The 230,686-nt window shown below is 66.0% G+C and carries 191 protein-coding genes, 2 other RNA genes and 2 pseudogenes (2 of these 195 running past the window's edge); 122 read left to right on the top strand and 73 right to left on the bottom strand.

Annotation, left to right across the window (positions count from 1 at the left end; all coding sequences use genetic code 11):
* The 3 genes from AC1PLS_RS17995 to AC1PLS_RS17985 form a co-directional block, all read left to right on the top strand.
* A protein-coding gene (locus tag AC1PLS_RS17995) for a LytR/AlgR family response regulator transcription factor (RefSeq protein WP_102251152.1) crosses the window boundary here: on the top strand, positions 1 to 306 show its end. The gene continues 471 nt to the left of window position 1, outside the view; the window shows 306 of its 777 coding nt (coding positions 472-777); its start codon lies off the left edge, out of view; its stop codon occupies positions 304 to 306.
* A 35-nt stretch (positions 307 to 341) separates the two neighbouring features.
* Complete coding sequence (locus AC1PLS_RS17990; protein ID WP_024940773.1) at positions 342 to 713, top strand: hypothetical protein; 372 nt, start codon at positions 342 to 344, stop codon at positions 711 to 713.
* Positions 714 to 875: 162 nt separating this feature from the next.
* Positions 876 to 2,471, top strand: coding sequence for an APC family permease (locus tag AC1PLS_RS17985; RefSeq protein ID WP_024940772.1), 1,596 nt, complete (start codon positions 876 to 878; stop codon positions 2,469 to 2,471).
* Between the two features lie 248 nt (positions 2,472 to 2,719).
* Here AC1PLS_RS17985 and AC1PLS_RS17980 read toward each other — a convergent pair.
* Positions 2,720 to 3,441: pseudogene (locus AC1PLS_RS17980) on the bottom strand (hypothetical protein).
* A 441-nt stretch (positions 3,442 to 3,882) separates the two neighbouring features.
* On the opposite strand from AC1PLS_RS17980, the gene AC1PLS_RS17975 reads away from it, so the two are divergent.
* Positions 3,883 to 4,809 carry an oxygenase MpaB family protein gene (locus tag AC1PLS_RS17975; RefSeq protein WP_481103913.1) on the top strand — a complete coding sequence of 309 codons (927 nt, stop codon included), beginning with the start codon at positions 3,883 to 3,885 and terminating at the stop codon, positions 4,807 to 4,809.
* 51 nt (positions 4,810 to 4,860) lie between these two features.
* On the opposite strand, the gene AC1PLS_RS17970 is transcribed toward AC1PLS_RS17975, so the two are convergent.
* The 5 genes from AC1PLS_RS17970 to AC1PLS_RS17950 form a co-directional block, all read right to left on the bottom strand.
* On the bottom strand, positions 4,861 to 6,930 hold the full coding sequence (locus AC1PLS_RS17970; protein ID WP_184615299.1) for a M13 family metallopeptidase: 2,070 nt from the start codon (positions 6,928 to 6,930) through the stop codon (positions 4,861 to 4,863).
* Positions 6,931 to 7,080: 150 nt separating this feature from the next.
* On the bottom strand, positions 7,081 to 7,776 hold the full coding sequence (locus AC1PLS_RS17965) for a glycosyltransferase (RefSeq protein WP_126966592.1): 696 nt from the start codon (positions 7,774 to 7,776) through the stop codon (positions 7,081 to 7,083).
* Between the two features lie 117 nt (positions 7,777 to 7,893).
* Complete coding sequence (locus tag AC1PLS_RS17960) at positions 7,894 to 8,889, bottom strand: aldo/keto reductase (protein ID WP_024940767.1); 996 nt, start codon at positions 8,887 to 8,889, stop codon at positions 7,894 to 7,896.
* 277 nt (positions 8,890 to 9,166) lie between these two features.
* Positions 9,167 to 9,736 (bottom strand): flavodoxin family protein, encoded by a 570-nt coding sequence (locus AC1PLS_RS17955; RefSeq protein WP_039518741.1) that lies wholly within the window; start codon positions 9,734 to 9,736, stop codon positions 9,167 to 9,169.
* 95 nt (positions 9,737 to 9,831) lie between these two features.
* Entirely contained in the window at positions 9,832 to 10,725 is an 894-nt protein-coding gene (locus tag AC1PLS_RS17950; protein WP_167763635.1) for a LysR family transcriptional regulator, read from the bottom strand.
* Positions 10,726 to 10,830: 105 nt separating this feature from the next.
* Between AC1PLS_RS17950 and AC1PLS_RS17945 the strand changes: the two genes are divergently transcribed.
* The 4 genes from AC1PLS_RS17945 to AC1PLS_RS17930 all read left to right on the top strand — a co-directional run bounded on the left by AC1PLS_RS17945 (position 10,831) and on the right by AC1PLS_RS17930 (position 15,308).
* On the top strand, positions 10,831 to 11,241 hold the full coding sequence (locus AC1PLS_RS17945; protein ID WP_184379389.1) for a DoxX family protein: 411 nt from the start codon (positions 10,831 to 10,833) through the stop codon (positions 11,239 to 11,241).
* Positions 11,242 to 11,272: 31 nt separating this feature from the next.
* Entirely contained in the window at positions 11,273 to 12,103 is an 831-nt protein-coding gene (locus tag AC1PLS_RS17940) for a dioxygenase family protein (RefSeq protein WP_184433356.1), read from the top strand.
* Between the two features lie 317 nt (positions 12,104 to 12,420).
* Positions 12,421 to 13,665, top strand: a complete 1,245-nt coding sequence (locus tag AC1PLS_RS17935; RefSeq protein WP_016900902.1) for a putative DNA modification/repair radical SAM protein — start codon at positions 12,421 to 12,423, stop codon at positions 13,663 to 13,665.
* A 203-nt stretch (positions 13,666 to 13,868) separates the two neighbouring features.
* Positions 13,869 to 15,308, top strand: a complete 1,440-nt coding sequence (locus AC1PLS_RS17930; RefSeq protein ID WP_184433359.1) for a UdgX family uracil-DNA binding protein — start codon at positions 13,869 to 13,871, stop codon at positions 15,306 to 15,308.
* 475 nt (positions 15,309 to 15,783) lie between these two features.
* Here the strand turns inward: AC1PLS_RS17930 and AC1PLS_RS17925 are convergent, their stop codons facing one another.
* Together AC1PLS_RS17925 and AC1PLS_RS17920 are read right to left on the bottom strand one after the other, a co-directional pair.
* Positions 15,784 to 16,341, bottom strand: coding sequence for a fasciclin domain-containing protein (locus AC1PLS_RS17925; protein ID WP_016900899.1), 558 nt, complete (start codon positions 16,339 to 16,341; stop codon positions 15,784 to 15,786).
* Positions 16,342 to 16,422: 81 nt separating this feature from the next.
* Entirely contained in the window at positions 16,423 to 16,617 is a 195-nt protein-coding gene (locus tag AC1PLS_RS17920; protein WP_481103912.1) for a hypothetical protein, read from the bottom strand.
* Positions 16,618 to 17,038: 421 nt separating this feature from the next.
* On the opposite strand from AC1PLS_RS17920, the gene AC1PLS_RS17915 reads away from it, so the two are divergent.
* From AC1PLS_RS17915 to AC1PLS_RS17900, 4 genes are all read left to right on the top strand, one after another.
* Complete coding sequence (locus AC1PLS_RS17915) at positions 17,039 to 17,611, top strand: hypothetical protein (RefSeq protein ID WP_260300137.1); 573 nt, start codon at positions 17,039 to 17,041, stop codon at positions 17,609 to 17,611.
* 278 nt (positions 17,612 to 17,889) lie between these two features.
* Positions 17,890 to 19,527 carry a Na+/H+ antiporter gene (locus AC1PLS_RS17910; protein ID WP_016900897.1) on the top strand — a complete coding sequence of 546 codons (1,638 nt, stop codon included), beginning with the start codon at positions 17,890 to 17,892 and terminating at the stop codon, positions 19,525 to 19,527.
* A gap of 278 nt (positions 19,528 to 19,805) precedes the next feature.
* Complete coding sequence (locus AC1PLS_RS17905) at positions 19,806 to 20,750, top strand: ABC transporter ATP-binding protein (RefSeq protein WP_054593062.1); 945 nt, start codon at positions 19,806 to 19,808, stop codon at positions 20,748 to 20,750.
* Positions 20,747 to 21,508 carry an ABC transporter permease gene (locus AC1PLS_RS17900; protein ID WP_054593061.1) on the top strand — a complete coding sequence of 254 codons (762 nt, stop codon included), beginning with the start codon at positions 20,747 to 20,749 and terminating at the stop codon, positions 21,506 to 21,508. Before AC1PLS_RS17905 ends, AC1PLS_RS17900 begins: the two co-directional genes overlap by 4 nt.
* Before the next feature lie 410 nt (positions 21,509 to 21,918).
* Here the strand turns inward: AC1PLS_RS17900 and AC1PLS_RS17895 are convergent, their stop codons facing one another.
* On the bottom strand, positions 21,919 to 22,185 hold the full coding sequence (locus tag AC1PLS_RS17895) for a DUF3297 family protein (protein WP_046344507.1): 267 nt from the start codon (positions 22,183 to 22,185) through the stop codon (positions 21,919 to 21,921).
* Between the two features lie 163 nt (positions 22,186 to 22,348).
* Here AC1PLS_RS17895 and AC1PLS_RS17890 point away from each other — a divergent pair, with 163 nt between their 5' ends.
* The gene (locus AC1PLS_RS17890; RefSeq protein WP_024940705.1) at positions 22,349 to 22,900 is read left to right on the top strand and encodes a DUF6630 family protein; all 552 of its coding nucleotides are present in this window, start codon (positions 22,349 to 22,351) and stop codon (positions 22,898 to 22,900) included.
* A gap of 466 nt (positions 22,901 to 23,366) precedes the next feature.
* Here the strand turns inward: AC1PLS_RS17890 and AC1PLS_RS17885 are convergent, their stop codons facing one another.
* The 5 genes from AC1PLS_RS17885 to msrB form a co-directional block, all read right to left on the bottom strand.
* Entirely contained in the window at positions 23,367 to 23,651 is a 285-nt protein-coding gene (locus tag AC1PLS_RS17885) for a DUF4031 domain-containing protein (RefSeq protein ID WP_016900892.1), read from the bottom strand.
* 10 nt (positions 23,652 to 23,661) lie between these two features.
* Entirely contained in the window at positions 23,662 to 24,258 is a 597-nt protein-coding gene (locus AC1PLS_RS17880) for a hypothetical protein (protein WP_481103911.1), read from the bottom strand.
* A gap of 462 nt (positions 24,259 to 24,720) precedes the next feature.
* Positions 24,721 to 25,917 carry a flagellar motor protein MotB gene (gene motB / locus AC1PLS_RS17875; RefSeq protein ID WP_167763641.1) on the bottom strand — a complete coding sequence of 399 codons (1,197 nt, stop codon included), beginning with the start codon at positions 25,915 to 25,917 and terminating at the stop codon, positions 24,721 to 24,723.
* A 10-nt stretch (positions 25,918 to 25,927) separates the two neighbouring features.
* The gene (gene motA, locus AC1PLS_RS17870) at positions 25,928 to 26,782 is read right to left on the bottom strand and encodes a flagellar motor stator protein MotA (RefSeq protein WP_024940287.1); all 855 of its coding nucleotides are present in this window, start codon (positions 26,780 to 26,782) and stop codon (positions 25,928 to 25,930) included.
* Between the two features lie 403 nt (positions 26,783 to 27,185).
* A complete protein-coding gene (gene msrB, locus AC1PLS_RS17865) occupies positions 27,186 to 27,650 on the bottom strand; it encodes a peptide-methionine (R)-S-oxide reductase MsrB (protein WP_046344500.1) in 465 nt (154 codons plus the stop codon).
* A 419-nt stretch (positions 27,651 to 28,069) separates the two neighbouring features.
* Between msrB and AC1PLS_RS17860 the strand changes: the two genes are divergently transcribed.
* Positions 28,070 to 28,501 (top strand): hypothetical protein, encoded by a 432-nt coding sequence (locus AC1PLS_RS17860; RefSeq protein WP_481103910.1) that lies wholly within the window; start codon positions 28,070 to 28,072, stop codon positions 28,499 to 28,501.
* Positions 28,502 to 28,540: 39 nt separating this feature from the next.
* On the opposite strand, the gene AC1PLS_RS17855 is transcribed toward AC1PLS_RS17860, so the two are convergent.
* Positions 28,541 to 29,020, bottom strand: coding sequence for an Lrp/AsnC ligand binding domain-containing protein (locus AC1PLS_RS17855; RefSeq protein WP_024940284.1), 480 nt, complete (start codon positions 29,018 to 29,020; stop codon positions 28,541 to 28,543).
* Between the two features lie 148 nt (positions 29,021 to 29,168).
* Here AC1PLS_RS17855 and AC1PLS_RS17850 point away from each other — a divergent pair, with 148 nt between their 5' ends.
* Positions 29,169 to 30,458, top strand: a complete 1,290-nt coding sequence (locus AC1PLS_RS17850; protein ID WP_102251195.1) for a D-amino acid dehydrogenase — start codon at positions 29,169 to 29,171, stop codon at positions 30,456 to 30,458.
* Positions 30,458 to 31,558, top strand: coding sequence for an alanine racemase (alr, locus tag AC1PLS_RS17845; RefSeq protein WP_481103909.1), 1,101 nt, complete (start codon positions 30,458 to 30,460; stop codon positions 31,556 to 31,558). The genes AC1PLS_RS17850 and alr overlap by 1 nt, the downstream gene beginning before the upstream one ends.
* 221 nt (positions 31,559 to 31,779) lie before the next feature.
* Here alr and AC1PLS_RS17840 read toward each other — a convergent pair whose 3' ends face one another.
* Entirely contained in the window at positions 31,780 to 32,355 is a 576-nt protein-coding gene (locus AC1PLS_RS17840) for a DUF3016 domain-containing protein (protein ID WP_024940281.1), read from the bottom strand.
* A 249-nt stretch (positions 32,356 to 32,604) separates the two neighbouring features.
* On the opposite strand from AC1PLS_RS17840, the gene AC1PLS_RS17835 reads away from it, so the two are divergent.
* The 5 genes from AC1PLS_RS17835 to AC1PLS_RS17815 all read left to right on the top strand — a co-directional run bounded on the left by AC1PLS_RS17835 (position 32,605) and on the right by AC1PLS_RS17815 (position 37,326).
* Complete coding sequence (locus tag AC1PLS_RS17835; RefSeq protein WP_180970435.1) at positions 32,605 to 33,051, top strand: hypothetical protein; 447 nt, start codon at positions 32,605 to 32,607, stop codon at positions 33,049 to 33,051.
* Entirely contained in the window at positions 33,038 to 33,328 is a 291-nt protein-coding gene (locus AC1PLS_RS17830; RefSeq protein ID WP_016903448.1) for a hypothetical protein, read from the top strand. The genes AC1PLS_RS17835 and AC1PLS_RS17830 overlap by 14 nt, the downstream gene beginning before the upstream one ends.
* Before the next feature lie 107 nt (positions 33,329 to 33,435).
* On the top strand, positions 33,436 to 35,469 hold the full coding sequence (locus AC1PLS_RS17825; RefSeq protein ID WP_481104518.1) for a hybrid sensor histidine kinase/response regulator: 2,034 nt from the start codon (positions 33,436 to 33,438) through the stop codon (positions 35,467 to 35,469).
* Between the two features lie 126 nt (positions 35,470 to 35,595).
* Positions 35,596 to 35,904 (top strand): DUF3247 family protein, encoded by a 309-nt coding sequence (locus AC1PLS_RS17820; RefSeq protein WP_016903450.1) that lies wholly within the window; start codon positions 35,596 to 35,598, stop codon positions 35,902 to 35,904.
* 87 nt (positions 35,905 to 35,991) lie between these two features.
* Positions 35,992 to 37,326, top strand: coding sequence for a PQQ-dependent sugar dehydrogenase (locus tag AC1PLS_RS17815; protein WP_481103908.1), 1,335 nt, complete (start codon positions 35,992 to 35,994; stop codon positions 37,324 to 37,326).
* Between the two features lie 108 nt (positions 37,327 to 37,434).
* On the opposite strand, the gene AC1PLS_RS17810 is transcribed toward AC1PLS_RS17815, so the two are convergent.
* Positions 37,435 to 37,695: a hypothetical protein gene (locus AC1PLS_RS17810; protein ID WP_087962350.1), complete on the bottom strand. Its 261-nt coding sequence runs from the start codon at positions 37,693 to 37,695 to the stop codon at positions 37,435 to 37,437.
* A gap of 192 nt (positions 37,696 to 37,887) precedes the next feature.
* Here AC1PLS_RS17810 and AC1PLS_RS17805 point away from each other — a divergent pair, with 192 nt between their 5' ends.
* Positions 37,888 to 38,955, top strand: a complete 1,068-nt coding sequence (locus AC1PLS_RS17805; protein WP_104608219.1) for a class I SAM-dependent methyltransferase — start codon at positions 37,888 to 37,890, stop codon at positions 38,953 to 38,955.
* Positions 38,952 to 39,665 carry a pseudouridine synthase gene (locus tag AC1PLS_RS17800; RefSeq protein WP_481103907.1) on the top strand — a complete coding sequence of 238 codons (714 nt, stop codon included), beginning with the start codon at positions 38,952 to 38,954 and terminating at the stop codon, positions 39,663 to 39,665. Before AC1PLS_RS17805 ends, AC1PLS_RS17800 begins: the two co-directional genes overlap by 4 nt.
* A gap of 76 nt (positions 39,666 to 39,741) precedes the next feature.
* Here the strand turns inward: AC1PLS_RS17800 and AC1PLS_RS17795 are convergent, their stop codons facing one another.
* The 6 genes from AC1PLS_RS17795 to AC1PLS_RS17770 form a co-directional block, all read right to left on the bottom strand.
* The gene (locus tag AC1PLS_RS17795) at positions 39,742 to 40,548 is read right to left on the bottom strand and encodes an SDR family oxidoreductase (protein ID WP_448122034.1); all 807 of its coding nucleotides are present in this window, start codon (positions 40,546 to 40,548) and stop codon (positions 39,742 to 39,744) included.
* 187 nt (positions 40,549 to 40,735) lie between these two features.
* Positions 40,736 to 41,296: a DUF1415 domain-containing protein gene (locus AC1PLS_RS17790; protein ID WP_016903456.1), complete on the bottom strand. Its 561-nt coding sequence runs from the start codon at positions 41,294 to 41,296 to the stop codon at positions 40,736 to 40,738.
* Between the two features lie 135 nt (positions 41,297 to 41,431).
* A complete protein-coding gene (locus AC1PLS_RS17785) occupies positions 41,432 to 42,259 on the bottom strand; it encodes an alpha/beta hydrolase (protein ID WP_481103906.1) in 828 nt (275 codons plus the stop codon).
* Positions 42,246 to 43,985 (bottom strand): ATP-binding response regulator, encoded by a 1,740-nt coding sequence (locus AC1PLS_RS17780; protein ID WP_481103905.1) that lies wholly within the window; start codon positions 43,983 to 43,985, stop codon positions 42,246 to 42,248. The genes AC1PLS_RS17785 and AC1PLS_RS17780 overlap by 14 nt, the downstream gene beginning before the upstream one ends.
* Positions 43,978 to 44,442, bottom strand: a complete 465-nt coding sequence (locus tag AC1PLS_RS17775) for a hypothetical protein (protein ID WP_481103904.1) — start codon at positions 44,440 to 44,442, stop codon at positions 43,978 to 43,980. Before AC1PLS_RS17775 ends, AC1PLS_RS17780 begins: the two co-directional genes overlap by 8 nt.
* Before the next feature lie 133 nt (positions 44,443 to 44,575).
* A complete protein-coding gene (locus AC1PLS_RS17770; protein WP_016903460.1) occupies positions 44,576 to 45,061 on the bottom strand; it encodes a YajQ family cyclic di-GMP-binding protein in 486 nt (161 codons plus the stop codon).
* A 106-nt stretch (positions 45,062 to 45,167) separates the two neighbouring features.
* On the opposite strand from AC1PLS_RS17770, the gene AC1PLS_RS17765 reads away from it, so the two are divergent.
* The 6 genes from AC1PLS_RS17765 to AC1PLS_RS17740 all read left to right on the top strand — a co-directional run bounded on the left by AC1PLS_RS17765 (position 45,168) and on the right by AC1PLS_RS17740 (position 49,605).
* Positions 45,168 to 46,064, top strand: coding sequence for a DMT family transporter (locus AC1PLS_RS17765; protein WP_065032901.1), 897 nt, complete (start codon positions 45,168 to 45,170; stop codon positions 46,062 to 46,064).
* Positions 46,065 to 46,246: 182 nt separating this feature from the next.
* The gene (locus tag AC1PLS_RS17760; protein WP_016903462.1) at positions 46,247 to 47,254 is read left to right on the top strand and encodes a methionine ABC transporter ATP-binding protein; all 1,008 of its coding nucleotides are present in this window, start codon (positions 46,247 to 46,249) and stop codon (positions 47,252 to 47,254) included.
* Entirely contained in the window at positions 47,251 to 47,943 is a 693-nt protein-coding gene (locus AC1PLS_RS17755; protein WP_024940266.1) for a methionine ABC transporter permease, read from the top strand. Before AC1PLS_RS17760 ends, AC1PLS_RS17755 begins: the two co-directional genes overlap by 4 nt.
* A 137-nt stretch (positions 47,944 to 48,080) precedes the next feature.
* On the top strand, positions 48,081 to 48,884 hold the full coding sequence (locus tag AC1PLS_RS17750; protein ID WP_039525243.1) for a MetQ/NlpA family ABC transporter substrate-binding protein: 804 nt from the start codon (positions 48,081 to 48,083) through the stop codon (positions 48,882 to 48,884).
* A 62-nt stretch (positions 48,885 to 48,946) separates the two neighbouring features.
* Positions 48,947 to 49,022, top strand: a non-coding RNA gene (locus AC1PLS_RS17745) — sX9 sRNA.
* 25 nt (positions 49,023 to 49,047) lie between these two features.
* Positions 49,048 to 49,605: a CcdC protein domain-containing protein gene (locus AC1PLS_RS17740; protein WP_024940264.1), complete on the top strand. Its 558-nt coding sequence runs from the start codon at positions 49,048 to 49,050 to the stop codon at positions 49,603 to 49,605.
* Positions 49,606 to 49,690: 85 nt separating this feature from the next.
* Here the strand turns inward: AC1PLS_RS17740 and AC1PLS_RS17735 are convergent, their stop codons facing one another.
* Entirely contained in the window at positions 49,691 to 50,362 is a 672-nt protein-coding gene (locus AC1PLS_RS17735; RefSeq protein ID WP_016901022.1) for an OmpW/AlkL family protein, read from the bottom strand.
* Positions 50,363 to 50,537: 175 nt separating this feature from the next.
* On the opposite strand from AC1PLS_RS17735, the gene AC1PLS_RS17730 reads away from it, so the two are divergent.
* The 5 genes and pseudogenes from AC1PLS_RS17730 (at position 50,538) to lpdA (ending at position 56,451) form a co-directional block, all read left to right on the top strand.
* A complete protein-coding gene (locus AC1PLS_RS17730) occupies positions 50,538 to 51,065 on the top strand; it encodes a DNA-deoxyinosine glycosylase (protein WP_481104517.1) in 528 nt (175 codons plus the stop codon).
* Positions 51,066 to 51,300: 235 nt separating this feature from the next.
* A pseudogene (locus AC1PLS_RS17725) lies at positions 51,301 to 52,057 on the top strand (DUF2884 family protein).
* A 128-nt stretch (positions 52,058 to 52,185) separates the two neighbouring features.
* Entirely contained in the window at positions 52,186 to 53,958 is a 1,773-nt protein-coding gene (locus tag AC1PLS_RS17720) for a dihydrolipoyllysine-residue acetyltransferase (protein ID WP_481103903.1), read from the top strand.
* A complete protein-coding gene (locus AC1PLS_RS17715; protein WP_166770216.1) occupies positions 53,955 to 54,602 on the top strand; it encodes a hypothetical protein in 648 nt (215 codons plus the stop codon). Before AC1PLS_RS17720 ends, AC1PLS_RS17715 begins: the two co-directional genes overlap by 4 nt.
* Before the next feature lie 16 nt (positions 54,603 to 54,618).
* A complete protein-coding gene (gene lpdA, locus AC1PLS_RS17710) occupies positions 54,619 to 56,451 on the top strand; it encodes a dihydrolipoyl dehydrogenase (RefSeq protein WP_039518769.1) in 1,833 nt (610 codons plus the stop codon).
* Between the two features lie 433 nt (positions 56,452 to 56,884).
* Here the strand turns inward: lpdA and AC1PLS_RS17705 are convergent, their stop codons facing one another.
* Positions 56,885 to 57,697: a hypothetical protein gene (locus tag AC1PLS_RS17705; protein WP_026064024.1), complete on the bottom strand. Its 813-nt coding sequence runs from the start codon at positions 57,695 to 57,697 to the stop codon at positions 56,885 to 56,887.
* Between the two features lie 528 nt (positions 57,698 to 58,225).
* On the opposite strand from AC1PLS_RS17705, the gene AC1PLS_RS17700 reads away from it, so the two are divergent.
* The 10 genes from AC1PLS_RS17700 (at position 58,226) to AC1PLS_RS17655 (ending at position 66,472) form a co-directional block, all read left to right on the top strand.
* Positions 58,226 to 58,591: a hypothetical protein gene (locus AC1PLS_RS17700; RefSeq protein ID WP_016901016.1), complete on the top strand. Its 366-nt coding sequence runs from the start codon at positions 58,226 to 58,228 to the stop codon at positions 58,589 to 58,591.
* Between the two features lie 25 nt (positions 58,592 to 58,616).
* Positions 58,617 to 59,417: a F0F1 ATP synthase subunit A gene (gene atpB, locus AC1PLS_RS17695; protein WP_016901015.1), complete on the top strand. Its 801-nt coding sequence runs from the start codon at positions 58,617 to 58,619 to the stop codon at positions 59,415 to 59,417.
* A 73-nt stretch (positions 59,418 to 59,490) separates the two neighbouring features.
* Positions 59,491 to 59,793, top strand: a complete 303-nt coding sequence (gene atpE, locus AC1PLS_RS17690; protein ID WP_002814105.1) for a F0F1 ATP synthase subunit C — start codon at positions 59,491 to 59,493, stop codon at positions 59,791 to 59,793.
* Between the two features lie 113 nt (positions 59,794 to 59,906).
* Positions 59,907 to 60,377 carry a F0F1 ATP synthase subunit B gene (locus AC1PLS_RS17685; RefSeq protein WP_016901014.1) on the top strand — a complete coding sequence of 157 codons (471 nt, stop codon included), beginning with the start codon at positions 59,907 to 59,909 and terminating at the stop codon, positions 60,375 to 60,377.
* A gap of 3 nt (positions 60,378 to 60,380) precedes the next feature.
* On the top strand, positions 60,381 to 60,908 hold the full coding sequence (locus tag AC1PLS_RS17680) for a F0F1 ATP synthase subunit delta (protein ID WP_016901013.1): 528 nt from the start codon (positions 60,381 to 60,383) through the stop codon (positions 60,906 to 60,908).
* Positions 60,909 to 60,955: 47 nt separating this feature from the next.
* Positions 60,956 to 62,503: a F0F1 ATP synthase subunit alpha gene (gene atpA, locus AC1PLS_RS17675; protein ID WP_039525261.1), complete on the top strand. Its 1,548-nt coding sequence runs from the start codon at positions 60,956 to 60,958 to the stop codon at positions 62,501 to 62,503.
* Positions 62,504 to 62,689: 186 nt separating this feature from the next.
* The gene (gene atpG / locus AC1PLS_RS17670) at positions 62,690 to 63,553 is read left to right on the top strand and encodes a F0F1 ATP synthase subunit gamma (RefSeq protein WP_047129381.1); all 864 of its coding nucleotides are present in this window, start codon (positions 62,690 to 62,692) and stop codon (positions 63,551 to 63,553) included.
* Positions 63,554 to 63,697: 144 nt separating this feature from the next.
* Positions 63,698 to 65,104: a F0F1 ATP synthase subunit beta gene (gene atpD / locus AC1PLS_RS17665; protein ID WP_016901010.1), complete on the top strand. Its 1,407-nt coding sequence runs from the start codon at positions 63,698 to 63,700 to the stop codon at positions 65,102 to 65,104.
* A 142-nt stretch (positions 65,105 to 65,246) separates the two neighbouring features.
* Positions 65,247 to 65,669, top strand: a complete 423-nt coding sequence (locus AC1PLS_RS17660) for a F0F1 ATP synthase subunit epsilon (protein ID WP_024938404.1) — start codon at positions 65,247 to 65,249, stop codon at positions 65,667 to 65,669.
* A 233-nt stretch (positions 65,670 to 65,902) separates the two neighbouring features.
* Positions 65,903 to 66,472 carry a chorismate mutase gene (locus AC1PLS_RS17655; RefSeq protein WP_102251211.1) on the top strand — a complete coding sequence of 190 codons (570 nt, stop codon included), beginning with the start codon at positions 65,903 to 65,905 and terminating at the stop codon, positions 66,470 to 66,472.
* 42 nt (positions 66,473 to 66,514) lie between these two features.
* Here AC1PLS_RS17655 and AC1PLS_RS17650 read toward each other — a convergent pair whose 3' ends face one another.
* A complete protein-coding gene (locus AC1PLS_RS17650; protein WP_016901007.1) occupies positions 66,515 to 66,898 on the bottom strand; it encodes a GtrA family protein in 384 nt (127 codons plus the stop codon).
* Between the two features lie 145 nt (positions 66,899 to 67,043).
* On the opposite strand from AC1PLS_RS17650, the gene glmU reads away from it, so the two are divergent.
* Entirely contained in the window at positions 67,044 to 68,408 is a 1,365-nt protein-coding gene (glmU, locus tag AC1PLS_RS17645) for a bifunctional UDP-N-acetylglucosamine diphosphorylase/glucosamine-1-phosphate N-acetyltransferase GlmU (protein WP_481103902.1), read from the top strand.
* A gap of 104 nt (positions 68,409 to 68,512) precedes the next feature.
* Positions 68,513 to 69,487, top strand: coding sequence for a NosD domain-containing protein (locus tag AC1PLS_RS17640; RefSeq protein ID WP_481103901.1), 975 nt, complete (start codon positions 68,513 to 68,515; stop codon positions 69,485 to 69,487).
* On the opposite strand, the gene AC1PLS_RS17635 is transcribed toward AC1PLS_RS17640, so the two are convergent.
* From AC1PLS_RS17635 to AC1PLS_RS17610, 6 genes are all read right to left on the bottom strand, one after another.
* Positions 69,484 to 70,836, bottom strand: a complete 1,353-nt coding sequence (locus AC1PLS_RS17635; protein WP_046344461.1) for a sensor histidine kinase — start codon at positions 70,834 to 70,836, stop codon at positions 69,484 to 69,486. The two genes, AC1PLS_RS17640 and AC1PLS_RS17635, sit on opposite strands and share 4 nt — an antisense overlap.
* 8 nt (positions 70,837 to 70,844) lie before the next feature.
* A complete protein-coding gene (locus AC1PLS_RS17630; RefSeq protein ID WP_481103900.1) occupies positions 70,845 to 72,188 on the bottom strand; it encodes a sigma-54-dependent transcriptional regulator in 1,344 nt (447 codons plus the stop codon).
* Between the two features lie 437 nt (positions 72,189 to 72,625).
* Positions 72,626 to 73,834 carry an ABC transporter permease gene (locus tag AC1PLS_RS17625; RefSeq protein WP_047129375.1) on the bottom strand — a complete coding sequence of 403 codons (1,209 nt, stop codon included), beginning with the start codon at positions 73,832 to 73,834 and terminating at the stop codon, positions 72,626 to 72,628.
* A gap of 62 nt (positions 73,835 to 73,896) precedes the next feature.
* On the bottom strand, positions 73,897 to 75,189 hold the full coding sequence (locus tag AC1PLS_RS17620; protein WP_184379344.1) for an ABC transporter permease: 1,293 nt from the start codon (positions 75,187 to 75,189) through the stop codon (positions 73,897 to 73,899).
* Between the two features lie 11 nt (positions 75,190 to 75,200).
* Complete coding sequence (locus tag AC1PLS_RS17615) at positions 75,201 to 75,920, bottom strand: ABC transporter ATP-binding protein (RefSeq protein ID WP_481103899.1); 720 nt, start codon at positions 75,918 to 75,920, stop codon at positions 75,201 to 75,203.
* A 101-nt stretch (positions 75,921 to 76,021) separates the two neighbouring features.
* On the bottom strand, positions 76,022 to 77,293 hold the full coding sequence (locus tag AC1PLS_RS17610) for an efflux RND transporter periplasmic adaptor subunit (protein WP_026064021.1): 1,272 nt from the start codon (positions 77,291 to 77,293) through the stop codon (positions 76,022 to 76,024).
* 204 nt (positions 77,294 to 77,497) lie between these two features.
* Here AC1PLS_RS17610 and glmS point away from each other — a divergent pair, with 204 nt between their 5' ends.
* The 4 genes from glmS (at position 77,498) to AC1PLS_RS17590 (ending at position 81,690) form a co-directional block, all read left to right on the top strand.
* Positions 77,498 to 79,327 carry a glutamine--fructose-6-phosphate transaminase (isomerizing) gene (glmS, locus tag AC1PLS_RS17605; protein ID WP_478204447.1) on the top strand — a complete coding sequence of 610 codons (1,830 nt, stop codon included), beginning with the start codon at positions 77,498 to 77,500 and terminating at the stop codon, positions 79,325 to 79,327.
* 336 nt (positions 79,328 to 79,663) lie between these two features.
* The gene (locus AC1PLS_RS17600; protein ID WP_024938393.1) at positions 79,664 to 80,137 is read left to right on the top strand and encodes a hypothetical protein; all 474 of its coding nucleotides are present in this window, start codon (positions 79,664 to 79,666) and stop codon (positions 80,135 to 80,137) included.
* Positions 80,138 to 80,365: 228 nt separating this feature from the next.
* On the top strand, positions 80,366 to 81,514 hold the full coding sequence (locus tag AC1PLS_RS17595) for a hypothetical protein (RefSeq protein ID WP_184551734.1): 1,149 nt from the start codon (positions 80,366 to 80,368) through the stop codon (positions 81,512 to 81,514).
* Between the two features lie 99 nt (positions 81,515 to 81,613).
* Positions 81,614 to 81,690, top strand: a non-coding RNA gene (locus AC1PLS_RS17590) — sX9 sRNA.
* Positions 81,691 to 81,821: 131 nt separating this feature from the next.
* Here AC1PLS_RS17590 and gloA read toward each other — a convergent pair.
* The 4 genes from gloA to AC1PLS_RS17570 form a co-directional block, all read right to left on the bottom strand.
* Positions 81,822 to 82,346, bottom strand: a complete 525-nt coding sequence (gloA, locus tag AC1PLS_RS17585) for a lactoylglutathione lyase (protein WP_047124892.1) — start codon at positions 82,344 to 82,346, stop codon at positions 81,822 to 81,824.
* A 218-nt stretch (positions 82,347 to 82,564) separates the two neighbouring features.
* A complete protein-coding gene (locus AC1PLS_RS17580) occupies positions 82,565 to 83,635 on the bottom strand; it encodes a copper resistance protein B (RefSeq protein WP_481103898.1) in 1,071 nt (356 codons plus the stop codon).
* A 233-nt stretch (positions 83,636 to 83,868) separates the two neighbouring features.
* A complete protein-coding gene (locus AC1PLS_RS17575) occupies positions 83,869 to 85,704 on the bottom strand; it encodes a copper resistance system multicopper oxidase (protein WP_481104516.1) in 1,836 nt (611 codons plus the stop codon).
* Between the two features lie 82 nt (positions 85,705 to 85,786).
* Positions 85,787 to 86,188: a CopL family metal-binding regulatory protein gene (locus AC1PLS_RS17570; protein WP_024938388.1), complete on the bottom strand. Its 402-nt coding sequence runs from the start codon at positions 86,186 to 86,188 to the stop codon at positions 85,787 to 85,789.
* A 133-nt stretch (positions 86,189 to 86,321) separates the two neighbouring features.
* On the opposite strand from AC1PLS_RS17570, the gene AC1PLS_RS17565 reads away from it, so the two are divergent.
* Together AC1PLS_RS17565 and AC1PLS_RS17560 are read left to right on the top strand one after the other, a co-directional pair.
* Entirely contained in the window at positions 86,322 to 87,425 is a 1,104-nt protein-coding gene (locus tag AC1PLS_RS17565; RefSeq protein WP_054592364.1) for a PLP-dependent cysteine synthase family protein, read from the top strand.
* 98 nt (positions 87,426 to 87,523) lie between these two features.
* Positions 87,524 to 89,548 carry a M3 family metallopeptidase gene (locus AC1PLS_RS17560; protein WP_481103897.1) on the top strand — a complete coding sequence of 675 codons (2,025 nt, stop codon included), beginning with the start codon at positions 87,524 to 87,526 and terminating at the stop codon, positions 89,546 to 89,548.
* 98 nt (positions 89,549 to 89,646) lie between these two features.
* Here AC1PLS_RS17560 and fabB read toward each other — a convergent pair whose 3' ends face one another.
* Positions 89,647 to 90,855 carry a beta-ketoacyl-ACP synthase I gene (fabB, locus tag AC1PLS_RS17555; protein WP_481103896.1) on the bottom strand — a complete coding sequence of 403 codons (1,209 nt, stop codon included), beginning with the start codon at positions 90,853 to 90,855 and terminating at the stop codon, positions 89,647 to 89,649.
* Entirely contained in the window at positions 90,855 to 91,370 is a 516-nt protein-coding gene (fabA, locus tag AC1PLS_RS17550; protein ID WP_046344438.1) for a 3-hydroxyacyl-[acyl-carrier-protein] dehydratase FabA, read from the bottom strand. Before fabA ends, fabB begins: the two co-directional genes overlap by 1 nt.
* Before the next feature lie 341 nt (positions 91,371 to 91,711).
* Here fabA and dinB point away from each other — a divergent pair, with 341 nt between their 5' ends.
* The 4 genes from dinB to AC1PLS_RS17530 all read left to right on the top strand — a co-directional run bounded on the left by dinB (position 91,712) and on the right by AC1PLS_RS17530 (position 97,262).
* Positions 91,712 to 92,791, top strand: coding sequence for a DNA polymerase IV (gene dinB / locus AC1PLS_RS17545; protein WP_039525307.1), 1,080 nt, complete (start codon positions 91,712 to 91,714; stop codon positions 92,789 to 92,791).
* A gap of 169 nt (positions 92,792 to 92,960) precedes the next feature.
* Complete coding sequence (locus AC1PLS_RS17540; RefSeq protein ID WP_047127351.1) at positions 92,961 to 93,611, top strand: phosphoglycolate phosphatase; 651 nt, start codon at positions 92,961 to 92,963, stop codon at positions 93,609 to 93,611.
* A 432-nt stretch (positions 93,612 to 94,043) separates the two neighbouring features.
* A complete protein-coding gene (locus tag AC1PLS_RS17535) occupies positions 94,044 to 96,254 on the top strand; it encodes a TonB-dependent siderophore receptor (RefSeq protein WP_481104515.1) in 2,211 nt (736 codons plus the stop codon).
* A 96-nt stretch (positions 96,255 to 96,350) separates the two neighbouring features.
* Positions 96,351 to 97,262, top strand: coding sequence for an alpha/beta hydrolase (locus AC1PLS_RS17530; protein WP_481104514.1), 912 nt, complete (start codon positions 96,351 to 96,353; stop codon positions 97,260 to 97,262).
* A 107-nt stretch (positions 97,263 to 97,369) separates the two neighbouring features.
* Here the strand turns inward: AC1PLS_RS17530 and AC1PLS_RS17525 are convergent, their stop codons facing one another.
* Complete coding sequence (locus tag AC1PLS_RS17525; RefSeq protein WP_024938378.1) at positions 97,370 to 97,762, bottom strand: TfoX/Sxy family protein; 393 nt, start codon at positions 97,760 to 97,762, stop codon at positions 97,370 to 97,372.
* On the bottom strand, positions 97,759 to 98,241 hold the full coding sequence (locus AC1PLS_RS17520; RefSeq protein ID WP_481103895.1) for a GAF domain-containing protein: 483 nt from the start codon (positions 98,239 to 98,241) through the stop codon (positions 97,759 to 97,761). Before AC1PLS_RS17520 ends, AC1PLS_RS17525 begins: the two co-directional genes overlap by 4 nt.
* 118 nt (positions 98,242 to 98,359) lie before the next feature.
* On the opposite strand from AC1PLS_RS17520, the gene bioD reads away from it, so the two are divergent.
* Positions 98,360 to 99,034, top strand: coding sequence for a dethiobiotin synthase (gene bioD, locus AC1PLS_RS17515; protein WP_184433419.1), 675 nt, complete (start codon positions 98,360 to 98,362; stop codon positions 99,032 to 99,034).
* A gap of 263 nt (positions 99,035 to 99,297) precedes the next feature.
* On the opposite strand, the gene AC1PLS_RS17510 is transcribed toward bioD, so the two are convergent.
* On the bottom strand, positions 99,298 to 99,660 hold the full coding sequence (locus tag AC1PLS_RS17510) for a phasin family protein (RefSeq protein WP_039518815.1): 363 nt from the start codon (positions 99,658 to 99,660) through the stop codon (positions 99,298 to 99,300).
* 192 nt (positions 99,661 to 99,852) lie between these two features.
* On the bottom strand, positions 99,853 to 100,206 hold the full coding sequence (queD, locus tag AC1PLS_RS17505) for a 6-carboxytetrahydropterin synthase QueD (RefSeq protein ID WP_039529685.1): 354 nt from the start codon (positions 100,204 to 100,206) through the stop codon (positions 99,853 to 99,855).
* A gap of 282 nt (positions 100,207 to 100,488) precedes the next feature.
* On the opposite strand from queD, the gene AC1PLS_RS17500 reads away from it, so the two are divergent.
* A complete protein-coding gene (locus AC1PLS_RS17500; protein ID WP_184433422.1) occupies positions 100,489 to 103,110 on the top strand; it encodes a TonB-dependent receptor plug domain-containing protein in 2,622 nt (873 codons plus the stop codon).
* A gap of 108 nt (positions 103,111 to 103,218) precedes the next feature.
* Positions 103,219 to 105,504 (top strand): transferrin receptor-like dimerization domain-containing protein, encoded by a 2,286-nt coding sequence (locus tag AC1PLS_RS17495; protein WP_184433425.1) that lies wholly within the window; start codon positions 103,219 to 103,221, stop codon positions 105,502 to 105,504.
* A 224-nt stretch (positions 105,505 to 105,728) separates the two neighbouring features.
* On the opposite strand, the gene AC1PLS_RS17490 is transcribed toward AC1PLS_RS17495, so the two are convergent.
* A complete protein-coding gene (locus AC1PLS_RS17490) occupies positions 105,729 to 107,117 on the bottom strand; it encodes a DEAD/DEAH box helicase (protein WP_104649381.1) in 1,389 nt (462 codons plus the stop codon).
* 308 nt (positions 107,118 to 107,425) lie between these two features.
* Here AC1PLS_RS17490 and AC1PLS_RS17485 point away from each other — a divergent pair, with 308 nt between their 5' ends.
* Together AC1PLS_RS17485 and maiA are read left to right on the top strand one after the other, a co-directional pair.
* A complete protein-coding gene (locus tag AC1PLS_RS17485; protein WP_026064014.1) occupies positions 107,426 to 108,484 on the top strand; it encodes a fumarylacetoacetate hydrolase family protein in 1,059 nt (352 codons plus the stop codon).
* A 43-nt stretch (positions 108,485 to 108,527) separates the two neighbouring features.
* On the top strand, positions 108,528 to 109,193 hold the full coding sequence (maiA, locus tag AC1PLS_RS17480) for a maleylacetoacetate isomerase (RefSeq protein WP_039525327.1): 666 nt from the start codon (positions 108,528 to 108,530) through the stop codon (positions 109,191 to 109,193).
* A gap of 284 nt (positions 109,194 to 109,477) precedes the next feature.
* On the opposite strand, the gene AC1PLS_RS17475 is transcribed toward maiA, so the two are convergent.
* Positions 109,478 to 110,611 carry a PilT/PilU family type 4a pilus ATPase gene (locus AC1PLS_RS17475; RefSeq protein ID WP_016900968.1) on the bottom strand — a complete coding sequence of 378 codons (1,134 nt, stop codon included), beginning with the start codon at positions 110,609 to 110,611 and terminating at the stop codon, positions 109,478 to 109,480.
* Positions 110,612 to 110,709: 98 nt separating this feature from the next.
* On the opposite strand from AC1PLS_RS17475, the gene AC1PLS_RS17470 reads away from it, so the two are divergent.
* From AC1PLS_RS17470 to AC1PLS_RS17405, 14 genes are all read left to right on the top strand, one after another.
* Positions 110,710 to 111,093, top strand: coding sequence for a DUF4398 domain-containing protein (locus tag AC1PLS_RS17470; protein WP_039525328.1), 384 nt, complete (start codon positions 110,710 to 110,712; stop codon positions 111,091 to 111,093).
* Positions 111,090 to 111,980 (top strand): coiled-coil domain-containing protein, encoded by an 891-nt coding sequence (locus tag AC1PLS_RS17465; RefSeq protein WP_184379321.1) that lies wholly within the window; start codon positions 111,090 to 111,092, stop codon positions 111,978 to 111,980. Before AC1PLS_RS17470 ends, AC1PLS_RS17465 begins: the two co-directional genes overlap by 4 nt.
* Before the next feature lie 345 nt (positions 111,981 to 112,325).
* Positions 112,326 to 112,544 (top strand): HP1242/YdcH family protein, encoded by a 219-nt coding sequence (locus tag AC1PLS_RS17460; RefSeq protein WP_002814034.1) that lies wholly within the window; start codon positions 112,326 to 112,328, stop codon positions 112,542 to 112,544.
* Positions 112,545 to 112,830: 286 nt separating this feature from the next.
* Positions 112,831 to 114,201, top strand: a complete 1,371-nt coding sequence (locus AC1PLS_RS17455) for a pyridoxal-phosphate dependent enzyme (protein ID WP_104608242.1) — start codon at positions 112,831 to 112,833, stop codon at positions 114,199 to 114,201.
* An 89-nt stretch (positions 114,202 to 114,290) separates the two neighbouring features.
* Positions 114,291 to 115,490, top strand: a complete 1,200-nt coding sequence (locus AC1PLS_RS17450) for a cystathionine gamma-synthase (protein WP_126966629.1) — start codon at positions 114,291 to 114,293, stop codon at positions 115,488 to 115,490.
* The gene (locus AC1PLS_RS17445) at positions 115,487 to 116,869 is read left to right on the top strand and encodes a glycosyltransferase family 4 protein (RefSeq protein ID WP_184433427.1); all 1,383 of its coding nucleotides are present in this window, start codon (positions 115,487 to 115,489) and stop codon (positions 116,867 to 116,869) included. The genes AC1PLS_RS17450 and AC1PLS_RS17445 overlap by 4 nt, the downstream gene beginning before the upstream one ends.
* 101 nt (positions 116,870 to 116,970) lie before the next feature.
* Complete coding sequence (locus AC1PLS_RS17440; protein ID WP_049818051.1) at positions 116,971 to 117,756, top strand: ABC transporter permease; 786 nt, start codon at positions 116,971 to 116,973, stop codon at positions 117,754 to 117,756.
* Positions 117,753 to 119,039 (top strand): ABC transporter ATP-binding protein, encoded by a 1,287-nt coding sequence (locus AC1PLS_RS17435; protein WP_184433429.1) that lies wholly within the window; start codon positions 117,753 to 117,755, stop codon positions 119,037 to 119,039. The genes AC1PLS_RS17440 and AC1PLS_RS17435 overlap by 4 nt, the downstream gene beginning before the upstream one ends.
* A 40-nt stretch (positions 119,040 to 119,079) precedes the next feature.
* On the top strand, positions 119,080 to 121,368 hold the full coding sequence (locus AC1PLS_RS17430) for a methyltransferase domain-containing protein (protein ID WP_184433431.1): 2,289 nt from the start codon (positions 119,080 to 119,082) through the stop codon (positions 121,366 to 121,368).
* 51 nt (positions 121,369 to 121,419) lie between these two features.
* Complete coding sequence (locus AC1PLS_RS17425; RefSeq protein ID WP_104608245.1) at positions 121,420 to 122,481, top strand: glycosyltransferase family 4 protein; 1,062 nt, start codon at positions 121,420 to 121,422, stop codon at positions 122,479 to 122,481.
* A gap of 20 nt (positions 122,482 to 122,501) precedes the next feature.
* Positions 122,502 to 124,244, top strand: coding sequence for a glycosyltransferase (locus AC1PLS_RS17420; protein WP_184434358.1), 1,743 nt, complete (start codon positions 122,502 to 122,504; stop codon positions 124,242 to 124,244).
* Between the two features lie 37 nt (positions 124,245 to 124,281).
* Entirely contained in the window at positions 124,282 to 124,881 is a 600-nt protein-coding gene (locus AC1PLS_RS17415) for a glycosyltransferase (protein ID WP_252513604.1), read from the top strand.
* Between the two features lie 77 nt (positions 124,882 to 124,958).
* Positions 124,959 to 125,993: a GDP-mannose 4,6-dehydratase gene (gene gmd, locus AC1PLS_RS17410; protein ID WP_024938358.1), complete on the top strand. Its 1,035-nt coding sequence runs from the start codon at positions 124,959 to 124,961 to the stop codon at positions 125,991 to 125,993.
* A complete protein-coding gene (locus tag AC1PLS_RS17405; RefSeq protein WP_024938357.1) occupies positions 125,977 to 126,942 on the top strand; it encodes a GDP-mannose 4,6-dehydratase in 966 nt (321 codons plus the stop codon). The genes gmd and AC1PLS_RS17405 overlap by 17 nt, the downstream gene beginning before the upstream one ends.
* Positions 126,943 to 127,212: 270 nt before the next feature.
* Here the strand turns inward: AC1PLS_RS17405 and AC1PLS_RS17400 are convergent, their stop codons facing one another.
* The 7 genes from AC1PLS_RS17400 to AC1PLS_RS17370 all read right to left on the bottom strand — a co-directional run bounded on the left by AC1PLS_RS17400 (position 127,213) and on the right by AC1PLS_RS17370 (position 134,460).
* Positions 127,213 to 129,237, bottom strand: coding sequence for a hypothetical protein (locus AC1PLS_RS17400; RefSeq protein WP_184433433.1), 2,025 nt, complete (start codon positions 129,235 to 129,237; stop codon positions 127,213 to 127,215).
* The gene (locus AC1PLS_RS17395; protein ID WP_024938355.1) at positions 129,237 to 130,553 is read right to left on the bottom strand and encodes an NAD(P)/FAD-dependent oxidoreductase; all 1,317 of its coding nucleotides are present in this window, start codon (positions 130,551 to 130,553) and stop codon (positions 129,237 to 129,239) included. Before AC1PLS_RS17395 ends, AC1PLS_RS17400 begins: the two co-directional genes overlap by 1 nt.
* Positions 130,550 to 130,975: a GtrA family protein gene (locus AC1PLS_RS17390; RefSeq protein ID WP_223214397.1), complete on the bottom strand. Its 426-nt coding sequence runs from the start codon at positions 130,973 to 130,975 to the stop codon at positions 130,550 to 130,552. Before AC1PLS_RS17390 ends, AC1PLS_RS17395 begins: the two co-directional genes overlap by 4 nt.
* Positions 130,972 to 131,940: a glycosyltransferase family 2 protein gene (locus tag AC1PLS_RS17385; protein ID WP_228960050.1), complete on the bottom strand. Its 969-nt coding sequence runs from the start codon at positions 131,938 to 131,940 to the stop codon at positions 130,972 to 130,974. Before AC1PLS_RS17385 ends, AC1PLS_RS17390 begins: the two co-directional genes overlap by 4 nt.
* Positions 131,924 to 132,625, bottom strand: coding sequence for an NAD-dependent epimerase/dehydratase family protein (locus tag AC1PLS_RS17380; RefSeq protein ID WP_024938352.1), 702 nt, complete (start codon positions 132,623 to 132,625; stop codon positions 131,924 to 131,926). The genes AC1PLS_RS17385 and AC1PLS_RS17380 overlap by 17 nt, the downstream gene beginning before the upstream one ends.
* A gap of 144 nt (positions 132,626 to 132,769) precedes the next feature.
* Entirely contained in the window at positions 132,770 to 133,714 is a 945-nt protein-coding gene (locus tag AC1PLS_RS17375; RefSeq protein WP_024938351.1) for an electron transfer flavoprotein subunit alpha/FixB family protein, read from the bottom strand.
* Entirely contained in the window at positions 133,714 to 134,460 is a 747-nt protein-coding gene (locus AC1PLS_RS17370) for an electron transfer flavoprotein subunit beta/FixA family protein (protein ID WP_039525367.1), read from the bottom strand. Before AC1PLS_RS17370 ends, AC1PLS_RS17375 begins: the two co-directional genes overlap by 1 nt.
* Positions 134,461 to 134,676: 216 nt before the next feature.
* Between AC1PLS_RS17370 and rfbB the strand changes: the two genes are divergently transcribed.
* From rfbB to rfbD, 4 genes are all read left to right on the top strand, one after another.
* Positions 134,677 to 135,732, top strand: coding sequence for a dTDP-glucose 4,6-dehydratase (gene rfbB, locus AC1PLS_RS17365; protein WP_179465181.1), 1,056 nt, complete (start codon positions 134,677 to 134,679; stop codon positions 135,730 to 135,732).
* Positions 135,733 to 135,795: 63 nt separating this feature from the next.
* Positions 135,796 to 136,683 (top strand): glucose-1-phosphate thymidylyltransferase RfbA, encoded by an 888-nt coding sequence (gene rfbA / locus AC1PLS_RS17360; protein ID WP_024938348.1) that lies wholly within the window; start codon positions 135,796 to 135,798, stop codon positions 136,681 to 136,683.
* Positions 136,680 to 137,237 carry a dTDP-4-dehydrorhamnose 3,5-epimerase gene (gene rfbC / locus AC1PLS_RS17355; RefSeq protein ID WP_024938347.1) on the top strand — a complete coding sequence of 186 codons (558 nt, stop codon included), beginning with the start codon at positions 136,680 to 136,682 and terminating at the stop codon, positions 137,235 to 137,237. Before rfbA ends, rfbC begins: the two co-directional genes overlap by 4 nt.
* A complete protein-coding gene (gene rfbD / locus AC1PLS_RS17350; protein ID WP_481103894.1) occupies positions 137,234 to 138,142 on the top strand; it encodes a dTDP-4-dehydrorhamnose reductase in 909 nt (302 codons plus the stop codon). Before rfbC ends, rfbD begins: the two co-directional genes overlap by 4 nt.
* Before the next feature lie 115 nt (positions 138,143 to 138,257).
* Here the strand turns inward: rfbD and AC1PLS_RS17345 are convergent, their stop codons facing one another.
* On the bottom strand, positions 138,258 to 139,661 hold the full coding sequence (locus AC1PLS_RS17345) for a mannose-1-phosphate guanylyltransferase/mannose-6-phosphate isomerase (RefSeq protein ID WP_024938345.1): 1,404 nt from the start codon (positions 139,659 to 139,661) through the stop codon (positions 138,258 to 138,260).
* A gap of 45 nt (positions 139,662 to 139,706) precedes the next feature.
* Positions 139,707 to 141,053: a phosphohexomutase domain-containing protein gene (locus AC1PLS_RS17340; protein WP_024938344.1), complete on the bottom strand. Its 1,347-nt coding sequence runs from the start codon at positions 141,051 to 141,053 to the stop codon at positions 139,707 to 139,709.
* 134 nt (positions 141,054 to 141,187) lie between these two features.
* Between AC1PLS_RS17340 and AC1PLS_RS17335 the strand changes: the two genes are divergently transcribed.
* Both AC1PLS_RS17335 and AC1PLS_RS17330 read left to right on the top strand, forming a co-directional pair.
* A complete protein-coding gene (locus AC1PLS_RS17335) occupies positions 141,188 to 141,919 on the top strand; it encodes a CoA transferase subunit A (RefSeq protein ID WP_024938343.1) in 732 nt (243 codons plus the stop codon).
* Complete coding sequence (locus AC1PLS_RS17330) at positions 141,919 to 142,557, top strand: CoA transferase subunit B (RefSeq protein WP_102580555.1); 639 nt, start codon at positions 141,919 to 141,921, stop codon at positions 142,555 to 142,557. The genes AC1PLS_RS17335 and AC1PLS_RS17330 overlap by 1 nt, the downstream gene beginning before the upstream one ends.
* A 23-nt stretch (positions 142,558 to 142,580) precedes the next feature.
* Here AC1PLS_RS17330 and AC1PLS_RS17325 read toward each other — a convergent pair whose 3' ends face one another.
* Positions 142,581 to 145,316 carry a rhamnan synthesis F family protein gene (locus AC1PLS_RS17325; RefSeq protein ID WP_481104513.1) on the bottom strand — a complete coding sequence of 912 codons (2,736 nt, stop codon included), beginning with the start codon at positions 145,314 to 145,316 and terminating at the stop codon, positions 142,581 to 142,583.
* Positions 145,317 to 145,425: 109 nt separating this feature from the next.
* Positions 145,426 to 147,075 carry an electron transfer flavoprotein-ubiquinone oxidoreductase gene (locus AC1PLS_RS17320; protein WP_184433444.1) on the bottom strand — a complete coding sequence of 550 codons (1,650 nt, stop codon included), beginning with the start codon at positions 147,073 to 147,075 and terminating at the stop codon, positions 145,426 to 145,428.
* A gap of 127 nt (positions 147,076 to 147,202) precedes the next feature.
* Here AC1PLS_RS17320 and AC1PLS_RS17315 point away from each other — a divergent pair, with 127 nt between their 5' ends.
* The gene (locus tag AC1PLS_RS17315) at positions 147,203 to 147,802 is read left to right on the top strand and encodes an alpha-ketoglutarate-dependent dioxygenase AlkB family protein (RefSeq protein WP_184433447.1); all 600 of its coding nucleotides are present in this window, start codon (positions 147,203 to 147,205) and stop codon (positions 147,800 to 147,802) included.
* A gap of 467 nt (positions 147,803 to 148,269) precedes the next feature.
* Here the strand turns inward: AC1PLS_RS17315 and AC1PLS_RS17310 are convergent, their stop codons facing one another.
* The 4 genes from AC1PLS_RS17310 to AC1PLS_RS17295 all read right to left on the bottom strand — a co-directional run bounded on the left by AC1PLS_RS17310 (position 148,270) and on the right by AC1PLS_RS17295 (position 151,997).
* A complete protein-coding gene (locus AC1PLS_RS17310; RefSeq protein WP_054592898.1) occupies positions 148,270 to 148,914 on the bottom strand; it encodes an ABC-type transport auxiliary lipoprotein family protein in 645 nt (214 codons plus the stop codon).
* The gene (locus tag AC1PLS_RS17305) at positions 148,911 to 149,837 is read right to left on the bottom strand and encodes an MlaD family protein (RefSeq protein ID WP_011035876.1); all 927 of its coding nucleotides are present in this window, start codon (positions 149,835 to 149,837) and stop codon (positions 148,911 to 148,913) included. The genes AC1PLS_RS17310 and AC1PLS_RS17305 overlap by 4 nt, the downstream gene beginning before the upstream one ends.
* Positions 149,838 to 149,839: 2 nt before the next feature.
* Positions 149,840 to 150,682, bottom strand: coding sequence for an ABC transporter ATP-binding protein (locus AC1PLS_RS17300; RefSeq protein WP_104544606.1), 843 nt, complete (start codon positions 150,680 to 150,682; stop codon positions 149,840 to 149,842).
* 85 nt (positions 150,683 to 150,767) lie between these two features.
* Entirely contained in the window at positions 150,768 to 151,997 is a 1,230-nt protein-coding gene (locus AC1PLS_RS17295; protein WP_372358572.1) for an MlaE family ABC transporter permease, read from the bottom strand.
* A 49-nt stretch (positions 151,998 to 152,046) separates the two neighbouring features.
* Between AC1PLS_RS17295 and AC1PLS_RS17290 the strand changes: the two genes are divergently transcribed.
* Positions 152,047 to 153,306: a threonine/serine exporter family protein gene (locus AC1PLS_RS17290; protein ID WP_024938335.1), complete on the top strand. Its 1,260-nt coding sequence runs from the start codon at positions 152,047 to 152,049 to the stop codon at positions 153,304 to 153,306.
* Between the two features lie 59 nt (positions 153,307 to 153,365).
* Here AC1PLS_RS17290 and AC1PLS_RS17285 read toward each other — a convergent pair whose 3' ends face one another.
* The 3 genes from AC1PLS_RS17285 to AC1PLS_RS17275 all read right to left on the bottom strand — a co-directional run bounded on the left by AC1PLS_RS17285 (position 153,366) and on the right by AC1PLS_RS17275 (position 156,173).
* Positions 153,366 to 153,818: an H-NS histone family protein gene (locus AC1PLS_RS17285; RefSeq protein WP_024939137.1), complete on the bottom strand. Its 453-nt coding sequence runs from the start codon at positions 153,816 to 153,818 to the stop codon at positions 153,366 to 153,368.
* Positions 153,819 to 153,962: 144 nt separating this feature from the next.
* Positions 153,963 to 155,657 carry a proline--tRNA ligase gene (locus AC1PLS_RS17280; protein WP_184433450.1) on the bottom strand — a complete coding sequence of 565 codons (1,695 nt, stop codon included), beginning with the start codon at positions 155,655 to 155,657 and terminating at the stop codon, positions 153,963 to 153,965.
* A gap of 114 nt (positions 155,658 to 155,771) precedes the next feature.
* Entirely contained in the window at positions 155,772 to 156,173 is a 402-nt protein-coding gene (locus tag AC1PLS_RS17275; protein WP_024939135.1) for a DUF4124 domain-containing protein, read from the bottom strand.
* A gap of 120 nt (positions 156,174 to 156,293) precedes the next feature.
* Here AC1PLS_RS17275 and pssA point away from each other — a divergent pair, with 120 nt between their 5' ends.
* From pssA to AC1PLS_RS17255, 4 genes are all read left to right on the top strand, one after another.
* Positions 156,294 to 157,067, top strand: coding sequence for a CDP-diacylglycerol--serine O-phosphatidyltransferase (gene pssA, locus AC1PLS_RS17270; protein ID WP_016902892.1), 774 nt, complete (start codon positions 156,294 to 156,296; stop codon positions 157,065 to 157,067).
* Positions 157,064 to 157,534: an alanine acetyltransferase gene (locus AC1PLS_RS17265; RefSeq protein ID WP_046344356.1), complete on the top strand. Its 471-nt coding sequence runs from the start codon at positions 157,064 to 157,066 to the stop codon at positions 157,532 to 157,534. Before pssA ends, AC1PLS_RS17265 begins: the two co-directional genes overlap by 4 nt.
* On the top strand, positions 157,531 to 158,013 hold the full coding sequence (rimI, locus tag AC1PLS_RS17260; protein ID WP_024939133.1) for a ribosomal protein S18-alanine N-acetyltransferase: 483 nt from the start codon (positions 157,531 to 157,533) through the stop codon (positions 158,011 to 158,013). Before AC1PLS_RS17265 ends, rimI begins: the two co-directional genes overlap by 4 nt.
* 800 nt (positions 158,014 to 158,813) lie before the next feature.
* On the top strand, positions 158,814 to 159,947 hold the full coding sequence (locus AC1PLS_RS17255) for a pectate lyase family protein (protein ID WP_184433456.1): 1,134 nt from the start codon (positions 158,814 to 158,816) through the stop codon (positions 159,945 to 159,947).
* Positions 159,948 to 160,032: 85 nt separating this feature from the next.
* Here the strand turns inward: AC1PLS_RS17255 and AC1PLS_RS17250 are convergent, their stop codons facing one another.
* The 4 genes from AC1PLS_RS17250 to AC1PLS_RS17235 all read right to left on the bottom strand — a co-directional run bounded on the left by AC1PLS_RS17250 (position 160,033) and on the right by AC1PLS_RS17235 (position 165,343).
* Positions 160,033 to 162,867: a valine--tRNA ligase gene (locus AC1PLS_RS17250; protein ID WP_184433459.1), complete on the bottom strand. Its 2,835-nt coding sequence runs from the start codon at positions 162,865 to 162,867 to the stop codon at positions 160,033 to 160,035.
* A gap of 207 nt (positions 162,868 to 163,074) precedes the next feature.
* Positions 163,075 to 163,500, bottom strand: coding sequence for a DNA polymerase III subunit chi (locus AC1PLS_RS17245; RefSeq protein WP_016902887.1), 426 nt, complete (start codon positions 163,498 to 163,500; stop codon positions 163,075 to 163,077).
* Positions 163,500 to 163,871, bottom strand: a complete 372-nt coding sequence (locus tag AC1PLS_RS17240) for a hypothetical protein (protein ID WP_024939130.1) — start codon at positions 163,869 to 163,871, stop codon at positions 163,500 to 163,502. Before AC1PLS_RS17240 ends, AC1PLS_RS17245 begins: the two co-directional genes overlap by 1 nt.
* Positions 163,871 to 165,343 (bottom strand): leucyl aminopeptidase, encoded by a 1,473-nt coding sequence (locus AC1PLS_RS17235; RefSeq protein ID WP_126966638.1) that lies wholly within the window; start codon positions 165,341 to 165,343, stop codon positions 163,871 to 163,873. The genes AC1PLS_RS17240 and AC1PLS_RS17235 overlap by 1 nt, the downstream gene beginning before the upstream one ends.
* Before the next feature lie 107 nt (positions 165,344 to 165,450).
* Here AC1PLS_RS17235 and lptF point away from each other — a divergent pair, with 107 nt between their 5' ends.
* The 3 genes from lptF to AC1PLS_RS17220 are packed head-to-tail and all read left to right on the top strand — an operon-like array spanning position 165,451 to position 167,941.
* Positions 165,451 to 166,533, top strand: coding sequence for an LPS export ABC transporter permease LptF (gene lptF / locus AC1PLS_RS17230; protein ID WP_039814671.1), 1,083 nt, complete (start codon positions 165,451 to 165,453; stop codon positions 166,531 to 166,533).
* Positions 166,530 to 167,636 carry an LPS export ABC transporter permease LptG gene (lptG, locus tag AC1PLS_RS17225; RefSeq protein ID WP_024939127.1) on the top strand — a complete coding sequence of 369 codons (1,107 nt, stop codon included), beginning with the start codon at positions 166,530 to 166,532 and terminating at the stop codon, positions 167,634 to 167,636. The genes lptF and lptG overlap by 4 nt, the downstream gene beginning before the upstream one ends.
* Before the next feature lie 5 nt (positions 167,637 to 167,641).
* Positions 167,642 to 167,941, top strand: a complete 300-nt coding sequence (locus AC1PLS_RS17220; RefSeq protein ID WP_167709717.1) for a hypothetical protein — start codon at positions 167,642 to 167,644, stop codon at positions 167,939 to 167,941.
* Positions 167,942 to 168,071: 130 nt separating this feature from the next.
* On the opposite strand, the gene AC1PLS_RS17215 is transcribed toward AC1PLS_RS17220, so the two are convergent.
* On the bottom strand, positions 168,072 to 168,533 hold the full coding sequence (locus AC1PLS_RS17215; protein WP_215825003.1) for an RDD family protein: 462 nt from the start codon (positions 168,531 to 168,533) through the stop codon (positions 168,072 to 168,074).
* A 187-nt stretch (positions 168,534 to 168,720) separates the two neighbouring features.
* Here AC1PLS_RS17215 and xerD point away from each other — a divergent pair, with 187 nt between their 5' ends.
* The 19 genes from xerD (at position 168,721) to AC1PLS_RS17120 (ending at position 202,836) form a co-directional block, all read left to right on the top strand.
* Positions 168,721 to 169,692, top strand: a complete 972-nt coding sequence (gene xerD / locus AC1PLS_RS17210) for a site-specific tyrosine recombinase XerD (protein WP_481103893.1) — start codon at positions 168,721 to 168,723, stop codon at positions 169,690 to 169,692.
* A 135-nt stretch (positions 169,693 to 169,827) separates the two neighbouring features.
* Positions 169,828 to 170,631, top strand: coding sequence for a DsbC family protein (locus AC1PLS_RS17205; protein ID WP_481103892.1), 804 nt, complete (start codon positions 169,828 to 169,830; stop codon positions 170,629 to 170,631).
* Between the two features lie 388 nt (positions 170,632 to 171,019).
* Positions 171,020 to 175,069 (top strand): phosphoribosylformylglycinamidine synthase, encoded by a 4,050-nt coding sequence (gene purL / locus AC1PLS_RS17200; RefSeq protein WP_481103891.1) that lies wholly within the window; start codon positions 171,020 to 171,022, stop codon positions 175,067 to 175,069.
* Between the two features lie 746 nt (positions 175,070 to 175,815).
* Positions 175,816 to 179,784 carry a YadA-like family protein gene (locus AC1PLS_RS17195; protein ID WP_221237799.1) on the top strand — a complete coding sequence of 1,323 codons (3,969 nt, stop codon included), beginning with the start codon at positions 175,816 to 175,818 and terminating at the stop codon, positions 179,782 to 179,784.
* Positions 179,785 to 179,867: 83 nt separating this feature from the next.
* A complete protein-coding gene (locus AC1PLS_RS17190; RefSeq protein WP_184379275.1) occupies positions 179,868 to 181,748 on the top strand; it encodes a S8 family peptidase in 1,881 nt (626 codons plus the stop codon).
* 544 nt (positions 181,749 to 182,292) lie between these two features.
* Positions 182,293 to 188,820: an ESPR-type extended signal peptide-containing protein gene (locus tag AC1PLS_RS17185; protein ID WP_184433477.1), complete on the top strand. Its 6,528-nt coding sequence runs from the start codon at positions 182,293 to 182,295 to the stop codon at positions 188,818 to 188,820.
* A 221-nt stretch (positions 188,821 to 189,041) separates the two neighbouring features.
* Positions 189,042 to 190,925: a diffusible signal factor-reguated S8 family serine peptidase gene (locus AC1PLS_RS17180; RefSeq protein WP_016901936.1), complete on the top strand. Its 1,884-nt coding sequence runs from the start codon at positions 189,042 to 189,044 to the stop codon at positions 190,923 to 190,925.
* A 129-nt stretch (positions 190,926 to 191,054) separates the two neighbouring features.
* Entirely contained in the window at positions 191,055 to 192,782 is a 1,728-nt protein-coding gene (gene gspE / locus AC1PLS_RS17175; protein WP_029218997.1) for a type II secretion system ATPase GspE, read from the top strand.
* A 175-nt stretch (positions 192,783 to 192,957) separates the two neighbouring features.
* Positions 192,958 to 194,175 carry a type II secretion system protein XpsF gene (gene xpsF / locus AC1PLS_RS17170; RefSeq protein WP_039510376.1) on the top strand — a complete coding sequence of 406 codons (1,218 nt, stop codon included), beginning with the start codon at positions 192,958 to 192,960 and terminating at the stop codon, positions 194,173 to 194,175.
* Between the two features lie 123 nt (positions 194,176 to 194,298).
* Positions 194,299 to 194,730: a type II secretion system major pseudopilin GspG gene (gene gspG, locus AC1PLS_RS17165; RefSeq protein WP_024939118.1), complete on the top strand. Its 432-nt coding sequence runs from the start codon at positions 194,299 to 194,301 to the stop codon at positions 194,728 to 194,730.
* 10 nt (positions 194,731 to 194,740) lie between these two features.
* The gene (gene xpsH / locus AC1PLS_RS17160; RefSeq protein ID WP_104570683.1) at positions 194,741 to 195,250 is read left to right on the top strand and encodes a type II secretion system protein XpsH; all 510 of its coding nucleotides are present in this window, start codon (positions 194,741 to 194,743) and stop codon (positions 195,248 to 195,250) included.
* The gene (gene xpsI / locus AC1PLS_RS17155; RefSeq protein ID WP_029218999.1) at positions 195,247 to 195,663 is read left to right on the top strand and encodes a type II secretion system protein XpsI; all 417 of its coding nucleotides are present in this window, start codon (positions 195,247 to 195,249) and stop codon (positions 195,661 to 195,663) included. The genes xpsH and xpsI overlap by 4 nt, the downstream gene beginning before the upstream one ends.
* Complete coding sequence (locus AC1PLS_RS17150; RefSeq protein WP_016901925.1) at positions 195,660 to 196,295, top strand: type II secretion system protein J; 636 nt, start codon at positions 195,660 to 195,662, stop codon at positions 196,293 to 196,295. Before xpsI ends, AC1PLS_RS17150 begins: the two co-directional genes overlap by 4 nt.
* Positions 196,292 to 197,143, top strand: a complete 852-nt coding sequence (locus AC1PLS_RS17145; protein WP_016901924.1) for a type II secretion system minor pseudopilin — start codon at positions 196,292 to 196,294, stop codon at positions 197,141 to 197,143. Before AC1PLS_RS17150 ends, AC1PLS_RS17145 begins: the two co-directional genes overlap by 4 nt.
* Positions 197,140 to 198,261 (top strand): PilN domain-containing protein, encoded by a 1,122-nt coding sequence (locus AC1PLS_RS17140; protein WP_166770263.1) that lies wholly within the window; start codon positions 197,140 to 197,142, stop codon positions 198,259 to 198,261. Before AC1PLS_RS17145 ends, AC1PLS_RS17140 begins: the two co-directional genes overlap by 4 nt.
* A complete protein-coding gene (gspM, locus tag AC1PLS_RS17135; protein ID WP_039518939.1) occupies positions 198,245 to 198,898 on the top strand; it encodes a type II secretion system protein GspM in 654 nt (217 codons plus the stop codon). Before AC1PLS_RS17140 ends, gspM begins: the two co-directional genes overlap by 17 nt.
* Positions 198,888 to 199,679, top strand: coding sequence for a type II secretion system protein XpsN (gene xpsN, locus AC1PLS_RS17130; protein WP_065032854.1), 792 nt, complete (start codon positions 198,888 to 198,890; stop codon positions 199,677 to 199,679). The genes gspM and xpsN overlap by 11 nt, the downstream gene beginning before the upstream one ends.
* Positions 199,676 to 202,000 (top strand): type II secretion system secretin GspD, encoded by a 2,325-nt coding sequence (gspD, locus tag AC1PLS_RS17125; protein ID WP_166770265.1) that lies wholly within the window; start codon positions 199,676 to 199,678, stop codon positions 201,998 to 202,000. The genes xpsN and gspD overlap by 4 nt, the downstream gene beginning before the upstream one ends.
* Positions 201,997 to 202,836 carry a glycosyltransferase family 2 protein gene (locus tag AC1PLS_RS17120; RefSeq protein WP_184379265.1) on the top strand — a complete coding sequence of 280 codons (840 nt, stop codon included), beginning with the start codon at positions 201,997 to 201,999 and terminating at the stop codon, positions 202,834 to 202,836. Before gspD ends, AC1PLS_RS17120 begins: the two co-directional genes overlap by 4 nt.
* A 272-nt stretch (positions 202,837 to 203,108) precedes the next feature.
* On the opposite strand, the gene AC1PLS_RS17115 is transcribed toward AC1PLS_RS17120, so the two are convergent.
* The 4 genes from AC1PLS_RS17115 to AC1PLS_RS17100 form a co-directional block, all read right to left on the bottom strand.
* Positions 203,109 to 203,837 (bottom strand): UTRA domain-containing protein, encoded by a 729-nt coding sequence (locus AC1PLS_RS17115; RefSeq protein ID WP_029219006.1) that lies wholly within the window; start codon positions 203,835 to 203,837, stop codon positions 203,109 to 203,111.
* 105 nt (positions 203,838 to 203,942) lie between these two features.
* Positions 203,943 to 204,518 (bottom strand): nicotinamide riboside transporter PnuC, encoded by a 576-nt coding sequence (gene pnuC, locus AC1PLS_RS17110; RefSeq protein ID WP_184433480.1) that lies wholly within the window; start codon positions 204,516 to 204,518, stop codon positions 203,943 to 203,945.
* Positions 204,519 to 204,717: 199 nt separating this feature from the next.
* Complete coding sequence (locus tag AC1PLS_RS17105; RefSeq protein ID WP_184433483.1) at positions 204,718 to 206,883, bottom strand: TonB-dependent receptor; 2,166 nt, start codon at positions 206,881 to 206,883, stop codon at positions 204,718 to 204,720.
* Positions 206,884 to 206,915: 32 nt separating this feature from the next.
* Entirely contained in the window at positions 206,916 to 208,076 is a 1,161-nt protein-coding gene (locus AC1PLS_RS17100; RefSeq protein ID WP_184433486.1) for a phosphotransferase enzyme family protein, read from the bottom strand.
* A 358-nt stretch (positions 208,077 to 208,434) separates the two neighbouring features.
* On the opposite strand from AC1PLS_RS17100, the gene AC1PLS_RS17095 reads away from it, so the two are divergent.
* The 12 genes from AC1PLS_RS17095 (at position 208,435) to AC1PLS_RS17040 (ending at position 227,415) form a co-directional block, all read left to right on the top strand.
* Entirely contained in the window at positions 208,435 to 209,274 is an 840-nt protein-coding gene (locus AC1PLS_RS17095) for a glycosyltransferase family 2 protein (RefSeq protein WP_184433489.1), read from the top strand.
* 129 nt (positions 209,275 to 209,403) lie between these two features.
* Positions 209,404 to 210,426, top strand: coding sequence for a hypothetical protein (locus tag AC1PLS_RS17090; RefSeq protein ID WP_184433492.1), 1,023 nt, complete (start codon positions 209,404 to 209,406; stop codon positions 210,424 to 210,426).
* A gap of 13 nt (positions 210,427 to 210,439) precedes the next feature.
* Positions 210,440 to 212,347: a glycosyltransferase family 2 protein gene (locus AC1PLS_RS17085; protein ID WP_184433495.1), complete on the top strand. Its 1,908-nt coding sequence runs from the start codon at positions 210,440 to 210,442 to the stop codon at positions 212,345 to 212,347.
* A 49-nt stretch (positions 212,348 to 212,396) separates the two neighbouring features.
* The gene (locus AC1PLS_RS17080) at positions 212,397 to 213,680 is read left to right on the top strand and encodes a hypothetical protein (RefSeq protein ID WP_228960074.1); all 1,284 of its coding nucleotides are present in this window, start codon (positions 212,397 to 212,399) and stop codon (positions 213,678 to 213,680) included.
* Entirely contained in the window at positions 213,662 to 214,630 is a 969-nt protein-coding gene (locus AC1PLS_RS17075; protein ID WP_184611343.1) for a glycoside hydrolase family 113, read from the top strand. The genes AC1PLS_RS17080 and AC1PLS_RS17075 overlap by 19 nt, the downstream gene beginning before the upstream one ends.
* Positions 214,631 to 214,782: 152 nt before the next feature.
* Positions 214,783 to 215,979: a nicotinate phosphoribosyltransferase gene (gene pncB, locus AC1PLS_RS17070; protein ID WP_184632542.1), complete on the top strand. Its 1,197-nt coding sequence runs from the start codon at positions 214,783 to 214,785 to the stop codon at positions 215,977 to 215,979.
* Between the two features lie 174 nt (positions 215,980 to 216,153).
* Positions 216,154 to 216,609, top strand: a complete 456-nt coding sequence (bcsD, locus tag AC1PLS_RS17065) for a cellulose biosynthesis protein BcsD (RefSeq protein WP_054592502.1) — start codon at positions 216,154 to 216,156, stop codon at positions 216,607 to 216,609.
* 28 nt (positions 216,610 to 216,637) lie between these two features.
* On the top strand, positions 216,638 to 217,123 hold the full coding sequence (locus tag AC1PLS_RS17060; protein WP_481103890.1) for a hypothetical protein: 486 nt from the start codon (positions 216,638 to 216,640) through the stop codon (positions 217,121 to 217,123).
* A gap of 92 nt (positions 217,124 to 217,215) precedes the next feature.
* Positions 217,216 to 219,360, top strand: a complete 2,145-nt coding sequence (gene bcsA / locus AC1PLS_RS17055) for a UDP-forming cellulose synthase catalytic subunit (RefSeq protein WP_481103889.1) — start codon at positions 217,216 to 217,218, stop codon at positions 219,358 to 219,360.
* A 44-nt stretch (positions 219,361 to 219,404) separates the two neighbouring features.
* Positions 219,405 to 221,720 (top strand): cellulose biosynthesis cyclic di-GMP-binding regulatory protein BcsB, encoded by a 2,316-nt coding sequence (bcsB, locus tag AC1PLS_RS17050; RefSeq protein ID WP_481103888.1) that lies wholly within the window; start codon positions 219,405 to 219,407, stop codon positions 221,718 to 221,720.
* On the top strand, positions 221,717 to 222,898 hold the full coding sequence (bcsZ, locus tag AC1PLS_RS17045; RefSeq protein ID WP_481103887.1) for a cellulose synthase complex periplasmic endoglucanase BcsZ: 1,182 nt from the start codon (positions 221,717 to 221,719) through the stop codon (positions 222,896 to 222,898). Before bcsB ends, bcsZ begins: the two co-directional genes overlap by 4 nt.
* Complete coding sequence (locus AC1PLS_RS17040; RefSeq protein ID WP_481103886.1) at positions 222,880 to 227,415, top strand: cellulose biosynthesis protein BcsC; 4,536 nt, start codon at positions 222,880 to 222,882, stop codon at positions 227,413 to 227,415. Before bcsZ ends, AC1PLS_RS17040 begins: the two co-directional genes overlap by 19 nt.
* A gap of 237 nt (positions 227,416 to 227,652) precedes the next feature.
* Here the strand turns inward: AC1PLS_RS17040 and AC1PLS_RS17035 are convergent, their stop codons facing one another.
* Together AC1PLS_RS17035 and AC1PLS_RS17030 are read right to left on the bottom strand one after the other, a co-directional pair.
* Positions 227,653 to 229,311, bottom strand: a complete 1,659-nt coding sequence (locus AC1PLS_RS17035) for a PA domain-containing protein (protein ID WP_481103885.1) — start codon at positions 229,309 to 229,311, stop codon at positions 227,653 to 227,655.
* Complete coding sequence (locus AC1PLS_RS17030) at positions 229,304 to 229,717, bottom strand: post-PEP-CTERM-1 domain-containing protein (RefSeq protein WP_161961087.1); 414 nt, start codon at positions 229,715 to 229,717, stop codon at positions 229,304 to 229,306. Before AC1PLS_RS17030 ends, AC1PLS_RS17035 begins: the two co-directional genes overlap by 8 nt.
* 663 nt (positions 229,718 to 230,380) lie before the next feature.
* Between AC1PLS_RS17030 and arsC the strand changes: the two genes are divergently transcribed.
* Positions 230,381 to 230,686 carry the 5' portion of an arsenate reductase (glutaredoxin) gene (arsC, locus tag AC1PLS_RS17025; RefSeq protein WP_481104512.1) on the top strand. It continues 117 nt past the right edge of the window, so 306 of the gene's 423 nt are visible here — the first part of the coding sequence; its start codon is at positions 230,381 to 230,383; the stop codon falls past the right edge of the window.

Raw genomic sequence — 230,686 nt, 5'->3', positions numbered from 1 at the left:
GCCAGCAGCGGCCGCGAGACGCGCCTGATCGCGCTGGACGAGGTGGCGTATTTCCAGGCCGACCAGAAATACACCACGGTGATGACCGCCGCCGGCGAGGCGATCCTGCGCACGCCGCTGCGCGAGTTGCTCGACGTGCTGGATCCGCAGGTGTTCAAGCAGATCCACCGCTCCACCATCGTCAACATGAAGGCGGTCGCCTCGGTGGTGCGCGAGGACACCGGCAAGGGCCGGCTGGCACTGCGCGGGCGCAGCGAAACGCTCACCGTCAGCCAGCCCTTCATGAGCCTGTTCCGCGGCATGTAATTCCCCCGATCGCATCGACTGAAAGGATTGCTGATATGCGCCTGATCGCCTCCCTCGTGTATTGCCTGCTTGCCTTGGCCGGTTGTCACGACCGCAATGGCACCACCTCCATCACCCGCGCCACCAGCAATGGCCAGGACGTGATCTTCAGCAAGACCCTGGCCACCGCTACCGACCTCAATGTGCACTGCCTGGCCAGCAGCAGCGGTCGCTGCCATTACCTGGTGTACGAGGAACACTGCGCCGCGCCTGCCGCGGGCAACACCACAGGCACGCCGGCCTGCGCACGCAGGACGCTGGACAGCTTTGCGCTAACGCCCGGGCAGGTGCGCGAACTGCGTGGCATTCCGCGTCAGGCGCATACCTGTGTGGATACCAGCGCGCCCAGCGCCGATTGCCATGGCTGAGCGGGCGTTGCCGGCCTGGCTCGGCGGAAACATGTTTCAGCTATGTAGCAAGCGATGCTGCAACCGGACGCAAGCCTGAATACGCACTGACGATCAGCGGCCGCTTCTGCGATCATTGCGGGCTTGTTGCCGGTTCACGGCGTCCTCACTGCCAGGCTTCTCATGTCCGAACAATCGCTACGCCGCGACGTTGGCCCCTTCGCCCTCATGCTCACCGGCCTGGGCTCGATCATCGGTTCCGGCTGGCTGTTCGGTGCCTGGCGCGCTGCCGGCCTGGCCGGCCCCGGTGCGATCTGGGCCTGGATTCTGGGTGCGGCGATCATCACCACCATCGCGCTGTCCTACGCGGAACTGGGCGCGATGTTCCCCGAGTCCGGCGGCATGGTGCGCTACAGCCATTACTCGCACGGCTCGCTGGTGGGCTTCATCGCCGGCTGGGCCAACTGGATCGCGATCGTGTCGGTGATCCCGGTCGAGGCCGAGGCCTCGGTGCAGTACATGGCCTCCTGGCCATGGGCCTGGGCGCAGGGCCTGTATGTGCAGGCACCCGGCGGGGCCGGGGAGTTGTCGGTGCCCGGCCTGCTGATCTCGGCAGTGCTGGTGCTGGTGTATTTCTTCCTCAATTTCTGGAGCGTCAAGCTGTTCGCGCGCTCCAATACGCTGATCACCGTGTTCAAGCTGGTGGTGCCGGCGGCGACCGGCGTGGCCCTGATCGCCAGCGGGTTCCACAGCGAGAACTTCAGCGTCGGCATCCACGGCGACGCGCACGTGATCGACCTGGCCGCGGTGCTGACTGCGGTGGCTACTGCCGGCATCGTCTTCAGCTTCAACGGCTTCCAGAGCCCGGTGAACCTGGCCGGTGAAGCGCGCAACCCGGGCCGCAGCATTCCGTTCGCGGTGCTGGGCTCGATCGCGCTGGCCACGGTGGTCTACGTGATCCTGCAGGTGGCCTACATCGGCGCGGTGCCGCCGGACCTGCTGGCCAAGGCCGGCTGGCACGGCATCGATTTCCGCTCGCCGTTCGCCGAGCTGGCCATCATCGTCAACCTGCATTGGCTGGCCATGCTGCTGTACATCGATGCGTTCGTCAGCCCCAGCGGTACCGGCATCACCTATACCGCCACCACCGCGCGCATGGTCTACGGCATGGAAAAGAACGGCACCATGCCGTCGGTGCTGGGCAAGCTGCACCCGGTCTGGGGCGTGCCGCGCATGGCGATGTTCTTCAACCTGGCGGTGTCGTTCGTTTTCCTGTTCTTCTTCCGCGGCTGGGGCACGCTGGCGGCGGTGATCTCGGTGGCGACCATCATTTCCTACCTCACCGGCCCGATCAGTGCGATGGCGCTGCGCCGGCACGCGCCGGAGCTGCATCGCCCGCTGCGCATCGCTGCACTGCCGGTGCTGGCCGGCGTGGCCTTCGTGATGGCGACCGAGCTGCTGTACTGGGCGCGCTGGCCGCTGACCGGCGAGATCATCCTGCTGATGGTCGTGGCGCTGCCGGTGTACTGCTACTACCAGGCCAAGCAGGGCTGGCCGGATCTTGGGCGCAACCTCAAGGGCGCGGCCTGGATGATCTGCTACCTGCCGACGATCGCGCTGCTGTCCTGGGCCGGCAGCAGCGACTTCGGCGGGCACGGCTACCTCAGCTATGGCACCGATCTGGCTGTGGTCGCGGCGGTCGGCGCGGTGTTCTACATCTGGGGTGTGCGCAGCGGTTGGCGTACGCCGTCGGTGGAGAAGGCTGTCGCGCAGGCGTGAGCGCCTGATCGCTGATTGCTGCTGAAACAAGGCGTCTGTCTCCGGGCGCCGCAAACAAAAAACGGCCGGTGCACTGCACCGGCCGTTTTTTGTTGGTCGTCACGCACGCGATGGAGTGCAGCGACTGGCGCCGCCTGGCAGCGCACGCCGTGTTGCGATCGGACGTCGGGCAGGTCGATCAGGCCGTTTCGTCAGGCGCGCGGCATTGCCGATGCCTTGCAGCAATCACCGCATCCATCGCCACACCGCTACGCCAGCGTCCCCGCCGCCGCGCTATGGGGAGCGGTATTGGTCACCAGCCGCGGCGCACCATCGAAGCGGTCCAGATCACGCAGCAATTCGGTGTAGCGACGCAGCCGCCCCATCTCGCGCATGTTGACGATGTCCTCGTGGCGCAGCTCGCGCTTGGAACTGACCTCCTGCTTGTAGCGCAGCACTTCTGGATAGCGGCGGGTCATGTCCAGCGCATCGGCCACGCATTCGACCGAGTCGGCATCCGGGGTGACCCGTGCACGGCTGTTGAAGGCGCGCAGCCAGCGTTCGAAACCGGCGCTGTGGTCGAACAGATCGGCGATGTACCACATGACGAACAGGATCGAGGCCCACGAGGTAAAGATGATCACCACGCGGCTGAAGGTCAGGTGGTAGTCGTTCTGCCAGAGCTGGTGGGTGATCACGCCCAGCAACACCAGCGAGATCGCCTGCCAGCCGATGATCGAGGCGATCACCCACTGTTTCTTGGCCACCTTGAGCAGATTGAGCTCCTGGTCGAGCTGTTCGTCGGTCTTTTCGCGCCAGTGCGCGACCTGCTCGTCGAAGGAGAGCCGATGGAGTGCGTTGTCCTGCAATAGCAGGCCCAAACCTTGGAACAAAGCGATCATGACAAGCTCCTGACGGATGGCTGGTACGAACGACTTGCTGCACCCGGCAACGCGCCGGTGCCCTGGAGCGACCGGGCAGCGGCTGGCAGTGATGCTGGCCGGTACACGGACGGCCCTAGTTCTAGCACTTTCGCCGTGCTTGGCAATGCCTGCTGCGCGCCGAAGGCCAGCCAATCCTGCGTACCGGCGCACAAATCGCAGTATTCAGGCGCTTTGCAGCGTTTGTCGGGCGATTGCAGCTGCGGTGCGCCGTGATTCTTGCTGCACTGCACACTCGCGCCTGCGTGATTGCCTCCGTGGCGTTGCGGCCGGCGCGACCCAGTCCGGCGTACAGATCGCGTGAGCGCCGCGCAAGCATGCATGCCGCGCAAGGTCCAGCGACAGGCAAGCACCCGTCGAGACGATCGGCGCGCATCGATACGAACAGCGCACACGGCGCCGCCTTTCACCAATCCCGAATCCCAAATCCCCAATCCCAGCCCCTCAGCACCACGACGCGATCTTGCAACCGCCTAGGTATCCTTGCGCGCATGTCAGCCGTCCTGCGTACCCTCACTGCTCCCGCCGCCAGGCAGATCCATCGCTGGGTGCTGGGCGCGTTTCCCCGTGGCCAGAGCACCATCGACTACGACCAGCCACTCGGGGATCCCGGCATCTTCGGGCCCGACAGCGTCACCTGGCGCGTGCATTCCGAATTCCCCGGCATGTTGTCCGGCGGACTGTGCGCATTGATGCTGCAACTGCTGCATCCACGCGCGCTGGCCGGGGTCTACGACCATTCCAACTTCCGCGCCGACCTGATCGGGCGGCTGCGGCGCACCACCAATTTCGTCGCCGGCACCACCTATGCCCCGCGCGCCGAGGCCGAGCAACTGATCGCCCGCGTGCGCAGCATCCATTCGCATATCCACGGCCACACCGCCGACGGCGTGCCGTACGACGCCAACGACCCGCAGTTGCTGACCTGGGTGCACGTCACCGAAGCCTACGGTTTTCTGCAGGGCTGCCGACGTTATTGCCGCGACGTGCCGGCGCACATTGCCGATCGTTACTACGACGAAGCGCGCCGCGTTGCCGAAGCGCTGGGCGCCACCGATGTGCCCGCCAGCGAAGCACAGGTCGATGCGTATTTCGCCACCGTGCGCGGGCAGTTGCGCATGGACACGCGCTCGCGCGAGGTGCTCGACATCCTCACCAGCATCCAGTTGCCGGTGCCGGCGGCCGGCCTGTCGCGCGGGGTGTTCCTCGGTGCCGGTACCGCCCTGTTGCCGGGCTGGGCCAGCGACATGCTCGGCCGCACCACCACGCAGCGCGCACAGGCACATGCGTCGGCGCGGCTGTTGCGCAGCCTGTCGCCCCTGTTCCGCACCGCGCTACGCGACGGGCTGTCCGCACGCGCCTGCCGCCGCATGCAGCTGCCGCAGACGATATTGCTGGAGTGGCCCGGGGCGCAGTGAGTGCGGGTGCTTGCCTGGTGTGCAGGGCGTTGGTTTGAAGGGGGGGGCTGGCTACCAGATCCGCACCCGTTGCTCTGGCGGCAGGTACAACTGCTCGCCCTGCTGCACATTGAACGCCGGATACCAGGCATCGAGGTTGCGCACGGTCTGCGCGCGGAAACGTCCGGGTGCATGCACGTCGGTGAGCACGGCATTGCGTAGCGCCGCGTCGCGGTACTTGCCGCGCCAGGCCTGGGCAAAGCCCAGGAAGAAGCGCTGGTCCGGGCTGAAACCGTCGATGGTCTGGGGCTGCTTGCCCTGCAGCGACAGCTGATAGGCGTCGTAGGCAGTGGCCAGGCCGGCGACATCGGCGATGTTCTCACCCAGCGTCAGCTTGCCGTTGACGCTCAGGTCGTCGAACGGCTTGTACGCACTGAACTGCGCGGCGAGCGCATTGCCGGCGGCCTCGAATTTTTTCAGGTCCTGCGGCGTCCACCAGTTGTGCAGCTCGCCATGTTCGTCGAACTGCGCGCCCATGTTGTCGAAGCTGTGGCTGATCTCATGGCCGATCACCGCGCCGATGGCGCCGTAGTTCACCGCATCGTCGGCGGCCGGGTCGAAGAACGGCGGCTGCAGGATCGCGGCCGGAAACAGCAGGCGGTTTTCCAGGGGTACGTTCAGCGCGTTGACCTCCTGCGGCAGCATGTACCACTCGCGGTGATCCACGGCCTTGCCCAGCTTGGCCAGATTGCGCCGGTACTCGAACAGCTCGGCGCGCTGCACATTTCCCAGCGCGTCGTCGCGGCGCACATCTAGCGCGCTGTAGTCGCGCCAGGTGTCCGGATAGCCCACCGCCACCGTCAGCCCGGAAATCTTGGCCTTGGCATGCTGCTTGGTCTGCGGGCTCATCCACTCCAGCGCGTCGATGCGTTTGCCGAAGGCGGTGACGATGTTCCTGACCATCTCCTCGGCACGCGTCTTGGTCTGGGCGCTGACGTACTTCTGCACATAGCGCTCGCCCACCGCTTCGCCCAGGGCCGCGTTGGTGGCGTCGATACCGCGCTTCCAGCGCTGCCGTTGTTGCGGTGTGCCTTCCAGCGTGGTGCCGTAGAACGCAAAGCGCTCATCGGCAAAGGCCTTGGACAGATACGGCGAGGCGCGGTCCAGCGCGCGAAAGCTCAGGTAATCCTTCCAGGTCTGCAGCGACTCGGAGCGCACCAGCGCCGACAACCCGGTCACCGCGCCGGGCTGCCAGACGATGAAGTCCTGCTGCGCCTTCAGGCCGGCCGCTTCGAAGAACGGCGCCCAGTCCAGGCCGGGCGCGTTACGCGCAAAATCGGCCTGTTTCCAGGGGTTGGCGCCGGCCTGCACGTTGTTGGTCTGTTCGGCGGTGGCGTGCACGCGCGCCATCGCGGTTTCCAGGGCCAGGATCCGCTCGGCCCTGGCCGCCGCGTCATCGATGCCGGCCAGTTCCAGCAGCTTGACGATGTGCGCGCGGTAGGCGTCGCGCATCTGCGTCATGCGCCCGTCGTCCAGATAGAAGCTGCGGTCCGGCATGCCCAGACCGCCCTGCACCAGATACGGCACGTAGCGGCCCGGATGATGCAGATCCTGCGAGATCCACAGACCGAATAGCCGGTCGGTATGGAAGTTGGTGGAGTTGAGCAGATCCACATCGGCGCGCAGCTGGCCGCCCAGGGTGCGCGCCAGCGCCTGCTTGTCATCCAGCTGCGCAATCGCGTCCAGTTCCGGCTGCACCGGGCGCACGCCCTTGGCCTCGATCCCGGCTTCGTCCATGTAGGCCGCGTAGTAATCGCCAATCTGCTTGTCTTCGCCGGTGACACGGTCGTTGGCGGCGGCGCCCTCGATGATGTCGCGGCTGTGCTGCTCGGTCTCGATCGCGATGCTGACGAAGCTGTTGAAGCTGGAGCGGTCGTCCGGGATATGGGTGGTCCTGACCCAGTTGCCGCTGGCGTAGCTGAAGAAGTCGTCGCCTGGTGCCACGCTGCGGTCCATGCCTGCCGCATCGAAACCGAAATCGCCCAGCTTGGGCGTGGTGGGCGCGGGCTTGGCGTGCGCCGTCGTTGCCGGTGAAGTGCCATCGCGGTGGCACGCGGCGGTGCTCAGCAGGGCAGCCGACAGCGCAGCGATCAGGACAGGACGGTGCAGAAGAGCCATGCGAGTGCAACTCGGAAACGAAAAACAGACATACCAGTGTAAATTGCCGCCGTCGCCACGTCCCGACGCGATGGCAGCGCGCAGCCGGCATGGCAGCCTGCGGACACGCGCGGTTCAGCGCCGGCGCTGGTACCAGAAACCCAGCGCATCGCGGGTCTGCAGCATGCCGCGCCCGCGCCACAGAAAGCGCAGCAGCAGGCTCAGGTGCTCGCGCTTGGAAAAGCTGCGCAGCTTGCGGTCGGAGGTGTGCACGGTCTGGCGCAGGATCACGAACCGCCCGCAGCGTGCCAGCGCGCGGCTCAATGCCACGTCTTCGCCGGCGTAGTAACGCGTATCGAAGCCGCCGGCGCTGACGAATGCCGCGCGCGTGCAGAACAGGAAGCAGCCCGGGGCAATGCCGCTGAGACGGAACAGCCAGCCGAACGTCGCCTGCGCCATGCGTTCGAACCACGCGCGCCTGCCCTGCAGATGTACCTGCGCGCCACCGCCGACCGCGCCGGCATCCAGCGCCGCCAGCGCCGCGCCGACCACCTGCGGATTGATCAGCGTATCGGCGTCCAGAAACAGCAGGCGATCGCCCTGCGCCTGCTGCACGCCGGCATTGCGGGTGGCGGCGATATGGCGCAGTTGCACCTCCAGCACCTGCGCACCGGCCGCGCGCGCGATGGCGGCGGTGTCATCCTCGCAGGCATCGGCCACCACGATGACCTCGTAGTCCAGCTGCATGGCCTGCGCACAGGCGTGCAGGCATTGCAGCGTCTGGCCGATCAGTGCGGCCTCGTCATGGGCGGGGATCACGAAGGACAGCATGGCAGGGCGTGTCACTCGGACGGTGGTGATGCCAAGTGTGCGAGCCATACCGGTGCGATGGCGTGAGCGCATGCAATCGCCGCACAGCTGCGACTGCGTGCACTCAAGTGAGCACGCTCAGCGGCTGAGCGCGCCCATCATCGCTTCCGGATACCGCGTACCGGACGCGGCCTGCAACGGGAAGATCGCATCGATGCGTGCGAGCTCGTCCGGCATCAGCGCCACATCGAGCGCGCCGAGGTTTTCTTCCAGGTAGGCCAGCCGCTTGGTGCCCGGGATCGGCACCAGATCCTGGCCCTGCGCCAGCACCCAGGCCAGCGCCAGCTGCCCCGGCGTGATGCCCTTGTCGGCGGCGATCGCCTTGACCTGCTCCACCAGTTGCAGGTTGCGGGTGAAGTTCTCGCCCTGGAAACGCGGCGAATGGCGACGGTAATCGTCGGCCTCGAAGTCGTCCGGCGAGGCGAATGCGCCGGTCAGGAACCCGCGGCCCAGCGGCGAATACGGAACGAAGCCGATCCCGAGCTCGCGCACGGTGGCAAAGACGCCGTTGTCCTCGGGCTCGCGCGACCATAGCGAGTATTCGGTCTGCACCGCGGTGATGGGATGCACCGCATGCGCACGGCGGATGGTGGCTGCAGCAGCCTCCGACAGCCCCAGGAAGCGCACCTTGCCCTGTTCGACCAGACGCGACATCGCACCGACGGTGTCTTCGATCGGCACGTTGGGGTCCACGCGGTGCTGGTAGTACAAGTCGATGTGCTCCACGCCCAGGCGGCGCAGGCTGGCTTCGCAGGCCGCCTGCACATAGTCCGGGCTGCCATCGATGCCGCGCACCGACGGGTCGTTGGGGTCGAGCTTGATGCCGAACTTGGTGGCCAGAAACACCTCGTGCCGGCGCGCGGCAATGGCCTTGCCGACCAGGATTTCATTGGTGTGCGGGCCGTACATGTCGGCGGTGTCGAGCAGGCTGACGCCGTGGTCGAGGGCGCGATGGATCACTGCGATCGAGCCGGCCTCGTCGCTGCGATCGCCGTAGAACGCGCTCATGCCCATACAGCCGAGGCCGAGCGCAGAGACGGTGGGGCCGGAACGGCCAAGCGTGCGGGTTTGCATGGTGGAGGAAACTCCGTGCGGCGAACAAGTCAGGGGAGGATGCGGCGGCGCGCGTTAGCACGATGTGGCCCGTGCGATGAAGGCGCTGTGGGCGGCTGGCGGGCTGCCGTGGCGTCCGCCGGGCGCACGGGCAAACGGCGCACAGCCAAGCAGTCGGCAGCACAGTGCAAAAAATCTGGGCGCTCGACGCGACTCCACGCAAAACCCGCGCATGGCGGCAGGCCAGGGCCCACCGCCATACGCGGGTGTTCTTATGTGGGCGCTACCACTGGCCGCTTCAGCCCTTGAGCTTGCCGGCGAATTCGGCCACGCGCTTGCCGAGCAGCTTGGCGGTTTCCAGATCGCCGCTGCGCGGCGCTTCTTCCGGCGAGGCATCGGAGGGCGAGATCGCCAGCGCGCCTGCCGAGCCGGCGGTCCAGTTGATGTCCTGCGGACCGTGCGCCTTGGTGTTGGACGGCAGCAGGCCGGTACCCACCCAGACCTGGCCGTGCTGCTGCGACAGCGTCCAGAAATACTGGATGGTGGCGTACTTGTCGCCGTTCACCGAGGCCGAGTTGGTGAAGCCGGCTGCGATCTTGTCCTTCCAGGCCTGCGCAAACCACGGCTTGGAGCTGGCGTCGGCAAACTTCTTGAACTGCCACGCAGGCCCGCCCATGTAGGTGGGGCTGCCGTAGATGATGGCGTCGGCTGCGCCGATCGCCTCCCAGGCGTCGTCGGGCAGGTTGCCGTCCTGATCGATGCGGTACAGCGTGGCCTCGCCGACGCTGGCAGCGCCGGCATGCACGGCTTCGGCCAATTTGACGGTGTGGCCGTAGCCGCTGAAGTAGATGATGGCGATCTTGCTCATGCGCAATCCTGTTGATCCGGGTGGGGGCCCGATTGTGACCACACATGCCGTGTCAGGTTAATGACCATCGACGGGACGTACTGTTGCCGGGCTCATCAGCGCGCGGGATCGCCCATGCTGTCGACCAAGTAGTCGATGAAGCTGCGCACCTTCGGGGCCAGGTGGCTGCGGCTGGTATAGACGGCAAAGATGCCGATCTCCCCCAGTGCGTACTGCGGAAGGATGCGCACCAGCCGGCCGGCGGCCAGATGCTCGTCGGCCAGGAAGTCCGGCTGCATCGCGATGCCCAGGCCGGCCACCGCCGCTGCGCTCAGCACATGCCCGTTGTTGGCGCGCAGGCTGCCGTGGATGCGCACATCGCTATCGCCATCGGGTCCATGGAAGCGCACCTCGTCGCCGTTGGGCGAGTAGTGGTACAGCAGGCAGTCGTGGCCGGCCAGGTCGGACGGATGCGTCGGGGTGCCGGCACGGGCCAGGTAGGCCGGCGCCGCGCAGGGCACCAGGCGGACCGTGCCCAGGCGCCGGGCGATCAGCGTCGGCGCCGGCTGCCGGGTGATGCGGATGGCGACATCGAAGCCTTCTTCGACCATGTCCACCAGCCGGTCCGACAGCGACAGGTCCAGTTCCACCTGCGGGTAGCGAGCGCAAAAGCCCGGCAGCAGCGCGGCCAGGCGCTCGATGCCATAGCTCACCGGCGCATTGACGCGCAGCACCCCGGCCGGCTCCAGCGCCTGTGCGCCGACCGTGGCCTCCAGATCGTCCAGGTCGGCCAGCAGTTGCAGGCAGCGCTGGTAATACGCGGTGCCGGCGCTGGTCAGGCTGACCCGCCGGGTGGTGCGGTTGAGCAGGCGGGTGCCCAGCCGTTGCTCGAGCGCGGCGACCTGCCGGGTCACGTTGGCGGTAGAGCGGTCCAGCGCATCGGCGGCCGCGCTGAAGCCGCTGCGTTCGGCCACTGCCGCGAACACGCGCATCGCATCGAGGGTATCCATGGGTGTCCGATTGTTGCTTTGATCGCAATAAATTATCCGAACTAAAACTATTTATCAGAAATTTGTAAGCAATAGGCTGTGCAGGTCCTCACTGGAGTCCGTCCAATGTCCACCTCGCTTGCTTCCCCGCGTACCGCTGCCTACGGCGCCGCCTTGTTGCGCATCAGCCTGGGCGTGCTGTTCCTGGCCCACGGCCTGACCAAGTTGCTGGTGTTCACCCCGGCCGGCACCGTGGCTTATTTCCACTCGCTGGGCCTGCCGGGCGCGCTGGCCTATCTCACCATTGCGCTGGAACTGGGTCTGGGCCTGTCCCTGCTGCTGGGTATCTATGCGCGCTGGGTCGGGCTGCTGGGCGTGCCACTGCTGCTGGGCACCATCGTCAGCGTGCACGGCGGCAACGGCTTCGGCTTTTCCAATCCGGGCGGCGGCTGGGAATACCCGGCGCTGTGGGCGGTGTTGCTGATCGTGCAAGCCCTGCTCGGCGAAGGCGCGTGGGCGCTGAAGCCGGCGCGTTGAGGCTGCCTGTCGTTCTTTCGAGGAGTACGCCATGACCCGTTTGCCTTCCCTGTACATCTCGCACGGATCGCCGATGACTGCGCTGCAGCCGGGGCAGGTCGGCGAGCGCCTGGCCGAGCTCGCGCAGACCTTGCCGCGGCCGCGCGCGATCGTGGTGGCATCCGCGCACTGGCTGGGCCGTCGCCCGCTGGTCAGCGGCGCGGCGCGGCCGCCCACCATCCATGACTTCGGCGGCTTTCCGGCACCGCTGTACGAGCTGGAATATCCCGCGCCCGGCGAGCCGGCGCTGGCGCAGCAGATCCTGCGCCGGCTGGAACAGGCCGGCCTGCATCCGCACCTGGATCCGCAGCGCGGCTTCGATCACGGCGTGTGGGTGCCGCTGCGCCTGCTGTATCCGGACGCCGACATCCCGGTGGTGTCGGTGTCGATCCAGCCCGAGCTGGGGCCGGCGCACCAGTTTGCGGTCGGTCGCGCGCTGGCGCCGCTGCGCGAAGACGGCGTGCTGGTGATCGGCTCGGGCAGCATCACCCATAACCTGCACGACTTCCGCCATGGCTACAGCGCCGAGCGCGAGGCGCCGTATGTGCGGCCCTTCATCGAGTGGACCGAGCGCAAGCTGGTGGAGGACGACATCGCCGCGTTGCTGGACTATCGCCGGCAGGCACCGCATGCCGCTCGGGCGCATCCCACCGACGAGCACCTGTTGCCGCTGTACGTGGCGATGGGCGCCGCCGGCGCCGACCGGCTCGGCGCACGGCGCATCGATGCCGGCATCGACGCGGGGTTTCTGGCGATGGATATCTACCGGTTCGACGGCGATCCCGGTGATGATCGCGCGCTTGCGGGCCCGGTCGCCGCCTGAGCCCTGGCGACCGCAGCACGCCTGCACCGTCGCCGTCACCGACGGGGCAGGCAGCATGCCGGCCCCGCAATCCCGAGGCACCACCCAGCCGCCTGCAAGCCAAGGCATGTGGCCAGTTACTGCCGCTGCAAACCGGTGTGGTGCGGTGGCTACAGCTAGCAAGACCCATGGCGATACGGCTTGGTACCTACGGCGCACCGGCCCGCAGCGACAAGGCATGCTGCCGACAAGAGCCGGCAGCGCAGCGCTCTGAAGCATTCACGATGAAGTGCGGTGCAGTCTCATAGGCTGAGACGCCTTCACGACATGCTGCTTGCGTGAAAATCCTCGACAAACTCGCAGTGCTGGCCGATGCGGCCAAATACGACGCGTCCTGCGCCTCCAGTGGCGCGAACAAGCGCAATTCGCTCGGCACCGGCGGGATCGGCAGCACCGAGGGCATGGGCATCTGCCACTCGTACACGCCCGACGGCCGCTGCGTGTCGCTGTTGAAGATCCTGCTCACCAATTTCTGCGTGTTCGATTGCGCGTATTGCGTCAACCGCGTGTCCAGCAACGTGCGCCGTGCGCGCTTCACGCCGGAAGAAGTAGTCACGCTGACGCTGGACTTCTACAAGCGCAATTACATCGAAGGCCTGTTCCTGTCCAGCGGCATCATCCGCAACTCCGATTACACGATGGAGCAGCTGGTGGAAGTGGCGCGGCAGCTGCGCGAGGTGCATCACTTCGCCGGCTACATCCACCTCAAGACCATCCCCGATGCAACGCCGGAATTGCTGGCCGCCGCCGGCCGCTACGCCGACCGCCTGAGCATCAACGTGGAGCTGCCGACCGAGCAGGGATTGACGCTGCTGGCGCCGGAAAAAAGCGTCGGCGGCATCCGCTCGGCAATGGGCGAACTGCGTTGGCGCATCGAAGAAAACCAGCTGGAGCGCAAGGCCGAAAAGCTGCGCCGCGCCAAGCCGCCGCGTTTTGCGCCGGCCGGGCAGAGCACGCAGATGATCGTCGGCGCCGACGATGCCAACGATCGCAGCATTCTGGACACCAGCCACAATCTCTACGGCAATTACCGGATGCGCCGGGTGTACTACTCGGCCTTCAGCCCGATCCCGGATGCCTCGTCCAAATTGCCGCTGCAGGCACCGCCGTTGCAGCGCGAACACCGGCTGTATCAGGCCGACTGGTTGCTGCGCTTCTACGAGTTCAGCGTGGAGGAGATCGCACCGGCGCAGTCCAGCGGCATGCTCGATCTGGACGTGGATCCGAAGCTGGCCTGGGCGCTGCGCAATCCGGAGCGGTTTCCGGTGGATCTGAACGCGGCGCCGCGCGAGATGCTGCTGCGGGTGCCGGGCCTGGGCACGCGCAATGTGGAGCGCCTGTTGTTGTCGCGCCGGCATGCGCGCTTGCGGGTGGGCGACCTGGCGCGGTTGCGGGTGCCGATGAAGAAGCTGCTGCCGTTTGTGAGCGTGCTGGACCATCATCCGCGCCAGCGCCTGGACGACCCGGTGCGCTTGCGCGCGCAACTGGCGCCGGCACCCAGACAGGCGAGTCTGTTCGATTGAAACCGCAGCTGGCCGCCGCCATCCGGCGCACCGCCGCGTCCGCTGGCGTCTGCCGTGTTGCCGGGCAAGCTGCCCGAAGCGCGGAGAAGGGGCGCATCAGGCGCAAAGCTGCCACTGAAGGCCAGTGCTGACACAGGAACGCGACGCTTTGCGAATCCCCAATCCCAAATCCCCAATCCCACCTCTCCATCCTGACCACCGCGATGTTCAACGCTGACGTCGAGCCGGGCTGGAGCCTTGAAGCATGGCGTGCGCTGGCGCGGGCAGGGTGGTGCGCGCAGGTGGAGCCCGACTCCATCGCGTGGAATGGCGGAGCGCAAGGCGGCTTGTTGATGGGGCAGGGGCTGCTGGATTTGCCGGCCGTGGCTGCAGCGCCGCGGGTGTCGGCGGAGTTCCTGCAGATGGCGGGAGCGGTGTTGTGTCACCGCGATCCGCAGCGCTATGCGGTGCTGTACCGGCTGTTGTGGCGGGTGGCCTGCGGCGAGCGCGCGCTGCTGGAGCGGGCCACCGATGTCGATGTGCATCGGGTGACGCAGTGGCAAAAGGCGGTGCAGCGCGATACGCACAAGATGAAGGCGTTCGTGCGCTTTCGGCGTTTGCCGGTGGAAGAAGAAGACTTCGTGGCGTGGTTCGAGCCCGAGCATTGGATCGTGGATCGGGTGGCGCCATTTTTCGCGCGCCGCTTCGCCGGCATGCGCTGGGCGATCCTCACCCCGTATCGCAGCGTGCGCTGGGACGGTGAGGCGTTGACGTTCGGCGAGGGTGCCGTGCGCACCCAGGTGCCGGCCGACGATGCGCAGGAGACGCTCTGGCGCACCTATTACGCGCATATCTTCAATCCGGCGCGTCTCAATCCGACCATGATGCGGCAGGAAATGCCGCAGAAATACTGGAAGAACCTGCCCGAGGCGAGCCTGTTGCCGGAGCTGATCCGCGAGGCCGGGGTGCGCGTGCGCGAGATGGCCGAGCGTGCGCCCGAGCCGGTGCGGCGGCGAGTGCCGGCGGCGCCGGCGCCGACCCCGGAAGTGGCCACGCAAAGCCTGGCGCAGTTGCGTGTGGCCGCGCGCGATTGCCGGCGTTGCGCGTTATGGCAGCCGGCAACGCAGACGGTGTTCGGCGAAGGGCCGAGCGATGCGTCGGTGATGGTGATCGGTGAGCAGCCCGGCGATGAAGAGGATCTGAGCGGGCGTCCGTTCGTCGGGCCGGCCGGGCGTCTGTTCAACATGGCGCTGGGCGAGATCGGCATCGACCGCGCCACGATTTACGTGACCAATGCGGTCAAGCATTTCCGCTTCGAGCAACGCGGCAAGCGGCGGCTGCATCGCAACCCGGAACGGTCGCATGTGCAGGCCTGCAGCGGCTGGTTGCATGCCGAACGCGCACAGCTGCGTCCGGCGCAGATCGTCTGCCTGGGCGCAACCGCGGCACAGGCGGTGCTGGGAAACGGATTTCGCTTGATGCAGCAGCGCGGCCAGTGGCAGCGGCTGGACGACGGCACACCGGTGCTGACCACCGTGCATCCCTCGTGGGTATTGCGGCAGGGCTCGGAGGCCGCGCGCGAGGAAGGCTACCGCGGGTTTGTCGAGGACCTGCGCCAGTTGCTGGATGCACCGGTTGCTGCAGAGCGCATGGTGAAGACATAAAAGATGCGCGTGCAAATGCACGCGCACGGTGTCGGAGAACGAGACACCAAGTGGAACCACTGGCGAGCCAGTGGTTCCCTCACCGCCGCTTTGCGGTGTGGTGGCGATGCCTGGAGCTTGTTTCCAGGCATGCGCGGATACAACGATTCAGCAGTGTCTGCGCCTAAATCTTGTGCAGCCGATGCGCCGACGTTGTTGTGCAAGGCCAGCGCGGCCAACCACTTGAAGCAGGAGCGACAAGCAGGATTGCTGCAGGATGGTCAGGCAGGCGCTGTGGGTGTTCGACATCGGCATGTACCACCCGTACCTGCCGGTGTCGAGCGCAGCGTCCACGCCTACCCGAGTGCTTGCGGCAATGCAGCTGCTCAGAACGTTGCTGGCGCAATTCGTCGTCGACCCATCGACGGAACCTGGCTGCGTTCCGCCGATGCAGGTCACGCGCCTGCGACTGCCTGCGTCAGGCAGCGAGCTGCCGTTACGGCATCAACACCTTGTCGACCACGTGGATCACGCCATTGCTCTGCATGACATCGGCAATGGTGACGTTGGCGGTGTTGCCCTTGGCATCGGTGATGGTGACCTTCTTGCCGTTGAGCTTTGCGGTCAATGCCTCGCCCTGCACGGTGGTCAGCGAGGCGCTGCCGCCGCCGGCCTTGATCTTGGCGATCAGCGATGCGGCGTCGACCTTGCCCGGTACCACGTGATAGGTCAGCACCTTGGTCAGCGTGGGCTTGGATTCGGGCTTGAGCAGCGTTTCCACCGTGCCGGCCGGCAGGGCGGCGAATGCGGCGTTGGTCGGGGCAAACACGGTGAACGGGCCCGGCCCCTTCAGCGTGTCGACCAGGCCGGCGGCCTTGACCGCGGCGACCAGGGTAGTGTGGTCCTTGGAGTTGACGGCGTTGTCGACGATGTCCTTGGTCACCAGCATCGGCGCACCGCCCACGGTCGGGTTCGATGCGGCGTAAGCGGGGGCCATGGCGCTGGTCAGGGCAATGGCGGTGGCAATGGCAAGCGACTGGAATGAGGTCTTCATGAGGCATCGATCCTTTGGGTAAGCGACTGCCTGGATGGCAATCGTAGTGCTGGATACGCGGGTAGATGCAGCGCGGATGCATCACGCGGTTTTTACACGGGCGTACCTGGTGCCGCGTTGCTCGAGATCGTCATAACGCAGACGTCGACACAGCCTGTTGCGCTCGCTGGGCTCGGGCGGCAGCAGCAACCCAGGCATGTGCCGGTGGTCGAAACCGAAGCGATGCAGGTCGAGGTGCCATTGCAGACAGGACGCGATTCGCCTGCCGCCGTCCATGCAATACGCAGCCAGTGCAGGCAAGGTTCAATGCGTTGCTGACGACAGTTACCAGCAAGCGCAAATAGGGCGGGCAGGATTATCTTTAGGCCTGCAACCTGATTATCGAATGCGTGAATATCAGGTGGTTTTTGCTACATAAGTTCGTGGGTGAAGCCGGACTAAATAACCACGGCTGTAGCATGATGTCGTCGGTGATCTGCTGCTTGTGTCATGTAACCTCGCGCCACCGGCTGCACTCATTTCAGCTAGCGTGGAGTGCAGATAACGACGTTGAACCTTGCAGGCTGGCTCCGCATTTGCGGGCAACGCAATTCACCGAATCACGCAGAAAGGTTGTAGCTAGATGACGCAGAAAAAAACCCGATGCACGCGGCTGGCACTGGCAGCATGCCTGGCTGCAAGCGTGATGGTGTGCGGCATGACGCAGGTCTCGGCCGCAGCGCCGGCTTCGACGCCAACGCCAACGCCAACAAAGTCCCTTGCTCCGTCCAGTGAAGCCTATCGGCCAGGGCAGCAATGGATCGTTCCGGGCGAGTGGCAGTTCACTATCGATGCCGTTCGCCCGGCCAAGGTGAACATCCATGACGATGGCGGTGGGTCCTGGCGGCCTACGCAAGTGCTGCTGGTGAGTTACAGCTACAGGAACATCGGGTTCGATGACAGCGCCAACGACAAGGGTGGCGGGCCGTCGACGCTGGCGTTTTCAAAAGCCCATATCGATGTGGTCGATGCCAACGATGCTGACAACGGCGGCGCAGGCAATTACCCGGTGCACCTCAACCTCGTGCAAGACGCCGACGGCCAGAAGATCGGCCAGCAGATGGTCGGCGCGCAGTGGCCGTATGCCTTCCGGAAAAAGCCCAAGGCAGTCAAGGTGGTGGTGAGTCACTACGACTCCAGGCTGCAACTGCAGCAAGCGACCTTCATCGTCCCGGTCGATACCACGCGGCAATCGTCCCCGCATGCGAAGCGGCACGTTCGCCATAGCTGATTGCAGTCTGTCGGTGAACTGCCTGGCAGGGCGCTCCCGCAACAGCGCGCGCGCGTCCATTCGCTGGCGTATCCAACGGCACCGGGCCGACGCGAGTCGGCAACGGTGTGACATCGACGGGCCCCGATGGCAGATCTGCCGCAACGGACGGCAAGCTGAGCGAGGTGGCGCAAAGGTTTCATCGCCGGATGCAAACCGGTATGTTTCCGTAGGCGCGTGATGGTGCGTTGCACTATGCGATGCCGCACGCGCGCACCGTTTCTTCTTCCGGGTTTTCCATGCATTCGATCGATGTCGTCCTCGCCATGTTGCTGGCGGTCGCGGCCAGCGGTTATCTGATCCGCATCCTGCCGTTCTCGTTGCCCCTGCCGTTGGTCCAGATTGCGCTTGGCGCGGTGGTTTCGGGTGTGTTCGATGCCGGGCACGAACTGGAACCGGAGCTGTTCTTCCTATTGTTCCTGCCGCCGCTGCTGTTCCTGGATGGCTGGCGCATTCCCAAACAAGGCCTGTTCCGCGACAAGGCGGCCATCCTCGAGCTGGCGTTGGGTCTGGTGGTGTTCACCGTGATCGGTGCGGGCCTGCTGATCCATTGGCTAATCCCGGCGATGCCGCTGGCAGTGGCCTTCGCGCTGGCGGCGATCATCTCGCCGACCGATCCGGTGGCGGTGTCCTCGATCGCCTCCAAGGTGTCGATCCCCAAGCGGCTGATGCACATCCTGGAAGGCGAGTCCCTGCTCAACGATGCTTCCGGGCTGGTGTGCTTCCAGTTCGCGGTGGCCGCGGTGCTGACCGGCAGCTTCTCGCTCGCCACCGCCTCGCTGACCTTCCTGTGGGTGGCATTGGCCGGCTTGGCGCTGGGCGTGGCCACCACGTTTGGCCTGAGCCGCATCCAGGCCTGGATCTGGCGCCACTTCGGCGAGGAGCCGGGTTCGGCGATCCTGGTCAACCTGCTGACCCCGTTCGCGGCCTATCTGCTGGCCGAGGCCTTCCATGCCTCCGGCATCCTGGCCGCAGTGGCCGCCGGCGTCACCATGAGCTACGTGGAAATGGCCGGTAACGCGCCGGGCAATATGCGGCTGCAGCGCTCGGCGGTGTGGGACACGGTGCAGTTCACCTTCAATGGCATCATCTTCGTGCTGCTCGGCGAACAGTTGCCGGGCATCCTGGACGGGGCGGTGCGCAGCGTGCAGGAGGCCGGGCACCTCAATCCGTGGTGGCTGGCGGTGTACGTGGCCACCATCAGCGCCAGCCTGATGGCGTTGCGCTTCGTGTGGGTGTTCCTGTCGCTGCGCTGGAACATCTTCAAGGCGCAGTGGCGCGGCGAGCAGCATGTCAGCCCGCCGTGGCGCATCGTGGTGGCGGTCTCGCTGGCCGGCGTGCGCGGTGCGATCACCCTGGCCGGCGTGCTCACGCTGCCGTTGATGCTGGAAGACGGCTCGCCGTTTCCGGCCCGCCAGCTGGCGATCTTCCTGGCCGCCTCGGTGATCCTGGTGTCGCTGCTGGTGGCCAGCGTGGCCTTGCCGCGGCTGCTGCGCGGGCTGGAATTGCCCGAGGAGGAAGACGAGCAGCTCAAGGAAGACCTGGCGGTGAAGGCGGCCTCGCAGGCGGCGCTGGAAGCGGTGGAAAAACTGCGTCAGCGGCTGGTGGACGGTAGCAAGCATGCCGAGCGCTACAACGCCGCCGCCAATCAGGTCAGCCAGCGTTATCAGCGCAAGCTCGGCGCGGTGGACATGGCCGAGACCGATCCGGAAGAGGCCGGCGCCTACGAACAGGCGCTGCGCCAGTTCCGCCATGCCGCGCTGGTGGCCGAGCGCAACGAGCTGTTCAAGCTGGCCAGGCGCCGCGAGATTTCCGACGACCTGTCGCGCCGGCTGGTGCGCAATCTGGACCTGATCGAGTCGCGCAAGCGCGCGTGAGCGCGCGGGAATCGGGAGTGGGGAATCGCAGGAGCAGCAGCGGTTGCCGTGTTCGGGTAGGAGCGCACCTGGGCGCGATGGGGCGTTGGCGGGAAAGCCCCATCGCGCTCAGGCGCGCTCCTACGGAGATGCGCCGACTAACGGACGCAGCAGGCGTGCGCGGTCCAGTTCGCTGAGGCTTCCCGGCGCGCGCCGGAAGACACCATTCCATCCGCACTTCTCCCATCTTCATGGCGCACGGCCTACCCTGTGCGGCTGATCGCTCCAGTGCAGAAGACATGACTCCAATCGTTTCCATCCAGGGATTGAGCAAGACCTACGCTGGCGGTTTTCAGGCGCTCAAGCAGGTAGACCTTCAGATCCGGCGCGGCGAGATCTTCGCGCTGCTCGGTCCCAACGGCGCCGGCAAGACCACGCTGATCAGCATCATTTGCGGGCTGATCAACCCCAGCACCGGCACCGTGCTGGCCGATGGCCACGACATCGTGCGCGACTACCGCGCCGCGCGTGCCAGCATCGGCCTGGTGCCGCAGGAGCTGGCCACCGACGCGTTCGAAACCGTGTGGGCCACCGTGCGCTTCAGTCGCGGGCTGTTCGGCAAGCCGGCCAATGCGGCGTATCTGGAAACGGTGCTGCGCGAGCTCTCGCTGTGGGACAAGCGCCACAACAAGATTTCCACGCTGTCCGGCGGCATGAAGCGGCGCGTGCTGATCGCCAAGGCGCTGGCGCACGAGCCGCGCATCCTGTTTCTGGACGAACCCACCGCAGGCGTGGACGTGGAGCTGCGTCACGACATGTGGCAGATGGTGCGCAGGCTGCGCGAGCAGGGCACCACGGTGATCCTGACCACCCATTACATCGAGGAAGCCGAAGACATGGCCGACCGGGTCGGGGTGATCAATCGCGGCGAGCTGGTGCTGGTGGAAGACAAGCACACGCTGATGCGCAAGCTCGGCAAGAAGCAGCTCACGCTGAGCCTGCAGGCACCGCTGCAGGCCATCCCGGCCGCGCTGGCCGATCTGCCGCTGGAGCTGTCGGCCGACGGCAACAGCCTGGTCTACACCTTCGACACCCAGGCCGAGCAGACCGGTATCGGTGCGTTGCTGCGGCGGCTCAACGAGCAGGGCATCGATTTCAAGGACCTGCATTCCAGCGAGAGTTCGCTGGAGGAGATCTTCGTCAACCTGGTGCATGGCGCCCGCAACGTGGAGGTGCGCGCATGAACCGGCATGCGATTGCGGCGATCTACCGCTTTGAAATGGCGCGCGCCTTCCGCACGCTGACCCAGTCGATCGCCTCGCCGGTATTGTCGACCTCGCTGTATTTCGTGGTGTTCGGCGCGGCGATCGGCTCGCGCATGGGCGACATCGACGGCGTCAGCTACGGGGCCTTCATCATTCCCGGGCTGGTGATGCTGTCCCTGCTCAACGAGAGCATTTCCAACGCCTCGTTCGGCATCTACATGCCGCGCTGGGCCGGCACCATCTACGAGGTGCTGTCGGCGCCGGTGGCCTGGTGGGAGATCGTGATCGGCTATGTGGGCGCGGCGGCCACCAAGTCGGTGTTGCTGGGCTTGCTGATCCTGCTCACCGCGCGGCTGTTCGTGCCTTACGAGATCGCGCATCCGCTGTGGATGCTGGGCTTTCTGGTGCTCACCGCGCTGACCTTCAGCCTGTTCGGTTTCATCATCGGCATCTGGGCCGACGGCTTCGAAAAACTGCAGGTGATCCCGCTGATGGTGGTGACGCCGCTGACCTTCCTGGGCGGCAGTTTCTACTCGATCAACATGCTGCCGCCGTTGTGGCAGAAGGTCACCCTGTTCAACCCGGTGGTGTACCTGATCAGCGGGTTCCGCTGGAGTTTCTACGGCAAGGCCGACGTGCACATCGCGGTGAGCACCGGCATGACCTTCCTGTTCCTGCTGGTGTGCCTGGGCGTGGTGGCGGCGATCTTCCGCAGTGGTTATCGGCTCAAGGCGTGAGTGGTGACGGTATTGGTTTGGTCGGCCGCATCCTGGTGGATGCCGCCGGCAGTCCAGGTCGACGCTGACTGGGGCGAGTGCGCGGCGCCCTCGCTGCTCGCGGGACGCGCCGTGAATCCGGCCCTGGGGGCTCGGTGGCGGCATCCACGCCGTCCCACGGTCTCGCAATTGGCGAGGGCGCCACTCCAGAGAGTTGCTCGGTGTTGAAAACCATGCACACCGATATTCCTGGCTGGTCTTTGCCCACGCACCGTCGCCGGACCTGACGCGGCATGGATGCGGCGTCAGCGCTTATGCAAGGACGTACTTGCAGCGTGCCCCGCGAGGGTGGGCGGGCCTGGGCCCTGCAGCCACGGCGCAGGGCAGCCGGCCTGCAGTAGCCCGGCGTGACGTGGTGGTGTCAGCCGCTCTTATTCGGCAGCCGGCTTGGCGTCGCTCTTGGTGTCCAGGAAGTAGGCCACCACCTCGCCCTTGATCTTCATCGTCATCGGGTTGCCGCGACGGTCGCGGGCCTTGCCGACCTGCACCTTGATCCAGCCTTCGCTGACCGAATACTCCTCCACGTTGTCGCGTTCGACACCGTTGAAGCGCACGCCGACGCCGCGGCCGAGCGCATCGGCATTGTGGAACGGGCTGCGTGCATCGATGGCCAGATGATCGGGAGGGGTATCGCTCATGGGAAAGGCGTCATGGCGGCCGGGATGGCCGTCTTCGGCCGCACAGGATACGGGCCCGCGCCGCGAAGATCAGCCCCGGCGCTGCCTGCGCACGCGCCGGGCGGTTTGCTTGCGCCCCGCCAGGCCTCACACTTCACGCCTGCACTCCTGGAACCAGACCGCCATGCCCGATAACAGCGCCGATTACGAAGACGACGAAGGCCTGCAGCCCGAAGGCGACGAAGACGATGTCGACGACCACCCGGCGCGGGTGTGGAATCTGCTGGTGCTGATCAATCCCGGCGACGAAGACACCGCCCTGGGCCAGTTCGATACCTGGCGCGAGGCGCAGGCCGACCTGGACGACGACGAGGGCGACGATGCCTGGTTGTGGGCCTTGAAGGATGCGATCGACTGGCGCTCGGGCTTTTTCGTGGACTGGAAGGACACTGACGCGTTCATTGCCGCCATCGACGAACTCAGCGCGCGCTGGAACCTGCGCATCGACTGGGGCGGCGACCTGGATGACGAGGAGTTTTCCAGCGATCTGAGTGTGCCCGACCTGATGGCGGTGGCCTTCGATCGTCTGCGCGAGCACGGCTACTCGCTGTGGAACTGGAACACCGGCGGCGACGCTTATGCCGGCTGGATCGCGCTCAGCCGCGACGACGACGCCATGCTGGCGCTGACCTCGCTGTTGGGGGTGGAAGTGCGGCTGGGGAATGAGGCGTTCTGAGGGGCCGGGATTCGGGAATTGGGATTCGGGAATCGTAGGAGCGATCTGTGGGTGTGGTTGTGCCGAGCCGCGGCGGTGCGTGCTGCTGCGGCAGCACGCCAAGCGCCTGGTGGCCACTAGGGTCTGCCGCGCAGGCATGGTCCACGGCACAGCGATTGCCACGTAGGAGCGTGCCTGCGCGCGACGGGCATTACCGGGACGGCTCCTCGCGCTCGGGCGCGCTCCTACAACGGCGTGCTGCCATCATGCAGAGGCGTGCCGTCATCATGGGTGTTGTAAGTTGCATGCCTCCAGGCCGGTATGCATGCACGGCCCAGCGATTGCCGCGTAGGAGCGTGCCTGCGCGCGACGGGCGTTACCGGGACGGCTCCTCGCGCTCGGGCGCGCTCCTACAACGGCGCGCCGCCGATCAGCCCGCGGCCATCGCCGTTACGAATCCCCAATCCCGACTCCTCCAATCCCCGCCTCAAGGCACCTCGCCGCGCGCCTGTGCACGCGCGTTGGCGATCAAGGCCTTGAGCAGGGCGCGGTCGGTGTGACGGGAGATCGCAATGGCACCGAGCGCGATCGCTTCGGCGCGTAGCGTTGCGGACACATCGTAATGCGCGCCGCTGAGTTTGTTCTGGAAGGCGCGGCGGGGAATGCCCAGCCGCGCCGCCATCGCATGCAGCTCGTCCAGCGTATCGCCGAGCAGGTGCGCCCAGCGCTGCTCGCGCCACGGATGCACCGCATCGTCGACGTAGACGGCCACCGGCAGGCCCTTAGGCCTTCTTGCCCTTCTTCTTCTTGCCGCCGTCGGTTGCGTCGTCGGCGTCGTCCTGCGACGCGTCGCCTGCGGTGTCGGCAGTAGCGACTTCAGCGGGGGCATCAGCATCGGCATCGGTGTCCGCATCGGCATCTGCCGGGGCATCGCCTGTCTCGGCGTCTGCGTCTGCGTCTGCGTTTTCGGCTTCGCCGTCGTCGCCTTCAGCGTCGCTGTTCTCGAACTCGGACACCAGTGTGGTCAGGTATTCCTCGGCGGTCTTGCCGTCTTCGGCGGCCAGGTCGTCGATCATCTGCTGCAGCTGGGTGGAGTATTCCAGCGAGATGGTCTTGCCTTCCTTCTCCTGCAGATTGGCCAGGTGCTTGAGCATGGCCAGCATCGGCACCGGGTTGTCGGCGCTGCCCATGGTCTGGCCGCCGATCGACAGCAGCCATTCGCTGCCGTTCTGCAAGCCGATCGCAGCGACCACGCGGCCGTCGGCATCCTGCAGCACGGCATGGTTGGCGATCTGCGGCGCCTGGCCCAGACGGACGATCGGGCGCTTGGGTTGGGACTTCTTGCGCTTGTCGCGCTTGGCCTTGGAATTGCGGGACACGGTGTTCTCGACGCTGGGAATGGCCGACCATTCTAGGCGCTTGCGCGTGACCCGGCTCGGGTGCCGCCGCCAGGCCGGTGAAACGCCAGCCGCGCCGGGGGATGCTGCTGTCGGCGCTTCCGGCGTTGCGAAGGCCGCTGACGCCGATATGTCGGACAGGCTGCAGCGGCTGGCACCGCGGGTCTGTCGGAGCGCCAATGCGCGATTTCCGGTCAGGATCCGGCATTCAGGACGACAAGCCCTACAAGCCCGACAAGCCCGACAAGCAGCCCGCAGGGCGACCAGATCCGACATGCGCATCAAGTTTGGCATGCACATCGGATTCGACATGCACGACAACGTGCCGTCTGCCGTAGCCGTAGCTGTAGCTGTAGCTGTAGCTGTAGCTGTAGCCGCAGCCAGCAACCGCCAGGAACACCAAAAACCGCCAGGCAACCTCAGGCCAAGTTCCCGCAGCGGCCGTCAGCGCCGCGCGGGTACTTCGCTGACCGCAGTGCGCGGTGCGGCCACGGCGGCTTCGGCAGCCTTGGCCAGTGCGGTGGCCGAAGCCACCTGGCTGCGCGTGGAGACGCGCGGTGCCGCCGGCGCGGCGCTGGTGACTGGGGGTGCTGCAGCAGGCGGTGTGGCGCTGGCCGCAGCCGCAGGTCCGCCCGCCGGCGCAGCAGCGCTGGGTCCTGCCGCAGGCAGCGCGGCCGGGGTCCCCACCGCGGTGGTGGCGGTTGCTGCGGCACTCAGATCCGGCACATGGGTGTCGGCATCGTGGGTCGGCTTGCCCAGCGCAATGCCCTGGCCGGCGCCGGCCAGCGCGGCCTGTTCGGCATCCTGGGTCATCACCACGATGCTGATGCGGCGGTTGATCGGGTTCTGCGGGTCGGTCTTGTCGAACAGCACCGACGAGGACAGCCCCACCACGCGGGTGACCTTGGCATCGTCCATGCCGCCGCCCACCAGTGCACGGCGCGCGGCGTTGGCGCGGTCGGCGCTGAGTTCCCAGTTGGTGTAACCGGTATCGCTGCTGTAGGCGGTGGTGTCGGTGTGGCCGGTGATGCTGATGTGGTTGGGCACCTGGTTGATGAAGCTGGACAGCTCGCGCAGGATTGCCACGGTGTACGGCTTGAGCTGGTCGCGGCCCATGTCGAACATCGGCCGGTTCTGCTTGTCCACGATCTGGATGCGCAGGCCGTCCGGGGTGAGGTCGAGCAGCAGCTGGTCCTTGAACGGCTCCAGCGCCTGGCTCTTGTCGATGGCCTCTTTCAGGTCCTGCATCAGCGCTTCCAGGCGCTTCTTGTCCCGGGCGCGGCTGTCTTCGTTGGTGTCGGCGGCGTTGTCGCGCTTGCGGCCCATCTCGTCCTTCTGCCCCTTGGCCATGTCGGCGGTGCCGCCGAGCTTGATCATCGAGGTGCTGGCGCCGCCAGGGCCATTCATGCCCGGCGAGGGGGCTGGCGACTTGCCCGACAACGGGCTGGGATTGCGGAAGTATTCCGAGATCGCCGCGCGCTGCTCCTTGGTGGTGGCGGCCATCAGCCACAGCACCAGGAAGAACGCCATCATCGCGGTCACGAAGTCGGCAAACGCCACCTTCCAGGCGCCGCCATGATGGCCGCCGCCCTGCACCTTCTTGACCCGTCGGATGACGACGGTGGATTTGCCCTCGGCCATGACCGCGGTCCTACTTGATCGTCTTCAGGTGCGTTTCGAAATCCGCAAAGCTCGGACGCACGTTGGAGGGCAGCGTCTTGCGCGCAAATTCCAGCGCAATCTTCGGGTTGTAGCCACGCAGGCAGGCCAGCAGCGCGGTCTTGACCGCCTCGTACATGCGCCCGTCCTGCTCGGCGCGCGCTTCCATCGCCGCGGCCAGCGGTGCGACAAAGCCATAGGCCAGCAAAATGCCCAGGAAGGTGCCGACCAGGGCGGCGCCGACGTGGTGGCCGATCTCCTCGATCGGCCCGCCGATCGAGCCCATGGTGATCACGATGCCGAGCACGGCCGCCACGATGCCGAAGCCGGGCAGGCCGTCGGACACCTTGCTCAGCGCATGCGAGGGCGCCAGCGCTTCGTGGTGATGTTTTTCCAGCTCCAGCTCGAGCAACGGCTCCAGCTCGTGCGGCTCGATATTGCTGCCGATCATCAGGCGCAGGCAGTCGGTGATGAAGTCCAGCAGGTGATGGTCGGCGACCACCTTGGGGTAGTTGCCGAAGATGGTGCTGTCCTGCGGTTTTTCGACGTGATCTTCCAGCGCCATGAAGCCGTCGCGGCGCGCCTTGTTGAGCAGCTCGTAGATCAGGCTCAGCGTGTCCTTGTAGTCGTCGGACTTGTACTGCGGGCCCTTGAACACGCCCAGGATGCTGCTGAAGGTCTCCTTGACGATCTTGCCGGGCGTGCTGACCAGAAACGCGCCGAACGCCGCGCCACCGATGATCATCAGCTCGTACGGCTGCCAGAGCGCGCCCAGCTTGCCGTGCGACAGCACATAGCCGCCGAGGACACTGACGATGACGACGATGAAGCCGATGATGATGAGCATGGCGCAGCCAAAAGCAAACAGGGTTGCTGTTGTTTCGGCTTGCGCGGCGGATTCTTGAAGCGCACGGCGTGAAGGTGTGCGGTGTAACTGAACGATCGCTGGGGGGATCGCTTCTTCACGCGGCAGGTTGCGGCACTGTCGTTGCTAGCGCCAGGTGCGCTCAGGCCGTTCCAGCCCTTGATTGAAGGGCTTTGCGGCACGGCTGCCTGCTGCAAGCAATCCCTGCAACGCTCATCGTGACCTAGCCTTGCTCAGGTGAATCGCGCCTGGCTACAGCGGTGGTTCGACGCCTTGTCGGGGTCGCTGTATTGCGTCGGCGACGCGGCAGCGCCTGCCAGTGGGCGCAGGTGTTGCAGGCAGGCATCCGGCACGGAATCCCTCCGGGCCGGATGCATGTGTCGGCTCAGGCCGGTTGCGTCTCGGCGCCTGCGCGCTGCAAGGGGTTGGGCAGGGCCTGGCCATTTTCGGTAAAGCCCAGCGAGACCGAGTTCAGGCAGTGGCGTTCGCCGGTCGGCGGCGGGCCGTCGGGGAACACGTGGCCCAGGTGGCTGTCGCAGCGCGCGCAGACGATCTCGGTGCGGATCATGCCGTAGCTGGTGTCGCGGATTTCGCGCACATGGGCGGTGTCGTAAGGGGCAAAGAAGCTCGGCCAGCCGGTGCCGGATTCGAACTTGGCGCTGGAGCGGAACAACGGCAACCCGCACAGGCGGCAGGTGTAGACGCCGTCGAGCTTGTTGTCCAGGAACACCCCGCAGAACGGCGCTTCGGTGCCATGGTGCAGCAGCACGCGCTGTTCCTCGTCGCTGAGCCCGGCGATCAGGGCGTCGCGTTGGGCGGGGGAGGGAGGGGTCAGATCGAACTGGCTCATGGGGTTCTCGCATGCGCGCGCTGGCAGGGTGCCGCGCCTGCACCCGTGATGTGGGCGCTGTCGGCGTGGTTCAAGCGTGCTGGGGCACCAAGCCCCTCTCCCGCCGGGGCGCCACGGCACAGCTTGCGCGCCACTGGCGCGCGTGCATTGGTGCGCCTGCGCCGCTGGCGCAGGCCGGGGCACGGGGTGGGGATTGGGGCGAGGGTGCGGCGGCGAAGCCATTAAGCAGTAGTGATTGCCAGGCTTCACGCACCCTCATCCGGCGCTGCGCGCCACATCGTCCCGATGAAAAAAGGAGGTGTTTTTCGCGCCGTGATCATCTGGCGAACGCGTTCATCCCGCAGCCGATCCCGCGTATTGCCGCAACACGCCGGCGCCCCCATCCAGGGAGTACTCCTCGATCAAGCACGGTGTCCGTCATGGCGATTTCTTTTTCAATGCGCGGCCTGCTGCTGTGCGGCCTGCTGGCTGCCGCCAGCGCTGCGGCGGCGCAATCGGCCACCAGCACACGCTCGTCCAATACGCTGCAGCCGATCACCAGCCCGACGCCCGCCCAGCCCACGCTGACCGCGCCGCGCGCAGTGCAGCCCGCGCCGGCCACGGCTCCGGTGCCATCGCAGCTCGGCCAGCGCCCGTCCGCGCCCACCATCCCGACCCGTGGCCCGGCCCAAACGCCGGTGGCGCCGGCCGGCAGCCAGGTTGCGCCGGCCAGCGCGCCGATGGTCTACGACCGCAATGGCCGCTTGCTGCACGGCATGCAGCCGGCCGGCGCCAACCGGGTGCTGGATACCAAGACCGGGCGCTATTACGACGCGGTCCCGGCCGGCGACGGCATGCGCGTGGTGCGCTGACCCGCGCTGTTACCAATCCCCAATTCCGACTCCCAAATCTCAGCCCTCGATCGGCAACGCCAGGGTCTCCTTGACCTCTTCCATCACGATGTAGCTCTTGGACTCGCGCACATGCGGCATGGTCAGCAAGGTGCTGCCGAGCAGCTTGCGATAGGAGGCCATCTCGCTGATGCGCGCCTTGAGCAGGTAGTCGAAATCGCCCGAGACCAGATGGCATTCCAGCACGTTGGGCAGCTTGAGCGCGGCGCGCCGGAACTCCTCGAAGATGTCGCCGGACTTGTAGGCCAGACTGATTTCCACGAACACCAGCAGGCTGGCCTTGAGATAGTGCGGGTCCAGCCGCGCGTAGTAGCCGGTGATGGCGCCATCGCGCTCCAGCCGGCGCACGCGCTCGGTGCAGGGCGTGGTCGACAGGCCCACCCGCTCGCCCAGTTCGGTAAAGGAAATCCGCCCCTCCTGCTGCAGGATGCGCAGAATCTTGCGGTCGATCTTGTCCAGCTCGCGGGTGCGGGTCGTCATCAGGTCTGTCTCTGCAGGGTTTGACAGGAGGATTCACTGCCAAGGCGGGCCGATTCCAGAAATGGCACTGCCTGGCTCGCAATATACTGCGTCTAACTGTCCCCCTCGGCGCCTGGTTGTGGGGGAATACCCTTTTCAGGAGAACGACATGCGGGTGCTCATTCTCGGTAGTGGCGTCATCGGCACCACCACGGCCTGGTATCTGGCACAGGCCGGTTGCGAGGTCACCGTGGTCGACCGCCAGCCGGCGGCGGCGCTGGAAACCAGCTACGCCAATGCCGGCCAGCTGTCGTTCGGCTACACCTCGCCGTGGGCCGCGCCCGGTGTGCCCGGCAAGGCGGTGAAGTGGCTGTTCGAGCAGCATGCACCGCTGTCGATCCGGCCCACCCGCGACCTGCGTCAGCTGGCCTGGCTCAGCCAGATGCTGCGCAACTGCACTGCCGAGCGCTATGCGGTGAACAAGGCGCGCATGGTGCGCATGTCCGACTACAGCCGCGATTGCCTGAACGCATTGCGTGCCAGCACCGGCATCGAGTTCGAAGGCCGCCAGCTCGGTACCACCCAGCTGTTTCGCACCCAGCAGCAACTGGATGCCGCCGCGCAGGACATCGAGGTGCTGGCCCAGTACGGCGTGCCCTACGAGCTGCTGACCCCGGCGCAGATCGCCCAGTTCGAACCGGGCCTGGCCGGCGGTGGCGCGCAGATGGCCGGCGCCCTGCGCCTGCCCGAGGACCAGACCGGCGACTGCCGGCTGTTCACCCAGCGCCTGGCCGAACTGGCCGCGCAGGCGGGGGTGGAGTTCCGCTACGGGCAGCAGGTCGAGCATCTGCAGCACGCAGGCGGGCGCGTCACCGGCGTGCAGATCGATGGCCGTATCGAGACCGCCGACCGCTACGTGCTGGCGCTGGGCAGCTATTCGGCCGACCTGCTGCTCTCGCTCGGCCTGCACCTGCCGGTGTATCCGCTCAAGGGCTATTCGCTGACCATCCCGATCGTGGATGCCGCGCGCGCGCCGACCTCCACGGTGCTGGACGAGAGCTACAAGATCGCGCTGACCCGCTTCGACGACCGTATCCGCGTCGGTGGCATGGCCGAGGTGGCCGGCTTCGACCTGTCGTTGAATCCGCGCCGCCGCGCCACGCTGGAGATGGTGGTCAACGACCTGTTCCCCGGCGCCGGCGATCTGGCCCAGGCCGAGTTCTGGACCGGCCTGCGCCCGGCCACGCCGGACGGCACGCCGGTGGTCGGTGCCACGCCGTATGCCAACCTGTTCCTCAATACCGGCCACGGCACCCTGGGCTGGACCATGGCCTGCGGCTCGGGCCGGTATCTGGCCGACCTGATGCAGGGCCGCACGCCCGACATCGATAGCGAAGGCCTGGACATCTTCCGTTACCTGTCGCCACGCAGCGCCCGCGCGCAGCAGGAGGCCGCGTAGTGCGTCCTGCGCAAGCGTTGATCGACCTGGACGCATTGCGTCACAACTACCGCCTGGCCAAGCGCCTGGGCGGCAGCAAGGCCCTGGCGGTGGTCAAGGCCGATGCCTACGGCCATGGCGCGGTGCGCTGCGCGCAGGCGCTGGACGGCGAGGCCGACGGCTTTGCGGTGGCCTGCATCGAAGAAGCGCTGGAGCTGCGTCAGGCCGGCATCCGTGCGCCGATCCTGCTGCTGGAAGGGTTCTTCGAACACGACGAACTGCGCCTGATTGCCGAGCATGATCTGTGGACGGTGGTGGCCACGCCGCAGCAGGTGCGCGCGCTGGCCGAGTTCCAGAGCCCGCGTCCGTTGCGGGTATGGCTGAAGCTGGACAGCGGCATGCATCGGCTGGGCCTGTCGCCGGAAGACTTTCGTGCGGCGTGGTTGCGTCTGCGCGGGCTGCCGCAGATCGCCTCGCTGGTGTTGATGACCCATCTGGCGCGCGCCGACGAGCTGGAGTGCAGCCGCACCGACGAGCAGGCGGTGGCGTTCGCACTCACTGCAGGCGGCATGCAGGCCGAAACCAGCCTGCGCAATTCGCCCGGCCTGCTCGGCTGGCCGGCGCTGCGTAACGATTGGTCGCGTCCGGGGCTGATGCTGTACGGCGCAAACCCGTTCCCGCAGGACACCGACACCACCGCGCAACTACGCCCGGTGATGACGCTGCGCTCGCGCATCATCTCCGTACGCGAGCTGCCGGCCGGCGAGCCGGTGGGGTACGGCGCCCGCTTCGTCGCCGAGCGGCCCACCCGCGTCGGCGTGGTGGCGGCCGGTTATGCCGACGGCTATCCGCAGTTCGCCCCCAACGGCACCCCGGTGCTGGTGGATGGACAGGTCTGCCCGCTGATCGGGCGTGTGTCGATGGACATGCTGACCGTGGATCTCACCGATCACCCGCAGGCCGACATCGGTTCCAGCGTGCAGCTGTGGGGCGATGCGCCGCGCGTCAGTCCGCTGGCAACGCAGTGCAATGTCAGCGCATATCAACTGCTGTGTGGACTCAAGCGCGTGCCGCGGACGTATGTGGGTGAGGCGGCAGTGGGCGAGGAAGTCACGCGGTGACATGTCCCTTCTCCCATCGGGAGAAGGTGCTCCGAAGGGGCGGATGAGGGGACGTGCGAAGCCACACTTGGAACAACAGGTGGGCTTCGCTCGTACTCTTACCCCAACCCCGCTCCACGCCCCGGCCTGCGCCAGCGGCGCCGGCGTACCAAGGCACGCGCGCCAGTGGCGCGCAAGCTATGCCGTGGCGCCCCGGCGGGAGAGGGGCTTGAAGCAGCAGCTTACAGCCCGGCGGTACTCCGGTCGCCGCGGAACTGCTTGCGCACCCAGTCGTCGATCATCGCTTTTTCGAAGCGCAGCGGATCGCTGTCGGTCAGGCGCGGACCGCTCATCAGAAACGCCGAATCCACCAGCTTGCGTTCGCCCTGGTCGATCACCTGGCCATCGGCGCCGGTCAGCGTGTAGTTGAAGCTCAGGCGCGGCGGGTAGATGTCCTTGACGATGCGCACGTCCTGCATGCGCGGCCCGTGCCAGGGCTCGTACTGGCCGGCGCGGCGGATGTCGGTGATGGTCACGCTCAGGCGCTGGCCGTCGGGCAGCTTGCGCGCGGCGCTCTGCTGGAAATAGGTCGCCAGCTGAGTCACCCAGTCGCCACGCTGCGCTTCCCAGCGGTTGCCGCTGAAGCGCACTTCGGAAAACTGCGCCGGGTCGGTCCAGCGCACATCGACCTTGCCATCGCCGGTCAGCGCGCGTGGCGCCTGCGGGTCGGTGACGTTGCGTACACGTGCCTGCGCGCCGGTTGCCGCGAGCAGTCCTGCCAGCAACAGGCTGGCGCCGCAAAGGCTGGAACGTTTCATGGAAAGTCTCCAAGCGGAAGGTACGTGGACGTACCGGGCGTCCTTGCAGTGTGGGGGCGCGTCTGCCCGCCGGCAATGCTTGCCGCGCAAGGGCTGGCCGGCCATTGCCACGCGGTTAATCCGCAGCGCTGGCGCCATGACGGCGGGTTCACCGCGCCTGCGCCTGCGCTTCACGGCGCAGCCCGGAAGATCGCCAGCATGGACACCCACTCTTTCCGCACAAAGTCAGCCTCTTCGGCGCCGGCACACCTGCCGTCGGACGTGCGCCTGCAGTTCATCGACTGGGCGAAACAACACGGCCACAACCCCGCCACCGGGGCCGCCGCCTTCGTCGCCCTGCAAAGCGATGTGGATCTGGACCTGGCGACCCGCGCGCTGCGGATGGAACCGGGAGCCTCGCCGCGCGATGCCTTGCGCGAACACCTGGCCGCGCTGGCGCGCCAGGGCGATGTGGCGGTGCAGTTCCCGCCGGTCTACGCCTACACCGCCGCCAACGGGCTTGAGTACCGCTACTCGCTGATGCTGGTGATCGCCGAGGATTGCGTCGAGTGGACCGGGCGGGTCTGGCAGGACCTGGATTACCAGGGAATGCTCACCGGCCGGGGTCAGGGCCCGCGCGCCAACTACACCCAACTGGCGCGGATGGCGCTGGAACACGAGCTTGATCAGGAGCGCCCCCGTTATGTCCAGGCATGAACTCGAATTGCAGTTGCCGCTGGGCGCACAGGTCGCCACCGGCGAGGATGGTTTCAGCGAGCGCTGCCGCAGCGAATGCGCCAAACTCGGCCTGTCGCGGGTGCGGCTGCTGTTGCTGGACGCCGAGTACGCGCGTTCCACCGCCTGGCGCGAAGAAGCGCAGCGCTGGATGGACGAGCAGTTGCGCCGCGAAGGCGAGTGGGTGTTTCGCGGCGTGATCGCCGGGATCGTGGTGCTGGCGGCGTGCATCGCGCTGTGCGCGGCGCTGCTGTGGTGATCCCTGGGGAGCCGGCGGCACGCGCGTGAACCGGGTCGGCCGGCTGTGCACCCGCTGACGACACCGGGCGTGGTTTCATCTGCCCGTCATCCGCCCTGGCACCACCCCTGGATCCCGATTTGAGCACCTCGACCACCAGCCCCGATCTGGCCACCAGCCACCCGGCAGCCCTCGCCGAGCCCTTCCTCGACCCGGGGATGTATCACGAGATCTTCCATAATCTGGACGCGGGGTTCTGCGTCATCGATATGGTGTTCGATGGCGACAAGGCCGTCGATTACGTGATCCGGATGACCAATGGCGCGTTCGAGCGCTACACCGGTCTTTCCAATGTATTGAACGTGTCCATTCGCGGCATGCTGGTCGATCACGAACAGGAATGGTTCGACCGCTACGGCCATGTCGCCCGCACCGGTAACCGCATCCACTTCGAAATGCAGGCCAAGGCATTGCGTCGCTGGTATTCGGTGGACGCGTTCCGGGTCGGGCAGCCGGAGCAGGCGCGGGTGGCGGTGTTGTTCATGGACATCACCGAGCGCAAGCGGGTGGAGCGTGAGCTGGCCGAGAGCGAGGCACGTTTCAGCGCCCTGGCCGATGGCTTGCCGATGCCGGTCTGGGTACTGGACGCGCAAGGCGTGGTGCGCTTCGTCAACAGTGCCTATGGCGAATTTTTCGGCATCGATATTTCCAGCGGCACGGTGTCGGCCTGGAGCGAGTTGCTGCATCCGGACGACCTGTCGATCTTCCAGTTCGAACTGGCCACCGCATTGGAAGAACAGCGCGGCCTGCATGCACTGGTGCGTGCGCGCCGCCACGACGGGCATTGGCGCTGGATCGAAATGACCGCCACGCCGCGCTACTCGGCCGACGGGCGCTTCATCGGCCTGGCAGGCAGCAGCCCGGACGTGACCGAACAACGCGAGATCGAACTGGCGCGCGAACAGCTGCTCGAATCCGAGCGCAGCGCACGCAACGAAGCCGAGAGCATGGCGCGGCTGAAGGACGAGTTCCTGGCCACCTTGTCGCACGAATTGCGCACGCCGCTGACCACCATCCTGGGCTGGAGCGAGCTGCTGCTGCAGCGGGTCGAGGAAGGTCATCCCAATTACAAGGGCCTGTCGGTGATCGCCAGCAGTGCCCGTGCGCAGAAACGCCTGATCTCGGACATGCTCGACCTCAGCAGCATGCTGCTGGGCAAGGTGCAGTTGGAGGTCGAGTCGCTGGATCTGGTCGAACAGGTGCGCGAGGCCCTGAACACCCAGGAGCTGGCTGCCGAGGGCAAGGACCAGGTGCTGGAAGTGCATGCCCCGTCCACGCCGTGCCTGGTGCTGGGCGATGCCACGCGGCTGCAGCAGGTGCTGTGGAATCTGCTGTCCAATGCGATCAAGTTCACCCCGGCGCATGGCCGCATCGACGTTACCATCGAACGCGACGACGGCCACCTGCTGGTCGCGATACGCGATTCGGGCGACGGCATCGCAGCGGAATTCCTGCCGCATCTGTTCGGCCGCTTCCGCCAGGCCGATGGCACCACCACGCGCCAGCATGGTGGGCTGGGCCTGGGCCTGGCGATCGTGCAGCAGCTGGTGGAAATGCATGGCGGCCAGGTCAGCGCCACCAGCGGCGGTCGCGGCAAGGGCGCCACCTTCACCGTGCGCCTGCCGGAGCATATTCCCGATCAGGCCAGGCGTCCGCGGCGCGAGCTGCGCCGGCGCTTGATGTCCGAACAGATCATCGAAGCGCGCGCGCTTAATGGCTTGCGCCTGCTGGCGGTGGAAGACCAGCCGGACATGCTCGATTACCTGCGCCGCCTGCTGGAAGAGCAGGGCGCCGAAGTGGTCACCGCCGGCAGCGCCACCGATGCGCTGGCATTGATCGATCACCGCGGCCATGCACGCTTCGACCTGATGCTGACCGACATCGGCATGCCGGGCATGGACGGCTACGGGCTGATCCGCACCGTGCGCGAGAACATGGGGCTGGACGCGGCGGCACTGCCGGCCGTGGCAGTGACCGCGCTGGCACGCGACGACGATCGCAAGCGCGCGCTGGACTCCGGTTTCCAGGAGCATCTGGCCAAGCCCTACAGCGTCGCCCAACTGGTCACCGCAGTGCGCGCCGCGCGCGAATCGGTGGAGTGAAAGGGCAGGCGGCGCCGATGTCGCGCCGCCGCTCCGGCTGACAGGCAACAGATGATAGAGGCTGTTTGCTGCCTCTTTCACGGCCGATGGCCTAGCGTGGTGCACTCCCTCGATGGAGATGACGCCATGTCCAGATACGCCCCGCATGTCTATTCGGAACAAGTGCAGATCGCCACGCTCGAACACTGGGTGTCGCTGCTTGGTGGCCAGGAGCGCGTGCGCGTCGAGCTCGACGACGGCAGCATGATCAGCGGCACCGTCGCCGTGCGCCCGAGCATCCAGACCTATCTGGACGACCAGCAGCGCGAAGGCCTCAATGGCCAGCTGCGCATCGACCAGCTGGATGCCGCGCAGGAGCCGCACTGGATCTGGATGGACCGCATCGTGGCAGTGCACCCCTTGCCGCTGGGCAGCGACCCGCAAGCCGCTCCCTGAGTCACGCATTGACGATGTGTTTACTTCTCGTCGTGGCGTTGACGGCATGATGGCCGATTGTCGTAACTGTTCAGGATCGATCGCGCAATGAATGCTCCCGCGTTGAAGCTCGCCCGCTGGCCGCTGTCGTTACTGACCGTCGCCCTCCTCGCCGCCTGCGGCGATACCGCCACGCTTGCCATCGAACAAGGGACCGGGCCGAACCCGCAATTGCCCGAGCCGGTCAAACGCCTGATCCCCACCGTCAAGGTGGCGCCGGTAAAGCGCTGGACCGAGAACGCCAAGCCGATCGCCGCCGACGACCTGCAGGTGGCCGCGTTTGCGCGCGACCTGGATCACCCGCGTTGGGTCTATGTGCTGCCGAACGGCGACGTGCTGGTGGCCGAGACCGCCGAGCCGCCCAAGCCGGAAGACGCCGAAGGCGGCGGCATCCGCAAGAAGGTGCAGGGCGCGATGATGAGCAAGGCCGGCGCCGTGGTGCCCAGTGCCAACCGCATCACCTTGCTGCGCGATGCCGATGGCGACGGCGTGGCCGAAGTGCGCACCCAGTTCATCAGCGGGCTGTTTTCCCCGTTCGGCATGGCCCTGATCGGCGATCGTTTCTACGTGGCCAATGCCGATGCGCTGGTGAGCTTTCCGTACAAGCCCGGCGAGACGCATATCACCGCCAAGCCGACCTTCGTGGCCAACCTGCCCGGCGGCCTGAATCACCATTGGACCAAGTCGCTGCTGGCCAGCGCCGACGGCAGCAAGCTGTATGTCGGCGTCGGCTCCAACAGCAACGTGGCCGAAAACGGCATGGAGGCCGAACTCAACCGCGCCGCGATCCTGGAGATCGATCCGGCCACCGGCAGCAGCCGCGTGTTCGCCAGCGGCCTGCGCAATCCGGTCGGCACCGCCTGGGAGCCGCAGAGCAAGTCGCTGTGGGTGGTGGTCAACGAGCGCGACGAGATCGGCAGCGATCTGGTGCCGGATTACCTGACCTCGGTGCGCGACGGCGGTTTTTATGGCTGGCCCTACAGCTATTACGGCCCGCATGTGGACGAGCGAGTCAAACCGCAGAACCCCGAGCTGGTGGCCAAGGCGATCAAGCCCGACTACGCGCTGGGCCCGCATACCGCCTCGCTGGGTCTGAGCTTTGCCAGCGGAAGCCTGCTGCCGGAGCGCTTCCGCCAGGGCGCCTTCATCGGCCAGCACGGCTCGTGGAATCGCGACCCGCCCAGTGGCTACAAGGTGCTGTTCGTGCCGTTCGTCGACGGCAAGCCCAGCGGCACGCCGATCACGGTGCTGGACGGTTTCCTGGATGCCGAAGGCAATGCGCAGGGGCGACCGGTGGGCGTGAGCCCGGACAATACCGGGGCGCTGCTGGTGGCCGACGATGTCGGCAATGTGATCTGGCGGGTGACACCCAAGGCGCGCTGATCCAGACAACGCGCTGGCCTAGGCGTTCAAACGAAAAAACCGGGCCCAGGCCCGGTTTTTCATGCGTGTGCCGCGGTCGTGCGCGGTGCCACGCCAATGCGCCCACGCTCAGCGCGGCGGTTCGGGCGAGGCACTGAAGCGCCGCGCGTAGCCACGTTCTTCGGTGATCCGGCTGATGTCGTCATCGGCCATTTCCGGGGCGCCATACACCGCATATGCCACGCTGCCGTCGTCGCGCTCGCCGACCTGGTGCAGGCGGTAACGCGGCCGGCCCGCACCGGTGTTTTCGGGGTAGTGCATCGGTGGCGGGGTGTCATCCAGATCCATTTCGCTGTTGTCGACCACTCCACCTACGAACAGGGCTCGCATCGCGTCTCTCCGGTATTGGTGTGATTCCAGCCTAGGCGGGCGGATGTTGCGTGCGCATCAATAGACCGTATAGACATTGGAAGGGCCGCCGTCTGCAGGTCACGCAATCGAATGCCCGCCCAAGCGGGCGCCAGGGCGGGCGGCAGGCAGCGCTCCCTTACAATGGCGGCCTGTTCCCGACCCGATGATCCGATGGCTGGCCCGCACGATGCCCCGCTTCAAGCTCTGTTTTTGCCCTTCGCCCAGGGCGTGCTGCCATGGCCCAGCGGCCCGGTGCTGTTCCTGCGCGCGCGCGACGGGTTCCCGCTGCGCGAGCATGCGGCTGCCGATGCGCTGACCTGCGAGCAGAGCTTTCGCCCCTTCGCCGAGGCGCTGGAGCGCAATGGCTGGAACGTGCGCGAAGAGAGCGAGATCGAGGCCGACAGCACCCGTTACGCCCTGGTGCTGGTGTTGCCGCCGCGGCAACGCGAGGAAGCGCGTGCCCTGTTCGCGCGCGCGGTCGCGCTGGCCGCACCGGGCGGCCGCGTGGTGGCCTGCCAGTCCAACAACGAGGGCGCGCGCTCGGGCGAGGCGGATCTGCGTCAGCTCACCGGCCTGGCCGGCAGCCTGACCAAGCACCATTGCCGCACCTACTGGAGCGCGCCGCTGCCTGCCGACACCGATGCGGCGCTGCAGGCGCGCTGGGCCGCGCTGGATGCGCCGCGCCCCATTCTGGATGGGCGCTTCGTCAGTCGCCCCGGTGTGTTTGCCTGGGACCGCATCGATCCTGCCTCGGCGCTGCTGGTCGAGCATCTGCCGAGCACCCTGGCCGGACACGGCGCCGATCTGGGCGCGGGCTTCGGCTATCTGTCGGCCGAGGTGCTGGCGCGTTGCCCCACGGTCACCGGGCTGGATCTGTACGAGGCCGAGGCGCGCGCGCTGACCCTGGCGCGGCGCAACCTGCAGGCCATCGCGCATCCGGCGCAGCTGCAGTACCACTGGCGCGACGTCACCGCCGGCCTGGGGGCGCAGTACGATTTCATCGTCAGCAACCCGCCGTTCCACACGCCTTCGCGTGCCGATCGTCCGGATATCGGCCAGCGCTTCATCGCCGTGGCCGCGCAGGCGTTGCGCCCGGGTGGGCAGCTGCTGCTGGTCGCCAACCGGCATCTGCCCTACGAGTACGTGCTCAACGAAAGCTTCGGGCAGGTGCGCGTGGCCGCCGAACGCGACGGTTTCAAGCTGATTTCCGCCATCCGTGGCCGCGGAGCGCGCGCATGAAGCTGGTCAAGCACATCGCCAACCTCGGCTACGGCAGCCGCAAGCAGGTGACCCAGTTGTTTCGCCAGGGCGCGGTCACCGACGCCGCCGGCGAGGTGCTGTATGCCGACGACCAGGTGGAGCACGATGTGATCCGCATCGATGGCGAACCGCTGGATCCGCCGGCGGGTTTCAGCCTGCTGTTGCACAAGCCCGGCGGCTACACCTGCTCGACCAAGGACACCGGCCGGCTGATCTACGAACTGCTGCCGCCGCGCTTCCGTTTGCGCGCGCCGGTGCTGGCGCCCGTCGGGCGGCTGGATCGCGAGACCAGCGGCATGTTGCTGATGACCGACGACGGCGCGTTGCTGCACCGGATCATTTCGCCCAAGTCGGCGCTGGACAAGGTCTACGACGTCACCCTGGCCGAGGACCTGCGCGGCGACGAGGCGGCGCTGTTTGCCAGCGGCACGCTGTTGCTGGACGGCGAAACCAAGCCGCTGCTGCCGGCCGAACTGGACGTGCTCGGCCCACGCGAGGCACGCCTGACCCTGCACGAAGGCCGCTACCACCAGGTGCGGCGCATGTTCGCCGCCGCCGGCAATCACGTGGTGGCCTTGCACCGCAGCCGCATCGGTGGCTTGGCGCTGGACGGTCTGCCGTCCGGGCAATGGCGCGCGCTGGAGGCGGGCGATCTTGCGGTGTTGTTCGGCCGCGGCGAGCAGGCCTGAGCCACGCCGCCAGTGATGGCGCCTGTGGCGCTCCCGGCCTGCGCGGTCTGCTGCAGGCCGCGTGCGCCGCAATGCCTCAGACGTACTGCATCTTGCGCGACATGCCGCCATCGACGATGAAGTCCTGCCCGGTCACAAAGCCGGACAGCTGCGGCGACAGCAGATAGACCGCCAGTTGCGCGATGTCTTCCGGTGTGCCGACCCGTCCGGCCGGATGCTGGGCATGGTCGCGCCGCGACAACTTGGGTGTGCGCCGGCGCGCCGGTGCGCGCCAGGCGTCGGTGCTGATCCAGCCCGGGCTGATGCTGTTGACGCGCACCTGCGGGCCTTCGCTCAGCGCCAAGGCGTGGGTGAAGGCCACCAGCCCGCCCTTGGCGGCGGCATAGGCTTCGCTATGCGGCTCGGATTGCCAGGCGCGGGTGGAGGCGATGTTGACGATCGCACCGCCGTCCTGGGCCTGCGCCAATGCGGGCAAGGCCTGCTTGCTGCACAGGAAGGCGCCATGCAGGCTGGCCAGCCTGCGATTCCACTCGTCCCAGTCCAGTTGCGGCAATGGCGGCACATGCGGATCGGCCACGCCGGCGTTGTTGACCAGGCCATCGAGTCGCCCGAAGCGGGTGAGCGCGGTGGCGATCAGGCGCGTTGCCTGGGCCGGGCGCGCGGCATCGCACCGCACGAAGGCACTGCGTCGCGGCAATGCCCACTCCTGCAGGCAGGCCTTGCCGGCATCGGCATCCAGGTCGCCGATCACCACGCTGCCACCGGCGCCCAGCACCGCCTGCGCGATGCCACGGCCGATGCCTTGGGCGCCGCCGGTGATCACCACCACGCGGTCCTGCAACGGGGAGGGATTCCATGCGGAGACGGCGGGGGTCAGGGGCATCGGGCGCACCAGGGGAGTGAGGTCGCGCGCACTGTAACGCGGGCGCCGTGGTGGCCGTAGCAACGCGATCGCCGCGCGCGAGGCATGCGGATTGGTGGCTTGCCCGCCGTTATCGCGTCATGCCGCGCCGCTGCGCGCCGGCATCGATGCGCGTTTCAGGCACGCGCAACCGCACCCGATGCGGCGGTCAGTGCTGCGATGCGCTCAACAACCGTTCCCAGCCGTCCTGGCCCAGGCGTTCCAGCGTCTGGATATTGCGTTCGACGATCACGTCCGGATCCGGAAACGCGGCCACCGCACGCTCCACGCTGTCTTCGCGCAGCAGGTGCAAAGTGGGGTAGGGCGAGCGGTTGGTGAAGTTGGCCACGTCATCCACCGCCGCGCCTGCGAACTGGTAGTCCGGATGGAAGCTGGCCACCTGCAACACGCCGCCCAGATCCAGCGCTTCCACCGCCGCATCGGCGTTGTCGAGGAAGTCGTTGTAGTCCAGGAAATCGGTGAGCACGTCCGGATGCACGATCAAGGTGGTGTCGATCTGCTCGGCCGGCGTGTCGCGCAGCAACACTAGTTCTTCGGCCAGTTGTTCGAGCAGCGCTTCGGGCGTGCTGGCATCGCTGAGCACCAGCCGCACTTGCTCCTTGACGTAGACCGCCTTGGCGAACGGGCACAGATTCAGGCCGATCACCGCGCGCTCGATCCACTGGCGGGTGGCGGTCAACGGGTCGAGCGTGGCAGGCGTGGTCGTCATCGTGGCGGCGGCGTGATGGTGGGCCAGTGTATGCGATCGCTGCCGGTACGGCCGCCTGTGCCGGTGTGGTGCAGCGCGGGGCCGGCGCTTGGCGAAACGCAGAAAAAACTCCAGCAGTTGCAGCGCTGACGCGGCCTAGGTGGCATCCGCATGCGTGTTTGCGCCGACATGCGCGCGCAGAAACGCAATCGATGCCTGCGTAACTTTATCGGCGTGCGGGGTCTTGTGCGGCGAGCCGATCGCATGCGCGCCGGTGTCGAAGGCCATCGCGCAGGTGCGCTCCGCCGCGCTGCCGAGCGCAGCGAACATCGCCAGCATCGCCGGCACCGAGGCGGTGGGATCCTCGTCCCCGTTGGCAGCGCGGTAATAGCCCAGAAACACCGGGCATTGCACGCGTGGCCACGGTGGATCGGCGGCAACCGCGTCGAACAGGCTGCGCAGCGCGCGGAATCCATCCGGGTGGATGGTGCCGGACCAGAACGCCAGCGACGCGGCGGTGCGCGGGCGCGGGTCGGTCAAGGGCGTTTGCGCGGCGCAGACCTGATCCAGCAGCGCCGGGTCGGCCGGCCGGATGCCCGGTGACCAGGCGACCACCGCAGCCACCGCGTCGGGGCGCTGCGCCGCAAGCCACAAGCCCAGCGTGGCACCCATGGACGAGCCGACGATCGCCACGCGTGTGCCCATGCGCCGTGCCTGCGCCAGTGCATCCAGGGCCGAGGCCTGTAACGCCGCCGGCGTCAGCCCCTGCATCGCATCGGCGGCGCTGCGGCCATGCCCGGGCCAACGGTGCACGTACAGGTTGGCAGCCAGCGCATCGGCGATCTGCTCGGGCAGTTCGCCGGCTTCTCCCGGGCTGGCGGCGAACCCGTGCAGGTACAGCAGCGCCAGCGGCGTGCGTGTGCGCGCGGCGGTATGCCAGTGCCGGCGTGCCGCATTGCCCGGTTTCAGGTCAGCCGGTTGCATGGGTGGCATGCGCGGCGAGGATGGCCAGCAATTGGTGCGCGTTGATCGGTTTGGACAGATAGCCGGCCACGCCGGCCGCGGTGGCCTCGCGCATCGAATCGGTGCGGGTGTCGGCGGTCAGCACGATGATCGGCGGCAGTGCGGCGATCGCCGCGCGCGCCTCACCCAGCGCGTCCCAGCCCGAGGTGCCGGGCATGTGCAGGTCGAGGAACACCAGGTCCGGCGCTGCCTCGCGGATGCGCTGCACCGCGTTGCTGCCATCGCTGTGAAAGCTCACCCGGTGCCCGGCGCGCGTGAGCAGATTGCCGATCACCAGCCGATTGGTGTCCATGTCCTCGAACACCAGGCAATGCAGCGGCGGCACCGTCGCGGCATGCTGTTGCAGGGCCTCGCGCAGCGCCGGCGGGCGGCAGCCTTGCGCCGCGGCGGCGGCCAGTGCGAAGGTCCAGCGAAACACGCTGCCGCCGCCGGGGTTGTCGCGCACGCTCAGGCTGCCGCCCATCGCCTCGGACACCGACAGCGCAATGAACAGGCCCAGCCCGACCCCGCCCTCGGCGCGGCTGAAACCGGTGCTGAGCTGGGTGAAGGGCGTGAAGATATAGGCCTTCTGGGCGTCGGGGATGCCGATGCCGGTATCGGTCACGGTCACCGCGATCGTCCAGCGCTGCTGCACCTGCGTGGCGGCGATCAGCACGTCGACCGCGCCACCGGCCGGGGTGAACTTGATCGCATTGATGACCAGGTTGGTGATGACCTGTTCGATACGCCCTTCGTCGCCGATGAGGTCAGGCGTCTGCGCCACATCGCTGCGCAGCGCCAGCGCCACGCCCTTGGTCGACGCTGCACTCGCGCACACCGCTTTGACCGTGGCCAGCACGTCGAGCAGGCTCAGCGGCTTGCTGTGCAGCTGCAGCCGGCCACCGTCGATGCTGGCCACGTCGATCACTTCGTTCACCCGATGCCGCAGCGCGATCGCATTGACCGTCACCGCCTGCATCAGTTCGCGCTGTTGCGCCGACAAGGTGTCGCTGTCGATCAGCTGCGCGCAGTTGATGACCGCGTTCAACGGCGTGCGCAGTTCGTGGTTCATGGTGCTGATGAAGCGGCTCTGCGCATCGCGCGCGGCCAGCGCCTGCAGGGCGATCTCCTGCATTGCGCTGACGATGCGCGCCACCAGCAGCGGCAGCACCACGCTCAGCGCCACTGCATACACAAAGTAGGCCGGCCGCGACAGCCAGTAGCCGGCCGGCGCGGTCAGCAGCATCAGCACGAAGGTGCTGAGCAGCACCGGCAGCGTCGCCTTCTGCCCATAGCGCGCCACCGCGGCGATGGTGATGAAGGGCAGGAAGGCGTTCAGCGACATCAGCAGGATGAAGGCCAGATAGGTCTGGATGCCGATGAACAGCAGGTTCATCGCAAACCCGACCGCGTCCAGCCACTCGCCCGGCGGGATGATCCTGCGTCGCACCAGCACCATCCAGACCACCGCCACCATCCACAGCGTCGCTGCGGTGGGGAAGACCGCCTGTGCATCCCTGACCAGCACCGGCTGCGGCCCATACAGCCAGCCGAAGCACCACAGCGCCACGATGGTCTGCACGATCACGCGGCCGACGCAGGCGCGATATTCCAGGAACGATTCGAACAGCCGCACCAGCCTGTCGTTGCGCAGCTGCCGGGCGGCCAGAATCAGGCCGGGCGCTGCACGGTTGGATCCACTACGCATCGGGGGCGGTGTCGTCGTTGGAGAGGGTGCGCCGGTAATTCTCGACCAGCAGGCCGGCCGCGGTCGCAATCGCGGTGTAGCGCTGCGCAAGCGCGGACCCCGGTTCGCCGCCGTCGACATCGCCGCGCAACCGGTCGCAGGCGTTCAGCAGTTCGCCAGAGCCGGTCAGCGAGAGCGTGTTCTTGAGCGCATGGATCTGCTCCAGTGCCTGCGCCTGGGTGGTGCTGGCCTGGCCGAGCGTGCAGCTGGCGATGGCGCGCTGCACTTCCACCGCAAACGCATCGGCAAACGCTGCGGCCGCCAGCGGGTCCAGCCCGGCCAACGTGTGCAGCGTCGAGCCGGCTTCGATGCGTGGCTGTGCGTGCGTCACGGCGCACGCCGTCCCGGCAGCGAGCGGCGCCGGGCCCACTGTGGCCGGGTGCGCGCGTTGCAACAGGCTGGAGAGCAGGCCGCGCATGCTTGCATCAGATCCGTAACGCGCCGGCGCGCGCGTGGCCGATGCCCGGGTAACGGACGGCCGACACATCGCGCTGCGCGGCCCGCCTGCACAGTGCGGCACGACAAGGCGCCGTGTCAGCCACCACGCGTGCTCAGTCGCGGAAGTTGTCGAACTGCAGCGGCAGCTCGAAGTCGGCCTTCTTCAACAGCGCCATCGCGTCCTGCAGATCGTCGCGCTTCTTGCCGCTCACGCGCAGCTTGTCGCCATTGATCTGCGCCTCGACCTTGAGCTTGGCTTCCTTCAGCTTGGCCACCAGTTGCTTGGCCTGCTTCTGCTCGATGCCCTGCTTGACGGTGACCTTCTGGCGCGCACCGGCCAGGTTGGTTTCCATGTCGCCGAACTCCAGGCAACGCACGTCGATGCCGCGCGCCAGCAGGCGCGCGCGCAGGATGTCGGTCATCTGCTTGACCTGGAAATCGCTGGGCGCGGACTGGTTGATCGCCTTGCCGTCTTCCAGCTCGAACCTGGCCTCGACCCCCTTGAAATCGAAGCGCGTATCCAGCTCGCGGTTGGCCTGGTCCACCGCATTGGTCAGTTCGTGCTTGTCGACTTCGGACACCACGTCGAAGGAAGGCATGCAAAGCTCCTGCTGTCTGTAAACAGCCGCCATTCTAGGGCATCGCGTCATCGCCCCTGTCGACACAGGGTTGCCAGGCTGCGCGCACGCGCAGCGATAATGGTCCATGCCCACCACCCGCTCTCCGCTTCCCGCCATCGCCTGGATGGTGGCCGCCGTGGCCTGTTTCTCGCTGATGGATGCGGGAATGAAGCTGCTGTCGGCGCATTACCCGCCGCTGCAGGTCACCCTGCTGCGCGGCGCCGCCTCGCTGCCGTTCGTGCTGGTGTGGGTATTCGCCACCGCCGGCCCGCGCTCGATCGTGCCGGTGCGCTGGGGCCTGCACCTGCTGCGCGGGGCGCTGGGCATGGTGATGATCGGCTGCTTCGTCTACGGCCTGAAGCGCATGCCGCTGTCGACCGCCTACACGCTGTATTTCGTCGCCCCGCTACTGGTGGCGGCACTGTCGGTGCCATTGCTGGGCGAGCGGGTCGGGCCACGCCGCTGGACGGCGATCGGCATCGGCCTGGTCGGGGTGATCGTGGTATTGCGCCCGGGCGTGGACGGGCTGATCTCGCTGCCCGGGCTGATGGTGCTGCTGGCGGCCACCGCCTATGCCATCGCCGCCATCACCGTCAGTCTGCTGACCCGCACCGACACCCCGCAGGCGATGGTGGTGTGGTTCCTGCTGTTCATGGCGGTCGGCGCCGGCCTGCTGGCCATTCCCGACTGGGTGCCGTTGCGGGGCGAGCACGCCTGGCTGATCGCCGGCATGGGCCTGGCCGGCGCACTGGGGCAGATTGCGCTGACCCAGGCCTTCCTGCGCGGTGAGGCCTCGATGATCGCGCCGCTGGAATACACCGGCCTGGTCTGGGTGATCGGCTGGGACTGGCTGCTGTGGCAGACCCTGCCCGACAGCTGGACCTGGACTGGCGCCGGCATCATCGTCGCCAGCGGGCTGTATCTGCTGCGCCGGGAGCGGATTCGGAAGGCGGATCGGCCGATGTCGTTGGATAAACCGTGATTGGGGATTCGGGATTTGGGATTGGGGATTCGCCAGAGCAACGGCAAGGCGCTCTGGCTTTTGCGAATCCCGACTCCCCAATCCCCAATCCCCAATCCCCAATCCCCAACTTAGAACTCATTGGAATATCGTCCGCAAACATTGACTGGTAGGCTTCACGGCCCCCCAATCGGCCACGCGCGGTGATCCAGTTTCAGCGCCTGCACAAGTCTTATTCCGTTGACGGTCGCCAGATCGTGGCGCTGCATCCACTCGATCTGCGGATCGGCCCCGGCGAGGTGTTCGGCATCATCGGCCATTCCGGTGCCGGCAAGTCGACTCTGATCCGGCTGATCAACCGGCTGGAAGAACCCAGCGGCGGGCGGCTGCTGATCGGCGACGAGGACGTCACTGCGCTGGACAGCCAGGGCCTGCGCGCGCTGCGTCGGCGTGTCGGGATGATCTTCCAGCACTTCAACCTGCTGTCCTCGCGCACCGTGGCCGGCAATGTGGCGTTTCCGCTGGAACTGGCCGGCACCCCGCGCGCCGAGGTGGATGCGCGCGTGGCCGAGCTGCTGGCACGGGTCGGGCTGGAGCAGCACGCCAGCAAGTATCCGGCGCAGCTGTCCGGCGGGCAGAAGCAGCGCGTGGGCATTGCGCGCGCGCTGGCCACCCGGCCACAGATCCTGCTGTGCGACGAGGCCACCAGCGCGCTGGACCCGCAGACCACCGCCTCGGTGCTGCAGCTGCTGGCGCAGATCAACCGCGAGCTGGGCCTGACCATCGTGCTGATCACCCACGAGATGGACGTGATCCGCCGGGTCTGCGACCGCGTCGCGGTGCTGGATGCCGGCAAGCTGGTGGAAACCGGCCCGGTGACCGAGGTATTCCTGCACCCGCAGCACGCCACCACCCGGCGCTTCGTGTCCGAGGCCGAGCACGTGGACGAAGCCGAGCTGCATCGCGATTTCGCTGCGGTGGGCGGGCGCATCGTGCGGCTGACCTTCCTGGGCAACGGCACCTACGAACCGGTGCTGGGCCGCATCGCCCGCGAAACCGGGGTGGACTACAACATCCTGTCCGGGCGCGTGGACCGCATCAAGGACACCCCGTACGGCCAGCTCATCGTCGCGCTGACCGGCGGCGACCATAACGCGGCACGCGCGGGCTTCGTCGCCGCCGGCGTGCACGTGGAGGATCTGCGCGTATGACTCTGATCGCCACGACAAGCGGGTTTTTCCGCAATCTCGATGCCGCCAAGTGGGGCGATATCGGCCAGGCCACGCTCGATACCTTGCTGATGCTGGCCGGCGCGCTGCCGCTGACGCTGCTGATCGGCCTGCCGCTGGGCGTTGCGCTGTTCCTGTGCGGTGCCCCGCAGCTGCGCCGCCGCCCGGTGCTGTACGGGGTGCTCGCGGCACTGATCAACCTGCTGCGCTCGGTGCCCTTCATCATCCTGATGATCGCGATGATTCCGCTCACGCTGATGCTGATGGGCACCTCGCTGGGCGTGCGCGGCGCGATCTTGCCGCTGGTGGTCGGCGCCGCACCGTTCTATGCGCGGCTGGTGGAAACCGCCTTGCGCGAAGTGGACCGCGGGATCATCGAAGCCAGCCAGGCGATGGGCGCCACCACCCGCCAGCTGGTGTTGCGCGTGCTGCTGCCCGAAGCGCGCCCGGGCCTGATCGCCGGCGCCACCGTGACCACCATCGCGCTGATCGGTTTCACCGCGATGGGCGGTGCGATCGGCTCCGGCGGGCTGGGCGATGTCGCGTACCGCGAGGGCTATCTGCGCTCGCATTCGGATGTCGCGCTGATCACCGTGATCGCCCTGCTGGTGCTGGTGCAGCTGCTGCAGATGCTGGGCGACTGGCTGGTGGCGCGCTACAGCCGGCGCTGAGCTCGACCTGGGTCGCGCGTTGCCGGCGCGCGCAAGGCCACGCAAGCAACACGGGCCTGCCGATCGCGGCTACACCTGCGGTCTGCTAGGTTTAGCGCTTGCGGCAGTGCCGCATTCCTCCTCCCACGGACCCCCACATGAGCACATTCGCGTTTCGTTCCCTCCTGGCTGCGGCCACGCTGGCCCTGGCCTCCTGTGGCGGTAGCGGTGGCAGCAGCGGCGGCGACACACTGACGGTGGCCGCCACCGCGGTGCCGCATGCCGAGATCCTGGAGGTGGTCGAACCGCTGCTGGCCAAGCAGGGCGTCAAGCTGGACGTGCGCGTGTTCAACGACTACGTGCAGCCCAACGACCAGGTGGTGCAGAAGCAGATCGACGTCAACTACTTCCAGACCGAGCCGTACCTGGATGCCTACAACCGCGACCGCAAGAGCCAGCTGGTGACCGTGGTCGGCGTGCATATCGAGCCGTTCGGCGCGTATTCGCGCCGGTTCAAGACGCTGGCCGAGCTGCCTACCGGCGCAGATGTGGTGATTCCCAACGACCCGAGCAACAACAGCCGCGCGCTGATCCTGCTCGACAAGGCGGGCGTGATCAAACTCAAGGACCCGAGCAATGCCCTGTCCAGCCAGCGCGACATCGTCGAGAACCCCAAGCAGCTGAAGTTCCGCGAGCTCGACTCGGCGATGCTGCCGCGCGTGCTCGACCAGGTCGACCTGGCGCTGATCAACACCAACTACGCGCTCGACGCCGGCCTCAATCCGACCCGCGACGCGCTGGCGATCGAGAGCAAGGACTCGCCGTACGTGAACTTCCTGGTCTCGCGCCCGGACAACAAGGACGACCCGCGCGTGCAGAAGCTGGCCAAGGCCTTGACCAGCCCGGAAGTGAAGGCGTTTATCGAGCAGAAGTACAAAGGCGCGGTGTTGCCGGCGTTCTAAGAGCGGCGATCCAACCGACCGCGCTCACCGCCAGGCGGGTGCGGCCGGCGCCCGGCATCGGCATGCACCACACGGACACGCCGGTTGCTGCGCGCCGTCCATGTTCACGTGGCGTCCGCGCGTTACGGGTTGCCAACCACTCTTCACCGCCACCGAGCATGTGATGCCACTTCTCCTCGCCATACCGCTGGCCGTGATCATCGCCCTGGCGGTGTTCGCGGTGTTGTTGCCGTTGTCGCTGGTGCAGCGCTTTCGTGTCGGCACCGCGCGGCGGCAGGCACGCGGCTGGCTGTTGATGATCAATCTGGTCTCGGCCGGCCTCTCCACGGTGTTGTTCGTGATCTTCGTGTTGATCGCCGCCGCGTTCTGGCCCGGCGCGATCAGCCATGCCGCCTTCGGCTGGGCCTGCGGGCTGGCGCTGGGGCTGCTGGCACTGCGTCTGACCCGCTTCGAGCGCACCCAGCAGGGGCTGTTCTACCGGCCCAACCTGTGGCTGGTGCTGGCCTTGACCGCGCTGGTGGTGGTACGTGTGATCGCCGGCATGGTGCAGGGGTGGCGCAGCACCTGGCAGGGTGCTGCCTGGCCCACGGAAGGATGGCTCAGTCACGCCAGCCTGTTGGGCGCGGCCGGCGTATTGCTCGGCTATGCGCTCGCCTATGCCACCTTGCTGTGGTGGCGCTGGCGCAGCGCGCGCCTGCGCGGCAGCGTCTACTGGCGCTGAGCGGGCGGCGCCACGATTCCAAAGCATAAAAAAACGGGCCTTGCGGCCCGTTCTTGTTCGACTGAAACGTCGCTTGCCGGCGTGCTTAGAAGCGCGCGCCGACGCCGAAGCCGACGGTCCACGGATCCAGTTCCAGCTCGCTGCCGGTGCCCTGGCCGCCCACGCGCAGTTCCGGACGCGAACGCATGTAGCGGGCGTCGGCACGTGCGAACCAGGTGGAGTTGATGTTCATGTCCACGCCGACGGTGCCGATGACACCCTTGGCGGTGTCCAGGCCCACGTGCTGGCCGGTGGCCGACGCCGCGTCGATCTTCTCGTTGCTGAAGTTCGACTCGTAGTAGCCCACGCCCACGAACGGACGGAACACGTTATCGGCCTGGCCGAAGTGGTACTGGCCGCTGATGGCGATCGGCTGCTGCTCGACGGTACCGATCTTGCCCACGCCATCGGCGTTGACACGGTGGTTGAACTTGTCAGCGGCGCCCCACAGCTCAACGGCCCAGTTGTCGTTGATGTAGTAGCTGGCGCTCAGCGTCGGTGCCGGGCCGCCATCGACGTCCAGGCCGGGAGCTGGATCGTTCTTCGGCTTGATCAGAGCAACACCGCCGACCACTGCCCAATGCTTTCCGGAAGCGCTATCGGCGCTGGTGGAAGCCGAGGAGGTGTCGCCGGTGTAGGTGGTGTCTTGTGCAAATGCCGACGGCGCAAACGCAAGTGCGGATACGGCAGCCAGGCTCAGGATGGAAATGGCACGCATTGGGGGTCTCCTCAGTGTTCTTGTTAGGCCCGTGGAGTGGGCCGCGCCAAAGCTATTCCTGAAAATCTGAATCCACGCCCACCCGTGGCTCGCTAAAATTTCGTTTGTTCAGCAAGTTTCCGGAGAAGGCCGTGGCTGCAACAGGCAAGCTGAAAAAGACATTCACGCAGATGCGATCGCCGTGACGAAAACCGACCTGTTACAGGGCCTTCCAGCGCACATTCCTAACGATTGCCGTGTCCTGGTGCTCGGCTCGATGCCGGGCAACGCCTCGTTGCACGCGGCGATGTACTACGCCCATCCGCGCAACCGTTTCTGGCCGTTGATGCAGGAACTGCTGGGCATCCACGCCGGGTTGGCATATCCGGCGCGCCTGCAAGCGCTGGCCGACTGCAAGGTCGGCCTGTGGGATGTGATCGGCCAATGCGAGCGGCGCGGCAGCCTGGACACCGCCATCGTCGCCAGCAGCATCGTGGTCAACCCGCTGGCGTCGCGGCTGGCGACGCTGCTGCAGCTGCGCGCGGTCGCCTGCAACGGGGCGGCCGCTGCGCAGGCGTGGCGCCGCCATGTGCAGCCGCTGCTGCCGGTCGCCCTGCACACGCTGCCGGTATGGGCCTTGCCGTCCACCAGCCCGGCCAATGCGGCATGGTCGCTGCCACGGCTGTGCGCGGCCTGGCAGCCGCTGCGCGACGCACTGGATTAGCGACGTCGGATCGCTGCGCAACCAATTCATGAGCGAAGACATCAGCGAGCGGATGGCGCCGTGCTAGCCATGTGCCTGCGTCGGGGCGGATTTGGCCGACACCTGTCACCACTGCAGCGCCGGCCTTGTTGGTCAGGGCGCAGCCACCGGCCGGAAGTCATGCCAGCGTCCGGCACGGGCAAGTGCCACTCCCGTGCAGGCATGCTGCAGCCAACGCATCAACGGAAGCGACCAGATGGCGATCAAGCACGCACTACCGATGGCAGCGGGCCTGCTGCTGGGCCTGCTGGTCGCCGTACCGGCCGCCAGCGCCGACGATCTGCACTGCAATGTCAGCAGCGACTACGACCTCACGCTCAACCCGCGCAGCCTGATCCTGATCCGCGCGTCGGGTACGCCGCAGCGGCTGGTGATGCGCCAGGGCGCCTTGTTCGTCGACGACCGCTGGGTCGCGGTGAGCGCCGACGATCGCGCGCTTGATCCAGTTCGAGCGGCAGACCCGCGACGTGGTGCCGCTGGCGCAGGAGGTCGGGCGCGAAGCGGCCGATATCGCCGTCACCGCGCTGGGCGAGGTGGCGGCCGGCTTCAGCCGCAGCCCCGAGGCCACGCGCGTGCAGCTGGCGGCCGTGCGCGAAAAGATCGACACCCGCCTGAAGCAGAGTTTCGGCAAGAGCCAGCTCACCTCGATCGATATCGATGACGACATCGGCGCGATGGTGGCCGAGCTGCTGCCGCAGCTGATCGGCGATGTCGTCGCCGGTGCGGTGCAGTCGGCACTGACCGGAAACGATCTGCAGCTGCGGTCGCTGGAAGGGGTGGAAACGCGCATCGAGCGCCTGATCGAGCCGCAGGCGCGTGCGTTGCGGCCACGTGCGCAGCAACTGTGCACGCGGGTCGAGGCGCTCGACGGCCTGGACAATGCGCTGGCGTATCGTTTGCCCTCGGGCGAGCCACTGCAACTGTTGCGGGTCGATCGACGCGCGTCGAAATGATCCGGCGCATGCGCCGGCGAACGCTGCATCCCGTCCGGTGCGCGACTTTTTCCACGGCAATGGTTGGCGCTGCGGCCCGCAGCCGGCCACAATAGGGGTTTCCCCATTCTGTTGCCGGAGTTCCCCGTATGGCCGAAATCAAGGAAGCACTTGTCCCCGATATCGGTGACTACAGCGATGTCCCGGTAATCGAGGTGCTGGTGTCGGTCGGCGATACGGTCAGCAAGGACCAGAGCCTGGTCACGCTGGAATCGGACAAGGCCACGATGGAAGTGCCCTCGTCGGTGGCCGGCGTGGTCAAGGAGATCAAGGTCAAGGTCGGCGATTCGCTGTCGCAGGGCGCACTGGTCGCGCTGATCGAAGTGGCCGATGCCAACGCCGAAACCGCCGCCGCACCCGCGCCGGCCGCCGCGCCGGCCAAGGCTGCGCCCCCCGCTGCCGCGCCGGCGCCTGCCGCCAAGGCCGAACCGGCTGCGCCTGCCGCGTCCTCGGACGGCGGCCTGGTCGAGGCCCGCGTGCCCGATATCGGCGATTACACCGACATCCCGGTGATCGAGGTGCTGGTCGCCGTCGGCGATACTGTCGCCAAGGACCAGAGCCTGGTCACGCTGGAATCGGACAAGGCCACGATGGAAGTGCCGTCCTCGGCCGCCGGTGTGGTCAAGGAACTCAAGGTCAAGGTCGGCGACACGCTTTCGCAGGGCAATGTGGTGGCGATCATCGCTGCCAGCGATGGCGGCGCCGGTGCGGCGCAGTCCCCGGCCAAGCCCAGCACCGACACCGCCGAAACCGCCGGCAAGGTCGAGCCGGTCGCCGTGTCCGCGGTGCCGGACAAGCTGGCCCAGCGCGAGATCGCGCAGGTGCAGGGCGCCCGTTCCAGCGAGGCCGCGCAGCCTGCGCAGGGCGGTCAGCCGTCGGCCGGGCAGCCGTCCAGCCCGCCGGTGACCTTCGACGCCGACAGCGTGCTGCCGTCCAAGGTGGCCTACGCCAGCCCGGTGGTGCGCGTGTTCGCACGCGAGCTCGGGGTGGATCTGAACCAGCTCAAGGGCAGCGAAAAGGGCGGCCGCATCACCCGTGAGGACGTGCAGCGCTTCGTCAAGGCCGCACTCAGCGGCGGCGCGCCTGCCGCAGCCGGGGCCGCACCGGCCGGTGGTGGCAACGGCCTGAACCTGCTGGCCTGGCCGAAGGTGGACTTCAGCAAGTTCGGCGAGACCGAGACCCAGCCGCTGTCGCGCATCAAGAAGATTTCCGGTGCCAACCTGGCACGCAACTGGGCGATGATTCCGCACGTCACCCAGTTCGAATCGGCCGACATCACCGACCTGGAAGCCCTGCGCGTGGCGCTGAACAAGGAAAACGAGAAGGCCGGCATCAAGCTGACCATGCTCGCCTTCCTGGTCAAGGCCAGCGCCGCGGCGTTGAAGAAGTTCCCCGAGTTCAACGCCTCGCTGGATGCGGCCGGCGAAAACCTGACCTTGAAGAAGTACATCAACATCGGCTTCGCCGCCGACACCCCGAACGGCCTGGTCGTGCCGGTGATCCGCGATGTCGACAAGAAGGGCGTGCTGCAGATCGCGCAGGAAAGCGGCGAGCTGGCCAAGAAGGCGCGCGACGGCAAGCTCGGCCCGGCCGACATGAGCGGCGGCTGCTTCTCGATCAGCTCGCTGGGCGGCATCGGTGGTACCGCATTCACGCCGATCATCAATGCGCCGGAGGTAGCGATCCTGGGCGTGTCCAAGTCGGCGATGCAGCCGGTGTGGAACGGCAAGGAGTTCGCCCCCAAGCTGATGCTGCCGCTGTCGTTGAGCTACGACCACCGCGTCATCGACGGCGCGCTGGCCGCACGTTTCACCACCTACCTCAGCCAGGTACTGGCCGACATGCGCCGCGTCCTGCTGTGAGAGCAGTGCTGCTGACCTTCGCCCTGCTGGGCGTGCTGCCGTGGACATCCGCGGCGGCACGCGAGTGCGAGAGCACCCTCGGGCGCGGCTGGCCGCCGGCGGTGGGCAACTACGGCACCGCGGTGACCACGCTGCTCGACGCCGGCACCCGGCCGAGCCTGTCGTTGCTGACGCTGCCTACCCGTGGCGTGGAAAGCGGCGTATCGCTGGTGCCGGGCAAGGACGGTGCCGACTGGACCCTGCGGCATAGCCGCGCCGACGAGCGCGTCTACAGCTGGGTCAGCCAGAGCGATCGCGGCAGCGTGCAGTTCCGCACCGCGCAGACTCCGGAAACGGTCGAGATCCCGATTCCGGCGGCGTTGGCAAGGCGCCTGGTCAGCAACTGGACCGGCGCACTGACGCAATTGGCGCCGAGCGGTCGCAGCGCCCCGGTGAGCGAGGGCGAGGTGCTGTCGTTCCAGGTCGATGGCGTGCGTTACAGCGGCACCCGCCCGAGCTGCGGCGCCGGCGAGTTGCTGCTGCAGCAGGCCGCGTTGCTGATCGAAGCCAGCGAAGGCAAGGAAAAGAAGCGCGACAAGCGCTGGACCCAAATCGAATCGTCGCTGGATGAACTCCAGCAGACGCTTGCCGGCACGGCCGGTTGAGCCACAGGAGAAGCAAATGGCGGTCATTGAAATCAAGGTTCCCGACATCGGCGATTACAGCGATGTCCCCGTCATCGAAGTGCTGGTCGCCGTCGGCGACAGCGTGGTCAAGGATCAGGGCCTGGTAACGCTGGAGTCGGACAAGGCCACGCTGGAAGTGCCGTCCTCGGCCGCCGGCGTGGTCAAGGAGCTCAAGGTCAAGGTGGGTGACAGCCTGTCCGAAGGTGCGCTGGTGCTGCTGCTGGAAGCCGAAGGCGAGGCCGCCGCACCGGCTGCGCCCGCCAAGGCCGACAGCAAGCCCGCACCGGCGGCTGCGGCGCCTGCCGCCGCGCCTGGCAGCAAGCCGCCGGTAACGCCGTCGCATCGCGCGCCGGCCGAACCGGCGCCGTCCAAGCCGGCGCTGGCCAGCGGCAAGCCGGCCGATATCGAATGCAAGATGGTGGTGCTCGGCGCCGGCCCTGGCGGCTACACCGCCGCATTCCGCGCCGCCGACCTGGGCCTGGATACGGTGCTGATCGAGCGCTACGCCAGCCTGGGCGGGGTCTGCCTCAATGTCGGCTGCATCCCGTCCAAGGCGCTGCTGCATGCCGCCGCGGTGATCGACGAGGTGGCGCACGCCGGCGATTTCGGCGTGGACTTCGGCCAGCCCAGGATCACCCTGGACAAGCTGCGCGAGTACAAGGAAAAGGTGGTCGGCAAGCTCACCGGCGGCCTGGCCAGCATGGCCAAGCAGCGCAAGGTGCGCACTGTCACCGGCGTGGCGTCGTTCGTGTCGCCCAACGAGCTGGAGATCGTCGGCGACGACGGCAAGACCCAGCTGCTGCGCTTCGAGCACTGCATCATCGCCGCCGGTTCGCAGGCGGTGAAGCTGCCGAACTTCCCGTGGGACGACAAGCGCGTGATGGACTCCACCGACGCGCTGGAACTGCACGACATTCCCAAGACCCTGCTGGTGGTCGGCGGCGGCATCATCGGCCTGGAAATGGCCACGGTGTACAGCGCGCTCGGCAGCAAGGTCACCGTGGTCGAGTTCATGGACCAGCTGATGCCGGGCGCCGACAAGGACCTGGTCAAGCCGCTGGCCGATCGCCTGAAGAAGCAGGGCGTGGAGGTCCATCTCAAGACCAAGGCCACCGACGTCAAGGCCGACGCCAGCGGCATCACGGTGTCGTTCGAAGCGGCCACCGAAGGCGAGAAGCCGGGTCTGCAGGCCACCGCCTACGACCGCGTGCTGGTGGCGGTTGGCCGCACGCCCAACGGCAAGAAGATCGGTGCCGACAAGGCCGGCGTCACCATCACCGAGCGCGGCTTCATTCCGGTCGATCGGCAGATGCGCACCAACGTGCCGCACATCTTTGCCATCGGCGACATCGTCGGTAACCCGATGCTGGCGCACAAGGCCACCCACGAGGGCAAGCTGGCCGCCGAAGTGGCTGCCGGCGAGAAGAAGGAATGGGTGGCGCGGGTGATTCCGTCGGTCGCCTACACCAACCCGGAAATCGCCTGGGTCGGCGTGACCGAGACCGAGGCCAAGGCCAAGGGCCTGAAGGTCGGCGTGGCCAAGTTCCCGTGGGCCGCCAGTGGCCGCGCGATCGGCATCGGCCGCACCGAAGGCTTCACCAAGCTGATCTTCGACGAAGAAACCCATCGCGTGATCGGTGGTGCCATCGTCGGCGTGCATGCCGGTGATCTGCTGGCCGAGATCGGCCTGGCGATCGAGATGGGCGCCGAGGCCGAAGACATCGGCCACACCATCCACGCGCATCCGACCCTGAGCGAATCGGTCGGCATGGCCGCCGAGGTCTACGACGGCACCATCACCGACCTGTACATCCCCAAGAAGAAGTAAGCGCCGCCACTTGCGGCACGGCCAGCGACGCCCCGCCTTGCGCGGGGCGTTGTCGTTTCGGTGTGCTGCCGGGAGGGGTTGCAGGGTGCGGCCGTTCCCACCGGGGCGCTGCATGCGCCACGGAATGCAGTGCTCGCAGTGCTGATGCTCTGCGCTGTGTTCCCATGGCGCGTTGCAGCTGCGCAGCGGGACGAGGGTCCGGCGCATCGTCGCCGGGCACAATGACCTGCCGTGCGGCGCAGGCGGGCGTGACGGTGTGGATGCTGGTGCGGCATTGCCATGCCGATCCGGTCTTCAAGGCGCAGATGTCGGGTGCGCTGACGCAACAGGTCGCGCATGGCGATATCCGCGCACTCGCTGGTGCTGTCGGCACCGCACAAGAAAACAAAAGGCCCGCAAAACGCGGGCCTTTTGGTGCAACGCTGCGCGTCGATCAGAACGCGAACGTCACGCCCGCAACCGGGCCCTTGAACTCCTGCTTCAGACCGATCAGGCCATCGCTGCCGCGCTGGTCGACGTCGAGTTTGAACCAGTCATAGCCGGCGAAGATGCCGAAGTTCTTGGTGAAGCGGTATTCGGCAATCGCGTTGGCGCGGCTCAGGTCGCCGTCGTAATCGCCAAAGTCGCCCCAGCTGGTGTTGAGGTACTGGCCCTGCACGTTGAACAGCCAATGCTCGCTCGGGCGCGCGGTGAAGCGGATGCCGACCACCGGCGCAACGCCGTCTTCGCTCTCGTCCAGCACATCGCCGCTGAAGACGCTGCCCAGGTCGGCGTACGCGTTGGCTTCGACCTTGGCGTATTCGGCGCCGATCTGCAGGCCCAGGCTGAATTCCGGCGAGTCGATCACCGAGTAGTCATACACCAGGGTGGCAACCTGATACTTCAGCTCGCCCTTGATGAAGCTGCCGGTCGGGACGGTGACGCCACCGCCGCTGATGTCCTGGGTCAGGGTCTCGCGGCGATCCTTGTCGTACTTGAAGTAATCGAAGATCAGGCGCTGGCGGGTGCTGATGCGGAACACGCCGTCGACGCGCGGCTCCCATTCCTTGCCGCCGAGCTTGAAGTCTTCGTTGACCGACACATTGTTGCCTGCCACCAGCGTGTTGCCACGGATGGTGTTGTCGTTGTCGACGTTCATCGCACCCAGACGGAGCTGGAAGCGGTCATCGGTATCTTCGGCGTGCGCCGGCGCGGCGTAGGCGGCAGCCAATACGCACGGGATGGCCAGTGCGAGAAGGTGTTTCATGGGGAGCTCCGAATTCTTGGAATGGTCAGGCGTTTCGGCCTGTGCGGCGCATCTTCGATAAGACGGCGTCTTCCATAAGTGAAGGAGCTGTCGCATTGCCGTGAAGGCCGAGATAGCAATCGGACAAAACGGTCCGCTGCTGCAGGGGTCAGACTTTAGTCGTACGTTGCGCAATCCGGGCGCCAGGCGCGAAACACGACGGCATGTGTCATGCCGCCATGGCACCGATTGGACCGCCAACGGGAAGGTCGCAGGGTGCGACAAAATGCGTAAAAAGCAGGAGCCCCGATGCTCCGGGGCTCCCATACGCGACCTGCGGCGGGACCTTTCGACGAGGATGTGCAGGCCTCGCGGGTTATGACCGCCGGTTTGTGGCAAAGTTCCCACCCGCCGCGGCAACCCTGTATGGTGCGACGCAGCAACGGATGACCTCTGCCGGTTGTCTCGCAATTTGTCCCATTGCTATACTTTCGCGGCTCGACGAGGCGCATCTGCGCTTCCCACTCATTCACACGTAAGGTAACCGTAGTGCTGAACTCCGTTGACGCGGGTCGGCGGTTGATGCTGCGCGCTGCGGTATATCCGCTTGCCGCTGTAGCTATAACCAGTCTGGGGTTGCTGTTGGTCGGTCCCCGTTACTCTGCCGGTCTGGCATTGACCGGGTTTGCGACGGTGCTGGGCGGTTGGGTGGCAGCACGTACCGCGCTAGGTGGCGGTATCCAGGCAGCCGGCATTGCCATGGTCCGGCTGATCCTGGCGATGGTGTTGAAGTGGGTGTTGGTTTTCGTGGCGCTGGCGCTTGGCTTCGGCCTGTGGCGGCTGCCTCCTCTGGCCTTGCTGGCGGGTATCGCCATCGGGCTGATTTTTCAGGTTCTGGCTCTGGCCAGGCGTTGATTCGAACTTAAAGGGCTCCGGACACATGGCGGGCGAGGCAGCAACACCTACCTCCTATATCCAGCATCACTTGCAGAACCTGATCTATCCGGTTCGCGAGGGTGGCGGCACGTTTTGGACCATCCACGTCGACACCCTGGTCATGGCGGTGCTGATGGGCCTGGTGATGGTCTTCGCGTTCTGGACGGCGACCCGCAATGCCACCGCCGGCGTGCCGGGCAAGTGGCAGGCGTTTGTCGAAATCTGCCTCGAGTTTGTCGACCGTCAGGCCAAGGACACCTATCACGGCAGCAGCAAGCTGGTGACGCCGATCGCGATCACCATCTTCTTCTGGATCCTGTTGATGAACCTCATCAAGATGATCCCCGCCGATTTCATCGCCATCCCGCTGGGCTGGGCCGGCATCCACGCCTGGAAGCCGGTGCCCACCGCCGACGTCAATGCCACCCTGGGCATGTCGATCAGCGTGTTCTTCCTGATGATCGTCTTCTCGCTGCGCTCCAAGGGCGTGGGCGGCATGACCAAGGAATTCCTGACGGCGCCGTTCGGCAAATGGATGATGCCGTTCAACCTGCTTTTGAACATCGTCGAGTGGCTGAGCAAGCCGATTTCGCTGGCGATGCGACTGTTCGGCAACATGTTCGGCGGCGAGATCGTCTTCCTGCTGATCTGGGTGCTGGGCGGTGCGGGCATCGCCGGCATGGTCGCTGGCGGCGTATTCGGCCTCGGCTGGATGCTGTTCCACCTGTTGGTGATTCCGCTGCAGGCCTTCATTTTCATGATGCTGTCGATCGTGTATCTGAGCCTTGCCGAAGACAGTCACTGAGTTTCGCTGCACCCTTCATACGCTTCATCCCGATTCATCCATCACCCTTAGAAACTTTCGTTCGGAGATCACCATGTACCTCGCCGTCCTGACCAACCTCGCTCAAGTCCAGAGCTCCACCGTCCTCGCCGTCGGCATCATGATCGGCCTGGCCGCGCTGGGTGCCGGCCTCGGTCTGGCCATCATGGCTGGCAAGTTCCTGGAATCGGCTGCGCGCCAGCCGGAACTGATCCCGGTGCTGCAGGTCCGCATGTTCATCACCGCCGGCCTGATCGACGCCGCGTTCATCATCAGCGTCGCCGTCGGCCTGCTGTTCGCCTTCGCCAACCCGCTGGCCCAGGTGTTCATCGAGCGTCTGTCGCAGGCTGCCGGCTGATCCAGCGGTAGCAGGATGTGGAGGCAACCGTGCGCGGTTGCGTCCGCGGATGAAGGTCGGAAAGCGTCGCCATGCGGTGGCGCTTTCACCCCTAAACAGCGATTGAGCGACCCATGGATATCACCCTTACCATCTTTGCCCAGGCGCTGGCCTTCGCCGGTCTGATCTGGATCGTCGCGACCAAGATCTGGCCGCCGCTGCTGCAGGCGATCGAAGAGCGTCAGCAAAAGATCGCTGAAGGTCTGGCTGCGGCCGATCGCAGTCAGAAGGATCTGGCGCAGGCGCAGGAAAAGGTCAACGAAGCACTGAAGGACGCACGCACCAAGGCCAACGAGATCATTGATCAGGCCCATGCGCGCGCCAACCAGATCATCGAAGCGGCCAAGCACGAGGCAATTGCCGAAGCCAACCGTCAGAAGGATCTGGCGCAGACCGAGATCGACGCGTCCGCAACGCGTGCCCGCGAGGAACTGCGCAAGCAGGTGTCCGTGCTGGCCGTCAGCGGTGCCGAAAAGCTGCTCAAGCGCGAAATCGATGCCAACGCCCACAAGGCGCTGCTCGACGAGCTGGCGGCGGAGATTTAATCGATGAGTCAGGCCCTCACACTTGCCCGTCCGTACGGCCGCGCCGCGTTTGCGATCGCGCGTGAGGGCGGCAACTTCGCGCCCTGGTCCGATGCGCTGGCGTTTTCGGCGCAGGTGGCCGGCGACCCGCGCGTGGCCGCGCTACTGCTCAACCCGGCCCTGGGCCAGGATCAGGCAGTGACGTTGCTGGCGCCGCCACAGGCGAGCGAAGACTATCTGCGTTTCCTCGGCCTGCTGGCCGACGCGCAGCGGCTGTCGCTGCTGCCGGAAGTGGCAGGACTGTACGAACAACTGCGGGCCGAAGCCGAACACGTCGTCAAGGCGACGGTGACCTCGGCGGCTGCAATGAGCCAGGCGGAACTGGACACGATCGCTGCTGCGCTGAAGAAGCGTTTCGGCCGCGAGGTGGACATCACCACCGCGGTGGATGCTTCGTTGATCGGCGGCGCGGTGATCGACACCGGCGACGTGGTCATCGACGGCTCGCTGAAGGGCAAGCTTGCGCGTCTGCAAAGCTCGCTCGCCCACTGAATTCACATAAACGCATGGCCCTCGCGGCCGGCACCTAGGACTGAACGATGGCAACCACGCTCAACCCCTCCGAAATCAGCGACCTGATCAAGACCCGCATCGAGGCGGTCAAGCTGTCCGCAGAGTCGCGCAACGAAGGCTCCGTGACCAGCGTGTCCGACGGCATCGTGCGCATCTTCGGCCTGGCCGACGTGATGCAGGGCGAAATGATCGAACTGCCGAACAACACCTTCGCGCTCGCACTGAACCTGGAGCGCGATTCGGTCGGCGCCGTGGTGCTGGGCGATTACGAGAACCTGCGCGAAGGCGACGTGGCCAAGACCACCGGCCGCATCCTGGAAGTGCCGGTCGGTCCGGAACTGCTCGGTCGCGTGGTCAACGCGCTGGGCGAGCCGATCGACGGCAAGGGCCCGCTGGGCGCCACCCAGACCGCACCGGTGGAGCGCGTTGCGCCCGGCGTGATCTGGCGCAAGTCGGTCGACCAGCCGGTGCAGACCGGCTACAAGTCGGTCGATGCGATGATCCCGATCGGCCGCGGCCAGCGCGAGCTGGTCATCGGTGACCGCCAGACCGGCAAGACCGCGCTGGCAATCGATGCGGTGATCAACCAGAAGGGCACCGGCATCAAGTGCGTGTACGTGGCGATCGGCCAGAAGGCCTCGACCGTTGCCAACATCGTGCGCAAGCTCGAAGAGAACGGCGCGCTGGCGCACACCGTGGTGGTGGCTGCGACCGCGTCCGAATCGGCCGCGATGCAGTACATCAGCCCGTATGCCGGCTGCACCATGGGCGAGTACTTCATGGACCGCGGCGAAGACGCGCTGATCGTGTACGACGATCTGTCCAAGCAGGCCGTGGCCTACCGCCAGATCTCGCTGCTGCTCAAGCGCCCGCCGGGCCGCGAAGCCTATCCGGGCGACGTGTTCTATCTGCACTCCCGCCTGCTCGAGCGCGCTGCGCGCGTGTCCGAGGAATACGTGGAGAAGTTCACCAACGGTGCGGTGACCGGCAAGACCGGTTCGCTGACCGCGCTGCCGATCATCGAAACGCAGGCCGGCGACGTGTCCGCGTTCGTGCCGACCAACGTGATCTCGATCACCGACGGCCAGATCTTCCTGGAAACCGACCTGTTCAACGCCGGCATCCGCCCGGCCGTGAACGCCGGTATCTCGGTGTCGCGCGTCGGTGGTGCGGCCCAGACCAAGATCATCAAGAAGCTGTCCGGCGGCATCCGTATCTCGCTGGCGCAGTACCGTGAGCTGGCCGCGTTCGCGCAGTTCGCCTCGGACCTGGACGAAGCCACCCGCAAGCAGCTCGAGCGTGGTCAGCGCGTCACCGAGCTGATGAAGCAGAAGCAGTACGCGCCGATGTCCATCGCCAACCAGGCGCTGTCGATCTATGCCGTCAACGAGGGCTACCTCGACGAAGTGCCGGTCAACAAGCTGCTGGCGTTCGAAGAAGGCCTGCACGCGCACTTCGCCAACACCCAGGGTGAGCTGGTCTCCAAGATCAACAGCACCGGCGGCTGGGACAACGACATCGAAGCTGCCTTCAAGAAGGGCATCGAAGAGTTCAAGACCACGGGCAGCTGGTAACAGCGCCGGGAGTCGGGATTGGGCATTCGGGATTCGTAGGAGCGGTGATCTGAGGGCTTGAACGCCCAGGATCACCAGTTCGGATCTCCAGATTCAGGTACTCGGGGTTTGTGGGTGAGGTGACGTCGGCGGCTTTGGCCAATCCCGAATCACCCATCTCGAATCCCACCATCGAAGCGAGCGAGTATGGCAGGCGGACGCGAAATCAAAACCAAGATCAAGAGCGTGCAGAACACCCGCAAGGTGACGCGCGCGCTCGAAATGGTCTCGGCCTCCAAGATCCGCAAGGCGCAGGACCGTATGAAGACCTCGCGTCCGTACGCGCAGGCGATGAAGCAGGTGATCGGGCATCTGGCACAGGCCAGCACCGATTACCAGCATCCGTTCCTGGTCGAGCGCGAGCAGGTCAAGCGGGTCGGTTACATCGTGATCTCTTCCGACCGCGGCCTGGCCGGCGGCCTGAACAACAACCTGTTCCGCAGGATGCTGGGCGAAGTGCGCCCGTGGCAGGACAAGGGTGCCGAGATCGACGTGGTGACCATCGGCCAGAAGGCTTCGGCGTTCTTCCGTCGCATCAAGGTCAACATGGTCGGCAGCGTCACCCATCTGGGCGACAGTCCGCAGATCGAGCAGTTGATCGGTGTGATCAAGGTGATGCTGGATGCCTTCGTCGAGGGCAGGGTGGACCGCGTGTATCTGGTCTACAACCGCTTCGTGAACACGATGACGCAGAAGGCCAGCTTCGATCAGCTGCTGCCGCTGCCGGCCGCCGAGCACAAGGTGGCACACCACGATTGGGATTACCTGTACGAACCCGATGCCGCGACCGTGCTGGAGCACGTGATGACGCGTTACATCGAGTCGCTGGTGTACCAGGCCGTGCTGGAAAACGTGGCCTCCGAACATGCTGCGCGTATGGTGGCGATGAAGGCCGCCAGCGACAACGCCAACAAGATGATCGGCACCTTGCAACTGGTCTACAACAAGGCGCGTCAGGCGGCGATCACCCAGGAAATTTCGGAAATCGTCAGCGGCGCGGCCGCGGTATAAGCACGGCCGGGATTGGGGATTCGGGATTGGTAGGAGCGCAGCGAACTGTGCCTTTGCGAATCCCCAATCACGAATCCCAAATCACAAAATTCCACGAGATGGCATTTGCCACTCGGACAGAACAAAGCTAACCGGAGCAGCAAAATGAGTCAGGGCAAGATCGTTCAGATCATCGGCGCGGTCGTCGACGTCGAATTCCAGCGCAATGAAGTGCCGAAGGTCTATCACGCGTTGAAGGTCGAAGGCACCGAAATCACCCTGGAAGTGCAGCAGCAGCTCGGCGATGGCGTGGTGCGCACGATTGCGCTCGGCTCCACCGACGGCCTGAAGCGCAACCTGCTGGCCACCAACACCGAGCGCGCGATTTCGGTGCCGGTCGGTGCCGGGACGCTGGGCCGCATCATGGACGTGTTGGGTCGTCCTATCGACGAGGCCGGCGACGTGCAGGCTTCGGACCATTGGGAAATCCATCGCGCTGCGCCGTCGTATGAAGACCAGTCCTCCAGCACCGAGCTGCTGGAAACCGGCATCAAGGTCATCGACCTGATGTGCCCGTTCGCCAAGGGCGGCAAGGTCGGCCTGTTCGGCGGCGCCGGCGTCGGCAAGACCGTCAACATGATGGAGCTGATCAACAACATTGCCAAGGCGCACTCGGGTCTGTCCGTGTTTGCCGGCGTGGGCGAGCGTACCCGTGAGGGCAACGACTTCTACCACGAGATGAAAGACTCCAACGTGCTGGACAAGGTCGCGATGGTGTACGGCCAGATGAACGAGCCGCCGGGCAACCGTCTGCGCGTTGCGCTGACCGGCCTGACCATGGCTGAGTACTTCCGCGACGAGAAGGACGAGAACGGCAAGGGCAAGGACGTGCTGCTGTTCGTGGACAACATCTACCGCTACACGCTGGCCGGTACCGAAGTGTCCGCGCTGCTCGGCCGCATGCCGTCGGCAGTGGGCTACCAGCCGACCCTGGCCGAGGAAATGGGCGTGTTGCAGGAGCGCATCACCTCGACCAAGAGTGGTTCGATCACCTCGATCCAGGCCGTGTACGTGCCTGCGGACGACCTGACCGACCCGTCGCCGGCGACCACCTTCGCCCACCTGGACTCCACCGTCACGCTGAGCCGTAACATCGCTTCGCTGGGTATCTACCCGGCGGTGGATCCGCTGGATTCCACCAGCCGCCAGATGGACCCGCTGGTGATCGGCACCGAGCATTACGACACCGCCCAGCGTGTCCAGCAGACCTTGCAGAAGTACAAGGAACTGAAGGACATCATCGCGATCCTGGGCATGGACGAGCTGAGCGAAGAAGACAAGCAGTCGGTGTCGCGCGCACGCAAGATCGAGCGCTTCTTCAGCCAGCCCTTCCACGTGGCCGAAGTGTTCACCGGCTCGCCGGGCAAGTACGTCTCGCTGAAGGACACCATCCGCGGCTTCAAGGCGATCTGCGACGGCGAGTACGACCACCTGCCGGAGCAAGCGTTCTACATGGTCGGCAGCATCGAAGAAGCCGTCGAGAAAGCCAACAAGATGAGCGCCAAGGCGTAAGAGCCGGGATTTGGCATTCGGGATTCGGGATTTGGTACGGCGGTAATTGGGACGGTGGATGAGGATGGGAACGACGGTGAACGCCGCTGTTGCCAATCTCCAATCCCCAATCCCCAATCCCCGCCTCACAACGCGAGGCACCATGAGCACTATCCGTTGCGACATCGTCAGCGCCGAGAAGGAAATCTTCCACGGCGAGGCGACGCTGGTCGTGGCCACCGGCGAGTTGGGTGAGCTGGGCATCGCGCCCAAGCACGCACCGCTGATCACGCGCCTGAAGCCGGGCAAGGTGGTGGTCACCACCGCCAGCGGCGAACAGCTGGACTTCGCCATTTCCGGCGGCATCCTGGAAGTGCAGCCGCAGGTGGTGACCGTGCTGGTCGACACCGCGGTGCGCGCGCAGGACATCGACGAAGCTGCCGTGCGCAAGGTCAAGGAAGAGGCCGAGCGTCTGCTGGCCAACCGTGGCGACACGGTGGATGTGGCCGATGCGCAGCGTCGGCTGGCCGAGGCGACCGTGCAGCTGCAAGCACTGGAACGCCTGCGTCGCAACCTCAAGCATTAAGCACGCGGGCGTGCGCGCATTTGCTAGCGCACGCAGACGTGATACCCGATGCAGCGCCGCACGCCGGTGTGGACTGGAAACGCCGACCTCAGGGTCGGCGTTTTCGTTTCTGGAGCTGCGCGTGCGTGGCGCCGCCTCCATGCCTGGGCACAGCAGGCACACTGCCTGCCTTGTGCCATGCCGCCGGTTGCAGGCGGTGCGGCCTCTCACTCACGCACGTCGAGGAACACCCGATGACCCGCACGATCGATGGCTTTCGTAGTTATGCGCTGAGCGGCCTGCTGGCCGTGGCGATGCTGGGGTGCGCGCTGCCGGCCCGCAGCCAGCCGCCGCTGGATCCGCTGCTGGATCGCATCGTGCAACGCAATGCCATCGGCGATGCGGTGGCGCTGAGCAAGTGGGACAGCGGCAAGCCGGTGCTGGACCAGACCCGCGAGGCGGCGGTGCTGCAGAGCGTACGCGAGCAGGCGCCTGCGCATGGACTGGATGCCGACGATGCGGCGCGCTTCTTTGCTGCGCAGATCGAGGCCAACAAGGCGGTGCAATACGCGTTGTTGCACCACTGGCGCGAACGCGGACGCGCGCCGGACACCGCGCGTCCGGATCTGGCGATCCTGCGCACGCGTCTGGATCAACTGCAAGGTCAATTGCTCGACGCACTGGCCGAGGTCGCGCCGGCACGTACAGCGCCGCAATGCGCGACCAGCACCGCGCGTGCGGCGGCCCATTACGCCGCGCAATGGCAGCTGGACGCGCTGCATCGTGCGGCACTGGTGAGAAGCCTGGGCGATTTCTGCCACTGATACGCGCCGGGTCCGACACTGCCCGGGCTCAGGGACGCTCGCTCAGCGATACACCACGTGCCGGCCCAGGAAAAACGACACGATCGCCAGGCCGCCTTCCACCAGCGGTTTGGCCAGCCAGGCCTGGCGCAGGCCAACCAGATCCACCGTTGCCGACAACAGCCAGGTGCTGATGAGTGTCAGCGCCAGCCACATCAGCGCAAAGCGGCGAAAACGCGGCCAGCCCAGACGTGCGCCACCTTCCTGGGCAAAGGTGTAGCGGCCGTTGAGCCAGAAGCCCAGCACCGCGCCGCTGATCCGCCCGAGCAGATTGGCAGGCACGGCGGGCATGCCGGCTGCGGTGGCGGCGATGAAGATGCCGCAATCCACCGCCAGCTGCAGGGCACCAATGATCATGAATTGGCTGCCTTGGCGGAACAGACTCATGCAGGCCGTGTCATCGTGGAAGGGCGCTCATGCTAACGGCAGCGGCGCTTGAAAAGTGTCAGCGTCGCGCATGCTGCAGGCAGGACACGACGCACTGCCGGGACAGCGACTAGAATTTGGCTCTCCCATGTTCTGGAACGCTTCGATGACTCTGCCCCTGCACGTCGTGATCCTGGCCGCGGGCGAGGGCAAGCGCATGCGCTCGTCCCTGCCCAAGGTGCTGCAGCCGCTGGCGGGCCAGCCGATGCTGGCACATGTGATCGCCACGGCGCGGCAGCTGCAGCCGGCAGCGATCCATGTGGTGCACGGGCACGGCGGCGAGCAGGTGCAGGCGGCGTTTGCCGCGCAGGGCGATCTGCACTGGGCCGAGCAACGTCAGCAACTGGGCACCGGGCATGCAGTGCAGCAGGCGATGGATGCGATTCCGGATGCGGCCACGGTGCTGGTGCTGTACGGCGATGTGCCGCTGATCCAGTCCCAGGACCTGCTGCAGCTGCTGCACGCACCCGGGCGCATGGCGGTGCTGGTGGCCGATGTGCCCAATCCCACCGGCTACGGCCGCATCCTGCGCGATGCCGAGGGCAAGGTCGCCGCGATCGCCGAGCAGAAGGATGCCAACGACGAGCAGCGCCGCATCCGCACCATCAACACCGGCATCCTCACTGCCGAGTCCACGGCGCTGCGCCGCTGGCTGGCCGGCCTGTCCAACGAGAATGCCCAGGGAGAGTTCTATCTCACCGACGTGTTTGCCAGCGCCGCCGCCGATTTCACCCCGGCCGACATGGTGCATGTGGCCGACGCGCAGGATGTGGAAGGCGCCAACGACCCCTGGCAACTGGCGCAGCTGGAGCGCGCCTGGCAGCTGCGTGCCGCCCGTGCGCTCTGCCTGCAGGGCGTGCGCATGGCCGACCCGGCGCGCGTGGAGCAGCGCGGCAAGGTGACTGTGGGCAGCGACGTGCAGCTGGATATCGACGTGATCCTGGAAGGCGATGTGACGCTGGGCGATGGCGTGGTGGTCGGTCCGTTCGTGCGCCTGCGCGATGTGACGCTCGGCGCCGGTACGCAGGTACGCGCACATTGCGATCTGGAAGGCGTGGTGACGGAAGGGGCGGTGCAGATCGGTCCGTTCGCGCGGCTGCGTCCTGGCACCGTGCTGGCCGATGGCGTGCATATCGGCAACTTTGTCGAGACCAAGAAGGTCACGATGGGCGTGGGCAGCAAGGCCAACCATCTGACCTACCTGGGCGATGCGGTGATCGGCAGCAAGGTCAACATCGGTGCCGGCACCATCACCTGCAACTACGATGGAGTGAACAAGTCGCAGACCAGCATCGGCGATGGCGCCTTTGTCGGTTCCAACAGCGCACTGGTGGCACCGATCGAGATCGGCGCCATGGCCACCATCGGCGCGGGCTCGGTGATCACCCGCGATGCGCCTGCCGGGCAGCTCAGCGTCACGCGTGCGCGTCAGACCGTGGTCGAAGGCTGGCAACGCCCGACCAAGAAGTAGCCTGCCTGCAGGCCTGCGGCCTGGCTGCATGTCGCTGCAGCGCACAGCTGCTGTAAAGCGATGCCATGCATAGGCTATGCCCGTCACGATGGCTCAGGAGGTGCATGGTGCGAACACCGCGTTGCGTGTTGCTGGTGACATGGCTGCTGCTATTGGCGGCAATGCTGCCAGTTGCGGCCCATGCGCAGACCTACCGGCTGTATCTGGCGCCGGACGGCAACGATGCGGCGGCAGGCACCAGCGCAACGACCGCGTTGCGGAGTCTGGCGGCCGCCCAGCAGCGGCTGTTGGAGCAGCGGCCCAGCGGTGCGGTGGACGTGGTGATCGCTGCAGGCACGTATCTGCGGCAGTCGGTGCAATGGACGTTCACCAACGGGGCGCCCATTCGCTTTATCGCCGCGTCCGACGCTGCCGCGCCACCGTGGTTCGACGGGCGCGGTGGCGCGACCTGGTTCACGCTGAAGGGCGGCGGCGATGCAGGCACCCGGCTGACCTTCACCGGGTTGAAGGTCAGCAATTACTGGATGGCGATGGACCTGGGCAGCAGCAAGCGCAGCGCGGACGGCAACAGCGGCAACATCATCCGCAACATGACCTTCGAGCGGATCGGCGGGGTCCATGGCAGCAGCAGTGAGGCCGCCTATTCGTTCGCGGCGATCCGCCTGCAGAACTCGCGCGACAACCGCATCGAACGCAATCGCTTCGTATCGATCGAAAACGACACCCGGACCTCGGGTTTCGTGCACGCGATCTACCTGGCGCGCCACTCGTCCGGCAACCGCATCGAAGGCAATACCTTCACCGACGTCAACGGCGATGCCGTGCGTACCCGCGATGCCTCCGACAACACCTACGTGGCGTCCAACCGTTTCGTCCGGGCCGGCAAGTACGCGGCGTTTTCGGACTGGATCAAGCCCGATGGCGAATGTCCGTCGCAAGGCGGGCAGTTCGTCGACAACACCGTGGGAGCCGGCTATTACGGCGCGATCGCCGCCACCCGCACCAGCGGTGCCGACGATGCCTGTGGTGCGTTGAAACAACCGCGGATCCAAGAGCGCGGAACGATGCGCGGCAACTAGCCGGCTGCCGCAGCCGGCAGCAGCAAGGTGACGCACAACCCGCCGTGTTCGCGGTTATGCAGCGAGATGCGCCCGCCGTGTGCTTCGGCGATCTCGCGGGTGAGCGCAAGCCCGAGCCCGGTGCCATTGCGCTTGGTCGAGTAGAACGGCATCAGCGCGTTATGCAGCACGGCCTCGTTCATGCCGTTGCCGCGATCCAGCACTTCGATCCGCAGCCATTGCGGCACACGCGTGACGCGCACGGCGACATCGCTGTTGGGCGGCTGTGCTTCGCTGCAGGCTTCGTGCGCGTTCTTGAGCAGGTTGAGCAGCGCCTGCTCGATCTGCGCGGCATCGATGCGGCTGGAGACATCGTTCAGTGCGCCCTGCAGCTGGAACGGAATCTGCTGCCGCAAACGCTCCAGGAACGGTGCCCATTCGATGGTCTGCAACTGTGGCTGCGGCAACTTGGCAAAGCGGGCGTAGCCGCGAATGAAGCCTTCCAGATGACGTGCGCGTTCTTCGATGGTCTCGAACACCGTGCCGAGCCGGTCGGTGCGTTCGCGGCGCAGCAACTCGGCACCGGAATGCGCCAGCGAGGCTATCGGTGCGAGCGAATTGTTCAATTCATGGCTGATCACGCGGATGACCTTCTTCCAGGTCTGCACTTCCTGGCGCCGCAGTTCGGTGGTCAGGGTGCGGATCAGCAGCAGCTCGTGACCGCGTCCGTTGAGATGGAAACTGCGGCGTGACAGGTGATAGATCTGCTCGTCGTCTTCGTCATCGCCGTCCTCGCGGACCGCAAACAGGCAATCGCCGCCGCGGGCCAGCGCATCGCGCAGTTCGCCCGGCATGCGCGCCAGCACGTCGTCCAGGTGCTGGCCTTCGAGCTTGCGGCCATCGTGCAGCAGCTTGCGTGCGGCGTTGTTGGAAAAGCCGATGCGGCGCACGCCATCGCCACCGGCCACCACCAGCAGCATCGCCACCGGGGTGTTCTGCAGCATGGTGTCGAGCATGAGTTCGCGCTGCACCAGGTTGCGCCGTTGCGCGCGCAGCACCTCGCCCAGTTCCGCGTGCGCCTGCACCAGCTGCGCCAGCTCGTCGTTGCCGCGCCAGTACACGCCGAAGTTGTATTCGCCATCGCGGTAGCTGCTGGTGGTGCCGGCCAGGGCACGGAACAGCGAGCGCATTGGCGCAGTGGCGCGGCTGAGGCTGAACCACATCGCCGACAGCAGCACGACTACCGACACTGCGGCCACTTGCCAGCCACGGTCCATCCAGTACGCCATGAACCAGGGCAGCGCGGCGGCCAGCGCCAGCACCGGCAACAGCCGCAGGAACAGCGAGAACGTGAAGGAACGTTGCCACATGTCGGGAATCACTCCGAAGTGATGCCGTAGCGGTCCATGCGCCGGTACAGCGCCTGCCGGCTCAGCCCCAGCTCGGCAGCGGCCTGGGCGATGACGCCCTGCGCGCGCGCCAGTGCCTGCTCGATACGGGCGCGATCCGGCTCGCCGGTTGCCGGCGCGGCCGGGCGCGACACGGCTGCGCGCGGCAGGTTCAGATCGCCGGCTTCGATGCGCACGCCTTGCGCAAGCAGCGACGCGCGTTGCAGCACATTGCGCAGCTCGCGCACGTTGCCGGGCCAGGCGTGCCGCTGCAGGGCATCCCGGGCCTGCGTGGACAAGGGTTTTTCGCCGGCCAGGAAGTGCTCGGCCAACGGCCCGATATCGCCGGGGCGTTCGGCCAGGGCGGGCAGCGCGATTTCCACCGTGTTGAGGCGGTAATACAGGTCTTCGCGGAAGCTGCCATCGCGGATCATGGCCTGCAGGTCGGCATTGGTGGCGCTGATCACCCGCACCTTGGCGTGGCGTTCGCGGTTGGAGCCCAGGCGCTCGTAGCGGCCGGTTTCCAGCACGCGCAGCAGCTTCATCTGCCCGGCCAGCGGCAGGTTGCCGATTTCGTCCAGAAACAGCGTGCCGCCATCGGCGGCTTCGAACTTGCCTTCGCGCGCCTTGTTGGCGCCGGTATACGCGCCGGCTTCGGCGCCGAACAGCTCGGCTTCGATCAATTCGCCCGGCAATGCGCCGCAATTGAGCGCAATGAAGGGGCCGTGTTTGGCCGGCGAGTTGGCCTGGATGATCTCGGCGATCTTCTCCTTGCCGCTGCCGTTGGGGCCGGTGATCAGCACCGGCAGATCCGAGCGTGCGACCTGGCAGGCGAGCGCGATCGCGCGTTCGCTGGCGGGGTCGGCGAACACCGCGCCACGCAGGTCGTAATGTTGGGTCAGCTGCTCGCGACCGCGCCGCTCGCGCTCGCGCCGACGTTCCAGCTCACGGCGCGCTTCGGACAGCTCCAGCAGGTTGTTGACCGTGGTCAGCAGCTTGGTGTCGTCCCAGGGCTTGGCGATGTAGTCGGCCGCACCGGCCTTGACCAGGCCCACCGCGCTGCCCAGGTGGGTCCAGGCGGTGAGCAGGATCACCGGCAAGTCCGGGTGGCGCTGACGGATCTGGGTGAACAAGGCTTCGCCTTCCTCGCCGGAGGTGGTGTCGGCGGTGAAGTTCATGTCCTGGATCACCAGATCGAATCCCTGCTCGTCCAGCAGCGCCAAGCCGGCCTGCGGCGAGTGCGCATGCCGCGCCTCGATATCGTGCAGCGAGAACAGCACCTCCAGCGCAGTGGCCACAGCGGTGTTGTCGTCGACGATCAGGATCTGCGGCATCGCGGTGCTCGGTGAAAGGCGCGGGAGGGAAGGGCTATCAGAACAGGATTCGGCGCGTGGCGGAACTGTGCGGGCAATAGGGAGAGCGTGCGGCTGATAGGCCTTTGCCAGACGGAGCTGATTCCGGCAATGCCGTGATGGTCTGATCGGTGCGACGAGGTTGGCAGCGGGCGTGCGTCGATGCCGAGCTCAAGCGAAGGTCCCGGCGTAACGCTGGATATCAGCACGGGGCAGGCGCCTGCGACACAGGCGCCTTGGTAGACAGGCGGTGGTGACGGAATCGGCATTGCCCAGGCCGCCGACGGCAAAGTCGCTTGTAGCGATGCTGCCATCGCGCAGGATCTGCGCAACATGGCCGTGTGCCGTGTGCCGTGTGCCGCGTACCGCGTACCGCGTGTCAGCGGGTCGACAGCGACCGCTGACGCGCAGCGTGCGCATTACGCGCTGCGCGTGGCCACCGCCGGCGGCACCATCGCGGCGCGCCGTGCGGGCCAGTACACGGCGATCTGACCCAGCGCCCAGAGCAATAGTGCGCCGATGGGCAGATACAGCACCGGCAGGCGCGGCAATTCGTAGCGGGCCATCAGCCAGACATTGATCGAGTACGCCAGCAACATGCCGAGCACGATGCCGACTGAGGCCAGCAGAAAATTCTCGATCTGGAAGTAACGCAGGATCTGGCCACGTGTGGCACCCAGTGCACGGCGGATGCCGATCTGCTTGGTGCGCTGCTGCACCCAGAAGCTGGCCAGGCCGACGATGCCCAGCGCGGTGACGATCAGCAGCGCGATGCTCATGGTGATCAGCAGCCAGGCCATGGAGCGATCCTGTCGATAGAAATTGCGCCGCATCTGCTCGAACACCTTCGGTTTTTCGATGATGCGGCTTGCGCTGTTCTTTTCCAGCGCTGCCACTGCCTGACGCAGCACCTCGTCACGACGCGCCGGATCGGTGCGTAGCAGATAGCGGCCGCCGTCCTTGTAGGTCATCTTGATCGGGGTCAGCATCGAATCGTCGTAAACAGCTGCGCCGCCATAGTCGTTGACTCGCGCCAGATGCTCCACGATGCCGACGATCTTCATGGGCGTGTCGCCGCGATAGATCGATTTCCCCAGGGCTGACTGGCCGGGGAACAGCTTGTCGGCTGCACTTCTGGTCAGGATGGCACTTGGGACGTTGGCCGTCTTGTCATCGGACCAGGTGAATTCGCCTTCCGTGAAACGGCGCCCCTGTACCAGCGTCAGGCCCATCGTATCCAGGGTCTGACTGTCCCCGGTGTAGTCGTTGACGTTGATCGTGGAGTTCTTCTGGTCAGCCGTCAGTTTGAGGCCGCTGACCCACATATTGTCGCCATAAGGAATCTGGCTGACGCTGGAGGCATATTTGACGCCGGGAATGCTGCGCAGTGCAGCCAGGTCTGTCTCAGTGAGTGCGCGTGCGTCTTCATCGCGCCCGATACCGCTGATGCTGAGCGTCACCAGTTCGTTCTCTGCCAGACCGCTGGGGCGTTGTGTGCGCTCCAGGCGATCGCCGATCAGGAACAAGGCATTGGAGATGATGGCGCAACTGAGTGCCACCTCGAGCACGATCAGGGCAGCCGCCGTTTTGTGGCGCCGCAGGGTGGACAGAATGGGACGGATTTCCATGGGCAATTCCTTGAGAGGGGCTGGCGAAACGCTGCGAGAGGGCGCGCGGTTCGGAGGTCAGCTCACTGCGCTTTGAGTTGGATGGCCGGTGGCACGGTGCATGCGCGCCATGCGGGCAGCAGCCCGGCCACGATGCTGGCCACCAGCGCGAGGGCAAACGTGGCCAGCAACATTGCCGGATCCAGCCTTGCCAGGTCGGCATATTGAGCGGGTTGTTGACGCACCCCCCACAGCCCCAACGCGGCAAGACCGAGCCCCAGGATGCCGCCGACCAGACCGATGGTTCCTGCCTCGACCAGGGACTGCGCGAAGATGCTGCGCTTGGTTGCCCCCAGTGCCCGGCGCACGCCGATCTCTCCACTGCGGCGCATGAATTTGGCCAGCAACAGGCCGACGGTATTGACCAGACACACCAGCAGGAACCCGAATGCCAGCCAGGTCTGCAGGCGCACATCGCTGGGAACGACCTTCTTGAAGTCCAGCCACTCCATCACGCTGCGCAGCTGGACGTTCGTGGGCTGCTCGAAGCGCCCGGCCCGTCGCTGCTGATCCGAATAGTTCTCCAGGTACTGACGGTACGCAGTGACCTTCTGTGGCGTATCCAGTTGCACCCAGTACTGGACCCAGGAACAGGCTGCGTTGATATCTTCCGGCGAACTGCTTTCGCCCCAGCACGAACGCTGTCCACTGTTTGAGAGTTTCAGTTCCATTGCGGTACTGAACGGCAGGAAGACCTGCTCGGACTTGTCGTAGGCCTGGCCACCCAGGTTGTAGAACGCTGGGGTCAACCGCCATTCGCGAACAACACCCACAACCCGCATGATGTTGCGATTGACGTTCACCGTGCGGCCGACGCTGTCCTCACCATGGAAGAGCTTCTTGTTCAGTGCTTCGGAGATCACCACCACCCGTGCACGGCTGCCATCATCATTCACCGTCCAAGGGCCGCCATAAAGGAAGGGCACATTGAACATGGGGAAGAAATCAACGGACGTGTAACGCGCGTCCAGCATCATTGGCCGCAACGTCGTGTTGTCCGGTTCCAGCGGAACGGTGCCTGCGGTCATCATGACCTGACGGTCTCCACGCTTTTCCCGTAGCAGCGCCTCGGCATCGAAGCGGGTCAACTGATCCAGTGCATCGTCTTCTTGGTAGCCCAACGAACGCGCATCAAGCTGCGGATGAAACAGCGTGCCGCTTTTCCCCGGCAACGGATCGCCAGACAGGATGTAGAACACCGTCAGGGTGGTCATGCTGGCGCCGATGCCGAGCGCGATGGCCAGCACCATCAGCGCGGTGAGCACCTTGTTGCGGCGGAAGCTGCGTAAGGCAAGATTGAAGTAGTAGCCGAACATGGATGTGCCTCTCACTCGGCCAGGGTGGCGGCGCTGTCGCGCGCGCGCATCAGGGTGGGGTTGCGTTCCAGGTCGGTGGCCTGGCCGTCGACGATATGCACGTTGCGCTGCGCGCGTGCGGCCAGCTCCGGGTCGTGGGTGACCATGACGATGGTGGTGCCCTGGCTGTTGATCTCTTCCAGCAGTTCCATCACCCCGCGTGCCATCTGCGAGTCCAGGTTGCCGGTGGGTTCGTCGGCCAGCAACAGGCGCGGGCTGCCCGCCAGCGCACGCGCGATGGCGGCACGCTGCTGCTGACCACCGGACAGCTCGGTGGGGTAGTGCTTCAAGCGCGAGCCCAGGCCGACCTTGGTCAAGGCTTCTTCGATGCGCTGCTTGCGATCGGCCGCGGCCATGCCGCGATAGCGCAGCGGCACATCGACGTTGTCGAACAGGTTGAGATCGGGAATCAGATTGAAGCCCTGGAAGATGAAACCGATCTTGCGGTTGCGCAAGCGCGAACGCGCGTCGTCGGACAGGTGGCTGACGTCTTCGCCGTCGAGCAGGTACTGCCCGCTGGTGAAGGTCTCCAGCAGCCCGGCCAGGTTGAGGAAGGTGGTCTTGCCCGAGCCGGAGGGGCCGGTGACCGCAACGAATTCGCCTTCGCGCACATGCAGGTCCAGCGAGCGCAGCGCGTGCGTTTCCACCTGTTCGGTGCGGAAGACCTTGGAGACCGATTGCATCTTGAGCATTGCCGATTCCTTTACGAAGAAGGTGTGTGCGAAAGAGAGTGAGAGTGGCTGACAAACCGTGGCGAGCAGCCTGACGGCTGCGCAGCAGGTGCTGGTCGCCTTTAGTGAACGGTGACGCGCGGTGCATCCCCGAAGTTGTCTGCACCGGAGACCACCACGCGGTCGCCGACCTGCAGCCCGGACAGCACCTGCACCTCGCCCAGGCTGCTGACACCCATGCGCACCGGACGGCGCACCGCGGTGTTGCCATCCATCACATAGGCGTAGCTGCCGCCGGACTGTTCGACGAACGGGCCGCGCTCGACCTTGAGCACGTTGCGGCGCGTGTCCATCACCACGCGTGCGCTCATGCGCTGGCTCTGGCGCAGGCCCGGCGGCTGCTTGTCGGCAAAGCGGATGCGCGCGGTGACTTCGCCATTGACCACTTCCGGCGACACCGCCGAGATCGCGCCCGGGAACGGCTCGCCGCTGCCGCTGGTGAGCTGCGCCGGCATGCCGATCGCCAGATCGCGCGCAAAGCTCTCAGGCACCTTGATCTCCACTTCGAACTTGGACAGGTCCACCACGCCCAGGATCGGCGCGTTCGCCGCGACCTGGGTGTGCTGCACCGCCTGCACCTGGCCGACCTGGCCATCGAACGGCGACAGCAGCGTGAGCGCATCCACCTGGCGCTGCACCTCGGCCACCACCGCGCGCTGGCGGTCGGCGAGCAGGCGCTTGTTGCGCGAATCCAGGTCTGCACCCTGGCTCTTCAGCGACGCATCCCGCTCGGCGTGCTGCAGGTCGATGTCGGTCTTCTTCAAGGTGTCCTGCGCCTTGGCCAGCTCCACCTGCGGCACCGCGCCGCCATCGTAGCCGCGCTGGTAGCGCTCCAGGTCGCGCGCGGCGGCCTGCTTGTCGATCTTGGCCTGGTCGGTGAGCTTGCTGGCCGTGGCGCGGGCCAGGGTGGCGTCCAGGGCGGCGCGGCTGGACTCGGCTTCCAGCCCGGCCAGCGTGGCCTGCTCCTGCGCCAGCTTGCTGCGCAGCTCCGGGCTGTCGATGCGGGCCAGCTCCTGGCCCTGCTTGACCACGTCGCCGGCCACCACGCTGAGCGTCACCGTGCCGGCCGAGATGGCGTACAGCACGGGGCTGTTGGCGGCGATGACGCGCCCGTCGGCGGCGATGTCGCGCACCAGGTCGCCCTGGCTGACCGTGGCGATCCGCACCCGGCTGGCATCGAACGAGCGGCTGCCGGCGCTCCACGCGGTGACTGCCCAGCCGATGCCGGCCAATACCGCGACCACCGCGATGCCGGGCCATAGCCAGCGGCGCCAGGGCGCGCTCTGGGCGGGTGTACGGAGAACCTGGTCCTGGGCGGAGGTATCGCGAATCATGGTCGGCTGGCTCGGTGGCGTCACTGCGATAAAGCAGGACGTGTGCCAACCTCCAAATCATTGAATGCATTGGCTTTTAGATGTTTGCGGCCAGTGTCCGCAGTGTCCGCGGACACTGGTGCGGACACGCTGTCCGGGCATGGTCATGCAGCGGACAAGAGCGGACACGCTAAAATGCCCGGCTTCGTCCTCAAGGGTTGTCCTATGTGCGGCATTGTCGGAGCGATCGCCGGGCGCGATGTGGTCCCGGTCCTGATCGAAGGACTCAAGCGCCTTGAGTACCGCGGCTACGATTCCTCCGGCATCGCCGTGCTCGATGGCGCGCAGGTACGCCGCGTGCGCCGCACCGGGCGCGTGGCGGAGATGGCGCAGGCCGCGCAGGCCGAGCAGTTCGGCGCGACGCTGGGCATCGGCCACACCCGCTGGGCCACCCATGGCGGCGTCACCGAGGCCAATGCGCACCCGCACATCAGTGACGGCGTGGCACTGGTGCACAACGGCATCATCGAAAACCACGAACAGCAGCGGGAGAAGCTGCGCGCGCTGGGCTACACCTTCGAGTCGCAGACCGATACCGAAGTGATCGCGCACCTGATCCATCACCATCTGGGCAGCGCAGGCGACCTGTTGACCGCGCTGCAGCGCACCGTCAAGGAGCTCACCGGTGCCTACGCGCTGGCGGTGATGAGCCAGGCCGAACCGGAGCGCTTCGTCTGCGCGCGCATGGGCTGCCCGCTGCTGATCGGCGTGGGCGAGGGCGAGAACTTCGTCGCTTCCGATGTCTCGGCCATCGTGCAGGCCACCCGCCAGGTGATCTTCCTGGAAGAGGGCGACACCGCCGACCTGCGCCGCGATGGCGTGCGCATCTTCGATGGCAACGACGCCCCGGTCGAACGCCCGCTGCATCTGTCGGACGTGTCGCTGGCATCGTTGGAACTGGGCCCGTTCCGCCACTTCATGCAGAAGGAGATCCACGAGCAGCCGCGTGCGCTGGCCGATACCATCGAGGCGGCGATCGACGCCAAGGGCTTCCCTGCGTCATTGTTCGGCGCCAATGCCGAAGCAGTGTTGCGCGACATCGAAGGCGTGCAGATCCTGGCCTGCGGCACCAGCTACTACGCCGGCATGACTGCGCGCTACTGGATCGAAGCCATCGCCGGGCTGCCGTGCAGCGTGGAGATCGCCAGCGAATACCGCTACCGCGCGGCGTACGCCAATCCCAGGCACCTGATCGTCACCATCTCCCAGTCCGGCGAAACGCTGGACACGATGGAGGCGTTGAAATACGCCAAATCGCTGGGGCACCTGCACACCTTGTCGATCTGCAACGTGCCCGAAAGCGCGATTCCGCGCGCCAGCGAACTGGTCTGCTACACACGTGCCGGCGCCGAGATCGGCGTGGCCTCGACAAAGGCGTTCACCACCCAGCTGGCGGTGTTGTTCCAGCTCACCATGGTGCTGGGCAAGTTGCAGGGGCGCATCAGCGAGGCCGAAGAAGCGGAGTATCTGGAGCAGCTGCGCTTCCTGCCGGGCAGCGTGCAGCACGCGCTGAATCTGGAGCCGCAGATCATGGCCTGGGCCGAGCGTTTTTCGGCCAAGGAAAACGCATTGTTTCTCGGCCGCGGCCTGCATTACCCGATCGCGCTGGAAGGCGCGCTCAAGCTCAAGGAAATTTCCTATATCCATGCCGAAGCGTATCCGGCCGGCGAGTTGAAGCACGGCCCGCTGGCCCTGGTGGACGCGGCGATGCCGGTGGTGGTGATCGCGCCGAACGATCGCCTGCTGGAAAAGGTCAAATCCAACATGCAGGAAGTGCGCGCCCGTGGCGGCGAGCTGTTCGTGTTCGCCGATCAGGACAGCCACTTCAGCGAGTCCGAAGGCGTGCACGTGATCCGCACCCCGCGCCACGCCGGCGTGCTGTCGCCGGTGATCCACACCATCCCGGTGCAGTTGCTGGCCTACCACACCGCACTGGCGCGCGGCACGGATGTGGACAAGCCGCGTAACCTGGCCAAGTCGGTGACGGTGGAGTAGCGCGGCCGATCGAGGGGGCTGCGCTCGCCGCGATCAGCGTCGCGGCCGCCGGGTGCGGCATCTCCCTGCATGCGCTGTGGCTCGGTGCGCATGCCCAACGACTGCCCGCCCTGTTTCTTTGTCGCGATTGCCTGCAGCCTGCGGACATCGGTGGCGTTACTGGGGCCCCGCGTCGGTATCGCACGGTGGCCGCGCAGAGGCGTGTTTCGCAACGTGCCCGGGTCGCTGCCGGTGCCGCAGCAACCCAAGCTTGGCAGACTGCCGCTCCGGCTGCCAACGCGATGGCCCAGGTTATGCATACGCTTCCTGCGAGGGTCCCATCACGCAGGAGGACGTATGCACGAGTCTTTCAAACAGGGCGCGCCGGCGGAATTGTGGCAGGCGTTGGTACGTGAGGCGGGGCAGCGGATTGCACAGCCGCTGGACGAATCGCGCGAGCATTATCTGGTTTTCGTGTTGCTGCGCCTGCAGCGCGATGCGCAGCTGTTTTCGCGCACGCAGGCCCTGGCCTGGTTGCACGCGCACGACCAGATCGGCAGTCTGCGGGCCGATGCATTGCGCGACATCGGAGATCAATGCCTGCTGATTGCAGGCCTGTTTCCCGGGATTGCGCAGCGCCGGCGGCTCAGCGTCGACTACTTCATCGCGTTGGGCCGCGGCGCGTATTTCGAAGTAGCCGACACGCGTTACAGCGATGCGGGTCTGTTCGCGCAGTTGGCCGCCACCTATCGCGAGTTGGTCCGCACGCTTGCGGCGCTGCGCCCGCCGCGCGAGTGGCAGCGCAGTCACGGCGGGCTGCTGCATGCGTAGATAAGCGTCACTTCCGGGGCCGTCCCTACAGCTGTGGGGACCGCCCCGACTGCCAATTGCGCATGATGCGCTCACACTAAGTTCGCAACTGAGCGTTCTAGCCGACTGCGGACCGTTGTCTGATGGACCAAAGCACTGTGCCGTTGATCGCTGTCCGCGCGATCTGACAGTGCCATGTCGCATTGCGTGGGGGACACGCAATGCGACGCTCTCCAGGGGAAGGAATCCATGAAAGCATTAATTGCAGTGGCGATCTCGGCGCTGAGCGGCGCCACAATGGCCAGCGATGTGCCGCCCGGTTATGCGGGTGTGGGCGGCATGACCTTGCAGGACATCGACCCGGCCATCTATGCCTATCACTACGACCATGGCTTCGTTGGCGAAGACGCGATGGGGTGGGATCCGGCGCTGCAGTTCGCCTGGTCGCGCATCGCTGCGGCCAAGGTCTGCGGCCAGCAGCCTGTCGAGCAGGACGGCATCGTTGCCAGGCTGGTCGCGCAGTACGGCCAGGATGCGGCCGTGCATCAAGTCAACGGCATCGCATTTCATGAAGTGCAGATGCGTGCCTCCAGCGCGTTCTGTACCGCCACCCGTGGTGCCGAGGCGGTGGCAGTGGTGCCCGCATTTGCCAACGGCGATTTTTCGACGGCAATGACTTACGCCGCGGCTGCAGTTGCCGGCACGCTGTCGGTCGCCGAGACACAGCAACAGCCCTCCGCACAGACGCAGGGCGATGCCGGCACGGTCATTGCGCCGTCGGCGGATTGGGCGTTGCAGCTGCCGTTGCATGCCAGCATGCGCGTTGGGTCCAACGGCCAGCCCAACGGCGACGAAATGTTGCGCGTGGTGCGGCGCGGGCACACCGGGTCAGTGGTGGGCCTGCAGATCGCCACCAGCCTGTTCACACGCGGCGTCGCAGTGTCGGCCTTCGGCAAGGGGCAGCTGAAAGGCGAGAAGATGGAGGGCGTGGGCAATCCCGGCTATCAACTGCAGCGCGATGCGGTCAATGCGCGCCTGAAGAGCTACTTCACCGGGCATCCGGCAGCACTGCCGGCAGAACCGTTCCCGCTGCAGGTCCTGATGTCCGACTGGCTGCTCGTCTACCAGAGCCTGGCCGATACCAAGTCGCCCTACGAGCTGCGCTACGCGGTGACGATCGGCGGTGAACGCTCCGGACTGTTGAAGCGCAAGGCGAGTCCGGTCAATCTGGACTGCGCGCCCACACCGCGCACCGCATCGCTCGAGGAGTGGGAGGCAAACGACTACGCGCTGGTCAAGCAGGCCGCACAGGCCTACAGCGAGGAATGCGCCGCAAAATTTGCCGAGCAGTTACCGCAGTGGTTCCCGGATAGAGAGGCAGTTGCCACCTCCAATTGAGGCAATGCGTGATGCTGCAGGATGGCGCCTGCATCTAGGAGTGGCTACCAAAACTACTGCGCCGCGGTCAGGCGGGCGCGGCCGGTGCTCGGAATCGGTATGTGCCACTCGTACGTTCCGGTTCTGAGCGCGCCGTCCGCGCCCACCTGATGACCGCGCGCTACGTTGCGTTAGCCGCTGGAAGTGCGCTGCGCGCATCCAACCGGGTGGGCGCTCTCTGCCGACATACCCTGCTCGAAAGCGAAATACCGACAGTGCATGTGCCTGAAACAACAATGCCCGGGAACCCCGGGCATTTTGTTATGGGTTACGCCAGCGGCGTATTGGAAATGATCTCCACCCAGTAGCCGTCCGGGTCCTTGATGAAGGCCAGGTGCTTCATGCGGCCGTCTTCCAGGCGTTTCTGGTACGGCACGTTGAGGCTGTCGAAACGTGCGCAAGCGGCGTGGATGTCGGGCACCGAGATGCAGATGTGGCCGAAGCCGCGCGGTTCGCTGTTGCCGTCGTGGTAGACCGGGCCGTCCTGGGTTTCGGTGCCGTGGTTGTGGGTGAGTTCGAGCACGCCGGGGATGCCGGCCATCCACAGCCGACGCGCTGCATCGTCGTCGGGGATGGCGGTGTCGTCGGGCAGCAGGGCCAGGAAGTACAGGCTGAACTGCGCATCCGGAAAATCACGTGCGTCCAGCAAGCGGAAGCCCAGCACGCGCGTGTAGAAATCCAGCGAACGCTGCGCATCCTTGACGCGCAGCATGGTGTGGTTGAACACGAAACCGGCAGTGTCGGCAGGTGCGGCGCTGGCGCCGGGGACGTGTTGCAGGTCGGTCAAAGGCATTGCGGTCTCCTCGATGGAATGCGGGGGGCAGGTCAGGCTGCATTGGAGGTGGATGTTAGCGGGGCAATGGTTGTCGGCATGTCTGCACCGTGCGCGTCGGCGGTCTGGCGTCGCTCTGTGGTCGATCGTGCGCGACAGCGCGACCTGCCTTGTTCAAGGCCGTGGCATGGGCCTGCATCCGAATACGAACGGTCAGGCCCATGCGCACAGCGGTTGTCTCAGAACCAGATGCGCAGGCCGGCAACAAACCGGCTGTCCCGTGCAGGCTCATCGTCGATCGCGGCGCGGCGGGCGGTGTCGCCGAAACTGCGGCTGTGCACCCAGCCGATGTAGGGCGCGAAGCGGCGGGTGATTTCGTAGCGCAGCCGCAGGCCCACCTCGACCTGCTCCAGCCCGCTGCCGACGCCGCGCCGGTCATCGTCGGTGAGGGCGATATCAGCTTCCACGCGCGGCTGCAGGATCAGCCGATTGGTGAGCAGCACCTCGTATTCGCCCTCCAGTCGCAGCGCGGCACGGCTGCCGCTGCCGACATAGAGCGTGGCTTCGGTCTCGAACTTGTAGGGCGCCAGGCCCTGCACGCCGAAGGCGGCCCAACTGCGCTGCTCACCCGCTCCGATGTCCTGACGTGCGCCGACCAGCAGGTCCCACCACGGCGAGATGGCGTGGCCATAGAATGCCTCCACCGATGCGGCCTGCGTGCGCCCGTCCTGCCGCTCGCCTTCGCTGCGCAACCAGAGCCGGTCGATATCGCCGCCGATCCAGGCGCGCGCTTCCCAGTCCTGGCCACTGCCGCGCGTGGTGTCGAAGGCTTCCAGTCGATCCAGCAACACGTAGTGATTGATGCCTGGCGCGTGCATCGCATGGTGCTGCAAGGGGGCGAATGCCGCCGCGATCTCCTCGGCAGTGGGCTCGGGGATCGGCGTACGTGGCAGTGCGCCGGTGCCGGGCGATGCCGGTGTTTGCGTCACCGCTTCGGCATGCGGCGCGTGCTCCATGTCGGAGTGATCCATCGCCCCATGCTGTTGCCCGTGCTGCATCGACGCATGATCCATCGATGCGTGCTCCATTGCATCGTGGTCGCTGTCTGCCTGTGATTGCCGGGCGTGGTCCAGTTGTGGATTTGCAGAGGTCTGGTGTGCGGCGTGCTGGACATCGGCGTGCTGCATGCCTGCGTGGTGCATCGATGCCGGCGCTGCCGAAGCGTCGGCCTGTACCGGGCTTTGCGCGGGTGTGCTGTCAGCAGCGTTTGCCGATTCCGATGCAGTGCTGGAGTGCTGCGCGTGCTGCATCTGCGCATGCTCCATTTGCATCGCCTCTGCGCTCTGCTGCGCGGATGGCGGCGAGGCCTCCGTTGCGATGGATGTCTGCGGCTGGGCAGCCGTTGCCTGGTCGGCTATCTGCATTGCATGTGCGCCGTCGGCATGCGCGGATGACTCCATCGCTGCATGCTGATGCTCCTGTGCAGTGGCCGATGCGCTCAGTAGCAGTGCGAGCAGCGTCCTGTATTGCGTCCGTGGCGTACTCATGCCTCCACCCGCACTTCGCGCATCATGCCCGCTTCCATGTGGTACAGCAGATGGCAGTGGTAGGCCCAGCGGCCCAGCGCATCGGCGCGGACGCGATAGCTGCGGCGTGTGCCGGGCGGCATGTCGATGGTGTGCTTGCGCACCTGGAAATTGCCATCGGCGTCTTCCAGATCGCTCCACATGCCGTGCAGATGGATGGGGTGCTGCATCATGGTGTCGTTGACCAGCACGATGCGCAGCCGCTCGCCGTGCTGCAGCCGCAAGGGCTCTGCCGAGGCGAAGGCGATGCCGTCGAACGACCAGGCGAATTTTTCCATATGCCCGGTCAGATGCAGTTCGATCTCGCGCCCGGGTTCGCGCCCATCCGGATCCTCGAACAGGCTGTGCAGGTCGGCGTAGCGCAGCACCCGGCGGCCGTTGTCGCGCAGGCCAACCCCGGGATCGTCCAGGCGCGGTGAAGTGGCATTGCTGCGCATGTCGATCAGCGGGTTGCCGTCTTCGCTGGCAGGGTGGTGCGGTGTCTTGCGCTGCGCATCGCCGCTTGCATGCCCGTGCATCTGTGCGGCTGGCATCGGCATTGCCATCGCGTGTGCCGCATGCGGGTCACTGTGCGGCGTGTCGGCGCCCTGCATGGCGTGACCTGCATGCGCCATGCCATCGCCGTGCCCCATGTCCTGCATGGTGAGGATCGCGCGTGGATCCAGCGCGGGAATCGGTGCCTGCAGCCCATGCCGCACCGCCAGCGTGCCGCAGGCGAATCCGGTGCGGCCCATGTCCTGCGCGAACAAGGTAAACGCGTCCTGGCCGATGGGCTCGACAAGCACGTCGAAGGTCTCGGCCGCCGCAATGCGCAGCTCGTCCACGCTGACCGGATGCACGTACTGGCCGTCGGCGGCCACCACGGTCATGCGCAGGCCGGGGATGCGGATGTCGAAGTAGGTCATCGACGAGCCGTTGATGAAACGCAGCAGTACCTTCTCCCCTGGCCTGAACAGGCCGGTCCAGTTGCCGGCCGGGGCGACGCCGTTGAGCAGGTAGGTGTAGGTGTTGGCGTTGACGTCGGACAGGTCGGTCGGGGTCATGCGCATGCGCCCCCACATGCCGCGGTCGGCCAGCGTTGCGCGCAGGCCGTCGTCGCGCGCATCGCGCAGGAAATCGCCCACCGTGCGCTGCGCGTAATTGTCGTGGCTGGGCATCTGCTTGAGCCGCCGGAACAGCGCGGCCGGGTCCAGGTCGGTCCAGTCCGAGAGCAGCACCACATGCTCGCGATCGTGCCGATACGGCGGCGGTGTCAGCGGATCGATGACGATCGCGCCGTATAGGCCGGCCTGTTCCTGAAACATCGAATGGCTGTGATACCAGTAGGTGCCGGACTGGCGCAGCGCGAAGCGGTAGTGGTACTCCTGGCCCGGCGCGATGCCGTCGAAACTCATCCCCGGCACGCCGTCCATGTTGGCCGGCAGCAACAGGCCGTGCCAGTGCACCGAGGTGGGTTGGTCGGCCAGCGCGTTGCGCACGCGCACGCTGACCGTGTCGCCTTCGCGCCAGCGCAGCGTGGGGGCCGGCAGGCTCTGGTTGACGGTGATGGCGGGGCGGGGGCGCCCGGTGAGGTTGACCGGCATGCGGCCGATCTGCAGCGTCTGGCTGCTCCCGCGCAGGACCGGCGTGCTCACCGGGTTGGACGCACGCGCATCGCTGCGCCACAGGCCGGTAGTGGCGGCAACACCGCCCAGGGCCATGCCCTGAACGAAGCGGCGTCGGCTCAGGCCGCCGTTGGAGGGTGGATCGAAACAATTGGGATCGAAAGACATGACATCTCCGCTGCGGCCCACCGATGAAGGCGGACGCATCGCATCGCTTAGAAACCCCGCGCAGCAAGCGCGCGGGCCCGATGACGGCCAAGGCCGTCAGCGCTCAGGCGATGGGAGGTCGAACCGGTTGCTCGGGCACCGGGCTGCCGCGCCCTTCGGCCAGGGTGGCAGGCAGGGTGGCGCGGCCAGGCAGGCCGGCGGGTACCGCAGGCAGGGTCAGCAAGGCGAGGCTGCAGTGCTGCAGGCAGTCGCAGCTGCCCAGCTTGCAGCAGTCGGTTGCGTGCGCGTGCCGGGTTTTATCGGGGGGATGCGCCGCAGCGGGCGGCGGCATGTCGGCATGGCAGGGCATCGCGGCCGGCATCGACGCGTGCGCCATCGACGCGGTCGCAACCGCCCCGGCCGACGCCATCCCCGGCAGCGCCATGCCCACCGACGCCCACGCGCCGGTGGCCGTATTGGCAACCAGGCACAGGCACAGCAGCAGGCGGAGCAGGCAACGCAGCACGGGCAGTCAGGGCGGGCAGTCGGGTGCGACGAGCATAGCACCGGCTCCCAGCTGTCCGCCCGATGACCCGCCTGCCGTGGCCGCGCGCCCGGCAGCGGTAGAATTGACGCTTCCTTCGCCGCACAGTCCTGCCATGTCGCAGCGCCAGTGGGTGGCCGCCGCCATCCAGAAGATCGAGGCCGATTTCAACCGTTCGGCCGACACCCATCTGATTCCAATGGACCTGCCGGGTTTTCCGGGCATCGACCTGTATTTCAAGGACGAGTCCAGCCACCCGACCGGCAGCCTCAAGCACCGGCTGGCGCGCTCGCTGTTCCTGTACGCGCTGACCAACGGCTGGCTGCGGGCCGGGCGGCCGGTGATCGAGGCCTCCAGTGGCTCGACCGCCATCTCCGAGGCCTATTTCGCGCGGCTGCTGGGGGTGCCCTTCATCGCGGTGATGCCGGCTTCGACCTCGCCGGAAAAGATCGCCGCGATTCAATTCCAGGGCGGCCGCTGTCATCTGGTCGAGCGTGCCTGCGATCTGGACAGCGCCTCGCACCAGCTCGCGCGTGAGACCGGCGGTCATTTCATGGACCAGTTCACCTACGCCGAGCGCGCCACCGACTGGCGCGCCAACAACAACATCGCCGAATCGATCTTCAAGCAGTTGGCCGAGGAGCCGCATCCGATTCCCGACTGGATCGTCTGCAGCCCCGGGACCGGCGGCACCAGCGCCACGCTCGGCCGCTATGTGCGCTACCGGCGCCACGCCACCCGCATCCTCTGCGCCGACCCGGAAGTGTCGGTGTTCTTCGACGGCTATTGCCGCGCGGTGGACGGGCAGTGCCCCAAGGAGCTGGCCATCACCGGCGGCTCGCGCATCGAAGGCATCGGCCGCCCGCGGGTGGAGTCCAGCTTCATCGCCAGCTGCGTGGACGTGATGATCAAGGTGCCCGACGCCCTGAGCCTGGCCGCCATGCGCCATGTCAGCGCCACGCTCGGCCGCCGCGTCGGTGGCTCCACCGGCACCAACTTCGTCGGCGTGCTGCAGGCCGCCCAGCGCATGCGCCAGGTCGGCCGCAGCGGCTCCATCGTCACCATCCTGTGCGATGCCGGCGAGCGCTATGCGCACAGCTATTACGACCCGGCCTGGTACGTGGCGCGCGACATCGACGTCACCGACAGCGATGCGGCCATTGCCATCGCCGTCAACGGCGGCGACTTGCCTGCGCTGCCTTGTGCGGCGCTGGAATGACCGCCATATCCGATCAGCTGCTGGCAAAACCGCTGCCTCTGGCAGCGTCTGCCACCCCTCGCCCTGATTCCTGATCCAGTCCATCGCCGGAGCGCCCCATGACCAACCCGCTGCTCGACCTGTCCGGACTGCCGTCCTTCGATGCGATCCGCCCCGAACACGTGGGCCCGGCAATCGATCAACTGCTCGCCGAGGCCGAGGCCGCGGTGAAAGCGGCCGAGCAGGTCAGCCCGGTCAGCTGGGACAGCTTCGTGGTGCCGCTGGACGATGCCACCGAGCGGCTGTGGCGTGCCTGGGGCCAGGTCGGCCATCTGCAGGCGGTGGTCAACACGCCGGAGCTGCGCGAGGCCTACAACAACAATCTGCCCAAGCTCAGCCGCTTCGGCAGTGCGCTGGCGCAGAACCTGGCGCTGTATGCGCAGTACAAGGCGCTGGCCGAAGCGCCGGAAGCGGCGCACTACGATGCCGCGCGGCGCAAGGTGCTGGAGAACGCGCTGCGCGATTTCCGCCTCGGCGGTGCCGAGCTGGATGACGCGTCCAAGGCGCGGTTTGCGCAGGTCCAGGAAGAACTGTCCGCACTGGCCGCCAAGTTTTCGCAGAACGTGCTCGATGCCACCGATGCATGGTCGTACGTGAGCGAGGACGCAACCGAGCTGTCTGGTTTGCCGGCCGAGGTGGTCGCCGCTGCACGCGCGGCCGCGGAAAAGGACGGCGTGCCGGGCTGGAAGCTGACCTTGCAGATGCCGTGCTATCTGCCGGTGCAGACCGATGCGGACAATCGCGAGCTGCGCGCGCGGCTGTATCGCGCCAACGCCGAGCGCGCCTCCGAGTTCGGCGATGCCGCGCTGGACAACAGCGCCAATATCGATCGTATCCTGGCCCTGCGCGCCGAACTGGCGCAGCTGCTCGGCTTTGCCAGTTACGCGGAGTATTCGGTCGCCACCAAGATGGCGCAAAGCCCGGATGAAGTGATGGGCTTCCTGCGCGATCTGGCAGTGCGCGCCAGGCCGTATGCGCAACGCGACCGTGCCGAGCTCGAAGCCTTCGCCCGCGACGAACTTGGCCTGGACGAACTGCAGGCCTGGGATCTGGCCTACGCCTCAGAGAAACTCAAGCAGGCGCGCTACAGCTTCTCCGAGCAGGAGGTGAAGCAGTACTTCACCGAGCCCAAGGTGCTGGCCGGTCTGTTCGATGTGATCCACAGCCTGTACGGCCTGACCGTCAAGCCCGACCGCGCGCCGGTCTGGCATGCGGATGTGCGCTTCTATCGCCTGGAAGATGCGCAGGGCGAGCTGGTCGGCCAGTTCTATCTGGACCTGTACGCGCGCGAAGGCAAGCGTGGCGGCGCGTGGATGGACGATTGCCGTAACCGCCGCGACACCGCCAACGGCGTGCAGACGCCGCTGGTGTATCTGGTGTGCAACTTCGGCCGTGGCAGTGGCGATACGCCGGCCACGTTCCGGCATGGCGAAGTCACCACGCTGTTCCATGAAATGGGCCACGGCCTGCATCAGTTGCTGACCCGCATCGGCGAGTTGGGCGTGGCCGGCATCAACGGCGTGGAATGGGACGCGGTGGAACTGCCGAGCCAGTTCATGGAGAACTTCTGCTGGGAGTGGGAGCGCGTGCAGGCGATGACCGCGCACGTGCAGACCGGCGAGCCGCTGCCGCGCAACCTGTTCGACCGGTTGCTGGCTGCACGCAATTTCCAGAGCGGCATGTTCACCGTGCGTCAGCTGGAGTTCGCGTTGTTCGACATGCAGCTGCACAGCAGCTTCGACCCGACCCAGGACAACGTGCTGCAGCTGATCGAGCGCGTGCGCGACGAGGTGGCGGTCAACCGCCCGCCGGCATGGAATCGCTTCCCGCACCAGTTCAGCCATATCTTCGCCGGCGGTTACGCAGCCGGTTACTACAGCTACAAGTGGGCCGAAGTGCTCAGCGCCGATGCCTACGCTGCCTTCGAAGAAGCGCCCGAGCAGGTGGCCGATACCGGCGCGCGCTTCCGCCATGAAGTGCTGTCGCGTGGCGGCAGCCGCAGCGCGGCCGACAACTTCCGCGCCTTCCGTGGGCGTGCGCCGAACATCGACGCATTGCTGCGGCATAACGGCATGGCGGGCTGAACCGGGAGTGGGGAATCGGGATTGGGGAGTGGCAAGAGCGATCTCTCCGCACACCGATCCCCAATTCCCAATTCCGCGCGGCGCCCGCCGCCGCGCCCTCACACCCGCCCGAACACCAGCGCCGCGTTGGTGCCGCCGAAGCCAAAGCTGTTGGACATCACTGTGTTCAACGTGGCGTCCTGGGTCTGTCGCAGGATCGGGAAGCCTTCGGCGCGCGGGTCGAGTTCGTCGATATGCGCCGAGCCGGCCATGAAGCCGTCGCGCAGCATCAGCAGGCTGTAGATCGCCTCGTGCACGCTGGCCGCGCCCAAGGAATGGCCGGACAGCGCCTTGGTCGAGGACAGCGGCGGGACGTTGTCGCCGAACACCTCGCGCGCCGCGCCCAGCTCGGTCACATCGCCCAGCGGCGTGGAGGTGCCGTGCGTGTTGAGGTAGTCGATCGGCTGCGTCAGGCCCTGCATGGCCATGTGCATGCAGCGCACCGCACCTTCGCCGCTGGGCGCCACCATGTCGGCGCCATCGGAGGTCACGCCATAGCCGAGCAGTTCGGCATGGATGCGTGCGCCACGCGCGATGGCGTGGTCATAGTCTTCCAGCACCAGCATGCCGCCGCCGCTGCCGATGACAAAGCCGTCGCGCTGCGCATCGTAGGGCCGCGAGGCCACGGCGGGGCGATCGTTGAAGCCGGTGGACAGCGCGCCCATTGCATCGAACATCACGCTCATGGTCCAGTGCAGTTCTTCGCCGCCGCCGGCGAACATCACATCCTGCGCGCCGTGCCGGATCAGGTCCGCGGCCGCGCCGATGCAATGCGCCGAGGTCGCACACGCGGCCGACAGCGAATAGCTCAGGCCACGGATCTTGAACGCGGTCGCCAACGAAGCGGAGACCGACGAACACATCGTGCGCGGCACCATGTACGGGCCGACCTTGCGCACGCCACGGTTGCGCAGCAGATCGGCGGTTTCCACCTGCCACTGGCTGGATCCGCCACCGGAGCCGGCAATCAGGCCGGTGCGCAGGTCGCTGACCTGCTCGGCATCCAGTCCGGCATCGGCGATCGCATCGCGCATGGCCAGGTAGGCATAGGCCGAGGCATCGCCCATGAAGCGTTTGAGCTTGCGGTCGATCAGGCTGTCCAGATCCAGCGCCACCGCACCGCCGACCTGGCTGCGCAGGCCGGCGTCGGCATGATCGGGCAATGCGGTGATGCCCGAGCGGCTCTCGCGCAAGGCGCTGGAGACGGTGTCCAGATCATTGCCCAGGCAGGAAGTGATGCCCATTCCGGTGACGACGACGCGACGCATCAGAAATTCTCCGTTGAAGTGAACATGCCCACGCGCAGATCGTTGGCCGTGTAGATTTCGCGCCCGTCCACCAGCATGCGTGCATCGGACTGGGCCATCACCAGCTTGCGGTTGATCACGCGGCTGATATCGATTTCGTAACTGACCAATTTCGCGCTCGGCAACACCTGGCCGGTGAACTTGACCTCGCCGCAGCCCAGTGCGCGGCCGCGGCCCGTTGCGCCGATCCAGGTGAGGAAGAAGCCGGTCAGCTGCCACATCGCGTCCAGGCCCAGGCAGCCGGGCATCACCGGGTCGTCGATGAAGTGGCAGCCGAAGAACCACAGGTCCGGGCGCACGTCGAGTTCTGCGCGGATCAGGCCCTTGCCATGCGCGCCGCCGCTGTCGTTGATCTCGGTGATGCGGTCGAACATCAGCATCGGGTCGTTGGGCAGGCGGGCACTGTCGGGTCCGAACAATTCCCCGCGCGCGCTGGCCAGCAATTGGTCGCGCGAGTACGCACTTTGACGAGTCATGACGAACGTTTCCTGCAAGAAGCGAAAGGCGAGGCCGGCAAGGGTGCATGAGGGCGCGCGGTTCAATCAAACGTTTTATCCGTACGCATGCGTGCTGTTTTCAGCCGGTTGCGCAGTGCGGCAAGCATGTGTGGCAGACAGGATCCAACGCGGATGACGGCATTCAGCGGAACGCGGTCAGGCATGCCTGCTCGGCGTGGATCGGCGCCTGGGCAGACGCAGTAGAGCGTCCAGCCAGCGCTCGCGTCCGTTCGCGCCCGGGCTTGCGCGATGGCGCGGCGCAAGACGTGAGACGCGGCTGATTTATCATGACCCGACGTTTTCGGAGAGATGCCAGCTTGATGCGCAAGATCGTGCACGTGGACATGGATGCGTTCTACGCGTCCGTGGAGCAACGTGACGATCCATCGCTGCGCGGCAAGCCGGTGGTGGTGGCCTGGCGCGGTGCGCGCTCGGTGGTGTGCGCGGCCTCGTACGAAGCGCGCACCTATGGCATCCGTTCGGCCATGCCGGCGCTGCGTGCCGAGCGCCTGTGTCCGGATGCGGTATTCGTGCCGCCGGATTTTGCGCGCTACAAGGCGGTGTCGCGGCAGGTGCGCGAGATCTTCCATCGCCACACCGATCTGGTCGAGCCGCTGTCCCTGGACGAGGCCTATCTGGATGTCACGCAAGCCAAGACCGGCATGCAGCTGGCCACCGAAATCGCGCAACTGATCCGCAGCCAGATCCGCGAGGAAACCCAGCTCACCGCATCGGCCGGCATCGCACCGAACAAGTTCCTGGCCAAGATCGCCTCGGACTGGCGCAAGCCCGACGGGCAGTTCGTCATCGCGCCCAGTCGCGTCGATGCGTTCCTGCTGCCGCTGCCGGTCAACCGCATTCCCGGCGTGGGCAAGGTGATGGATGGCAAGTTGGCGGCGTTGGGGATCGTCACCGTCAGCGATCTGCGGCTGCGTCCCCTGGAAGAGCTGCAAGCGCATTTCGGCAGCTTCGGGCAGAGCCTGTACCGCCGCGCACGCGGCATCGACGAGCGCCCGGTCGAGCCGGATCAGGAGGTGCAGTCGGTGTCCTCGGAAGATACCTTCAGCGAGGACATCGCGCTGGAGGCACTGGATCCGCACATCCTACGCCTGGCCGAAAAGACCTGGCTGGCCACGCGCCGTACCGAGCGCATCGGGCGCACCGTGGTCCTCAAGTTGAAGACCTCCAACTTCCGCATCCTGACCCGCTCGTACACGCCAGATCAGCCACCGGCCTCGCTGGAGGCATTGGCGGAGATCGCGCTGGCGCTGACCCGGCGCGTGGAGTTGCCCGACGACACGCGCTATCGCCTGGTCGGGGTGGGATTGAGCGGTTTCAGTGACGCGGAAGAGGGCGCGGTGCAGGGCGAGTTATTTGGCGACATGCCGCCGGCGCAGTGAGTGCAGGGCGGCATGGCTGCTGCACTGCGGCCGCGGCGTGTGGTGCATGCAGCGATGACTGCACCCATGCATCGACGCTTGCATCGGCCGTTCGCATCGCGCCACGGTGACGCGCCCTGAATCCCGCAGCTCGTACACTGCAGGCCGCTCCCCCAACGAGACTGTGCGCATGTTTCCGTATCCGCTGGTGATCTTCGACCTGGATGGCACGCTGGTGGACAGCGCACCCAATATCGCCGAAGCGCTCAATGCCACCTTGCAGGAACTCGGGCTGCAGCAGTTCAGCGAGGCGACGATCCGCAGCTGGATCGGTGAAGGCGTGCACGTGCTGCTCGCCACCGCCTTGCGCGAAGCCGGCGGCACCCACGATGCCGATACCGAGATGCCGCTGATGATGCGCCACTACCAGGCCAGCCTGCTGCACAACCCGCAGCTGTATCCCGGTGTTGCCGAGGCATTGGCCGGCCTGCGCGAGGCCGGCGCCACGCTGGCGCTGTGCACCAACAAGCCCGCGCGCTTCATCGCGCCGCTGCTGGAGCACCTGGGCATCGCCGCGCATTTCAGCAGTGTGCTCGGTGGCGATTCGCTGCCGCAGCGCAAACCCGATGCAGCGCCGCTGCTGCACCTGGCCAAACAGTTCGGGCGCACACCGCAGCAATGCCTGATGGTCGGCGATTCGGCCACCGACGCGGCGGCTGCAAACGCCGCGGCAATGCCGCTGGCGATGGTGCGTTACGGCTATCTGCGCGGCTTCGATGTGCAGAGCGCCGGTGCCGTGGCCATCATCGATGACATGCGGCAATTGCTGGCGCTGAAGTAAGACGCGCAGTGTTGCCAGCGCGGGTGCAGGCATCGTCCGCACGGCGGTGAAGCAACCAATACCACCATCGGCTGGCGGCATTTGTCGCCTTGAATGAAGGCCTTTCGCACGCTGGCCGCATCGTCGGCCAGCTAACGCGTACAGTTCCCCACCGGTGTGCGTCATTGGTGACGTCTGCGCTGCCGGAAGCGGCAATGCCTGCGTGCGACCATGCCAGCGCAGCGTTCCGATTTGAGAATGAATCGCATCTGTGTAGAATGCGCGGACAAGTTTGACTGCGTCAGCGCCGCGCATGCACGTCGTGCGCGGCGCTGCATGCATCACCCCCATCGTGTCACCTCAAGCCGTCGCCAGAGGTCCATCTCCTGTCGAGGTTTGAGAATGTCCGCATCACGCCGGTCATGGATGTCTGCGCCTGCACGTCGTCCCGTGTTGTCCCACCGTCAGCTGGTGCTGGCCATTGCTCTCGGTTGCTGCATCTGCAGCGCATCCGCCGAAGAGGTTGCAGCCGAGCCGCAGTCGCTGGACACCGTGCACGTCACCGCCGCGCAGATCGCACGCCAGGCCTTGGGGTCATCGGTGATCACCGCCGAGGACATCGAACGGCGCCCACCGGTCAACGATCTGTCGCAGTTGCTGCGCACCATGCCGGGCGTCAACCTCACCGGCAACAGCGCCTCCGGCCAGTACGGCAACAACCGCCAGATCGATCTGCGCGGCATGGGCCCGGAAAACACGCTGATCCTGGTCGACGGCAAGCCGGTGGGATCGCGCGATGCGGTGCGCATGGGCCGCAGCGGCGAGCGCAATACGCGCGGCGACACCAACTGGGTGCCGGCCGAAGCGGTGGAGCGTATCGAAGTGCTGCGCGGCCCGGCCGCGGCACGTTACGGCTCCGGTGCCTCCGGCGGTGTGGTCAACATCATCACCAAGAAGCCGACCGGCGACCTGACCGGCTCGATGACGGTGTTCGGCCTGGTGCCGCAGCACAGTGCCGAAGGCGGTGGCCAGCGTGCCGGCTTCCAGCTCAGCGGGCCGCTGAGCGACACGTTCTCGTTCCGCCTGTATGGAAACCTCAACAAGACCGATCCAGATTCACTGGAGCTCAATCGCCGCTTTGCTAGCAATCCCGCCGCAGTGCCGCCGGCCGGGCGCGAGGGCGTGCGCAACAAGGACATCAACGGCTTGCTGCGCTGGGATCCGATGGAAGGCCAGGTGATCGAACTCGATGCCGGTTTCAGCCGCCAGGGCAATCTGTACGCCGGTGATCGTGCGGTCAGCGCCGATGGCCTGGCCGGTGCCGATCTGGGCGCACTGTTCGGCAGCGAAACCAACACCATGATCCGCCGCACCGCCTCGCTGACCCATCGCGGCACCTGGGCGCTCGGCACCTCGCGCCTCACCGCCGCCTATGAAGGCACCGACAATACCCGCCTCAACGAAGGCCTGGCCGGCGGCCCCGAAGGCTCCATTGCCGCCAGCCTGCTCAATTCCACCGCCACGCTCGACAATCTCAACATCGACGGCGAGTTCAACATGCCGCTGCAGGCCTGGGCCGAGCAGGTACTGACGCTGGGCTTCGAGCGCCGCCAGAGTCGCCTCAGCGATGCGTATTCGATGTCGCAGACGGTGAGCGCCGGCGGCGGCTTTCCCGGTCTTGCCAACGGCACGCGCAGCCCACGCAGCGAGGCCACGCTCAGCGCGGTGTATCTGGAAGACAACATCTATGTCAGCGAGCGGCTGACGCTGACGCCCGGTGTGCGGCTGGATCACCACAGCCAGTTTGGCAACAACCTCAGCCCCAGCCTCAACGTGCAGTACAAACTCAGCGACGACTGGTTGCTCAAGGGCGGCATCGCGCGCGCCTTCAAGGCGCCCAACCTGTATCAGTCCAACGCCAATTATCTGTATTACACACGCGGCAATGGCTGCCCGGTGCTGTTCCCCAATCTTGGTTCGGGCTGCTATATCCAGGGCAACGACAACCTCGATCCGGAGACCAGCATCAACAAGGAGATCGGCATCGAGTGGGCACCGCAAACCGGTCACCACGCCTCGCTGACGTACTTCCATAACGCCTACGACAACAAGATCGTCGCCGGCATGACGCCGGTCGGTATCACCGTCGACCGGCGCGGGCAGGTGTTCCAGTGGACCAATGCATCGGAAGCGATCGTGCAGGGCGTGGAAGGTAATCTCACGTTGCCGCTGTTGGGCGAGCAGGGCCGCGAGCTGAAGTGGAACACCAATGTCACCTACATGATCGAGAACAAGAACACCGCGACCGATCAACCGCTGTCGGTGATCCCCGAATACACCGTCAACACCACGCTGGATTGGCAGCCGACCCAGGCCTTGTCGCTGCTGCTCACCGGGACCTTCTACGGCAAACAGGAGTCGGCCACGCAATCGAGCACCAGCGGCGGCGCCATCGCGCCCGACTCGCGCGACCCCTATGACCTGTGGGGCGTCAGTGCGCGTTACCGGATCACCCGCAAGGTCAGCGTGGGCGTCGGTGTGGACAATCTGTTCGACACCCGTCTATTCCGCGAAGGCACCAACAACACCGGCGGCGCGGCGGGTGCAGCCACCTACAACGAACCCGGTCGCGCGTTTTGGGCGAGCCTGAGTTTCGGTTTCTGACAGCGACGCGGCGCTGCATGCGAACGTGCGCGCCGCAACAAGGAAAGTGCAATGACCCGACAGCATCGTTGGCGGCTTGCGTATGCCGCTGCACTGATGTGGATCGCCGGCGCTATGCCGGCGTTCGCACAGCCGGACCTAAGCCGCACGATCGGCAGCACCGTCGCCGATCGTCCCAGTGCCTCGTATGTGTTCAGCGCGTTGCGCCTGGATTCGGCCGATGGCCAGCGCCATTACCGTGTGCGCATCGCCACCCCCAAAGCTGCGCCGCCGGCTGCGGGACATCCGGTGGTGTATCTGCTGGATGGCAATGCTGCGCTGATGGAGCTGGATGAGCGCCTGCTCGACAGCCTGACCACCCACGGCGATGCGCCGGTGCTGGTGTTCATCGCCGACGACAGCGCATTGCGCATCGATGCGGTGGGGCGCAGCCTGGACTACACGCCTGCGCGCTATAGCGACGGGCGGGTGGAAACCGATCCACTCGATCCGCAGCGCAGAACCGGCGGTGCCGCGGCGTTCGCGCAGCTGATCGCAACAGCCATCCGCCCGCAGGTGGAAGCGCGCGTGGCGGTGGACCGTCAGCGGCAGACGCTGTGGGGCCATTCGTATGGCGGATTGTTCGTGCTACAGGTGTTGCTGACGCAGCCGCAGCTATTCCAGCACTACGTCGCGGTCGACCCGTCGCTGTGGTGGGGCGATGGGTTTGTCGTGCAGCAGGCGCAGCGTGTGGTCGACCATGCACGGGAGGGTTTGGCAAGCACGCAGCCATCCAGGCGTCGGCTGACGCTGATGGCAGGCGAGGGCGGACCACCAGCGAACCAGGCAAAACCGGATCGCCCGGGGCGGCCGCGCGCAGATCCACAGGCCGCCCGACGCCTCGTCGCGCTGTTGTCGTCGTTACCCGGCCTTACCGCCGACTATCAACCGCTGCCAGGCCTCAGCCATGGCCAGACGTTGGGCGCATCGCTTGCGCCAACGTTGCGGGATGCAGCGACGCGTCGATGACGTCCCATCAAGCAGGCGCTCGAGGAAAAACCGCTCGACAAGCACGCTGCTGCGGATCGCAGTGTTGATGCCGCACGCATGCAGCGGTGACACCTCGGCGCAGGCACTCAATCGTCGCGCGTGTCGCTCTGGTCCGCAGTCTCGTCGTCTGCTTCGCCTATCTCACCGTGCGTATCGTCGTTGTCGGCGCGTGCGTAGTGCACGGTTTCCACCGGTCCACCGACCGCGCGCCCGCGCACCGGCAACAGCGCACTGGCTGCCTCGTATTCGGCCAGCAAGGCATGCCGGCGCGCTTCCGGCACGTCCTGCCAATGGCAGTCGGTCAACGCGCCTTCCAGCGAATACAGCAGGTTGAGGCTGGGCTTGAAGCCGGCGCGGCGCACTTTGACGAATGCGCCCACCGCGCCCACCGCCTGCAGATCCTGCTGCGTGCGCAGGCCGACCTGGCGCAGCCACGCCGCACTTTTCGGGCCGATGTTGCGCAGCCGTTCGGTAGTCACGTCAGCGCGCCGACAAAGACCTGGGCAATGGCTTCCAGGCCGCGCTGATCGTCGGCGTCGAAGCGATCCAGCTCCGGGCTGTCCAGATCCAGCACGCCGATCAGCGCATCGCCCCTGACCAGCGGAATCACCAGCTCCGAGCGCGAGGCCGAATCGCAGGCGATATGCCCGGGGAAGGCATCCACGTCGGCAATGCGCTGACTCTGCCGGGTGCTGGCAGCCGCGCCGCACACGCCCTTGTCCAGCGGAATGCGCACGCAGGCCGGCAAGCCCTGGAACGGCCCCACCACCAGCTCGCGGCCGTCGTAGAAATAGAAGCCGGCCCAGTTGAGCGACGGCAACGCATTGAAGATCAGCGCGGCCAGGTTGGCGGCATTGGCGATCCGGTCCGGCTCGCCATGCACCAGGGCCTGGGCCTGGGCGATGAGCTGGGCGTATTGTTCCGGCTTGCTGCCGGTCAGCGAAGAGGTTGCGAACATGGCCGAAGTTTAGCAGCGGCCATCCGCAGCGGCATTGCGACTCAGCCGCGCGTTCGGATCCGCACGCTATGCTGCGCGCCCCCCACGGCAACCGCGGCGCGGCCGCAGGAACACACGCATGCAGCTTCCGGCGTTGTATGTCACCGGCACCGACACCGGCATCGGCAAGACCATGGCCAGCACCGCGCTGCTGCACGCACTGCGCAGACAGGGCCACACGGCGGTCGGCATGAAGCCGGTGGCCAGCGGTTGCGAGCACACGCCGCAGGGCTGGCGCAACGAGGACGCGCTGGCGCTGCAGGCCGCCAGCGCCCCGCAACCCGATTACGCCACCCTCAATCCCTATGCCTTGCCGGCACCGCTGGCGCCGGAACTGGCCGCCGCCGATGTCGGCGTGACTCTGTCGCTGGAGCCGATCGCCCTGGCCTTCGCGCAATTGCGCGCGCAGGCCGAGGTGGTGGTGGTGGAAGGTGTCGGCGGCTGGGCTGCGCCCTTGAGCGCCGATCTGGACCAGGCCGATCTGGTACGTGCGCTCAAGCTGCCCGTGGTGCTGGTGGTCGGCATCCGGCTGGGCTGCATCAATCACGCGCGCCTGAGCGCTGCGGCGATCGCTGCCGACGGGCTGGACTGCATCGGCTGGATCGCCAACGAGGTCGACCCGCAGATGGAGCGCATCGAGGAGAACATCGGCATGCTGCGCCAGCGCCTGGCGATGCCGTGCTGGGGCCGGATCGGCTGGCGGCCGGGCGCCGATGCCGCGGCGCAGTCGCTGGGGCTGCACGTGCCGGTCTGAGTGACGTTGGCGGTCTGGCGGCCGCGTCACTGCGACGCGGATCGCCAGATGCCATCCCAACCTTGCGCGCTGCCGGGCGCTCGCCCTGCGTCCCGGCGTTTCCAGTGCACCCTGCGCCGTGCCGCGCCGCGATACCACCTAGTCAAATTGGTAGCACGCGCAATGCGCAGACAATAAAAAAGCCCGACAGAGGGAGGGATCTGTCGGGCCGGATTGCATGGGGGGAGGGACCCATGCAAAGACGCTGAATTTTTTGTCGGCGCTTACGTGCGCCGGGTCTTGCCTTTGGCGGCCTGCTCGCTGTTGGCCTCGAACTGCTGCTTGGCCAGTTGGCCGAGCGCATCGGATGCCTTCAATCCCAGTCCAACCACTTCCTGATTCACCGAGGCCAGTCGTTCCAGGTTGTCGCGGGCCAGTTGCAGCCCCTTCGGCCAGAGCGTCTGGTAGGCGCCAAGGTCGCGGGCCTGGGCAAACTCACCGAAGAAGCTGGTGGTCGCACTGACGTTGCGTTCGAGCGTCTTCAGCTGCAGGCCAAACGCGTTTTCCGCGTGTTCCATCGCCAACTGGTTGGCGCGTGCCGCTGCAGAGGCAAAGCTGTTGAAGCCGTTTTCGAACTGCGCCGACATTGCGAACCCCTTGGGGAAGGCTGTGACCGTTGTTGCGTTGCAGCATACGCGGATATTGCTGCGATGCAACACGTTTGCTGAAAATTTCCGAAATCGTCTCAAAAGCCTTTTGAAATCAATTCATTACCCGTGCCGTAGAAACGGCGAGGCCGCCCTGGAGGCGGCCTCGCGTCACACGACTGCGCTGCGCGATCAGCCGCGATAGCGGCAGCCGGAGGTGCAGGTCTCATGCACCACGATCTCGCTCAGCTGCGGCAGCGCCGGCTTGAGCTGGTTCCAGATCCAGATCGCCAGCCGCTCGCTGGTCGGGTTTTCCAGCCCCTCGATGTCATTGAGGTAGTGGTGGTCCAGGCGGTCGTAGATCGGTTGGAAGGCGGCCTTGATGTCGCCGAAATCCATGATCCAGCCGGTCTCGGCGCCGGGTTCGCCGCTGACATGCAGCTCGACCCGGAACGAATGCCCGTGCAGGCGGGCGCACTTGTGGCCGGGGGGCACATTGGGAAGCCGGTGCGCGGCTTCGAGCGTAAAGACTTTGAAGATATCCATGCGCGCCATTGTAAGTGCGCCGGTGCCTGCCGGGCTGACCCGATCGCGGCGACACAGCGTCTCTGCGCCCTCGCGTGGCACCCGCAACACGGGGTGGTCGCGTTGCGCCGGAGCGCCGCGCCCGTTCGCCCACACAAAGTCCGACGCGCGTCTTACTGCGTCCGGCCAGCGACGTGTGTCACCGCGCGTCATATCTCTATGCAGATCTGTAATTTTTGTTAATCGATTGCGCATGGCCCACTGCAAAACCCCCATTCATGGATGCCGTGCGTGAAGCGCCCGATGCCTTATCTGCTGTCTGCTGCCGTTCTGTCGGCGCTGATTCCCCTTGCCCATGCCGACGACGCGACACCCGACACGGGCAAGACCCTGGCCACCGTCAGCGTCACCGGCTCCAATATCAAGCGCACCGACAGCGAAGGCCCGAACCCGGTGCAGGTGATCGACCGCCAGCAGCTGGAACAGTCCGGCAAGGTCACCGTGGCCGACGCGCTGCGCTCGATCTCGGCCAACACCGGCAACGCCACCAACGAAACCACCAACAACGGCTGGGCGTCCGGCTCGGCGGGCATCGGCCTGCGCGGGCTGTCGCAGAAGAACACCCTGGTGCTGCTCAACGGACGCCGCCTGGCCAACTACGGCTTTCCCGCCAATGGCCTGGGCGACACCTTCGTCAACCTCAACGCATTGCCGCTGGTGGCAGTGGAGCGCATCGAAGTGCTCAAGGACGGCGCCTCTGCCGTGTACGGCTCCGATGCGGTGGCCGGGGTGGTCAACATCATCACCCGCCAGGATTTCCAGGGCGCCGAGCTGGGCTTGAGCGGCGGCACCTCCGATCAGGGCGGCATGGATACCCAGCGTGCCAAGTTCATCGGCGGCATCGGCGACCTGGACCGCGACGGCTACAACATCCTTTTCAGTTTCGACGCCTACAACCGCGACCGGCTGGATCAGGATCAGCGCGCGCTGACCCGCTCGGGCATCTACACCGACCTGCCCGGCGGGCGCTGGAACGGCTGGTCGGCCAAGGGCGCGCGCTATCTGGTCGGCGGCCGCTCGGTGCCGATGCTGGATGCGCAAGGCAACTGCCCCACCGGCACCGTACTCACCGCCAGCGCGCCGATCGACGGCCTGGCCGGCGACACCTGCGGCTTCAACCAGGCCCCGTTCACCACGCTGATTCCCTCGACCAAGCGCTATCAGGCCTACACCAATGCCACCTTCCGGCTCAGCGACAATGTCGAAGCGTTCGGCGAGGCGCTCTACAGCGAGGTCAAGGGCGTGTCGATCTTTGGCTCCAGCCCGTACTTCACCCTGGAAGGCGGCCGCTTCGCCTTGAACGCCAGCAGCGGGCTGGCCGAGCCGGTGTCCAACCTGTTGCCGGCCTCCAGCCCGTACAACCCGTACGGCACCGCGGTGCCGATCGAATACACCTTCTTCGACCTGGGCCAGACGGTCAAAACCAATCGCTCGCAGTCCTACCGCTTTCTCGGTGGTGTGCGCGGCAAGACCGAACGCTGGGATTGGGAGGCGGCTGCGTTCGCTGCACGCAGCACCGAGCACGAAACCGTGTCCGGTGGCTTCGCCAACCGCTTCACGCTGGCGCAGGCGCTGGCCGACGGCAGCTACAACCTGCTCGACCCGTCCGCCACGCCGCAGTCGGTGATCGACGGCATCAACCTCAGCACGCTGCGCCCGGCGCAATCGACGCTGCGCGGCGTCGATGCCAAGGTGTCCGGCAACCTGTTCGAACTGCCGGCCGGCAGCGTCGGGTTCGCCGCCGGTGCCGAGTGGCGGCAGGAGGAACTGGTCTCGCGCAATCCCTGGCAGATCGACCAGGGCCTGCAGATCCGCCCCGCGATTGCCGCGGTGGATGGCGAGCGCAGGGTGTCGGCGCTGTATGCCGAGGTCAACCTGCCGCTGCTGCGATCGCTGGAACTGCAACTGGCCGGGCGCGGCGATCACTACAGCGATTTCGGCGAGGCGTTTTCGCCCAAGGCCAGCCTGCGCTGGCAGCCGCTGGACGCCGTGCTGGTGCGCGCGGCCGCCTCGCGCGGCTTTCGCGCACCGTCGTTGTCGGAGAATGCGGCCAGCACCAACATCTCCTACGGCTCGGTGGTCGACCCGTTCGATCCGGACGTGCCGGGCTCGCGCCAGAACCCGACCTTCTTCACCGTCGGCAACACCGCGCTCGAACCCGAGCGCACGCGCAGCTACAACCTGGGCGTGGTGCTGTCGCCGTGGGCCGACACCAGCCTGAGCGTGGACTGGTACAAGATCGAACTGGAGAACCTGGTCGGCACCGGCAACAACGCCACCATCGTGCAGAACAACGACCCGGCCGACGTGATCCGCAACGAGCGCGGCACGCTGGTGGCGGTGTACAACCGCTACCAGAACCTCAGCGAGCTGACGACCTCGGGAGTCGATGTCGAACTGCGTCAGCGCTGGCGCACCGAGGCAGCCGGCAACTTCGGCCTCAATACCGCCTACACCCATGTGCGCGATTACCGCCGCCCCACCGTGGTCGGTGGCCCGTTGCAGGATTACGCCGGCAGCAATCTCGGCCCGTCGCTGCCACGCAACAAGGCCACCACCACGCTGGACTGGAACCTGGGCACCGTCAGCGCCGCACTGACCTGGTACTACACCGGCGGCTACGACCAGAAGGCCAGCGCCGCGGCCACTGCCGTGCAGTCGCGCGTGGGCGACTACAACCAGTTCGACCTGTACCTGGGTTACACCGGCATCGACAAGCTGACCCTGTACGCCAAGATCGAGAACCTGGCCGACAAGCAGCCGCCGGTCGACGCCTCGTTCCCGGGCATTCGTGCGCCTTACGACTTCACCCAGTACGACCTGCGCGGGCGTTACTTCACCGTGGGCCTGGACTATCGATTTTGATCGGAATACGCACCGCCCATGCACGCCCGTGCGATGGTGCGTGCGTGCTCCAGCGTGCTGTCTCAACCCAATCGCCGCTCGCCCCCGGACACTTTCCAAGGAACTCCGATGACGTCTTCGCCGCATGCCTGGCTGCTCGCCCTGGCCTTTGTCGCACCTTCCCTCGCTGCCCAACCTGCGGCCCAACCCGTTGCGCTGCCGGGTTATGACGCCGCTGCCGCACAGGCGCAGCGCGCGCTGGAAGCGCGTTTCGATAGCGGCCTGAAGGACGCCGATTATCGCGGCTGGTTGAAGCAATGGGCATCGGCGCCCAATCACGTTGGCGCGCCGCATAACCTGGAGAACGCCCGCGATCTGCAAAACCGCCTGCGCGGCTACGGGTGGGATGCGCGCATCGAAACCTTCCAGGTGCTGTGGCCCTCGCCCAGGAGCTCGCAGCTGGAATTGCTCGGGGCCAAGCCGTATGTCGCGCGTCTGAAGGAGCCGCCGCTGCCGGGCGACAGCACCTCCACCCAGACCGAGAACGTGCTGCCGCCGTATGTGATCTACGGCGGCAATGGCGATGTCACCGGCGATCTGGTCTACGTCAATTACGGCATCGCCGAAGACTACGAAGCGCTGGCGCGCAACGGCGTGGATGTGCGCGGCAAGATCGTCATCGCCCGCTACGGCAAGGGCTGGCGCGGGCTCAAGCCGCGGCTGGCGCAGGAGCATGGCGCGATCGGCGCGATCATCTATTCCGATCCGCGCGACGACGGTTATTTCCAGGATCGGGCGTATCCGGATGGCCCGGCGCGCAATCAATGGAGCGTGCAACGCGGCTCGGTTGCCAATTTCGCGATCTATCCCGGCGATCCGCTGACCCCGGGCGTCGGCGCCAGCAAGGGCGCCAAACGCCTGAAGATCGACCAGGCCGGCAGCGTGTTGAAGATCCCGACCCTGCCGATCAGTTGGGGCGATGCGCAGCCCTTGCTGGCCGCACTGGGCGGGCCGGTGGCACCGGAGGACTGGCGCGGCGCGCTGCCGATCACCTACCGCATCGGTGGCGACGACACCGCGCGCGTGCATCTCAAGGTGGATGCGGAGTGGGGCAGCAAGACCATCTACAACGTCATTGCCACCCTGCGCGGCAGCGAGTATCCGGACCAGTGGGTGGTGCGCGGCAATCACCGCGACGGCTGGGTGTTCGGTGCGGCCGATCCGCTCTCGGGCACCACCGCCTTGCTGGCCGAAGCCAAGGCGATCGGCGAGCTGGCCAGGCAGGGGCAGCGCCCCAAGCGCACGCTCGTCTACGCCAGTTGGGACGGCGAGGAGGCCGGCCTGCTCGGCTCCACCGAGTGGGCCGAACAGCACGCCGACGAACTGCGCCGCAAGGCGGTGCTGTACGTCAACACTGACGGCAACGGGCGCGGCTTTCTCAATGCCGGTGGCAGCCATGCGCTGCAACGCCTGGTCAACGGCGTGGCGGCGGATCTGCGCGACCCCGACAGCGGCGTGAGCGTGCTCGAACGGCAACGCGCCCGTGCCCGCATCGACGCACTGGCACCCACCGCCAAGCCGGCGCAAAAAGACATTGCCAAGCAGCTCGCAGCCGGCGGCGACGTGCCGCTGAAGGCGCTGGGCTCGGGCAGCGACTACAGCCCGTTCCTGCAGCATCTGGGGCTGACCACGCTGGATCTGGGCTATGGCGGGCAGGGCGGCGGCAGCGGTGTCTATCACTCGCTGTACGACTCCTACGATTATTTCGCGCGCTACATCGACCCGGATTTCAGCTATCTGCCGCTGTTGTCGCAGACGGTCGGCCGCACGGTGCTGCGCGTCGCCAACGCGCCGGTGTTGCCGCAACGCTTCGGCGACTTTGCCGACGCGGTGGCCGGCTACGCGCAGGAGCTCAAGCAGCAGGCCGACAGCGACCGCACTGCCGCCCGCACCCAGGCCGAGTTGTTGCAGGCCGGTGCCTATGCCGCCATCGATAACCCGAACCGGCCGCAACGCGCGCCCGAGCCGAAAGCTGCAGTGCCGCAGATCGACTTTGCCGCACTGGATCAGGCCATTACCCGCCTGCAAACCAGCGCCAGACGCTATGACGATGCACTGGCATCGCGCGGCGGCGGGTTGGATGCACGTGTGCGCGGCACGCTCAATGCCTCGCTGCAGCGCATCGACCAGACCCTGCTGGCCGAAGGCGGTCTGCCGGGGCGGCCGTGGTACCGGAACCTGATCTACGCGCCCGGCCTGGCCACCGGATACGAGGTCAAGACCTTGCCCGGCATCCGCGAAGCGCTGGAAGACCGGCGCTGGGAGGATCTGAGCGCCTACATCGTGCAGACCGCCGCGGTGCTGGATCGGTATCGCGAGGCGATCGATCGCAATACCGCGTTGATCGAAGGCTAGGCGAGCGACGAACGGTGGTTGCTTGCGCAGCCACCCGTCATTCCTAGGGATCGCTGTATAACTGCGGCCTCTTGGGATGGCACGCACGAGGCTCGGGCGCCATCTCCTTCGCGCTGCATCACGCGTATCGCCTGAACTGCGCCCACAAAAAAGCCGCCCCGAAGGGCGGCTTTTTCTTTCAGTTCAACGCAGACCTGGGCGCCGGTCGTACCGGCGCTCCGGCGTCAGCGCGTGCCGCCCGGACGCTGACCGCCACGGCCACCATCGCGACGGCCTGCGCCGGCACCGGCGGCAACACCGGCCTGACGCGGACCGCTGCTGCGCTGGCCGCCCGGCTTCTTCGGGCCGGCATGCGCATGCGCCTGACGCGGTGCATCGCCATGCGGACGACGGGCGTGGCTCTTGCGCGGGGCGCGATCGCCACCCGGCTGCTCGGCACGGCCCGGCGCGCTGTTGCCCCAACGGATCGGGGTCTGCGGCTCGTAACCCGGCACGTCGCGGATTTCCACGTCGCGGCCCAGCATGCGCACGATCTGGCGCAGCAGCTTGGCTTCGTCCTGCGCCACCAGCGAGATCGCCTCGCCGGTGGAACCGTTACGGCCGGTGCGGCCGATGCGGTGCACGTAATCCTCGGCCACCATCGGCAGGTCGTAGTTGATGACCTTGGGCAGCTGGTCGATGTCGATGCCGCGCGCGGCGATATCGGTGGCCACCAGCACGGTCACGCGGCCGGCCTTGAAGTCGCTCAGCGCGCGCATGCGTTGGCCCTGGCTCTTGTTGCCATGGATCGCCGCGGTCTTGATGCCGGACTTTTCCAGGAACAGCGCCAGCTTGTCGCTGCCGTGCTTGGTGCGGGCGAACACCAGGGTCTGCTCGCGGCTGTCCTGTGCCAGCAGGTGCAGCAGCAGATCGCGCTTGCGCGCGCCATCGACCGGGTGCACGCGGTGGGTGATGCTCTCGGCCACGGTGTTGCTCGGGGTGACCTGGATCTGCATCGGGTTGCGCATGAACTCCAGCGCCAGCTGCTTGATGTTCTCTTCGAACGTTGCCGAGAACAGCAGGGTCTGACGGTCCTGGCGCGGCAGCTTGGTCAGGATGCGCTTGATCGACGGCAGGAAGCCCATGTCGAGCATGCGATCGGCTTCGTCCAGGATCAGCACTTCGATGCCGGACAGGTCCACGCTGCGACGCTCGATATGGTCGATCAGCCGGCCCGGGCAGGCGATCAGCAGGTCCACGCCGCGACGCAGGGTGTCGAGCTGGTTGCCCATGCCCACGCCGCCGTAGATCACCGCGCTCGGGATGCGCAGGTACTTGCTGTAGCCGCGCAGGCTGTCGTGCACCTGGGTGGCCAGCTCGCGGGTGGGGGTCAGGATCAGCGCGCGCGGCTTGCGCGGGCCGTTGACCGGCTGCGGCGAGGTGCCCAGGTGCTGCAGCAGCGGCAGGCCGAACGCGGCGGTCTTGCCGGTACCGGTCTGTGCGCCGGCCAGCAGGTCATGCCCTGCCAACACCAGCGGGATGGCCTGCTGCTGGATCGCAGTGGGGGTTTCGTAGCCCTGCTCGGCCAACGCGCGCAGCAGGAAGGGCGCCAGGCCCAGGGATTCAAAAGACATCAGGAAGCTCCAAGTAAAGCGTCGCCGCCAGGCCAGGCCCGGAGCGCAAACGCATTGCAGATGCAAAAAAGTGAGGCTCGGAGCGTTCCCGTGAACCGCGCTGCGAGATGGTGGAACAACCCAATCAAGACGCGATGGGTTCGTCGGCACCACGAAAGGCGTCGGGTGGGGCGGGCGAGCGGATCGATCGATCCTGGCCTCGCCGGCTGTCCCTAAGGGAAACGGACGGCCGCATGCAGACCGCGCCAGTGTACGCGCGTTTGGCGCGCTGCACAAAAGGCGAGTTCATCGGTTGGGCTACGGGTCAGTTGTTTCAGTTGCAACCACTGTTGCGACAGGCCGTACAATCGACCGATCAGCCACAGCACAGGACGGTCATGAAGCTAGGTTCCCTGAAGGAGGGCGGCCGCGATGGCAGCCTGATCGTGGTCGCGCGCGACCTGCGCACCGCAGTCCGCGCCACCGGCATCGCGCCCACGCTGCAGCGCGCGCTGGAAGACTGGAGCAATGTCGCGCCGCGCCTGAATGCCTTGTCGGCCTCGCTCAACGAGGGCAGCGCCGATGGCGTGTTCGATCTGGATCTGCAGGCGCTGGCCGCACCGTTGCCGCGCGCCTACGAGTTCGTCGACGGCAGCGCCTACCTGCCGCACGTGGAGCGCGTGCGCCGTGCGCGCAATGCCGAGGTGCCGGAAAGCTTCTACACCGACCCGCTGATGTACCAGGCCACCAGCGCCGGGTTCTACGGCCCGCGCGATGCGATCAAGGTGATCAGCGAAGATCACGGCATCGATCTGGAAGCCGAGCTGGTGGTGATCACCGACGATGTGCCGATGGGCGCCTCGCCCGAGCAGGCCGCCGCGCATATCCAGCTGGTCGGCCTGGTCAACGACGTGTCGCTGCGCAATCTGATCCCGGCCGAGCTCGCCAAGGGCTTCGGCTTCGTGCAATCCAAACCGCGCTCGGCGCTGTCGCCGGTGTTCGTCACCGTGGATGAACTGGACGAGGCATGGCGCGACAACAAGGTGCACCTGCCGCTGGTCACCCACGTCAATGGCGCCTGGTTCGGCGCTCCGGAAGCCGGCAACGACATGCAGTTCGACTTCGCCCAGCTGATCGCCCACGCGGCCAGGACGCGGCCGCTCTCGGCCGGCACCATCGTCGGCTCCGGCACCATCGCCAACCAGGACACCACGCTGGGCGCCTCGTGCTTTGCCGAGCAGCGCGTGGTGGAAACCCTGCGCGACGGCACCCCGAGCACGCCGTTCCTGTCCTTCGGCGACGTGGTGCGGATCGAGATGTTCGCTGCCGATGGCGCCAGCATCTTCGGTGCGATCGAACAGCGGGTCGAACGTCAGCCGCTGCCATGACATCGGCAAGGGCGTCTGCACAACACTGCCTGCGAGGCCGGGCATGAGCGCGCCACTGGAATTGTTCTCGTACTGGCGCTCCAGCGCCGCGTATCGCGTGCGCATCGGCCTGCACCTGAAGGCACTGGCCTACCTCGCGCATCCGGTGCATCTGGTGCGCGACGGCGGCGAGCAGCATGCACCCGCCTACGCGCAGCTCAACCCGCAGGAACTGGTGCCCACGTTGCGGCACGGCGCGGTGGTGATTCCGCAGTCGCTGGCGATCCTGGAGTATCTGGAAGAGGCGTTCCCGGACAGCGCACGGCTGCTGCCCGCAGCGCCGGCCGCGCGCGCCCGCGTGCGCGCCCTGGCGCAGGTGATCGCCTGCGACGTGCATCCGCTCAACAACCTGCGCGTCACCCAGTTTTTCGAGCGCGAATGGCAGCTGGATGCCGCGCAGCGCCAGCAATGGACGCGGCACTGGATGCAGCGCGGTTTTGCGGCGCTGGAAGCGCAGTTGTCCGGTGATCCGCATACCGGCACGTTCTGCCACGGCGACACGCCGGGCCTGGCCGATTGCCTGCTGATCCCGCAGCTCTACAATGCGCGCCGTTTCGAAGTCGATCTGACGGCATATCCGATCCTGCAGCGTATCGAACAGGCCTGCCTGGCATTGCCGGCATTCGCTGCGGCGCGGCCGGAAATGCAGGCCGACGCGATGCCGGCCTGATCGGCGACAGGCCTTTGCCTGGTGCGGGGGCGCATCCGCGTCGAACTCGCAGCCCTGGCAGGGCAGATGCCGGTAGCGAGCGGTTGTCGGCTGGCTGGACGGCACGCAGGCGGGCGCGCCGTCTCCGTGCGCCGCGCATCGGCCGCGCTCGGCGGCACTCATGGGTTGATCGGAGCTAGCCGCTGCGCTGCCCCAACCGTGCGCACCGCTCGTACGCCGGCAACGGCCCTGCGCAATCCGCCGCGCCGGGCAGGTGCGCGGCAACACCGCGCACCTGCCGATGATCAGATAAAGCCGTGGCTGATCTTCGGCGCTGCTGCCGTTTCGTAATCCGCGTACGGGTCGTGCTCGCCGGAACCGCCCTCGGACAGGCGGAACTTCAGCGCCAGGCCATCGCGCGAGTCGGCCGCGCGCAGCGCTTCCTCCTGCTCGATTTCGCCGGACTTGACCATGCGGAACAGGCATTGGTCGAAGGTCTGCATGCCTTCTTCCAGCGATTCCTCCATCGCCTGCTTGACCTCGTGCACCTGGCCGCGGCGCAGCAGGTCGCGGATCATCGGCGTGTTGAGCAGCACTTCGGTCGCCGGCCGGCGGCGTCCGTCCACGCCCTTGACCAGGCGCAGCGACACCACGGCGCGCAGGTTCAGCGCCAGGTTCATCAGCACGTTCTTGTGCGCGCTCTCAGGGAAGAAATTGAGGATGCGCTCGATGGTCTGGTCGGCATTGTTGGAGTGCAGCGTCGCCAGGCACAGGTGGCCGGTCTCGGCGAAGGCGATCGCCGCCTCCATCGTCTCGGCATCCAGGATCTCGCCGATCAGGATCACGTCCGGCGCCTCGCGCATCGCGTTTTTCAGCGCGCTCTGGAAGGCGTGCGTGTCCAGGCCCACCTCGCGCTGGTTCACGATCGACATCTTGTGCTTGTGCAGATATTCGATCGGGTCCTCGATGGTGAGGATGTGCCCGGTGGTGGTGCTGTTGCGGTGGTCGATCATCGAGGCCAGCGAGGTCGACTTGCCCGAGCCGGTCGAGCCGACCACCAGCACCAGCCCGCGCGGGGTCATGATGACGTCCTTGAGCACCTGCGGCAGGTTGAGCTCTTCGATGCTGGGGATCCGGCTGCGGATGGCGCGGATCACCATGCCCACCTCGCCGCGCTGCTTGAACACGTTCACGCGGAAGCGCCCGGCGTCGGACAGGGCAATGGCCATGTTGAGCTCCAGCTCGCGCTCGAACTGCGGTACCTGGCCTTCGTCCATCAATGAATAAGCGATTTTCTTGACCATTCCCGGCGGCAACCCCGTATTGCCGAGCGGGTAGAGCTTGCCTTCGATCTTGATGTACACCGGTGCGCCGGTGGTCAAGAACATGTCCGAGGCATTCTTTTCGGTCATCAGCTTCAGGAAGTAGCCGATATCCATGCGCAATGGTTCCCCAACAAACGGCAGCGTCTCGTTGCAAGTCCGCCGCAGGCTTCCGACAATGGCCGTGCTCGAGACTTCTCGCTACGGCTCCCCTAATGACGGCTAGCTTCGCATACTTGCGGCGATCCCTGTATGGCATCGCCTGTTTCATGGTTCTTTCCTCTCCTGCTGCCGCCCAGGTGGCACCGGAGCTCACCGCCGCCGAACAGGCGGTGCAACGCGCCACCCAGGCCGATGCCGACCAGTACGCACCCGATCTGGTCAATCTGGCCCGCCAGGAACTGATGCAGGCCCAGCAGGCTCAACTGGACAAGCGCCAGCGCAAGCAGGTGCCACAGATCGCCTTGCGCGCAGCGGCCGACGCCGATCTGGCCAAGGCGCGCAGCGAAGAGGCGGTGGTCACCGCCCAGCTGGAACAGCGGCGCAAGGAAGTGGCGCAACTGCAGAACAGCCTCAACACCGGGGAGGCCGGCCGATGAAACTGCGTCCGCTTCTCTATCTGGGTGTACTGAGTCTGGTCACCGTCCCGTCGCTGGCAATGGCGGCCAAGGACGACCCGCAGGCCGACGCGCTCAACCGGCGCCTGGCCGCGCTGCAGAACGACCCGCAGACCAATGAACTGGCCCGCTTCGAGCGGCTGCAGGCGCAGCAGAGCGTGGCGGCGCTGGCCGAGGCCAAGCGGCGCGACCGCGACGAGCTGGTGTTTCTGGCCGACCGCCGGGTCGAAATCGCCGAACTCACCGCGCGCACCGCACTGGCGCGGCGCGAGCTGGATCGGCTGGAAGGCACCCGCAACGACCTGCTGATCGAAGCCAGCCGCCGCGACGCCTCGCGCGCGCGCCAGGAAGCCGAGCGTCTGCGCGTGCAGGCGCAGATCCAGGCCGAAGAGGCCGAGCGCATGCGGCAGGCGGCCGAACAGGAGACCCTGGCCCGTCAGGACGCCGAGCTGGCGCTGACCAGCGTGGCCGGCAAGCAGACCGCCAAGCTCAATGCGGCCCAGCAGAAAGCGGTGCAACTGGCGCATGAAGAAGCCGAGCTGGTGGCCGGGGCCAAGTTGCCGTCCGCCAAGTTCGACAGCCGCGGCGAAGTGTTTTCGCTGGGTAGTGGCGCCTTCGGTGGCAAGGCCGCGCTGTCCGGCGATGCCGCGGGGCAGGCCAAGGCACTGGCCGAGTATCTGAACATCGGCAAGAAAGGCCGGGTTAGCATCGTCGGCTACGACAGCGATGCGGCCACCGCCAAGAAGCGGGCCGAAGCGTTACGCGACGCCTTGGTGGCTGCCGGTGTCGCCAGCGCACGGCTGCAGGTCAATGGCACCAAGGCCGCCGCCAGCAAGACGCGCGCTGCCGAGGTGGTTGTCGCGCCGTAATGCAAGTGGTTGGAAGTTAAGGTCTTTTAACCCGGGCATGACGCCCGGTTGAACCGCGGTCACTGATTGGGGCAGGGAACGGCAAAAGCAGCCGTTCTGGCCTTGAACCCCCTCCGCGACCGGCGTAGGGTCGTACTCCCGGGCAGCACTCCGCTGCCTGGAAGTACGGAGGGCCGGGCCAGTGACGCAAGGGCACGCATCAACGCAATTCGGTGGACAGCTTTTTGGTTCCGCCAGTGCGCTTGCCATTGTGATCCGCGAGTCTTCCATCCCCAAGCAGCGCCCCGTGCCGCCCGCGGCCGGGGCGTTCTTGTTTTAAGTGTTTCAAGTGAAGGAGGTAACGCCATGTTCGAAGGGCAACCGCAGACCGAAATCGACGCATTGGTCAAGTCCGATCCCGAGTTCAAGCAGCTGTACCAACGCCACAAGCTCTTGAACAAGAAATGCATGGATGCCGAACTCGGGGTGCTCCCCATCGACGACGTGACCTTGGGCCAGATGAAGCGCGAGAAGTTGCAGGCGAAAGAAAAGCTCACCCGGATGTACGACCAGCTCACCCACTGATCCTTCCCCACCGCTAGAACAAGTTCACCGCCGCGGGCGGTGGCGGCCTCCTCGTCGGCTTGCCACCGTCCGCGTCTTTATTTCCGCAACCCGTGTCACGCGCCTGGCGGCAGGGCGCGATGCCCGCCTGGCGGCCGCGCACTCATGCCGGTGGTAGTGGCGCAGCGCTGGCTGAGCCCGCCCGTTCATTGGCCGGCGCGATCGGTTCCAGTCTGAATGAGCATTCCCCAGCCGTTCGTCGGATAATGGGCGGCCAAGCCCCGCGCGACGTAGTGACGATATTCCGATGGCGATCCATTCCTCCGTACTCGAACTGATCGGCAACACGCCGATCGTCAAGGCACAGCACCTGGACACCGGCGTCTGCGAGTTGTTCCTCAAGCTGGAGGCGGCCAACCCCGGCGGATCGATCAAGGACCGCATCGGCCTGTCGATGATCGAGGCGGCCGAACAGCGTGGCGACCTCACCCCGGGCGCGACCCTGGTCGAAGGCACCGCCGGCAACACCGGCCTGGGTCTGGCATTGGTCGCCCAGCAGAAGGGCTACCGGTTGATCCTGGTGGTGCCGGACAAGATGAGTCGCGAGAAGATCTTCAACCTCAAGGCCATGGGCGCCCAGGTGGTGCTGACCCGGTCGGACGTGGCCAAGGGCCACCCGGAGTACTACCAGGACCTGGCCGCCAAGATCGCCACCGAGACCCCGGGCGCCTACTTCATCAACCAGTTCGGCAACCCGGATAACCCGGCCGCGCACGAATTCGGCACCGGCCCGGAGATCCTGGCGCAGATGGACAACGATCTGGATGCGATCGTGTTCGGCTGCGGCAGCTCCGGCACCATGACCGGCCTGTCGCGCGCCTTCGCCACCGCCTCGCCGCACACCGAGCTGGTGCTGGCCGACCCGGTCGGCTCGATCCTGACCCAGTACATCGAAGAGGGCACGGTCAGCGAGAAGTCCGGCAGCTGGCTGGTCGAAGGCATCGGCGAGGACTTCCTGCCGGACATCTCCGATTTTTCGCGGGTCAAGAAGGCCTATTCGATCAGCGACGCGGAAAGCTTTCACACCGCGCGCGAGCTGCTGGCCAAGGAGGGCATCCTCGGCGGCTCGTCCACCGGCACCCTGCTGGCCGCTGCGCTGAAGTATTGCCGCGAGCAGACCACGCCCAAGCGCGTGCTGGTATTCGTCTGCGATACCGGCAACAAGTACCTGTCCAAGATGTACAACGACTACTGGATGCTGGACAACGGCTTCCTGGAACGCCCGCAGCACGGCGACCTGCGCGACCTGATCCTGCGCCCGTACAACAAGCGCGACACCGTGGTGGTCGGACCGAAGGACCTGCTGACCACCGCCTACCAGCGCATGAAGCTGTACGACGTCTCGCAGCTGCCGGTCATCGATGACGGCGAGCTGGTCGGCATCGTCGACGAGAGCGACGTGCTGCTGCATGTGTACGGCGACGAGGCACGCTTCCGCGACCCGATCTCCACTGCCATGGTCAGCAAGCTCGATCGCCTGGATGTCGCTTCGCCGATCGAGGCGCTGCTGCCGGTGTTCGACCGCGGCCAGGTCGCCATCGTCATGGACGGCAACCAGTTCCTGGGCCTGATCACCCGCATCGACCTGCTCAACTACCTGCGCCGCCGCGTGCAGTGATCGCAGCTGGCCGCGCGCCCGGATGGGACGCGCGGCACCGGCCATTCAGACCTGCTTGCTACAATCCGCCACTTTTTCCGGGAACCTCCATGTCCAATCGCACCACACCCAGCCACGATGGCGAGCGCGAACTCTCGCTCGCCACGCTGGCGATCCATGGAGGGCAGTCGCCGGACCCCAGCACCGGGGCGGTGATGCCGCCGATCTACGCGACGTCCACCTATGCGCAGTCCAGCCCGGGCGAGCATCAGGGCTTCGAGTATTCGCGTACCCACAACCCCACGCGCTTTGCCTATGAGCGCTGCGTCGCGTCGCTGGAAGGCGGCACGCGTGCGTTCGCGTTCGCCTCCGGCATGGCCGCCACCTCCACGGTGATGGAGTTGCTGGACGCCGGCAGCCACGTGGTGGCGATGGACGACCTGTATGGCGGCACCTTTCGCCTGTTCGAGCGGGTGCGTCGCCGCACCGCCGGCCTGGATTTCAGCTTCGTCGACCTGACCGATGCGGCCGCCTTCGAAGCCGCGATCCGTCCCGACACCAAGATGGTGTGGATCGAAACCCCGACCAACCCGATGCTCAAGCTGGTCGATATCGCCGCCATCGCTGCGATCGCGCGCAAGCACGGGCTGCTGATCGTGGTCGACAACACCTTCGCCTCGCCGATGCTGCAACGCCCGCTCGGCCTGGGCGCCGACATCGTGGTGCACTCGGCCACCAAGTACCTCAACGGCCACTCGGACATGGTCGGCGGCATCGCGGTGGTCGGCGACAACGCCGAACTGGCCGAGCAACTGGCCTTCCTGCAGAACTCCATCGGCGGCGTGCAAGGCCCGTTCGACAGTTTCCTCGCGTTGCGCGGCCTCAAGACCCTGCCGCTGCGCATGCGCGCACATTGCGAGAACGCCCTGGCGCTGGCGCAATGGCTGGAAACCCACCCCGCGATCGAAAAGGTGATCTACCCCGGCCTGGCCTCGCACCCGCAGCACGCACTGGCCCAGCGCCAGATGTCCGGCTTCGGCGGCATCGTCTCGATCGTGCTCAAGGGCGGCTTCGAGGCGGCCAAACGTTTTTGCGAGAAGACCGAACTGTTCACCCTGGCCGAATCGCTCGGCGGCGTCGAAAGCCTGGTCAACCATCCCGCCGTCATGACCCACGCCTCGATTCCCGTGGCTCGCCGCGACCAGCTTGGCATCAGCGATGCGCTGGTGCGGCTGAGCGTGGGGGTTGAGGATGTGGGGGATTTGCGGGGGGATCTGGCGCAGGCGCTCGAGGCACCCAGTTCTCCATGACCGCGTCGCCGCAACGTCAGGGCATCTCTGCTTCCTGGCGGACCGGGCTTGCAGGACTGCGCGTGCAGTCATGGATACGCCAGCAGCCGTGGCTGCAGCGCATCTATCGATTGTTTCCGCGTGGCCTGCGCGCGCGCGTATCCGCACTGCTCTCCGCCCGTGCCAGGGTGCAAACGCGCTTTCAGAGAACGGAGGCCTGGGACCTGGCACTGCAGGGCTGCGACGAGTCTTTGCAGCTGGAAAACAGCGGCGCCTTGCCTGCAGTCGAATCGGTAGCGGGAGTCAATATTCTCGGCTATATCCGTGGCGAATTCGGGTTGGCAGAGAGCGCCAGGATGTACGCGCGGGCACTCATCAACGCAGGGGTGCCGGTGTCGTTGTATGACCTGGAAATGGGGCTGCCACACTCCTGGCAGGAACGGAGCATGGACGGCTTTATCGACCAGCGCATGCCGCATCGGGTCACGATCGTCTTCGTGAACCCCGACTACCTGGAGGCCGCGTTCGAGCATGTCGGTCGCGCGCGCATGCAGGGGCATTATGTGATCGCCTGCTGGTTCTGGGAGCTGGAAGTGATCCCGCCGAGCTGGTTGAGCGCGATCGGACTCGTGGACGAGATCATGGTGGCCTCGCGGTTCATCGAAAACGCCTTCCTGCAGATTACAGACAAGCCGATCATTCGGCTGCCTTTGCCATTGTCCGACAGGCGCGATAGCGGGCTGCAGCGGCATGACTTCGGGCTCGATGCAGACAAGTTCGTCTTTCTTTTCACCTTCGATTTCCATTCCTTCGTCGCCAGAAAGAACCCGCAGGCAGTTGTGCATGCCTTCCTGCAGGCGTTCCCACGCAGTCGTGACGACGTCTGCCTCGTGCTGAAGTCAAGCAATGGGCATATGTATCCCGAACAGATGCGTGAACTCCTCGCACTCGTGGTCCAGGATTCGCGAATCCTGTTACGTGATGAAGTGATCGACAACGCGCATGTGCGTGCGCTTCAGCGTTGCTGCGATGTGTATGTCTCGCTACATCGTGCAGAGGGTTTCGGACTGGGGCTGGCCGAGTGCATGTCGCAGGGCAAGCCCGTCATCGCGACCGGATGGTCCGGCAATATGGAATTCATGACCAGTCGGAACTCCTGTCTTGTAGAGTACGATTTGGTCGCCGTTGCAGGCCGGTACCCCGATTCGGACGGCGCCAGCTGGGCCGAGCCGCGGGTTGAAAGCGCAGCTGCTGCCATGCGGCGCCTCGCCGACGATCCAGCACGCGCGCGCGCGCTCGGTGAGGTGGCGAGGGACGACATTCGCCTGCAACTTTCCCCGGACACTGCGGCGCGGCAACTGATGGTGCGGGTTGCGGAAGTAACCGAAGTCATGGACTGACCGCGCCGGTGACGGCGCAACCTCATTCATGGGCATGCAGCGATCTGTGTGCAGCGGCTTCAACAAGGTGCTGAACGATTTCAGAGGTAGCAACGTTGGACATGATCCGGTCCGTATGGGCCTTCCGTTATTTCATCCTCTCGTCAATCAGGAACGATCTGCGACTGCGTTTTGTGCAGAGCAAGCTGGGCGCGTTGTGGATGATCATCCATCCGCTCATGCAGGTGCTGATCTTTGCGACGATCCTCTCTGAGGTCCTGGCGGCCAAGTTGCCGGGCGTCAACAACAAGTTTGCCTACGCACTGTACCTGATGGCCGGAACGCTGTGCTGGACCCTGTTCGCCGAATGCATTGGCAAGTGTGTTTCATTGTTCGTAGATAACGGCAATCTGATGAAGAAGCAGGCCTTCCCGCGGATCTGCCTGCCACTCATTGCCGGTGGCACTGTCATGGTGAACAACCTTCTGCTGTTCCTGGCAATCATCATCGTGTTCGCGATCCTGGGGCATACCCTGGGGCCGCAGGCGGCCTGGCTGCCGCTGCTGATGCTGCTGACGCTGGCTTTCGCGATGTCGATCGGATTGCTGCTTGGCGTCTTCAATGTCTTCGTGCGTGACATCGGGCAGGTCGTGCCGGTCGTTCTGCAGGCGATGTTCTGGGTGACGCCTATCGTTTACACCATCGATATCCTTCCGCAGCAGACGCAGCAGCTGTTCAAGCTCAATCCGCTGTTCCCGCTCGTCAGCGCCTATCAGGGCGTGCTTCTCTACGGGCGCTCTCCGGAATGGATGGGCTTGGTGCCGTTGATGGTGGCGACGGCCGTCCTCTGCACCGTGTCCATGATTGTTTTCCGCCGCGCGAGCGCCGAAATGGTGGATGCCCTATGAGCGCTATGCTGACCGTAGAAGGACTTGGAAAGTCCTATCGCGTATGGGGGAGCGAATGGTTGCGCGCAGCCAGCTGGTTCGGTCTGCAGGTCAAGCCCCGTGAAGAGCACTGGGTCCTGAGAAATGTCGGATTCTCGGTCGCTCCCGGCGAGTCTATCGGAATCATGGGCCGCAATGGTGCGGGCAAAAGCACGCTGCTTAAACTGATTACCGGCACATCGCAGCCTACCGAAGGGCGAATCATTCGGCGTGGGCGCATTGCCGCCATCCTTGAATTGGGCATGGGCTTCAATCCTGATCTGAGTGGACGCGAGAATGCCCGGCATTCTGCGGGGCTCATGGGTTATACCCTGGAGCAGATCGAGGCGGTCCTGCCTGAAATACAGGAATTTGCTGAGATCGGTGAGTATTTTGACGAGCCGGTGCGTACGTACTCGAGCGGAATGCAGGTGCGCGTTGCCTTTGCGGTGGCCACGGCGTTCCGACCGGACCTGCTGATCGTCGATGAAGCGCTGTCGGTAGGAGATGCATACTTCCAGGCCAAGTGCTTCAAGCGAATACAGTCCTTCAAGGAAAAGGGGATGACTCTGATTCTTGTGAGTCATTCTGTCGGGGACATCGTCAAGCATTGCGACCGCGCCATCCTGATCAAGGGAGGGGCTGTCCATGCCGACGGTCCGTCGCGTGAAGTGTCAAATCTCTACCTGGACGAACTTTTCGGCAAGAAGCCTGCCTTGCTCCAGGCCGAGGCAACCGACCTGCCGCGCGAGATGGGCGCGGGCGACGAAGACGTCTTCCATACCCGCCCGTATTACAATGCCGACGAGCACCGCTGGGGGCAGGGCGGGGCGCGGATACTGGATTATGTGGTGACCAGCGGCGGGCAGGAGTTTCCCGCACGTGTCGAAAGCGGTGCCAGGACCGCGTTTTACGTCAAGATTGCATTTGACCGGGATTTCGACAGCGTTGTCCCCGGGTTTCTAGTGAAAACGATCGAGGGGCTGTTCCTTTACGGTACCAATTCCTTTCTTTCGAGCGGTGGGCAGGCGGGGATTTCCGTAACGGCGGGACAGGTCATTGTCTGCAAGTTCACCATGCCTCTGGACCTCAACGAAGCCAATTACCTGGTTTCCCTGGGTATCTCCAGTGGCGACCCACTCATGGAACTGACACCTCTGGATCGCCGCTACGATGCCATCGTGCTGGATGTCGCCAGAGGCATGCAGTTCTGGGGAATGATGGATCTCAAGGCGGATTTCGAACTCGTAGAGGCGTCGTCATGACGGCTGTGGGATTCCGCATCACTTTAGCGAATAAAGAGTCATGACCGAACCGATGAATATTGACGCGCTGGTGGCAGCCTTGCCGGAGAAGTATCAGCCCATTTTTGGCCACCCGGAACTCTCGGACGGCAGCTCTCGCGGTTGCGAAGACAGGCTGGTGCTGATCCGCGACTGTGCACGGCAGCTGCAGGCAGCGCTGGGGCGGCCGTTGCGGGTGCTGGATCTCGGCTGTGCGCAGGGGTTCTTTTCTCTGAGTCTGGCGGCTGACGGGCACCAGGTGCACGGTGTGGATTTCCTCGATCTCAACGTCAACGTGTGTCAGGCGCTGTCTCGGGAGCATCCGGTGTTTGCCGCATCGTTCGAGCACGGCACGGTGGAGGATGTCATCTCGCGGCTTGATCCGGATCAGTACGATCTCGTGCTGGGTCTGAGCGTTTTCCACCACCTTGTGCATTCTCAGGGAATTGCGCGTGTTGCGGCGCTGTGCCGAAAGCTTTCCGAAGTGACTGAGGCAGCAATCTTTGAATTGGCATTGCGGGAAGAGCCACTTTACTGGGCGCAGTCGCTCCCGCATGACCCTGCAGAGTTGTTGAGCGATTATGCGTTCACCAGGCTGTTGGCGCGGCAGGCGACCCATCTGTCCGCCGTTTCCAGGCCTCTGTACTTCGCCAGCAGCCGGCTGTGGTACGTGGGAGAGAGTGTCGGCCGATTCAGTTCGTGGTCGGGCGAGGCGCACGCCTACGGGCGCGGCACCCATCAATACAGCAGGCGCTATTATTTCGGCGAACAGGTTTTCGTCAAGAAAATGACGATGGGGATCGGCGGGCGATCCGAGATCAATCGGCAGGAATTCGATAATGAGGTGGAATTCCTCAGCAATCCACCGGCGTCCTACCCGGCACCCCGGTTGATCGCAGCGCTGGACGATGCGTCTGATCTGTTTCTGGTCAGGGAGATGGCGGAAGGACGTCTGCTTTCTGAGCTGATCGATGACGGCTCTCCGTATGACGCCGACCGAGTGATCGCTGATCTGCTCGAGCAATTGGTGATACTGGAGCGCGCCGGTCTTTACCATAATGATGTCCGTTGCTGGAACGTGTTGATGGCCCGGGATGGGCGCACGCTCCTCATCGATTATGGTGCGATTTCCAGCGATGCCACCGATTGCTCCTGGCTCGGTGATTTGCTGCTGTCGTTCCTGATTACCGTAAAGGAAATATTGCAGCGGCAGATCGTTCCGTCCAATCCAGGTCGAGAGCCCGCGCTTGACTTCATGGTTCTGCCGCCCCGCTACCGGAATGCCTTCATCCAGGCCTTCGGCCAGGAGCAGACTCGCTGGACCTTCGCCGAACTGCAGCAGTGCATTGCGCGTGGTGAGGCAGGTCCGGACCGTGCGCCTGAGTGGACCTCTCTGTATCTGCACATGCAGCAGGCATTGCTCAGCTACAACACCCGCCTGGGCGCGCTTTATACCCAGAACGAACACGACAGGGTCGAACTTGCCGGGCGTGCGTCGCTGCTGGAGCGGATGCAGGAAGGTGTCCAGCAGAGCCAGGAAAAGATTGCGTCCCTCCAGCTTGACGTGGAGACGGCCGACGCCCGTTATCGCGATCTTGAAAAGGCCAGCGGTCAACTGAACGACTGGGCAAGAGAACTGGAAAAGCGCGCTTCCGCGGCTGAGGAAAATGATGGCGTTCTAGCCGATCGCCTGGCCGAGCAGACGGCAAACAACGCGACGCTGGCTGCACGCGTCGCGGAACTGGAGTTGGAGCTGGTCGAGCGTCAGCGGGTTCGCGAACTGTCGGAACTGCTGGCCGCCGATGTCAGCCGACTCGTTGAAGAACGCGATGCAATGCAGGCGAGGATGGTGGAACTGGAACAGCTCAACGAGCAGCACGCAACCACCAATACCCAACTGCAGGCCAGGATCGTTTCGTTGCTGGAACGCGTCAAGACGTCCGAGGCGTCAAAGGCCGACGATGGGCGCAGGCTGAAAGATCTGCAGGCGGACTTGTCGCAACGTCTCGAAACCATAGAAGCGGCGCGTCATCGTGCGCGTGAGCTGGAGCTGGCTGTCCAGATGCTGGAGAAGCAGCTTGCAGAGTTTCACGCCAGCCGCTCATGGCGTGTCACGGCGCCGCTGAGGTGGTTCAGTGTGAAAGTGAACAAGCGCGGCGCTCCTCCCTCTGTCCCGCTGATTCAGCGGACAGAGGGAGCGGCTACGGCGGTCTCTGAGCACACCCTGGATACCCCGGCTGGCGTAGCCATCGACAAGCGATTGGTCGCGCTGGATCAGTTAGGTGCTCGCATCAGAAGGATGCGCAAGTAAGATCGGACAACGCAGTTGTGTGGGCAGGGACATCATTGAAGGGGAATTTACTTGAAGAGAGTTATTGTGCTTGGCGCGCAAGTGCCGTTTGTCAGGGGCGGCGCCGAGCTTCTCAACGAGGAGCTGGTCAGGCAGATTAATCTGTGGGGCAAGTCGCGCAATGTCGTTGCAGAACTGGTGCAGCTGCCTTACAGGTGGTACCCGGAAACAGAGATCATGTCCTCCCTGCTGGCATGGAGGTTGCTCAATCTGAATGACAGTAATGGTCAAAAGATCGACCTGTGCATCTGTACCAAGTATCCGACCTATGCGGCGTCGCATGACAACAAGGCGCTTTGGCTTGTCCATCAGCACAGGGTGCTTTATGACCTGGGGCGCACGCGCTTCGACCAACCGCACCTGACCGCCAGGGAAGCTGCGATTCGTGATGCCTTGCGTGCGTCTGACAAGGAGTTGCTGTCAGAAATCGAACCTCGCTACACGATCTCCCAGACGGTCACGGACAGGCTGCAGCAGTACAGCGGCCTGGGATCCGAAGTGCTTTATCCACCGTCCAAGCTGGCGCCCTTCATCAAATCTGGCGACTACGGGGATTACGTGCTGTGCATTGGCCGCCTGGAGTCGATGAAGCGGCCGGATCTGCTGATCCGCGCCGCCCAGCACGTTCCCCATGCCAAGGTGGTGATTGCAGGCACGGGGGCCGGCGAGTACGCACATTCGCTGGCGCCTCTGGTAAGGGAGTTGGGGCTGGAGGATCGTGTCGAACTGGCGGGCTTTGTCGACGACGCGAAGCTATTGGAGTTGATTGCCAACTGCCGCGCAGTCTTCTACTCACCAGTGGACGAGGATTACGGTTTTGCAACGCTGGAGAGTTTCGCCGCATACAAGCCGGTCATTACGGTGGATGACAGTGGTGAAGTTGGCCGAATCGTTCAGTCCACCGGTAGTGGTTGGGTGACGCGTCCCACGCCGGAGGCCATTGCGGAGAGCCTGGTCGATTGCTACTCGAAGCAGCCGGCGCAGCTCCGTGCCCTCGCCGAGGAAGGTCAACGCATGAGCACCTCCATCACGTGGGATCGCGTGATAAGCAATCTGGTGGAGAGCCGGCTTTGAGTGCCCCGTATCGCATCGCGATGGTCGGGCCACAGCCCCCGGAGCGCTCGGGCATTGCGGAGTATTCGGCAGGCCTGGTGGAGATGCTGCGGAAGCAAGGCCTGGACGTTGATGTGATTACCCGGGGCCGCCTCGAACGCGAGGGGTCAATGAGCGTGATCGACACCCTCCGGGATGTGGATGCGGTCGTCTACCAGATGGGAAACCATCCCGCGTTCCATGGCTGGATGCTGCCGCTGATGGCGGCCAGGCCGGGCGTCGTCCATCTGCACGATCTTGTGCTGCATCATATGGCCGCGGGTGTCTTGAACGACGAAGCTCGCCTGCTGAACGGCGATTACCTCAGCCTGCTGGAGAAGTGGCATTCGGCGAACGAGATCAGCGCCGCCGGTTTGGCGCTTCGCTGCGGCGCTCCCGTGTGGAATCGCGAGGATGTGGTGCAGTTTCCTCTTCATCAGGTGGCCACCAAGCTCGCCATCGAGGTCGTGGTGCATTCCCGCTATGCGGCTGATCGCGTCGCTGCGGACTTTCCATGGCTTCCCGTCACCGTGGTACCGCAGCTGTATCCTGTGGTCGCACCGCACCGCGAACGTAACCAGTTGCGTACCATCGCGCTCCTGGGCGGCGGGCACGCCAACCGACGTTTCGACTGGGTGGTGCAGGCCCTGGTCGCCATCGACGCAGATCTGACGGAACCGGTCACGCTGGAAATCGCGGGGGAGCTGGAGGCCGCTGTCAGCGTGGAGCTGGAAGCCTTGTCTGGCCTCCGCAACGTGCGGCTGATCAACCATGGACACGTCGACAATGACCAATTCCGCAGCGTCTTCGAGCGCGCCGATTTGATGATCGCCCTGCGACAACCGACGATGGGCGAGACCTCTGCAGTCGTGTCCAAGGCGCTACAGGCGGGCCTTCCGACCATCGTATCGGATCACGGTTGGTACGCCGAGCTACCGGTCTCGGTAAAGAAGCTAGCGCCGGATGCCGGGTGTTCGGAAGCGCTGGCAGACCTGCTGCGGCAGCTGATCCTGGACCAGAGGTCCTATGCAGCCTGGGCGGACGAATGCACCGATGCCGCACGCCGAGCGGCATTCGACCCATTCGTGGCGGCCGAGCAATATGCGCGTGTCTTGCGGAAACACCGCGTATTTTCCGATTTCAGGGATACCGTTGCCGAAGCAGTGGCAAGTTTGAAACTCGATCTAGACTCCCCGCTTGCTGACGAACTGCATCGGATCGACGTGCTGAGTACCTTGCGGGGAGATCAGTGGGTTGGGAAAGCCATCAGCGCACTGGAAGAGCAAGAGCTGGATCCTGATGCCCGTATCGTAGGAGCATCGGTTGGCTACCCGTATGACGAGCCCTTGCCCGAGGCGGCTTTTCAGGGCCAGGCCGTCGTGCTGGAATCACCGTCGGTCGTGGAGCCCACGAGCCTGATCTCCCTGAAAGTGGAGCTGATCAATCACAGCGAGTATCCATGGCTCAGTCCTTTTGGCTATTCGCTGAAGCCCTTCGGTATCTACCTCGGACATTTCTGGTTCTCTGCGGATACGACAGAGGAACTGGCCGAACAGCCTCGCCATTTCCTGCATGACGTGGTGACTCCGCTGTCGTCCGGAATTCATGAAATCACGGTCCGTGCTCCGGAAGTTCCAGGTGAGTATTACCTGGAGCTGGATCTGGTCCAGGAATCAGTTTGCTGGTTCAAAAGTCGTGGATTTTTGCCGGCCCGGCTTCGCATGCTCGTGGAAGCCACTCAATAATCAGCGGCGTATGTCCATCCATCACAGGTCTTCACCCATGAACGTAATATCCAAATTGCGCGCCCAGTCGGGCATCGTAGTCGCATTGATGGCGGTCATCGCCTTGGTCGGCTGCTCCAGGTCGCCGGACGCCGAGCAGCCAGCGCAGGGTGCGGTACAGCAGCAGAAGACAGTGGCCGAAGCGCCCGAGATGAGCGGTGCATTGACGCAGGACCAGGCAGGGGCCCGCTATGCCATCGCTTCGGATCCGGTTATCGTTCAGAATGGGGCCTTGCTCAGGACCGTCGTGTCGGTCACCAATCTTGGCAAGGTCATGATCAGTTCGACGGGGAAGCTGCCGGTAAACCTTGCCATTTCCCTGGCGGACCGTGACGGTGCCGTGCTTCAGCAGGATTTTGTGCGCGCATCGCTTCCAACGGGTGGGATCGCCGCGGGCAGTACCGCCGAGGTGACCGTTGAGGTGCCCACACAGGCCGTGCTTGGCAAGGTCATGCGGTTCGGCCTGGTGCAGGAATCGGTAGCGTGGTATAGCGACTTCAAGATCGAGCCCATTGACTACGGCCCGATTACAGCGTGCCAGGATCAAGGCAAGCAGGCCGTTTGTGGCGCAGGCGGAAAGCCCTTGGCCACGCGCTGAATCCAAACGATCACTGGAACAGGGCCGGCTTCGCTCAGGCTTGATTCAAATCCAATACGTAAATCAAGAGACTATTAATGAAAACTGCGTTGATTACCGGAATCTCCGGCCAAGATGGTGCTTATTTGGCCCAGCTGTTGTTGGACAAAGGCTACCGCGTGTTCGGTACGTACCGGCGCACGAGCTCGGTCAACTTCTGGCGCATCGAGGAGCTGGGAATTGCAGCGCATCCGAACCTCAATCTGATCGAATACGATCTGACGGATCTGGGTTCAAGCATCCGCATGCTTGAGAGCGCCGGAGCCACCGAGGTCTACAACCTGGCTGCTCAGAGTTTCGTCGGTGTGTCCTTCGACCAGCCAACCACCACCGCCCAGATCACCGGCATCGGTCCTGTCCACTTGCTGGAAGCGATCCGCCAGGTGAACAAGGACATCCGCTTCTACCAGGCGTCCACCTCCGAGATGTTCGGCAAGGTGCAGGCAGTCCCGCAGATCGAGAGCACGCCGTTTTATCCGCGCAGCCCTTATGGCGTTGCCAAGCTCTACGCACACTGGATGACCGTCAACTATCGTGAGAGCTACGGCATTTTCGGTTCGAGTGGCATCTTGTTCAATCACGAAAGTCCATTGCGTGGACGCGAGTTTGTAACGCGGAAAATCACCGACTCTGTCGCAAAGATCAAGCTTGGAATGTTGGACTGCCTTGAACTTGGAAACCTGGACGCCAAGCGCGACTGGGGTTTCGCACGCGAGTATGTGGAAGGCATGTGGCGGATGTTGCAGGCTGATGAGCCCGATACGTTCGTGCTTGCGACCAACCGGACCGAGACGGTACGCGACTTCGTCGCAATGGCCTTCAAGGGCGCCGGGATCCATGTCGAATTCCGCGGCAGCGACCTGGATGAAACGGCGGTGGATACCGCAACCGGGAAAGTGGTTGTGCGGATCAACCCGAAATTTCACCGTCCGGCCGAGGTTGATCTGCTGATCGGCAATCCTGAGAAGGCCGAGCGTCTGCTCGGATGGCGTCCAGAAACTACGCTGGAATCGTTGTGCCAGATGATGGTGGACGCTGATCTGCGGAGGAACGAGCGTGGTGCTTCATTCTGATCTCGGCAGCAAGCGGATACTGATTACAGGAGCGTCCGGTTTTACCGGGCGCTATGTGACGGACGAACTCAAAGCACAGGGTTGCGAGGTCATCGGTCTTGGAGGGGCGGAGCATTCGGTCCCCTCCTGGGCTGCTGGGCTGAGACCGGCTGACCGATATCTCCAGGCCGATCTGCGTGATGCAGATGGCTTGCGCAACGTACTCAAGGAAAGTCGCCCGGATATCGTCATTCACCTGGCGGCGCTCGCATTTGTGGCGCACGGCAATGCAGATGATTTCTACCAGGTGAATTTGGTCGGTACCAGGCACCTTTTGCAGGCGATCGACGACGCTGCGATTGCCCCTGAGCGTGTCCTGATCGCAAGCAGCGCCAATGTCTACGGTAATTCCTCGGCAGGTCGACTAGACGAATCGGTCACTCCTGCGCCGGCCAACGACTATGCGGTCAGCAAACTCGGTATGGAGCATGTCGTCCGATTGTGGCAAGGGCGCCTTCCCTGCACGGTGGTTCGCCCATTCAATTACACAGGGCGTGGCCAGTCAGAAAATTTCTTGATCCCCAAGATCGTGTCCCATTTCGCAAGGCGGGCCGCACGGATGGAGCTCGGGAATCTGGACGTGGCCCGTGACTTCGGCGATGTCAGGGCTGTTGCCTGCGCGTACCGTGGGCTGCTTCAGTCCGAGGCGGCGGTAGACCGCACCGTCAACGTATGTTCCGGCATCGCGTTCTCGTTGAGGGAAGTCATAGACCTCTGTGCCCAGATCACCGGTCACACACTCGATGTCTCGGTGAATCCTGCATTCGTTCGATCCAACGAAGTGAAGATGCTTTGCGGGGACAATACGTTGCTGCGGCAGATGACCAGTGATTGGTCATGTCCCCCATTGCGGGAAACGCTGGAATGGATGTTGACCGCGCCATCCCAGGACGAGCCACTCGCCGCCTGATTGGTGTCATGGGAGGGGCGCTGCAACGGCGCCCCATGGATCCGCATGATCGCCATCTCCAGCCCGATTCAATTGGCCCGGCGTCCACCCGGCCGGTGGATCGTGGCATTCCCATCGCATGATTGCTTGCGCCCAACGACGGCTGCGGCAGAGAGCTCTTTATCCGGCGATGCAGACCGCTTGACGGCCGAATCACTTTGGCAGGACGCAAGCGTGTCTGCCAGGCCGCATGTCTTGCACTTTACGTGTCAAGACATGCGGCTGCTCTTCTCAGGGACGGGTTCCCAGTTCCAGTGACATCAGATAAATGCCCAGTACCCGGTCATCCAGGGACATGCCCAGTTGCGACGGCGATGCAGGTTCGTCATAACGCATCTGAATACGGACTTCCTGCCCTGCCTGCAGTTGGGGCAGGCTGATCCTCAGCGGTTGCGGTTGAGGCGTCGATGCGGTCAATTTCTGCACCTGCCACTGCCCGTCGTTGACACGTGCGCTTACCTTCATTGAGGTCCTCTTCGGCGCCCATAGTCCAGACACGTGCAACACCAACGGTGCTCCCTCGGGAATGGATTGCTGCACACTGAATTTGAGTTCGGACTCATCGCCGATCGACCATGTACCGGATGGCTCGTCTGCCGACCAACCCGCGCCCAGATATGGGCGAATGTGTCCGGGGGTGAGGGACTGCGCCGCGGGCAGGATCGGTGCCTTGGGCAGATCCTGTCGGTCTACCACGAAGTAGCGGGCAGTATCCGGCCTGCGATCGAACTTCTTGGCGACGAGTTCCGCAGCACTGTCCGGGGCCAGCGCGCACGCTCCCGCGGGATACACGGTGATGGGCGCGCCTTCCTGTCCTGGAATGTAGAGCGCCTTGCGACATCTCGGACCTACCACCAGGGCAGGAAGGCTCGACGGGGGACCCTCGGTGGCAGCATTGCGCTCAAAGAAGACCTCTTCCGTCGGACTCCAGAGCCACGGCACGTAGCCATAGATGAGCTGGGCGGCGCGGCTGGGGGTCAGGTAGGACTCGACCTTCGCCGGCCAGGCCGTACGCGCGCTCAAGACGGCGGTAAGCGCAACGATGACCCACGTTGCAGTGCCAAGCCAGCGACTCCAGCGAGTCGGCCCCATCGGTTGCAGCGCGGCGATCAGCGGATAGAAAAGGCAGATGTACCACAGGCCGTATCGTGCCGGTCCGAATGTGCCGCCGGAGTTGATGTTGGTGGTCGCCGCCTGCGCAAGCATGGCCGCCAGCGCATAGACGACCACGTAGACGAGCAGGGTCGGCGCCGGGCGCGCGTAGCGTCGCTTGATCAGGCCGTACAAGGCAATTGCAAGGATCACCGGCCCCAGCGGCCAGCTGGGCAGTAGCCCGATATCGGGGTCGAACAGGTAACGCAACGACGACAGGACGTGCAGATCCGAGACCTGCGCGCCTCCGTTGATCAACTGCGGGGTGATGCTGCCGAAGCGCGAAAAGTAATAAAACGGGTGCAACAGGGCAAACACCGGGGCCAATGCAAGTGCCAGGACTTCCAGCGACGACATGCCGGAAGCTCGCGACCTTGCGTGGATGACCAGCGCGAGGACGCAGGCCAGGCAAGCAGGCACCGCAAAACTGATGTTCTGACTCGTCACAATCGCAAGCAGCAGGCCTGTATACGCCCAGCGCCGCTGCAAGGCGCAGGCCAGCGCCGCTGTACTGAGCACCACTGTGAACAGCTCGGTGTGCACCTTGTTCACGTACCAGAGTACTGGCGACGCAAGCAGGATCGCTGCAGCCGCCAGGATTCCCCGCCGGCCGTGCAGGTGGTGGCACAACAGGAACAGGCCCGCAATCAAGATGGCGTGCAGCAGCATGTAGTGCGCATGCGACTCGGTGCTGAGGCCGATGATTTCGCCTGCTTCCCCGACCGCGGCTGCTGCTGCGGGGTAAAACCAGAAGTGATTGAAATCAGTACCGCCGTTGACGGTCAACGGCCGGTACATGTTCTTGAGATCGGCTACCGGCTGCATTCCCCGGATCTGGCCCGACAGTCTCAGCCGCTCGTAAGCGGCCCATGTCTCTTCCTGGACGTAGGGCCGATGTTCGATGCCCATGGCCATTTCCATCGCGTAGTATTCCGAGCCGTCGCCGGTACGGTCCCTCGGAAAGCTACAGAGGACTGGATACAGCACCGCGACGATCAGCAGCCCAGCGACCAGATACAGCAAGGCGATGCGAATACGTCGCTGGTTGTCCGACATGTTCCGGCGCAAGTCATCCGTGCCCTGTGCAACGTATTCGGTAGTCATTAACGCCCGTCCGAAGCCAGAATGTCGTTGGCCAGGTTCCTGCCTTCGCGCACGGCATAGTTGGTGCCGCGGTCTTCCGGATAGACCTGCGCCATGCTGGTCAGGTAGACATTGGGCAGCGGGGTCTTACGTCCCGGGACCAGGCTCGAATAATGCTTCTCGGCGATCGGCTGGGCGTATTCGGCGCGCCATACATGGACGTCCTGAATCCAGCTACGGTCGAACGCGGGAAACATCTTCTGCAGATGTGGCAGCGAGAAGTCGACCAGCTCCTGGTCGGTCATCGTGTACATCGGGTGGCTGGTCGGAAGGTACTTGGACAGGTAGACGATATGGCGACCACCGTACGAGCTGGCCGGCTCGAAGTTCGTATGCTCGATCACCCCGACGTACGGGAATCCGGGATCGTTGACATTCAGCCAGTAAGTTTCAGACAGGCTTCGGTCCAGCGAAAGCACCATGCACACATTCGCCAGATAACGGATGCGCCGCAGCGACTGCAGGAATGCGTCGTCGGTCTTGCCCTGGAGCAGGTTGGCAGAGATGGGGAAGGCGGTCGACAATACGACGTTGTCAGCCTGCACTTCGCCGTCTTCCAGCAGCACGCCGGTGGCAACGCCATTCGCGGTCAGTACCGAGGTCGCGCTGGTGCCAAGCCGAATTTCACCACCCAGTCGAACGATGGCTTCACCAAGTTTTTCAGCCAGCGCGGCGAAGCCGCCGCGATAATAGGCGAGCACTTCGTCGCCCGAGTTGCTGCGGCTGCCGCCGCGCAACACAAGCTTTTTCCAGAACCAGACCGCGGAAACATCGTCGGCCACATCGCCGAACTTGCCGACAAGCAGCGGATCCCATACGACCTTGTAGGCTTTCTCGCCACACAGGTCGAGCAGCCATTCCTTGGCACTGAGATTCTCCAGTTTCTTCCAGTCCTTGACCGAGCGGGCACGCAGGACCGCGATGCCAAGACGGATGCGATCGATGAACGGCAGGGCATCGAACCGGAGCAGGTCCATTGGAGTGCTGAGGCGATAGAACTGGTCCGCAAAATACATGCCGGTCCGGGTGGGGCGCAGCACGATGTTGTCGTTTGCTCCCAATTCTTCGATCAGCTTGAATATCTCGACATCGTTGTTGAACCAATGGTGATAGAACTTCTCGAGGACCTGGTCGCCAACCTTGAAACCGCCTGCCAGGCCGCCAAGTTCATGGTCACGCTCGACGACCAGGACGCGCTTACCCTGCTTGGCGAGCTCGTAGGCGACAGATAGGCCGGCGAAGCCGCCGCCGATGATCACAGTATGGAATTGGTTCATTTGCTTGAGATGCTCGCAGGGGATCGGAATGTAATGGCGCGATTTAGAGAGAATTGCAGAATCAGCACGACCACCAACGTGGCCAGCTTGGCCCAAAGCGGATTCCAGCCGAGGACCGAAACCAGACCCCATAGCAATGCGCTGGAGACGAGGTAGCCCACCAACGCCGTTGCAACGAAGAGGCCGAGACGCCGCATCGTTTTATCGTAGGTCTGAAACGTGAAGTGGCGATTCAGTGCGAAACTGAGCAAGGTGCCGGCAAGATAACCAGCCGCGTTGGCGAGTTGGTAGTTGACGTGCAGCCAGATCAGCCCGGTGTACACACACAGGTCCAGGCAGACGCCGGAGCCCCCGCAGACCGCGTAAAGGACAAACTGGCGGATGCGCGGATCCGCCAGCGCCACGCGCAGTAATTTCATCATGTGGCCCGTTCGTTATGTGATGGGATATTCGCGGTCGACTCAATCACTGCTTGCGGCGTGGCGTTAACGTGCCGCAGGGCGCGGCCGAGGTATTCGCCAATGACGCCGATCGCAAGTAACTGGACGCCGCCAGTGATGAGCACGCAAACCATCATGGAGGCCCAGCCGACCGGCATGGCGTTGACGGTGAACCGTTGAACGACAAAGACCAGTGCAAGCAGGAAGCCGAGCATGGAGACGGCAATCCCCATCAGCGAGGCAAGTCTCAGGGGAAATACCGAAAAGCTGGTGGCCATCTTCAGCCACAGCGAGATGGACTTGCGGAGGCTGTAACCGGACTGTCCGTCTGCACGCGCGTGATGGTCGATCTTGATGCTGGTGATTCTCGTCGTGGTAGCAAGAATCAAACCATCGAGATACACGTTGGGGCCGGTGAACTTGACCAGTTCTTCCCGGACTCCAGCGACCATCGCACGAAACGGCGACAGATAGAGTCCCTGGGGCTTGCCAAGCAGATACACCGCCATCCGGTCATTCAGTGCGCTTCCGGCTTTCTTCCACAGCGCGTGCTGCTTGGAATGGAAGCCTGCGTAGCAGACATCGTAACCATCGCCGAGAGCGGCAAGCAGCGCGGGAATGTCGTCGGGATTGTGCTGCAGGTCGTCGTCCATGGTGATGATCTGCTGGCCGCGCGCCACACGCAGGCCGGCCATGATGGCGTTGTGCTGGCCTGCGTTCTTGCGCAGGTTGATCACCTTCCACCAAGGCCGCTCGCGCGCCAAGTCAAACAGCACCTTGCGCGAGTCATCCGGGCTGCAGTCGTTGACCAGGATGACTTCAAAGGAATCGCCGAACATGGTGGGCAGTGTCCGGCCCAGCTTGTCTGCAAGTTTCGGCAGGATCGACGCACTCTTGTAGACCGGGATAACGACCGAAAGTTTGCAGGTCTCAGTTGGCATTGTCATGGCGATGATATTTTTCCAGGAGGCGCCGCGTGTACCCGGGGCTTACGTCGATGCCAAGTGTCGGTGCGACCTGCATCATGAGTGTGGCATCCGGCTGCGTCCCCCCGGTGCGGTCGACAATCTCGCGGCGCGCATGCAGGCCCAAGATCGATTCCATGACGTCCACCAGTGCCGGCATGCTGATGACCTCCGGCGGCGCCAGGCTGGCGCGCAGTTGCTCGGGCGCTCCATCCTGCAACAGGCGCATGGTGATTGCGGCGACGTGCTCAACGTCTATCAGGCACCTCACGGCACCGGACCACATCGGGATCGGCTCGCCGCTGCGCAGACGGTCGGTCAGGAAATTGATCAGGTTGTGCGGATTTCCCGTGCGCCCCACCACTTGCGGCAGGCGCAGGATCAGATAGCGGCCGCCGCGATCGGCAACCAACTGTTCCATCCGCACTTTGTGACGGGCGTATTGACCGCTCCCGCGATCCGGGTCTTCGATGCTGCAGGTACTGAAATAGACGAAGGCGCCCCTGGCGGCCGCAAGCCGCTCCTCCAGCAGTTGCTGTTCGCGCGCATAGGCGGAGGGGTCGATCTCACTGGAATTTGAGACTCCGGATGCGAATAATGTGGCCTCCAGTGTTTCGATAGCTTGAGCATCAAAAGCGGATGCAAGCAGTCCTCTACCGACAATCATGGGCGCGATGGATCCTCTGCATGGTGGGTGCAGGCCGATGCGACATGTCGATCCATGACCATCTCGCCTGAGCGGGGGTTGAACAGTTTACAACCAGAGCGACCGTTCTAGGGGACGATGCCGAGGAAAGAGGTGGACAGCGCTCTATGCGAGCGCTGTCTCAAGTTCCGGCAGGAGAGTGAAAAGATCTCCCACCAACCCGATATCGGCAATCTCGAAGATCGGCGATTCAGGGTCCTTGTTGATTGCCACGATCGTGCCGGCGTCCTTGATGCCGGTCAGATGCTGGATCGCCCCGCTGATGCCGATCGCCACGTACAGCTCGGGGGCGATGATCTTGCCGGTCTGGCCGACCTGCAGCTCGTTCGGTACGTAGCCGGCGTCCACGGCGGCGCGCGAGGCGCCCACGGCGGCGCCGAGTTTGTCGGCCAGGCTGTAGATGTGCTGGAAGTTCTCGGCCGAGCCGACGCCGCGGCCGCCGGAGACCACACGCTTGGCGCTCTGCAGGTCCGGGCGGTCGGAGCTGCCTGCGGCCAGGCCGACGAAGCGGGTATGGGTGGGCAGCGCGGCATCGACGGTGACCGCTTCGACCGTCGCACTGCCGCCGGCTGCCGCTTCCGGCCAGGAGGCGCTGCGCACGGTGGCGACCACGATCTGGTCGGCCGGCGCTTTCACCGTGATGATCGCATTGCCTGCGTAGATCGGGCGCTTGAAGGTGTAGGCATCTTCGACCGCCATCAGGTCGGAGACCTGGTTGACGCCCAGCAGCGCGGCAACCACCGGCATCAGGTCCTTGCCGAACGTGGTCGAGGGGCCGAATACATGGGTGTAGCCCTGGCCGGCGAGCTGGGCGATCTGCGGCCCCAGCACCTGCGCGATGGCATGTTCGTTGGCGGCGTTTGCCACCGTCAGCACGCGAGCAACACCCGCCAGCTGCGCGGCCTGCGCCGCAACCGCGGCCGGATCGGCCGCCAGCACGACGATGTCGATGGACTCGGCCGACACCGCCAGCGCGGCGCTGAGGGTCTTGGCAGTGGCCGCATTGAGCTGGCCGTTGAGATGTTCGGCAACGATGAGAACCTTGGCCATTACAGCAACCCCTTCTGCTTGAGTGCGGCCACCAGCTCGGCGGCGTCCTTGACCATCACGCCGCGGCTGCGCTTGGACGGCGCGGCGTAGTGGGTGGTGCTGAGACTGTCATGCGCATCGACGCCGAGATCGGCGAAGGCCAGCGTTTCCAGCGGCTTGCTCTTGGCTTTCATGATGTCCGGCAACTTGATGAAGCGCGGCTCGTTCAAGCGCAGATCGGTCGTCACCACCGCCGGCAGGTCCACTTCCAGCGTCTCCAGGCCGGCATCGACTTCGCGGGTCACCGTGGCCTTGCCATCGGCGACCACCAGCTTGCCGGCGAAGGTCGCCTGCGGGCGACCCCACAAGGTGGCCAGCATCTGGCCGGTCTGGTTGGCGTCGTCGTCGATCGCTTGCTTGCCCAGGATGACCAGATCCGGCTGTTCCTTCTCGACCAGCTTGAGCAGGGTGCGCGCGGCGGTCAACGGCTGGATTGCCGCGTCGGTGACCACGTGGATGGCGCGGTTGGCGCCCATCGCAAGCCCGTTGCGCAGGTGCGCGGCCGCATCGGCCGGGGCCAGGGTGGCGACCACCACCTCGGTGGCGATGCCGGCGTCGCGCAGGCGCAACGCCTCTTCCAGGGCGATTTCGTCGAACGGGTTGGGCGAGAGCTTGACGCCGTCGGTGACCACACCGGAACCATCGGGCTTGACCTGAATGCGGACGTTGTAGTCCACCACGCGCTTGTAGGCGACGAGGATTTTCATCGTGTACGAGATCCTTCAGCTGTTGCGGGAAGGCCCGGCCGCGGCGGCAGGCTCGGGAGTGGGGCCATTCTAACCGGGCGGCATGCACCATGCGATGGCGTATGGATGCTGCGGCGCAACACTTGCGCATGCCGTTTGGGCCTGGGATTGCTCCGACCGTATATCCTGTGTGGTTTGAGAACGCAGCGCTGCGCGCGCGACCAGGAGGGGTAGACAGTGGCGACTTGGCTAGTGACCGGCGGGGCCGGTTTTATCGGCGGAAATTTTGTTCTTGAGGCAGTGGCGCGCGGCATTCGCGTGATCAATCTCGACGCGCTCACCTATGCGGGGAACCTGAACACGCTGGCGTCGCTGGAAGGCAATGCCGACCATGTCTTCGTCAAGGGCGACATCGGCGACGGCGCGCTCGTGACCCGTCTGCTGCAGGACCATCAGCCGGACGCAGTGCTGAACTTCGCTGCCGAAAGCCATGTGGATCGCTCGATCGAAGGCCCCGGCGCTTTCGTCCAGACCAACGTCGTCGGTACCCTGGCCTTGCTCGAGGCCGTGCGCGACTACTGGAAAGCACTGCCGGATGCGCGTCGCGAGGCCTTCCGGTTCCTGCATGTGTCCACCGACGAGGTCTATGGCACGCTGGGCGAGACCGGCAAGTTCACCGAGACCACGCCGTATGCGCCCAATTCCCCGTACTCGGCATCCAAGGCCGCCTCGGATCATTTGGTACGTGCGTTCCACCACACCTACGGGCTGCCGGTGCTGACCACCAACTGCTCGAACAACTACGGCCCATACCATTTCCCGGAAAAGCTCATTCCGCTGGTGATCGCCAAGGCGCTGGCCGGCGAGCCGTTGCCGGTGTACGGCGATGGCAAGCAGGTACGCGACTGGCTGTTCGTCAGCGACCACTGCGAGGCGATCCGCACCGTGCTGGCCAAGGGCCAGGTCGGTGAGACCTACAACGTGGGCGGCAACTCCGAGCGCCAGAACATCGAGGTCGTGCAGGCGATCTGTGCGCTGCTGGATCAGCATCGCCCGCGTGAGGATGGCAAACCGCGCGCGAGCCAGATCACCCATGTCACCGACCGCCCCGGACACGACCGTCGCTACGCGATCGATGCCTCCAAGTTGAAGAACGATCTGGGCTGGGAGCCGGCCTATACCTTCGAGCAAGGCATCGCGCAGACGGTGGAGTGGTACCTGACCAACCAGGCCTGGGTGCAGGGCGTGCTGGATGGCAGCTATCGGCTGGAACGGATCGGCGCCGCGGCCTAACGCGAGCCCTTAGGCAAGAGCCCGCGCATGTAAGCGTGTGCGGGCCTCAACAGGACATACCTGATGACACAACGTAAAGGCATCATTCTGGCGGGCGGCTCCGGCACGCGCCTGTATCCGATCACCAAGGGCGTCAGCAAGCAGCTGTTGCCGGTGTACGACAAGCCGATGATCTACTACCCGCTGAGCGTGCTGATGCTCGCGGGTATCCGCGACATCCTGATCATCAACACGCCGCACGAGCAGGCGCTGTTCCAGACGCTGCTGGGCGATGGTTCCCAGTGGGGCGTCAATATCCAGTATGCCGTGCAGCCCAGCCCCGATGGTCTGGCGCAGGCCTATCTGATCGGCCGCGAGTTTGTCGACGGCAAGCCGAGTTGCCTGGTGTTGGGCGACAATATCTTCCATGGGCATGGCCTGACCGATACCTTGCGCCGCGCCGATGCGCGTGAGCAGGGTGCAACCGTCTTCGGTTACTGGGTCAACGACCCGGAGCGCTACGGCGTTGCCGAATTCGATCAGCAAGGCAAGGTCATCGATATTGCCGAAAAGCCGGAAAAGCCCCGTTCCAACTACGCCGTCACCGGCTTGTATTTCTATGACGGCAAGGCCAGCGACTACGCGGCTGCGTTGAAGCCTTCGCCGCGCGGCGAGCTGGAGATCACCGATCTCAATCGCTGCTATCTCGATGCCGGCAATCTGCACCTGGAGCCGTTGGGGCGTGGGTATGCATGGCTGGATACCGGCACGCATCAGTCATTGCACGAAGCGGCCAATTTCATCGAGACCATCCAGATGCGCCAGGGCCTGCAGGTGTGCTGCCCGGAAGAAATCGCATTTGGTCAGGGCTGGATCGATGCCGAGCAGCTGGAGCGTCTGGCGGCGCCGTTGTTGAAGAATGACTACGGCAAATATCTGACTGCATTGGCCAAGCGCGGGGTTGTCCATTGAAAGTGATCGAAACGACGTTGCCCGGCTGCGTCGTCATCGAGCCTGCGGTCTTTGGCGATGCGCGCGGTTATTTCTTCGAAACATGGAATGCAGAGCGCTTCGGGCAGCACGGCCTGCCGACAAGCTTTGTACAAAGCAACGTCTCCACGTCCGCCAGGGGCGTGCTGCGTGGTCTGCATTACCAGTGGCCCCGGCCACAGGGCAAGCTGGTGAGCGTGCTCGAAGGCGAGGTGTATGACGTCGCGGTGGATATCCGTGCCGGGTCACCCCACTTCGGGCGTTGGACTGCCGTTTTGCTCAGTGCGGAAAACCGCCGCCAGGTCTGGATACCTGAAGGCTTCGCGCATGGTTTTGCCGTGCTTTCAGAAAAAGCATTGTTCAGCTATCTGTGCACCGACATTTACGTCAAGGAGGCAGATGCAGGCGTGCGCTGGAACGATGCGGCGATCGGGATCGATTGGCCGATCAGCGATCCAGTGCTGTCCGCCAAGGATGCCAAAGCGCCGTTTCTGAATGAGGTGCCAGTCGATCGACTGCCGGTGTACATGCCGTGACCACGGTGTTGTTTGGTGCCAATGGGCAGGTCGGGACGGAACTGCTGCGCGCACTGGCAGCCGATGACGCAATATGTGCAACGACGCGCAGCGGCCGGTTGGCCGATGGAAGCGCGTGCGAGGCGGCGGATTTCGACGCGCCGGAAATGCTGGCCGTCTTGTTGGACCGGGTCGGCCCGTCGCGCGTGGTCAATGCGGCCGCCTACACCGCAGTGGATCGCGCCGAACAGGAGCGAGATAGCGCCATGCGCGCAAATGCCATCTCGCCCGGCGTCATCGCCGCATGGTGTGCATCCCGCAACGTTCCGCTGGTGCACTACTCGACCGACTACGTCTTCGACGGTCAGGGCGCCGCGCCGTATCCGGAGGATGCGCAAACCTCGCCGCTTGGTGTGTATGGCGAGACCAAGCTTGCTGGCGAGGAGGCCATCCGTGCTTCGGGTGCGCAGCATCTGATCCTGCGCACGGCATGGGTGTACGCCTCGCACGGCGCAAATTTCCTGCGCACCATGTTGCGTGTGGGTGCCGAGCGCGATGAGCTGCGGGTGGTGGCCGATCAGGTCGGAACACCGACACCCGCCGCCCTGATTGCCGATGTCACTGCGCAGTTGCTGCTCCAACGCACCCCCGACACGTCGGGTACCTGGCACCTCACGGCGGCAGGGCAGACCAGCTGGCATGGCTTTGCCGAGGCGATCTTCCAGCAAGCCGTCAGCACAGGCCTGTTGCCGCGCGCACCGCGCGTGGTGCCGATCACGACCGCCGACTATCCGACGCCCGCAACGCGGCCGGCGTATTCGCGGCTGTCGATCGACAAACTGCAGCGCGAGTTCGACATCGTGTTGCCGGACTGGCAGCTCGGCCTGCAGCGCGTGATTGCCGAAATCGCCGCTGCCAGAGAGTAAATCCGCAACTCTGGTCGGTGGCGATAGGTCCGCTGATCGATACGAGCCGCAAAAACAAACAGCCGGGAATCCCCGGCTGTTTGCTGATACGTCGGAAGGGCCTGCAAGCGACCGATCAGGCGCGCCCGTAGGTATCTTCGAAACGCACGATGTCGTCTTCGCCCAGGTAGCTGCCGGACTGCACTTCGATCAGCTCCAATGGCAACTTGCCCGGATTGCGCAGGCGATGGGTCACGCCCAGTGGGATGTAGGTACTCTGATTTTCGGTCAGCAGCAGCACCTCGTCGCCACGGGTGACTTCGGCGGTTCCGCTCACCACGATCCAGTGTTCGGCGCGATGGTGATGCATCTGCAGGCTCAGCACCGCACCGGGTTTGACGGTGATGCGCTTGACCTGGTGGCGCTGGCCCATGTCGATCGAATCGTAGGCGCCCCACGGGCGATAGACCTTGCGATGCCAGGTGGCCTCTGAACGGCCAGCCGTCTTGATCTGGCCGACCACATCCTTGACCTCCTGGATGCGATCACGATGACCGACCAGCACGGCGTCCGGCGTCTCGACGACGACGACGTCTTCCAGGCCGACCATGGCGATCAGGCGCGAGCCGTACGCATAGGTGTTCTTGCAGTCCAGCTGGATGACATCGCCGTGGTGCGCATTACCCTGGCCGTCCTGTTCGGAGACGTCCAGCAGCGACGACCACGACCCGACATCGTTCCAGCCGGCATCCAGCGGCACCACCACTGCATCGGCGGTCTTTTCCATCACCGCATAGTCGATCGAATCCGATGGGCTGGAGGCGAACGCGTCCTTGTCCAGGCGGGTGAAGTCGGCGTCGCGCTTGCCGCCTTCCCACGCCTTCTGGCACGCATCGGCGATGGCGGGCTGGAACTTGCGCAGTTCTTCCAGATAGCGCGAGGCGCGGAACAGGAACATGCCGCTGTTCCAGTAATACTCGCCGCTGGCCAGATAGCCTTGCGCGGTGGCCAGGTCGGGCTTTTCGACGAAGCGCTCGACTGCGGTGGCGCCGGTGCCGGCACCGGCCTTGATGTAGCCGTAGCCGGTTTCGGGCGCGGTGGGCTTGATGCCGAAGGTGACCAGCTTGCCCTGCGCTGCGGCAGCTGCCGCGACGGTCACGGCAGCCTGGAAGGCGGCCTCGTCACGAATCACGTGATCGGACGGCAATACCAGCAACAGCGGATCGTCGCCATTGCGGGTGGCTTCCAGGGCGGCTACAGCAATCGCCGGAGCGGTGTTACGGCCCTTGGGCTCGAGCAGGATGGCAGACGGCTTGACGCCCAACTGCTGCAACTGCTCGGCGGCCATGAAGCGGTGTTCTTCGTTGGCCACCACGATGGGGGCATGTGCCGCCACCGGAGCGGAACGCAGCCAGGTGGCCTGCAGCATGCTGTGCTCGCCGACCAGCGGCAGGAACTGCTTGGGATAGGATTCGCGCGACAACGGCCACAGGCGCGTGCCGGAACCGCCGGACAGGATGATCGGAAGGACGTCGCTCATGAGCGGGGGAAACTCCAGTGCGTCAAAGTGGGGGAAGATGTTAAATCAGCCGCGCAGCAGGTTGGAAATTTCCTGCGTACGCGTTTCCAGCAGGGCGGCATCGCCGCGCGTTTCCACGTTCAGACGCAGCAGCGGCTCGGTGTTGGAGCTGCGCAGGTTGAAACGCCATTGGCCGAAGTCGGCACTGATGCCGTCGGTATAGTCCAGCTCCGGCGACTGATCGCCGTAGTGATCCATCACGCGGGCAACCGCTGCCTTGGCATCGTCCACCTTGAAGTTGATCTCGCCGCTGCAGGGGAATTTCTGCATGCGCGCCTCGACCAGATCCGCCAGCGAACGACCCGACTGCGACACCAGCTCGGCGATCAACAACCAAGGGATCATGCCGGAGTCGGCGTAGGCGAACTCGCGGAAATAGTGGTGCGCGCTCATCTCGCCGCCATACACGGCGTTTTCGCTGCGCATCTTTTCCTTGATGAAGGCATGGCCGCTCTTGCACAGCACCGGGATGCCGCCGGCGTCCTCGACCATCTCGACGGTGTTCCAGGTCAGGCGCGGGTCGTGCACGACCTTGCCACCCGGCTGCTTGGCCAGGATCGCCTGGGCCAGCAGGCCGACCAGGTAATAGCCTTCGATGAAGCGGCCGGTGTGGTCGAAGAAGAAGCAGCGATCGAAGTCGCCGTCCCAGGCGATACCGAAGTCGGCGCCGTGTTCCTTGACCGCCCTGGCGGTGGCGTCGCGGTTTTCGGGCAGCAGCGGGTTGGGGATGCCGTTGGGAAAGTTGCCATCGGGTTCGTGGAAGACGCGGATGAACTCGAACGGCAGCTGCGGTGCAAGCAGGTCGACGATCAGGCCGGCGCCACCGTTGCCGGCGTTGACCACCAGCTTGAGCGGCTTGAGCGTGCTGCGGTCCACGTAGCTGAGCAGATGCTCAAGATAGGCGGTCTTGTCGGTACGGCTCTGCTCGCTTGCGGTTGGCTCGCCGGGTGCGGCGGTATCGGCAGCGACGGTGTCGCGGATCGCGAACAGGCCGGTGTCGGAGCTGATCGGTCGCGCCTGCTCGCGGACCAGCTTCATGCCGTTGTAGTCCATCGGGTTATGGCTGGCGGTGACCATCACGCCGCCGGCCGCCTTGAGGTAATCGGTCTGGAAATAGACCTCCTCGGTGCCGCACAGGCCGATGTCGATCACTTCGCGGCCGCTGGCGCGCAGGCCGGCCGAAAGCGCTTCCTGCAGGCCGGGGCTGGCCAGGCGCACGTCGTGGCCCAGGACCACGGGCCCTTGCTCCAGCTGCGCCGCCAATGCCACGCCGATGCGGCGCGCCAAGTCCTCGTTGAGTTCATCCGGCACGCGGCCGCGGATGTCGTAGGCCTTGAAGGCGGGTAGCGTCATGGGCAATTCCTGGGATGGGGGAATTCCGAGTTTAGCGGCTGTGCCGTGTCTTGGGTGTGGCGGAATTGCGATCGGGGACAGGGAACAGTCAGCGGCTAGAATGGCCGCTTCACATCAGCGAGGCGAGGGCGGTGATGAGCAATGGTGGACGTGGTGCGGCAAGCGGCAAACGCTATGCCGATGCCGGGGCGGCGCTGGATGGGGTGCTGGCCGATGGCCAGACCCTGGCGGTCGGCGGCTTTGGGCTGTGTGGAATCCCGGAAGCGCTGATCGCGGCAGTGCGCGCGAGCGGGGTCAGCGGATTGACCGTGATCTCCAACAATGCAGGCGTCGATGGATTCGGGCTGGGTCAATTATTGGCCACCCGGCAGATCCGCAAGATGATTTCGTCCTACGTGGGCGAGAACAAGGAATTCGAGCGGCAGTACCTGGCCGGCGAACTGGAGCTGGAGTTCAACCCGCAAGGCACGCTGGCCGAACGCCTGCGCGCGGGCGGTGCGGGCATTCCCGCGTTCTATACCGCAACCGGTTACGGCACCATCGTCGCCCAGGGCAAGGAAACCCGGCAATTCGACGGCAAGCAGTACGTGATGGAAACCGCGCTGCAGGCCGACGTCGCGCTGGTCAAGGCCTGGCGTGCGGATACGGCCGGCAATCTGGTGTTCCGCAAGACCGCGCGCAACTTCAACCCGGCCTGCGCCATGGCCGGTCGCGTCTGCGTCGCCGAGGTCGAGGAGATCGTGGAGGTGGGTGCGATCGATCCGGACCAGGTGCATCTGCCCGGCATCTATGTCGACCGGCTGGTGCTCAACGCCACCCCGGAAAAACGCATCGAACAGCGCACCGTGCGCGAAGGACAGCACTGATGGCCTGGACCAGAGACCAGATGGCCGCACGTGCGGCGCGCGAATTGACCGATGGTGCCTACGTCAACCTGGGTATCGGTCTGCCGACGCTGGTGGCCAACCACATTCCCGATGGCGTGGACGTGTGGCTGCAATCGGAGAACGGCCTGCTCGGCATCGGTCCGTTTCCCAGCGAGGACGAGGTGGATGCGGACCTGATCAACGCCGGCAAGCAGACAGTGACCGCGCGTGCCGGGGCCAGTTATTTCGGTAGCCACGACTCGTTTGCGATGATCCGCGGCGGGCACATCGATCTGGCGATTCTCGGTGCGATGCAGGTGACCGAGCGCGGCGACCTGGCCAACTGGATGGTGCCCGGCAAGATGGTCAAGGGCATGGGCGGCGCGATGGACCTGGTGGCCGGCGTCAAGCGCGTCGTCGTGCTGATGGAACATGTCGCCAAGGACGGCAGCCACAAGATCCTGCGCGAATGCGACCTGCCATTGACCGGCGTCGGCGTGGTCGATCGCATCATCACCGACCTGGCGGTATTCGACGTCACCGATCGCGGGCTGGTGCTGGTGGAGGCGGCCGAAGGAGTGGCGCTGGAGGAATTGCGCCAGAAGACCGGTGTGACAATTCTGACGCCTCAATCGTGAGGCAAGGCCGGACGGCCGTCAGGTCATCCGGCCCGCACCACGCCGCGTCCGGTGAAACGGTCGTCCAGTTGCAGATCCGCCAGCCACGGCGCCTGCCAGCGTCCGGAACCGATGCATTGCAGCGGGATCTGGACCGAGGTTCGGTCGAAGTCCAGCAGGTAGCTTTGGTCCTGCGCAACCTGGCAGACGTCTGCAATGAACGCCAACGCACCTTCGTGCACCTGCGCGATCGTCGCCCATTGCGCTGTCGACAGTTCCGGATGGGCGTAGACCGCAGTCGGAACGTCGTTGCTGGCTGTGAAGCAGGAAAATTGCGGCGAAGGAGCGGTGAGCAGTGTTTCCAAGAGCAGGTCGTGGCGCAGGATCGCTGACTGCTCCGGGTCGCTCTCGGTACGCCCATCGAAATAGCGAGCGGCTGCCCAGCTCTGCGCAGTAATCTTTGTGGCGCGCCCGTTCAATGCAAAATAAGCGCCACCCAGCGGCTGTCCGGTCAATCTTGTGAGGTTGGCCTGGATGGTGCCGGAATAACCTATATCGGCCACCATGGCGGTGCCGTCGCCTGCAATCGCTCTCCAGTAATGCAGGTAAGCCGTCCTTTCAGTTTCGGCAAGCGCCAGCAGTTCGTTGATCGCCGGGGCAATCAGTTCCAGCAGCTCGGCATGCATCTCCGGCAGGTAGACATCGCGTTGCATGACCGGGCGGCCCAGGCGACGTTCCAGAATATGTGCTGCAGCCTCTCCCAGGCGCGCCTGTACCAGGTTGCCCAGTGTTCCGGTGTAGGTGCTGTCCAGCAGCAGTGCAAGATCGTCCGGCGCATGCAGTGAGGGGGTTCCGGTTCCCCGCCGCGACGCCAGCAGATACTTGCCATGCAGCTGCTGCGGTGCAGGGGATGTCTGCCTCACCAGCTGGAACCCCTGCTCCAGCAGGTGGCCTTCCCGGCTCAGGAACAAGATCGTTTCGATATTGCGTTGCGTCGCCGTGCGGATCAGCCAGGCGAGATAATCGAAGATCAGCGGGCCGATCACCACATAGCCCAGACATGCCGGTGAAAGAATCGGCAAGGGCATCAACGTTTCCGGATACCGGTCGGCAAGGTCGGCGAACCGATTGGCCAGCAGGCCAAGCCACAACTGGTCCTGCCACCGGGTTGCCGCCCCCGAAGCGGCTCTCAGCGGGCGCAATGCAGGAATCACCTCCAGCAGTGCGGATGGCCGAAGCACATGCACCGGTGTCAACAGCTTGTGCATCTGTGGACGCTGGACATCTGCATGTTCGTTGTCGCCGACATGCAGCCACTGGGAGGCATCGATTTTCTCGAGGGCCGGCAGCTCCCTCCAGACATTGTCGGCATCCTTGCGCCAGCCCGTCTCGCAGGACACATACCAGGCAGCCGGCAGTGCGCTGACTTCTGGTGGCAGGACCTGCTGCAGCAATGCGCTATCCAGATACATGTCCGAAAGCGCAACCAGGCGGATGCCACGTTGTTTTAGTTGCGTCGCTGCTGCGATCACGCCCTGGCGTGGTCGCAGCAGCCGGGCTTCCAGGGCCACTTCCAGTGCCTGGAGGGCGCTGGTCGGAAGTCCCTTCGCATCGGGCAGGCCAGCCAGTGTGGCGTAGATGCTCGATAGATCGACATCGGCGCCACGTTGATGGCGCGCTTTTGACTCGGCAAGTTCGCGTAGTTCGAGAAAATTTCCGATCCCGAATTGGCGTGCTATCAGGTGGGCAAGAAAGGCGCGGGCACCGGCCGGAAACAGGAACGGCCTCACTACCAAGGTGTCGAAGATATCCAGCGACACCAGTCGAGCCTGCAGGGACGACAGTGTCAATCGTGTGGCGATCGGCGTCTCGAGCGACGCCTGCCAGTTGCGTCCACCCTCGTCGCTGAGTGACAGCGTCCCGTCTTGCGGCAGGATGCCGATGCGATACCGCTGATGGCGCACCACAGCGACGAACAAGCGTTCCACTGCGTGGTGCAGTGTGCCGTCGATCTGCCCGTGCTCTTCGGGGAAGTCCTTGAGTTCCAGATTCAGTGCGTACAACGGCCGCAGTGCATCCACCTTCGCCCAGAACATCGATCCGGCAGGAAAATCGATGTACTCCGAGGGGCTGATGTCGAATCCAAGTCGCTGGGCAAGTGTGCGACAGACGCTGAAATTGCTGAGCCAGGTATGCGCCCACAGCAGCACCCGCTCGTAACTTTCGGGATAAAGCATGCCAAGCCGCGGCTCGGCCTGAAACATCCCCAGTTGCCAGGCGATACGCTCCGGGCTCCCCATCAGGGATGACACCAGGTAGCGACGCCACTCGCCTTGTTCGCTGCCGGTATACAGCGATTTTTTCGTATGCAGATGGCCGACAACATCCAATGCCAGGATCTGCTCGCGAAACGTCACCAAGAGCGGTGCGATGTCACGGCCGCGATTGGGCACGACGCGTATCTCGAGCTTCTCGACCTGCGGCAGCTTTGAAAAGCGCTCGCGCGCCTGAGCTGCGGCTGTGTCATCCATCACCGATACCAGCAGGTCATAACCCGCCGGCATGTGCTGGAGCGACTGCGCGAATTCGTCGATCAGGTCGGGATAGAAGACGTGCAGCATCACGCCAATCTTGAGCTGCAGCTGCGACAGGGGAGCAGGCGCGGGGAATGGGTGTTGGTCAGGCAGGCGATGAACCGCCGGGCGTGCGCGCCCGGCTAGCTGTAACCGCCCCACCAAGCCACGAATTCCCAGGGCGCGTATCAGCTTGAGTGCCCGTATTGCGACTGCGGTTGCGCCGGAGAAACCGCCGCCATGGAGTTCTACCGAGCGACGCGCCGCAGCCATGAGTTTGGAAAGACTGCCGGTCACGCGGTACGCCACTGGCTACTCACAGATTCTGGTAGTTCGGGCCCGAACCACCCTCCGGCGTGACCCAGGTGATGATCTCGTACGGGTCCTTGATGTCGCAGGTCTTGCAGTGCACGCAGTTGGCGGCGTTGATCTGCAGGCGCTTGCCGGAGGGGCTGCCGGTGTCTGCGACCATTTCGTAGACGTTGGCCGGGCAGAAGCGGGTGCAGGGGTTGTCGTACTCCTGTACGCAGCGGGTGGCGCAGACGTCGGTGTCGAGCACCTTCAGATGCACGGGCTGGTCTTCGTCGTGCTCGGTGGCAGCGAAGTAGACCGCCTGCAGGCGGTCGCGCGGGGCGAGCTCGCGCGTGCCGTAGTCGCGGTTGGGTTGCTCGTAGTCGCCGATCTTGTGCAATGCCGACCAGTCGGGTTTGTTCTTCAGCGTCCATGGCGAGGCGCCCTTGAGCGCGGTTTCCCAGGCGGCATTGAGCAGGCCGAACCACAAACCCTTCTTGAAGCCGGGCTTGATGTTGCGCACCTGCTTCAACTCGGCCATCGCATCGGACGCGCGCAGTTTCGCGTCGAAGCCTTGCGGCGCCAGCCGCGATTGCACCAGATGTTCGGCGGCCAGCATGCCGCTGCGGATCGCCTGATGGGTGCCCTTGATCTTGGGCACGTTGAGCAGGCCGGCGGTGTCGCCGATCAGCAGGGCACCGGGCATTTCCACCTTCGGCAGCGACTGCCAGCCGCCGGTGACGATGGCGCGCGCGCCGGCCGAGAGGATGCTGCCGCCTTCCAGCAATGGCTTGATCAGCGCGTGGTTCTTCCATTGCTGGAAGGCTTCCCACGGCTGGTACTTCGGGTCGCTGTAGTCCAGCCCGCTCACGTAACCGAGCGCGATCTGGTTGTTGTCCAGGTGATACAGGAAGCTGCCGCCGTAGGTGCGGTTGTCGGCCGGCCAGCCTAGCGTGTGCACGATCTTGCCGGGACTGACGCGCCCCTCCGGTACCTGCCACAGCTCCTTGATGCCGATCGAATAGCCCTGCGGGTCGGCATCGGCGGTGAGGTCGAAGCGTTTGAGCAGGCGCTTGGTCAGATGCCCGCGCGCGCCTTCGGCCAGCACGGTGACCTTGGCACGGATGTCGATGCCGGCGGTGTAACCGGGCTTGTGCGAACCGTCCTTGGCCACGCCCATGTCGCCGATACGCACGCCGATGACCTGGCCGTTGTCGTCGTGCAGGGTTTCGGCGGCGGCAAAGCCGGGGTAGATCTCCACGCCCAGCGCTTCGGCCTGCGGCGCCAGCCAGGCGCACATTGCGCCCAGGCTGACGATGAAGTTGCCGTGGTTGCGCATGCCTGGCGGCACCACCGGGAACTTGCGCGCGCTGTCCTTGCCGAGAAACCAGAATTCGTCGTCGGTGGCGGCCACGCAGATCGGCGGTGGGCTGTCGCGCCAGCCCGGCAGCAAGGCGTCCAGCGGGCCCGGCTCGATCACCGCGCCGGACAGGATATGCGCACCGATGGTGCTGGATTTTTCGATCACGCAGACGCTGATGGCCGGATCGAGCTGCTTGAGCCGGATCGCAAAGGCCAGCCCTGCCGGACCGGCGCCGACGGTGACGACGTCGTACTCCATCACGTCGCGCTCGACCGTCTCTGGCGCATTTGCGCCGACTCCTGCTTCCGACATTGCTCCGCTCCCGTTGGCTCGATGGCTGCTGCGCATTTTCCGGGATTCGATGTGACGGCGGCAAATCGGATCGATTCATCCGCGCCGCGCAGCCTCCACTCAGCGGGCGCGTGCTAGCGTTTGATGCATGAAGATTCGGGTGGCGTTGCCGCAAGCGGAGATCGCCTGGTGTCGCGGCTGGTTGCCGCGCGCGCAGGCCGATGCGCTGCTGCAGGCGCTGCTGACGCAGGTGCAATGGGAAGTACACCGTATCCGCATGTTCGGGCGGACGGTGGATTCGCCGCGTCTGAGCAGCTGGATGGGCGATCCGGACGCCAGCTATCGCTACTCGGGCACGCAGTTCGCGCCGCAGCCGTGGCTGGAGGTATTGCAGCCTTTACGCGCACGCCTGCAGGCCGAGACCGGGGCGCCGTTCAACAGCGTGCTGGCCAACCGCTACCGCAGCGGCAACGATGCGATGGGCTGGCATAGCGACGACGAGCCGGAGTTGGGAGCGCGACCATTGATCGCCTCGGTAAGCCTGGGCGCGACGCGGCGCTTTGCATTCAAACATCGCGACGATGCTGCGTTGAAGCAGACGCTGGAATTGGGGCACGGCGATCTGCTGCTGATGGCAGGCGAGACCCAGCGCCACTACAAGCATGCATTGCCGCGCACCGCAAAGCCCATCGGCGAGCGCATCAATCTGACCTTTCGCCAGATTGCGCCGCGCGTGTCCCCGCCATAAGAGCGGCTAACGAAGCGTAGCGAGCGCTTGGCTGGCAGTGAGTGCAGTGGTTTTGTTGTCCACATCTTGGTGGATGTAGTCAGCAGTGCGAGTCAAACGCTGAGTGGGTCGAGGGCGCTGTGCCCTCACCGCTCGCGGGACACGCCGTGAACCCGTCCCTGGGGGCTCGGTGGCGGCATCCATGCCGCCACACGGTCCCGCAATCGGTGAGGACACCGCACCAGACAGTTTGTTGGCTGCTTTGTTGAAAGCCATGCACACCGACCATCTCGACTGGTCCTTGCCCGCCCACCGTCGCGGGACCTTCTGCGGCATGGATGCCGCAGAAGAGCCTACATGGACGTACTTGCGGCGTGTCCCGCGATGGTGGGCGGGCAAGGGCCCTGCAGCCAGGCCGCAGATCAGCCGCCCTGCGGTAGACCGGCGTGAAGTGCTTTGTTAACCGCTCTAAGATCTGTCGCCTGCGCTTACAGCGGACGCGGCAGGCTCTGGCTGTCCTGCTGGCCGGTGACCAAGGTCCAGCCGACCAGTTCGGTGGTGACCTGCGTCATCGCCTGTTCGAATGCCGCTGCCACCGCAGCCGTGTCGGTGCCGCTGGACGGGCGTGCGACCAGGAAGGTGCGCGAAGCCACCACGCGCTGATCGGCGGCGTGCAGCAGTTTGGCATTGAGTTCGATGGTGGCTGAGGGCAGCGACTGGCCGGCGTAATCGGACTCGAAGCGGCGCAGGTCGATCGCCAGTTTGTAGTCGGAGCGGATGCCGGTGCCGATACGGGCGACGGCGGCGATCTTGCCGGAGTCCTCGAACGCGCGGACCACGCTGTCTTCCAGCATATCGGTGGCCGGCTGCGCCCAGCCTGCGCCGTGATAGACCTGCAACTCGCCCGGGGTCGGGCGTACGTTGATGCGCGGGCTGTCGATCACCCGCGCGGCGCTGGGCTTGGACACCGACAGCTGCCAGCTCACCTGCGGCCAGGACGGGTTCGGCGCGATCCGCACGTTAGGTGCGTAGATGGTGGCCGGCTTCTTGTCGCCGCCGGTCAACACCGAGCAGCCGCCCAGCGCCAGCAACGAGACGCACAACATGGGACGCAACAGACGCATGGCAGTCATTTCGGTTCGAACTCCTTGGGTGCGTCGCGGCCGAGCAGGTAGCGCGCAGGGTTGTTGTCCAGTTTGTCGCTGACCCGGCGCAGGTCGCGGATCAGGCCGCGCAATTCGGTCAGCGTGGGCCCGAGCTGGCCCAGGCCGTCGTTGGCAAAACTATTGATGGCCGCGCGGTTCTCGCCAAGGATGTTGTCGGCGTTGCCGGCGGCCGAATCCAGCTTGACCAGGGTGGCATCGAGCTTTTCCAGGATGCCCGGCAGCTGCTGCACCAGGTTCTGGTCCAGCCGCTTGATGGTGCCATTGGTGGTGGTCAGAGTGGTGTCCAGATTGCGTGCGGCATCGCGCGCGCTGACGATCAGCGCCTGCATGCCTTCGTCGCGGTCGGCGATGCCACCACTGATCTTTTCCAGGTTCTGCAAGGTGGCGGTGATGCTGGCCACGTTCTTGTCCGAGAGCATCTGGTCCATGCGCTCGACGATGCGGTTGGCGGTGTCGGTGATGTTCTGCAGCGCCGACGGCGTGGTCTGGATGATCGGCGCATCGCTCTTGTCGATGGTGGTCAGCGACGGGGCCTCGGGCGTGCCACCGGAGAGCTGGATGATCGACGGGCCGGTCAGGCTGGTGATGGCCAGCTTGGCGCGCGTATCGCTCTTGATCGGCGTGGTGGAGTTCACCCGCACGTGCGCGACCACCTGGCGCGGGTCGTTTGGTGCCAGCGTCAGCTCTGTGATCGAGCCGACCGCGATGCCGTTGTATTGCACCGGGCTGCCGACCGACAGGCCGGTCACCGCCTCGCGGAACACCACCCGGTATTGCTGCCAGGTACGGTCGGAGGAGTATTTCGCGGCCCATAGCCCGAACAGCAGCAGGGCCAGGCCCGCCACGATGGTGAAGGCGCCGATCAGGACGTAATTGGCTTTGGTTTCCATGCTCAGGCGGTCTCGGTGGAGTCGGTCTTGGCCGCGCGCGCGGCGCGGGCGCGCGGACCGTGGAAATATTCCTGGATCCAGGGGTGGTCGATCTGCTCGACTTCGGCCAGCGGCGCGTTGGCGATCACCTTGCGATCGGCCAGCACCGCGATGCGGTCGCAGATGGCGTACAGCGTATCCAGGTCATGCGTGATCAGGAACACGGTCAGGCCCAGCGCCTGTTGCAGGGTGCGGATCAACCGGTCGAAGGCGGCCGCGCCGATCGGGTCCAGCCCGGCGGTGGGCTCGTCCAGAAACAGCAGCGGCGGATCCAGCGCCAGCGCCCGCGCCAGGCCGGCGCGCTTGCGCATGCCGCCGGACAATTGCGAGGGCAGCTTGTCCAGCGCATCGGCCGGCAGGCCGGCCAGCTTGATCTTCAGCAGCGCCAGCTCGAAATACCAGCGCTCGGGAAACTCGCCGTGATGTTCCTTCAGCGGGACCTGCACGTTTTCGCCGACGGTCATCGACGAGAACAGCGCGCCGTCCTGAAACAGCACCCCGGTATTGCGGGTGATGTGCTGGCGGTCGGCGAAACGGCCCGAGCGTGCGTCCGCACCCAACACCTGGATGCTGCCGGCGTCGGGCTCGCGCAGGCCCAGGATGCTGCGCATCAGCACCGACTTGCCGGTGCCCGAGCCGCCGACCACGCCCAGGATCTCGCCGCGCCGCACGTCCAGATCCAGCTCCTCGTGCACGACCTGGCTGCCGAAGCGATTGGTCAGCCCGCGCACCGAAATCGCCAGCTGGTCGTCGTCGGCGTCGGTCTCTGTGCCGGGATTGGGGATTTGGGATTCGGGATTGGTCACAGCACAGTTCTCCCGAGTGTCAGGGCGCCAGCTGCGCTTGTGCCTTGCACGAATCCCGAATCCCGAATGTCGAATCCCAGCCTCATCACCACCCCATCTTCATGAACCACAGCGCGGCGACCGCGTCGAGGATGATGACCAAGGAAATCGTCTGCACCACCGAGGAGGTGGTGCGTTCGCCAACCGACTGCGCGGTGCCGCTGACCTTCAGGCCTTCCAGGCAGCCGATCAGGCCGATCACCAGCGCAAACAGCGGCGCCTTGGATAGGCCGACCAGGAAATGCCGCAGCTGGATGGTGTCGTGCATGCGCGCCAGGTACATCTGCGGCGGGATATCCAGATCGAATGCGCCCACGGTGACGCCACCGGCCAGGCCGGCGATCATCGCGATGAAGGTCAGCAGCGGCAGGGTGAAGATCAGCGCAAGCAGGCGCGGAATCACCAGCAGGTCGATCGGGTCCAGGCCCAGGGTGCGGATCGCGTCCACTTCCTCGCGCGATTTCATCGCACCGATCTGCGCGGTAAACGCACTGGCGGTGCGCCCGGCCAGCACGATGGCGGTCAGCAGCACCGCGAATTCGCGCAGGAAGGCGATCGACACCAGCTCCACCACGTAAATCTCCGCGCCGAAGTCGCGCAGGATGGTCGAGCCCAGGAATGCGATCACCGCGCCGACCAGATACGACAGCAGCACCACCAGCGGCACCGCATCCAGGCCGACCTGCTCCATGTGGTGCACGGTGGAGGTCAGGCGGAAGCGCCGCGGCTCGTGGATCAGCCGCGCGATCTTGACCAGGTTCTCGCCCAGAAAGCTGTTCAGCTCCAGAATGCCCTGGCCGACGCCGTGGGTGGTGCGGCCCAGACGGTCCAGCGCGGCGACGAAGCCGTAGTCGCGTTTGGGCTTGGGGCGTTCGTCGTTGAGTTCCTCGATGGTGCACACCAGCGCCTGGTGCTCATCGCGGAAGTCGATCGCGTCTTCCTTCAGGCCCATGCGGCTGGCGAAGCGCAGCAGCTGCAGCACCCCGGCCGAGTCCAGTTGCCCGATGCCGCGCGCGTCGATGCGCCGGATCCCTTCGGGCACGGCCTGCAGCAGCTCGGCCTGGGGCAACGCGGTCGCCAGGACCCAACTGCCAGCAAGGCGGACCTGTGCGTGATCCTGCGAGTCTTGTTCGATGCGTGGAGGTTGCGCTTTGATCATGGGTGGCCTGTCCGTGGCGCCAGCATACCGCGCCCGGCGTGAGCGAATGATGGGGACGCTTCGCCGCTGCGGTCCCGGCACAGACAATCGGCGCGCCGGCCAGGTGCGCTGCGGCATACACTGACGGTCTCGCCAGACGGCGTTTCTCCGATCCGACCCGCCACGCATGTCCGCTGCCACCGTCGTCCAACCGTCCGCCAGCGCCACCTATGCCCAGCGCGTCGCCTTTGTTTCGGAAATCGCCGGACGCCTGCATTCCTACGGCACCACGGCGCAGCGCCTGGAGGCCGCCGTGGTCGGGCTGTCGCACAAGCTGGGCTTGGACTGCGAGCCCTGGTCCAATCCCACCGGGATCATTTTGAGCTTCAGCGACCCGACCAAGGCCATCGGCTCCAGCGACATCACCCGGGTGATCCGGCTGGCTCCGGGCGAGAACGACCTTTACAAGCTCAGCGTGGCCGATTACGTGGCCGACGGCGTGGCCAACGGGCGCATGAGCATCGCGCAGGGCCACACCGCGCTGCGGCGGCTGGACCGCGAGGTCGATCGGCGCGGCAAGACCATGCAGGTGCTGGCATTCGGGCTGGCCGCCGCCGGCGTGGCAGGGCTGTGGAAACTGCCCTGGCTGGACATCGCCACCGCCGGCGCGATCGGCATGTCGATCGGCCTGCTGACCCAATACACCGACAGGCGGCCGGCGACCAAGGAAGCCGGCGAGGCGCTGGCCGGCCTGCTGGCCGGGGTGGTGGCCGCCGTGGTGGCGTCGCTGGTCGGGCCACTGAACCTCAACACGGTGATCATCGCCTCGCTGGTGGTGCTGCTGCCCGGCATGTCGTTGACCAATGCCTTCAACGAGCTGGCCAGCCAGCACTGGGTCTCGGGCACGGCGCGGCTGGCCGGTGCGGTGACCACGGTGCTCAAGCTCACCGTCGGTGCAGTGATCGCGGTGACGCTGACCCAGGTGCTCGGCCTGCATCCGCAGGTGGCCGCATTGCGCCCGCAGGCCGGCTGGGTGGAATGGGCCTCGCTGCTGGTGGCCGCTTATGCGTTTGCGGTGTTGTTCAAGGCCAATCGACGTGATTATTTATGGATCATGGCGGCGGCCATGTCCGGGTATGTCATCGCGCGTTATGCCGGGCACGCCTGGGGCGGTCCGGCCGGTGTCTTTGCATCGGCCATGGCATTGACCGCCGCCGGTAATCTGTTCGGGCGGGTGATACAAAAACCCGGGGCATTGATCCGTTTGCCCGGCATCATCATGCTGGTTCCGGGCAGTGTCAGCCTGCGCGGCTTTCTGACCCTGATACAGCAACAGGATGTCAGTGTGGGGCAGGCCGCGCTATTGGCGGTGACCAATATCGTGATGGCCTTGATGGCCGGATTGCTGTTCGGCAATCTGTTGATTCCGGCCCGCAAGAATTTATGACCGGCAGAAAACGCGCAATAAAAAACGCCGGCACTGCCGGCGTTTTTTATTGGTAACAATCAAGCCGCCTTGGGCTTCTTGGTCACGCGCTTGGTGGCGGCTTTGCGCGGCGCGGCCTTCTTGGCCGGGGTCTTCTTGGCGCTGACCTTGCTGATCAGAAAGTCTTCGACCTTCTTGCCGGCGGCGGTCAGTTCGGCCAGCCAGCGCGGCTGCTTGCCGCGGCCGGTCCAGGCTTCCTGGGGATTGGCGGGGTTGCGATATTTCGGCGCAACCTTGCCCAGCTTGCGGCCGGCGCGCGGACCCGGCTTGGCAGCGGCAGCCGAACGGCCCGCACCGGCGCTGGCGCCAAACAATTCTTCGATGGAATAACCCTGGGCTTTTGCCGCGCGGGTCAGCTGCGTGCGGACCTTGGCAATCGGGGCGCGCTTGGCAACCACGGTCTGCTGCTTTTTCGCGTTTTTGATCAGGGCACCCAATTGCTTGGCCGACAGGCCGCTAAGATCGATCGACATCACTACTCCGGAAGATGAGAGAGAAAAGAATGCCGGTCCGTGGCAGCGCTGGCCATCATAATGTCAGAAAACCCGGGTGACAAATGCGCCGAAATACTCCGGCGCATTGTGTTCATCTAATCGAAGTAGTTTCGGGTGATTTGATCAACGACCCAGGCGGGAGAATAATCCGGCCTTATCCAGGTTTTCTGCTGCTTCCGCAGTACGGGCACGATATTCAAAGGTACCGGCGGCCAATCCGCGTTCGGAGACCACCACCCGATGCGGAATGCCCAGCAGTTCCATATCGGCAAACATCGCACCCGGGCGCAGGCCGCGATCGTCCAGCGCCGCTTCAATGCCTGCGTCAAGCAATTCGTCCAGCAATGCCTGAGCGGCGGCAATCACCTGCGCATCCTGCTTGGGGTTGATGATGCAGACCACCACCTGCCACGGTGCCATCGGCGCGGGCCAGACGATGCCGGCATCGTCATGGTTCTGCTCGATCGCCGCGGCCACGATGCGCGATATGCCGATGCCGTAGCAGCCCATCTTCATCACTGCGGGCTTGCCGTTCTCGTCGATGACGGTGGCCTGCAATGCCTGCGCATACTGGCTGCCGAGCTGGAACACATGCCCCACCTCGATGCCGCGGGCCAGCCGCAGCTCGCCGCCGTCGGCCGCACGTTCGCCGTCGATGACGTTGCGCACATCGGCAACGGTTTCCGGTTCCGGCAGGTCGCGGCCCCAGTTGACGCCCACCAAGTGCGCGCCGGGCACATTGGCGCCGACCACGAAATCGGCCAGCGCCGCGACATCGCGATCTGCCACCACGCGCACCGGGCGGGCGGTATTGACCGGACCCAGGAAGCCCGGCTCGCAGCCGAGGTGGTCGCGGATTTCGGTTTCGTTGGCCAGGCGGTAGCCGGCCAGGCCGGCGACCTTGCCAAGCTTGATCTCGTTGACGGCATGATCGCCGCGCACCAGCACCAGCACGAAGCCGGCTTCGGTCATCACCGCCACCGACTTGACCGTGCGCTGCAGCGCGATGCCCAGCAACTGGGCGACGTCTTCGCAGGTCTTCTGGGTGGGCGTTGCGACCTGGTGCATTGCCTCGCCAGCCGCAGCGCGCGGGGCGGGCAGGGCGGCGCTGGCGGTTTCCACGTTGGCGGCGTAATCGGAGCCGGTGGAGAACGCCAGCGAGTCCTCGCCGGAGGCGGCGATGACGTGGAATTCCTGCGAGGCGTCGCCGCCGATGGCGCCGGAGTCGGCCTGCACGGCGCGGAATTCCAGCCCCAACCGGGTAAAGATGCGGGTATAGGCCGCGCGCATGTTGTCGTATTCGCGCGCCATGTCGGCATCGGTGAGATGGAAGGAATAGGCATCCTTCATCAGGAATTCGCGCGCGCGCATCACCCCGAAGCGCGGGCGGATCTCATCGCGGAACTTGGTCTGGATCTGGTAGAAGTTCATCGGCAGCTGCTTGTAGCTGTTGATCTCCTGGCGCGCGAATTCGGCCGCGGCCTCTTCGGCGGTCGGGCTGTAGCAGAACTCCTGCTCCTTGCGATCCTTGATCTTGAGCAACTGCCCGCCGAACTTCTCCCAACGGCCGGTGGCGTCCCACAGCTCGCGCGGCTGGATGGTGGGGAACAGCACTTCCACCGCCCCGGCGCGGTTCATTTCCTCGCGCACGATGGCCTCGACCTTGCGCAGCACGCGCAGACCCAGTGGCGACCAGGTGTACAGCCCGGAGGCCAGCTTGCGGATCATGCCCGCGCGCAGCATCAGACGGTGGCTGACCAGCTCGGCGTCGGCCGGGGTTTCCTTGGTGGTGTGCAGGTGGAACTGGGAAAGACGCATCGGGCTTCGCTTGGGCGGAAAGCCCATAGTTTGCCAGTCTCGCGCCCTGCCGGTCAGGGGCACCGGCCGATCGGCCGGATGCCGGGACCGGTATGTGGCCGGCCCCGGGCCGGCTCAGGTGGCCGGATTGCCGCTCGCTGCCGGCTTGCAATAGGCCTTGGCCGCCGCCTCGGCGAGATTGCGCTGCGCCGCGCGTGCGTCCGGGTCCAGCGGGGTGCCGGGCTTGCCGTCGGCGCCGGCGCCCATGGTGACCTCGCCCTTGCCGCTGAGCAGTTCCAGGTTGCGGCGTGCGGTCAGGCAGTCGGCCGATTCGGGCGTGGTGGTTTCCGGCGCGGCGATGGCAGCGGTGCCGCTGCGCGCATCGATCCGGCGCGCTTCGTAGCGCTGGCCGGCCGGTGGCGGAGTTTCGGTGTAGTGGGTGACGCCCTTGGCGTCCTTCCATTTATACAGATCGGTCGCGCCGGCGGCGGCGCTGGCCAGCATCAGCAGGGCGCATAGCCCGGACGACAGGTGCATGTGGCTTCCCCTGGATGATTCCCGCGGCGATTGCAGCATCCGCGGCCCGCGCTGGCAAGTGACGCTGCAGGCGCACAGGCGCGCTACCGCCGGACGGACCTCAGGCCCTACACTTGCCGGATGGATGAGATGAGACCGCCCCCGCGCTCGCGCACGATTTACCTGCTGCCGAACCTGTTCACCACCGCCGGGCTGTTTTCCGGTTTCTACGCCATCATCGCCGCCGCCAATGGGCAATTCGTCCAGGCCGCCATGGCGGTGTTCGTGGCCGCGGTGATGGACGGGCTGGACGGCCGGGTCGCGCGCCTGACCAATACCAGCAGCGAATTCGGCGTGCAGTACGACTCGCTGGCCGACCTGGTCAGCTTCGGCATGGCCCCGGCGTTGGTGATGTACCACTGGTCGCTGTCGGCATTGAAGTACGACAGCAACGTGATGGGTCGGGTCGGCTGGTCGGCCGCCTTTCTGTATGCGGCCTGCGCGGCGCTGCGGCTGGCGCGCTTCAACACGCAGGTCGGCGTGGTCGACAAGCGCTGGTTCATCGGCCTGGCCAGCCCGGCGGCCGCCGGCCTGATGATGTCCTTCGTCTGGGCCTTTGCCGACGATAGCCTGGGCTTCGACGGCGAGCAGCTGCGTTACCTGGCGCTGGCGGTCACCGTGGTGGCGGCCTTGCTGATGGTCAGCCGGATCCGGTTCTGGAGTTTCAAGGGCGGCGCGCGTGGTCCGCGCGCCGACCGTGTGCCGTTCCTGGCGCTGGCGATCGCCACGGTGGTGATCGCGTTGCTGGTGATCGATCTGGCCCGTTCGCTGCTGGTGATCGGCGTGCTGTATGCGCTGTCCGGCCCGGTGATGTGGCTGTGGCGGCGCTGGCGGCGCACGCCCGAGTTGCCATGAGTCAATTGGCCTCCGAGCCGATGTGGTCCGATCTGCAGGTGTCGTATCTGCAGGCGTTGGGGCACACCGTGTATCTGGACCGCGACGCCGTGGACGCGGCGGCACCTGACGAGACGAGCGAGCATGCGCCGGCGGCGGCTGCACCGTCACGCGTGGAGCGCGCGCCATCGATGCCGCCACCCGCGGCACCGCCTGTGGTCCGGCGCAGCGCACCCGCTGCGCCGGCCGACGCGCCGTCTGCGGTCACGACTGCGCCATCGGCAGCGCCGCAGCGGCGCAGCCGGGTCGGCATGCCCGATCGCCTGCAGATGGCATTGCTGCGCGCCTCCGGCTGCAATCCAGGCGATCCGAATACCCAGGCCTTGATGGCGTCCTGGCCGCTGGCCGAGTTGCGTGGCAATCCGGCGGCCAAGCGCGCGCTGTGGCCGCAACTGCGTGCGCTGCGGCGGCGTCGGGATCCGGCATGAGCGCGTTGAACGTGCCGCTGCCCACCTCGCTACGCGCCATGCGCGAGAGCGATCTGGATGTGGTGATGGAGATCGAACACCGCGCCTATCCGTTTCCGTGGACGCGCAGCATCTTTCGCGACTGCCTGCAGGCCGGCTATCCGGGCTGGGTGATGGAGCAGGGCGGGCAGGTCATTGGCTACGGGGTGATCAGCATCGCCGCCGACGAAGCGCACGTGCTCAATGTCTGCATCGCACCGGAGGCGCAATCCCAGGGGCATGGCCGGGTGCTGTTGCGCGCGCTGATCAAGGGCGCCTGCGATCGCGGCGCGCGGCGGGCGTTTCTGGAAGTGCGCCCGTCCAACCCGTCGGCGATTGCGCTGTATCACTCCGAAGGCTTCAATGAAATCGGGCGGCGCCCACGCTACTACCCCTCCAACACCGGCCGCGAAGATGCGTTGGTGATGGCGATTGAGTTGTCCTTCGAAGGGTTTTCCTGAGCGGCATCGGCGGTTGCTGATGGGAGCGTTCGCGCACGTCCGGCTGGCACTGTCAGCCACTCACCTGACAGGCGCCGCGCGTTTGCCTTGGTCAGGGGCCTGACGACCCGCAGATATTCCGCCCGGCGCTTGCGTCGCGGGCGAACAATTGCGCCGGTACTGCGCTGTCTCACGGCAGCTGCGGCTTCGTCGTTACAGCAGACGATCGGGTAAACAGGCAATCGCCGATGCCGTGAGCAACGCCCTTGCGCGTCACTGCAATCGATCGCAGCAAGGCGCACATCGTTCCTGACGCACCGCGTGCGTCGGCCGCTCGCGCGCCGCCATCTGGCATGACGTGCTCGCACACATCATGGTGATTCTTTCGCCATCTTGTATTTTCTCTTTTCGGTGACGTGACCAGTTGCGTCCTCGCATGCGAGATGCCGCTCGAAGGCGCTAGAGCGCATTGCGGCCGCTGTGCGCGTCAAAAAAACATGCAGGTCTGTGAGCGTGGTGGCACACCGTGCTGGACCCGCGCCCGTCTGTACTGCGCTGCAGATCATGCTGCACTGCAGTGTCCTCGCGATTGTCTCCACGTGTCTTGATTACAGCGTTTTGTCTTCTCTTGCGTGTCCCGCAACCGTTTGCGTGACTGCGCGTGCACATCGATGCATCGGCTAGATACAAGCCATTGCGATGCTCCTAGTATCGGCGTCGCGGAACTGAACATTACAGAGATGAAAAGTATGTTCCGCGCCTGCTAGACGAGGGGTGTGCCGCCGCGCGGCGCATCGAACCCATTCGAGGGAGACATCAAGATGAAGCCGAAATTTTCAACGGCGGCCGCCGCGTCGCTGTTTGTCGGGTCGTTGCTGGTCGTTGGCGTTGCCTGCGCCGATCCTGCACTGGAAGTTGCAACCACTGGTTGGGCAACCCAGAACGGGGGGACCAAGGGCGGCTCCAAGGCGGCCGCTGCCAACATCTACACGGTCAAGACTGCCGCCGAGCTGAAGAGCGCGCTGAAAGCCAGCGTGGGCAGCAACGGGCGCATCATCAAGATCAGCGGCATCATCGATGTCAGCGAGGGCAAGCCGTACACCAAGACCTCGGATATGAAGAGTCGCGCGCGGCTGGACATCCCGACCAAGACCACGCTGATCGGCATCACCAGCAACGCGGAAATTCGCGAGGGCTATTTCTACGTCAAGGCCAACGACGTCATCATCCGCAACATCACCATCGAAAATCCATGGGATCCGGAGCCGGTCTGGGACCCGGATGACGGCAGTGCCGGCAACTGGAATTCCGAGTACGACGGCCTCACGGTCGAGGGTGCGACCAATGTGTGGGTGGACCATGTCACCTTCACCGACGGTCGCCGCACCGACGATCAGAACGGCACCGCCAACGGGCGCCCCAAGCAGCATCACGACGGTGCGATGGACGTCAAGAAGGGCGCCAACTTCGTCACCATTTCCTACTCGGCGTTCAAGTCGCACGAGAAGAACGACCTGATCGGCTCCAGCGACAGCGCCTCCAGCACCGACAGCGGCAAGCTCAAGGTGACCATCCACAACACCTTGTTCGAGAACATTTCCGCACGCGCGCCGCGGGTGCGCTTCGGCCAGGTGCACCTGTACAACAACTACCACGTCGGCAGCACCAGCAATAAGATCTACCCGTTCTCGCACGCGCACGGCGTGGGCAAGGAGTCCAAGATCTTCTCCGAGCGCAACGTGTTCGACATCAGTGGGGTGAGCAGCTGCGACAAGATTGCGGCCGATTACGGCGGCAGCGTGTACCGCGACCAGGGCTCGCTGCTCAACGGCAAGGCACTGACCTGCTCGTGGAATAGCAACATCGGTTGGACCCCGCCGTACACCTATAGCCTGCTGTCGGCCGACAAGGTCGCTGCGGACGTCAAGGCAAAAGCCGGCGCAGGCAAGCTGTAAGGCGTCTGCCACATGCAACGCATGCAGCGTTGCATCTGTTTCCGCAACGCCCGCAACACTGCGGGCGTTGTGCGTTTTGGCGGCGTTAGATCTTGGCCCGTTGCTCGCGCAGGCCGGTCAGCTGCGTGGTCCAGTCGTTCAGGCGTGCACGCTCCTGTTCGACCACCACGGCCGGTGCGTTCTGCACGAAGGTGGCGTTGCCCAGCTTGCCATTGCACTTGCCGATCTCGGCTTCCACGCGCTTGATTTCCTTGTCCAGGCGCGTGCGTTCGGCATCCATGTCGACCAGGCCTTCCAGCGGCACCAGCAGGGTCAGCTCACCGACGATGGCCGTGGCCGACGGCGGGGTGTCCTGGCCGGCCTCCAGCCAGTCGATCGCTTCGAGCTTGAGCAGGAACGACAGCTGCGAGGCAAAGCGGCCAATACGGGTGCGATCGTCGGCAGTGCCGGCCTGCAGCAGCAGGCGTACCTGTTTGGACGGCGGTACGTTCAACTCGCTGCGCACACGACGCAGGGCCGACACCATCGACTTCAGCCATTCGACATCGGCCTCTGCGCCGGCGTAGCTGGCGGTATCGATATCGCCTGCCTGCGGGAATGCCTGCAACGAGATCGTGGCGGCGGTGATGCCCAGGCGCGGTGCGACCTGCTGCCACAGTTCTTCGGTGACGAATGGGGTAAGCGGGTGCAGCAGGCGCAATAACGCTTCGAGCACGTAGAGCAGGGTGTGCCGCGTGCTGGCGGCAGCTTCGCTGTCCTGGCCATTGAGCGCGGGCTTGGCCAGTTCGACGAACCAGTCGCAGAACGCATTCCAGGCGAACTCGTACAGCGATTGCGCGAGCAGATCGAAGCGGTAGTTGGCGTAGTGCGCGTGGGTTTCGGCAGTGACCTTGTCCAGGCGCGCCAGAATCCATTGCTCGGCTTCGGTGCGCGGCTGCGGCACGCCGGCAAAGCGCGCGCCCTCGGTATTCATCAACACAAAGCGCGTGGCATTCCACAGCTTGTTGCAGAAATTCTTGTAGCCTTCGGCGCGGCCGAGATCGAACTTGATGTCGCGGCCGTGCGTGGCGAGTGCGGCGATGGTGAAGCGCAGCGCGTCTGCACCGTGGGCGATGATGCCGTCCGGGAATTCCTTGCGCGTGGCCTTTTCGATCTTCTCGGCCATGCGCGGCTGCATCAGCCCGTTGGTGCGCTTGGCCACCAGGTCTTCGATGCTGATGCCGTCGATGATGTCCAGCGGATCGAGCACGTTGCCCTTGGACTTGGACATCTTCTGGCCCTGCGCATCGCGGATCAGGCCGGTGATGTAGACATCGCGGAACGGCACCTGGCCGGTGAAGCTGTCGGTGGCCATGATCATGCGCGCCACCCAGAAGAAGATGATGTCGAAGCCGGTGACCAGCACCGACGACGGCAGGTAGCGCTCGAAGCCGCGCTCGGCCATCGCGTTCGCATCCGGCCAGCCCAGCGTGGAGAATGGCCACAGTTGCGAGGAGAACCAGGTTTCCAGCACGTCACTGTCCTGGTGCAGCGCGACGTCGGCACCCAGGCCGTGTTTCGCGCGCACCTCGGCTTCGTCGTGGCCGACATAGCACTTGCCTGCCTCGTCGAACCACGCCGGGATGCGATGGCCCCACCACAGCTGACGGCTGATGCACCAGTCCTGGATGTTCTCCATCCAGTGGCGATAGGTGTTGATCCAGTTCGGCGGCACGAACTTGACCTGGCCGCTTTCGACCAGCTCCAGGCCGCGCCTGGCCAGAGCGTCCATCTTCACGAACCACTGGTCGGTCAGATAGGGCTCGATCACCTGGCCGGTGCGATCGCCGCGCGGCACCTGCAGCTTGTGTGGCTTGGTTTCGACCAATACGCCCAGGTCTTCCAGTTCCGACAGCACCAGCTTGCGTGCGTCATAACGATCCAGGCCGCGATAACGCTCCGGCGCATTCTCGTTGATGGTGGCGGTGACGGTGAACAGATTGATCAGCGGCAGGTCATGTCGCACGCCCACCTGGTAATCGTTGAAGTCATGCGCAGGCGTGACCTTGACCACGCCGGTGCCGAAGGCGCGGTCGACATAATTGTCGGTGATCACTGGCACCTGCCGGCCGGTCAGCGGCAGCACGATGCGGGCGCTGTGCAGCGTGGCGTAGCGCGGATCTTCCGGATGCACCATCACTGCGGTATCGCCCAGCATGGTTTCCGGGCGCGTGGTGGCGACCACCAGGTAATCGCGGGTTTCGCGCAGCGTCTCGACGCCGTCGGTATCGTGTTCGACGTGCTCGTAGGTCACGCCGTCGGCCAACGGGTAGCGGATCGACCACAGGAAGCCGTCTTCTTCGACGTTTTCCACTTCCAGGTCGGAGATCGCGGTCTTCAGCACCGGGTCCCAGTTGACCAGGCGCTGGCCGCGATAGATCAGGCCCTGCTCGTACCAGCGCACGAAGGCTTCGTTGACCGCGGCCGACGGCTGCGGGTCCATGGTGAAGGTGCTGCGCGACCAGTCGCTGGAGGTGCCCAGCCGGCGCATCTGGCGCTCGATGGTGTCGCCGGACTCGGCCTTCCATTCCCACACCTTGGCGATGAAGCCCTCGCGCCCCAGCGAGTCGCGTGTTTCGCCGTTGCCTTCCAGGGCCAGGTTGCGCGACACCACCATCTCGGTGGCGATGCCGGCGTGGTCGGTGCCCACCTGCCACAGCGTATCGAAGCCGCGCATGCGGTGATAACGCACCAACGCGTCCATCAGTGTCTGCTGGAACGCATGGCCCATGTGCAGCGTCCCGGTCACATTCGGCGGCGGCAGCAGCACGGTATACGGCTCACCCTTGCCGGACGGCACGAAATAACCGGCCGCCTCCCACTGCGCGTACAGGCGCGATTCGAAGGAAGAGGGTTCGTAGCTGGAGGCGAGGGTGGTCATAGAGGGGCGGCGATTCGTTGTTCGGGATTCGGGATTGGTTGCGTCATGGGGCCGGCGAGAAGCACTGGCAATCCACTCATCAACATCAGCGGTGGTGCGGTGGAGCGAAGATCGGCTATTGGGGATTCGTCATTGGATGCAGCCCTGGGATGCGCAAAAGAGTTGCTTTTACCAATCCCCAATCCCGACTCCCCAATCCCCGCCCACTCACATGTCGTATTTGGTCAGTTCCAGGCCCAGGGCCTTGTACTGCTTCCAGCGCTCGCGCAGCGGTTCGCGGGCGGCGGGGTCGGCCGGGACGACTTCCAGTACGCGGTCGCAGGCGCCCAGGTAGGGGTCGTCGCGCAGGTTGATCACCAGCGGGCGCGAGGGGGCATCGAACTCCGGCGCGGCGATCAGCACCGGCGCCAGTTCGTCTTCCTCGTCGGTGCCGGCAATCTGGTGCGGGATGTAGGCCTCGTCGTCGAACGCCCACAGCAGGTCGTCCAGTGCCTCGGCCTGCGCGGCGTCGCGCGCCAGGATCAGCGTGGACAGGTTGGCGTCGTTGGCCTTGCGCGCCAGCTCGCAGACCAGCCGCAGCGGTTCGTTGAGGAAGCGCGGTTTGGCGATCAGGTAGAAGTCGGCACGGGGCATCAGGCGGTCACAAAGCGGGAGGAGAGCAAGAATTCGGTGGCCATGCCGGCGGCCACGAACAGGGCAGCAAAGCCGAGCACGGCCAACAGCAGGCCGCCGAATGCACGCAGGCGGCGCCCCGGCGGGCGCGAACGGTACAGATACACCGGCAGGAACAGCACGGCGAACGCCACGATGCCGATATTCATCCAGGCCGGCCGGCGGTAGCCGAGCCGGCGGCTGTCGGCCGCCAGCCAGACAAACAACAGCACAATCTGCATGACGATCCAGAGCAGGTCGATGCCGGGGTTGGTCCAGCCCGGCACCGCGCTGGCTGCTCCGTTCACAACGGAGAAGCCGGCAATCAGCGCCAGTGCAGCGCGTGGCGACATCAGGCCGCGCGGTCCAGCAACCACTGGGTCAGCAGCCCCACCGGGCGGCCGGTGGCCATGCCGCGCTTGCCTTCGTCGCTGGCGACGCCGGCGATGTCCAGATGCGCCCAGCGCTGGTTCTCGGTGAAGCGCGACAGGAAGCAGCCGGCGGTGATCGCGCCGCCCCAGCGGCCGCCGATGTTGTAGACGTCGGCGAAGGTGGAATCCAGCAGGCCCTGGTACTCGTCCCACAGCGGCAGGCGCCAGGCGCGGTCGAACACGTGCTCGCCGGCGGCCAGCAGTTCGTTGGCCAGGTCGTCGTGCTTGCTCATCAGGCCGGCGGTCTGGTGGCCCAGCGCCACCATGCAGGCGCCGGTCAGCGTGGCCACGTCCACCAATGCTTCCGGGTTGAAGCGCTCGGCGTAGGTCAGCGCATCGCACAGGATCAGGCGGCCTTCGGCGTCGGTGTTGCCGACCTCGATGGTCTTGCCGGACATGCTGGTGATCACGTCGGAGGGGCGGTAGGCATTGCCGTCGATGGCGTTCTCCACCGCCGGCACCACCACCACCAGGTTGATCGGCAGCTCGGCCTTGACGGTGGCCACGAAGGTGCCGATGACGTTGGCGCCGCCGCACATGTCGTACTTCATTTCCTCGATGCCGCCCTGCGTCTTGAGGTTGACGCCGCCGGTGTCGAAGGTGATGCCCTTGCCGACCAGCACGTACGGACGCGCGTCGCCGCCGCCGTTCCACTTCAGCACGATCAGCCGCGGGCGGTTGGCCGAGCCACGCGCCACCGACAGCAGCGAGCCCATGCCGAGCGACTCCATCTGCGTCTCGTCCAGGATCTCGGCCTCGGCGCCGGGGAACTTGCCGGCGAACGCGGCGGCGGTCTCGGCCAGATAGGCCGGGGTGCAGTAATTCGGCGGCAGGTTGCCCAGCTCGCGGGCGAACTCCACGCCCTCGGCGGTGGCCACGCCCACGGCCAGTGCGCGGGCGTCGTCGCCGGCGATCGCCAGCGTGGTCAGGCCGGTCTCGTCGACCTTCTTCTTGCCCAGCGTGGCGGTGTAACGGTAAGCGGCGTGGTCGCTGACGATGATGGCCTGGCGGATGTTCCAGGCGCTGTCGCGCGCCTTGACCGGCAATTCGGTCAGGGTGAGCAGGGCGGTGCCGACCGGGCCGGTCTTCAGCGCGCGGGTCGCATCGCCCACCGCCTTGAGGTACGGCGCCACGCCGAACTTGCCGGCTTCGCCCAGGCCGACCACCAGCACGCGCGGGGCGGCGACGCCGGGCAGGTCGTACAGCAGGCTGGTGCTGCCGGTCTTGGCAGCCACATCGCCGCGTGCCACCAGGGCCGTCAGACGGCCCTGGCTGGCGCTATCGAGTGCCTGGGCAGCGGGCGACAGGGTCTTGTCGGCGAACACGCCAACCACGATGCAGTCGACGGCGGCGCTTGCCGGCGCGTCTTGGTTCAGGGTGAATTGCAGGGCCATTGATCAGATTCCGTAGGCAAATCCGTACAATCGCGGGCTGTTTACGCCAACCGGACTAGGCTGGCGCCGCCGCGAACGAATCCGAGAGTTTAAAACAAGCCCACCCCATGCCGAAGCTCGATCGATACCTGCTTAGCGATTTCACCCAGAGCTTCCTGGCCACCTTGATCGTGCTGCTGGTCGTCAGCGTCGGCGGTGTGCTGGTGGATATCCTCGGCAATATCGCCGACGGCCGCATCCCTGCTCGCTTGCTGCTGTCTCAGGTGGGCCTGCAATTCGTTGCGTATCTGCCGATCATCCTGCCGCTGGCGCTGATGCTGGGGCTGTTATTGGCACTGGCGCGGCTGTACCGCGATTCAGAAATGGCCGTCATCACCGCCATCGGTGTGGGCCCGCGGCGCCTGCTGCGGCCGATGCTGATGCTGGTGGTGCCGGTGGTGGTGGTGATCGGGCTGTGCTCGCTGTGGCTGGGCCCCTGGGCCAGCCGCACCGCCGAGACCATGCTGGAAGACGCCAACCGCAGCATCGTGATGGCCGGCCTGGAGTCGGGCAAGTTCACCCCGCTGTCCGGTGGCGGCGTGGTGTACCTGACCACGATCTCGGCCGACGGCAAGGGCCTGGGCAAGGTCTTCATGCAGCGCCAGAAGGACGACCGCATCGATGTGGTCACCGCCGACCGCGGCGCGATGTTCTTCGAAGGCAAGGCCGACCGTTATCTGCGCCTGGAGGACGGTTACCGCATCGAAGGCCCGGCCGCCGGCAATACCCTGGACTACCGCCTGATGAAGTTCGCCAGCAACGATGTGGCCTTGCCCGACCGGACCCAGGTGCACGATGCCAACGATCCGGAAGTGATGTGGACCACGCAGCTGCTGTCGGACCAGCGCCCGGCCGCGCGCGCGCAGCTGCATGAGCGCCTGGCGCCGCCGCTGCTGGCGCTGGCCTTCGCGCTGCTGACCCTGCCGCTGTCGCGCAGCGCGCCGCGGCAGCAGCGGTATGGCCGGATCATGCTGGCTTTCCTGGCGTACATGGTGGGCACCAATCTGATGATCGTCGGCACCCAGTGGATCGCCAATGGCAAGACGCCGGCCGCGCTCGGTCTGTGGTGGCTGACCCTGCCGCTGCTGGCAGTGGCGATCTGGGCGTATGCGCGCGATGGCCGCGTGCGTCGGCCGAGGGTGCGCGCATGAGGCTGATGCCGCGGGTGCATGACTGGTACATCGGGCGCGCGGTGTTGTTCACCGTGTTGCTGACATGGGCGGTGCTGCTGGGCCTGGACCTGGTCAACGCCTTTGCCAGCGAGGCCAAAAGCATCGGCCAGGGCAGTTACAGCTTTGGCCATGCGGTGGCCTACGTGGCCTATACCGTGCCGCGCCGGGCCTACACCTTGTTTCCCACCGCGGCGGTGATCGGCGCCTTGATGGGCCTGGGCCAGCTGGCGGCAACGTCCGAGCTCACCGCGCTGCGCGCGCTGGGCGTGTCGCGCAAGCGTATGTCGGCCTCGGTGGTGGCGGCCATGGCGCTGCTGACCGCCACCATGGTGATCAGTGGCGAGACGGTGGGGCCGTGGGCACAGAACCAGGCCGATACCCTCAAGACCAGCGCCCGCTACAACAGCAACATGGCCGGCTCGCGCTATTCCGGCCTGTGGGCGCGTGAGGGCGACACCTTCCTCAATGCGCTCAGCGGCGAAGAAAAGCTGCTCGATGGCGGCGGCACCGCGCTGGACCTGCACGATGTGCGGCTGTACCACCTCGATGCCAGCGGCCGCATGCAGCAGCTGACCTATGCGGCACTGGCCGAGAACCGCAATGGGACCTGGACGCTGCGCCAGGTGCGCCGCGACACCTTCCAGGAGCGCTCGGTGCAGCGCGAAACCTTCCCCGAGCTGCCGTGGCAATCCCAGCTCAGCCCGGCGGCGCTGGCGGCCGGGCTGGCCAAGCCGCGCAACCTGTCCGCGCGTGATCTGGAACAGAGCATCGAGTATCGCCGCCGCAACGGCCTGGACGCGCGCGACTACGAAGACCAGTACTGGAGCCGCTGGTTCTATCCGCTCAACGTCCTGGCGCTGTGCCTGGCGGCAATTCCGTTCTCGTTCGGTTCGCTGCGTAGCGGCGGCCTGGGCAAGCGGCTGTTCCTGGGCATCCTGTTCGCGCTGGGGTTCTGGCTGCTGCAGCTGTTCTTCGGCCGCATGGCCGGCGCACTCAAGCTGGATTACCGCATCGCCTACGCGCTGCCGCCGATGGTGATGCTGGGCGTGTCGGCATGGCTGTTCCGACGGCGCAGTAGCTGACGCCGATGCGTCGGTTCAGCGTGTTCGGAACCGTGCTCTGTCTGCTATACGTCGCTGGAACTGCTCTATGCGTGTGGGCGGCCAGCGACGCTGGTGGCGACCCCAAGGGCCATTTTGTATTGCTGCAGTTGCCGCTGACACCACAGCTGACTGTGCTTGATGCCATGGGTGCTGACGCCTGGTTGACCGATATGCCCTGGGTGCACAGCTATCTGCTATTGGTTCCGCCATTTCTGGTGGCGCTGTATCTGGTTGGCTATGCCGTGCAGTGGCTGATTGAGCGCCCCTCGGCACGCGGGCATTGAGTCCACACCCGTCTCGGTTCGCCGCAGTTAACTGCCTGCACGCGAGCAGTTGCCTGGTGGGTGCTTCGCATGACGGCCGCACTCCGTTGTCGCCTGCCGTCGAGATCGGCAAGAGGGCGGTCTGGTCGTTTCAGCGCTTGGGCGTGCGCTGCAGCCGGGTACCACTGGCGCGGTCGTGCCAGGCCAGGCGGTCGCGATCCAGCCAGGCCCACCAGAATCCTGCGCCAGCCAAGGTCAGCGACAGCGTGCCGACGGCATAGCGGATCCAGAGCGCGCGCCAGGTGGCTTGCGGGCCGACCAGCGACAGCCGCCACGGGCGCATGCCCAGGGTCTGGCCACCCCGTCGCCAGCTGACGGTGGCGTACACCCCGGCGGCGATCCAGCAGCACAGCCACAACAGCCATTGCCAGCCGCTGAAGGGGGCGATGTTTTCGCGGGCCGGGTGCCCGGCAAGCGTGAAGCCCAGCGTGAACGCGGCGGAGATCAGCATCCATAGCGCCAGGACCGGCCAGGCGTCGTAGCACAGGGCCAGCAGGCGCCAGACCACCAGGGCGGGCGGTCGCGCGCTGCGCGGTGAAGGGGGCGAGGTCATGCCGCGAGCATAGCCGGCGCAGGCGATCGGGCAACGTCGCGCTGCGGCAATCCCGCGCCGGGCCGGGCCGGTGCGTCGAGGCAGGAGCGATGTGGTGGGTGGCCCGTCGAGGCAAGCCGCACCGCCAATCTCGCGCCTGGCCAACACGGCGCGCCGCAAATCGCATGTCACGCTCTATGCTGTTGCGATGTCAGCCAGCAGTCCCGCCGAACGTCGCCAACTGGCGCAACACCTGCCCCCGGTGCAGGCGGCCGATGCCGCCGCCATCGAACGCTTCCTGGACCGGTTATGGGCCGAGCAGGGCGTGGCACGGCAGACCCTGGACAGTTACCGGCGCGACCTGGAAGGACTGGCGCGCTGGCGCGACGGTGCCGGCGGCGGCCTGCTGGGTGTCGATCGGGCGGCATTGTTCGACTATCTGCGCTGGCGCGCTCAGGCCAATTACTCCCCACGCAGCACAGCGCGGCTATTGTCGACGCTGCGGGCGTTCTACGCGCTGTGCCTGCGCGATGGGGTACGCAGCGACGACCCGACGGCGCTGATCGACCCACCAAAGTTGCCCCGTAGCTTGCCCAAGGCGCTGACCGAAACGCAGATCGAGGCGCTGTTGGCCGCGCCCGAGATCGACACGCCGCTGGGCCTGCGCGACCGCGCAATGCTCGAGCTGATGTATGCGGCCGGCCTGCGCGTCAGCGAACTGGTCAACCTGCCGGCGGTGGGGGTCAATCTGCGCCAGGGCGTGCTGCGGGTCACCGGCAAGGGCAGCAAGGAGCGGCTGGTCCCGTTGGGCGAGGAGTCCCAGCACTGGCTGGAGCGGTATCTGAGCCAGGCGCGCCCGCTGCTGGCCAGCCACAAGGCGGTGGCGGCAGTGGACGGGCAGGTGCCGTTGTTCATCGATGCAGCACGGCAGCCGCCCAGCCGCCAGCAGTTCTGGGCGCTGGTCAAACGCTATGCGGCGGTGGCCGGGATCGACCCCGCCACGGTCAGCCCGCACGGGCTGCGGCACAGCTTTGCCACCCATCTGCTCAACCACGGCGCGGACCTGCGCGCGCTGCAGATGCTGCTCGGTCACAGCTCGCTGTCCACCACGCAGATCTACACCCTGGTGGCGCGTCAGCACCTGCAGAAGCTGCACGCCTCCCATCATCCGCGCGGCTGACTGCGGCCGCAGGCGCAGCGGCGGCCCGCCGTGGCCCATTCAGCGGCTTGGCCGGTAAACAAAGCATCCCGCTCGCTGCCTGGCTTCATCTGCGCTGTGCGAGAATCCAGGCACCCCATTCCACTGGATGCGTGAATGTATCGTCTTGCCATCGCCGCGCTGCTGGGCGCAATCAGCCTTACCGCCTGCGCGCAATCCTCGCAGCCTGCGGCAAGCAATGCCAGCGCCAAGCCAGCCGCCGCCGCCGCCCCCGCCGCTGCGGGCAATGTGGACCAGCGTGTGAGCGTCGCGCTCAAGGCGCTGGATCCGGATTTCAAGCCGGACTACATCGGCGCCGCGCCGTTTCCCGGTTTCCGCGAAGTGGTGGTCGGCGGGCAGGTGCTGTACGTCAGCGACGACGGCCGCTACCTGATCCAGGCGCAGCCGTTCGACATCCAGAACAAGCAGTTCGCTGCCAGCCCGGGTCTGCTGGCCTACCGCCGCAAGCAGCTGGAGACCGTGCCCAAGGCCGACCGCATCGTGTTCGCGCCGGCAAACCCCAAGTACACCGTGACGGTGTTCACCGACGTGGAATGCGGCTACTGCCGCAAGCTGCACAGCGAGATCGGCGAACTCAACAAGCAGGGGATCGCGGTGGAATATCTGGCGTTTCCGCGCATGGGCCTGGGCAGCCAGGACCACAAGGAAATGATCGCAGTGTGGTGCGCGGCCGACCGCAAGCAGGCCCTGACCGCGGCCAAGTCCGGGCAGCCGGTGAATGCCAAGGACTGCAAGAACCCGGTGTCCATGGAATACACGCTGGGCCAGCGTCTGGGCGTCAATGGCACCCCGGCGATCTTTGCGCCGGACGGCACCCAGCTCGGTGGCTATCTGCCGCCGGCGCAGCTGCGTGAGGCGCTGGAAAAGCGCGCGGTCAGCACTGCCGGCGGCAGCCGCTGAGGTATCCGGCAGCGGCGCCGGGATGCTGGCCGCTGCGGCGGTCGGTGTGATCGATCAGGAGGCCGGAATGCATGCATTCCGGCCTCCTGCGTTTCAGGGTCGTGCTGGCTGCACGGTTGATGCGGTGAGAGCGGCGGTGGACCGGTGGTGGCTAGCGCTGCCGACGTTGCCACCGCGGAGACCGGCCCAAAGGCAGCTGGGCGCGACAATCCCTGCTGGCATCGCCATCCGCCTTCGCCGTTGCCGCATCGGCCGGCACGCGCCGAATCCGGCCCGGGCTGTGCGAATGATCACTGCATGGATCGGCGGCCCACCCACGCCGGGTCCGGCGCCGACGCATCAGCTCCGTTACAATCTGCAGCCCCGTTTCTGACACGGTTCCCCGGACATGATGGTCCTCGAGGGCGCTTCCGCCCTTTCGCCGTTCCGCCGCGCTCGGCTCGAAACCCGCCTGCAAACCCTCGTTCCCGCGCTGCGCATCACCGGCGCCTGGCACGTGTACTTCATCCGCGCCGAGGCCGGGCAAGCGCCCGACCAGGCCACCTTGCAGCGGATCCTGCAGGCCGAAGCCGCCCCCGCGCCGCGGGCCGAGGATGCCTCCTCGCGCTATGTGGTGCCGCGTCTGGGCACCTTGTCGCCGTGGTCGAGCAAGGCCACCGAACTGGTGCGCGGGGCCGGGCAGCCGATCCAGCGCGTGGAGCGCGGCACCCGCATCGATCTGGCCGGCTGGCCGGCCGACGAAGCGATGCAGGCCGCCGTGGCCAAGCTGCTGCACGACCCGATGACGCAGTCGCTGCTCGGCTCGGCCGCGGCCGCCGAGGCGCTGTTCAACGTGCCCGATCGCGGACAGTTGCAGCGCGTGCCGCTGGCGGCGCTGGAACAGGCCAACCGCGACCTCGGTCTGGCGCTGGCGCAGGACGAGATCGACTACCTGCGCGAACGCTTCGCCGAGCTGGGCCGCGACCCGGCCGACGTCGAGCTGATGATGTTCGCCCAGGCCAATTCCGAGCACTGCCGGCACAAGATCTTCAATGCCAGCTGGACCATCGACGGCAAGCCGCAGGAACGCTCGCTGTTCCGCATGATCAAGCACACCCACCAGCAGACCCCGCAGCACACCTTGTCGGCCTACAGCGACAACGCGGCGGTGGTGGAAGGCGTGCCGGCCGCGCGCTATCGCCCGGATCCGGCCAGTGGCGAGTACCGTGCCGAGACGGTGCTGCCGTCGGCGTTTGCGATCAAGGTCGAAACGCATAACCACCCGACCGCGATCGCGCCGTTTCCCGGCGCTGCCACCGGTGCCGGTGGCGAGATCCGCGACGAAGGCGCCACCGGCCGCGGCGGCAAGCCCAAGGCCGGGCTGACCGGGTTCACGGTGTCGCACCTGCGCATCCCGACCCTGCCGCAGCCGTGGGAGGCGCCGCGCGCGCTGAACCCGCGCATGGCCCCGGCGCTGGACATCATGCTCGACGGCCCGCTCGGCGGCGCCGCGTTCAACAACGAATTCGGCCGGCCGAACCTGCTCGGCTATTTCCGCAGTTTCGAGCTTGCCGAAGGCGAGGGCCTGACCCGCGCCTACGACAAGCCGATCATGCTGGCCGGCGGCCTGGGTGCGATCGATCGCAATCAGGTCGAGAAGCTGCGCCTGCAGCCCGGCGATGCGGTGATCGTGCTGGGCGGCCCGGCGATGCTGATCGGCCTGGGCGGTGGTGCGGCCAGCTCGGTGGCGGCCGGCGACAGTGCCGAGGCGCTGGATTTCGCCAGCGTACAGCGCGAAAACCCGGAGATGGAGCGCCGCTGCCAGGAGGTCATCGACCGCTGCGTGGCGCTGGGCAGCGACAACCCGATCCGCTGGTTCCACGATGTGGGCGCGGGCGGCCTGTCCAACGCCATCCCCGAGTTGCTGCACGACTCCGGCGTGGGCGGCATCATCGACCTGGGCCGCGTGCTCACCGACGACCCCTCACTGTCGCCGCTGGAACTGTGGTGCAACGAATCGCAGGAGCGCTACGTGCTGGGCGTACCGCAGGCACGCCTGGACGAATTCGCCGCCATCTGCGCGCGCGAACGCTGCCCGTTTGCCGCCGTCGGCGTGGCCACGGCCGAGGAGCGGCTGGTGGTTGGCTATGGCGTGTTTGGGGACGGGATTGGGGAGCCGGGATTGGAGATTCGCAAAAGCGATTCATCAGTTGCCGGGTCCGCCGTTGCTTCCAACCAATCCCCAATCCCCAATCCCCAATCCCCGCTCCCGATCGACCTGCCGATGGACGTGCTCTTCGGCAAGGCACCGAAGATGCATCGCGATGCGGTGCATCCGCCGGCGCCGCAGTGGCCGGTGCTGCAGACCGCCGCGCTGGACCTGCAGCAGGCCGGCCTGCGCGTGCTGGCGCATCCCACGGTGGCGTCCAAGAGCTTTCTGGTGACCATCGGCGACCGCAGCGTGGGCGGCCTGACCGCGCGCGAGCAGATGATCGGGCCGTGGCAGCTGCCGCTGGCCGATTGTGCGATCACCCTGGCCGGCTTCGACACCTTTGCCGGCGAGGCGATGTCGATCGGCGAGCGCACCCCGCTGGCGTTGTTGAACGCCGCTGCGTCGGCGCGCATGGCGGTGGGCGAGGCGATCACCAACCTGTGCGCCGCGCCGGTGCAGACGCTGGACAGCATCAAGCTGTCGGCCAACTGGATGGCCGCCGCCGGTCACGCCGGCGAGGACGCGCTGCTGTACGACGCCGTGCGCGCGATCGGAATGGAGCTATGCCCGGCGCTGGAACTGAGCGTGCCGGTGGGCAAGGACTCGCTGTCGATGCAGGCGCAGTGGGTTGTCGGGAATCGGGAATCGGGAATCGGGAATGGCGAAACGCCGCAGCCTTCCGCCGTTGCGAATCCCCAATCCCCAATCTCCAATCCCATCGCCCACAAGAGCGTTTCACCGGTCTCGCTGATCATCAGTGCATTCGCGCCGGTCGGCGATGTGCGCACGCAGTTGACGCCGTTGTTGCGTAGCGACGAAGAGAGCGAGCTGTGGTTGATCGGGCTGGGTGGCGGCAAGCAGCGCCTGGGCGGCTCGGTGCTGGCGCAGGTGTATGCCGACGCTGCGGCATTGCCGGCGTTCGGCGGCGAGGTGCCGGATCTGGACGATGCGCAGCGGCTGCGCAGCTTCTTTGAACTGATCCGCGCAGCGCGCGAGAGCGGCCTGTTGCTGGCGTATCACGACCGCAGCGATGGCGGTGCGTTTGCGGCGCTGTGCGAGATGGCGTTCGCCTCGCGGCAGGGTCTGGACATCACCCTCGATGCCTGGGGCGACGATGCGTTCCGCAGCCTGTTCAACGAAGAACTGGGTGCGGTGGTGCAGATCGCCAGCGAGGACCGCGCCGCGTTCGCCGATCTGGTCGAGCGGCATGCGCTGACCGAGTGCGCGCAGCGCATCGCACGCCCCACCGGCGCGCCGCGCATCCGCGTGAGCGGGCAGGGCCGGGTGCTGGCCGAGTGGCGTTGGGAAGAATTGTTCGATGCTTGGTGGTCGGTGACGCACGCCATGCAGAAACTGCGCGACAACCCGGATAGCGCCGATGAAGAGCGCGCGCTGGCACGCGACTTCAAGGCGCCGGGGTTGCGTCCGAAGCTGGTGTTCGACCCGTCCGAAGACGTGGCCGCGCCCTTCGTGGCGACTGGTGCGCGGCCCAAGGTGGCGATCCTGCGCGAGCAGGGCGTTAACGGGCAGATCGAGATGGCCTACAACTTCGAACGCGCCGGTTTCCGTGCGTTCGACGTGCACATGAGCGACCTGATCGAAGGCCGCGTGGATCTGGCGCAGTTCTCCGGGTTTGCCGCCTGTGGCGGCTTCAGCTACGGCGACGTGCTGGGTGCCGGCCGCGGCTGGGCCACTTCGATCCTGGAGCGCTCGGCCTTGCGCGATGCGTTCGCCGCGTTCTTTGCGCGCAGCGATACCTTCGCATTGGGTGTATGCAACGGCTGCCAGATGCTTAGCCAGCTCAAGGACATCATTCCCGGTGCCGAGCATTGGCCGCGCTTTTTGCGCAATCGCAGCGAGCAGTTCGAAGCGCGCACCGCCTTGCTGGAGGTGGTGGAGTCGCCGTCGATCTTCCTGCGCGGCATGGCCGGCTCGCGGATCCCGGTGGCGGTGGCGCATGGCGAAGGCCGCGCCGAGTTCGACACCGTGGTGGATCAGGCGGCTGCCCGTGTGGCCCTGCGCTTCATCGATGGCGATGGCGCGGTGGCATCGCAGTACCCGCTCAATCCGAACGGCTCGCCGGACGGCATCACCGGCCTGACCAGCAGCGACGGCCGCGCCACCATCCTGATGCCGCATCCGGAGCGCACCCCGCGCACGGCAAACCTGAGCTGGCACCCGGCCGACTGGGGCGAGGACTCGCCGTGGCTGCGCATGTTCCGCAACGCGCGGGTCTGGTGTGGTTGACGTTGGAGGGGTGTGCGGCGTGAGCTGAAGCGCCGTACCAACCGTGTCATTGGACGGCCGTGTGCAGCGATGCACACGGCCGTTGTCGTTTCCGGTGTCGGAGCTGCGCGACGGCCTGCGGTGGTATCGAGTCCTTCGACCGTTGCCGCGAGCGGCGTGGCGATGCGTGGTGCTTTATGAGCAAGAAAATGCATGGCCGCGTTTGGGTCGACTGCAGGCTCCCAAGGAGCCAGGCTCGCCTGCGACGTCTGCCAATGGCAGCCACGTCCTTGCATACAGCGCGCGCAGCGGCAGGACACTCGAGAAAAACGCGGTTTTCCAGCCTTGCCTGCGGCCAGCACAAGGCTTGTCGCCATCACGTTGCATGCGTTGCCGATGGCGGCGAACGCCTGCGGTCGCATTGGCACTGTTGCGATGAACTGCATTTAGTGAAGGTCGAAACATGGTTTACTTTAAGTAACTATAAAAACTACTAGGTATTTAGTCGAAGTATCTGGTGATGCTGCTTGTGTGACGTCAATCTCAATTGAACTTTTGGTTTTTCAATAGATTCAGACCACGTTATGAATCTTCGATTCATGGCGTTTCTGCAGCACTTTATGGATTGATCGTGGATGCTTTTGCGCGGGTAGTTCCCGCTGCAGAAGCAGGGCGAGTGCGTTTTCGATAAACCTCAGGGGGACCGTGCGATGCAATCGCACGGTGGTCGGTTTTTACATGCCAGACCAATGGGGAGTCAGTCGGTAATGAAGCGAATTCAATTGGATGCCGGTGGTGAGCAGCGTGCTCATCGCCGAACGGTGAGGCTTGCCCGCGATGCGGGAAATCGAGCGCTATATCGATCTGCGGGGCATGCGCGCGGCAGGCTGGCGGCGGCACTGCTGCTGGCGCTTGCCGGCGTGGCTGGAGTTGCCCACGCCACGACCACGCAAGCCGACGCGCTTGCACCTTGCACGGTGGTTCAAGGCCAACAGCGTTGCGACGCCGATGCGGCGACAAGCGACAGCGCCGCGCCTGCCATCGCGAGCGCGCGAGCAGCGGCAACACCTGCGGCCGATGCCGATGCACCGGCGTTTGCGGATGGGCAGGATGCGCTGGCACTGGGCAATGCGAGTAATGCGCTGGGCGATGGAACCAGCGCGTTCGGCGGCGGAAGCCTGGCATTGGAGCGCGACGCCACCGCGATCGGACATAACGTGTCGGCCGCAGGGGAATCGGCAACCGCCGTCGGCAGCGTGGCAACGGTCTACGACTACGACGCATCCGGATTTGTCATCGGGCAACGCGAACAGGCCACACAGGCGTCCGGTGTGGGGGCCACCGCCGTCGGCGGCGGTGCAGTGGCTGGGGATCCGTTTTCCAGCGCCGTTGGCAGCGGCGCCAGCGCCACTGGCGTGCAGAGCGCGGCGGTGGGTTATCGCGCACAGACCTTCAACGATGGCGCCACCGCGATCGGCGGTTTGTCCACGGCCAGTGGTTTTCTTTCCACCGCCGGCGGCTACAGTTCGCGTGCCAGCGGAGACACGTCCACGGCCTTCGGTTACCGGGCGCGCAGCCAAGGCAGCAGCAGTATCGCGGTGGGCGATACCGCATTGGCCAGTGGCGTGCAGAGCGTGGTGGTCGGTGGCATCAGCAACTTCGGCTCGATCACCGCTGCCACCGGAACAGGCGGCATCGCGCTCGGCGCAGGTGCGCAGAGCCAGTCCGATTATGCGATTGCCATTGGCTACGATTCCAACATCTTTCCCAATGCACCAGGCAATACCGATGCAGTGGCGATCGGCCATAGCGCCGGTTCGTTCGCACCACGCACGGTGTCGCTGGGTGGCTTCTCATTGGCGATGGGCGATGGTGGCATCTCGATCGGTCACGACAGCACCGCCTACACTGAAAACAGCATCGCATTGGGCGCACGTGCCGGCACCTCGTGGTTCAACGGCAACAACACCGCGATCGGTGCAGACTCCGAAACCAATGGCATCGACACGGTGGCGATCGGCTATGGCGCGCGTGTGGGCGATTTTGTCGACGATGCCTGGAACCGCTCTGCCTCCAGCGCCGTCGCACTGGGCGCGCATTCCTACGCGAACCGCAGCAATACAGTATCGGTTGGCGATGTGCAGGCGGGGCTGACGCGGCAGATCACCAGCGTGGCGGCAGGCACCGAGGCCAATGACGCAGTCAATGTCGCCCAACTCGACAGCGTGCGTGCGGTGGCCGACCGTCTCGACAGCACGCTGGCCATTGGCAAGACCGATACGGACGAAGTCGCTGCCCATGTCGACGGACTCAATGCGCTGGCGTTGGGGAGCGCCAGCAACGCGATCGGCGATGGTGCCAACGCGCTGGGCTCGGGCAGTCTGGCACTCGGGCGCGATGCCGTGGCCGTCGGCCGCAACGCCAGCGCGGCCGATGCCTCGGCCGTTGCAGTGGGTGGCGTCGCGTCCGTGCCGGTGTTCGATGCGGCGGGTTCCATCGTCGGCGCGCAGGAACAGGCCACCTTGGCCCAGGCGCGCGGTGCAGCGGCGCTGGGCAGCGGGGCGATTGCCACGCGCAGCTTCGCCACCGCGGTCGGCACGGGGGCAGCGGCCAGCGGCGAGCAATCGATGGCGGCGGGATTCAGCGCACGTGCGCAGGATGATGTCGCCACCGCGGTGGGCGCGTTCTCGACCGCGCGCAGTACGGCGGCGTCGGCATTCGGTTTTGGTGCGCGGGCCGACGCGAGCATGACCACGGCGGTGGGCTTCAATGCCTCCAGTCTTGGCGAGAGCAGTGTTGCCGTGGGCAGTCTGGCGGTTGCCGCCGGCGAGCGCAGCGTGACGCTCGGCGGCATGTCGCTGATCAGCTCCACGCTCAGGCCGGCGGGTGCGTTCCGGGTCGGTGGCGTTGCCATCGGCGCAGGTGCGCGCAGCGACGGCGATTACGCCGTTGCGCTTGGCTACAACGCCAACGTGTTCTCCAACGACAACAATACCGACGCGGTGGCGATCGGCCATAGCGCGGCTTCGTTCGCTCCGCGCACGGTGTCGCTGGGGGCATTGGCATCGGCCGAGGGCGCGGAGGGCATCGGCATCGGCTATGACGCGCGTGCCACCTCCAGCAGGAGCATCGCGATCGGGAGCGGCGCCAATACGTCGATCCTCTATGGCGACAATATCGCGCTGGGAACCAACGCCAAGGCGGATGCGCCCGATGCGATCGCGATCGGGCGCAATGCCAACGTGGGTGTGTTCGTCGGCGAAACGGGCAGCGCGGCGGTGGCATTGGGCGTGCAATCAAATGCGTTGGGCAACAACAGTCTGGCAGTGGGCTACAACGCGTTTACCCGCGAGGGTGGCCGTGATGCCGTCGCACTCGGTGCCAATGCCGGTGCCAGCGGTGCCGATTCGGTGGCGCTGGGCGCGGGTTCGCGCAGCTACGAGGCCAACGTGGTGTCGGTGGGCAACGGCAATGGCCGCGGCGGCCCGGCCACGCGCCGCATCGTCAATGTCGGCAATGGTGCGATTGCCGGTGCCAGTACCGATGCGATCAACGGCGGCCAGCTGTTCCAGTCGTTGAGCAATGCCGCCAGTTTCCTCGGCGGTGGTGCGGCGATCGGTGCACAGGGCGTGTTCGTTGCGCCGACCTACGTGATCCAGGGCAGCAGTTACCGCAATGTGGGCGAGGCGCTGGCTGCGCTGGACAGCAAGGTCAGCGAGCTGGATGCGCGTGGTGGTACCGCGACGCCTGGCGCTGCGGCGCGTTCGGCTGCAGCGCGTGCAGCAACGGCGCCAGCCCCGGCTGCGGACGCCTCGATTGTCGCCACTGCCGCAGATGCGACAGCCGATGGCCTGCAGTCGACATCGCTGGCCATTGACGGCGTGGCCGACAGCGCGGTGTCCTCCGTCACCGCAACGGCGAGCGGGCTTGCTGCAAGCAACGCGCTCCAAGGCACGCCCACCGCAGCAACGGTCGGCAGCATCACTCCAGCTGCAACGTCCACTGCCGTGGGCACGGCCGCAGTGGCCAACCACGTGACCGGCACGGCGATCGGCGGCAGCGCGTATGCGCATGGCCCCAACGACACCGCAATCGGCAGCAATGCGCGCGTCAATGCCGATGGCAGCACCGCGGTCGGTGCCAATACGCAGATTGCCGCGGTGGCGACCAATGCGGTGGCGATGGGCGAAGGCGCGCAGGTCAGTGCAGCCTCCGGCACGGCGATCGGACAGGGCGCACGTGCCAGTGCACAAGGTGCGGTCGCGCTGGGGCAGGGGTCGGTTGCCGATCGTGCCAACACGGTGTCGGTGGGCAGCGTCGGCGGCGAGCGTCAGGTGGCCAATGTGGCCGCCGGCACACGTGCCACCGATGCGGTCAACAAGGGCCAGCTGGATAACGGCGTTGCCGCGGCCAACAGCTATACCGACAGCCGCTACAACGCGATGGCCGACAGCTTCGAGACCTACCAGGGCGATATCGAAGACCGTCTGCGTCGGCAGAACCGTCGCCTGGATCGTCAGGGCGCGATGAGCTCGGCGATGTTGAACATGGCCGCCAGCGTCGGTGGTATCGCCACACAAAACCGCGTCGGTGCCGGCGTCGGTTTCCAGAACGGCGAATCGGCGTTGTCGGTGGGCTACCAGCGTGCGATCAGCCCGCGCGCCACCTTGACGGTGGGCGGCGCACTCAGCGGTGACGACCGGTCGATCGGCCTGGGCGCCGGCTTCGGCTGGTAGCGCAGGTCTTGCCATCGCAGCGGCTGCGCTCGCGGCGGCTGCGTGCTCACTCATTTGCATTTCATCTTGAAGAGGACGTCATCGTGATTCAGACCCATCGTTCCCGAACCCTCGCCATTGCCTGCAGCGCGGTGCTGTCGCTCGCCGGCGGCATCGCCAGCGCGGCCACACCAGACGGCATGCGCAGCGCGCAACAGTTGCAGGCCATGCGCGATGCACCGGTCGACGCCATCATCGTCACCTATCGCAGCGGCACAGTGAGCGCGCGCACCGTCGGCGCCGCGTCCACGGCCACCATCACTGCAGCGGCATCACGCGCGGCAGTGCGCCTGGCGCCGGCCACGCGCAGCGGCGCGCAGGCGGCGCCGACGCATGTGCGTACCCTGGCGGTGGGTGGCGAGTTGATCCGGCTGCCCACGCAACTCAGCCGCAGCGACGCCGACCGCCTGGTGCGCGAGCTGCAAGCCGATCCGGCGGTGGAACATGCGCAGATCGATGCACGCGCCTATCCGTTGCAGAGCAGCGGCGGCAGCTTGCCCAACGACCCGCTGCTGGCGAGCAATCAATGGCATCTCACCGATCCGGTCGGCGGCATCGATGCGCCGGCGGCGTGGAAGACCGCGCAGGGCGAGGGCGTGGTGGTGGCGGTGATCGACACCGGCATCCTGCCGGCGCACCCGGATCTGGCCGGCAATCTGCTGCAGGGCTACGACTTCATCACCGATGCCGGCCGGTCGCGACGTCCGACCGATGCGCGCGTGGCGGGTGCGCTGGACCGCGGCGACTGGGAAGCCGAAGACGGCGAGTGCGGCATTTTTTCCGCGGCGCATGACAGCTCCTGGCATGGCACCCACGTGGCCGGCACGATCGCCGAGACCACCGGCAACGGCATTGGCGGTGCCGGTGTGGCCTACAAGGCCAAGGTGCTGCCGGTCCGCGTGCTCGGTCACTGCGGCGGTTCGTTCTCGGATATCAGCGATGCCATCGTGTGGGCGTCCGGCGGGCATGTGGAGGGCGTGCCGGACAATCGCGACCCGGCGGAAATCATCAACATGAGCCTGGGCGGCTTTGGCCCCTGCGATTCGGTCACGCAGGCGGCGATCGACGGTGCGGTGTCGCGCGGCACCACCGTGGTGGTGGCGGCCGGCAACGACGGCTCGGATGTGTCCAGTGCGGTGCCGGCCAACTGCGCCAATGTGGTGTCGGTGGCGGCCACCCGCCTGACCGGCGGCCTGGCGTACTACAGCAATTTCGGCAGCTTGATCGATCTGGCCGCACCCGGTGGTGGCGCACGCGATCTGGCAACCGACACCTTGTACGACGGCCCGATCGGCAGCTGGATCTGGCAGACCGGCTACACCGGCAAGACCACGCCCACGTCCGGCCAATTCGACTACATCGGGCCCGGCTTTGCCGGAACCTCGATGGCCTCGCCGCACGTGGCGGGGACTGCCGCACTGGTGCAGAGCGCGCTGATCGCCGATGGCAGGCCGCCGCTGACACCTGCGGCGCTGGAACGCCTGCTCAAGCGCAGTGCACGCGCGTTTCCGGTGCAGTTGCCGTTGAGCACGCCGGCCGGCACCGGCATCGTGGATGCCGGCGCGGCGATCGATCGTGCACTGCGTCGCTGCGACAGCGGCGATCTGGGCTGCCAGCTGGATGCGCAGACGCTGCGTAACAGCGTGCCCGAGCGCGGCCTGTCCAATGTGGCCGGCGATGCCGGTGTATTCGCCTTCGAGGCGAACGCGGGTGCGGTGCTGAGCTTCATCAGCTTCGGCGGCAGCGGGCAGGCGGCGCTGTATGTCGCCTTGGGCCGCGCGCCGAGCGCGACCGACAACGACGGCATGTCCAGCCGCAGCGGAACCAGCCAGACGGTGCGCTTCACCGCGCCGCGTGCCGGGACCTATTTCATCCGGCTCGACGGCAGCGGCTTCGATGGAGTGAGCCTGTTGGCGCGTCAGTGATCCGACACATGGCGGCGCGAGGGGGGCGCTGACGTCGGTTTCCTGACGCAACGGTGCGGGCAAAACCGCTCTCGTCGTGCACCATGATGGGCTGAGTGGTCGGCGCGGGGAGCGCTGGCCCGATTCCTGACCTGTTCGGCGCGCGGTTTTGCGCAACCAAGCCTGCTGGCGTCCTGCCAGCGGGCTTTTTTGTCTGCTGCGGACATGCGCATTCAGCTTGGAAATGTCTCTCAAGACATGACCTAGATCGCTGTTTTCCAAAGAATTATCAAAAAACGAATAAAAGCAAGCAGAAGTGTGATGAAACGCACGCTCAGCTTCGCTTTCTGTCAAAAACTTGACGCCTGATTTGACCGCTGTTAACACTTCGCTCAGTTCTATGGTTGGGTAGCGTTCACTTTTTGACTACCCAGGGTGCAGCTTCCCGCGCACCGCCATTTGGCCCATGGCGCCAATCACCACGGGGAACCGCAGCGGCTGGAACGCCTCGCGATGGTGGGTGTTCGTCAAAAAACCAGTCCCAACATTCAGGAGCAGTGCGTCGATGAATCGGATTTATCGCAAGGTCTGGAACAAATCGTTAGGCGTGTGGGCCGTGGCATCGGAATTGGCCAGCGGCGACAGCCCGGGCGCAGTGAGCACCGCCGCATTCATCGACCGCCGCCAGAGCCGTTGCCTGGTTGCCGCGATCGCCCTGGCGCTGGGTAGCGCCGGCATCGCACTCCCCCTTTCTGCAATGGCGCAATCGGTCGAGGTCGGCCGCGGCGCATCGGCACCTGCCGCCAACGCCACTGCCATCGGCGCCGGCAGCCGCGCCAGCGCCACCGGCGCGCTCGCCAGCGGTGCCGACAGCAGCGCCAGCGGCGTGAACAGCAGCGCGATCGGCCGCCAGACCAATGCGATCGGCGAGAACGCGGTGGCCATCGGTTACAACAGCTTCGTACGCCAGAGCGGCGAAAACGGCGTCGCGCTGGGTGCAAACGCCGGCGTGACCGGTGCCAACTCGGTGGCGCTGGGCGCAGGCTCGCGCACCCACGAAGACGATGTGGTGTCGGTCGGCAGCGGCAATGGCCGCGGCGGCCCGGCCACGCGCCGCATCACCAATGTCGGCGCCGGCGTCAACGCCACCGACGCGGTCAACGTGGCGCAGTTGCGCGACGTGGCCGACGTGGCCGAAGACACGGCCACGTTCTTCAAGGCGACCCCCGGCGAAGACAGCGTCGGCGCCTATGTCGAAGGCGATAGCGCGTTGGCTGCCGGCGATGCGGCCAATGCTGTAGGCACGGCGACCACTGCGCTGGGAACCGGTGCCAATGCGGTGGCCGACAATGCCACTGCGGTCGGCGCCAATGCGCTCGCATCCGGGCAGAACAGCGCGGCATTCGGCCATAACGCGCAGGCCAACGGCCCTGGCAGCGTGGCCGTGGGCGGCGCTGCCGTGGACGAAGACGGCGAGCCGTTGGTCACCAACGGCGGCGTGCCGGTCACCACCGGCGCCACCAGTGCTGGCGTCGGCGGAACCGCAGTCGGCGCCAGCGCCAATGCCGATGGCTTCGCCGCCTCGTCGTTCGGCGTCGGTGCGTATGCGGCCGGGACGCAGTCTTCCGCGTTCGGTGCGGTGGCCAATGCGGCGGGCGATTACGCCACTGCGGTGGGCACGCAGACCAGCGCCAGCGGCACCAGCAGCACCGCTGTCGGTGGTCCGGTCGATTACATTCCGGGTCTGGGCTTCTTCGTACAGACCCAGGCCAGCGGCGAAGCCTCCACCGCGCTCGGCGCCGGTGCGATCGCATCGGGCAGCTACACCACGGCAGTGGGCACGCTCAGCGAAGCCTCCGGCACCGAAGCCACCGCGGTGGGTTACTTCGCCTATGCACCTGGCGAAGGTGCCACGGCAGTCGGCCCGGAATCCTGGGCCAGCGGCGAGCTGAGCACCGCGCTGGGTTACTACAGCACCGCACGCGGCGCCAACTCGGTGGCCTTGGGCGCCAATTCGGTGGCCACGCGCGCCAACACCGTGTCGGTGGGTGCGGCCGGCGACGAGCGTCAGATCACCAACGTCGCCGCCGGTACCGAAGGCAGCGATGCGGTCAATCTCGATCAGCTTACCGCCGTGTCCGATGTCGCCGCCACCACCGCGCGCACGTTCGTGGCCACCGGCGATGGCACCGCGTTTGCCGAAGGCGTGGACAGCGTTGCGGCCGGTTCCAATGCATCGGCTTACGAGGATTACAGCACTGCGCTGGGTTCGAGCAGCCTGGCGTCAGCGGTCAACACCACTGCGGTCGGCAGTGGTGCGGTGGCCAATGTCAACAATGCCACCGCGCTCGGCTTCAACAGTATCGCCAGCGACCGCTATGCCACCGCCGTGGGTGCCGACAGCACGGCATCGGGCTTCTATGGCACTGCAGTCGGCGGCACCAGCGTGGCCAATGGTCGTGGCGGTACCGCGATCGGTTTCGAAAGCATCGCCAATGGCCTCGAATCCACCGCGCTCGGCTTTGCCAGCGTGGCCTGGGGCGACACCAGCACCGCCGTGGGTGCGGAAAGCACCGCCTACGGCGCGGGCAGCGTCGCGGTGGGCATCACCTCGGCCGCCAGCGGCAGCGTTTCGGTCGCCATCGGCGACAACGCCTATGCCGGCGGTGGGCGTGCAATCGCCATCGGTTCGCAGTCAGTCGGCTATGGCGATCGCAGCATTGCGCTGGGCACCGAGGCAGTCGTCGAAGGCGCAGACAGCATTGCGATCGGCGACGGCGCGCGGATTGCGGTCGACAACAGCGTTGCGCTCGGCGTCGGCGCAGTGGCCGATCGCGCCAGCACGGTGTCGGTGGGCACGGTTGGCGGCGAGCGTCAGATCACCAATGTCGCTGCCGGTACCGAAGGCACCGATGCGGTCAATCTGGATCAGCTCACGGCAGTGTCCGATGGCGCCGCCAACACCGCGCGCACGTTCGTCGCCACCGGTGACGGCACCGCAATTGCCGAAGGCGCCGACAGCGTTGCGGCAGGTTCCGGTGCGTCGGCGCTCGCCGATAACAGCACGGCGCTGGGTGCCAGCAGTATCGCCAGCGGGCGCGGCGCAACCGCACTCGGTTATGAAAGCCTTGCCAACGGTGCTGCATCCACTGCGGTGGGTGTGGCCAGCGTGGCGTGGGGCCAGGGCAGCACGGCACTGGGTACCGACAGCGTGGCCTACGCCGACAACAGCGTGGCGCTGGGTGCCGGCGCGGTTGCCGATCGCGACAATACGGTGGCGGTCGGCAGCGTCGGTGGCGAGCGCCAGATCACCAATGTCGCCGCCGGTACCGAGGGTACCGATGCGGTGAACCTGGACCAGCTCAACGCAGTCGGCGAAACCGCCGAAACCACTGCGCGTCTGTTTGCCGGCACAGGTACCGGCACAGCCAATGCGCAGGGCGAGGACGCCACCGCAGCCGGCTCCAACGCTACCGCGGACGGCGATTACAGCAGCGCGTTCGGTTCCAGCAGCCAGGCCACTGCGATCGGCGCCGTCGCCATCGGCAGCGGTGCCAGCGCCACCGCGCAGTACGCCAATGCAGCCGGTTACAACGCCGCTGCCAGTGGCTACGGCAGCATCGCCAATGGCGCCTTCAGTCAGGCCAGCGGCGATTACGCCGTGGCCGTGGGTGGCGAGAGCGAAGCCGCCGGCGCGCAGAGCACCGCGCTGGGTGCGGCGGCAGGTGCCTATGGCGATGGTTCCCTGGCCGCCGGCACGTTGAGCGTGGCCGATGGCAGCGAAACCACCGCGGTGGGCTATTTCGCCAGCGCCAGTGGCGAGTCGGCCACTGCGGTCGGCGCAGAAAGCGTGGCCGATGGCACCAGCGCGGCGGCGTTCGGCTTCGGTGCCGAGGCCACCTCCAACTACTCCACCGCCTTGGGCGGCTATTCCAGTGCGACCGGTTTCAACAGCACCGCGCTGGGCAATTTCAGCACCGCCAGCGGCTCCAATACCGTGGCAGTGGGTGGCGATGCCACCGCAACCGGCGACTACAGCGTTGCGGCCGGCCAGGGCAGCGTGGCCAGCGGCTACAACAGCGTGTCGGTCGGTGGCGCCCTGCTCGGCCTGTTGCCGACCGAAGCCTCCGGGGACTACTCCACCGCGCTCGGCGGCGCGGCATGGGCACCGGGCCTCAACAGCACCGCGCTCGGCAATTTTGCCGAATCCACCGGCGAAGGCAGCGTGGCGCTGGGTGCCGATTCGGTGGCCGATCGCGATTTTGCGGTGTCGGTGGGCAGCGCCGGCAACGAGCGTCAGATCACCAACGTGGCCGCCGGTACGCAGGGCACCGACGCGGTGAATCTGGATCAGCTCAACGCCGTTGCCGAAACCGCACAATCCACCAGCAAGTACTTCCAGGCCAGCGGCAGCGATGACAGCGATGCCGGCGCCTACGTCGAGGGCGACAACGCCCTGGCCGCAGGCGAGGGCGCCAATGCCACCGGTACCGGCGCCACGGCGTTGGGTGCCGGTGCGCAGGCGGTGGTCGATAACGCAACGGCGGTTGGCGTGAGTGCGCTGGCCAGCGGAACCGGCGCAGCTGCAGTGGGCAACAACGCCCAGGCCACCGGCGAAAACAGCAGCGCCGTCGGCAGCAATGCCCTGGCCAGCGATGTCGGCGCCAGCGCAAACGGTGCCGGCGCGCAGGCGATTTCGACCTATGCGACCGCGCTCGGCAGCGAAGCGGTGGCATCGGACAACCAGGCCACCGCGGCCGGTTTCCGCAGCACCGCCTCCAATGTCGGCAGCGCCGCCTTCGGTGGCTACAGCGAATCCAGCGGCAGGCTGTCGTCGGCGCTGGGCTATGGCGCAGTTGCATCCAGCGACTACAGCACCGCCGTGGGTGCCGCCGCACTGGCCTCCGGCGCAAGTGCAGTGGCCGTGGGCGAATTCAGCGAAGCCACCGGCGAAGAGAGCGTGGCCGTCGGCGGCAGCACGTTCTTCGGCTTCATCCCGGCGCGTGCCTCCGGCACCGGCGCTGCCGCATTCGGTGCGGGTGCGTGGGCCACGGCCGACTACACCACCGCCATCGGCTGGAATTCGTATGCCGACGGCGTCAATGCCACCGCGCTCGGTCAGAGCGCGGCGGCCCTTGCCGACAATACGCTGGCCCTGGGTGGCGGCAGCCGCGCCGATGCGGTCGGCGCCAGCGTGGTCGGTGTGGATGCATCGGCAACCGGCATCAACAGCACCGGTGTCGGTCGTCAGGTCAATGCGATCGGCGAGAACGCGGTGTCGGTGGGCTACAACTCGTTCGTGCGCCAGAGCGCGGTCAATGGTGTGGCCCTCGGTGCCAACGCCGGTGCGACCGGTGCCGATTCGGTGGCGCTGGGCTCGGGCTCGCGCACCTACGAAGCCGACACGGTGTCGATCGGCAGCGGCAATGGCCGCGGCGGTCCGGCCACGCGTCGCATCGTCAATGTCAGCGACGGCCAGGCGGCGACCGATGCGGTCAACAAGGGCCAGCTGGATGCCCTGGCGGCCGATGTGCAGACCACCAACGGCATGGTGCAAACCACCGGTGAAGGGGTGGCCAGCGCAACCGGTGATCGCGCCACTGCAGCGGGCGCCGGTGCAACCGCCAGCGGCGCACGCAGCGTGGCGATCGCCTCCGGCAGCCGCGCCTCGGCCACCGGCGCCAGCGCCATGGGCGTGGACAGCAGCGCCAGCGGCGTGAACAGCACCGCGATGGGCCGGCAGACCAATTCCATCGGCGAAAACGGTGTGGCGTTGGGCTACAACTCCTTCGTGCGCCAGAGCGGTGCCAATGCGGTGGCGCTGGGTGCCAATGCCGGTGCCAGTGGTGCCGACTCGGTGGCGTTGGGCTCAGGCTCGCGTACCTACGATGCCAACGTGGTCTCGGTGGGTAGCGGCGATGGCCGCGGCGGCCCGGCCACGCGCCGCATCGTCAATGTCGGCAACGGTGCGATTGCCGGTGCCAGTACCGATGCGATCAACGGCGGCCAGCTGTTCCAGTCGCTCAGCAACGCCGCCAGCTTCCTCGGCGGTGGCGCGGCGATCGGTGCGCAGGGCGTGTTCGTCGCGCCGACCTACGTGATCCAGGGTGCCAGCTACAACAATGTCGGTGCGGCATTGACCGCGTTGGACAGCAAGGTCACCGAGCTGGATGCACGCGGTGGTACCGCAACGGCCAGCACCGCGGCACGCACGCTGTCGCTGCGCACTGCAGGGGTGCCTGCAGTGGCTGCGAGCGCAGTGAGCGCATCGAGCAATGCCGTTGCCGATACCGGCGCAAGCGTGCAGGGCACGCCGACCGCCGCAGTGGTCGGCAGTATCACCCCGGCTGCAACGTCCACCGCCGTGGGCACGGCCGCAGTGGCCAATCACGTGACCGGCACGGCGATCGGCGGCAGCGCGTATGCGCATGGCCCCAACGACACCGCGATCGGCAGCAACGCACGCGTCAATGCCGATGGCAGCACCGCGGTCGGCGCCAATACGCAGATTGCCGCGGTGGCGACCAATGCGGTGGCGATGGGCGAAGGCGCGCAGGTCAGTGCGGCCTCCGGCACGGCAATCGGACAGGGCGCACGTGCGAGTGCGCAAGGTGCGGTCGCGCTGGGTCAGGGGTCGGTTGCCGATCGTGCCAACACGGTGTCGGTGGGCAGCGTCGGCGGCGAGCGTCAGGTGGCCAATGTGGCCGCCGGCACACGTGCCACCGATGCGGTCAACAAGGGCCAGCTGGACAACGGCGTTGCCGCGGCCAACAGCTATACCGACAGCCGCTACAACGCGATGGCCGACAGCTTCGAGACCTACCAGGGCGATATCGAAGACCGTCTGCGTCGGCAGAACCGTCGCCTGGATCGTCAGGGCGCGATGAGTTCGGCGATGTTGAACATGGCTGCCAGCGTCGGTGGTATCGCCACACAGAACCGCGTCGGTGCCGGCGTCGGTTTCCAGAACGGCGAATCGGCGTTGTCGGTGGGCTACCAGCGTGCGATCAGCCCGCGCGCCACCTTGACGGTGGGCGGCGCACTCAGCGGTGACGACAGTTCGATCGGTGTGGGTGCCGGCTTCGGCTGGTAACGCGCCGCTGCATGACACGCGGCGGCACCGATGTGCGCCGCCGCGCCAGAGCAAGGCCTGAGGGGGCGGGCAAGGACCGTGGCTGGGCCGGCCAACGGATTCGATGGAGTGATGGCCTTACCAGGAGTGGCTGATCGAACGCAGCGCGCTGCACCGCAGTTGCGCCGCAGTTCGGAAGCCGCTCCCAGCTGATCGACGAAAAACACGAAGAGGACTTCACCGTGATCGACAAGAATTTCCGTCTCTCCCCGCTGACCGGCGCCATCCTGATGATGGCGCTCGGTGCATCGGGCACGCTCGCTGCTGCCCCGAAACTGCTGGTCAAGGAACCGACCCAGGCAGCATCGGCCGGCGCTGCGTTCAGTAGCCGCCTGATCGTGCGCTACAAGGACAACACTGCTGCCGCGACCGATCGCGCCAGCAAGCTGAGCGCGGTGCAGGCTGCGGTCGGCCGTGTCGGTGCGAGCACCGGCGCACGCAGCAGCGCAGCCGCCGCCAAGGCGACGTATGTGCGCAAGCTCGGCATCGGCTCGGACCTGATCAAGCTGTCCAGCACGCTGACCACCGCCCAGGTGGACAAGGTGGTGGTCGAGCTCAAGAACGACCCGTCCGTGGCCGACGTGCAGATCGATCGCATGCTGCGCCCGGTCGACATCAAGAAGAGCGTCGCCGCCACCGACGTGACCCCGCAACTGGTCCCCAATGACCCGCTGTACGCGCAGTACCAGTGGCATCTGAGCAACCCCAACGGCGGCATCAATGCGCCGGCCGCTTGGGATCTGTCGCAGGGCGCGGGCGTGGTGGTGGCAGTGCTGGATACCGGCATCCTGCCGGGCCATCCCGACTTTGCCGGCAACCTGCTGCAGGGTTACGACTTCATCACCGATGCCGAAGTCTCGCGTCGTCCCACCGATGCCCGCGTGCCGGGCGCGCTGGATTACGGCGACTGGGAAGAGGCCGACAACGTCTGCTATGACGGCTCGGTGGCACAGGAAAGCTCCTGGCACGGCACCCACGTCTCGGGCACCGTGGCCGAGGCGACCAATAACGGCGTGGGCATGGCTGGCGTGGCGCCGAAGGCGACCATCCTGCCGGTGCGCGTGCTCGGCCGTTGCGGCGGCTACACCTCCGACATCGCCGATGCGATCGTCTGGGCGTCCGGCGGCACGGTCGCTGGCGTGCCGGCCAACACCAACCCGGCCGAGGTGATCAACATGAGCCTGGGTGGCGGCGAGCCCTGCGATTCGGCCACCCAGCTGGCGATCAACGGCGCGGTCGCGCGCGGCACCACCGTGGTGGTGGCGGCCGGCAACAGCGGCGAGGATGCGGCCAACCATTCGCCGGCCAGCTGCAACAACACCATCACCGTGGGTGCCACGCGCATCACCGGCGGCATCACCTACTACTCCAACTACGGCAGCAAGGTCGACCTGTCCGGCCCGGGCGGCGGTGGCAGCGTGGACGGCAATCCGGGCGGTTACATCTGGCAGGCCGGCTACACCGGTGCGACCACGCCGACCTCGGGAACCTATACCTATATGGGCTTGGGTGGCACCTCGATGGCATCGCCGCACGTGGCCGGTGTCGTCGCCCTGGTGCAGAGCGCGGCGATCGGTCTGGGCGATGGCCCGCTGACCCCGGCCGCGGTGGAAGCTCTGCTCAAGCAGACCAGCCGTCGCTTCCCGGTGACCCCGCCGGCCAGCACCCCGATCGGCAGCGGCATCGTCGATGCCAAGGCCGCATTGGAAGCGGTGTTGGTGGAGCCCTGCGATCCGGCCACCGAGAGCTGCGCGCCGACCGCCATCGCGCTGACCAACAAGGCCCCGCTGACCGGCCTGAGCGGTGCTTACGCCAGTTCCACGCTGTACAGCTTCGAAGCCAAGGCCGGTGCCGTGCTCAGCTTCATGACCTATGGCGGCACCGGCGATGTGTCGGTATACGTCAGCCATGAAGCCGAGCCCAGCGCCACCAGTTACGACGCCAAGTCGACCCGCCCGGGCAACAGCGAAACCGTGCGTTTCACTGCCCCCAAGGCCGGCACCTACTACATCAAGTTGGTGGGCGCTGCCGACTACGCGAAGCTGACGCTCGTCGCACGACAGTAAGCCGTCTCATAGTGTGACCGATGCCCCCGGCCAATCACCGGGGGCATCGTTTTTCAGGGCGATTCAGATGCGTACGGTTGATCGTCGCGGCAAACTGCTACAGTCGGCGCCGGACCAGTGGAGACGAGTGTGAACGCGGTTGCCGTCGATCCAATTGAGCATCGCAGTGCGGAGACACGCATCGTCGAAGCGCTGCTTGAACGCCGTCGTCTGAAAGACACCGATCTGCTGCGCGCGCGCCAGCTGCAGACCGAATCCGGTATGGGCCTGCTGGCCTTGCTGGGCCGTCTGGGCCTGGTGTCCGAACGCGATCATGCGGAGACCTGCGCCGATGTACTGGGTCTGCCGCTGGTGGATGCACGCCAGCTTGGCGATACCCCACCGGAAATGCTGCCGGAAGTGCAGGGGCTGTCGCTGCGCTTCCTCAAACAATTTCATCTATGCCCGGTCGGCGAACGCGATGGCCGGCTGGAGTTGTGGATCGCCGATCCCTATGACGATTACGCGATCGACGCGGTGCGGCTTGCGACCGGCTGCCCGCTGTTGCTGCAGGTCGGCCTGCGCTCGGAAATCGATGACCTGATCGAGCGCTGGTACGGCCAGGGCCGCAGCGCGATGGGCACCATCGTGGAAACCGCCGATGGCGATGCCAACAGCAGCGACGATATCGAAGCGCTGCGCGATCTGGCGTCCGAAGCGCCGGTGATTCGCCTGGTCAATCTGGTGATCCAGCACGCGGTGGAACTGCGGGCATCGGACATCCATATCGAACCGTTCGAGAGCCGGCTCAAGGTGCGTTACCGCGTGGACGGCGTGCTGGTGGAAGGCGAAAGCCCGCCGGCCAAGCTCACCGCCGCGGTGATCAGCCGCATCAAGATCATGGCCAAGCTCAACATCGCCGAACGCCGGCTGCCGCAGGACGGCCGCATCATGCTGCGCGTGCAGGGCAAGGAGCTGGATCTGCGTGTCAGCACCGTGCCCACCGCGCACGGCGAGAGCGTGGTGATGCGCCTGCTCGATCGCGAAACGGTGGTATTCGACTTCTACAAGCTCGGCTTCACCGAAGAGTTTCTGCCGCAGTTCCGCAAGGTGCTGGAGCAACCGCACGGCATCATGCTGGTGACCGGCCCGACCGGTTCGGGCAAGACCACCACGCTGTACACCGCGTTGAGCCAGCTCAACACCTCGGATGTGAAAATCATCACCGTCGAGGACCCGGTGGAATACCAGATCGAAGGCATCAACCAGATCCAGGCCAAACCGCAGATCGGGCTGGATTTTGCCAACGCGCTGCGCAGCATCGTGCGTCAGGATCCGGACATCATCATGATCGGCGAAATGCGCGATCTGGAAACCGCGCGCATCGCGATCCAGTCTGCGCTCACCGGCCATCTGGTGCTGTCCACGCTGCACACCAACAACGCGGCCGGCGGCATCACCCGTCTGCTCGACATGGGCGTGGAAGACTATCTGCTCACCTCCACCATCAACGGCATCCTGGCGCAGCGCCTGGTGCGCAAACTCGACCTGGCCAACGCCGAGCGCTACCTGGCATCGCCGGAAGAAATCGAACGCTTCAATCTGCGCCGGCTGCAACCGGACGGCGAGATCTACCTGTATCGTCCGCGTGCCTCGGCTGCCGCGCCGACCGGTTACCTGGGCCGCACCACCATCGTCGAATTCCTGGTGATGAACGACGAATTGCGGCGCGCGGTGATGCGTCGCGCCGGCATGGGCGAGATCGAACAACTGGCCCGCAAGGCCGGCATGCGCACCATGTACGAGGACGGCCTGTCCAAGGCCTTGCGCGGCGAGACCACCATCGAAGAAGTGCTGCGCGTGACGGAGGATGCGTGAGAGTCAACGGAGCCACAACGAGCATTGGATGCTCAGGATCGGAAGATAAGCAGGGCAAGGTCCCGGCAACGCGTCGCGCACGCGTGCGTGTGCGCCAGATGGCGCCAACGCATCGCAGGCTCCTGCTTTTCCCGATTCCCGATTCCCGATTCTCCACTCCCGGCCGTCCAGCCTGATGCCCCTGTACCGCTACAAAGCGCTCGACGCCCATGGCGAAATGCTCGATGGCCAGATGGAAGCGGCCAGCGACGCGGACGTTGCGCTGCGCCTGCAGGAGCAGGGCCACCTGCCGGTGGAAACGCGCCTGGCCACCGGCGAAAACGACTCGCCGTCGCTGCGCATGCTGCTGCGCAAGAAGCCGTTCGACAACGCCGCGCTGGTGCAATTCACTCAGCAGTTGTCCACGCTGATCGGTGCCGGCCAGCCGCTGGATCGTGCGTTGTCGATCCTGATGGATCTGCCCGAAGACGACAAAAGCCGGCGCGTGATCGGCGATGTGCGCGACACCGTGCGTGGCGGCGCGCCGCTGTCCTCGGCACTGGAACGCCAGCACGGGCTGTTTTCCAAGCTCTACATCAACATGGTGCGTGCGGGCGAAGCCGGCGGCAGCATGCAGGACACGCTGCAGCGCCTGGCCGATTACCTGGAGCGCAGCCGTGCGCTGCGCGGCAAGGTGATCAACGCATTGATCTATCCTGCGATCCTGCTGGCGGTGGTCGGCTGCGCGCTGCTGTTCCTGCTCGGCTATGTGGTGCCGCAGTTCGCGCAGATGTACGAAAGCCTGGACGTGGCCTTGCCGTGGTTCACCCAGGCGGTGCTGAGCGTGGGCCTGCTGGTGCGCGACTGGTGGCTGGTGCTGATCGTGGTGCCGGGCGTGCTGGGGCTGTGGCTGGATCGCAAGCGCCGCAATGCCGCGTTCCGTGCCGCGCTGGATGAGTGGTTGCTGCGGCAGAAGGTGGTCGGCAGCCTGATCGCGCGCCTGGAAACCGCACGGCTGACGCGCACGCTGGGCACCTTGCTGCGTAACGGCGTGCCGCTGCTGGCGGCGATCGGCATTGCGCGCAATGTGATGTCCAACCTGGCGCTGGTCGAGGATGTCGACGCCGCGGCCGACGACGTCAAGAACGGCCATGGCCTGGCGATGTCGCTGGCACGCGGCAAGCGCTTCCCGCGGCTGGCCCTGCAGATGATCCAGGTCGGCGAAGAATCGGGCGCCCTGGACACGATGCTGCTCAAGACCGCCGACACCTTCGAGCTGGAAACCGCGCAAGCCATCGACCGCGCGCTGGCCGCGCTGGTGCCGTTGATCACGCTGGTGCTGGCCTCGGTAGTGGGGCTTGTCATCATTTCGGTGCTGGTGCCGCTGTATGACCTGACCAATGCCATCGGATAACGTGGCTGCGGATTCACAACAACTTTCCGGTGACCGCGCGACACCCATGCGGGAACCATTGCAATGCCCGCCGTGTCATCTTCTGGCGGCAGCATCTTTCATCGACGTGCAAGGAAATCGTTCATGATCAAGCGCTCCATCACCCGTAGTCCGTCGCGTGCAGGCCAGGCCGGCATGAGCCTGCTGGAAATCATCATCGTCATCGTCCTGATCGGCGCGGTGCTGACCCTGGTCGGCAGCCGTGTACTCGGTGGTGCCGATCGCGGCAAGGCCAACCTGGCCAAGTCGCAGATCCAGACCCTGGCCGGCAAGATCGAGAATTTCCAGCTCGACACCGGCAAGTTGCCGAGCAAGCTCGACGACCTGGTGACCCAGCCGGGCGGCAGCAGCGGCTGGCTCGGCCCGTACGCCAAGCCGGCCGAACTCAACGACCCGTGGGGCCACACCATCGAATACCGCGCGCCCGGCGATGGCCAGCCGTTCGATCTGATCAGCCTGGGCAAGGACGGCCGTCCCGGTGGCAGCAGTTACGACGCGGACATCAAGTACCAATAAGCTGTTCGCCATGCGCGTTGCGTGTCAGCCGTTGCGTCATCCGCATGGAGTGGTCGGCCCTGGTCGTCCCCGCACGCGTGGCAGTTCGTTGCTGGAGATGTTGCTGGTCATCGCCCTGATCGCGATGGCCGGCGTGCTGGCCGCCGCCGCGCTCAACGGCGGGATCGACGGCATGCGCCTGCGCACCGCCGGCAAGGCGATCGCCTCGCAGCTGCGCTACACGCGCACCCAGGCGATTGCCACCGGCACGCCGCAGCGGTTTCTGATCGATCCGCAGCAGCGCCGCTGGGAAGCCCCCGGCGGCCACCACGGCGATCTGCCGTCGTCGCTGGAGGTACGCTTCACAGGCGCGCGGCAGGTGCAGTCGCGGCAGGATCAGGGCGCCATCCAGTTCTTCCCCGATGGCGCCTCCACCGGCGGGCGCATCGATCTGCGCGTCAAGGATGCGACCTGGCGCGTGGACGTGGGCTGGATCACCGGCGAAGTGCGTTCCGGGCAGTTGCGGACGCCGTCGCCATGAAGCGCCAGCGCGGTTACACGCTGATCGAGGTGATCGTCGCCTTTGCGTTGCTGGCGCTGGCGTTGAGCCTGTTGCTGGGATCGCTATCTGGTGCCGCACGTCAGGTGCGCGCGGCTGACGAGAGCACGCGCGCCACCCTGCATGCGCAATCGTTGCTGGCGGCGCAGGGCATGGATAAACCGCTGGTGCCCGAGCAGCAGCAAGGCACCTTCGAAGACGGGCATTTCCGTTGGTCGATGGATGTGCGCCCGTACGACGAGCCGCGACGCAATCCGCAGGCGCCGGTCTCCCCCGGCGCACACACGCTGCTGCAGCTGACCCTGGTGGTGCGCTGGGGCGAGCAGCCCAATCAGGTCCTGCAGTGGCGCACCTTGCGGCTGGTGGCTGCGGCGCAACCGGGCAGCGCGCCATGAGTCGCTCGCGCAGTGCCGGTTTCACCTTGATCGAAGTGCTGTTGGCGACGATGTTGCTGGTCGGCGGGCTGGCATTGGCGTTTGCCACCTTGCGCTCGGCCAGTGCGGTCAGCCAGCGCGGCGAGGCGATCGCCCAGCGCAGCGAACGCGTGCGTGCGGTGGAAGAATTCCTGCGCCGGCGGCTGGCGGCGGCACTGCCGATCGCGATGGGCATCGACCCGCAGAGCCAGCAGCCGATGCTGTTCATCGGCGAGCCGCAGCGTCTGCGTTTTGCCGCCGATGTGCCGGATTACCTGGGCCGCGGCGGGCCGTACCTGCACGATCTGTCGGTGGCCGGCGATGGCGAACAGCGCACGCTGCGGATCGCGCTGACCATGCTGCAATCGGGCAAGTCGATCGAAGAGGGCACCACGCTGCCGCCGGAAACACTCGCCGAAGACGTGCAGCAGGTGAGCTTTCGGTATCGCGGGATGGATCCGCAGAGCGGCCGCCTGAGCGCATGGTTGCCGCAGTGGGAATGGCACGACCGTCTGCCGTTGCTGGTGCGCATCGAGATCCGTAGCGGCGGTGCCGCCTGGCCGCCGCTGGTGGTGGCCTTGCCGCAATCCAGCAACCCGGGAGCGGGGCAATGAGCGCGATGCGCGGTGCCGCGCTGGTGTTGGTGTTGTGGCTGATTGCGCTGCTCACCGCGATGATCGGCGCATTCGCGCTGACCGCGCGGGTGGAAGCGCTGCAGGGCAGCATGCTGCGCAATGGCGCGCAGGCGCAGGAATATGCGCGCTCCGGGCTGGAATACGCACTGTCCCGCCTGCAGAGCACCGACACCCAGGCACGCTGGCTTGCAGACGGCCGGCGCTATCGTTGGCAGATGGACGATGCCACGGTGGAGATCCGCATTACCGACGAAAGCGGCAAGGTAGACTTGAACATGGCCGAGCCCGCGCTGCTGGCCGGCCTGGTACGCGCGGTCGGTGGCGAACAGGGCCGCGATACGCGCATTGCCGGTGCGATCGTCGACTGGCGCGATGGCGATTCGCTGAGCCAGCCCGGCGGCGGCGCGGAAGATCGCGATTATGCCGATGCCGGATTGCCGTACGGCGCCAAGGATGGCCCGTTCGAAACGCTGGGCGAGTTGCGCCTGGTGCTGGGAATGGATGGCGAGCTGTATCGCAAGCTGTTGCCCAACCTCACCCTGTACAGCGGACGCTCGCGCCCCGAAGCGCGCTTTGCGCCGGGCCCGGTGCTGACCGCGATGGGCCTGGATGCGCGGCAACTGCTGGCCCAGCGTGACGCGCCGCCGGGTTTGCCTGGCAGCGAGGCGACGGTCGGTGGGTCGGACACTTATAGTATCGAGAGCCGGGCGCGACTGAGTCAGGGACGCGAGGCTGTGTTGCGGGCGGTGGTCTCCACCAGTGCGTCCGCATTACCTGGGTCGGCGTATACCGTGTTGCGTTGGGAAGAGGGAGCAGCAGTGCAATGACCGCATGGCGGGATACCTTGGGTCGTATCGGCGTACGCGCCATGCCGGGAGCCGGAGGCTTCTGGCGTTGGTGGCAACAATCGCTGCTGGCCTGGCTGCCGCAGCGCTGGCAATGGCAGTTGGGCCTGTCGCCGTCGCGGCTGTTGTTGCAGCCCGATGGGCAGGCGTTGCAGTTGCTGCGTCAGCGCGATCACAGCAGCGAGACCATCGCCAGCCTGCCGTGGCCTGTGCAGCCGCAGGAAGTGCATGCCTTGCTGCCGACCGCGCTGGAAGGCCTGCCGCGGCATTGGCTGCTGCCGGCCGCGCATGCCTTGCGTCGTCCGTTGCGCCTGCCTGCTGCGGCAGCGGCGCGCCTGCAGGATGTGGCGCGCTTCGAGATCGATCGGCAAACCCCGTTCACTGCCGACCAGGTGTACTTCGATGCGCGCGTGCTGGACGTGCGCGAAGACGGCCAGCTCGATGCCGAACTGGTGGTGGTGCCGCGGCGCCTGATCGATGGCCCGGACGGCGTACCCGACGCATGGGCCAGCGCCTTGTCCGGCATCGATGTCGCCCATGCGCAGGGCCTGCCACTGGGCGTGAACCTGCTGCCGCCGGCACGACGGCTGCGGCGCAGCGACCCGATGCAGCGCTGGAATCTGTTGCTGGCCGCCGCCGCACTGGTGCTGCTGGCCGTGGCCGGCTGGCTGCTGCTGGACAACCGCCGCCAGGCCGCCGACGACTTGCGTGCCAAGGTGCAGGCCAACGCCGCACGTGCGCGCCAGGTCGCCGCCGAACGCCAGCAATTGCTGGATCTGGTCGAAGGGGCCAACTTCTTTCAGCAGCAACGTGCTACCCGCCCCACCTCGGTGGAAATCTGGGACGAGCTGAGCCGGCGTCTGCCGGGCGGCACCTACCTGGAAAAATTTTCGGTCGAAGGTGGGCAATTGCAGTTGATCGGCTTGAGCAACGAAGCCTCCTCGCTGGTGCGGCGCCTGGAAGGCTCGCCGCTGTGGCGCACGCCCTCGCTGACCGGCGTGCTGCAGAGCGATGCCGGTCGCAACGTCGACCGCTTCACCATCACCGCCGAACTGGCCGGCCCCGATGCCAAGGAGGCGGCCGATGCCACGCAGCGTTAAGCGCGATCGCTGGATCGCTTTGGGCCTGCTGTTGCTGGTGATCGGCGTGGCCTATCTGGTGCTGGTGCACCCCTGGTTCACCCAGCCGATGATCGCGGTGCAGGACGACCTGCAAGCGCTGCGCGAGCGCGAGCTGCGCGTGCGCGTGCAACTGCAGCAGGCGCCGGAAGTCAGCAAACGGCTACAACAGGCGCGCCAGACCCTGGAAAGCCGCCCGGGCTTCCTGCCGGAAACCTCGGCCGAACTGGCCTCGGCCGGCCTGGTGCAGCGGCTGGAACGCGCCGTGGTGGAAGCCAGCCCCGGTAACCGCAGCTGCGCGATCAGCAACCGCTCGCCGCTGCAGCCGGAAAGCAAGGACCGCTTCACCCGCGTCGCTGTGCAGGTACGCCTGCGCTGCGGCACCCCGGAGCTGGCCTCGGTGCTGTACAGCCTGGAAAACGGCACCCCGCGCCTGTTCGTGGACAACCTCAACGTGATGGCGCAGCGCTACCAACTCTCGCCCAACGAAAGCGGCAACGGCCTGGACATCGCCTTCGAACTGGCCGGCTACCTGCGCCCCGGCGCCAGTGCCGCACCGTTGAACACCGACGCCGCGCCCGCCGCCCCCGACGCCGCGGAGGCCAGCAATGCGCCTTGACATGATCGGCCTGCGCACCTGGCTGCTGGCCACCGTGGTCGGCTGGGCGCTGCTGGTGTGCGTGCTGGCCGTGGCCGGGCTGGGCAAGCGCGTGGAGCTGCTGCCGGACGACCCGGCGCTGGTGCAGCGCCTGCCCACCCTGCCGGCCCCAGCGCCGGAACGGCTGGGCGCGTTCGAAAAATATTCGGAGATCGCCGCGCATCCGGCCTTCGCCGAAGACCGCCTGCCGCATCCGTTCTTCCTGTCCGGCAACGACGGCAGCAGTGCCGCCTCGACGGTGCGCCTGACCGGCGTGCTGCTGACGGACAACTTCAAGATGGCCACGCTGACGCTGGACCCACAGGATTCGGTGCGGGTGCAGTTGGGCGGCGAAGCGGTCAAGGGCTGGCGCCTGCTCGCCCTGCAGCCGCGCAGCGCAACCATCGAAGGCCCCGGCGGCACCCAGACACTGGAGCTGCACGTGTTCAACGGCCTGGGCGGGCAACCGCCCACCGCCAATGCGGGCGCGCGTGGCGCTGCCGGCGCCGTCCCGCCATTACCGTCGCCCGATGCCGCCGCGGTCGCACCGACGCAGCCGCCGCAGACCCAGCCCACCACGCCGCCACAGCAGCCCGGTGGGCAGACACCGCCGACGGTGCCGCCGCAGCGCAGCGATGGCGCCCAGGAAGCCCCACGCCCCTCCGATGATCAGATGCGCGCCATCCGCGAACGTATCGAAGCCCGACGCCGCCAGCTGCAACAGCAGCGCCAGAGCGGCTCTACCCCCGGTCAGACCCAATGAGTGAACGCATGACGCAGCGCCTGTTTCCCATGTCCCTGCTGATCGGCCTGCTGGCCGGTTGCGCCACCACTCCGCCGCCGGACGTGCGCCGCGACGCGCGCCTGGACCCGCAAGTCGGCGCCGCCGGAGCCACCCAGACCGGTGCCGAGCAACGCGCCGAGGGCAATGCCAGCGCCAAGCCCACCCCGGTGATCCGGCGTGGCAGCGGCACCATGATCAACCAGAGCGCGGCGAGCGCGCCGGCACCGACGCTGGGCATGGCCAGCAGCGGCAGCGCCACCTTCAACTTCGAAGGCGAGTCGGTGCAGGCGGTGGTCAAGGCGATCCTGGGCGACATGCTCGGGCAGAACTACGTCATCGCCCCCGGCGTGCAGGGCACCGTGACCCTGGCCACGCCCAATCCGGTCTCGCCGGCGCAGGCCTTGAACCTGCTGGAAATGGTGCTGGGCTGGAACAACGCGCGCATGGTGTTCAGCGGCGGCCGCTACAACATCGTGCCGGCCGACCAGGCGCTGGCCGGCACCGTCGCGCCCAGCACCGCATCGCCGTCTGCCGCGCGCGGTTTCGAAGTGCGCGTGGTGCCGTTGAAGTTCATCTCCGCCAGCGAAATGAAGAAGGTGCTTGAGCCCTATGCGCGCCCGAACGCCATCGTCGGCACCGATCCCTCGCGCAACGTGATCACCCTGGGGGGCACCCGCGCCGAGCTGGAAAACTACCTGCGCACCGTGCAGATCTTCGATGTGGACTGGCTGTCGGGCATGTCGGTGGGCGTGTTCCCGATCCAGTCCGGCAAGGCCGAAAAGGTCTCGGCCGATCTGGAGAAGGTGTTCGGCGAGCAGAGCAAGACACCCAGCGCCGGCATGTTCCGTTTCATGCCGCTGGAAAACGCCAACGCGGTGCTGGTGATCACCCCGCAGCCGCGCTACCTGGACCAGATCCAGCAGTGGCTGGACCGCATCGACAGCGCCGGCGGCGGCGTGCGGCTGTTCTCGTACGAGTTGAAGTACATCAAGGCCAAGGACCTGGCCGACCGCCTGTCGGAAGTGTTCGGTGGGCGCGGCAACAACAGCGACTCCAACGCATCGCTGGCCCCGGGCTCGGAAACCAGCGTGCTCGGCGGCGCCCTGGGTAACCGCGACAGCAGCATGGGAGGCAGCTCGGGCACCACCGGCGGCAGCATCGGCGAGAGCAGCGATGGCAGCTCCTCCGGCAGCAGCTTCGGCGGCAGCAGCGGCAGTGGAAGCAGCAGCGGTGGACTGGGCAACGGCAGCCTGCAGCTGTCGCCGCGCAGCAACGGCAATGGCGCGGTGACGCTGGAAGTGGAAGGCGACAAGGTCGGCGTGTCGGCGGTGGCCGAAACCAACACCTTGCTGGTGCGCTCAACGCCGCAGTCGTGGAATTCGATCCGCGACGTCATCGAAAAGCTCGATGTGATGCCGATGCAGGTGCATATCGAGGCGCAGGTGGCCGAGGTGAATTTGACCGGTGCGCTGAGTTACGGCGTTAACTGGTATTTTGAAAATGCAGTAAATGCGCCGGCAACCGCGACCGATGGCGGTCTGACCAATGGAACGGGCATCGGTCTGGGAGCTGGTCTTGCAAATGCAGCGGGACGTAACATCTGGGGAGACATCGCCGGGAAAGTCGGCAGTGGAGGGGTTGCTTGGAGTTTTCTCGGCAAGAATGCTGCGGCCATCATCACTGCGCTGGACCGTGTAACCAACGTCCGCCTGTTGCAAACGCCGTCGGTATTTGTTCGAAACAATGCCGAGGCTACACTTAATGTCGGCTCGCGTATCGCAATTAACTCGACTTCCATCAATACCGGTCTTGGTAGCGACAGCAGCTTCTCTTCAGTCCAATACATCGACACGGGCGTGATTCTGAAAGTGCGTCCACGCGTAACCAAGGATGGAATGGTGTTTTTGGATATAGTTCAAGAAGTCAGCAGTCCAGGCGACCGTCCAGCTGCGTGTACGTCAGCAACGGCAACCGTCAATGCTGCAGCTTGTAATGTCGACATCAATACACGTCGGGTCAAAACTGAGGCCGCAGTGCAGAGCGGTGACACCATCATGTTGGCTGGTCTGATCGACGACAGCACGACCGACACCAGCGACGGCGTTCCGTTCCTCAGCAAGTTGCCCGTAGTAGGTGCGCTGTTTGGAACTAAGGGCAAAAACAACACCCGCCGCGAAGTCATCGTGCTGATCACTCCATCGATCGTGCGCAACCCACAGGAAGCGCGCAATCTCACCGACGAATACGGCCAGAAGTTCAAGGCCATGGAGCCGCTGAAACCCAGCCAGAAGCCGCAATGAGTGCGGCACTGCCCGTCGTGCTGGTGCCGGTCGGCACCGACGACGAGGCCCTGGATGCCTGTCTGGGCGCAATGGATGCCGCCACGCCCGCCGGCACGCGGGTGTGGTTGGCCGACGACGCGCAGGCCGGCCCGCGCGGCTGCGCGGTGATCGCGCACTGGTTGGCGCGCACGCGGCTGCAGGCGCATCACACCCGTCGTCAGCGCATGCTCGGCGAGGTGGCCCATCTGGACGAAATGCTCAGCGGCTGCGGCGATGCCGATGTGGTGGTGCTGGGTGTGGATGCCTGCCCGCTGCCGGGGTGGTTGAATCAGCTCGACGCCTGCTTTGCGCGTGATGCGGCGATCGCCACCGCCACCCCGTGGAGCAATGTGGGCGAAGCCTGCAGCTGGCCACGCCTGGGCGAACTCAATCCGATGCCTGCCGCGCCGGAGCGGCTCGCCGCTGCGTGCGCGGCGATGCCGCCATTGCATCCGGAACTGCCGTCGGCAATCGGCCACGCGGTGCTGCTGCGCGGCAGCGCGCGGCGCAAGGCCGGCGGCCTGGACGCCAGCAGCTATGGCTCCTGGTATGCGGCACTGGTGGACCTGAGCCTGCGCATGGCTGGCCTGGGATGGCGCAACGTGCTGTGCGACACCGCCTTTGTCGCCTCGCCGCACGAAGGCCGCCCTGCCGATGGCGACATGGATGCACTGGCCACACGCTGGCCGGCCTGGCACGCACGCCTGGCCAACTTCCTGATGCACGACCCGCTACGTGCGCAGCGCGATCAACTCGCGCAACTGCTCGCCGACCTGCCGCCGCCTGACCCGCAGCGCACGCTGTTCGACGCATAGCGGTCTCGCGGCCGAGCCTGCCCGCTGCGTTGGGCGAGAGCGGCTATGGAATGACCAGGAGCGACTGACACGAACAACAATGCAGTTGTTAGGCGGGCACAGATGCTGCGGCCTGCATCGTCTTTTTGAGCATGTACCCGTAGCCACCTCAGTCGTTTCTGCGACATGTGGTCAACCGCGGAGAGGTCGCAACGACACACTGCATATGCACCGAAAAAGCAGTGCGGGATGCTCACCATCGATTCCCGATTCCCGATTCCCGATTCCCGGCGCTAGAGCGCAGACCGCATCGGTGCCTCGGTCCGCACCACTACATCCAGCGCATCGTGGCGCCAGGATTCGATATCCAGTTCCACCGCGCGGCCGTCTTCGGCGAAGCTGATCCGCTGCAGCCGGAAGCACGGTGTGCCGGTAGTGGACTGCAGCAACAGGGCTTGCGCGGCGTCCAGCCCGGCCGGATGCATCGACAATTGCGCGCGGCTCAGGAACAGCCCGAGTTTCTGGTTGAACACGCTCGACAGCGAGCCGGCCAGGTCGTGCTCCAGCAGGCCCGGCGCCCAGGCGGCCAGCACCACGTTGGTTTCCAGCAGCACCGCGCGGCGGTCGATCCAGCGCCGGCGTTGCAGCACGAAGACTTCTTCGTACGGCGTCTCCAGCCGTAGTGCGGCCGCGTAGGCAGGCCCCGCTGCCTGCCGGGTGGCACTCAACAGCTCGGTGCGCGGTTTGCGCCCTTGCGCCGCCACGTACTGCATGAAGCCGGCGATGCTGGTGGGGTCGTAGCGCACGCGCGGTGCGCTGACGAACCAGCCGCGCCGGTTCTCGCGGTAGATGCGGCCCTGCGCTTCCAGTTGCTGCAAGGCCTCACGCAAGGTGATGCGGGTGCAACCGAAGCGTTCGGCAAGCTCGCGCTCCACCGGCAGGCGCTGATCCGGGCCCCATTCGCCGGCGGCGATCTGCGCGGAGACGATTTCGGTGATGGCGTGTTGGCGCGACGCGCTCATGCGGCGATCCGCCGACGGTGGCTGCGGCGCAGGTGCAAGGCAGTCAGATGAGAGAGGTGCATGCGGCGATGGTAAAGAAGAACGCGTCCGCAAACCGCAGGTGGCTCAGGCAAGGCCTGCCGGGTTCTGCTGCTGTTGGGTTTTCCAGCTGCGCCATCCATACAGCGCCAGCAGCACGAAGCCTGCATACAGCAGTGCGGTGGGATACAGCCCCTTGCTGACGAACACGCCCACGTAGACGCAATCGAGCACGACCCACAGCATCCAGTTAGCGATGCGCTTGCGTGCTGCCCAGACGCTGGCGACCAGGCTGAAGCTGGCCAGTGCCGCGTCCAGCCACGGCAGTGCGGCATCGGTGCGGTGATGCATGTAGGCACCGAGCGCGGCGGCGAACACGGCACCGATGCACAGCGAGATCCACAGCTCCGCCTGCGGCATCGGCAACGGGCGAATGCGCGTCTGTGCCGCCATCCCGCGCTGCCACTGCCACCAGCCGTACAGCTGGGTCAGCACGTAGACGCCTTGCAGCAGCATGTCCGAGTACAGCTTCCACTGATAGAACAGCCAGCCATACAGCGCCACCGCCACGATGCCGACCGGCCAGCACCAGCGAATGCGCCGCGCGGTCAGCCAGACACCGAGCAGGTTGATCACGACGGCGGCAGATTCGAGCAATGACATGGAAGGTCTGGGGAGGATGCCTGATGGAAGAGGGAGCGAGGGCAGAGACGCAGAACAGTTCAACGCGAGCGTGCGAGCAGGCCGAGCGCGTTCATCGCCTGCAGCCGTTACCTGCAGCGCACTCGGCCCGCGCAGCACCGCTGTCGCGTAACCCGTGCAGCTCACACGTCAGCGGATCGCATGGCCGCATCGGCTGCGTTTAGAAGTCCAGCTGCACGGTCAGACGCGCCGTGCGCGGCGCGCCCGGGAACAGATAGGCATCACCCTGGTATTCGCCGCTATCGCGCCAGTAGCGCTTGTCGAACACGTTGTCCACGTTCAAGCGCCAGGTGGTGGCCAGCCCGCCCAGCGCGGTGACGTAACGCGCGCCCAGGTTGGCCACCGTATAGGCCGGCACGCTGGCGTTGCCGAGCCGGTCGGCGAACTTGCGCCCGCTGTATTGCGCGCCTGCCAGCAGCGCCAGGCCATCGATGCCGGGCACGCTGTAATCGGCCTGCAGGCTGGCGCGCAGCTTGGGCACGTTGATGGCCTGATGGCCTTCGTACTCGGCAATGTCGGTGTCTTCGGCGCGGGCGCGGATGGCGGCAACGCTGGCGAACATGCGCAGCTGCGCGGTGGCCGCGCCATCGGCCGACAACTCCAGCCCACGGTTGTGCAGGCGGCCCTGTTGCACATAGCGCAGGCCACCATCGGCCTGCGGCTGGGTGAACTGGTAGGCCTGGCGGATGTCGAACAGCGCCGCGCCCAGGCGCAGGCCGTCGAAATCGAATTTTGCGCCGGTCTCCAGCTGGTACGCATTGGTCGGCGGCAGGATCTCATCGGCGTTGTCGGCAAACCACGGGGCGGTGCCGCCGGCGGCCAGGCTCTTGGCGTAGCTGGCGTACAGCGATACCTGCTGCTGCGGTTTGAACAGCAGCGCGGCCTGCGGCAGCAGCGTGTCCTTGCGCGTGCGTCGCTCCAGCACGCCATCGCGGTCGAAGCTGCGCTCGTCCAGGCGCACATAGCGCGCGCCCAGCGACAGCTCCCATTGTGGTCCCAGCCCGATCCGGTCGGCCAATACCAACGCGCGTTGGCGGCTGTCCAGGCGGCGTTGCTTCGGGTCCAGCGCGACGTCGGTCTGTGCAAACACCTCCGGGTCGCGGTCGATGCTGCCGCTGCCGACGAATTCGTTGACCGAACCGAAGCGATCGATGGTGCGGCGTAGCCAGTCGCCGCCGATGCTCAGGCGGTGATCCAGCGCGCCGGTGAGCACACGGCCTTCCAGCGTGGCGCGCAGCTGATCGTGCACGCGGGTGTCGTCGGGGCTGCGGTAGTCGTAGACGTCGTACTCGCCTTGCGCGCCGAAGAAGTTCGGTGTGACGCTGTCGGCGCAACTGGCCGCGCCATAGCAGCCCCAGGCGAACGCGGAGAAATCGTTGATCACCGAGCGGCTGCGTGACGCTTCAGCGGTGGCGCGCCAGTTGTCGTTGAACTGGTAGGCGTAGCGCAGCTGCGCATTGAGCGAATCCATCTCCACCGGCCGCGACCACGGCTGGTAGCCGAGCAGGCGATGCACATCGATGTCGCGCGGTACCTGCGTGCCACCGAGCAACTGGTAGCCGGGCACCGAGCGTTGCTGCCGATGCTGATACTCCACATCCAGCTGCAGCAGCGACTGCGGGCTGATCTTCCAGTCGCCGGCCAGCGACAGGAAATTGCGATAACCGTCGGCGTGGTCGACATAGCTGTTGATGTCTTCGCGCGCGGCGTTGACGCGCAGGCCCAGGCTGCGCTCGGCGCCGAACCAGTCGCCCAGGTCGGCGGCGACATAGCGCGAGCCCTGCTCGTCGGTGCCCAGGGTCACGCTGCGCACGTGCTCGGGCCGCTTGGTGCGGTAGTCGATCAGTCCGGCCGGTTCGTTGACACCCGATTGCAGCCCGGCCAGGCCCTTGAGGATCTGCACCTGCTGCTTGTTTTCCAGTGCAATGGATTGCTCGCCCACCGCGCTCAGGCCGTTGATGCGGTAACTGTTGGCGGCATTGAGCGAATAGCCACGCAAAACGAAATTCTCGTAGTAGCCGATCGGGGCGTAGGCGTCGCCCGCAGAGGCATCGGCGCGCAATACCTCGCTGAGCACGCGTGCCTGACGGTCGAGCAATTGCTGGCGATCGATCACCGCGATCGAGGCCGGCGCATCCAGCAGCCGCGTGGCGCCGAAGCCGGTCAAGGCCGTGCTGGCGTCGGCGCGTTCGCCACGCACGTTGACCGCATCCAGTTCGACCGCCTCGGCACCGGGTTGTTGCTGCGCGAGGGCAGGCGTGGCGATGCACAGCGCAAGTGCAAGCACGAGCGGGCGGCGGTGGGGCAGGAGGGCGGGCAGGTGCATGCGCAGGGCTCGAAAAGGAGAGGGAAAAACGCTCATGGCAACCGACGCGCGCGCGCGTGCAGGTGATCGAGCAGACGCTGGCCATCGGCGCTGGCAAACCAGTCCGCATGGCCGAGCAGGTAACGGTGATAGGCGATGTCGGCGTTGTCGGCCGAGCGGGTGATGCCGGCGAAGTATTCGATCTCGCTCAGGGCGAAATCCGCATGCACGATCGGTAGCAAGGCGGCCAGCTGCCGCAGCTGCGCGGCGCCCAGCGCGCAGTGCCGGGCGTAGCCGTCCAGCAAGGCGTCGAGCTGCTCCAGCTGCGGCTGCGCGCGCTGCCCCGCATCCAGGTTCAACCAAGGGATCAGATTGCGTTCGATCGCCGTGGCCAGGTCGAACATCGCAAAACTGCGGTCGCACAGGCCGAAGTCGAACACCGCGCTGACCTCGACGTCGCCATCGTCGTGTGTGCGCCACAGTAGGTTGGAGGCATGCCAGTCGCCATGCGTCCACAGCGGCGGCAGGGCGCCAGGCGCCGACAGCACCGACCAGGCCCGGGCGTGCCAGGGCAGCAGGTGGTCGGTCAGGTCGCGGCGCCAGGGCCGGTCCTGAAAATCGGCGGCCAGGCCGGGGCGCGACAGCAAGGCCTGTTCCACCGCCCGGAGCGGGTCGGCCTGCGCGAACAGGGCCAGGTTGGCCACCAGCACGCTGCTGCGGCGTGGCGGCGCATCGAATCCCTGCGCTGCCAGATGCAGGCGTGCCAGCGCGGCACCCGCCGCCGCCGCATGCGGGACGCTGGTAAAGGGCGTCCACGACAAGGCATCCCGATACAGGTCCTGGCCGAGCCCGGCGCGCTGCACTTCGTAGACCCAGTCCGCATCGGCCAGGGCGGTGCGGCCCGCGGCATCGTGCAGCACCTCGACCACCGGTGCGCCGGCCCAGCGCAGATGCGCCATGAAGACGTGCTCTTCGCGCAACGCGGCGACATTGCGCACGCTGCGGTGATGTCGCTTGACGATGAGCGTGCCGCCGGCGGTGTCCACGCAGGCGGCGGCGGAAAACGGGCGGGCGCTATGCCAGCGAATCAGTTCGCTACCGACGGGAGCGGAAAAGTGCTGCAGCACGCGACGGATTTCGTCGGCGGTCAACACCGGCCAATCCGGCAGCGCCAACTCCAGGCTCATGCCGTGCACCTGATGCGAGGTGCTCATGCGCCCGGCTCCGGAAATGCTGTGGTGCGGATCAGTGGTATAGACCAGTCGATCGGTGCCGAAGCGGCGGACCCGGCGCGCGCGCCGGCGACAACACGGACGGCGCTGCCAGGCCGTCGTTGCGGCGCGCCCGCCATCAGGCGGTTGCACTGCAGGGAATGAAAAGGCAGCGCAACACCGAAAGGTCGCTGGCCGTCATCTCGACACTAAAAATGTGGGGCGCGCCGTGGGCGGCGCCTGCGCAAAACCGCTGGGCGGTTCCGGGCGCGCAGTATGCCTGTTGCCGCTGCCAGCCGCCATGTCGGCGCTGGCAGACGCACGATGGCGTTGCGCCGCCCCGGCACCGGATAATGGCCGGATGACTCCCGTCCAGATTGCCGCCGTCGTCGTCACCTATCAGAGCAGCAGCACCATCGATGCGTGCCTGTCGCGGCTGCGCGCGGCCGAGGGCATCAGCGAGATCCGGGTGGTCGACAACGCCTCCAGCGACGACACCCTGGAGGTCGTGCAGCGGCATGCCTTGGCCGATGCGCGGCTGCACTTCATCGCCAATCCGGACAACCCGGGTTTTGCGAGCGCCTGCAACCAGGGCGCGCGCGACTCGCAGGCGCCCTGGTTGGTGTTCATCAACCCGGACCTGATGGTCGAGCGCGACACCTTGGCGCAGCTGTGCGCACGCGCGGCCGGCCATGCGGCGGTGCTGTTGGGCGTGGAGCAGGTGGACGAGGACGGGCAGCCGGATGCCGCGGTGCGTCGCCGCGATCCGGATTTTGCCGCCATGCTGCGCGCACCGCGCGCTGCCGCCCAGCTGGCGGTGCCGGCCGATCCCGCTGCGCCCCTGCAGGTGGTGGACGCCATCTCCGGTGCCTTGATGCTGATGCAACGCAGCCTGTTCGAGCGGCTGGACGGCTGGGACGGCGCCTACCGCCTGCATGCCGAAGACCTGGACCTGTGCCGGCGGGCACGCCAGGCCGGTGCGCTGGTGGCGGTGGCCAACGATCTGCGGGTCGTGCATGTGCGGGGCGTGTCCAGTCGTTCGCGGCCGTTCTTTGTCGAATGGCATAAGCACCGCGGCCTGTGGCGCTATTTCCGCAAGTTCGAGGCGGGCCGGCGCGGGTGGCTCACCCGGCTGGGCGTATGGCTGGCGATCTGGACCCATGCCGTTGCCCAGGTACCGAAATTGTTGCGAAAGAGATGAGTTCGCTCGCGTTAAATTTGTGATAAATCAGTGATGGGTGGCGGGACTTATGTGTGATACGTTTCGCTTCGAAGTGTGATCAATCACTAGCTTCCTGTCCCTTCCGGGTCCCCCATCAGGAATCGTGCAATGTCCTTACAGAACGACCCGCAATTGCGGGGACGTCAGCCGTGCGCCGCCGCGCTGCAGTCCAGTCCGGTTGTCTCGCCCCCTTCTCTTGATTCCATCGCTTCCCGCGCGCCGGTAGCTGCGCTGTCGGCGCTCGCGCTGAGCTGCCTGATGGCGGCCTTGCCGGACACGGCCGTGGCAGGCGCCTGGACCCAGCCGCAGGGCGACACCCTGGTGATCGTCAAGGCGCTGCATAGCGATGGCACCGGCTGGTTCGACGATGCCCATCACCGTGGCGATTTCGGCAACAACGGACGCAGCCGCCAGGACCAGCTCAATGTCTACGTCGAGCATGGCCTGAGCGACAAGCTGAGCTTCATCGGCAATTTCTATTTCACCGAAGTCGGTTTCAACAACGACGAACCGGTGAACGGTGCGCCCGGACGGGCACGCCGCAGTACCACCGGCTTTGCCGATCAGGAGATCGGCCTGCGCTACGCACTGCCAGGCGCGGCCGACGATGTCTGGCGTAGCTCGGTGCAGGCCCTGGTCAGCATCCCGGCCTATGGCCGTAGCAAGACCTATCACCCGAACAATCCTGGGCGCGACCCCGCGCTCGGCCTGGGCGACTACGGTCTGGAGCTGCGTTACAGCCGCGGCCGTGGTTACACGCTGGGCGGGCGCAACGGCTACGTCGATCTGGGTGGCGCGGTGCGCCTGCGCGGCAGTGCCGCTTCCGACGAAGTGCGGGTGGACGCGTCCACCGGCCTGAGCCTGACCCCGAGCTGGTTGCTGCTTGGCGAAGTCAACGTGATCCAGGGCCTGGGTAACGGGCGTAACGACGCGTTTGTCGTTGGCTCGACACCTGGCGATTCCGGCTTCGTCGCCACCGGCACCAACTACGACCTCACCAAGCTGCAGCTGTCCACGCTGTACACCGCGCCGGGCGGCAGCCAGTGGCAGGTGGGATATCAGCAGCCAGTGATGGGCCGCAACACCGGCGCCGCAGGTGGGCCTTTCGTGGCCGCCTGGTGGCGGTTCTAAGGACGCCACGACAATGACGGTCACCTGCGAAATGGACGCGCTGGGACGAGCACCGGACATCGGCCGCGAACGCGGTCTGTTGGGTCGCGCGCTGGTCACGGCAGGCGTCATCACCGACGAACAGCTGCGCTCGGCGCTGGCGTTGCAGCAACGCTGGAACTCGCGCCTGGGCGATGTGATCCTGGCCCAGCGCGGCGTGCCGGCGCAGCGGTTCTACGCCATCGTTGCCGCGCACTTCGGCCTCGAGTTCATCGATCTGGTGCAGCAGCCGCCGGATCCGGAACTGCTCACCCCGGGCGATCTGGAAAGTTACGCGCAGCGCCTGCTGCTGCCGTGGCGTCGCGAAGACGGTGTGCTGGTGCTGGCCGTGGCCGATCCGGACCCGGCAGTGTTTGCCTGGGCGCGCGCGCACTACGGCGAGGACGTGCGTTTTGTCGGCACCGCCAAGTTCGACATCATCTGGAGCCTGCAGCGCTATGCCGACGAGCAGCTCACCGACAACGCGCTGAACCTGCTCGCATCGCATGCGCCGACGTACTCGGCGCGCCAGGTGGTGACGCGCGGACAGAAGTTCACGCTGTGGGCGATCGCCGCGGTGATGGTGATCGCGATGGTGCTGTTCCCGGTGCCGGCCCTGATCACCGTCAACGTGCTGGTGGCGGTGGGCTTTCTGGCGACCTTCGGACTGAAGCTGTTGCTGGTGTGGTTCGGCTCGCGCCACCGCATCGACATCAAGGTCACCGAGGACGAAGTGGCCGCGCTGCGCGACGACGACCTGCCGGTCTATACCGTGCTGGTGCCGATGTACAAGGAGCCGGAAGTCCTGCCGATCCTGGCCAACGCGCTGCGCAAGCTGGATTACCCGATCAGCAAGCTCGACGTGAAGCTGGTGCTGGAGGCGGACGATTTCGACACCATCGAGGCCGCCAAGAAACTCGGCCTGGAGGCGTTCTTCGAAATCATCCGGGTGCCGCCGTCGCAGCCCAAGACCAAGCCCAAGGCCTGCAACTACGCGCTGCATTTTGCGCGCGGCGAGCTGCTCACCATCTACGACGCCGAAGACAAGCCCGAGCCGGATCAGCTCAAGCGCGTGGTGGCCGCGTTCCGCAAGGCCGACAAGGATGTGGCGTGCATCCAGGCGCGGCTGAACTACTACAACGCCGACGAGAACTGGCTGACGCGGATGTTCACGCTGGAGTACACGCTCTGGTTCGACTTCTACCTGCCGGCGCTGGAATACCTGCGCATCCCGATTCCGTTGGGCGGCACCTCCAACCACTTCCGTCTGGATGTGTTGCGCCAGGTGCGCGCCTGGGACCCGTACAACGTCACCGAAGACGCCGACCTGGGCGTGCGGCTGATCCAGAACGGCTACCGCGTCAACGTGGTCAACTCCACCACGTTCGAAGAAGCCAACGTCAGCATTCCCAACTGGATCCGGCAGCGTTCGCGCTGGCTCAAGGGCTACATGCAGACCTGGCTGGTGCACATGCGTGACCCGGTGCACCTGTATCGCAGCACCGGGTTCAAGGGCTTCTGGGGCTTCCAGTTCTTCATTGGTGGCGGCTTTTTCACCGCGTTGGGCGTGCCGGTGCTGTGGGCGCTGTATGTGGTCTGGGCAGTCACCGGGACAACCGCGTTCGAGCGCTTCTTCCCGCCGTGGCTGGCGACCGTGTCGTTGGTCAATCTGCTGTTGGCCAATGCGTTCTTCATCTACATCACGCTGGTGGCTGCGTTCAAACGCGACTACTTCAAGCTGGCGCCCTACGCGTTGACTGTGCCCTTTTATTGGGTGTTGCAGTCGATCGCCGCGTACAAGGGGCTCTGGCAGCTGATCCACAATCCGTTCTATTGGGAGAAGACCACTCATGGCATCAGCAAGCATTCGGAAAACGAGCGCCGCGCCGCACTCGAAGAGTGAGTCGGCGGTCCCGCGCCGTCACAGCGGGCTGCCGGCGTTTCTGGTTGCCGTGGTGGCCCTGTCGCTGCTGAGCCAGCCGCTGCTGCTGCAGTCGGTCGGCTCCGCCGCACCGGCAATCGCACCAGCAGCCGGCTTGCCGGCAACCGGTCTGTTGTCGTGGGCGATCAATCTGGGGCTGGACAGCTGGAACCTGCCGTTCCAGGTCTGGCCGTTCCTGGCGGTTGCCGCCAACGCGTTGTTCCTGTCGCTGCTGTGGCGCGATCTGGCCGGCGTGTTCGGGCGCGGCTGGGCCAGTGGTTTGACCCTGCTGGTGGGCTGCAATCCACTGTTCCTGCTGCCGATCGCTGCAGGCGGAAGCCAGGCGGTGGGTCTGCTGGCGTTCTACGGCTTGTGCCGCACCTTGCGCCGCCTGCAGACGCCGGTAGAGGCCTTCACCTATCTGCGCATCGCCGGCTGGTTGTGCATCCTGCTGTGCCTGGATCTGCAGACACTGGCGCTGTCGACGATGGTGGCACCGTGGCTGCTGCTGGTGATGCCGCCGCAGATGCTGCGCAAGGCGCCGGGTTCGTTCTACCTGGTGTGCTACCTGCCGTTCGCGTTTCTGGTCGGCATGTGGGCCTACGTCAATCTGACCGTGTTCAACGCCCCGTGGCCGACGCTGTCCAGCATCGGGCAGGGCGCGCATCCGCTGCCGTTGCCGCTGGCCGAGCATGCGCAAGGCTGGTCGCCGGCCGTGCGTTGGGGCGTGGCGGCGGTGGTCTGCTTCCCGGTGCTGGCGTTGCTGGCCCGTAGCCGCAGCAGTGCGCTCACGCGCGGCGTGCTGGCCAGTGCCGGCACCGTGATCTGTGCGGCGGCACTGTCATTCGCCTTCGGCTGGGCCGGGTTCGACGCCTTGCTGCTGCTGTGGGTGCCGGCAGCGTTGCTGCTGCGCGCGCTGCATGCCGATCAGCGCAGTCAGGCCGCCGGCCTGCTGTTGCTTGGCCTGATCGGTGCGGCCTGGGTACAGCCGCAGGGCTGGGGCAGCTGGATGCGTGCGGCGCCTGCCGATGCGCAGTCCTTGCTGCAGGGCGAGGCGGTGGTCGTGAGCGCGCCGGTGTCGTTGCCGACCGGCGCGGCGACGCCGGCGATGGACGCCGTGCAGGCGCAGCCCACCGTGGCGACTGTCGCGGACGTGGCCGCGCCCACGCAGCCCGCGTCCGGCGTCAGCGCGCCCGCCACTGCTGCAATCGTGCAGCCGGACAAGAACACTGCGGTCATCGGTGCAATGGACTGCGCGCACACCACGACCGCGTCCACCACCAAGGCATCCGCCGCATGTTCAAACGCGTTCTGAGTACCGCGTTTCTGGTCGGGGCGTGCATGCTGGTCAATGGCTGCAACGCCGATGCATCGACGTGGATGGGCGCCAACGTCAAGGTCTCGGCCAATGCGCCGTGGGAGAGCGAGGCGGCGGGACAGTCGCTGGATGCGCTGGCCAAGACCGGCGCCAGCAAGGCCTTGCTGGTTGCGTTTGTGTGGCAAGCCAACCCGCAGGCGAACGACCCGGTGCTGGGCAGCGACAGCAGCGTGGAGGCCATGCGCGCCGCGTTGCGGCAGAGCCACCACGCCGGCCTGCAGGCCACGCTCAAGGTGCATGTGTGGATCCCCGGGCATTGGGCCGGCGACACCGCGCCCACCGACCAGGCAGCCTGGTTTGCCGCGTATCAGAACGCGTTGCTGCCATTGGCCAGACTGGCCGAAGACGAGCACGCCGAAGCGCTGGTGATCGGCACCGAACTGCGCAAGCTGCAGGACGCGCCGCAGTGGCCCGGTCTGGTGGCGGAAGTGCGCAAGGTCTACCACGGCAAGCTGCTGTATGTGGCCGACGGCATGGAGCACGCCGAAAGCTTCCGTTACTGGTCCTTGTTCGATGCGGTGGGCACCAGCCTGTATCCGCGGCTGTCCGAAGCGGCTGCCGCGCGCACGGCCGAGATGAATGCCGCCGCGCAGCGCCTGCAGCAACTGGGCCAGCGCGTAGGCAAGCCGGTGTGGGTGGCGGAGCTGGGGCTGCGTTCTGCACGCGGTAGCCTGGCCGCGCCCTGGGAGAGCCCGGAGCAACGCGCCGCTGCAGTGGACACCCGCCTGCAGCTGCAGGTGTTGCAGCAGTGGCGCAAGGTGCTGCAGGCGCACGGCGTGGAAGGTATCGCGCTGTGGTGCTGGTACACCGACCCCAAGGCCGGCGGCCCGGGCGACAGCGACTTCACCGTGCAGGGCAAACCAGCGCAGCAGGTGCTGGCGCGCTGAGCGATGGCGCCTGGCAACAAGAGGATGCCAAGCGCAATTGCCGAGGTGACTTGCCGGGGCGAAGCGCACTGCCGCCGTGCAGCGCATCGCCTTCCGGAGGCATCGGCGGTTCGCACGCCGCGCGATCGCCGCTGCGGGCATAATCCGGCGGCATGATCATCCATTCGCTGCTCGACACCGATCTGTACAAATTTACCATGATGCAGGCGGTGCTGCATCAGCATCCGGCCGCACAGGTCGACTACCGCTTCAAGTGCCGCACGCCCGGCGTGGATCTGGCCCGGTTCATCGACGAGATCTCGCGCGAGATCGATGCGCTGTGCCGGCTGCGGCTGCGCGAAGACGAGGTGGCCTATCTGCGTGGCCTGCGCTTCATCAAGCCGGATTTTGCCGACTTCCTGGCGCTGTTCCATCTGGACCGCAAATACCTGCAGCTGTCGGCATCGACCACCCATCCGGGCGAGATCGAGCTGACCATCCGCGGCCCGTGGCTGCACACCATCCTGTTCGAAGTGCCGTTGCTGGCGATCATCAACGAGGTGTGGTTCCGCAACACCTCCGAGCCGGATTACGAAGAAGGCCGTCGCCGCCTGCGCGAGAAGGTGAGCAGCCTGCGCAGCATGCCGGCCGGCTGCAAGATCGCCGATTACGGCACCCGGCGGCGCTATTCGCGGCACTGGCACGGCGAGTTGCTGCCGTTGCTGCGCGATGGCCTGGGCGAGCAGTTCGTCGGCACCAGCAATGTGTATTTCGCCAAGCATTACGGCCTGACCCCGCTGGGCACGATGGCGCACGAGTATCTGCAGGCATTCCAGGCGTTGGGGCCGCGGCTGCGCGACTCGCAGGTGGCCGCGCTGGAATCGTGGGCGCGCGAGTACCGCGGCGATCTGGGTATCGCCCTGTCCGATGTGGTGGGGCTGGACGCGTTCCTGCGCGACTTCGATCTGTATTTCTGCAAGCTGTTCGACGGCATGCGGCATGATTCGGGCGACCCGTTCGAATGGGGCGAGCGCGTCATCGCCCACCTGCAGGCACACCGCATCGATCCCGCGACCAAGGTGCTGGTGTTCAGCGATGGCCTCAATATCGACAAGGTGATGCGGCTGTACGCGCACTTCCATACGCGCTGCCGGCTGGCGTTCGGGGTCGGCACCAGCCTCACCAACGACCTGGGGCCGACGCCGCTGCAGATCGTGATCAAGATGGTCCGCTGCAATGGGCAGCCGGTGGCAAAGCTCAGCGACTCGCCGGGCAAGAGCATGTGCGAGGACGCCGGTTACCTGCGCTATCTGCGCGATGTGTTCGGCCTGCCGCCGATGCCGGAAGCAGGTGACCGCACGCGGCAGTGACTGACGTGTAGCGGCAGCTTGTGCCGGGATTTGGCGTCCCTGTCAGGGAATGGCCAAAAAAATGCGATGCAGCGCTCAATTGTCCGCATGGGTTCGTTAACATTGGCATCACGCGTACTTCACGTTTGATGCACGCGACGTTGACGGACGGCCTCCTCCCCACGCGATGCCCCAATGACTGCACCCGACCCATTGTCGCTGTACCGAGCGCGCAGCTGCTCCCGGCAATGGCTGGGCTTTGTGCGTGCGATGGCCGCCGAGTTCGGCGCCGAGTTGCCCGAGGACGATCTGGCCCCATTGATGGCGCGCATCGGCCGGCGCTTCGCGCGCGAGCACCGGCTGGCGCACTGCACGACCCTGGACGAGATGCAGCAGGCCGCCAACGCCGTGTGGGAGCGCTGTGATTGGGGCCAGTGCGCGATGCACGACCACGCCGACCACGTACGGATCCAGCACGCCGGTGCGCCATTGAGTACAGCGCTGGATGGCACGGCATGGAGCGATGGGTTCCTGCAGGGCGTGTACGAAGGGTGGTTCCAGCAACTGGGGATGCTGGCAGGCCTGGCGGTGCAGACCGCGCCAGGCGACAGCGTCGATCTGCGCAACCTCGTGTTGCTGCGGACGGCATGAACGGCTGAAGTCGGGCAAGGGGAGTGTGATGGCACCGAAGAACAACAAGGCAACCTCCGGGCACGACGATGTGTCCGGCCTGTTCGCGCGGTTGGGGACGCCGGCGAGCGCGGGCTATCAGGATTTCGCCCACACCCAGCTGCCGCCGCGCAGGCCGGAAGTGACGCAAACGCCGGTCCCGGCAGCGGCCGAACAGGCCCCCGCTGCGGCGGACACCGTGCAGGTGCCAGCGCCGCTGCCGGCGCCCGCGACATCAGTGCCTGACGTTTTGCCTGCCGTGCAGGCAGCGCCGGCGGCGCATCGGTCAGTGCCTGTCGAAGAGACGGCAGGCCCGCCGCTCGATGCGCTCGCGCCGCTACGCAAATTGCGCCAGCTCGACGAGCCTGCAGCGCCTGCAGCGCAGCCGGGCGAGCGCCAGGCGCAGACGCCGCTGGAGCGCTTGTTCCAGCGGCTGTTGCAGGCCGATGCGCCCAGCGCGACGCAAAGCCCGCTGCAGCGACTGCGCTCGCGTTGATCAGCACCACCGCGTGACCTTCGGCGAGCGCCGCTGCGCTCGCCCGTTTCGCCTCGTTTTGCCGCACGCCGCCACGCTTGAAGGATTATCTGATGACTGCTGCCAGCCGCCGTTCCGGATCACCGCTGCCCATGCTGGCGACCTGGGCGCTGTGGTTGTTGGGCGGCTTGCTGCTGGTGTTCGTGGTTGCCGTGCCGATGGATGTTACCCAGCAACTGGTGTTCTCCGGGGTGCTGTTCGCCGTCGCGCTGGCGGTGCGCAAGCGCGGCGGGCGGGTGGTGATCCTGACGATGATGGGCATGTCGCTGGCGGTGTCGTGCCGCTACATCTGGTGGCGCACGACCCAGACCATGGGCGTGGGCAGCGCGGTGGATTTCATCCTGGGCCTGGGCTTGCTGGGCGCGGAGCTGTATGCGTTCGTGATCCTGGTGCTGGGCTATTTCCAGGTGTTGTGGCCGCTCGATCGCAAGCCGGTGCCGTTGCCGGCCGACCAGGCCCTGTGGCCGAGCGTGGACGTGTTCATTCCCACCTACAACGAGCCATTGTCGGTGGTGCGCACCACCGTGCTGGCGGCCAGCGTGATCGATTGGCCGGCCGGCAAGATCACCATCCATCTGCTCGATGACGGCCGCCGCGACGCGTTCCGCGACTTCTGTGCCGAGGTCGGCATCAACTACGTCACCCGCACCAACAACGCGCACGCCAAGGCCGGCAACATCAATGCCGCGCTGAAGAAGTGCAACGGCGAGTACGTGGCGATCTTCGATTGCGACCACATTCCGACCCGCAGTTTCCTGCAGGTGGCGATGGGCTGGTTCCTGCGCGACACCAGGCTGGCCCTGGTGCAGATGCCGCACTATTTCTTCTCGCCCGACCCGTTCGAACGCAACCTGGGCACGCATGGCAAGGTGCCCAACGAAGGCGAGCTGTTTTACGGCCTGCTACAGGATGGCAACGACCAGTGGAATGCGACCTTCTTCTGCGGTTCCTGCGCGGTGATCAAGCGCAGCGCGCTGGAAGAAGTCGGCGGGGTGGCTGTGGAAACCGTCACCGAGGACGCCCACACCGCGCTCAAGCTGCAGCGCCGCGGTTATCGCACCGCCTACCTGGCGGTGCCGCAGGCTGCAGGCCTGGCCACCGAAAGCCTGTCCGGGCATGTGGCGCAGCGCATCCGCTGGGCGCGCGGCATGGCGCAGATCGCGCGCATCGACAATCCGCTGCTGGGGCGCGGGCTCAGGTTCTCGCAGCGGCTGTGCTACCTCAATGCGATGCTGCACTTCTTCTACGGCTTGCCGCGCATCATCTACCTCACTGCGCCGCTGGCCTATCTGTTCTTCGGCGCGCACGTGATCCAGGCCTCGGCGTTGATGATCCTGGCCTATGCGTTGCCGCACATCCTGCAGGCCAATCTGACCAACCTGCGGGTGCAGAGCCGCTTCCGCCATCTGCTGTGGAACGAGGTCTACGAGACCACGCTGGCCTGGTACATCTTCCGTCCCACCCTGGTCGCGCTGCTCAACCCCAAGCTGGGCAAGTTCAATGTCACGCCCAAGGGCGGGCTGGTGGCGCGCAGTTATTTCGATGCGCAAATCGCCAAGCCGTACCTGTTCCTGCTGTTGCTCAACCTGGCCGGTGTGGCTGCCGGCGTGCTGCGCCTGATCTATGTCGGCGGCAGCGGCGAGCAGCAGACGATCTGGTTCAACCTGGCCTGGACGCTCTACAACATGGTGCTGCTGGGCGCCACCATCGCCACGGCCAGCGAAACCCGCCAGGTGCGTAGCGCCCATCGCGTGCCGCTGGATGTCCCGGTCAATCTGTATCTGCCCGATGGCAGCGTGCTGCCCAGTCGCTCATTGAATTTTTCCACCGGCGGCATGGCGATCAGGCTCGCCCAGCCGCAGCCGATCGAGCCGGGGTTGCCGGTGCAGATCGGCCTGAGTCACCGCGGCGTGGAGCAGACCTTGCCGGCCGTGGTGCGGCAGGACCGCGACGGCCAGGTCAGCGTGCAGTTCACCGCGATGTCGATGGAACAGGAGCGTTGGCTGGTGGCCTCGACCTTTGCGCGCGCCGACATCTGGCTGTCGCAATGGGGCCAGCACGACCGCGATGCGTTCTGGCGCTCGCTGGGCCAGGTGCTGGCCGCCAGCGCGCGCGGCTTCGGACGCCTGGGCGGACATATCGCACTCAGTGCGCGTCAGGGCTTCCGCCCGGCGCGCGCGCTGGATCTGGAGTCGTGAGCGTGACGCCTGCCGTTTCCCTTTTCCCTGCCAAGAAGCCATTGATGCGAATGTCCCCGGCCGTGTTGACCTGTGTGCTCACCCTGCTGACCGGCCTAGCGCAGGCGCAGCAGGCCGTGCCGGCAACGGCGACGACCACCCTCAACGAGCAGGCCGGCACCGCCGCGAGCGCGCCGCCCGTACCGGCACCGATGCCGGCCGTCAGCACCCGCACTTCCAGCCTGCGCGAGCTCGGCATCGACTACGAGATCACCCTGCGCGGCGTGCAGGGCAGTGCCGGCGTGCCCTTCAGCGTGCGCAGCGACGAGATCGTCACCGCCGCCACGCTCAACCTCAAATACAGCTATTCGCCCGCGCTGCTGCCGGACCTGTCGCATCTGAAGGTCACCATCAATGGCGTCACTGTGGGCACCTTGCCCGCCGACAAGGCCAATGCCGGCAAGCTGCTCTCGGCCGATCTGCCGATCGACCCGCGCCTGGTCACCGATTACAACCAGCTCAACCTGCAGTTGATCGGCCATTACACGCGCGAGTGCGAAGACCCCGACCACAGCAGCCTGTGGGCGAATGTGGACGCGGCCACCAGCCTGTCGCTGACCACCACGCCGCTGGCGCTGGCCAATAACCTGGCGTTGTTGCCGGTGCCGTTCTTCGATGTGCGCGACACGCGCCGGCTGGAATTGCCGTTCTACTTTCCGCAGCGCCCGGACAACGCCACGCTGCAGGCGGCCGGCGTGGTCGCCTCGTGGTTCGGCACCCTGGCCGGCTACCGCGGCGCGGTGTTCCCGGCCTCGACCGAAGCGCTGCCGGCCACCGGCAACGCAGTGGTGTTCGCCACGCCCAGCACGCTGCCTGAGCAGTTCGCCACCGCCGATAGTGGCGTGGCCGATATCCGTGGCCCGACCGTGGCAGTGGTGGTCAACCCGACCGATCCCAACGGCAAGCTGCTGCTGGTGCTCGGCCGCAACAGCGAAGACCTGCAACGCGCGGCCACCGCGCTGGCCTTGCGCGCGCCGTTGACCGGGGCGGTCGCCCGCATCGGCGAGGTCAGCGCGCCGGCGCCGCGTCGGCCGTACGACGCGCCCAAGTGGGTGTCCAGCGAGCATCCGGTGCGCTTCGGCGATCTGGTGACCCAGCCCGGCCAGCTCAATGTCAGCGGCTATCATCCGGACCTGATCCGGATCGGCCTGCAGTTGCCGCCGGACCTGTTCGTGTGGGAGCGCGACGGCATTCCGGTCGCGCTGAAATACCGCTACACGGTGCCGGACGTGGATAACAAGTCCGCGCTCAACGTCAGCATCAACGAGTCGTTCGTGACCACGCTGCCGCTGACCGGCCGCCCGTTCGCCGAGTCCACCCCGAGGCGCTGGTGGAACAGCCTGGGCGCGCGCGGCAGCATGCCGGTGCATCAGGATCTGACATTGCCGGTGGGTGCGTTCTCGGCCAACAGCCAGTTGCGCTTTCACTTCTTCTTCGATCGCCCGCAGGGCGAGGAGTGCAAGAACACCTTCCCGGACGTGTCCGGCGCCATCGATGCCGATTCCAGCATCGACCTGAGCGGCTTCCACCACTACATGGCGATGCCGAACCTGGCCGCGTTCGCCAATGCCGGCTACCCGTTCACGCGCCTGGCCGATCTGTCCGAATCCACCATCGTGCTGCCGGACAATCCGGGCGACCAGGACCTGGGCAATGTGCTGACCCTGCTTGGACGCTTCGGCGCCTCTACCGGGTATCCGGCGCTGCATGCGCAGATCATCGGCGCCGGCGCCGTGCAGCAACACGCCGATCGCGACCTGTTGTTGCTCGGCAGCGTGCAGTCGCAGCCGCTGTTCAAGCAGTGGCGCGCACAGCTGCCGGTGGGCCAGGACGGGCAGGCGACCCGCTTTGCGCTGACCGATTGGGTGCTGGAAAAGCTGCCGGGCTTCCTGTCCTTCGACGCGCGCCGCACCGACCTGCCGACCACCGCGGAAATCGCCCTGCAACCGCAGCCGGACGACGTGCTGTTGATGGGCTTCGAATCGCCGTTGAAGTCCGGCCGCAGCGTGGTCGCGTTCCAGAGCGAAGACCCGGCCAACATGAGCCGGCTGTTCGATGCCTGGTTCGACCCGACCCTGCTCAAGGACTTCCAGGGCAGCGTGGTGTTGCTGCAGCAGAAAAAGGTCATCAGCCTGGTCGGCAACCAGACCTACTACGTCGGCCATCTGCCGCTCCCGACCTGGTTGCGCTGGTACTTCTCGCACCACCCGGTGTGGCTGGCGTTGACCGTGGTGCTGCTGGCGCTGTTGCTGGCGCTGGCCGCGCGCGTGCTGCTGCGCCGGCATGCCGCCGAGCGGCTCGCCGACGGCGGCAGCGCATGAGCGCGCACGACAGCGCCGCAGCGATGACACGCCGCAGCCTGCTGCGCGCCGGTGCGCTGGCCGGCCTGGCCGCGCTGCTGCCCACGCGCGCAGCGGCGGCGGCTGGCCAATGCGGGCCGTGGCCGCTGTGGAATGCCTTCGTCGACAAGCACATCCAGCCCGACGGGCGGGTGGTGGATTTCCTCAATCCGGACCAGCGCTCGACCTCCGAAGGTCAGTCGTATGCGCTGTTCTTCGCCCTGGTCAACAACGACCAGGTGTTGTTCGAGAAGGTGCTGGGCTGGACCCGCCACAATCTGTGCGGCGGCCGCCCGGACCTGAACCTGCCGGCGTGGTTGTGGGGGCGCGATGGCAGCGGCAACTGGCGCGTGCTCGATGCCAATACCGCCAGCGATGGCGAGCTGTGGATTGCCTACGCGCTGCTGGAAGCCGGGCGGCTGTGGAGCCGGCCCGGTTACGGCAAGGCCGGCCAGCAGATCCTGCAACTGATGCGCCAGCAGGAAGTGGCCACGCTGCCGGGCCTGGGCGCGATGTTGCTGCCCGGCCGCACCGGCTTTGCCGAGAAGCAGCGCTGGACGCTCAATCCCAGCTACCTGCCGATCCAGGTGCTGCGGCGCTGCGCCAACGCCGACCCCAAGGGGCCGTGGGCGGCGATCGCCAGCAACGCCGCACGCGTGTTGCGCGAGAGCGCGCCGGTGGGCTTTGCGCCGGACTGGACGGTGTGGGATGGCGAGCGCTTCAGCCCGGATCCGAAGCGCGGCAACGTCGGCAGCTATGACGCGATCCGCGTGTATCTGTGGGCCGGCATGCTCGATGCCGGCGAACCGCTGCGCAGCGGCTTGCTGCGCGACCTGTCCGGCCCGGCCGACCTGCTCGCCGCACAGACCCCGTTTACGGAAAAGATCGACACCGCGCGCGGCGTGGGCAGCGGCGCATTGCCGGTCGGGTTTTCTGCCGCGCTGCTGCCTTACCTGAGTGCGATGGGCCAGCCCGCGCTGCTCAAGGCGCAGGCGCAGCGCATTCCCGCCGCCGCACAAGCGGCAGCCGCTGCGCTGCCGTACTTCGAACGCACGCTGGCCCTGTTCGGACAGGGCTGGCTTGAGAACCGCTACCGCTTTGCCGCAGACGGGCGCCTGCTGCCCGCCTGGAGAACGCCTGCATGCTCCGCAAAAAACTGACCCCGCTGTACCTCGTCGGCATGATCGACCTGTGCCTGCTCGCCTCGCCGGTGCAGGCGCAGACCAGCGCCACCCAGCAACTGGTCGGGCAGGGCAATTACTGGCACGACCAGGGCCGCGACGATCTGGCCGCCGACACCTGGCGCAAGCTGCTCGGCGTCGATCCGGATCAGCCCGACGCCTTGCTCGGCCTGGCGCAGATCGATCTGGCGCAGGGCCGTCAATCCGAAGCACGCAAGCGCCTGCAGCAACTCGATGCCGCACACCCGCAATCGCCGCAGGCACAGCGCCTGCGCGTGGCGATCGGCGCCCGTGGCAGCAGCGCTGCCGGCGAAGATCCGAACCTGCGCAACGCACGCCGCGCCGCCGCGGCCGGGCGCTATGTGGAAGCCGCGCGCAATTACGAAGCGCTGTTCGCCGGCAAGCCGCCGCCGCCGGCGTTGGCGCTGGAGTACTACCAGTCGCTGGCCGGTACTCCCACCGGCTGGGAGCGTGCGCGCGATGGCCTGCAACGCCTGCAATCCAGCGAACCGGGCAACCCGTCCGTGCAGCTGGCGCTGGCGCAGGTGCTGAGTTACCGCGAACCCACCCGCCGCGACGGCATCGCGCAACTGCGCACGCTGGCGCAACGCGCCGATGTCGGCGGGCCGGCGCGCACCAGCTGGCGCCAGGCGCTGCTGTGGCTCAACGCCGGCATGGCCGATGCGCCGCTGTACCAGGCATTCCTGGCCGGTACCCCCGCTGATGCGGAAGTCACCGCCAAACTCGGCCAGCTGCGCGAACAACGCAGTGCGGCCGCGGCCGCGCCGGCCGACCCCAATGGCGTGCTGCTGGGCGAAGGCTTCCGCGCGCTGGGCGCCAACAATCTGGGCGCTGCCGAACAACGCTTCACGCAGGTGTTGCGCGCACGTGCGCGTGATCCGGAAGCGCTCGGCGGCCTGGGCTCGGTGCGCCTGCGTCAGCAGCGCTTTGCCGAAGCGCAGGAGCTGCTGCGCCCGGCGGCTGCGAGTCACGGCAAATGGAAGGGCGCGCTGGATAGCGCGCGCTACTGGCTGCAACTGCAGCAGGCCGAGGCCGCACGCACACGTGGCGATCTGGCACAGGCGCGCCAGCTGGTGGAGCAGGCGGTGCAGCTGCTGCCCAACGAGCCGGCCGCGCAGGTGGCGCTGGGCGGCCTGCAGGCCGCCAGCGACCCGGCCGCCGCCGAGGCCAGCTACCGCAAGGCGCTGTCGCACGATGCCGACAATGCCGGCGCGCTGCAGGGCCTGGTCGGTTTGTACAGCCGCCAGGGCCGCATGCAGGAAGCCAGCGACGTGTTCAATCGCCTGCCTGCCGCAGAACGTGCCAAAGCCGGCGGGCAAGCCTTGCTGCGTTCCAACGTGCAGCGCGCCCGCGCCCGCCAGGCGCTGGAAGCCGGCGATGCGGTCAGCGCGCAGACCGAGCTGGAAGCGGCGATGGTCGAGCGCCCGGGCGATGCCTGGATCCGTCTGGATCTGGCCCGCCTGTACCAACAGGCCGGCCGCCCCGACCAGGCCCGCAGCGTGATGGATGGCCTGCTCGCCGTGCATGGAGACCAACCCGAAGCGCTGCAGGCCAACGCCTTGCTGGCGCAGGAAAGCGGCGATTGGCAGGGCGCCTACGACAGCCTGGAGCGCATTCCGGTCGCATCGCGCACGCCGGAAATGACCCAGCTGCGCACCACCGCCTGGATCGAACTGCAGGCGCGTCAGGCACGGTTGCTGGTGGAGAAGGGCAGGCCGGGCGACGCGCAGCAGTTGCTGGCGCGCACCGAAACCGCGCTGGGCAATCAGCTCGACGACCCGCAGTTGCTGGCCGCACTGGCCGGCGCGCATGCCGATGCCGGCAACGCCCCGCGCGCGCTGACCCTGGCCCAGCGCCTGGTCACCGGCGCCACGGTGCGCAGCGAAGATCGCCTGCAATATGCCGGCGTGCTGCTGCGCGCGCACCAGGACGCCGAACTGTCGGCGGTGCTGCGCCAGTTGCAGGCCACCACCCTGACCCCGGAACAGCTGCGTCGTTATCAACGCCTGCGCAGCGCCTACACGCTGCGCCAGGTGGATGCGCTGCGCGAACTCGGCAACCTGGAAGGCGCCTACGACGCGCTGTCGCCGATCCTGGCCCAGCAACCGGACAGCCGCGATGCGCAGGCCGCGCTCGCACGCCTGTATGCCGCCTCCGGCGACCAGCGTCAGGCGCTGGCGATCTACCAGCAGATCCTGCAGCGTCATCCCGACGACCTGGACACGCTCACTGCCGCCGCCAACAGCGCGGCCGCGCAGTCGGACCTGCGCAATGCCGAGCATTACCTGCAAAGCGCGCTGGCGCAGGCACCGGAGTCGCCGGAGGTGCTGGCCGCGGCCGGCCGCGTGTATCGCAGCGCCGGCAAGAACCGCAAGGCCGAGCAGTATTTCCGTGCCTCGCTGGCCGCGCAGCAGCGTCAGGCCGGGCAACTGGACAATGGCCTGCCGTCCGCGCGTGGTCCGTCCGCGGTCGCGTCCTCCAGCCGCCCGCTCAATCCGTTTTCCGGCATGACCGGCGGCATGCCGCGCTCGCCGGCGGTGTTGTCCGAGCGCATGGATGCCGGTAGCGCCTATGGCGACGTGGCGGTTGCACCGGTGGCAGCGTCGTCGGGCTCTGCACGATTCGCCACTGCCGCACCGATTGGTGCGTCTGCCGACAATGGTGGCGATACGTTGCCGCCGCCGGTCAGCGCCGGCGCTGCGCCCGCCATGCTGCCGGTCTCCAGCGGCCGCATGCGCAGTTCGTCGCGCGGCGACGGGCTGCTTGCCGCGCGCGCGGTTGCGCCGATCGCCGCGGACGCCGGTCCACGTCTGACCAAGCCCGCCGCACAGGCGTTGCCGCCGCTCGGCAGCGGCAACGGCGTGCTCGACGAGTTGCGTGCGGTGCAGTCGGAAAACAGCGACAACCTCGCCGGCGGCGCGTTGTACCGCTCGCGCGATGGCGAAGACGGTCTGGGCCGCCTGGACGATATCGAAATGCCGGTCCAGGCCGAGTTCGCGGTCGGCGACGGCAAGCTTGGCGTCACCCTGACCCCGACCATCGTCGATGCCGGCACGCTGACCACCGATTACGTCACCGCCAGCCGCTTCGGCAGCGGCCCGCAGACCGCCATCAACGATGCGCTGGCGGCCGATCGCGGCCCGATCGATACGCTGGTCAGCTCGTCGATGTACCAGTTGCTCGCCACCGAAGGCGACACCGCCGCCACGCGCGAACGCCTGCGTCGCTACGCCTTGAACACCGGCCTGTTCAACGAACTGCTGGTCGAGAACAACAACAGCAATGCCGCCGCCGTGGCGGCGCTGGCCAACGAACCGTTGCCGGCCTACCTGCTCGGCATCAACGCCTCCAACACGCCGATCGCCCAACTGGCGCGCGACATCCTCGGCAACGCCGCGCTCAGCGAACAGCTGGCTGCCGGCGATGCGGCCGCGTTGCGCGCGCTGGCCGGCAGCACGGCCGCCGCACAACAGACCCCAACCGGGCTGGCCGCCACGCTCGACACCATGGCCGCCACCGGCAACGGCACGCGCCGGCTCAGCCAGGATGACACCGGGGTGGGCGTCGGTGTGCGCTATCGCAATGGCGGGTTCAGTGCCGACATCGGCAGCACCCCGATCGGCTTCCAGGAACAGAACCTCATCGGCGGCGTCGGCTATCGCGGCGAGCTTGGCGATGCGGTGAGCTGGTCGGCCGAAGCCTCGCGGCGTGCGGTGACCGACAGCGTGCTGTCGTTCGCCGGCGCGCAGGATGCCCGCAGCGGCCGCGAATGGGGCGGGGTGACCAGCAATGGCGTGTCGTTGTCGGCCACTGCCGACAATGGGCTGCTTGGCGGTTATGCCAATCTTGCCGCGCACCGTCTGCTCGGCAACAACGTCGCCGACAACGACCAGCGCCAGCTCGACCTGGGCTTCTACGTGCATGCACTGGAAACCCGGCACCAGTCGCTGACGGCCGGCATCAATCTGACCGCCATGCAGTACGACAGGAACCTCAGCGGCTTCACCTACGGCCATGGCGGTTACTTCAGCCCGCAGGACTATGTGGACCTGGGTTTCCCGGTGCACTGGAGCGGCCGCAGCGCCGGTCAGACGGTCAACTGGAAGGTCGATGCCAGCATCGGCGTACAGCACTTCAGTACCGACCCCTCGCCGTATTTCCCGACCGATCCGACTTTGCAGCAGGCCGCCTACGATGCCGCCTCGCTGGCGGCCTTGCTCGGGCTGGTCAACCGCTACACCGACCCGGTGTATGCGGGCGAAACCCGCACCGGCGTGTCCTACAACCTCAGTGGCGCGGCCGAATGGCAGGTGGCGCCGCAGCTGTTCCTGGGCGGGCGCATGACATTCAACAATGCGCGCGACTACAACCAGTTCAGCAGCAATCTCTATCTGCGGTTCGTGATGGATCGGCTGGGTGCGGCACTGGGTCGTGCGCCGCAGGTGCTGACCTCGCCATACGCTGCCGATCGTTGAGGACAAGGCAGACCGACCGCGCGGCCATCGGGCCGTGGCGGTTGGTCTGCGCTGTGGTGGGTGTCTCTGGCCGGCGTTTTGCTGCGCGCTGTACACGCTTGCTGACGCGCGCGCGCCCTCGGTGGGGCATGGGCATCGCCGCGTGTGGCGCAGCGCGAACAGTGTGAGCACGGATAAACGAACGGCGCCTCCCGGCGCCGTTCGCATTGCATCGATTAACGCAGACTGCGCCTGTTGTTACGGGCGCACCTTGGTGGCACAGACAAACACCGCTGCCTGTTGAATGCGGCTGATCGCACCCTGGTTCTGCAACTCGCGTGCGTGCTCGTCCATGCAGGTCAGATACCCCAGACGGTTGCCGGCATTCTGCGACTTGCACAGGCTATTTTCGGCCGAGATGTTGGCGCCGGGAATCAGCCCGCCGGTCTCCAGCGTCGGCACCAGCGTATTGCAGTTGCCCAGCTTGGCCAGCCCGCGATTGAGTGTCCAGCCGATATCGGCAAACAGCGCCGGGGTCAGGTCGATGTTCAGATGCGCCTGCACTTCCGGCGTATCGAACGGTTCCATCAACGCGTTCGGCTGCAGGTCGGTATCGAAGTGCGAGAACGTCGACCCGCCGGCCACCACGCTGGGCGAATACAGCCGCGTGCGGCCCGCGGTATCGGTGCCCTGCAATAGCTCGGGGTCTTCGTACAACGCCGCCACCACTCCGGCGCTGCCCTTCAGCCGCGCGCCATCGGTCTGCGAGACCATGATCGCCGGGATGGTGATATCGGTGATCGGCGGGGCGGCATTGCCCATCGTCTGCACGCCGGCCGCGTTATTGGCCACGATCACGCCCACCGCACCGTTGAGCTGTGCGTTCTTGACCTTGATCGCGAACGCGCAGGTGCCGCGGTCGATCAGCGCCACCTTGCCGGCCACCTCGGCCGCGTTGACGAACGGCGTTTCGCAACCATCGCTGGCCGATGCGGCAGCCACTCCGTCGTTGACCGTCACCACTGCGCGGGCCGGGAAATTGGCCGCCGTGGCCAGCGGCCCGAAGCTGGCAAAGCCCACCTCGAACTTGCCCGCCGCGCTGGCCGGTGCGCTCACCTGCAACAGGGTGCGCGGATCCAGGATCAGCGCCGCCTCGCGGTTGACGCGCGTGCCGGCCCACACCGTACGCCCCGGCGTGCGCATCGCTTCGGCACGCAGCGCGTTGGTCATGGCCGGATCGTCGAAGCGCTTGTTCTGCACGTTGTCGAAGGCCTGCGCGGTGTAGACGTCGGTCAGGCCGCTGCCCGAGCCGAGCACGCCGGTGGTCTTGTTGAGGAAGCCCGCCGCACCCAGGCCGTGGCCGATCTCGTGCATCACCACGTTGAGGAAGTTGATCTGGCCTTCGGGCGTCTTGCCGTCCAGGCCCAGGTACCAGCCCGAGCCGGCCAGGCAGTCGGGCTTGCCCAGATCGCCGTTGAATTGCGAGAACACGTCGGCCGGATCGCTGGGATCGGGGACCAGATCCTGCCCGGCGATCGCATCGCCCAGCGCGGATGGATACAGCGTATTGGGCTTGGAACCGGGGAAGTCGTTGACGATCCAGTTCGGGCCGGCCTGGCCCAGCGTGCCGCCGGTGGCGGTACAGGTCAGCCGCGCGAACGAGGCATACACCTTGATCTCGACGTTGCTCTGCAGCACCGCGCCCCACAGGTCCATCGCGTACTGGTAGGCGATGCGACGCTGCTCGCCGACCGAGCGCCCCGGATTGCCGCCCAAGGGCGCTGCGCTGGTGGGGTCGTTCAAGCCGACGCTGGTGCCGGCATCGCCATTGATCAGCGTGACGTTGGCGGCGCCTGCATGCAGCGGCGCGATGGCCGCAGCCACGGCCAGGGACAACAGCAACAAGGGCTTATTCATGCGGCAGCGCTCCGTGCTCGGCGTGGGTGGGTTGGGTGTCGGCGTCTTCGCTGTGCTCGATGACGATGCGGCCATCGGCCTGACGGGTTGCCATCAGCGAGCTCATCTGCGTGGCCGGCAACTTGCGCGCCACGGTGCCGTTGGGCAGGCGTCGCTCGGTCGCGCGTGCGGCCGATTCGGTCTGCGGAACCGCAGTGCGGGCAGCGCTGCTGCGGGCAGCCGACGCAGCCTGCTGATCCAGCGCCGCGCTCTCGGCGTCGGTCAGCGGGCGCAGCTTGCCGGTGACGGGATCGATACCCACCTTGGAACTGCTGGTTGCAGCCTCTTGCGCCACGGCCAGGGCCGGCAGGCAGACGACACACAACACACCGGACAGCATCCATCCGGGCTTACGAAAGCTCATCATCGTTGGGGTTTCCTTGAGTCCAACAGGGAAAAGGGACGCCGTGCAGACACCGGCATCGGGGGAATCCTTCCGTTTCAGTCTGTTCATGACTGAATCATGAATCCGTGATGTGTGTCAATCTTTTGACATATTGGCCGCTGAATGCGAAGCGAGAGCCTGAAACGGTCATCGCGGCAGTTGCGTTGGGGAAATTTCCGGGGATTGCAGCGGCAGCTGGCCCCAGATCGGCCAGATTTTTGACACGAACCACCCGGGCCGGAAGCCTCTCCGGCCCATGGTCTCGACGGACAATTCACGGCAGCCAAGCTCTGGACGACTTATTCCCTTCTCCCCCCCCCAGAGAAGGTGCCCCGAAGGGGCGGATGAGGATACGGGCGAAGCCTGCTGTAGGTTGAGAGCAGGGTTCGAGTGCACCTGAGCTTCGCCCCCGTACCCTCACCCCAATCCCTCTCCCGGGGGGGGGGGGGAGGGGCTGTATTCCAGCCTGGTCAGTGGCTGGTCTGCGCAAGTAGCGCGGCCGCAGCAACGTGCGCAACCCGTGCGTCAATGCTCATCGGCATCGGCATCGGCGCGGGCTGCGCGTACGCTGCGCTGGCTCTGCACGCCGCGCGCCATTCGACCGCAGCGCGTTACAGTCTTGGTGACTCCGCGCACCAGGTTCCCATGCACGCCGTCATCTATCACAACCCCAACTGCGGGACCTCCCGCAATACGCTCGCCCTGATCCGCCACACCGGCATCGAACCGCAGATCGTCGACTACCTGCAGCACCCGCCCACCCGCGAAACGCTGCAGTCCCTGATCGCCGCCGCCGGCATCTCGGTTCGCGCGGCCATGCGTCAGAAAGGCACCCCGTATCTGGAACTGGGACTCGACGATCCCGCGCTGGACGACGCAGCGTTGCTGAGCGCAATGCTCACGCATCCGATCCTGATCAACCGCCCCTTCGTGCAAACCGCATTGGGGACG

The organism is Xanthomonas sp. NCPPB 3218, from assembly GCF_056725185.1.
The sequence above is the reverse complement of the archived record's forward strand: the minus strand, read 5'-3'. Positions and strand labels throughout refer to the sequence as shown.

Coding starts and splice junctions, on each gene's coding strand:
- AC1PLS_RS17990 (WP_024940773.1), top strand. CDS start 342: ATGCGCCTGATCGCCTCCCTCGTGTATTGCCTGCTTGCCTTGGCCGGT.
- AC1PLS_RS17985 (WP_024940772.1), top strand. CDS start 876: ATGTCCGAACAATCGCTACGCCGCGACGTTGGCCCCTTCGCCCTCATG.
- AC1PLS_RS17975 (WP_481103913.1), top strand. CDS start 3,883: ATGTCAGCCGTCCTGCGTACCCTCACTGCTCCCGCCGCCAGGCAGATC.
- AC1PLS_RS17965 (WP_126966592.1), bottom strand. CDS start 7,776: ATGCTGTCCTTCGTGATCCCCGCCCATGACGAGGCCGCACTGATCGGC.
- AC1PLS_RS17960 (WP_024940767.1), bottom strand. CDS start 8,889: ATGCAAACCCGCACGCTTGGCCGTTCCGGCCCCACCGTCTCTGCGCTC.
- AC1PLS_RS17955 (WP_039518741.1), bottom strand. CDS start 9,736: ATGAGCAAGATCGCCATCATCTACTTCAGCGGCTACGGCCACACCGTC.
- AC1PLS_RS17950 (WP_167763635.1), bottom strand. CDS start 10,725: ATGGATACCCTCGATGCGATGCGCGTGTTCGCGGCAGTGGCCGAACGC.
- AC1PLS_RS17945 (WP_184379389.1), top strand. CDS start 10,831: ATGTCCACCTCGCTTGCTTCCCCGCGTACCGCTGCCTACGGCGCCGCC.
- AC1PLS_RS17940 (WP_184433356.1), top strand. CDS start 11,273: ATGACCCGTTTGCCTTCCCTGTACATCTCGCACGGATCGCCGATGACT.
- AC1PLS_RS17930 (WP_184433359.1), top strand. CDS start 13,869: ATGTTCAACGCTGACGTCGAGCCGGGCTGGAGCCTTGAAGCATGGCGT.
- AC1PLS_RS17925 (WP_016900899.1), bottom strand. CDS start 16,341: ATGAAGACCTCATTCCAGTCGCTTGCCATTGCCACCGCCATTGCCCTG.
- AC1PLS_RS17920 (WP_481103912.1), bottom strand. CDS start 16,617: ATGGACGGCGGCAGGCGAATCGCGTCCTGTCTGCAATGGCACCTCGAC.
- AC1PLS_RS17915 (WP_260300137.1), top strand. CDS start 17,039: ATGACGCAGGTCTCGGCCGCAGCGCCGGCTTCGACGCCAACGCCAACG.
- AC1PLS_RS17910 (WP_016900897.1), top strand. CDS start 17,890: ATGCATTCGATCGATGTCGTCCTCGCCATGTTGCTGGCGGTCGCGGCC.
- AC1PLS_RS17905 (WP_054593062.1), top strand. CDS start 19,806: ATGACTCCAATCGTTTCCATCCAGGGATTGAGCAAGACCTACGCTGGC.
- AC1PLS_RS17900 (WP_054593061.1), top strand. CDS start 20,747: ATGAACCGGCATGCGATTGCGGCGATCTACCGCTTTGAAATGGCGCGC.
- AC1PLS_RS17895 (WP_046344507.1), bottom strand. CDS start 22,185: ATGAGCGATACCCCTCCCGATCATCTGGCCATCGATGCACGCAGCCCG.
- AC1PLS_RS17890 (WP_024940705.1), top strand. CDS start 22,349: ATGCCCGATAACAGCGCCGATTACGAAGACGACGAAGGCCTGCAGCCC.
- motB (WP_167763641.1), bottom strand. CDS start 25,917: ATGGCCGAGGGCAAATCCACCGTCGTCATCCGACGGGTCAAGAAGGTG.
- motA (WP_024940287.1), bottom strand. CDS start 26,782: ATGCTCATCATCATCGGCTTCATCGTCGTCATCGTCAGTGTCCTCGGC.
- msrB (WP_046344500.1), bottom strand. CDS start 27,650: ATGAGCCAGTTCGATCTGACCCCTCCCTCCCCCGCCCAACGCGACGCC.
- AC1PLS_RS17860 (WP_481103910.1), top strand. CDS start 28,070: ATGGCGATTTCTTTTTCAATGCGCGGCCTGCTGCTGTGCGGCCTGCTG.
- AC1PLS_RS17855 (WP_024940284.1), bottom strand. CDS start 29,020: ATGACGACCCGCACCCGCGAGCTGGACAAGATCGACCGCAAGATTCTG.
- AC1PLS_RS17850 (WP_102251195.1), top strand. CDS start 29,169: ATGCGGGTGCTCATTCTCGGTAGTGGCGTCATCGGCACCACCACGGCC.
- AC1PLS_RS17840 (WP_024940281.1), bottom strand. CDS start 32,355: ATGAAACGTTCCAGCCTTTGCGGCGCCAGCCTGTTGCTGGCAGGACTG.
- AC1PLS_RS17830 (WP_016903448.1), top strand. CDS start 33,038: ATGTCCAGGCATGAACTCGAATTGCAGTTGCCGCTGGGCGCACAGGTC.
- AC1PLS_RS17820 (WP_016903450.1), top strand. CDS start 35,596: ATGTCCAGATACGCCCCGCATGTCTATTCGGAACAAGTGCAGATCGCC.
- AC1PLS_RS17815 (WP_481103908.1), top strand. CDS start 35,992: ATGAATGCTCCCGCGTTGAAGCTCGCCCGCTGGCCGCTGTCGTTACTG.
- AC1PLS_RS17810 (WP_087962350.1), bottom strand. CDS start 37,695: ATGCGAGCCCTGTTCGTAGGTGGAGTGGTCGACAACAGCGAAATGGAT.
- AC1PLS_RS17805 (WP_104608219.1), top strand. CDS start 37,888: ATGGCTGGCCCGCACGATGCCCCGCTTCAAGCTCTGTTTTTGCCCTTC.
- AC1PLS_RS17800 (WP_481103907.1), top strand. CDS start 38,952: ATGAAGCTGGTCAAGCACATCGCCAACCTCGGCTACGGCAGCCGCAAG.
- AC1PLS_RS17795 (WP_448122034.1), bottom strand. CDS start 40,548: ATGCCCCTGACCCCCGCCGTCTCCGCATGGAATCCCTCCCCGTTGCAG.
- AC1PLS_RS17790 (WP_016903456.1), bottom strand. CDS start 41,296: ATGACGACCACGCCTGCCACGCTCGACCCGTTGACCGCCACCCGCCAG.
- AC1PLS_RS17785 (WP_481103906.1), bottom strand. CDS start 42,259: ATGCAACCGGCTGACCTGAAACCGGGCAATGCGGCACGCCGGCACTGG.
- AC1PLS_RS17780 (WP_481103905.1), bottom strand. CDS start 43,985: ATGCGTAGTGGATCCAACCGTGCAGCGCCCGGCCTGATTCTGGCCGCC.
- AC1PLS_RS17775 (WP_481103904.1), bottom strand. CDS start 44,442: ATGCGCGGCCTGCTCTCCAGCCTGTTGCAACGCGCGCACCCGGCCACA.
- AC1PLS_RS17770 (WP_016903460.1), bottom strand. CDS start 45,061: ATGCCTTCCTTCGACGTGGTGTCCGAAGTCGACAAGCACGAACTGACC.
- AC1PLS_RS17765 (WP_065032901.1), top strand. CDS start 45,168: ATGCCCACCACCCGCTCTCCGCTTCCCGCCATCGCCTGGATGGTGGCC.
- AC1PLS_RS17755 (WP_024940266.1), top strand. CDS start 47,251: ATGACTCTGATCGCCACGACAAGCGGGTTTTTCCGCAATCTCGATGCC.
- AC1PLS_RS17750 (WP_039525243.1), top strand. CDS start 48,081: ATGAGCACATTCGCGTTTCGTTCCCTCCTGGCTGCGGCCACGCTGGCC.
- AC1PLS_RS17740 (WP_024940264.1), top strand. CDS start 49,048: ATGCCACTTCTCCTCGCCATACCGCTGGCCGTGATCATCGCCCTGGCG.
- AC1PLS_RS17735 (WP_016901022.1), bottom strand. CDS start 50,362: ATGCGTGCCATTTCCATCCTGAGCCTGGCTGCCGTATCCGCACTTGCG.
- AC1PLS_RS17720 (WP_481103903.1), top strand. CDS start 52,186: ATGGCCGAAATCAAGGAAGCACTTGTCCCCGATATCGGTGACTACAGC.
- lpdA (WP_039518769.1), top strand. CDS start 54,619: ATGGCGGTCATTGAAATCAAGGTTCCCGACATCGGCGATTACAGCGAT.
- AC1PLS_RS17705 (WP_026064024.1), bottom strand. CDS start 57,697: ATGAAACACCTTCTCGCACTGGCCATCCCGTGCGTATTGGCTGCCGCC.
- atpB (WP_016901015.1), top strand. CDS start 58,617: ATGGCGGGCGAGGCAGCAACACCTACCTCCTATATCCAGCATCACTTG.
- atpE (WP_002814105.1), top strand. CDS start 59,491: ATGTACCTCGCCGTCCTGACCAACCTCGCTCAAGTCCAGAGCTCCACC.
- AC1PLS_RS17685 (WP_016901014.1), top strand. CDS start 59,907: ATGGATATCACCCTTACCATCTTTGCCCAGGCGCTGGCCTTCGCCGGT.
- AC1PLS_RS17680 (WP_016901013.1), top strand. CDS start 60,381: ATGAGTCAGGCCCTCACACTTGCCCGTCCGTACGGCCGCGCCGCGTTT.
- atpA (WP_039525261.1), top strand. CDS start 60,956: ATGGCAACCACGCTCAACCCCTCCGAAATCAGCGACCTGATCAAGACC.
- atpG (WP_047129381.1), top strand. CDS start 62,690: ATGGCAGGCGGACGCGAAATCAAAACCAAGATCAAGAGCGTGCAGAAC.
- atpD (WP_016901010.1), top strand. CDS start 63,698: ATGAGTCAGGGCAAGATCGTTCAGATCATCGGCGCGGTCGTCGACGTC.
- AC1PLS_RS17660 (WP_024938404.1), top strand. CDS start 65,247: ATGAGCACTATCCGTTGCGACATCGTCAGCGCCGAGAAGGAAATCTTC.
- AC1PLS_RS17655 (WP_102251211.1), top strand. CDS start 65,903: ATGACCCGCACGATCGATGGCTTTCGTAGTTATGCGCTGAGCGGCCTG.
- AC1PLS_RS17650 (WP_016901007.1), bottom strand. CDS start 66,898: ATGAGTCTGTTCCGCCAAGGCAGCCAATTCATGATCATTGGTGCCCTG.
- glmU (WP_481103902.1), top strand. CDS start 67,044: ATGACTCTGCCCCTGCACGTCGTGATCCTGGCCGCGGGCGAGGGCAAG.
- AC1PLS_RS17640 (WP_481103901.1), top strand. CDS start 68,513: ATGGTGCGAACACCGCGTTGCGTGTTGCTGGTGACATGGCTGCTGCTA.
- AC1PLS_RS17635 (WP_046344461.1), bottom strand. CDS start 70,836: ATGTGGCAACGTTCCTTCACGTTCTCGCTGTTCCTGCGGCTGTTGCCG.
- AC1PLS_RS17630 (WP_481103900.1), bottom strand. CDS start 72,188: ATGCCGCAGATCCTGATCGTCGACGACAACACCGCTGTGGCCACTGCG.
- AC1PLS_RS17625 (WP_047129375.1), bottom strand. CDS start 73,834: ATGGAAATCCGTCCCATTCTGTCCACCCTGCGGCGCCACAAAACGGCG.
- AC1PLS_RS17620 (WP_184379344.1), bottom strand. CDS start 75,189: ATGTTCGGCTACTACTTCAATCTTGCCTTACGCAGCTTCCGCCGCAAC.
- AC1PLS_RS17615 (WP_481103899.1), bottom strand. CDS start 75,920: ATGCTCAAGATGCAATCGGTCTCCAAGGTCTTCCGCACCGAACAGGTG.
- AC1PLS_RS17610 (WP_026064021.1), bottom strand. CDS start 77,293: ATGATTCGCGATACCTCCGCCCAGGACCAGGTTCTCCGTACACCCGCC.
- glmS (WP_478204447.1), top strand. CDS start 77,498: ATGTGCGGCATTGTCGGAGCGATCGCCGGGCGCGATGTGGTCCCGGTC.
- AC1PLS_RS17600 (WP_024938393.1), top strand. CDS start 79,664: ATGCACGAGTCTTTCAAACAGGGCGCGCCGGCGGAATTGTGGCAGGCG.
- AC1PLS_RS17595 (WP_184551734.1), top strand. CDS start 80,366: ATGAAAGCATTAATTGCAGTGGCGATCTCGGCGCTGAGCGGCGCCACA.
- gloA (WP_047124892.1), bottom strand. CDS start 82,346: ATGCCTTTGACCGACCTGCAACACGTCCCCGGCGCCAGCGCCGCACCT.
- AC1PLS_RS17580 (WP_481103898.1), bottom strand. CDS start 83,635: ATGCAGCACGCGCAGCACTCCAGCACTGCATCGGAATCGGCAAACGCT.
- AC1PLS_RS17565 (WP_054592364.1), top strand. CDS start 86,322: ATGTCGCAGCGCCAGTGGGTGGCCGCCGCCATCCAGAAGATCGAGGCC.
- AC1PLS_RS17560 (WP_481103897.1), top strand. CDS start 87,524: ATGACCAACCCGCTGCTCGACCTGTCCGGACTGCCGTCCTTCGATGCG.
- fabB (WP_481103896.1), bottom strand. CDS start 90,855: ATGCGTCGCGTCGTCGTCACCGGAATGGGCATCACTTCCTGCCTGGGC.
- fabA (WP_046344438.1), bottom strand. CDS start 91,370: ATGACTCGTCAAAGTGCGTACTCGCGCGACCAATTGCTGGCCAGCGCG.
- dinB (WP_039525307.1), top strand. CDS start 91,712: ATGCGCAAGATCGTGCACGTGGACATGGATGCGTTCTACGCGTCCGTG.
- AC1PLS_RS17540 (WP_047127351.1), top strand. CDS start 92,961: ATGTTTCCGTATCCGCTGGTGATCTTCGACCTGGATGGCACGCTGGTG.
- AC1PLS_RS17530 (WP_481104514.1), top strand. CDS start 96,351: ATGTGGATCGCCGGCGCTATGCCGGCGTTCGCACAGCCGGACCTAAGC.
- AC1PLS_RS17520 (WP_481103895.1), bottom strand. CDS start 98,241: ATGTTCGCAACCTCTTCGCTGACCGGCAGCAAGCCGGAACAATACGCC.
- bioD (WP_184433419.1), top strand. CDS start 98,360: ATGCAGCTTCCGGCGTTGTATGTCACCGGCACCGACACCGGCATCGGC.
- AC1PLS_RS17510 (WP_039518815.1), bottom strand. CDS start 99,660: ATGTCGGCGCAGTTCGAAAACGGCTTCAACAGCTTTGCCTCTGCAGCG.
- queD (WP_039529685.1), bottom strand. CDS start 100,206: ATGGATATCTTCAAAGTCTTTACGCTCGAAGCCGCGCACCGGCTTCCC.
- AC1PLS_RS17500 (WP_184433422.1), top strand. CDS start 100,489: ATGCCTTATCTGCTGTCTGCTGCCGTTCTGTCGGCGCTGATTCCCCTT.
- AC1PLS_RS17495 (WP_184433425.1), top strand. CDS start 103,219: ATGACGTCTTCGCCGCATGCCTGGCTGCTCGCCCTGGCCTTTGTCGCA.
- AC1PLS_RS17490 (WP_104649381.1), bottom strand. CDS start 107,117: ATGTCTTTTGAATCCCTGGGCCTGGCGCCCTTCCTGCTGCGCGCGTTG.
- maiA (WP_039525327.1), top strand. CDS start 108,528: ATGAGCGCGCCACTGGAATTGTTCTCGTACTGGCGCTCCAGCGCCGCG.
- AC1PLS_RS17475 (WP_016900968.1), bottom strand. CDS start 110,611: ATGGATATCGGCTACTTCCTGAAGCTGATGACCGAAAAGAATGCCTCG.
- AC1PLS_RS17470 (WP_039525328.1), top strand. CDS start 110,710: ATGACGGCTAGCTTCGCATACTTGCGGCGATCCCTGTATGGCATCGCC.
- AC1PLS_RS17465 (WP_184379321.1), top strand. CDS start 111,090: ATGAAACTGCGTCCGCTTCTCTATCTGGGTGTACTGAGTCTGGTCACC.
- AC1PLS_RS17460 (WP_002814034.1), top strand. CDS start 112,326: ATGTTCGAAGGGCAACCGCAGACCGAAATCGACGCATTGGTCAAGTCC.
- AC1PLS_RS17455 (WP_104608242.1), top strand. CDS start 112,831: ATGGCGATCCATTCCTCCGTACTCGAACTGATCGGCAACACGCCGATC.
- AC1PLS_RS17450 (WP_126966629.1), top strand. CDS start 114,291: ATGTCCAATCGCACCACACCCAGCCACGATGGCGAGCGCGAACTCTCG.
- AC1PLS_RS17445 (WP_184433427.1), top strand. CDS start 115,487: ATGACCGCGTCGCCGCAACGTCAGGGCATCTCTGCTTCCTGGCGGACC.
- AC1PLS_RS17440 (WP_049818051.1), top strand. CDS start 116,971: ATGATCCGGTCCGTATGGGCCTTCCGTTATTTCATCCTCTCGTCAATC.
- AC1PLS_RS17435 (WP_184433429.1), top strand. CDS start 117,753: ATGAGCGCTATGCTGACCGTAGAAGGACTTGGAAAGTCCTATCGCGTA.
- AC1PLS_RS17430 (WP_184433431.1), top strand. CDS start 119,080: ATGACCGAACCGATGAATATTGACGCGCTGGTGGCAGCCTTGCCGGAG.
- AC1PLS_RS17420 (WP_184434358.1), top strand. CDS start 122,502: ATGGTCGGGCCACAGCCCCCGGAGCGCTCGGGCATTGCGGAGTATTCG.
- AC1PLS_RS17415 (WP_252513604.1), top strand. CDS start 124,282: ATGAACGTAATATCCAAATTGCGCGCCCAGTCGGGCATCGTAGTCGCA.
- gmd (WP_024938358.1), top strand. CDS start 124,959: ATGAAAACTGCGTTGATTACCGGAATCTCCGGCCAAGATGGTGCTTAT.
- AC1PLS_RS17400 (WP_184433433.1), bottom strand. CDS start 129,237: ATGACTACCGAATACGTTGCACAGGGCACGGATGACTTGCGCCGGAAC.
- AC1PLS_RS17395 (WP_024938355.1), bottom strand. CDS start 130,553: ATGAACCAATTCCATACTGTGATCATCGGCGGCGGCTTCGCCGGCCTA.
- AC1PLS_RS17390 (WP_223214397.1), bottom strand. CDS start 130,975: ATGATGAAATTACTGCGCGTGGCGCTGGCGGATCCGCGCATCCGCCAG.
- AC1PLS_RS17385 (WP_228960050.1), bottom strand. CDS start 131,940: ATGACAATGCCAACTGAGACCTGCAAACTTTCGGTCGTTATCCCGGTC.
- AC1PLS_RS17380 (WP_024938352.1), bottom strand. CDS start 132,625: ATGATTGTCGGTAGAGGACTGCTTGCATCCGCTTTTGATGCTCAAGCT.
- AC1PLS_RS17375 (WP_024938351.1), bottom strand. CDS start 133,714: ATGGCCAAGGTTCTCATCGTTGCCGAACATCTCAACGGCCAGCTCAAT.
- AC1PLS_RS17370 (WP_039525367.1), bottom strand. CDS start 134,460: ATGAAAATCCTCGTCGCCTACAAGCGCGTGGTGGACTACAACGTCCGC.
- rfbA (WP_024938348.1), top strand. CDS start 135,796: ATGACACAACGTAAAGGCATCATTCTGGCGGGCGGCTCCGGCACGCGC.
- AC1PLS_RS17345 (WP_024938345.1), bottom strand. CDS start 139,661: ATGAGCGACGTCCTTCCGATCATCCTGTCCGGCGGTTCCGGCACGCGC.
- AC1PLS_RS17340 (WP_024938344.1), bottom strand. CDS start 141,053: ATGACGCTACCCGCCTTCAAGGCCTACGACATCCGCGGCCGCGTGCCG.
- AC1PLS_RS17335 (WP_024938343.1), top strand. CDS start 141,188: ATGAGCAATGGTGGACGTGGTGCGGCAAGCGGCAAACGCTATGCCGAT.
- AC1PLS_RS17330 (WP_102580555.1), top strand. CDS start 141,919: ATGGCCTGGACCAGAGACCAGATGGCCGCACGTGCGGCGCGCGAATTG.
- AC1PLS_RS17320 (WP_184433444.1), bottom strand. CDS start 147,075: ATGTCGGAAGCAGGAGTCGGCGCAAATGCGCCAGAGACGGTCGAGCGC.
- AC1PLS_RS17315 (WP_184433447.1), top strand. CDS start 147,203: ATGAAGATTCGGGTGGCGTTGCCGCAAGCGGAGATCGCCTGGTGTCGC.
- AC1PLS_RS17310 (WP_054592898.1), bottom strand. CDS start 148,914: ATGACTGCCATGCGTCTGTTGCGTCCCATGTTGTGCGTCTCGTTGCTG.
- AC1PLS_RS17305 (WP_011035876.1), bottom strand. CDS start 149,837: ATGGAAACCAAAGCCAATTACGTCCTGATCGGCGCCTTCACCATCGTG.
- AC1PLS_RS17295 (WP_372358572.1), bottom strand. CDS start 151,997: ATGCCGCAGCGCACCTGGCCGGCGCGCCGATTGTCTGTGCCGGGACCG.
- AC1PLS_RS17290 (WP_024938335.1), top strand. CDS start 152,047: ATGTCCGCTGCCACCGTCGTCCAACCGTCCGCCAGCGCCACCTATGCC.
- AC1PLS_RS17285 (WP_024939137.1), bottom strand. CDS start 153,818: ATGTCGATCGATCTTAGCGGCCTGTCGGCCAAGCAATTGGGTGCCCTG.
- AC1PLS_RS17280 (WP_184433450.1), bottom strand. CDS start 155,657: ATGCGTCTTTCCCAGTTCCACCTGCACACCACCAAGGAAACCCCGGCC.
- AC1PLS_RS17275 (WP_024939135.1), bottom strand. CDS start 156,173: ATGCACCTGTCGTCCGGGCTATGCGCCCTGCTGATGCTGGCCAGCGCC.
- pssA (WP_016902892.1), top strand. CDS start 156,294: ATGGATGAGATGAGACCGCCCCCGCGCTCGCGCACGATTTACCTGCTG.
- AC1PLS_RS17265 (WP_046344356.1), top strand. CDS start 157,064: ATGAGTCAATTGGCCTCCGAGCCGATGTGGTCCGATCTGCAGGTGTCG.
- rimI (WP_024939133.1), top strand. CDS start 157,531: ATGAGCGCGTTGAACGTGCCGCTGCCCACCTCGCTACGCGCCATGCGC.
- AC1PLS_RS17255 (WP_184433456.1), top strand. CDS start 158,814: ATGAAGCCGAAATTTTCAACGGCGGCCGCCGCGTCGCTGTTTGTCGGG.
- AC1PLS_RS17250 (WP_184433459.1), bottom strand. CDS start 162,867: ATGACCACCCTCGCCTCCAGCTACGAACCCTCTTCCTTCGAATCGCGC.
- AC1PLS_RS17245 (WP_016902887.1), bottom strand. CDS start 163,500: ATGCCCCGTGCCGACTTCTACCTGATCGCCAAACCGCGCTTCCTCAAC.
- AC1PLS_RS17240 (WP_024939130.1), bottom strand. CDS start 163,871: ATGTCGCCACGCGCTGCACTGGCGCTGATTGCCGGCTTCTCCGTTGTG.
- AC1PLS_RS17235 (WP_126966638.1), bottom strand. CDS start 165,343: ATGGCCCTGCAATTCACCCTGAACCAAGACGCGCCGGCAAGCGCCGCC.
- lptF (WP_039814671.1), top strand. CDS start 165,451: ATGCCGAAGCTCGATCGATACCTGCTTAGCGATTTCACCCAGAGCTTC.
- lptG (WP_024939127.1), top strand. CDS start 166,530: ATGAGGCTGATGCCGCGGGTGCATGACTGGTACATCGGGCGCGCGGTG.
- AC1PLS_RS17220 (WP_167709717.1), top strand. CDS start 167,642: ATGCGTCGGTTCAGCGTGTTCGGAACCGTGCTCTGTCTGCTATACGTC.
- AC1PLS_RS17215 (WP_215825003.1), bottom strand. CDS start 168,533: ATGACCTCGCCCCCTTCACCGCGCAGCGCGCGACCGCCCGCCCTGGTG.
- xerD (WP_481103893.1), top strand. CDS start 168,721: ATGTCAGCCAGCAGTCCCGCCGAACGTCGCCAACTGGCGCAACACCTG.
- AC1PLS_RS17205 (WP_481103892.1), top strand. CDS start 169,828: ATGTATCGTCTTGCCATCGCCGCGCTGCTGGGCGCAATCAGCCTTACC.
- purL (WP_481103891.1), top strand. CDS start 171,020: ATGATGGTCCTCGAGGGCGCTTCCGCCCTTTCGCCGTTCCGCCGCGCT.
- AC1PLS_RS17195 (WP_221237799.1), top strand. CDS start 175,816: ATGAAGCGAATTCAATTGGATGCCGGTGGTGAGCAGCGTGCTCATCGC.
- AC1PLS_RS17185 (WP_184433477.1), top strand. CDS start 182,293: ATGAATCGGATTTATCGCAAGGTCTGGAACAAATCGTTAGGCGTGTGG.
- xpsF (WP_039510376.1), top strand. CDS start 192,958: ATGCCCCTGTACCGCTACAAAGCGCTCGACGCCCATGGCGAAATGCTC.
- gspG (WP_024939118.1), top strand. CDS start 194,299: ATGATCAAGCGCTCCATCACCCGTAGTCCGTCGCGTGCAGGCCAGGCC.
- xpsH (WP_104570683.1), top strand. CDS start 194,741: ATGCGCGTTGCGTGTCAGCCGTTGCGTCATCCGCATGGAGTGGTCGGC.
- xpsI (WP_029218999.1), top strand. CDS start 195,247: ATGAAGCGCCAGCGCGGTTACACGCTGATCGAGGTGATCGTCGCCTTT.
- AC1PLS_RS17150 (WP_016901925.1), top strand. CDS start 195,660: ATGAGTCGCTCGCGCAGTGCCGGTTTCACCTTGATCGAAGTGCTGTTG.
- AC1PLS_RS17145 (WP_016901924.1), top strand. CDS start 196,292: ATGAGCGCGATGCGCGGTGCCGCGCTGGTGTTGGTGTTGTGGCTGATT.
- AC1PLS_RS17140 (WP_166770263.1), top strand. CDS start 197,140: ATGACCGCATGGCGGGATACCTTGGGTCGTATCGGCGTACGCGCCATG.
- gspM (WP_039518939.1), top strand. CDS start 198,245: ATGCCACGCAGCGTTAAGCGCGATCGCTGGATCGCTTTGGGCCTGCTG.
- xpsN (WP_065032854.1), top strand. CDS start 198,888: ATGCGCCTTGACATGATCGGCCTGCGCACCTGGCTGCTGGCCACCGTG.
- gspD (WP_166770265.1), top strand. CDS start 199,676: ATGAGTGAACGCATGACGCAGCGCCTGTTTCCCATGTCCCTGCTGATC.
- AC1PLS_RS17120 (WP_184379265.1), top strand. CDS start 201,997: ATGAGTGCGGCACTGCCCGTCGTGCTGGTGCCGGTCGGCACCGACGAC.
- AC1PLS_RS17115 (WP_029219006.1), bottom strand. CDS start 203,837: ATGAGCGCGTCGCGCCAACACGCCATCACCGAAATCGTCTCCGCGCAG.
- pnuC (WP_184433480.1), bottom strand. CDS start 204,518: ATGTCATTGCTCGAATCTGCCGCCGTCGTGATCAACCTGCTCGGTGTC.
- AC1PLS_RS17105 (WP_184433483.1), bottom strand. CDS start 206,883: ATGCACCTGCCCGCCCTCCTGCCCCACCGCCGCCCGCTCGTGCTTGCA.
- AC1PLS_RS17100 (WP_184433486.1), bottom strand. CDS start 208,076: ATGAGCACCTCGCATCAGGTGCACGGCATGAGCCTGGAGTTGGCGCTG.
- AC1PLS_RS17095 (WP_184433489.1), top strand. CDS start 208,435: ATGACTCCCGTCCAGATTGCCGCCGTCGTCGTCACCTATCAGAGCAGC.
- AC1PLS_RS17090 (WP_184433492.1), top strand. CDS start 209,404: ATGTCCTTACAGAACGACCCGCAATTGCGGGGACGTCAGCCGTGCGCC.
- AC1PLS_RS17085 (WP_184433495.1), top strand. CDS start 210,440: ATGACGGTCACCTGCGAAATGGACGCGCTGGGACGAGCACCGGACATC.
- AC1PLS_RS17075 (WP_184611343.1), top strand. CDS start 213,662: ATGTTCAAACGCGTTCTGAGTACCGCGTTTCTGGTCGGGGCGTGCATG.
- pncB (WP_184632542.1), top strand. CDS start 214,783: ATGATCATCCATTCGCTGCTCGACACCGATCTGTACAAATTTACCATG.
- bcsD (WP_054592502.1), top strand. CDS start 216,154: ATGACTGCACCCGACCCATTGTCGCTGTACCGAGCGCGCAGCTGCTCC.
- AC1PLS_RS17060 (WP_481103890.1), top strand. CDS start 216,638: ATGGCACCGAAGAACAACAAGGCAACCTCCGGGCACGACGATGTGTCC.
- bcsA (WP_481103889.1), top strand. CDS start 217,216: ATGACTGCTGCCAGCCGCCGTTCCGGATCACCGCTGCCCATGCTGGCG.
- bcsB (WP_481103888.1), top strand. CDS start 219,405: ATGCGAATGTCCCCGGCCGTGTTGACCTGTGTGCTCACCCTGCTGACC.
- bcsZ (WP_481103887.1), top strand. CDS start 221,717: ATGAGCGCGCACGACAGCGCCGCAGCGATGACACGCCGCAGCCTGCTG.
- AC1PLS_RS17040 (WP_481103886.1), top strand. CDS start 222,880: ATGCTCCGCAAAAAACTGACCCCGCTGTACCTCGTCGGCATGATCGAC.
- AC1PLS_RS17035 (WP_481103885.1), bottom strand. CDS start 229,311: ATGAATAAGCCCTTGTTGCTGTTGTCCCTGGCCGTGGCTGCGGCCATC.
- AC1PLS_RS17030 (WP_161961087.1), bottom strand. CDS start 229,717: ATGATGAGCTTTCGTAAGCCCGGATGGATGCTGTCCGGTGTGTTGTGT.